Annotated in this window: 216 protein-coding genes, 14 tRNA genes, 3 riboswitches and 1 other annotated feature (1 of these 234 cut by a window edge); of the genes, 162 read left to right on the plus strand and 68 right to left on the minus strand. The window is 50.6% G+C overall.

All coding sequences use genetic code 11. The features are described 5' to 3' along the window. Positions 1 to 30: 30 nt before the first annotated feature. From FGI41_RS12615 to FGI41_RS12690, 16 genes are all read left to right on the plus strand, one after another. Positions 31 to 106, plus strand: a tRNA-Lys gene (locus FGI41_RS12615). A gap of 19 nt (positions 107 to 125) precedes the next feature. Next, positions 126 to 201 (plus strand) — tRNA-Gly (locus FGI41_RS12620). A gap of 8 nt (positions 202 to 209) precedes the next feature. Beyond that, positions 210 to 286: transfer RNA gene (locus tag FGI41_RS12625), tRNA-Arg, on the plus strand. Positions 287 to 301: 15 nt separating this feature from the next. Continuing rightward, positions 302 to 378, plus strand: a tRNA-Pro gene (locus FGI41_RS12630). A gap of 16 nt (positions 379 to 394) precedes the next feature. Further along, positions 395 to 477, plus strand: a tRNA-Leu gene (locus FGI41_RS12635). Between the two features lie 19 nt (positions 478 to 496). After that, positions 497 to 567, plus strand: a tRNA-Gly gene (locus FGI41_RS12640). Positions 568 to 578: 11 nt separating this feature from the next. Further along, a tRNA-Ser gene (locus FGI41_RS12645) sits at positions 579 to 667 on the plus strand. Between the two features lie 10 nt (positions 668 to 677). Beyond that, positions 678 to 751: transfer RNA gene (locus tag FGI41_RS12650), tRNA-Trp, on the plus strand. A gap of 35 nt (positions 752 to 786) precedes the next feature. Continuing rightward, positions 787 to 862 (plus strand) — tRNA-His (locus FGI41_RS12655). A 17-nt stretch (positions 863 to 879) separates the two neighbouring features. After that, positions 880 to 956, plus strand: a tRNA-Ile gene (locus FGI41_RS12660). 11 nt (positions 957 to 967) lie between these two features. Further along, positions 968 to 1,043, plus strand: a tRNA-Ala gene (locus FGI41_RS12665). Positions 1,044 to 1,058: 15 nt separating this feature from the next. After that, positions 1,059 to 1,133 (plus strand) — tRNA-Asn (locus FGI41_RS12670). Between the two features lie 9 nt (positions 1,134 to 1,142). After that, positions 1,143 to 1,235 (plus strand) — tRNA-Ser (locus tag FGI41_RS12675). A gap of 268 nt (positions 1,236 to 1,503) precedes the next feature. Continuing rightward, positions 1,504 to 2,430, plus strand: coding sequence for a 2-dehydropantoate 2-reductase (gene panE, locus FGI41_RS12680; protein ID WP_139490515.1), 927 nt, complete (start codon positions 1,504 to 1,506; stop codon positions 2,428 to 2,430). Between the two features lie 37 nt (positions 2,431 to 2,467). Beyond that, on the plus strand, positions 2,468 to 3,409 hold the full coding sequence (locus FGI41_RS12685) for a 4-hydroxy-3-methylbut-2-enyl diphosphate reductase (RefSeq protein WP_139490516.1): 942 nt from the start codon (positions 2,468 to 2,470) through the stop codon (positions 3,407 to 3,409). Between the two features lie 15 nt (positions 3,410 to 3,424). Continuing rightward, positions 3,425 to 4,642 carry an MFS transporter gene (locus FGI41_RS12690; protein WP_139490517.1) on the plus strand — a complete coding sequence of 406 codons (1,218 nt, stop codon included), beginning with the start codon at positions 3,425 to 3,427 and terminating at the stop codon, positions 4,640 to 4,642. On the opposite strand, the gene FGI41_RS12695 is transcribed toward FGI41_RS12690, so the two are convergent. From FGI41_RS12695 to FGI41_RS12730, 8 genes are all read right to left on the minus strand, one after another. Then, entirely contained in the window at positions 4,628 to 5,044 is a 417-nt protein-coding gene (locus tag FGI41_RS12695) for a cupredoxin domain-containing protein (RefSeq protein ID WP_139490518.1), read from the minus strand. The two genes, FGI41_RS12690 and FGI41_RS12695, sit on opposite strands and share 15 nt — an antisense overlap. 498 nt (positions 5,045 to 5,542) lie before the next feature. Further along, entirely contained in the window at positions 5,543 to 6,745 is a 1,203-nt protein-coding gene (locus tag FGI41_RS12700) for a DUF1501 domain-containing protein (protein ID WP_139490519.1), read from the minus strand. A 19-nt stretch (positions 6,746 to 6,764) separates the two neighbouring features. Further along, the gene (locus FGI41_RS12705) at positions 6,765 to 8,057 is read right to left on the minus strand and encodes a DUF1800 domain-containing protein (RefSeq protein WP_139490520.1); all 1,293 of its coding nucleotides are present in this window, start codon (positions 8,055 to 8,057) and stop codon (positions 6,765 to 6,767) included. A 91-nt stretch (positions 8,058 to 8,148) separates the two neighbouring features. After that, the gene (locus FGI41_RS12710; protein WP_139490521.1) at positions 8,149 to 8,955 is read right to left on the minus strand and encodes a hypothetical protein; all 807 of its coding nucleotides are present in this window, start codon (positions 8,953 to 8,955) and stop codon (positions 8,149 to 8,151) included. A 56-nt stretch (positions 8,956 to 9,011) separates the two neighbouring features. Beyond that, positions 9,012 to 9,860, minus strand: a complete 849-nt coding sequence (gene proC / locus FGI41_RS12715; protein ID WP_139490522.1) for a pyrroline-5-carboxylate reductase — start codon at positions 9,858 to 9,860, stop codon at positions 9,012 to 9,014. A gap of 29 nt (positions 9,861 to 9,889) precedes the next feature. Further along, positions 9,890 to 11,164 carry a glutamate-5-semialdehyde dehydrogenase gene (locus FGI41_RS12720; protein WP_139490523.1) on the minus strand — a complete coding sequence of 425 codons (1,275 nt, stop codon included), beginning with the start codon at positions 11,162 to 11,164 and terminating at the stop codon, positions 9,890 to 9,892. A gap of 32 nt (positions 11,165 to 11,196) precedes the next feature. Continuing rightward, on the minus strand, positions 11,197 to 12,309 hold the full coding sequence (proB, locus tag FGI41_RS12725; protein WP_139490524.1) for a glutamate 5-kinase: 1,113 nt from the start codon (positions 12,307 to 12,309) through the stop codon (positions 11,197 to 11,199). 65 nt (positions 12,310 to 12,374) lie between these two features. Further along, positions 12,375 to 12,661: a binding site (T-box leader), on the minus strand. Positions 12,662 to 12,754: 93 nt separating this feature from the next. Beyond that, positions 12,755 to 13,795 (minus strand): hypothetical protein, encoded by a 1,041-nt coding sequence (locus tag FGI41_RS12730; RefSeq protein WP_139490525.1) that lies wholly within the window; start codon positions 13,793 to 13,795, stop codon positions 12,755 to 12,757. 213 nt (positions 13,796 to 14,008) lie between these two features. On the opposite strand from FGI41_RS12730, the gene FGI41_RS12735 reads away from it, so the two are divergent. The 4 genes from FGI41_RS12735 (at position 14,009) to FGI41_RS12750 (ending at position 20,111) form a co-directional block, all read left to right on the plus strand. After that, positions 14,009 to 14,425, plus strand: coding sequence for a hypothetical protein (locus tag FGI41_RS12735; protein WP_139490526.1), 417 nt, complete (start codon positions 14,009 to 14,011; stop codon positions 14,423 to 14,425). Between the two features lie 243 nt (positions 14,426 to 14,668). Further along, on the plus strand, positions 14,669 to 17,074 hold the full coding sequence (locus tag FGI41_RS12740; protein ID WP_139490527.1) for a 3-hydroxyacyl-CoA dehydrogenase/enoyl-CoA hydratase family protein: 2,406 nt from the start codon (positions 14,669 to 14,671) through the stop codon (positions 17,072 to 17,074). Between the two features lie 25 nt (positions 17,075 to 17,099). Continuing rightward, positions 17,100 to 18,278, plus strand: coding sequence for an acetyl-CoA C-acetyltransferase (locus tag FGI41_RS12745; protein WP_139490528.1), 1,179 nt, complete (start codon positions 17,100 to 17,102; stop codon positions 18,276 to 18,278). Positions 18,279 to 18,332: 54 nt separating this feature from the next. Next, positions 18,333 to 20,111 (plus strand): acyl-CoA dehydrogenase FadE, encoded by a 1,779-nt coding sequence (locus tag FGI41_RS12750; RefSeq protein WP_139490529.1) that lies wholly within the window; start codon positions 18,333 to 18,335, stop codon positions 20,109 to 20,111. A gap of 95 nt (positions 20,112 to 20,206) precedes the next feature. Here FGI41_RS12750 and FGI41_RS12755 read toward each other — a convergent pair whose 3' ends face one another. Then, on the minus strand, positions 20,207 to 20,488 hold the full coding sequence (locus FGI41_RS12755; protein WP_139490530.1) for a hypothetical protein: 282 nt from the start codon (positions 20,486 to 20,488) through the stop codon (positions 20,207 to 20,209). Between the two features lie 212 nt (positions 20,489 to 20,700). On the opposite strand from FGI41_RS12755, the gene FGI41_RS12760 reads away from it, so the two are divergent. Continuing rightward, positions 20,701 to 22,401, plus strand: a complete 1,701-nt coding sequence (locus tag FGI41_RS12760; protein WP_176560259.1) for a methyl-accepting chemotaxis protein — start codon at positions 20,701 to 20,703, stop codon at positions 22,399 to 22,401. Between the two features lie 474 nt (positions 22,402 to 22,875). Here the strand turns inward: FGI41_RS12760 and FGI41_RS12765 are convergent, their stop codons facing one another. The 4 genes from FGI41_RS12765 to FGI41_RS12780 form a co-directional block, all read right to left on the minus strand. Beyond that, positions 22,876 to 23,388, minus strand: coding sequence for a cupin domain-containing protein (locus tag FGI41_RS12765; protein ID WP_139490532.1), 513 nt, complete (start codon positions 23,386 to 23,388; stop codon positions 22,876 to 22,878). A 62-nt stretch (positions 23,389 to 23,450) separates the two neighbouring features. After that, positions 23,451 to 24,092, minus strand: coding sequence for a methylthioribulose 1-phosphate dehydratase (locus tag FGI41_RS12770; RefSeq protein ID WP_139490533.1), 642 nt, complete (start codon positions 24,090 to 24,092; stop codon positions 23,451 to 23,453). A gap of 1 nt (position 24,093) precedes the next feature. Beyond that, a complete protein-coding gene (locus FGI41_RS12775; RefSeq protein ID WP_139490534.1) occupies positions 24,094 to 24,768 on the minus strand; it encodes a 2-hydroxy-3-keto-5-methylthiopentenyl-1-phosphate phosphatase in 675 nt (224 codons plus the stop codon). After that, positions 24,765 to 25,979 carry a 2,3-diketo-5-methylthiopentyl-1-phosphate enolase gene (locus tag FGI41_RS12780; protein WP_139490535.1) on the minus strand — a complete coding sequence of 405 codons (1,215 nt, stop codon included), beginning with the start codon at positions 25,977 to 25,979 and terminating at the stop codon, positions 24,765 to 24,767. The genes FGI41_RS12775 and FGI41_RS12780 overlap by 4 nt, the downstream gene beginning before the upstream one ends. A 114-nt stretch (positions 25,980 to 26,093) precedes the next feature. Beyond that, positions 26,094 to 26,221: riboswitch (SAM riboswitch) on the minus strand. A gap of 199 nt (positions 26,222 to 26,420) precedes the next feature. Next, positions 26,421 to 26,550, plus strand: a riboswitch (SAM riboswitch). Between the two features lie 9 nt (positions 26,551 to 26,559). Between FGI41_RS12780 and FGI41_RS12785 the strand changes: the two genes are divergently transcribed. Genes FGI41_RS12785 through mtnA form a run of 3 tightly spaced genes read left to right on the plus strand, consistent with a single transcriptional unit; the run spans position 26,560 to position 29,501 of the window. Continuing rightward, positions 26,560 to 27,228: a DUF1722 domain-containing protein gene (locus FGI41_RS12785; protein ID WP_255298447.1), complete on the plus strand. Its 669-nt coding sequence runs from the start codon at positions 26,560 to 26,562 to the stop codon at positions 27,226 to 27,228. Between the two features lie 6 nt (positions 27,229 to 27,234). Continuing rightward, positions 27,235 to 28,461 (plus strand): S-methyl-5-thioribose kinase, encoded by a 1,227-nt coding sequence (mtnK, locus tag FGI41_RS12790; protein ID WP_139490536.1) that lies wholly within the window; start codon positions 27,235 to 27,237, stop codon positions 28,459 to 28,461. Then, entirely contained in the window at positions 28,461 to 29,501 is a 1,041-nt protein-coding gene (gene mtnA, locus FGI41_RS12795; RefSeq protein ID WP_139490537.1) for an S-methyl-5-thioribose-1-phosphate isomerase, read from the plus strand. Before mtnK ends, mtnA begins: the two co-directional genes overlap by 1 nt. 116 nt (positions 29,502 to 29,617) lie before the next feature. Here the strand turns inward: mtnA and FGI41_RS12800 are convergent, their stop codons facing one another. Further along, complete coding sequence (locus FGI41_RS12800) at positions 29,618 to 31,675, minus strand: zinc metalloprotease (RefSeq protein WP_139490538.1); 2,058 nt, start codon at positions 31,673 to 31,675, stop codon at positions 29,618 to 29,620. A 376-nt stretch (positions 31,676 to 32,051) separates the two neighbouring features. On the opposite strand from FGI41_RS12800, the gene FGI41_RS12805 reads away from it, so the two are divergent. The 10 genes from FGI41_RS12805 to FGI41_RS12850 all read left to right on the plus strand — a co-directional run bounded on the left by FGI41_RS12805 (position 32,052) and on the right by FGI41_RS12850 (position 40,750). Continuing rightward, positions 32,052 to 33,032, plus strand: coding sequence for an ABC transporter ATP-binding protein (locus FGI41_RS12805; protein ID WP_139490539.1), 981 nt, complete (start codon positions 32,052 to 32,054; stop codon positions 33,030 to 33,032). After that, positions 33,022 to 33,795 carry an ABC transporter permease gene (locus FGI41_RS12810; RefSeq protein WP_139490540.1) on the plus strand — a complete coding sequence of 258 codons (774 nt, stop codon included), beginning with the start codon at positions 33,022 to 33,024 and terminating at the stop codon, positions 33,793 to 33,795. Before FGI41_RS12805 ends, FGI41_RS12810 begins: the two co-directional genes overlap by 11 nt. Position 33,796: 1 nt before the next feature. Further along, on the plus strand, positions 33,797 to 34,585 hold the full coding sequence (locus tag FGI41_RS12815) for an ABC transporter permease (RefSeq protein ID WP_139490541.1): 789 nt from the start codon (positions 33,797 to 33,799) through the stop codon (positions 34,583 to 34,585). A 168-nt stretch (positions 34,586 to 34,753) separates the two neighbouring features. Then, on the plus strand, positions 34,754 to 35,674 hold the full coding sequence (locus tag FGI41_RS12820; protein ID WP_139490542.1) for an alpha/beta hydrolase: 921 nt from the start codon (positions 34,754 to 34,756) through the stop codon (positions 35,672 to 35,674). A 216-nt stretch (positions 35,675 to 35,890) separates the two neighbouring features. Beyond that, entirely contained in the window at positions 35,891 to 36,292 is a 402-nt protein-coding gene (locus FGI41_RS12825; RefSeq protein WP_139490543.1) for a DoxX family protein, read from the plus strand. A 69-nt stretch (positions 36,293 to 36,361) separates the two neighbouring features. Continuing rightward, entirely contained in the window at positions 36,362 to 37,006 is a 645-nt protein-coding gene (locus FGI41_RS12830) for a nitroreductase family protein (protein ID WP_139490544.1), read from the plus strand. An 84-nt stretch (positions 37,007 to 37,090) separates the two neighbouring features. Next, positions 37,091 to 37,891, plus strand: coding sequence for a pirin family protein (locus FGI41_RS12835; RefSeq protein WP_139490545.1), 801 nt, complete (start codon positions 37,091 to 37,093; stop codon positions 37,889 to 37,891). A gap of 105 nt (positions 37,892 to 37,996) precedes the next feature. After that, positions 37,997 to 38,299, plus strand: coding sequence for an ArsR/SmtB family transcription factor (locus FGI41_RS12840; RefSeq protein ID WP_139490546.1), 303 nt, complete (start codon positions 37,997 to 37,999; stop codon positions 38,297 to 38,299). A 138-nt stretch (positions 38,300 to 38,437) separates the two neighbouring features. Beyond that, positions 38,438 to 39,475, plus strand: coding sequence for an LLM class flavin-dependent oxidoreductase (locus FGI41_RS12845; protein ID WP_139490547.1), 1,038 nt, complete (start codon positions 38,438 to 38,440; stop codon positions 39,473 to 39,475). A 138-nt stretch (positions 39,476 to 39,613) separates the two neighbouring features. Further along, a complete protein-coding gene (locus FGI41_RS12850) occupies positions 39,614 to 40,750 on the plus strand; it encodes an NADH-dependent flavin oxidoreductase (protein WP_139490548.1) in 1,137 nt (378 codons plus the stop codon). An 80-nt stretch (positions 40,751 to 40,830) separates the two neighbouring features. Here FGI41_RS12850 and FGI41_RS12855 read toward each other — a convergent pair whose 3' ends face one another. After that, positions 40,831 to 42,486 carry a S8 family serine peptidase gene (locus tag FGI41_RS12855; protein WP_139490549.1) on the minus strand — a complete coding sequence of 552 codons (1,656 nt, stop codon included), beginning with the start codon at positions 42,484 to 42,486 and terminating at the stop codon, positions 40,831 to 40,833. 195 nt (positions 42,487 to 42,681) lie between these two features. Between FGI41_RS12855 and FGI41_RS12860 the strand changes: the two genes are divergently transcribed. The 3 genes from FGI41_RS12860 (at position 42,682) to FGI41_RS12870 (ending at position 47,827) form a co-directional block, all read left to right on the plus strand. Further along, positions 42,682 to 44,442, plus strand: a complete 1,761-nt coding sequence (locus tag FGI41_RS12860) for an ABC transporter ATP-binding protein (protein ID WP_139490550.1) — start codon at positions 42,682 to 42,684, stop codon at positions 44,440 to 44,442. Further along, positions 44,439 to 46,571: an ABC transporter ATP-binding protein gene (locus tag FGI41_RS12865; RefSeq protein ID WP_139490551.1), complete on the plus strand. Its 2,133-nt coding sequence runs from the start codon at positions 44,439 to 44,441 to the stop codon at positions 46,569 to 46,571. Before FGI41_RS12860 ends, FGI41_RS12865 begins: the two co-directional genes overlap by 4 nt. 74 nt (positions 46,572 to 46,645) lie before the next feature. Further along, positions 46,646 to 47,827, plus strand: a complete 1,182-nt coding sequence (locus FGI41_RS12870; protein ID WP_139490552.1) for an MFS transporter — start codon at positions 46,646 to 46,648, stop codon at positions 47,825 to 47,827. Between the two features lie 198 nt (positions 47,828 to 48,025). On the opposite strand, the gene FGI41_RS12875 is transcribed toward FGI41_RS12870, so the two are convergent. Both FGI41_RS12875 and sppA read right to left on the minus strand, forming a co-directional pair. Then, positions 48,026 to 48,934: an RDD family protein gene (locus FGI41_RS12875; protein ID WP_139490553.1), complete on the minus strand. Its 909-nt coding sequence runs from the start codon at positions 48,932 to 48,934 to the stop codon at positions 48,026 to 48,028. Between the two features lie 15 nt (positions 48,935 to 48,949). Next, positions 48,950 to 49,909, minus strand: coding sequence for a signal peptide peptidase SppA (sppA, locus tag FGI41_RS12880; protein ID WP_139490554.1), 960 nt, complete (start codon positions 49,907 to 49,909; stop codon positions 48,950 to 48,952). Positions 49,910 to 50,210: 301 nt separating this feature from the next. Between sppA and FGI41_RS12885 the strand changes: the two genes are divergently transcribed. After that, complete coding sequence (locus FGI41_RS12885; RefSeq protein ID WP_255298448.1) at positions 50,211 to 52,091, plus strand: heavy metal translocating P-type ATPase; 1,881 nt, start codon at positions 50,211 to 50,213, stop codon at positions 52,089 to 52,091. 141 nt (positions 52,092 to 52,232) lie between these two features. Next, on the plus strand, positions 52,233 to 52,961 hold the full coding sequence (locus FGI41_RS12890; RefSeq protein WP_139490555.1) for an amino acid ABC transporter ATP-binding protein: 729 nt from the start codon (positions 52,233 to 52,235) through the stop codon (positions 52,959 to 52,961). A gap of 88 nt (positions 52,962 to 53,049) precedes the next feature. Here the strand turns inward: FGI41_RS12890 and FGI41_RS12895 are convergent, their stop codons facing one another. Further along, positions 53,050 to 54,438 carry a 5'-deoxyadenosine deaminase gene (locus FGI41_RS12895; RefSeq protein WP_139490556.1) on the minus strand — a complete coding sequence of 463 codons (1,389 nt, stop codon included), beginning with the start codon at positions 54,436 to 54,438 and terminating at the stop codon, positions 53,050 to 53,052. Positions 54,439 to 54,537: 99 nt separating this feature from the next. Then, a complete protein-coding gene (locus FGI41_RS12900) occupies positions 54,538 to 55,212 on the minus strand; it encodes a polysaccharide deacetylase family protein (RefSeq protein WP_255298466.1) in 675 nt (224 codons plus the stop codon). Positions 55,213 to 55,384: 172 nt separating this feature from the next. Here FGI41_RS12900 and FGI41_RS12905 point away from each other — a divergent pair, with 172 nt between their 5' ends. The 36 genes from FGI41_RS12905 to FGI41_RS13080 all read left to right on the plus strand — a co-directional run bounded on the left by FGI41_RS12905 (position 55,385) and on the right by FGI41_RS13080 (position 93,536). Continuing rightward, on the plus strand, positions 55,385 to 56,185 hold the full coding sequence (locus FGI41_RS12905) for a DUF2797 domain-containing protein (protein WP_139490558.1): 801 nt from the start codon (positions 55,385 to 55,387) through the stop codon (positions 56,183 to 56,185). Between the two features lie 65 nt (positions 56,186 to 56,250). Continuing rightward, positions 56,251 to 56,433 carry a hypothetical protein gene (locus FGI41_RS12910; RefSeq protein WP_139490559.1) on the plus strand — a complete coding sequence of 61 codons (183 nt, stop codon included), beginning with the start codon at positions 56,251 to 56,253 and terminating at the stop codon, positions 56,431 to 56,433. Beyond that, the gene (locus FGI41_RS12915; protein WP_139490560.1) at positions 56,426 to 56,605 is read left to right on the plus strand and encodes a hypothetical protein; all 180 of its coding nucleotides are present in this window, start codon (positions 56,426 to 56,428) and stop codon (positions 56,603 to 56,605) included. The genes FGI41_RS12910 and FGI41_RS12915 overlap by 8 nt, the downstream gene beginning before the upstream one ends. A 125-nt stretch (positions 56,606 to 56,730) precedes the next feature. Next, entirely contained in the window at positions 56,731 to 57,528 is a 798-nt protein-coding gene (locus tag FGI41_RS12920) for a lipase family protein (protein ID WP_139490561.1), read from the plus strand. A gap of 209 nt (positions 57,529 to 57,737) precedes the next feature. Beyond that, positions 57,738 to 57,866: riboswitch (cyclic di-AMP (ydaO/yuaA leader) on the plus strand. Between the two features lie 99 nt (positions 57,867 to 57,965). After that, positions 57,966 to 59,786: an APC family permease gene (locus FGI41_RS12925; protein ID WP_139490562.1), complete on the plus strand. Its 1,821-nt coding sequence runs from the start codon at positions 57,966 to 57,968 to the stop codon at positions 59,784 to 59,786. Between the two features lie 180 nt (positions 59,787 to 59,966). After that, positions 59,967 to 60,410, plus strand: coding sequence for a GNAT family N-acetyltransferase (locus tag FGI41_RS12930; protein ID WP_139490563.1), 444 nt, complete (start codon positions 59,967 to 59,969; stop codon positions 60,408 to 60,410). A 105-nt stretch (positions 60,411 to 60,515) separates the two neighbouring features. Beyond that, positions 60,516 to 60,878, plus strand: a complete 363-nt coding sequence (locus FGI41_RS12935; RefSeq protein WP_139490565.1) for an arsenate reductase family protein — start codon at positions 60,516 to 60,518, stop codon at positions 60,876 to 60,878. Between the two features lies 1 nt (position 60,879). Beyond that, entirely contained in the window at positions 60,880 to 62,085 is a 1,206-nt protein-coding gene (locus FGI41_RS12940; RefSeq protein WP_139490567.1) for an aminotransferase class I/II-fold pyridoxal phosphate-dependent enzyme, read from the plus strand. A gap of 159 nt (positions 62,086 to 62,244) precedes the next feature. Further along, positions 62,245 to 62,793 (plus strand): peroxiredoxin, encoded by a 549-nt coding sequence (locus FGI41_RS12945; RefSeq protein ID WP_139490569.1) that lies wholly within the window; start codon positions 62,245 to 62,247, stop codon positions 62,791 to 62,793. Positions 62,794 to 62,891: 98 nt separating this feature from the next. After that, complete coding sequence (locus FGI41_RS12950) at positions 62,892 to 63,347, plus strand: redoxin domain-containing protein (protein ID WP_139490571.1); 456 nt, start codon at positions 62,892 to 62,894, stop codon at positions 63,345 to 63,347. Positions 63,348 to 63,408: 61 nt separating this feature from the next. Continuing rightward, complete coding sequence (gene gcvH / locus FGI41_RS12955) at positions 63,409 to 63,789, plus strand: glycine cleavage system protein GcvH (protein WP_139490573.1); 381 nt, start codon at positions 63,409 to 63,411, stop codon at positions 63,787 to 63,789. A 155-nt stretch (positions 63,790 to 63,944) separates the two neighbouring features. Continuing rightward, complete coding sequence (locus FGI41_RS12960) at positions 63,945 to 65,297, plus strand: VCBS repeat-containing protein (protein ID WP_139490574.1); 1,353 nt, start codon at positions 63,945 to 63,947, stop codon at positions 65,295 to 65,297. Positions 65,298 to 65,346: 49 nt separating this feature from the next. Continuing rightward, entirely contained in the window at positions 65,347 to 66,042 is a 696-nt protein-coding gene (locus FGI41_RS12965) for a response regulator transcription factor (protein ID WP_139490576.1), read from the plus strand. Next, positions 66,039 to 67,448: a sensor histidine kinase gene (locus FGI41_RS12970; RefSeq protein WP_139490578.1), complete on the plus strand. Its 1,410-nt coding sequence runs from the start codon at positions 66,039 to 66,041 to the stop codon at positions 67,446 to 67,448. Before FGI41_RS12965 ends, FGI41_RS12970 begins: the two co-directional genes overlap by 4 nt. Before the next feature lie 166 nt (positions 67,449 to 67,614). Beyond that, the gene (locus tag FGI41_RS12975) at positions 67,615 to 68,043 is read left to right on the plus strand and encodes a hypothetical protein (RefSeq protein WP_139490579.1); all 429 of its coding nucleotides are present in this window, start codon (positions 67,615 to 67,617) and stop codon (positions 68,041 to 68,043) included. Between the two features lie 64 nt (positions 68,044 to 68,107). Next, positions 68,108 to 68,506, plus strand: coding sequence for a VOC family protein (locus FGI41_RS12980; RefSeq protein WP_139490581.1), 399 nt, complete (start codon positions 68,108 to 68,110; stop codon positions 68,504 to 68,506). A gap of 168 nt (positions 68,507 to 68,674) precedes the next feature. Continuing rightward, a complete protein-coding gene (locus tag FGI41_RS12985) occupies positions 68,675 to 69,040 on the plus strand; it encodes an SCP-2 sterol transfer family protein (RefSeq protein ID WP_139490583.1) in 366 nt (121 codons plus the stop codon). 72 nt (positions 69,041 to 69,112) lie between these two features. Next, positions 69,113 to 69,988 (plus strand): Rpn family recombination-promoting nuclease/putative transposase, encoded by an 876-nt coding sequence (locus FGI41_RS12990; RefSeq protein ID WP_139490585.1) that lies wholly within the window; start codon positions 69,113 to 69,115, stop codon positions 69,986 to 69,988. A gap of 75 nt (positions 69,989 to 70,063) precedes the next feature. Then, on the plus strand, positions 70,064 to 71,077 hold the full coding sequence (locus FGI41_RS12995; RefSeq protein ID WP_255298449.1) for an aldo/keto reductase: 1,014 nt from the start codon (positions 70,064 to 70,066) through the stop codon (positions 71,075 to 71,077). A 19-nt stretch (positions 71,078 to 71,096) separates the two neighbouring features. Next, the gene (locus FGI41_RS13000; protein ID WP_139490587.1) at positions 71,097 to 72,236 is read left to right on the plus strand and encodes a M20 peptidase aminoacylase family protein; all 1,140 of its coding nucleotides are present in this window, start codon (positions 71,097 to 71,099) and stop codon (positions 72,234 to 72,236) included. A gap of 89 nt (positions 72,237 to 72,325) precedes the next feature. Beyond that, on the plus strand, positions 72,326 to 72,670 hold the full coding sequence (locus FGI41_RS13005) for a hypothetical protein (protein WP_139490589.1): 345 nt from the start codon (positions 72,326 to 72,328) through the stop codon (positions 72,668 to 72,670). A 272-nt stretch (positions 72,671 to 72,942) separates the two neighbouring features. Next, complete coding sequence (gene pckA / locus FGI41_RS13010; RefSeq protein WP_139490591.1) at positions 72,943 to 74,523, plus strand: phosphoenolpyruvate carboxykinase (ATP); 1,581 nt, start codon at positions 72,943 to 72,945, stop codon at positions 74,521 to 74,523. Positions 74,524 to 74,724: 201 nt separating this feature from the next. Next, positions 74,725 to 75,315, plus strand: a complete 591-nt coding sequence (locus tag FGI41_RS13015) for a DUF1802 family protein (RefSeq protein WP_139490592.1) — start codon at positions 74,725 to 74,727, stop codon at positions 75,313 to 75,315. A gap of 238 nt (positions 75,316 to 75,553) precedes the next feature. Next, entirely contained in the window at positions 75,554 to 76,339 is a 786-nt protein-coding gene (gene sufC, locus FGI41_RS13020) for a Fe-S cluster assembly ATPase SufC (RefSeq protein WP_139490594.1), read from the plus strand. Positions 76,340 to 76,357: 18 nt separating this feature from the next. Beyond that, the gene (gene sufD, locus FGI41_RS13025; protein WP_139490597.1) at positions 76,358 to 77,659 is read left to right on the plus strand and encodes a Fe-S cluster assembly protein SufD; all 1,302 of its coding nucleotides are present in this window, start codon (positions 76,358 to 76,360) and stop codon (positions 77,657 to 77,659) included. Then, positions 77,656 to 78,882, plus strand: coding sequence for a cysteine desulfurase (locus FGI41_RS13030; protein ID WP_139490598.1), 1,227 nt, complete (start codon positions 77,656 to 77,658; stop codon positions 78,880 to 78,882). Before sufD ends, FGI41_RS13030 begins: the two co-directional genes overlap by 4 nt. Next, positions 78,869 to 79,309 carry a Fe-S cluster assembly sulfur transfer protein SufU gene (sufU, locus tag FGI41_RS13035; RefSeq protein WP_139490600.1) on the plus strand — a complete coding sequence of 147 codons (441 nt, stop codon included), beginning with the start codon at positions 78,869 to 78,871 and terminating at the stop codon, positions 79,307 to 79,309. The genes FGI41_RS13030 and sufU overlap by 14 nt, the downstream gene beginning before the upstream one ends. Positions 79,310 to 79,351: 42 nt before the next feature. Further along, positions 79,352 to 80,749, plus strand: a complete 1,398-nt coding sequence (sufB, locus tag FGI41_RS13040; RefSeq protein WP_139490602.1) for a Fe-S cluster assembly protein SufB — start codon at positions 79,352 to 79,354, stop codon at positions 80,747 to 80,749. 242 nt (positions 80,750 to 80,991) lie between these two features. Continuing rightward, the gene (locus FGI41_RS13045) at positions 80,992 to 89,655 is read left to right on the plus strand and encodes an S-layer homology domain-containing protein (RefSeq protein ID WP_176560260.1); all 8,664 of its coding nucleotides are present in this window, start codon (positions 80,992 to 80,994) and stop codon (positions 89,653 to 89,655) included. A gap of 110 nt (positions 89,656 to 89,765) precedes the next feature. Continuing rightward, positions 89,766 to 90,254, plus strand: coding sequence for a GNAT family N-acetyltransferase (locus FGI41_RS13050; protein WP_176560261.1), 489 nt, complete (start codon positions 89,766 to 89,768; stop codon positions 90,252 to 90,254). 12 nt (positions 90,255 to 90,266) lie between these two features. Beyond that, positions 90,267 to 90,566 (plus strand): DUF6916 family protein, encoded by a 300-nt coding sequence (locus FGI41_RS13055; protein WP_139490609.1) that lies wholly within the window; start codon positions 90,267 to 90,269, stop codon positions 90,564 to 90,566. A 50-nt stretch (positions 90,567 to 90,616) separates the two neighbouring features. Then, positions 90,617 to 91,129 (plus strand): phage tail protein, encoded by a 513-nt coding sequence (locus tag FGI41_RS13060; RefSeq protein WP_139490610.1) that lies wholly within the window; start codon positions 90,617 to 90,619, stop codon positions 91,127 to 91,129. 21 nt (positions 91,130 to 91,150) lie between these two features. Then, positions 91,151 to 91,654 carry a phage tail protein gene (locus FGI41_RS13065; protein ID WP_139490612.1) on the plus strand — a complete coding sequence of 168 codons (504 nt, stop codon included), beginning with the start codon at positions 91,151 to 91,153 and terminating at the stop codon, positions 91,652 to 91,654. Between the two features lie 15 nt (positions 91,655 to 91,669). Beyond that, positions 91,670 to 92,194 carry a phage tail protein gene (locus FGI41_RS13070; protein ID WP_139490613.1) on the plus strand — a complete coding sequence of 175 codons (525 nt, stop codon included), beginning with the start codon at positions 91,670 to 91,672 and terminating at the stop codon, positions 92,192 to 92,194. A 187-nt stretch (positions 92,195 to 92,381) separates the two neighbouring features. Beyond that, positions 92,382 to 92,457: transfer RNA gene (locus FGI41_RS13075), tRNA-His, on the plus strand. Positions 92,458 to 92,579: 122 nt separating this feature from the next. Next, the gene (locus FGI41_RS13080; protein WP_139490615.1) at positions 92,580 to 93,536 is read left to right on the plus strand and encodes a suppressor of fused domain protein; all 957 of its coding nucleotides are present in this window, start codon (positions 92,580 to 92,582) and stop codon (positions 93,534 to 93,536) included. Between the two features lie 11 nt (positions 93,537 to 93,547). Here FGI41_RS13080 and FGI41_RS13085 read toward each other — a convergent pair whose 3' ends face one another. Then, entirely contained in the window at positions 93,548 to 93,856 is a 309-nt protein-coding gene (locus FGI41_RS13085) for a DUF4870 domain-containing protein (protein WP_139490617.1), read from the minus strand. Between the two features lie 195 nt (positions 93,857 to 94,051). On the opposite strand from FGI41_RS13085, the gene FGI41_RS13090 reads away from it, so the two are divergent. From FGI41_RS13090 to FGI41_RS13105, 4 genes are all read left to right on the plus strand, one after another. After that, complete coding sequence (locus FGI41_RS13090; protein WP_139490619.1) at positions 94,052 to 94,876, plus strand: EcsC family protein; 825 nt, start codon at positions 94,052 to 94,054, stop codon at positions 94,874 to 94,876. A 6-nt stretch (positions 94,877 to 94,882) separates the two neighbouring features. Continuing rightward, complete coding sequence (locus FGI41_RS13095; protein ID WP_139490621.1) at positions 94,883 to 95,644, plus strand: nucleotidyltransferase domain-containing protein; 762 nt, start codon at positions 94,883 to 94,885, stop codon at positions 95,642 to 95,644. A 402-nt stretch (positions 95,645 to 96,046) separates the two neighbouring features. Beyond that, positions 96,047 to 97,282 (plus strand): 5-aminolevulinate synthase, encoded by a 1,236-nt coding sequence (gene hemA / locus FGI41_RS13100; protein ID WP_139490628.1) that lies wholly within the window; start codon positions 96,047 to 96,049, stop codon positions 97,280 to 97,282. After that, complete coding sequence (locus FGI41_RS13105; RefSeq protein ID WP_139490630.1) at positions 97,279 to 98,184, plus strand: DMT family transporter; 906 nt, start codon at positions 97,279 to 97,281, stop codon at positions 98,182 to 98,184. Before hemA ends, FGI41_RS13105 begins: the two co-directional genes overlap by 4 nt. Before the next feature lie 89 nt (positions 98,185 to 98,273). Here the strand turns inward: FGI41_RS13105 and FGI41_RS13110 are convergent, their stop codons facing one another. After that, positions 98,274 to 99,146: a LysR family transcriptional regulator gene (locus tag FGI41_RS13110; RefSeq protein WP_139490632.1), complete on the minus strand. Its 873-nt coding sequence runs from the start codon at positions 99,144 to 99,146 to the stop codon at positions 98,274 to 98,276. Positions 99,147 to 99,287: 141 nt separating this feature from the next. On the opposite strand from FGI41_RS13110, the gene FGI41_RS13115 reads away from it, so the two are divergent. Continuing rightward, positions 99,288 to 99,863 (plus strand): LysE family transporter, encoded by a 576-nt coding sequence (locus FGI41_RS13115; protein WP_139490634.1) that lies wholly within the window; start codon positions 99,288 to 99,290, stop codon positions 99,861 to 99,863. A 204-nt stretch (positions 99,864 to 100,067) separates the two neighbouring features. Here FGI41_RS13115 and FGI41_RS13120 read toward each other — a convergent pair whose 3' ends face one another. Then, complete coding sequence (locus FGI41_RS13120; RefSeq protein WP_139490636.1) at positions 100,068 to 101,099, minus strand: cation diffusion facilitator family transporter; 1,032 nt, start codon at positions 101,097 to 101,099, stop codon at positions 100,068 to 100,070. Positions 101,100 to 101,305: 206 nt separating this feature from the next. Here FGI41_RS13120 and FGI41_RS13125 point away from each other — a divergent pair, with 206 nt between their 5' ends. From FGI41_RS13125 to FGI41_RS13145, 6 genes are all read left to right on the plus strand, one after another. Beyond that, on the plus strand, positions 101,306 to 101,632 hold the full coding sequence (locus tag FGI41_RS13125; RefSeq protein ID WP_139490638.1) for a YnfA family protein: 327 nt from the start codon (positions 101,306 to 101,308) through the stop codon (positions 101,630 to 101,632). 740 nt (positions 101,633 to 102,372) lie between these two features. After that, positions 102,373 to 102,735 carry a hypothetical protein gene (locus FGI41_RS13130; protein WP_139490640.1) on the plus strand — a complete coding sequence of 121 codons (363 nt, stop codon included), beginning with the start codon at positions 102,373 to 102,375 and terminating at the stop codon, positions 102,733 to 102,735. Positions 102,736 to 102,768: 33 nt separating this feature from the next. Beyond that, entirely contained in the window at positions 102,769 to 102,912 is a 144-nt protein-coding gene (locus tag FGI41_RS24975; protein WP_176560262.1) for a hypothetical protein, read from the plus strand. 256 nt (positions 102,913 to 103,168) lie between these two features. Continuing rightward, on the plus strand, positions 103,169 to 104,101 hold the full coding sequence (locus tag FGI41_RS13135; RefSeq protein WP_139490642.1) for a hypothetical protein: 933 nt from the start codon (positions 103,169 to 103,171) through the stop codon (positions 104,099 to 104,101). Between the two features lie 85 nt (positions 104,102 to 104,186). Beyond that, positions 104,187 to 104,915: a DUF4145 domain-containing protein gene (locus FGI41_RS13140; RefSeq protein ID WP_139490644.1), complete on the plus strand. Its 729-nt coding sequence runs from the start codon at positions 104,187 to 104,189 to the stop codon at positions 104,913 to 104,915. A gap of 303 nt (positions 104,916 to 105,218) precedes the next feature. Then, the gene (locus FGI41_RS13145) at positions 105,219 to 105,455 is read left to right on the plus strand and encodes a hypothetical protein (protein WP_139490646.1); all 237 of its coding nucleotides are present in this window, start codon (positions 105,219 to 105,221) and stop codon (positions 105,453 to 105,455) included. A 195-nt stretch (positions 105,456 to 105,650) separates the two neighbouring features. Here FGI41_RS13145 and FGI41_RS13150 read toward each other — a convergent pair whose 3' ends face one another. After that, complete coding sequence (locus tag FGI41_RS13150) at positions 105,651 to 106,493, minus strand: hypothetical protein (protein WP_139490648.1); 843 nt, start codon at positions 106,491 to 106,493, stop codon at positions 105,651 to 105,653. Positions 106,494 to 106,896: 403 nt separating this feature from the next. Between FGI41_RS13150 and FGI41_RS13155 the strand changes: the two genes are divergently transcribed. Beyond that, a complete protein-coding gene (locus FGI41_RS13155) occupies positions 106,897 to 107,202 on the plus strand; it encodes a hypothetical protein (RefSeq protein ID WP_139490650.1) in 306 nt (101 codons plus the stop codon). A gap of 964 nt (positions 107,203 to 108,166) precedes the next feature. On the opposite strand, the gene FGI41_RS13160 is transcribed toward FGI41_RS13155, so the two are convergent. After that, complete coding sequence (locus FGI41_RS13160) at positions 108,167 to 108,787, minus strand: LysE family translocator (RefSeq protein ID WP_139490652.1); 621 nt, start codon at positions 108,785 to 108,787, stop codon at positions 108,167 to 108,169. Between the two features lie 148 nt (positions 108,788 to 108,935). On the opposite strand from FGI41_RS13160, the gene FGI41_RS13165 reads away from it, so the two are divergent. Beyond that, positions 108,936 to 109,481 (plus strand): cupin domain-containing protein, encoded by a 546-nt coding sequence (locus FGI41_RS13165; protein WP_139490654.1) that lies wholly within the window; start codon positions 108,936 to 108,938, stop codon positions 109,479 to 109,481. Positions 109,482 to 109,608: 127 nt separating this feature from the next. Here the strand turns inward: FGI41_RS13165 and FGI41_RS13170 are convergent, their stop codons facing one another. From FGI41_RS13170 to FGI41_RS13185, 4 genes are all read right to left on the minus strand, one after another. Further along, complete coding sequence (locus FGI41_RS13170; protein WP_438358021.1) at positions 109,609 to 110,997, minus strand: pectate lyase family protein; 1,389 nt, start codon at positions 110,995 to 110,997, stop codon at positions 109,609 to 109,611. Positions 110,998 to 111,555: 558 nt separating this feature from the next. Continuing rightward, positions 111,556 to 112,755, minus strand: coding sequence for an MFS transporter (locus FGI41_RS13175; RefSeq protein WP_139490657.1), 1,200 nt, complete (start codon positions 112,753 to 112,755; stop codon positions 111,556 to 111,558). A 118-nt stretch (positions 112,756 to 112,873) separates the two neighbouring features. Further along, positions 112,874 to 113,281, minus strand: coding sequence for a RidA family protein (locus tag FGI41_RS13180; RefSeq protein WP_139490659.1), 408 nt, complete (start codon positions 113,279 to 113,281; stop codon positions 112,874 to 112,876). A 171-nt stretch (positions 113,282 to 113,452) separates the two neighbouring features. Beyond that, on the minus strand, positions 113,453 to 114,334 hold the full coding sequence (locus FGI41_RS13185) for a LysR family transcriptional regulator (protein ID WP_139490661.1): 882 nt from the start codon (positions 114,332 to 114,334) through the stop codon (positions 113,453 to 113,455). Between the two features lie 145 nt (positions 114,335 to 114,479). Here FGI41_RS13185 and FGI41_RS13190 point away from each other — a divergent pair, with 145 nt between their 5' ends. From FGI41_RS13190 to FGI41_RS13210, 5 genes are all read left to right on the plus strand, one after another. Further along, positions 114,480 to 115,685, plus strand: a complete 1,206-nt coding sequence (locus FGI41_RS13190) for an MFS transporter (RefSeq protein ID WP_139490663.1) — start codon at positions 114,480 to 114,482, stop codon at positions 115,683 to 115,685. Positions 115,686 to 115,754: 69 nt separating this feature from the next. Further along, complete coding sequence (locus FGI41_RS13195; RefSeq protein WP_139490665.1) at positions 115,755 to 116,357, plus strand: DUF3231 family protein; 603 nt, start codon at positions 115,755 to 115,757, stop codon at positions 116,355 to 116,357. A gap of 47 nt (positions 116,358 to 116,404) precedes the next feature. Then, positions 116,405 to 116,713 (plus strand): DUF3231 family protein, encoded by a 309-nt coding sequence (locus tag FGI41_RS13200; RefSeq protein ID WP_255298450.1) that lies wholly within the window; start codon positions 116,405 to 116,407, stop codon positions 116,711 to 116,713. A gap of 221 nt (positions 116,714 to 116,934) precedes the next feature. Next, positions 116,935 to 118,290: a PepSY-associated TM helix domain-containing protein gene (locus FGI41_RS13205; RefSeq protein ID WP_139490668.1), complete on the plus strand. Its 1,356-nt coding sequence runs from the start codon at positions 116,935 to 116,937 to the stop codon at positions 118,288 to 118,290. Between the two features lie 38 nt (positions 118,291 to 118,328). Then, the gene (locus tag FGI41_RS13210; protein WP_255298467.1) at positions 118,329 to 118,781 is read left to right on the plus strand and encodes a FixH family protein; all 453 of its coding nucleotides are present in this window, start codon (positions 118,329 to 118,331) and stop codon (positions 118,779 to 118,781) included. A gap of 80 nt (positions 118,782 to 118,861) precedes the next feature. Here the strand turns inward: FGI41_RS13210 and FGI41_RS13215 are convergent, their stop codons facing one another. Beyond that, on the minus strand, positions 118,862 to 119,299 hold the full coding sequence (locus FGI41_RS13215) for an FAD-dependent oxidoreductase (RefSeq protein WP_255298451.1): 438 nt from the start codon (positions 119,297 to 119,299) through the stop codon (positions 118,862 to 118,864). A 101-nt stretch (positions 119,300 to 119,400) separates the two neighbouring features. Here FGI41_RS13215 and yxaF point away from each other — a divergent pair, with 101 nt between their 5' ends. The 9 genes from yxaF to FGI41_RS13260 all read left to right on the plus strand — a co-directional run bounded on the left by yxaF (position 119,401) and on the right by FGI41_RS13260 (position 128,742). Continuing rightward, complete coding sequence (gene yxaF / locus FGI41_RS13220) at positions 119,401 to 119,976, plus strand: transcriptional regulator YxaF (RefSeq protein ID WP_139490674.1); 576 nt, start codon at positions 119,401 to 119,403, stop codon at positions 119,974 to 119,976. A gap of 124 nt (positions 119,977 to 120,100) precedes the next feature. After that, a complete protein-coding gene (locus FGI41_RS13225) occupies positions 120,101 to 121,084 on the plus strand; it encodes a quercetin 2,3-dioxygenase (RefSeq protein WP_139490986.1) in 984 nt (327 codons plus the stop codon). Positions 121,085 to 121,341: 257 nt separating this feature from the next. Beyond that, positions 121,342 to 121,869 carry an NfeD family membrane protein gene (locus tag FGI41_RS13230; RefSeq protein WP_139490676.1) on the plus strand — a complete coding sequence of 176 codons (528 nt, stop codon included), beginning with the start codon at positions 121,342 to 121,344 and terminating at the stop codon, positions 121,867 to 121,869. Positions 121,870 to 121,909: 40 nt separating this feature from the next. Next, positions 121,910 to 123,484, plus strand: coding sequence for a flotillin lipid rafts scaffold protein FloT (floT, locus tag FGI41_RS13235; RefSeq protein WP_139490678.1), 1,575 nt, complete (start codon positions 121,910 to 121,912; stop codon positions 123,482 to 123,484). A gap of 156 nt (positions 123,485 to 123,640) precedes the next feature. Next, positions 123,641 to 124,405: a 4'-phosphopantetheinyl transferase family protein gene (locus FGI41_RS13240; RefSeq protein ID WP_139490680.1), complete on the plus strand. Its 765-nt coding sequence runs from the start codon at positions 123,641 to 123,643 to the stop codon at positions 124,403 to 124,405. A 207-nt stretch (positions 124,406 to 124,612) separates the two neighbouring features. Further along, entirely contained in the window at positions 124,613 to 127,027 is a 2,415-nt protein-coding gene (locus FGI41_RS13245; protein ID WP_139490681.1) for a heavy metal translocating P-type ATPase, read from the plus strand. Positions 127,028 to 127,233: 206 nt separating this feature from the next. Further along, complete coding sequence (locus tag FGI41_RS13250; protein WP_139490683.1) at positions 127,234 to 127,572, plus strand: metal-sensitive transcriptional regulator; 339 nt, start codon at positions 127,234 to 127,236, stop codon at positions 127,570 to 127,572. A gap of 116 nt (positions 127,573 to 127,688) precedes the next feature. Beyond that, positions 127,689 to 128,150, plus strand: a complete 462-nt coding sequence (locus tag FGI41_RS13255; RefSeq protein ID WP_139490685.1) for an OsmC family protein — start codon at positions 127,689 to 127,691, stop codon at positions 128,148 to 128,150. A 136-nt stretch (positions 128,151 to 128,286) separates the two neighbouring features. Continuing rightward, on the plus strand, positions 128,287 to 128,742 hold the full coding sequence (locus FGI41_RS13260) for an OsmC family protein (RefSeq protein WP_139490687.1): 456 nt from the start codon (positions 128,287 to 128,289) through the stop codon (positions 128,740 to 128,742). Positions 128,743 to 128,745: 3 nt separating this feature from the next. Here the strand turns inward: FGI41_RS13260 and FGI41_RS13265 are convergent, their stop codons facing one another. Further along, complete coding sequence (locus FGI41_RS13265) at positions 128,746 to 129,207, minus strand: M67 family metallopeptidase (protein WP_139490689.1); 462 nt, start codon at positions 129,205 to 129,207, stop codon at positions 128,746 to 128,748. Positions 129,208 to 129,267: 60 nt separating this feature from the next. Here FGI41_RS13265 and FGI41_RS13270 point away from each other — a divergent pair, with 60 nt between their 5' ends. The 7 genes from FGI41_RS13270 (at position 129,268) to FGI41_RS13300 (ending at position 135,973) form a co-directional block, all read left to right on the plus strand. Further along, positions 129,268 to 130,128: a DUF72 domain-containing protein gene (locus tag FGI41_RS13270; RefSeq protein ID WP_139490691.1), complete on the plus strand. Its 861-nt coding sequence runs from the start codon at positions 129,268 to 129,270 to the stop codon at positions 130,126 to 130,128. A 42-nt stretch (positions 130,129 to 130,170) separates the two neighbouring features. After that, entirely contained in the window at positions 130,171 to 130,995 is an 825-nt protein-coding gene (locus FGI41_RS13275; RefSeq protein ID WP_139490693.1) for a sulfite exporter TauE/SafE family protein, read from the plus strand. 37 nt (positions 130,996 to 131,032) lie between these two features. Further along, complete coding sequence (locus tag FGI41_RS13280; RefSeq protein WP_139490695.1) at positions 131,033 to 132,484, plus strand: bifunctional metallophosphatase/5'-nucleotidase; 1,452 nt, start codon at positions 131,033 to 131,035, stop codon at positions 132,482 to 132,484. 69 nt (positions 132,485 to 132,553) lie between these two features. Beyond that, a complete protein-coding gene (locus tag FGI41_RS13285; protein WP_139490697.1) occupies positions 132,554 to 132,796 on the plus strand; it encodes a DUF6154 family protein in 243 nt (80 codons plus the stop codon). Positions 132,797 to 132,861: 65 nt separating this feature from the next. After that, entirely contained in the window at positions 132,862 to 133,164 is a 303-nt protein-coding gene (locus FGI41_RS13290; RefSeq protein ID WP_139490699.1) for a YunC family protein, read from the plus strand. Positions 133,165 to 133,396: 232 nt separating this feature from the next. Then, positions 133,397 to 134,401: an HD-GYP domain-containing protein gene (locus FGI41_RS13295; RefSeq protein WP_368656703.1), complete on the plus strand. Its 1,005-nt coding sequence runs from the start codon at positions 133,397 to 133,399 to the stop codon at positions 134,399 to 134,401. Positions 134,402 to 134,716: 315 nt separating this feature from the next. Beyond that, positions 134,717 to 135,973, plus strand: a complete 1,257-nt coding sequence (locus FGI41_RS13300; RefSeq protein ID WP_255298452.1) for a helix-turn-helix domain-containing protein — start codon at positions 134,717 to 134,719, stop codon at positions 135,971 to 135,973. Between the two features lie 58 nt (positions 135,974 to 136,031). Here FGI41_RS13300 and corA read toward each other — a convergent pair whose 3' ends face one another. Then, positions 136,032 to 136,967 carry a magnesium/cobalt transporter CorA gene (corA, locus tag FGI41_RS13305; RefSeq protein WP_139490705.1) on the minus strand — a complete coding sequence of 312 codons (936 nt, stop codon included), beginning with the start codon at positions 136,965 to 136,967 and terminating at the stop codon, positions 136,032 to 136,034. A gap of 212 nt (positions 136,968 to 137,179) precedes the next feature. Between corA and yunB the strand changes: the two genes are divergently transcribed. Both yunB and FGI41_RS13315 read left to right on the plus strand, forming a co-directional pair. Then, complete coding sequence (gene yunB, locus FGI41_RS13310; RefSeq protein WP_139490707.1) at positions 137,180 to 137,920, plus strand: sporulation protein YunB; 741 nt, start codon at positions 137,180 to 137,182, stop codon at positions 137,918 to 137,920. 114 nt (positions 137,921 to 138,034) lie between these two features. Next, entirely contained in the window at positions 138,035 to 138,775 is a 741-nt protein-coding gene (locus FGI41_RS13315; RefSeq protein ID WP_139490709.1) for a YwaF family protein, read from the plus strand. Positions 138,776 to 138,883: 108 nt separating this feature from the next. Here FGI41_RS13315 and FGI41_RS13320 read toward each other — a convergent pair whose 3' ends face one another. Further along, on the minus strand, positions 138,884 to 139,915 hold the full coding sequence (locus FGI41_RS13320; RefSeq protein ID WP_438358022.1) for a M23 family metallopeptidase: 1,032 nt from the start codon (positions 139,913 to 139,915) through the stop codon (positions 138,884 to 138,886). Between the two features lie 216 nt (positions 139,916 to 140,131). On the opposite strand from FGI41_RS13320, the gene larC2 reads away from it, so the two are divergent. Beyond that, on the plus strand, positions 140,132 to 141,100 hold the full coding sequence (gene larC2, locus FGI41_RS13325) for a nickel pincer cofactor biosynthesis protein LarC2 (protein ID WP_139490714.1): 969 nt from the start codon (positions 140,132 to 140,134) through the stop codon (positions 141,098 to 141,100). A gap of 107 nt (positions 141,101 to 141,207) precedes the next feature. Here the strand turns inward: larC2 and larC are convergent, their stop codons facing one another. Continuing rightward, a complete protein-coding gene (gene larC, locus FGI41_RS13330; RefSeq protein WP_139490716.1) occupies positions 141,208 to 142,158 on the minus strand; it encodes a nickel pincer cofactor biosynthesis protein LarC in 951 nt (316 codons plus the stop codon). Between the two features lie 156 nt (positions 142,159 to 142,314). Between larC and FGI41_RS13335 the strand changes: the two genes are divergently transcribed. Then, positions 142,315 to 143,439: a DNA repair exonuclease gene (locus FGI41_RS13335; protein ID WP_139490718.1), complete on the plus strand. Its 1,125-nt coding sequence runs from the start codon at positions 142,315 to 142,317 to the stop codon at positions 143,437 to 143,439. Beyond that, positions 143,436 to 146,780, plus strand: coding sequence for an ATP-binding protein (locus tag FGI41_RS13340; RefSeq protein ID WP_139490720.1), 3,345 nt, complete (start codon positions 143,436 to 143,438; stop codon positions 146,778 to 146,780). Before FGI41_RS13335 ends, FGI41_RS13340 begins: the two co-directional genes overlap by 4 nt. Before the next feature lie 100 nt (positions 146,781 to 146,880). Here FGI41_RS13340 and FGI41_RS13345 read toward each other — a convergent pair whose 3' ends face one another. Beyond that, positions 146,881 to 148,086: an ornithine cyclodeaminase, nickel-pincer nucleotide-dependent gene (locus tag FGI41_RS13345; protein ID WP_139490722.1), complete on the minus strand. Its 1,206-nt coding sequence runs from the start codon at positions 148,084 to 148,086 to the stop codon at positions 146,881 to 146,883. Positions 148,087 to 148,287: 201 nt separating this feature from the next. Between FGI41_RS13345 and lipA the strand changes: the two genes are divergently transcribed. Beyond that, on the plus strand, positions 148,288 to 149,175 hold the full coding sequence (lipA, locus tag FGI41_RS13350; protein ID WP_139490725.1) for a lipoyl synthase: 888 nt from the start codon (positions 148,288 to 148,290) through the stop codon (positions 149,173 to 149,175). A gap of 117 nt (positions 149,176 to 149,292) precedes the next feature. Here lipA and FGI41_RS13355 read toward each other — a convergent pair whose 3' ends face one another. Continuing rightward, positions 149,293 to 150,903 (minus strand): YhcN/YlaJ family sporulation lipoprotein, encoded by a 1,611-nt coding sequence (locus tag FGI41_RS13355; protein ID WP_139490727.1) that lies wholly within the window; start codon positions 150,901 to 150,903, stop codon positions 149,293 to 149,295. A 134-nt stretch (positions 150,904 to 151,037) separates the two neighbouring features. On the opposite strand from FGI41_RS13355, the gene FGI41_RS13360 reads away from it, so the two are divergent. Further along, positions 151,038 to 151,928, plus strand: a complete 891-nt coding sequence (locus FGI41_RS13360; RefSeq protein WP_139490729.1) for a YutD family protein — start codon at positions 151,038 to 151,040, stop codon at positions 151,926 to 151,928. A gap of 73 nt (positions 151,929 to 152,001) precedes the next feature. Here FGI41_RS13360 and FGI41_RS24980 read toward each other — a convergent pair whose 3' ends face one another. The 3 genes from FGI41_RS24980 to glpX form a co-directional block, all read right to left on the minus strand. Further along, complete coding sequence (locus FGI41_RS24980) at positions 152,002 to 152,352, minus strand: hypothetical protein (protein ID WP_176560264.1); 351 nt, start codon at positions 152,350 to 152,352, stop codon at positions 152,002 to 152,004. Positions 152,353 to 152,512: 160 nt separating this feature from the next. Continuing rightward, the gene (locus FGI41_RS13370) at positions 152,513 to 152,788 is read right to left on the minus strand and encodes a DUF3055 domain-containing protein (RefSeq protein WP_139490731.1); all 276 of its coding nucleotides are present in this window, start codon (positions 152,786 to 152,788) and stop codon (positions 152,513 to 152,515) included. A 4-nt stretch (positions 152,789 to 152,792) separates the two neighbouring features. Further along, complete coding sequence (gene glpX, locus FGI41_RS13375; RefSeq protein ID WP_139490732.1) at positions 152,793 to 153,767, minus strand: class II fructose-bisphosphatase; 975 nt, start codon at positions 153,765 to 153,767, stop codon at positions 152,793 to 152,795. A 174-nt stretch (positions 153,768 to 153,941) separates the two neighbouring features. Between glpX and FGI41_RS13380 the strand changes: the two genes are divergently transcribed. Beyond that, the gene (locus FGI41_RS13380) at positions 153,942 to 155,276 is read left to right on the plus strand and encodes an EAL domain-containing protein (RefSeq protein ID WP_176560265.1); all 1,335 of its coding nucleotides are present in this window, start codon (positions 153,942 to 153,944) and stop codon (positions 155,274 to 155,276) included. A 52-nt stretch (positions 155,277 to 155,328) separates the two neighbouring features. Here the strand turns inward: FGI41_RS13380 and FGI41_RS13385 are convergent, their stop codons facing one another. Beyond that, a complete protein-coding gene (locus FGI41_RS13385) occupies positions 155,329 to 155,547 on the minus strand; it encodes a hypothetical protein (protein ID WP_139490736.1) in 219 nt (72 codons plus the stop codon). Between the two features lie 66 nt (positions 155,548 to 155,613). Further along, positions 155,614 to 156,615, minus strand: a complete 1,002-nt coding sequence (locus tag FGI41_RS13390) for a DUF4349 domain-containing protein (protein ID WP_139490739.1) — start codon at positions 156,613 to 156,615, stop codon at positions 155,614 to 155,616. Between the two features lie 268 nt (positions 156,616 to 156,883). Here FGI41_RS13390 and hepT point away from each other — a divergent pair, with 268 nt between their 5' ends. Continuing rightward, positions 156,884 to 157,318, plus strand: a complete 435-nt coding sequence (gene hepT, locus FGI41_RS13395; protein WP_139490741.1) for a type VII toxin-antitoxin system HepT family RNase toxin — start codon at positions 156,884 to 156,886, stop codon at positions 157,316 to 157,318. A gap of 106 nt (positions 157,319 to 157,424) precedes the next feature. Next, the gene (locus FGI41_RS13400; protein WP_139490743.1) at positions 157,425 to 158,057 is read left to right on the plus strand and encodes a helix-turn-helix transcriptional regulator; all 633 of its coding nucleotides are present in this window, start codon (positions 157,425 to 157,427) and stop codon (positions 158,055 to 158,057) included. A gap of 91 nt (positions 158,058 to 158,148) precedes the next feature. Here FGI41_RS13400 and FGI41_RS13405 read toward each other — a convergent pair whose 3' ends face one another. Continuing rightward, positions 158,149 to 158,397, minus strand: coding sequence for a hypothetical protein (locus tag FGI41_RS13405; protein ID WP_139490745.1), 249 nt, complete (start codon positions 158,395 to 158,397; stop codon positions 158,149 to 158,151). A 153-nt stretch (positions 158,398 to 158,550) separates the two neighbouring features. On the opposite strand from FGI41_RS13405, the gene FGI41_RS13410 reads away from it, so the two are divergent. Continuing rightward, positions 158,551 to 159,411 carry an HAD-IIA family hydrolase gene (locus tag FGI41_RS13410; protein ID WP_139490987.1) on the plus strand — a complete coding sequence of 287 codons (861 nt, stop codon included), beginning with the start codon at positions 158,551 to 158,553 and terminating at the stop codon, positions 159,409 to 159,411. Between the two features lie 103 nt (positions 159,412 to 159,514). On the opposite strand, the gene FGI41_RS13415 is transcribed toward FGI41_RS13410, so the two are convergent. After that, positions 159,515 to 160,048: a phosphatidylglycerophosphatase A family protein gene (locus FGI41_RS13415; RefSeq protein WP_139490747.1), complete on the minus strand. Its 534-nt coding sequence runs from the start codon at positions 160,046 to 160,048 to the stop codon at positions 159,515 to 159,517. A 130-nt stretch (positions 160,049 to 160,178) separates the two neighbouring features. On the opposite strand from FGI41_RS13415, the gene FGI41_RS13420 reads away from it, so the two are divergent. The 3 genes from FGI41_RS13420 to FGI41_RS13430 are packed head-to-tail and all read left to right on the plus strand — an operon-like array spanning position 160,179 to position 163,100. Beyond that, positions 160,179 to 161,264, plus strand: a complete 1,086-nt coding sequence (locus FGI41_RS13420; protein WP_139490749.1) for a YutH/CotS family kinase-like spore coat protein — start codon at positions 160,179 to 160,181, stop codon at positions 161,262 to 161,264. Then, a complete protein-coding gene (locus tag FGI41_RS13425; protein WP_139490751.1) occupies positions 161,221 to 162,180 on the plus strand; it encodes a 2-hydroxyacid dehydrogenase in 960 nt (319 codons plus the stop codon). Before FGI41_RS13420 ends, FGI41_RS13425 begins: the two co-directional genes overlap by 44 nt. Continuing rightward, positions 162,177 to 163,100, plus strand: a complete 924-nt coding sequence (locus FGI41_RS13430; RefSeq protein ID WP_139490753.1) for an alpha/beta hydrolase — start codon at positions 162,177 to 162,179, stop codon at positions 163,098 to 163,100. Before FGI41_RS13425 ends, FGI41_RS13430 begins: the two co-directional genes overlap by 4 nt. A 126-nt stretch (positions 163,101 to 163,226) precedes the next feature. Here FGI41_RS13430 and FGI41_RS13435 read toward each other — a convergent pair whose 3' ends face one another. Next, positions 163,227 to 163,463: a NifU family protein gene (locus FGI41_RS13435; RefSeq protein ID WP_139490755.1), complete on the minus strand. Its 237-nt coding sequence runs from the start codon at positions 163,461 to 163,463 to the stop codon at positions 163,227 to 163,229. Positions 163,464 to 163,683: 220 nt separating this feature from the next. Here FGI41_RS13435 and cysK point away from each other — a divergent pair, with 220 nt between their 5' ends. The 4 genes from cysK to FGI41_RS13455 all read left to right on the plus strand — a co-directional run bounded on the left by cysK (position 163,684) and on the right by FGI41_RS13455 (position 170,163). Beyond that, entirely contained in the window at positions 163,684 to 164,607 is a 924-nt protein-coding gene (gene cysK / locus FGI41_RS13440) for a cysteine synthase A (protein WP_139490757.1), read from the plus strand. Position 164,608: 1 nt separating this feature from the next. Next, a complete protein-coding gene (locus tag FGI41_RS13445; protein ID WP_139490759.1) occupies positions 164,609 to 165,742 on the plus strand; it encodes a bifunctional cystathionine gamma-lyase/homocysteine desulfhydrase in 1,134 nt (377 codons plus the stop codon). Positions 165,743 to 165,985: 243 nt separating this feature from the next. Continuing rightward, positions 165,986 to 166,303, plus strand: a complete 318-nt coding sequence (locus tag FGI41_RS13450; RefSeq protein ID WP_139490761.1) for a YuzD family protein — start codon at positions 165,986 to 165,988, stop codon at positions 166,301 to 166,303. An 854-nt stretch (positions 166,304 to 167,157) separates the two neighbouring features. Beyond that, the gene (locus FGI41_RS13455; RefSeq protein WP_139490763.1) at positions 167,158 to 170,163 is read left to right on the plus strand and encodes a sensor domain-containing protein; all 3,006 of its coding nucleotides are present in this window, start codon (positions 167,158 to 167,160) and stop codon (positions 170,161 to 170,163) included. A 61-nt stretch (positions 170,164 to 170,224) separates the two neighbouring features. On the opposite strand, the gene FGI41_RS13460 is transcribed toward FGI41_RS13455, so the two are convergent. Then, positions 170,225 to 171,292: an NAD(P)/FAD-dependent oxidoreductase gene (locus FGI41_RS13460; RefSeq protein ID WP_139490765.1), complete on the minus strand. Its 1,068-nt coding sequence runs from the start codon at positions 171,290 to 171,292 to the stop codon at positions 170,225 to 170,227. A gap of 156 nt (positions 171,293 to 171,448) precedes the next feature. Between FGI41_RS13460 and FGI41_RS13465 the strand changes: the two genes are divergently transcribed. Next, on the plus strand, positions 171,449 to 171,697 hold the full coding sequence (locus tag FGI41_RS13465) for a DUF1450 domain-containing protein (RefSeq protein WP_139490767.1): 249 nt from the start codon (positions 171,449 to 171,451) through the stop codon (positions 171,695 to 171,697). A gap of 215 nt (positions 171,698 to 171,912) precedes the next feature. Next, a complete protein-coding gene (locus tag FGI41_RS13470) occupies positions 171,913 to 173,661 on the plus strand; it encodes a methyl-accepting chemotaxis protein (protein WP_139490768.1) in 1,749 nt (582 codons plus the stop codon). Between the two features lie 69 nt (positions 173,662 to 173,730). On the opposite strand, the gene mqnE is transcribed toward FGI41_RS13470, so the two are convergent. Continuing rightward, on the minus strand, positions 173,731 to 174,834 hold the full coding sequence (gene mqnE, locus FGI41_RS13475; RefSeq protein WP_139490770.1) for an aminofutalosine synthase MqnE: 1,104 nt from the start codon (positions 174,832 to 174,834) through the stop codon (positions 173,731 to 173,733). Between the two features lie 229 nt (positions 174,835 to 175,063). Between mqnE and FGI41_RS13480 the strand changes: the two genes are divergently transcribed. Beyond that, positions 175,064 to 175,270 (plus strand): aspartyl-phosphate phosphatase Spo0E family protein, encoded by a 207-nt coding sequence (locus FGI41_RS13480; RefSeq protein WP_139490772.1) that lies wholly within the window; start codon positions 175,064 to 175,066, stop codon positions 175,268 to 175,270. Positions 175,271 to 175,476: 206 nt separating this feature from the next. Beyond that, positions 175,477 to 175,836 carry a HesB/IscA family protein gene (locus FGI41_RS13485; protein ID WP_139490988.1) on the plus strand — a complete coding sequence of 120 codons (360 nt, stop codon included), beginning with the start codon at positions 175,477 to 175,479 and terminating at the stop codon, positions 175,834 to 175,836. A gap of 84 nt (positions 175,837 to 175,920) precedes the next feature. Here the strand turns inward: FGI41_RS13485 and FGI41_RS13490 are convergent, their stop codons facing one another. Further along, positions 175,921 to 176,709 carry a sporulation protein gene (locus FGI41_RS13490; RefSeq protein WP_139490774.1) on the minus strand — a complete coding sequence of 263 codons (789 nt, stop codon included), beginning with the start codon at positions 176,707 to 176,709 and terminating at the stop codon, positions 175,921 to 175,923. A 187-nt stretch (positions 176,710 to 176,896) separates the two neighbouring features. After that, positions 176,897 to 178,441 (minus strand): carbohydrate-binding protein, encoded by a 1,545-nt coding sequence (locus FGI41_RS13495; RefSeq protein WP_139490989.1) that lies wholly within the window; start codon positions 178,439 to 178,441, stop codon positions 176,897 to 176,899. A 241-nt stretch (positions 178,442 to 178,682) separates the two neighbouring features. Here FGI41_RS13495 and FGI41_RS13500 point away from each other — a divergent pair, with 241 nt between their 5' ends. Then, positions 178,683 to 179,387 carry a hypothetical protein gene (locus FGI41_RS13500; RefSeq protein WP_139490776.1) on the plus strand — a complete coding sequence of 235 codons (705 nt, stop codon included), beginning with the start codon at positions 178,683 to 178,685 and terminating at the stop codon, positions 179,385 to 179,387. Positions 179,388 to 179,615: 228 nt separating this feature from the next. Beyond that, the gene (locus FGI41_RS13505) at positions 179,616 to 181,244 is read left to right on the plus strand and encodes a peptide ABC transporter substrate-binding protein (protein WP_139490990.1); all 1,629 of its coding nucleotides are present in this window, start codon (positions 179,616 to 179,618) and stop codon (positions 181,242 to 181,244) included. 97 nt (positions 181,245 to 181,341) lie between these two features. Here the strand turns inward: FGI41_RS13505 and FGI41_RS13510 are convergent, their stop codons facing one another. After that, on the minus strand, positions 181,342 to 181,932 hold the full coding sequence (locus tag FGI41_RS13510) for a YiiX/YebB-like N1pC/P60 family cysteine hydrolase (protein WP_255298454.1): 591 nt from the start codon (positions 181,930 to 181,932) through the stop codon (positions 181,342 to 181,344). Positions 181,933 to 182,092: 160 nt separating this feature from the next. Between FGI41_RS13510 and FGI41_RS13515 the strand changes: the two genes are divergently transcribed. Next, positions 182,093 to 182,929: a DUF2935 domain-containing protein gene (locus FGI41_RS13515; RefSeq protein WP_139490778.1), complete on the plus strand. Its 837-nt coding sequence runs from the start codon at positions 182,093 to 182,095 to the stop codon at positions 182,927 to 182,929. A 9-nt stretch (positions 182,930 to 182,938) separates the two neighbouring features. Here FGI41_RS13515 and FGI41_RS13520 read toward each other — a convergent pair whose 3' ends face one another. Beyond that, on the minus strand, positions 182,939 to 183,268 hold the full coding sequence (locus FGI41_RS13520) for a hypothetical protein (protein ID WP_255298455.1): 330 nt from the start codon (positions 183,266 to 183,268) through the stop codon (positions 182,939 to 182,941). Positions 183,269 to 183,377: 109 nt separating this feature from the next. Next, positions 183,378 to 184,391 (minus strand): NAD(P)/FAD-dependent oxidoreductase, encoded by a 1,014-nt coding sequence (locus FGI41_RS13525; protein WP_139490780.1) that lies wholly within the window; start codon positions 184,389 to 184,391, stop codon positions 183,378 to 183,380. A gap of 380 nt (positions 184,392 to 184,771) precedes the next feature. Here FGI41_RS13525 and FGI41_RS13530 point away from each other — a divergent pair, with 380 nt between their 5' ends. Together FGI41_RS13530 and FGI41_RS13535 are read left to right on the plus strand one after the other, a co-directional pair. After that, positions 184,772 to 185,968 (plus strand): NAD(P)/FAD-dependent oxidoreductase, encoded by a 1,197-nt coding sequence (locus FGI41_RS13530; RefSeq protein ID WP_139490782.1) that lies wholly within the window; start codon positions 184,772 to 184,774, stop codon positions 185,966 to 185,968. Between the two features lie 57 nt (positions 185,969 to 186,025). Then, positions 186,026 to 186,277, plus strand: a complete 252-nt coding sequence (locus FGI41_RS13535) for a hypothetical protein (protein ID WP_139490784.1) — start codon at positions 186,026 to 186,028, stop codon at positions 186,275 to 186,277. Between the two features lie 92 nt (positions 186,278 to 186,369). Here the strand turns inward: FGI41_RS13535 and FGI41_RS13540 are convergent, their stop codons facing one another. Both FGI41_RS13540 and FGI41_RS13545 read right to left on the minus strand, forming a co-directional pair. Next, positions 186,370 to 186,996: a TetR/AcrR family transcriptional regulator gene (locus FGI41_RS13540; RefSeq protein WP_176560266.1), complete on the minus strand. Its 627-nt coding sequence runs from the start codon at positions 186,994 to 186,996 to the stop codon at positions 186,370 to 186,372. Next, entirely contained in the window at positions 186,956 to 188,221 is a 1,266-nt protein-coding gene (locus FGI41_RS13545) for an MFS transporter (protein ID WP_176560267.1), read from the minus strand. Before FGI41_RS13545 ends, FGI41_RS13540 begins: the two co-directional genes overlap by 41 nt. A gap of 142 nt (positions 188,222 to 188,363) precedes the next feature. On the opposite strand from FGI41_RS13545, the gene FGI41_RS13550 reads away from it, so the two are divergent. From FGI41_RS13550 to FGI41_RS13555, 3 genes are all read left to right on the plus strand, one after another. Next, the gene (locus tag FGI41_RS13550) at positions 188,364 to 188,843 is read left to right on the plus strand and encodes an NUDIX domain-containing protein (RefSeq protein ID WP_139490790.1); all 480 of its coding nucleotides are present in this window, start codon (positions 188,364 to 188,366) and stop codon (positions 188,841 to 188,843) included. Positions 188,844 to 189,058: 215 nt separating this feature from the next. Further along, positions 189,059 to 189,199 carry a YuiA family protein gene (locus tag FGI41_RS24985; RefSeq protein ID WP_176560268.1) on the plus strand — a complete coding sequence of 47 codons (141 nt, stop codon included), beginning with the start codon at positions 189,059 to 189,061 and terminating at the stop codon, positions 189,197 to 189,199. Positions 189,200 to 189,326: 127 nt separating this feature from the next. Continuing rightward, complete coding sequence (locus FGI41_RS13555) at positions 189,327 to 189,602, plus strand: YuiB family protein (protein WP_368656706.1); 276 nt, start codon at positions 189,327 to 189,329, stop codon at positions 189,600 to 189,602. A 107-nt stretch (positions 189,603 to 189,709) separates the two neighbouring features. Here FGI41_RS13555 and FGI41_RS24990 read toward each other — a convergent pair whose 3' ends face one another. Continuing rightward, positions 189,710 to 189,883, minus strand: a complete 174-nt coding sequence (locus FGI41_RS24990) for a DUF1152 domain-containing protein (RefSeq protein WP_176560269.1) — start codon at positions 189,881 to 189,883, stop codon at positions 189,710 to 189,712. Between the two features lie 146 nt (positions 189,884 to 190,029). Here FGI41_RS24990 and FGI41_RS13560 point away from each other — a divergent pair, with 146 nt between their 5' ends. Then, positions 190,030 to 190,656 carry a 3D domain-containing protein gene (locus FGI41_RS13560; protein WP_139490793.1) on the plus strand — a complete coding sequence of 209 codons (627 nt, stop codon included), beginning with the start codon at positions 190,030 to 190,032 and terminating at the stop codon, positions 190,654 to 190,656. Positions 190,657 to 191,601: 945 nt separating this feature from the next. On the opposite strand, the gene FGI41_RS13565 is transcribed toward FGI41_RS13560, so the two are convergent. Together FGI41_RS13565 and FGI41_RS13570 are read right to left on the minus strand one after the other, a co-directional pair. Then, a complete protein-coding gene (locus FGI41_RS13565) occupies positions 191,602 to 192,381 on the minus strand; it encodes a cobalamin-binding protein (protein WP_139490794.1) in 780 nt (259 codons plus the stop codon). Between the two features lie 47 nt (positions 192,382 to 192,428). After that, positions 192,429 to 192,908, minus strand: a complete 480-nt coding sequence (locus FGI41_RS13570; protein ID WP_139490796.1) for a divergent PAP2 family protein — start codon at positions 192,906 to 192,908, stop codon at positions 192,429 to 192,431. A 137-nt stretch (positions 192,909 to 193,045) separates the two neighbouring features. Between FGI41_RS13570 and FGI41_RS13575 the strand changes: the two genes are divergently transcribed. The 5 genes from FGI41_RS13575 (at position 193,046) to FGI41_RS13595 (ending at position 198,232) form a co-directional block, all read left to right on the plus strand. After that, positions 193,046 to 193,423, plus strand: coding sequence for a DUF309 domain-containing protein (locus tag FGI41_RS13575; RefSeq protein ID WP_139490798.1), 378 nt, complete (start codon positions 193,046 to 193,048; stop codon positions 193,421 to 193,423). A gap of 46 nt (positions 193,424 to 193,469) precedes the next feature. Next, entirely contained in the window at positions 193,470 to 194,963 is a 1,494-nt protein-coding gene (locus FGI41_RS13580; protein ID WP_139490800.1) for a leucyl aminopeptidase, read from the plus strand. Positions 194,964 to 194,989: 26 nt separating this feature from the next. Continuing rightward, positions 194,990 to 195,427, plus strand: coding sequence for a CoA-binding protein (locus tag FGI41_RS13585; protein WP_139490802.1), 438 nt, complete (start codon positions 194,990 to 194,992; stop codon positions 195,425 to 195,427). A 267-nt stretch (positions 195,428 to 195,694) separates the two neighbouring features. Beyond that, positions 195,695 to 197,485 carry a methyl-accepting chemotaxis protein gene (locus tag FGI41_RS13590; protein ID WP_176560270.1) on the plus strand — a complete coding sequence of 597 codons (1,791 nt, stop codon included), beginning with the start codon at positions 195,695 to 195,697 and terminating at the stop codon, positions 197,483 to 197,485. 153 nt (positions 197,486 to 197,638) lie between these two features. Beyond that, positions 197,639 to 198,232 (plus strand): sulfite oxidase-like oxidoreductase, encoded by a 594-nt coding sequence (locus tag FGI41_RS13595; RefSeq protein WP_139490806.1) that lies wholly within the window; start codon positions 197,639 to 197,641, stop codon positions 198,230 to 198,232. 50 nt (positions 198,233 to 198,282) lie between these two features. On the opposite strand, the gene FGI41_RS13600 is transcribed toward FGI41_RS13595, so the two are convergent. Then, positions 198,283 to 198,849 carry a recombinase zinc ribbon domain-containing protein gene (locus FGI41_RS13600; RefSeq protein ID WP_255298468.1) on the minus strand — a complete coding sequence of 189 codons (567 nt, stop codon included), beginning with the start codon at positions 198,847 to 198,849 and terminating at the stop codon, positions 198,283 to 198,285. Between the two features lie 186 nt (positions 198,850 to 199,035). On the opposite strand from FGI41_RS13600, the gene FGI41_RS13605 reads away from it, so the two are divergent. The 3 genes from FGI41_RS13605 to FGI41_RS13615 all read left to right on the plus strand — a co-directional run bounded on the left by FGI41_RS13605 (position 199,036) and on the right by FGI41_RS13615 (position 202,028). Next, complete coding sequence (locus tag FGI41_RS13605) at positions 199,036 to 199,452, plus strand: hypothetical protein (protein ID WP_139490810.1); 417 nt, start codon at positions 199,036 to 199,038, stop codon at positions 199,450 to 199,452. Between the two features lie 6 nt (positions 199,453 to 199,458). After that, the gene (locus tag FGI41_RS13610; protein ID WP_139490812.1) at positions 199,459 to 200,235 is read left to right on the plus strand and encodes a hypothetical protein; all 777 of its coding nucleotides are present in this window, start codon (positions 199,459 to 199,461) and stop codon (positions 200,233 to 200,235) included. Positions 200,236 to 201,197: 962 nt separating this feature from the next. Continuing rightward, entirely contained in the window at positions 201,198 to 202,028 is an 831-nt protein-coding gene (locus FGI41_RS13615; protein WP_139490814.1) for a YwqG family protein, read from the plus strand. A gap of 139 nt (positions 202,029 to 202,167) precedes the next feature. Here FGI41_RS13615 and FGI41_RS13620 read toward each other — a convergent pair whose 3' ends face one another. Continuing rightward, positions 202,168 to 202,719: a cysteine hydrolase family protein gene (locus tag FGI41_RS13620; RefSeq protein WP_139490816.1), complete on the minus strand. Its 552-nt coding sequence runs from the start codon at positions 202,717 to 202,719 to the stop codon at positions 202,168 to 202,170. Positions 202,720 to 202,868: 149 nt separating this feature from the next. Between FGI41_RS13620 and FGI41_RS13625 the strand changes: the two genes are divergently transcribed. The 3 genes from FGI41_RS13625 (at position 202,869) to FGI41_RS13635 (ending at position 206,461) form a co-directional block, all read left to right on the plus strand. Continuing rightward, positions 202,869 to 203,738: a LysR family transcriptional regulator gene (locus FGI41_RS13625; RefSeq protein WP_255298469.1), complete on the plus strand. Its 870-nt coding sequence runs from the start codon at positions 202,869 to 202,871 to the stop codon at positions 203,736 to 203,738. A gap of 33 nt (positions 203,739 to 203,771) precedes the next feature. Further along, positions 203,772 to 205,838, plus strand: a complete 2,067-nt coding sequence (locus FGI41_RS13630; RefSeq protein WP_139490820.1) for a molybdopterin-containing oxidoreductase family protein — start codon at positions 203,772 to 203,774, stop codon at positions 205,836 to 205,838. Between the two features lie 140 nt (positions 205,839 to 205,978). After that, a complete protein-coding gene (locus FGI41_RS13635; protein WP_139490822.1) occupies positions 205,979 to 206,461 on the plus strand; it encodes a GyrI-like domain-containing protein in 483 nt (160 codons plus the stop codon). A 17-nt stretch (positions 206,462 to 206,478) separates the two neighbouring features. Here FGI41_RS13635 and FGI41_RS13640 read toward each other — a convergent pair whose 3' ends face one another. Beyond that, complete coding sequence (locus tag FGI41_RS13640) at positions 206,479 to 207,201, minus strand: hypothetical protein (RefSeq protein WP_139490824.1); 723 nt, start codon at positions 207,199 to 207,201, stop codon at positions 206,479 to 206,481. Positions 207,202 to 207,378: 177 nt separating this feature from the next. On the opposite strand from FGI41_RS13640, the gene FGI41_RS13645 reads away from it, so the two are divergent. Both FGI41_RS13645 and FGI41_RS13650 read left to right on the plus strand, forming a co-directional pair. Continuing rightward, positions 207,379 to 208,125: a class I SAM-dependent methyltransferase gene (locus FGI41_RS13645; protein WP_139490826.1), complete on the plus strand. Its 747-nt coding sequence runs from the start codon at positions 207,379 to 207,381 to the stop codon at positions 208,123 to 208,125. Between the two features lie 157 nt (positions 208,126 to 208,282). Continuing rightward, positions 208,283 to 210,334, plus strand: coding sequence for a methyl-accepting chemotaxis protein (locus FGI41_RS13650; protein WP_139490828.1), 2,052 nt, complete (start codon positions 208,283 to 208,285; stop codon positions 210,332 to 210,334). Between the two features lie 40 nt (positions 210,335 to 210,374). Here FGI41_RS13650 and FGI41_RS13655 read toward each other — a convergent pair whose 3' ends face one another. From FGI41_RS13655 to FGI41_RS13670, 4 genes are all read right to left on the minus strand, one after another. After that, positions 210,375 to 210,608, minus strand: coding sequence for a hypothetical protein (locus tag FGI41_RS13655; RefSeq protein WP_139490830.1), 234 nt, complete (start codon positions 210,606 to 210,608; stop codon positions 210,375 to 210,377). 222 nt (positions 210,609 to 210,830) lie between these two features. Further along, on the minus strand, positions 210,831 to 211,562 hold the full coding sequence (locus FGI41_RS13660; protein ID WP_139490832.1) for an FHA domain-containing protein: 732 nt from the start codon (positions 211,560 to 211,562) through the stop codon (positions 210,831 to 210,833). A gap of 156 nt (positions 211,563 to 211,718) precedes the next feature. Further along, positions 211,719 to 212,450: an AraC family transcriptional regulator gene (locus FGI41_RS13665; protein ID WP_255298470.1), complete on the minus strand. Its 732-nt coding sequence runs from the start codon at positions 212,448 to 212,450 to the stop codon at positions 211,719 to 211,721. A gap of 69 nt (positions 212,451 to 212,519) precedes the next feature. Further along, the gene (locus FGI41_RS13670) at positions 212,520 to 213,941 is read right to left on the minus strand and encodes an MFS transporter (protein ID WP_139490836.1); all 1,422 of its coding nucleotides are present in this window, start codon (positions 213,939 to 213,941) and stop codon (positions 212,520 to 212,522) included. A 279-nt stretch (positions 213,942 to 214,220) separates the two neighbouring features. On the opposite strand from FGI41_RS13670, the gene FGI41_RS13675 reads away from it, so the two are divergent. The 4 genes from FGI41_RS13675 (at position 214,221) to FGI41_RS13690 (ending at position 220,640) form a co-directional block, all read left to right on the plus strand. Next, on the plus strand, positions 214,221 to 215,996 hold the full coding sequence (locus FGI41_RS13675; protein ID WP_139490838.1) for an ABC transporter substrate-binding protein: 1,776 nt from the start codon (positions 214,221 to 214,223) through the stop codon (positions 215,994 to 215,996). Positions 215,997 to 216,130: 134 nt separating this feature from the next. After that, complete coding sequence (locus tag FGI41_RS13680; protein WP_139490840.1) at positions 216,131 to 218,629, plus strand: glucosidase family protein; 2,499 nt, start codon at positions 216,131 to 216,133, stop codon at positions 218,627 to 218,629. Positions 218,630 to 218,707: 78 nt separating this feature from the next. Continuing rightward, the gene (locus FGI41_RS13685) at positions 218,708 to 220,387 is read left to right on the plus strand and encodes a glycoside hydrolase family 13 protein (protein WP_139490842.1); all 1,680 of its coding nucleotides are present in this window, start codon (positions 218,708 to 218,710) and stop codon (positions 220,385 to 220,387) included. 70 nt (positions 220,388 to 220,457) lie between these two features. Beyond that, positions 220,458 to 220,640 carry a hypothetical protein gene (locus FGI41_RS13690; RefSeq protein ID WP_139490844.1) on the plus strand — a complete coding sequence of 61 codons (183 nt, stop codon included), beginning with the start codon at positions 220,458 to 220,460 and terminating at the stop codon, positions 220,638 to 220,640. Positions 220,641 to 220,717: 77 nt separating this feature from the next. Here FGI41_RS13690 and FGI41_RS13695 read toward each other — a convergent pair whose 3' ends face one another. The 5 genes from FGI41_RS13695 to FGI41_RS13715 all read right to left on the minus strand — a co-directional run bounded on the left by FGI41_RS13695 (position 220,718) and on the right by FGI41_RS13715 (position 224,045). After that, positions 220,718 to 221,017: a spore coat protein gene (locus tag FGI41_RS13695; protein WP_139490846.1), complete on the minus strand. Its 300-nt coding sequence runs from the start codon at positions 221,015 to 221,017 to the stop codon at positions 220,718 to 220,720. A 15-nt stretch (positions 221,018 to 221,032) separates the two neighbouring features. Continuing rightward, a complete protein-coding gene (locus FGI41_RS13700) occupies positions 221,033 to 221,230 on the minus strand; it encodes a hypothetical protein (protein WP_139490848.1) in 198 nt (65 codons plus the stop codon). A 68-nt stretch (positions 221,231 to 221,298) separates the two neighbouring features. Further along, positions 221,299 to 221,658, minus strand: coding sequence for a DUF2512 family protein (locus FGI41_RS13705; RefSeq protein ID WP_139490850.1), 360 nt, complete (start codon positions 221,656 to 221,658; stop codon positions 221,299 to 221,301). Between the two features lie 154 nt (positions 221,659 to 221,812). Beyond that, a complete protein-coding gene (locus FGI41_RS13710) occupies positions 221,813 to 223,102 on the minus strand; it encodes an MFS transporter (protein ID WP_139490852.1) in 1,290 nt (429 codons plus the stop codon). A gap of 178 nt (positions 223,103 to 223,280) precedes the next feature. Further along, entirely contained in the window at positions 223,281 to 224,045 is a 765-nt protein-coding gene (locus FGI41_RS13715; RefSeq protein ID WP_139490853.1) for an MBL fold metallo-hydrolase, read from the minus strand. A gap of 161 nt (positions 224,046 to 224,206) precedes the next feature. Here FGI41_RS13715 and FGI41_RS13720 point away from each other — a divergent pair, with 161 nt between their 5' ends. Then, on the plus strand, positions 224,207 to 224,617 hold the full coding sequence (locus FGI41_RS13720) for an Lrp/AsnC family transcriptional regulator (protein ID WP_139490855.1): 411 nt from the start codon (positions 224,207 to 224,209) through the stop codon (positions 224,615 to 224,617). A gap of 74 nt (positions 224,618 to 224,691) precedes the next feature. Here the strand turns inward: FGI41_RS13720 and FGI41_RS13725 are convergent, their stop codons facing one another. After that, on the minus strand, positions 224,692 to 226,389 hold the full coding sequence (locus FGI41_RS13725; protein ID WP_255298456.1) for a glycosyl hydrolase family 18 protein: 1,698 nt from the start codon (positions 226,387 to 226,389) through the stop codon (positions 224,692 to 224,694). A 300-nt stretch (positions 226,390 to 226,689) separates the two neighbouring features. Here FGI41_RS13725 and FGI41_RS13730 point away from each other — a divergent pair, with 300 nt between their 5' ends. The 4 genes from FGI41_RS13730 to FGI41_RS13745 form a co-directional block, all read left to right on the plus strand. Beyond that, positions 226,690 to 228,015, plus strand: a complete 1,326-nt coding sequence (locus FGI41_RS13730; RefSeq protein ID WP_139490857.1) for an extracellular solute-binding protein — start codon at positions 226,690 to 226,692, stop codon at positions 228,013 to 228,015. Positions 228,016 to 228,149: 134 nt separating this feature from the next. Continuing rightward, complete coding sequence (locus FGI41_RS13735; protein WP_139490860.1) at positions 228,150 to 229,034, plus strand: carbohydrate ABC transporter permease; 885 nt, start codon at positions 228,150 to 228,152, stop codon at positions 229,032 to 229,034. Continuing rightward, on the plus strand, positions 229,024 to 229,923 hold the full coding sequence (locus tag FGI41_RS13740) for a carbohydrate ABC transporter permease (RefSeq protein WP_139490863.1): 900 nt from the start codon (positions 229,024 to 229,026) through the stop codon (positions 229,921 to 229,923). The genes FGI41_RS13735 and FGI41_RS13740 overlap by 11 nt, the downstream gene beginning before the upstream one ends. A gap of 7 nt (positions 229,924 to 229,930) precedes the next feature. Beyond that, positions 229,931 to 230,686: the beginning of a cache domain-containing sensor histidine kinase gene (locus FGI41_RS13745; RefSeq protein WP_139490865.1), read on the plus strand. The gene runs 1,032 nt beyond the window's last position; 756 of the gene's 1,788 nt are visible here — the first part of the coding sequence; it begins with the start codon at positions 229,931 to 229,933; the stop codon falls past the right edge of the window.

Below are 230,686 nucleotides of genomic sequence, written 5' to 3' on the forward strand. Positions count from 1 at the left end.
GTTCAAATCCTAGTACCCCAGCCATTATGGGAGCCATTAGCTCAGTTGGTAGAGCATCTGACTTTTAATCAGAGGGTCGAAGGTTCGAGTCCTTCATGGCTCACCATTTTTCCAAACAATAAGATGCGGACGTAGCTCAATTGGTAGAGCGTCGCCTTGCCAAGGCGAAGGTCGAGGGTTCGAGACCCTTCGTCCGCTCCATAACAGATGTGCCCTTAGCTCAGCCGGATAGAGCGTTTGACTACGAATCAAAAGGTCGGGAGTTCGAATCTCTCAGGGCACGCCATCTTTACACAACAGTCGGGAAGTAGCTCAGCTTGGTAGAGTACTTGGCTTGGGACCAAGGGGTCGCAGGTTCGAATCCTGTCTTCCCGACCATTTTTCATCTGAATAAGCCGGTATGGCGGAATTGGCAGACGCGCGCGACTCAAAATCGTGAGGGAAACCGTGGGGGTTCAAGTCCCTCTACCGGCACCAACTTTTCATCCAAAAGTATGCGGGTGTAGTTCAATGGTAGAACTCCAGCCTTCCAAGCTGGTCGCGTGGGTTCGATTCCCATCACCCGCTCTTGCATATACGGAGGGATACCGAAGTGGTCATAACGGGGCGGTCTTGAAAACCGTTAGGCGGCAACGTCACGGGGGTTCGAATCCCTCTCCCTCCGCCACTTACCTTTTAGGGGCATAGTTTAAAGGTAGAACGAAGGTCTCCAAAACCTTTGGTGTGGGTTCGATTCCTACTGCCCCTGCCATTTTTCTAGCAACAAACTGAATCAAGTTACGTATGGCGGTCGTGGTGAAGCGGTTAACACACCGGATTGTGGCTCCGGCACTCGGGGGTTCGAATCCCCTCGATCGCCCCATATCTACTCAAATGAATGGGCCTATAGCTCAGTTGGTTAGAGCGCACGCCTGATAAGCGTGAGGTCGGCTGTTCGAGTCAGCCTAGGCCCACCACCCATACATTTGGGGCTGTAGCTCAGTTGGGAGAGCGCCTGCCTTGCAAGCAGGAGGTCATCGGTTCGATCCCGTTCAGCTCCACCAATTTTATAGTAGTGTTCCTCAGTAGCTCAATGGTGGAGCAACCGGCTGTTAACCGGTAGGCTGGCGGTTCGAGTCCGTCCTGAGGAGCCATTTTTATGTGGACAGGTGTCCGAGCGGCCGAAGGAGCACGATTGGAAATCGTGTAGGCGGTGTTGAACCGTCTCGTGGGTTCAAATCCCACCCTGTCCGCCATCTTATTGTAGAAATGAATCGCACTGCGGTTTACATATCGGATACAAAAGTAGAAAGCTCTGAGGCAGCGGTTGCTGTGTCGGGGCTTTTTTTTGTCTGAATGGGTTGGATGTACATAGAAAGCGGGGCATGGCAACAGCTATAAAAAATCTTTTATCAGCACCCATATTGTTTAACGACACAGCATCCTGTATAGTGTTGGCATCTGATTGAAGCTAACAGACTTTACCAAACATTTTACCACATAGATAGAAGGGAAGAGACGCAGATGAAAGTGTTGGTTCTTGGTGCAGGTGCGGTTGGTGGTTATTTTGGCGGACGTTTGGCGGAGAAAGGGGGAGACGTGACCTTTCTGGTACGGGAAAGACGGCGTGGGGAGCTACAGGAGCGTGGTCTGGTGATTCACAGTGTCAATGGAGATGTGACACTGACACCGAAGCTGATCACGAGCGGGGAAGCAGTCGAGTCCTATGATGTGATCCTGCTGACCATGAAGGCTTATCACTATGAAGAGGCGGTAGCGAGCATCCGACCGTATGTGGGTGAAGAGACGATGATCATCCCGCTGCTCAACGGGATCGCGCATTTACCTAAGCTGCAGGAGACATTCGGAGTGGAGCGGGTGCTCGGTGGTCTCTGTTTTATCGAGTCGACACTCAATGAGCATGGGGAGATCGTACATACGAGCAAGGCGCATCGTCTCGCGTACGGCGAATGGAAAGGAGGCAAGACAGAGCGAATCAAGGCATTGGAAGAGCTTTTTGCTGGGGCCAATGCGGTGTATGACTCCAGTGAAAATATTCAGCGTGAGATGTGGCACAAGTACTTGTTCATCACGACATTGTCCGGGATGACGACCTTGATGCAGTCTTCGGTCGGGCCGATCCGTGATTCCCAGTATGGCCAGTCGTTGACCCGTCAGCTGCTTGAGGAGGCTGCGGCGGTGATGCGGGCGCATGGTGCTCCGATCGATGCGGATATCGAGGAGAGCCATTTCCAGGTGTTCCAGCAACAGGGCTACAAGATGAAGTCCTCGATGCTTCGTGACATGGAAAAAGGCCTGGATATCGAGGCAGATCATCTGCAGGGCTATCTGCTGAAGCTGGCTGAGCAGTATCAGGTGCAGACACCGTTGCTCCAAGTAATTTACAATAATCTGAAAGTATACGAAATGAAGCGGGCAGCACAGGAGTAGTGATATAATAGGGGGCAGGAAAAAAGGAGGGTGACTCATGCAAGTCATTAAAATTGCGCCCCGAGGCTATTGCTATGGTGTCGTAGATGCGATGGTGCTGGCGATTAAGGCGGCCAAGGACCAGAATCTTCCCCGTCCGATTCATATTTTGGGGATGATTGTGCACAATGCACATGTCACAGAAGCATTTAAGAATGAAGGGATTATTACGCTGGACGGGGAAGACCGTCTGGAACTTCTTGATAAAGTGGATCAGGGTACCGTGATTTTTACGGCCCATGGTGTCTCTCCGGTTGTCCGCCAGAAAGCGGCGGAAAAAGGGTTGACCGTCGTGGATGCGACCTGCCCTGACGTGACTAAGACCCATGATCTGATTAAAGAAAAAGTGGCGAACGGCTATGAGGTCATCTACATCGGGAAAAAGGGTCATCCGGAACCAGAAGGCGCGATGGGGGTAGCTCCTGACGCGGTACATCTGGTGCAGACCGCTGATGATGTGGCGAAGCTCAACGTAACGGCGGATAAGGTGATCGTCACCAACCAGACGACGATGAGCCAATGGGACGTGAAGCATCTGATGGATGCGATCCGCGAGCGTTACGCGCATGTCGAGGTGCACAACGAAATCTGTCTCGCAACCCAAGTCCGCCAAGAAGCGGTTGCCAATCAGGCGGGGGAAGCAGACGTGACGATCGTCGTGGGTGATCCGCGCAGTAACAACTCCAACCGACTTGCACAGGTATCCGAGGAGATTGCTGGTGTGGAAGCATACCGTATCGCTGACTTATCCGAACTGAATCTGGATTGGCTGAAGGGCAAGCAGACCGTCGCCGTTACATCTGGCGCATCTACTCCGACTCCGTTGACCAAGGAAGTGATTGCTTTCTTGGAGCAATATGATGAGAACAATCCGGCCACATGGGAAAAGACACGTACGGTTCGTATGGATAAACTGTTGCCTACCGTGAAGGAATCATAGAAAGAAGGATATGGGATGAGCTTGCCTCAAGAGAAGCAAACGGCTAAGGGCGGCGATCCTGGCGCCTCCAAAACCACTGTTGCCATCAGTGGGATGTACCTGTTCATTTATTACGCGTATGGCGCGTTGACTCCGTTGTTGAGTCAGTATTTTATCATGATGAATCTGACGGGGACACAGGTCGGAACGATTACCTCGATTACGCCTGTCATCTCGATTCTGTTTCAACCGATCTGGGGAATTATCTGTGACCGGTTCCAGATCCGCAGACCTGTACTGATCACGACACTGCTCCTGGCGGCGGCCGTCTCCCTGCTCTTTACGATGGTGACGTCGTATGCTTGGATTTTGGCTACGTTTGCGTTGTTGTCCTTGTTCCAGTGTGCGGTGACGCCGATCTCAGACAGCTTGGCTCTCTCGTTCGCGACGAAAAGAGGGATTCAGTTCGGGAACCTGAGATTGTGGGGGGCGGTCGGCTTTGCCCTCGCCGTGTTTCTTACGGGTCAGGCGATTGGGATCGTGGGACCGTTTGCGGTGTTTTACTTTTATGCGCTGGCGTTTGTGGCAGCGATCTTTTTTATCCGGAGAATTCCTGATGAAGGGGCCAGCATGAACGTTAACGCCAACATTTTCAGGGGCTTGGGGCGCTTGATTAAGCTTCCGCGTTTCCTGCTGTTTTTGTGTAGTTCCTTCTTTATCTTTGGGGCGATCAATGCCAACAATACGTGGTTCTCGTACTACTACCAAGGCATCGGAGGTACGGTGGCGGGTGTAGGTCTTGCGTTTCTGCTGTTCGCAGGCAGTGAGGCACCGTTTATGCGGGTGGCGAGCTACTTTGCCCGCCGCTTCGGGATTGAGTTGACGATTCTGTTTGCGGGGGCGGTATCGGCTGCACGCTGGATCTGGTATGGGACGGCACCGAGTACGACGATCATTCTTGTGATGTTCTTCATTCAGGGGATGTCTGTCGGCTTCTATCTCGCGACGGCTGCGCAGTTTGTCCGGGAGAATACGCCGAACTCACTGCAGGTGACGGCGCTTGCGATCTTCTCGTCTGTGGGGCATGGTCTGGGTACGATGTTCTGCAACCTGATGGCCGGGATTATTAAGGACGAGGCAGGTATTCTTGCGACGTATACCTTTTTCGGAATCGCCTCGGTGCTTGGCTTGATTCCGCTGTTGCTGATCCGCTTTGGTCCGTTTAAAAAAGAACGGTACCTACTTGATGATTAGCGTGCCGCGATACCCCTGTTCGGGATAACCGGGGGTATTGGAGAGATAGACGAAGCTGCCGACCTGAGGCGCGGTGAAGCTGACGGTCGTCGATTGACCGGGATGCAGGTTTTTGGAGAGGACATTCAGCTCCTGCATGACAAAATTATGTGGCTTCTGATCGGAATTGATAATCTTCAGGGTGATTTCTTCGCCCGCTTGGACATGAATATGATTTGGCAAAAACCCAATCGAGGTGATCGTCACCGATTGGGTTTTTGTCTGTATGCCGATCGGTGGCGCGGAGAGGGCTTGGGAAGGGATGTGATTGCCGATGAACAGGACAGTGATGATCAGGAACGCGATCAGCGGAAAACGTGGACGGGGCATTCGGGACAGGCGGGTAACGATATAGTCAGGCATCTTACATGCAGCTCCTTTTGTGACCAAGTTATTCCTAGTATGAGACAGCAGGTGGGACAACATGTATGTGGGTTTATTGTGTAAGATTTTTTGGTTGGTGGCTTTGGCTCCGGTAGGAGCGTGAGGAGGAAGGGAGAAGCTGTTTTCCAGTCGCCTTTCCCTCACTTCGTTCAGCCGGTCTCCTTACAAACAGCTTCTCCCTTCCTCCCCACGCTCGGCCTTTGGCCAACCAATAAGAAAAAATACTTACTACATGAAAAGGGATAAAAAGAAAAAGAGATCGCCATGTTCCAGCCTAGGATGATTAGAACAGGACGATCTTTTTTATTACTTACAACTTATTCCGTTGAGTCTAGTAGTATTGACAGCTGGTGAAACGAGAAGAGCATGAGTACAATCTGTTTGTAAGAAGACCGGCCGAACGAAGTGAGGGAAAGGCGACTGGAAAACAGATTGTACTCATGCTCCTGCCGGAGCCATCACCACTTTTAAAAGAATCTAACGAAACACAGGCAGCACCTCAAACCGCTTCCCGAGGATATCCTGATGCGCTCCACCCAGCCATTTATCGATCACGGTGGCATACACACTGCGGAAATCCACGGTATAGGGCAAGTCACCATTAACTAATTTTGCAAGGGATGGATGCTCGCCATGTAAGCCGCCTTTTACCGGATTGCCAATCAAAAAGACCGGGCCGGATGTACCGTGGTCTGTACCGACAGAGCTGTTTTCCTTGAGGCGTCGGCCGAACTCGGAAAACATCATGATCACCACATTGTCCGCCAGTTTGTTTTGGGCCAGATCATGATAGAAAAAGCTGATCGCCTGATCCAATTGGCTCAACAGCTTAGGATGGGAGCTGTTTTCGCTGGCGTGCTCGTCGTAGCCGTTCATTTGCGTATAGATGATCTGGGTGTCGAGACCGCCTTTGATGATCGCGGCGGCAGTTGCCAAGTCACGGCCAAAAGGGGTGCTCGGATAGCCGAGGTCTTGTGGAGTCAAGGTACTGATCCGGTCGGTGCTGACAAACAGGCTGTTGCCGCGTGTCTTCACATCGGTAAAGGCATCACCCGGTTTGATCTGATACAGCTTGCGGAGGCTTTTAAGCATCTGCTCATCCTTTTCCACCTTGTAGGAGCCGACATTTTGGATACAAGGCACATGCACCTGACCGTTCAACGCATGGGAGAGGCGTTGGCCGATCTCGATGGCGCGGACAGGCTGATCGGCTGAACCTTGTGTCTGCTGGAGGTAGCGGGCGAGCCAGCCTTGTTTTTTCGGGGTGACGGGATCACCGCTGTGCCAGATATCCATCGAGCGGAAGTGGGAAAGGTCGGGATTGGGATAGCCGACACCTTGGATGATGCCCACTTTGCCTTGCTGGTACAGGGTGTTGATCCCAGGCATCGAAGCGTGGAAGCCGAGCTGTTTGTTGATGGCAAGCACCTGATTCTGCTTGACCGCGATGCGGGGACGGTTGTCGTAGTACACGCCATTGGTGTAGGGGATGATGGTGTTCAACCCGTCGTTGCCACCAGTCAGCTGGACGACGACAAGCTTGGGAGCATTCGTGGGACGGTTGGCGGCATGTGCCACGTTGGGGGATGTGAGGGCAGAGATCAGGGTCTCTCCCATACCAAGGCCCAGCAATAGCGCACCGGAACGGATGATAAATTCGCGTCTTGAAATCGTCGTCATCTAGGGGCACTCCAATCCATTAATATCTCTGATTTTCAGGGGCAAAAACGAGCAGGGTAAGCATCGCTTGCAGATTGGGAGCCTTCACCGCTGATCCGCCATTGGTATAAGGAAGCAAGGTATCCAGGGTCGTCTGGCTGGGCACGAAGCAGAGGCGCTTCGCCCAGAAGAGGATCACATCGGAGCCTTTATAGATCCGGTTCTTGGTCGTCAGGTTCCATGCGGTCTGCCCGATCTCCTTGGCCAGACGGTAGCGGGCGATCATCGGAGCAGAGGCAATCCAGGCATGTCCACCTTCCCAGCCAGCTACAGAAGGAGGGTTGAACAGTGTCTGTCCACACTCAAAAAGATAACTGTAGATGAACTCCGGACGCATCGGCACAGCCCCGGCACGATAGGAGGCGACCAGCAGATCAACCGGGGGACGCACGAGTGAACGCTTCTTGGCTTCTATGTCAAACAGCGGGTCACTTAACACCGCTTTGAGCAAGGTCCGCATCTCGTACTGGCTCTTCCGGTATATGGCCGCAAAACGCTCAATGTCCTGTTTTTTCGGAGTCGGCGTGACGAACGTCTGAAGCACCTTTTCCGTGATAAAACGGGCAGTCTGCGGGTTCTCCAGGATGATTCGGATGACATCAGCCAGCGCAAACTTGCCGCTCTTGCCAAAAATCGTCTTCCCTCCACTGTCGTGATAAGGGCGGTGAAAATAGACTTTTCCTGTCGTGGTGTCCAATTGCCAGCCGGTCAGTGCCCGTGCTGTTTCCTTCACATCTTTTTCGGTGTAGTGACCCACCCCAAGGGTAAAGAGCTCAAACAGTTCACGGGCATAATTCTCATTAGGGGCGTACTTCATATTACGCATCCCGTCCAGCCAGGTAAGCATAGCCGCATCCGTGCTGATCAGCCGCAGCATATCCCCCAGCTTGCCGAACGCATATTTATAGAAGATATCGTACTGGCGGGCCAGCAGCTTGGCATGCTTCACTTTACTGAATCCGGTGGCAAAATGATTATGCCAGAATAGTGCCATTTTTTCCTGAAGGGGATATTTGGTATTCACCATGCGATGAACCCAGTAGCGTTGGATTTTGCCGTAGTTCTCTGCTTCGATCTCATACAGCTTGTATCGGTCGGCGGTCGAGTCGGGAGTAGCCTTGTCGATGTAGGGAACGGTGGCTTCCAAGGCGTACGGTTTTGGATCTGGTTTGAGCAAAAGGGCGATCACCTGGTCTCGGGTACGCTGGGTGATCGCAGGTTCCCAGTAGCCGAGAGCGGCACGGTTAAGCAATCGTCGAATCGGGTCGGGCATCGTGTACCTCCTGTGCGGTAGCCATAACAGAAATAATCCTTGTCAGAATGGAAAAACCCCTGACGCATAGGCGAAAGGGGAGGGTGTGCTGCTACGCAATCTCTATCGATTGGATCTGAATATCCACACTGGCCGGAGCGATGTGCAGATAAAAGCTCAAATCATCATGCAAGGCAATCTGCATATCATTGACCAGCGAGCGGATCGGAGTTCCCAGAGGGACACGGACGGCGACAGCCAGAGAGAGACGAGGCAGGTCAGAGAAGGTATAGTCGACCTTGGAGACCTTGGTCACTTCCGTAAATCGGTTGCAGGTCTGTTGTACCAGCTTGCGTAGCACTTGCTCGTAGATCTGGATACGTCCGCCGGAAAAGGCCGGTTGAACGATGGTCGTTTCCCCTATTACTTCTTTTTTCGGCGAAAGAATCTTTTGTGCTGAGGCAATTATTTTTTGGAAAAAGTCTTTTTCGACCTCTACGCGGGGGATGGGAATGACGTGTTTGCCCATCGTCTCGCGGATGTAGCGGGCCGCTTCGATTTCTTGTTCCGATTTGATGGATTCGATGGAAATATATTCGTGGATGGACGGCAGATTCAGTGTAGCCGCGATCTTTTCCACCATGCGTATGGAAGTGCCGAGGATCAGCAGACGCTTGATCGGCAGCTCCTGGATTGTGGAGCGGACTTCTTGTGCATGGTCATCGAAGTGAAAAATCGCACGCTTAACCGCCCGAATCTTGGTGTTTTCATACTTGGCAGAAGTACCTGCTACTTTGCGTCCTTGGAAGACCAGGATGCCGTCGTCGATAATCGCATCGATGTGGAGTTGATGGGCAAGAGTGATGGCGCTTGAACTTTTGCCTGTACCGCTTGTTCCATATAACGCATATATCTGCATCAGCATCCTCCGTTAGTCAGACTTTTTTGTACATCCAGTATAACACGGACAGCCTTCTAACGGTATTGACTGCCTAATTCTTTTGCCCGTTCGGCAGCACGCAGGACAGCGGCAGTGAGTGCATGTTTGACATCAAAAGACTCCAGTACTTCGAGCCCGGCTTGAGTGGTTCCGCCTGGGCTGGTGACCTTGCGGCGAAGGATCTCCGGCTCTTCCTGGGTATGACGGAGCATGTGGGCGGCACCGAGGATCGTCTGGATCGTCAGCTCACGCGCCATCTCAGAGGAGAGACCCGCTTCGCGTCCCGCACCCTGCATCGCTTCCACGAAGTAGTAAAAGTAAGCAGGCCCGCTACCGGACAGACCTGTGATAATATCCAGCTCTGTCTCAGGAACGGCGTACACAGAGCCAATCGCTTCAAACAGGCAGGAAGCCAGAGCGAGATGCCCCTCATCTGCAAAGCGGCCCGCAGCAATCCCGGTTGCGGAGAGTCCGACGGCAGAGGATGTGTTTGGCATGGTTCTGACGATTGGGCAGTCGACGGAGAGCCATTCGCTGATCGCTTGGGTAGGTACCCCGGCGATGACGGAGATGACCAGTTGATCTGGGCGTACCAGCCCGCGTAAGTCGAGGCAGGCTTCCTGTGCGTCTTTTGGCTTCATGGCAAGAATCAACAGGTCGGATTGTTCGATCAGCTGTGTTTTGTCGCGCAGAGTCTGTACGCCGTAGTCCGTTGCGAGCTTATGGAGACGCTCATCATCGCTGCGGTTGGTGATCAATACCTGATCGGCAGACAATAGCTCCTTATTGATAATTCCTGCAAGAATCGCTTCTACAATCGAGCCAGCACCTAAAAAACCGACGCGAAGCTTCCGAAGCTCAAGATGACGGGCTGATGCACACATGTTTCATTCCTCCGTTTTCTTTTATGGTTTTATCGAATCTGACCGTTACCGGCGATCTGGTATTTGCTAGAGGTGAGAGCAGGCAGACCCATCGGCCCACGGGCATGGATTTTCTGGGTGCTGATTCCGATCTCAGCACCGAATCCGAATTCACCGCCATCGGTAAAGCGGGTGGATGCATTGTGATAGACAGCGGCGGCATCGACGGCGCGCAGGAAAAGCTGGGCATTGGCTTGGTTCTCGGTGATGATCGCTTCCGAGTGCTTGGTGCCGTGTGTAGCAATATGATTCATCGCTTCTTGCAGGCTGCCTACCGTCTTGACAGCGAGGATCAGATCAAGGAACTCAGCATCCCAATCTGTCGCTGTCGCTTCAACAAGGGAGAGGGAAGGATGGTTCTGGAGGGTACGCTCACAAGCGCGAAGCTGTACGTTGGCATCAAGCAGGCTGGTGAGCAGCTGTTCTCCGTATTGTCGGGCAAAAGCCTCGTGTATCAAAAGCGTCTCGGCCGCGTTACATACCGCTGGACGCTGTGTTTTGGCATTGAGGATAATCGCTTCGGCCATCTCGTAGGATGCTGTCTCGTCGATGTAGATGTGGCAGTTGCCGACACCGGTTTCAAGTACGGGTACGGTAGAGGTCTTCACCACCCGACTGATCAGCGAGGCGCCTCCGCGTGGGATGATCACATCGACATACTCATTGAGCGTACAGAGCACGTCGACGGCTTCGCGGTCGGTTGTCTCTAGATATTGCACCGCTTCATGCGGGAGATTCATCTGCTCTAGAGCGGTTCGGATACTGCGGGTCAACGCTTGGTTAGAGTGGCTGGCAGAGCGGCTGCCGCGCAGGACAATCGCATTGCCTGTCTTGAGCGCAATCGCCGCCGCGTCGATGGTCACATTGGGACGGGCTTCATAGACCATCCCGATTACCCCAAGTGGGACGCGCGTCTGTTGGATATGCAGACCATTCGGCAAGGTCCACTCTGTGATGACTTCCCCGATCGGATCTGGCAGCTTGGCGAGGTCTTCTAAGCTCTGCACCAGTCCTTTGATCCGCTCCGGGGTCAGAAGCAGACGGTCGAGATAGCTGGCTGGATGCTGCTCAGCCTTGGCTGCCTGCATATCCTTTTGATTTTCACTCAGGATGTAAGCTTCATCCTGTAAAAGCTGGCTTCCGATTTTGCGTAATGCTTCGTCTTTTTGTTCACGTGTAAACAGTGCCCAAGCCGAGGAGGCCTCCTTTGCCTGTCTCGCTTGCTCCGTCACGCTTATACGTACAGTAAGATTTCCCTGATTCATCCTCAACCGACTCCTTCTCTTTTTATCTGGCTCTACCGATAGGAACTGACAGGCTGTGATACCCAGTGATCGCGATTGATGACATCACCGGATAGGCGAATTCCGTCTGGACGGGCGATTGCGATGCGGAGCTCGTCAGCGGAGAACCGTGTCTTGCCCCTGCCGATTGGTTTGCCATCGGTATACACATCTACCACTTCGCCTGGATCAAATGAACCAATCACTCTGCAGATCCCAGCAAGCAACAAGCTGCGGTTCTTCTCTAATAAAGCTTCGGCAGCTCCTGCATCGACATGGATCTCACCGCTCACCCGGGAGTGAATCGCTATCCATTGCTTGCGGGCAGGTACGCTGTTTTTTTCACCTGTGGTGTGGGAGGGATGATGGGCATATGTACCTTCACCGTTCCCTTCCAGAATATGCATCAGGCTCTGTTCATCTACTGCACGCCCGATAAAAGTGGAGATCCCCAGCTGCTGGGCCGTCTGTGCCGCAATCAGCTTGGAGCGCATCCCGCCGGTTCCGAGTGACCCGGCATCTCCAGCCAGTGCAAGCAGCTCAGGCGTAATCTCGCCAATCGTCGAAAACCGCTTCGCATCTGGATACTTCTGGGGATGCTTATCATAAAAACCATCTGTGTCTGTCAGGATCACGTACAAGTCCGCATGTACCAGCCCGGCGACCAAAGCCCCCAGCATGTCATTGTCAGAGAAGGTCAGCTCCGATACCGAAACCGTATCATTCTCATTAATAATCGGAATCACCCCACGCGAGAGCAAAAGGGAAACCGTCTGAAAAGCATGCCGGTACCGCTCCTGGTCCGAAAAGTCACCGCGTGTGAGCAGAATCTGCGCCACCGTATAATCGTACGTGCCAAACAGCTGGTTATAATTTTGCATCAAAAGACCTTGCCCGACTGCCGCTGCTGCCTGCTTGGCTGCCAGCTTGCGGGGACGCCGCTCAAACCCAAGTCTCGTGTATCCACTTGCTACCGCGCCAGAGGAGACGAGCACCACTTCATGACCAGCGTCACGGAGGGTGGCGATCGTCGAGACGATCAGCTGCATTTTGTCGAGATCGCAACCGCCTTGGTCTTTGGCCAGTGAACTGCTTCCTACCTTCACAACCACCCGCTTTTTACTCATGCTGTATCACACACTCCCTTTTTGGATAAAACAAAAAACCTTCCGCCCCTATGAATGAAATCAATCATAAGGACGAAAGGTTACTTTTCGCGGTACCACCTTATTTGATGCTGAGCCAATCCAAAAACGGCACACGCCCAAGCATCCACTTTTCGCTCCGGCACCAAGACCTATGGATAGGACGGGTGGGTAGAGCGCTTTCCTTGGTAACAGGGGAAAGAATCCTGTCTAGGTTATCCCTAGCCGCTCCGGGATAGGTTCAAGCCGTTTGCCGGGCGAAACCTCTCAGCCGCTGAGTTTCGCTCTCTGCACCGGAAATGGTGGCTCTACTGTTTCCCATCAACGCAATGCCGTATGGAGGATGTTTTTTATAATTATGGTGGTGGTTGCATAAAAATGTCAAGGTGCTGAATGGAATAAACTTATTTAATTGATATAATCTGTTTTATCGGTACTTGGCGGCACCGTAATCGCCTGTGCGCTTGTCGATTTCATACATGTTGGTTTTCTTGTCTTTCACCAGATGGTAGGTGACGATGCGATTGCCTGCGTAACCTGGAGGGGCGATATCCTTCACGACGACAGTGACACCGGGTTGAGCTGTGCCTTGGGCAGTGCCGTTGCGGTGCAGTCCGGCATTGATGTCAGTGCGCAGGCGGTTGGTGGTGCCGGCTACTTTGTTGCTTCCGTCCTTGACGAGTTGGTTGACAGTACCACCTGCACCACCGTCAGCGACGGCATTACCCGCGTCATTGTTGTTGGCAGCGCCGTTTGGACCGGTTGGACCGCCCCGGCGATCCGCTGCAGCACCATTACCTGATTTCATCCCGGTCTGTTGACCGATTGCACCTGCGTTTACACCGCCAGGAAGCGGCTGAATCGCGGTGTTGCGGGTGGAGATGAAGACCGGATAATCTTTTGACGGGGTCGCGAGATATACCTTGCCATTCTGGATCTTGGTGTCGAGATTATCATACATCCGTACCGCGAGAGAGCGGCTCCAGTAGCGGGAGAAGTGACCGATGATCTTTTCTTTCGTGGAAAAACGCTCTGGCAGCTGACGGTAGACAACACCATCCTCGGTGACGGTTTTGCCGTTTTTCAGATGAGCGGCTGCGTAGTGAAGATCGTTGGTGACGTTCTCCGCTTTGTTCAGGAACAGCACGAGATCGGTTTCGTTGTTCTCCATGTGTTGGATCGCCGATGTCGGTTTGCCGCCTTTGCCTTGGGTTTGTGCCTGTTCCTGTCCGCCGACACCTTTTCTGCCGCTTGCTTTATCCTTAGAGCCTTGCGCTTTTTGCTTGTCACCGCCCTGAGCCTTTTGTTTGCCACCACCTTGGGCTTTTTGCTTTCCGCCGCCCTTGCCTTGTTCCTTCGACTGGGTCTTGGCATTGTCCTTACCTTGTCCTTGGTCTTTCCCGCCGCCACAACCTGTGAATACCAGCGAGAGTGCGAGCAGCAAAGCTAGTGGTCTTATGTGCTTCATTATGGTAATCCCCCTAGTTGAGCATATTGATGGACATATTTTTTTGCAGAGGTTTGGAATCTAATCCAGTTGTTTTTTACCAGTCCTTGGCCTGTACGCTCAGGGGGATTTCAGGATAACCTAAACAGAAAAGAGGGCGCAGGGCTTGTGTGTTGACCCGATTCGACTTATCATTATAGGAATACATAATCAAGCATGTGAGGTGGACCCATCATGTTCGGCTTTGGCAAAAAGAAAAAGCAAGACGCATTTGATCTCGTTATCATCAAAACAGAAGAAAGCAGCAAACGTAAATTCCATCAAGTGGTGTTCCCAACCCAAGTCTCCAACGACATCATGGTGATGTTTAAGAAGCTCCAGAAATCCCCGTTCAACAAAAAGAACTACCTCGGAGACCTCGGCGGCTTCCGTATGATCACCCATGTCCAAGGCTTTGACAGTGTGGACGTACTTAATGAAGAAGAGGCAGAAGCGACACCAATGCAGATCCAAGACTTCGCCAACATCCTCCTTCGCCGTCTGGAAAACCTGGAGAACAACCCAGAGTTCGAGGATTCAGAAGACCTCGCTTTCATCATGGGTGAATTGACCATGCTTCGCGATGGCAGCTTCTTAAAAGTCGAAATGTAGATGGGCATTTTTTCGATTGCATGCTGTCGGTTTTTCGATTAAAATAAAAACTGAACGATGATTCATTTTTTGAACGAGATTCCAACATTCCACAAAATCGTTTTTGAAAGCGTGATTTTTGTGGGATGTTTTTTACAACCTTATAATGAATGAGTATTCATTCAAGGATTCAAAGAGGCATGTCCTCATACGAGACAACATACCTATTAAACAAAGCATAGGGGAAATGAAGGAGGGTACATGATGGAACGCAAAATTCGTAAAGCGGCAGTCCTTGGTTCCGGTGTAATGGGTGCAGGTATCGCCGCACATCTGGCAAACGTAGGGATTCCTACTTATCTGCTTGATATCGTTCCACGCGAATTGACCGAGGAGGAAACGAAAAAGGGGCTTACTCTTGAGCATCCAGCGGTACGCAACCGCATCGCTCAAGCAGGGAAAGACCGCCTGCTTAAAGAAAAGCCAGCTCCACTCTATGACAAAGCAGACATCAACCTGATCACCGTTGGCAACCTCGAAGACAACCTGTCCGTCCTCGGCGAAGTGGACTGGATCATCGAAGTCGTCGTAGAGAACCTTGACGTTAAGAAAAAAGTGTTCGCGTCTGTGGAAGCTAACCGCAAACCAGGCACGATCATCTCTTCCAATACATCCGGTGTCTCCATCAATGAGATGGTGGAAGGCCGCTCCGAAGAATTCAAGAAGCACTTCCTCGGTACGCACTTCTTCAACCCACCGCGTTATCTGAAGCTTCTTGAAATCATCCCAGGCAACGAGACAGACCCGGCGATCACGGAGTTCATGCTCCAGTTCGGCGAGTTCGTACTCGGCAAAGGAACCGTACTCTGCAAAGACACACCTAACTTCATTGCGAACCGTATCGGTACATACGGCTTGCAGGTTACCATTCAAGAAATGCTCCGTCTCGGTCTTTCCGTCGATGAAGTGGATGCGCTTACAGGTCCAGTCATCGGCCGCCCCAAATCCGCAACGTTCCGCACGCTCGACGTGGTAGGTCTCGACACCTACGTACACGTAGCAGGCAACGTCCGCGTGAAAACTACGGGCGAAGAAGCCGCAACCTTCGAAATTCCAGAATTGCTCACCAAAATGGTAGAAAACCGCTGGATCGGTCAAAAAGCAGGCCAAGGCTTCTACAAGCAAGTGAAGTCTGCTGCAGGCAAAGAGATCCAAGTGCTTGACTACAACACATTTGAATACCGTCCAAAAGGCAAAGCCAAATTCGGCTCGCTCGAACAGGCGAAGACCGCAAAAGGCTTGGCACAAAAGCTGCAAACCATCGTGTATGGCAAGGACAAAGGCAGCGAATTCCTCTGGAACGTGCTGAAAAAAGTACTCGTCTACTCCGCAGCAAAAGTACCTGAAATCGCAGATGACATCGTAGCAATCGACAATGCGATGAAGTGGGGCTTCGGCTGGGAGCAAGGCCCATTTGAGACATGGGACGCAATCGGCGTCGAGAAGTCCGTAGCACGCATGCGCGAAGAAGGCGAAACCATCCCAGCGCTCGTCGAGGAACTGCTCGCAAGCGGCAAAACCTCCTTCTATGACAAGCAAGAAGGTCAACAATACGCATTTGCTATCGGCGGCCAATACAAAGGCATCGAAGAAAATAAAGAAAAAATCAACCTTGCCGCGCTGAAAGAACAAGGCAAAGTGGTTCGCAAAAACTCCGGCGCAGCCCTGATCGACTTGGGCGATGGCGTAGCGTGCCTGGAATTCACTTCCCCGCACAACGCACTCGGCATGGATATCGTACAGATGCTCAAGCACTCTGCTGATGAAGTGGAGAAGAACTTCGCGGGTCTTGTCATCGGTAACCAAGGCAAGAACTTCTGCGTAGGTCTCAACCTCGCGATGGCTCTGATGGAAGCACAAGACGAGAACTGGTTCGAGCTTGATCACATGGCAAAAACCTTCCACAACAACATCAACCGACTCCGCTACATGCACCGTCCGGTAGTGGCCGCACCATTCGGCATGACCCTCGGTGGCGGTGTAGAGATGGTATATATCGCAGACCGCGTACAGGCAGCGGCTGAGACCTACCTCGGATTCGTCGAAGTGGGCGTAGGTGTACTGCCAGGTGCAGCAGGTACCAAAGAAATGCTGTTCCGCGCGATGGAAAACGTACCACAAGGCGGTTCCGTACCAGTCGATCCGTTCCCGTTCGTAGCGAAGGCATTCGAGACCGTCGCGACAGCGAAAGTATCCACCAGCGGTAAAGATGCGATCAATATCGGCTACCTCCGTCCACAAGACCGTGTATCCGTCAACGCAGACCACCAGCTCTATGATGCCAAACAATTCGTTCTCGAACTCGACCGTCAAGGCTATGTACCGCCAAAAGAGCGCAAGATCAAGGTCATCGGCGAGTCCGGCTACGCGACCCTCAAGCAAAACCTCTACGCGATGAAGATGAGCGGCTACATCTCTGACCACGACATGCTGATCGGCAGCAAGGTAGCGTACGTCATGTCCGGCGGCAATGTGCCAGCAGGTACAGAAGTGAACGAAACCTACATCCTTGAGCTTGAACGTAAAGCGTTCTTGGAACTGATCAAAACGCAAAAAACACAACAACGCATGCAACATATGCTCCAGAAAAATAAACCACTGCGTAACTAGTGAAAAGAGAGAAGGAGGATACCCCATGAGAGAAGCAGTCATCGTTGCTGGTGCCCGCACCGCTGTCGGCAAATCCAAGCGCGGCAGTCTGAAAGACGTTCATCCTGTGGATTTGGGGGCGGCAGTTGTCAGTGACCTGCTCCGCCGTGTCCCACAACTGGACCCATCTTTGGTGGATGACGTGATTATCGGGAACGCGATCCCGGAAGCTGAACAAGGTATGAACTTTGCGCGCCTGATCGGTCTGCGCGCAGGTCTGCCAACGAATGTATCTGGTATCACCGTGAACCGTTTTTGTTCCTCTGGTCTGCAATCCATCGCGTACGCAGCCCAACAAATCATGGTAGGCGGCGCTGATGTGATCATCGCAGGCGGCGTGGAGAGCATGAGCCAGGTTCCTATGACAGGAAACAAAGTAGCGCTCAACCCATGGCTGGCTGATAACCTCCCAGAAGCGTACATGAGCATGGGTCACACCGCTGAGCAAGTCGCACAGCGCTACAATGTTACCCGTGAAGACCAAGACGCTTTTGCAGTAGAATCCCACCGCCGTGCAGCGGCTGCGATCGCCGAAGGCAAATACAAAGACGAGATCGTGCCAATCCCGGTCAAACAACATTTCGTGGACGATGCAGGCAAGCTCCACGTAAAAGAATACACATTTGATACAGATGAAGGCGTACGTCCTGACTCTACTCTGGAATCCCTCGCAAAGCTTAAACCAGCGTTTAACGTGCGTGGTTCCGTAACCGCAGCCAACTCTTCCCAAACCAGTGACGGCGCAGCAGCAGTGCTCGTCATGTCCGCTGAAAAAGCAGCAGAGCTTGGTGTTCAGCCGATCGCCAAGTTCCTCTCCTTCACTGTCGGCGGCGTAGACCCAGACGTGATGGGGATCGGTCCAGTCGTAGCGATTCCAAAAGCGCTCAAGATGGCTGGCCTCACCGTAGACGATGTAGACCTGTTCGAGCTCAATGAAGCATTTGCTTCCCAATCTATCGCGGTCATCCGTGAGCTTGGTCTCGACCAAAGCAAAGTCAACGTTAACGGCGGTGCGATCGCCCTCGGTCACCCACTCGGATGCACCGGTGCGAAGCTGACTGTCTCCATCCTCAATGAACTGAAACGCCGCAATGGCAAAATCGGTGTCGTTACCATGTGTATCGGCGGCGGTATGGGCGCAGCCGGCGTGTTCGAACTGCTTTAATTTTTCAACCTTGATTCAAAATCAAATCAGTTAACAATAAAGGAGCGATCCATCATGGCAGATACAAAAGACTTGATCCGCGGCGGTATCTTCTTGATCGAAGAAGGCAATGCTTCCGAGGTGCTGACTCCAGAAGATTTTTCTGATGAGCACAAAATGATCGGCAAAACCACTGAAGATTTCGTGGTAAATGAAGTACTTCCACACCTCGAAGAAATCGAGCACCACAATTTTGACCACTCTGTCCGTCTGCTCAAAGAAGCAGGTGAGCTGGGTCTCCTCGGCGCAGATGTACCTGAGAAGTACGATGGTCTTGGCCTCGACAAAATCAGCTCTGCGATCATCACCGAAAAAATGGTACGCGGCCGCAGCTTCGGCCTCTCCCACGGTGCACACGTAGGGATCGGTTCCCTCCCAATCGTCTACTTCGGTAACGACGATCAGAAAAAACGCTATCTCCCAGACCTCGCTTCTGGTAAGCGCTTGGCTGCGTACTGCCTGACTGAGCCGGGTTCTGGTTCTGACGCTCTCGGTGCGAAAACAACTGCACGTCTGTCTGAAGACGGCAAACACTACATCCTCAACGGTGAAAAACAATGGATCACCAACGCAGGCTTCGCTGACGTATTCGTGGTATATGCGAAAATCGACGGCGAGCACTTCACCGCTTTCATTGTAGAGCGTGAATTCGGCGGCGTTTCCTTCGGTCCAGAAGAGAAGAAAATGGGCATCAAGGGTTCTTCCACCCGTACCGTCATCCTCGAAGATGTACATGTACCGGTAGAAAACCTCCTCGGCGATGCAGGCAAAGGCCATGTGATCGCGTTCAACATCCTCAACATCGGCCGTTACAAGCTCGCAGTAGGTGCAGTCGGTTCCGCCAAACGCGCACTCGACCTCGCTACCACCTACGCAAAAGAGCGTAAACAATTCAAAACACCAATCGCAAGCTTCACCCTGATCCAAAACAAATTGGCGAACATGGCTGCGAAAATCTATGCTTCTGAGTCTTCTGTATACCGTACAGTAGGTCTCTACGATGCTTCCTTCGAAGCTCTCGGTGAGCAAGCTGACGACCGTCACGCGGTAGCAAAAGCAATCGCTGAATACGCAATCGAATGCTCTGTGAACAAAGTATTCGCTTCCGAAGTCCTCGACTATTGCGTAGACGAAGGTCTCCAAATCCACGGTGGCTACGGCTTCATGTCCGAATATGAAATCGAGAACATGTACCGTGACTCCCGCATCAACCGTATTTTCGAAGGTACCAACGAGATCAACCGTCTCCTCATCCCAAGCACACTCGTGAAAAAGGGCATGAAAGGCGAACTGCCACTCCTCCAAGCAGCAGCAGGTCTGCAAGAAGAGCTGATGAGCTACTACCCAGAGGAACTGGAAGATGCTCCACTCGCAGCAGAAAAACACCTCATCAACATGACTCGCAAAATCGTCATGATGGTAGCAGGTTCTGCTCTGATGAAATATCAAAAGAGCCTGGAGCGTGAACAAGAGCTCCTCGCACTCGCAGCCGATATGCTGATCGAGCTCTACTCCATGGACAGCGTTGTAAAACGTACCGAAAAAGCAATCGCGAAAAACGGTCTGGAAAAAGAGCAGCAAAAACTCGACCTGACTGTTGTGTACGTTCAAGATGCGTTTGACAAAGTAGAAGGCTATGCAAAAACCGCTCTGGCTGCGATGGAAGAAGGCGACGACCTCCGTCTGCGTCTCTCTATCCTCAAAAAGCTTACCCGCCGCAACCCGGTTAACACCGTTGCTCTCAAACGTGCGATTGCACAGCGCGTAATCGAAGCGGATGGCTACACCGTTTAATTCCTAACCCCGTCTCCAACCCAACCCCAATCACATAATGAAAAGCCGGTGTCTTTTGTGGACATCGGCTTTTTGTGTTACGTGAGCTGAAGCACTCAACGGATAGCCAGATAAGACCGGAGCACGTCTTTTAGTTCTTCGGCCGTATCATTGGCGGTCGAGACCTGAATATGATCACCCACCACGTCCACCTGTGTATCGATGAAGCCTTGGCTGTCGATAAAGCGCTCGACATCCCGCGCATCCTCGGTCTGGGTCAGCAATACCTTGTTGCCGACGAATGCGTTGTTCACATAGACCTCGTAACGGTCGTGCGACATTTTGGTTTCTTGGTTCTCCAACTCTGGCATGCGCAAAAAATTCGTGCTGTTAATCATGTCGGTCCTCCTGCGTCCAAAAGGTTAGTCTCGTCGTATCCTGCCACTATTCTTTATTGTGCCGCTGTGGGCCGCCTCTCTATGCGGATAGATTCATCGAAAAAATTTCTACTATTTTGAATAAAAATTATGGAAAAGGTAGTTATGGGTTTTTTTCAATGGAGAGGCAAGGTAAAATAGTAGGTACGACCTACATTATCAGGAGGTTCTCTATGAGATTGACGATACGCTGGAAACTGATTCTCGGCTTTATGGTTAGTAATCTGATCCTGTTGAGCGCGTGTGGGATCGCTGTCTTCAAGATGGATTCTATGGGGCAAATCGCCTCTGAAATTAATGACAGTCGGGTTCCCAGTCTGGCTATGCTAGGCGAGATGAACGGGGATGTAGCCGATATCGAGCGCATGACCCTATATCTGATGAACGAGACGGACCCGCGTAAAGTGGCGGAAGCCGAGGAGATGATTACCAATCGCGTCACTGAATTTGAAGAGGATATGAAGGGGTATCCTGCTTTGATCAGAGGCGAGAGCGAACAGAGAAGATTTGATGAATTTCTGAAAAGCTGGAGTAATTTCACTGAGCATATTCCGAATATTATCGCAGCGGTGAAAGCAGGGGATGCGGGTGTGGAGGCACGTGAGTTTGAGGAAGCCCACAGCTCGTTTACAATTGCTTCACAAGCGATCATTTCGTTGATTGAGATCAATAAAAGAGAAGCAGATCTTGCTACAGATGATTCTGTGGCCCTCTACAAATCGGGCAGAAGCACGACCGTCTTCTTGTCCATTGCTGCGGTGATTATTGCAGCACTGATTGCAGGAGGAACATCTTGGACGATCAACCGTTCTCTGACCAAGGTGAGAGAGCAGGTGCAGCGTGTAGCCGAAGGTGATCTGACCGCAGAGCCACTGGTGTTGCGTAATAAGGACGAATTGAGTGACTTGGCAGACAATGTGAATCAGATGGCCAGCCAGCTGCACAGCCTGATCCGTCAGATATCGCTCAGCTCTCACCAGGTTGTCGCCACCTCAGAGGAATTGTCCGCCAGTGCGGAACAGACCTCTCACACGGCTGAGATGATAGCCACCTCGATTCAGAACGTTGCGAGCGGTGCAGATGACCAGCTCCAGACCGTCATTCATACCACGGAGACATCTGTCGCCATCTCCCAAGGGATGGAGCAGATCAGCGTCAGCATTGATACGGTCAGCGATGCCAGTACAGAAGCAGTACAACGGGCTAGAGTGGGTAATGATATCGTGAAAAAGACCGTAGCGCAGATGAACATGCTCAATGAAAAAGTGACGGCCTCTGCTGAGGTTGTGACCGCACTCGGTAAAAAATCACAAGAAATCGAGCAAATCGTCGGGCTGATCACCCAGATCGCCAGCCAAACCAATCTGCTCGCACTCAATGCAGCGATTGAAGCCGCCAGAGCAGGAGAACAAGGACGCGGATTTGCTGTTGTTGCGGATGAAGTACGCAAACTCGCCGAGCAGTCCAGCCAATCAGCCAGCCAGATCAGCGAACTGATTGCAGAAGTCCAGGCCGAGGTCAACAAAGCGATCAGCGCCATGGACGAAGGCACAGATGCCGTACGGGAAGGCTTATCCTATGTGCATGAGACTGGACAAGCTTTTGATGAGATTATGAGTTCGATTTTCTCCGTGTCCAATCAGACCGGGGAAGTATACACGGTAGTGGAACAAGTGAATACGACCACCCAGCAGCTCGTGATTGCGATTGAAGGGATTGCCAAAGTATCAGAGCAAGCGAGTACGCATACGCAAGAGATCGCCGCAGCGGCGGAAGAGCAGAATGCGACGATGGAGGAGATCACAGCTGCTTCCAATATGCTTGCCAAGATGGCAGAGGAACTGCAAGAGGCAGTCGGTACTTTCAAAGTTTGATCAGAGGTTCCGATTGTTTCACCCGATTTGCCAATCTTGCTGGGATGATTGACTGGCCGCTTCGAAAGAAGCATGGGGAGACGGGGGAAAACATCTGGGTGACTCAGGGAAGTGGGACTGTTCCCCCTAAAAGCGTTTCCCCATGCTTCTTTCTCCGCTGGGTTGATTGTCAAAAAGGGTGAAACACTCGGAACCCTGCTCTGGAATGGGGGAAGGATTTTTGGGGTTTATTCAGGAAGTGTGTAAGTAATCTCAGGAAGAGTAATAACAAGAATGAAGAACTTTAGTTACAATAAAACATAAATACATGTGAGAAAAAATAGAGAGCATGCGGCCATTCATCGGCGCATGCTCTTTTTTTACTTATTCGCAGATAAAAAAGCTGCTTGAGCGTACAACCCAAGCAGCCTGTGAATCGGACGAGTTCAATCGCCCGGTCTTTTTGTTATTGGAACAAATCAATGAATCAGCGAATTAATAGATCGCTTCCCAACCTGCAGGAGTGATGAACAGACGGATCGCTTTGATCTTGCGGTCTTCCATCAGGGTGAAGTAGTGACGGTAGTAGGAAGGAACGGAGATCAGGTCGCCTGCTTCCAGCTCTACGTCGAAGTAGCGGCCATCTTTGCCTTGGATTGCGAAGATACCATGACCATCTACGCAGAAGCGTACTTCGTCATCGGTGTGGTGGTGCTCGTCAACGAATTTGTTGAGCAGAGCATCGAGGTTAGGGGTTTTGTCGGAGAGCATCACGATGTCAGCGGTGGAGTAGCCACGGCGAGCGGAGATGTCGTCGATCTCTGGTTTGAACGCATCGAGGATTTGTTGTTTTTCTTCATCAGAGAGATCATAAGCGTCACGGAGACGGTCGTTCAGGCGTTCGGTACCCCAGAATTCGTAGATAACTTCTTGGGTGTTGAGGTATGCTTCTACTGCTTCGCGACCAGTGATGTACTCGTTGTTATCGTGAAAACGTACTTTTGCCATTTTGGTATTCCTCCCATAATTGATTGTATTTATATAGATAGTGTAGATGTAGATGTAGATGTTTACGGTAAATCGATGTGACGCAGCTGCAGCCAGCGCAGGTGGTACTCGAACAAGAATTCGAATGCTTCGAGATGACGCTTCGCTTCGAAATCATTGCGGCCCCATGTGTAGATCCCGTGGTTGCGGATTAAGACGCCGGGGATTTCTGGTGTGATTACTTTTTCAATCGCAGAGGCGAGCTTCGGGATATCTGCGAAGTTCTCGACGATCGGTACTGAGATGCGGGCGTTTTCTTCCCAGATACCAAGGCCCTTGATCAGCTCCTGTCCTTGGATGGAAAAAGCACCACGGCTGAAGTACAGCTCAGAGATCAGGTTGTTGCCGAGGGTGTGTACGTGGAAGCACGCACCAGCAGACGGGATATTTTTATAGACGACGGCGTGGATTAAGGTCTCCGCAGAAGGCTTCAGGTTGGTCTTCTCGATCGGATTGGCTTCCACGTCGACGATCAGATAGTCTTCTGAGGAAAGCTTGGTTTTGTCCTTGCCGCTTGCGGTGACGGCGAATTCAATCGGGTCATCACCAGTTTTGATAGAAAGGTTGCCGCTCGTGCCTGGGAACCAGTCGCGACGGGCGAAGGTGAGCTTCACATCGTCGAGGCGTTTGAAGGCATCGATGCGTTGTTCGAGGGTTGTCGCCACGTTATTTCTCCTCCTGCTGTGCTTGTAAGGTTTTGAGTGTATCGATGACATCATAGAAGGTGGTAAAAGGCTGGTATGGCAGGCCGAGCTCTTCGCATTTTTCCACCAGCAGGGAGCGGGCGATTACGAAGTCGGCGATTTTGGCTCCCGCGAGGTCGGTGATGCTGTCGCCGATCACGACGCGGTAGTATTGCTTTGGGTCATATTGGCGGATGACCTTGGTTTTGCACATGCCGCAGTTACCTTTATTGGAGCATTCGTCATCGCAGGAATTCGGCCAGGTGATCAGGATGTTCTCACCGGAGAAGTCACTTGCGTTGCAATAGATTTCGTTGAGATTGTAAGGGGCCAGATACGGATAGACGAAAAAGTCGATACCGCCGCTGGTGATCAACAGCTTGATCCCTGCTTCCTCACAGAACTGCACAAACTCCCCAAAGCCCGGACGAATCTTCGCTTCATTAACTACGAAGTCGATGATGTCTTGCTTTAATGAAGTAGGAAGCATGGCGAACAGCTTGCCGACCCCTTCTTGGATGCCGATCTTTTGGCTTAAGATCTGTTCGGTGATCTCTTGCCAGCCGTCCGGTGCGAAGCGTTTCATGATCGCGACGATGTTGTCTTTTTCGGTGATGGTTCCGTCGAAGTCGCAGAATAGGACGAGTTGTTTACTCACTTTGCGCCGCCCCATTTCGCCAGAGCTTGAGCCAGCACTTCGGACTCAATAGCCGCATCATCAAGCGATTTGCCGGCTACCACTGCATCGATGGCCGCGCGGAACGCCTGCGCACCTGCCGCTGCACCGCCCGGATGACCGTGGATACCGCCGCCTGCGTTGACGATCTGATCCAGACCGAAGTCAGCATAGAGCTGTGGTACCAGACCCGGATGGATGCCAGCGGATGGTACAGGGAATGCGGTCTTGATGGAAGCAAGTGGAGCAGTCAGATCAGCCGCCAGCTTGAGTGCCTCGCCTTTGTCCAGGGCGACGTTGCCGTATGGAGACGGGAAGAGCACGAGGTCTGCACCTGCAAGACGCATCAGCTTACCGAGCAGAAGCGGAGTCGAGATGCCGTAGTCAGGTGACGGATACAGAGCGCCTGCAAGTGCAGGATGCGCCATGATCGGTACGTTGACATCAGGATCAGCAGCGAGACGGTGCAGCACATCGAAGCTATAAGCCAATACGTTGAACAGCAGGCATTGAGCACCAGCGTCGACGGCACGTTTTGCTTTTTCGATCAATTCAGTGGAAGGTCCAGTCAGGTTGGCTGCGTACAGCACTGGTTTACCTGTCTGTTGGGCAGTCTCATCGGCAATCGCACGGAATGCTTTGATCCGCTCGATGAATGGGGCCTTATCATCCACGAAGAAAATCTCGTCATCCTTGACCAGATCGACGCCACCGATAGCCTGTGCGCGGAACTGTGTCTTCAGATCTTCAAAAGGAAGACCCAGACAAGATTTGAAAATACTCATCAACAGCGGACGGTCATGGACACCAATCAGTTCACGCACGCCTGCCAGACCGAATTTTGGCCCAGGGAAGCCAGCGGTAAAAGAATCAGGGAACTGGATGTCGACCAGCTTGATTTTGCCGTCCATCGAGAGTTTGCCGAAAATCCCTGTTAAGAGAGAAGGAATATCATTGGTAAAGTTGCCGGTCGGATAGCTTACGGTCACGAGGCCGCGCTGTATGCCGTCTGCGAGCGTCTCCAGCACTTCGACGCCTGCCGCTTCGCCGAGATAGGCACGAAGCTCTTCCTGCTTCACTGCAGGCAGGTCGGTCCAAGAGCCGACGGTCATGCCGACTGCGATGCCCTGTGCTTTTTTCTCCAAGTCTTTCGCTTGGGTCAAGTAGGTTACGAGAATGCGATCTTGACTCATCTTGTATAAGAAACCTCCTTAACAGCTTGCGTACGGTCGCGGCAAGCCGTCCAAAAATCAAATAAAAAAAGCCTCCCGTGGGAACAGGAGGCGGCTATACAATACACACGTCTCCTCTCATCTCCCAGAATCCATTCGGTATAGCATGCCCTTGTGGGTTCTGCAGGATTTAGCACCGTTTCGCTTGCGCGCCGGTTGCCGGGCTTCATAGGGCCAGTCCCTCAGCCATCTCTACATAAGAGTGTACGAAATCATAACATGAAGTTTTCAATTCAATTTCCAGATGTAACAGACCAATAATAATTTTTTTTCTAGAGTTCGTCAAGATATTTTCAGAATAAAAAAATCATTGACAGAACTTCGGCCTCTGTGTAAGATTCAACTTAGCGTTTCACGTGCAGACTGGTAAAGCCAGATGCTCAACAACTTCATACGGATAATACCTTATCCAGAGACGGTGGAGGGACTGGCCCTATGATACCCAGCAACCGACACATGAAACCTATAACAGGGAGTCATTTCATGTGCACGGTGCTAATTCCTGCAGAAGAAAAATTCTGGTAGATAAGGAGGAGCGTATATGCTAATGACCTATGCAGACAACAACGACCTCTTTTCTTCGGAAAAGAGGTCTTTTTTCACTTCTTTGAGCAAAGCATACTGTGAGCAGATCTGGGCGGAGCACAAGTACTACGTCATGATGATCTCTTATCGCCTCTATAAAGAAATTGCCCAAGATTTCAAGGAACAGCTCAAGCTGACTAAAGAAACCAAAAGCCGTGACTGGACGGAATTCGCGACCGCGCTGATCAACAAGCTAGAACAGGTGAAGGCCGCAAGCATCGATGAGGATAACGCCCGCAACGCGCTTTCGCATGCGTTTGGACATCTCCGTGGTGAGGTGTCACAGGAGGAAAGCGGCGTCTGGCATCTGTTCCTCGCCACCAGCAGACAAGAGGCCCATCGCATGCTGTTCGTCCTTGGGATGGAGCATGGGGATGAATATCTGCAAAGATCCCGCCTGTTCGCACCTGATGCACCTGTGAGCCATGCCTGGATCAAGCAGCGCGGCAAGGAATACTTCATCCGCCACCGCGCAGGGGAATGGGACGTCTTGACCCCTGAAGAAGTACGCGCTGATATCGACGACTATAAACTGAACAAGCTGGTCGACTACCGCCTGTTCGCCCAAATAGATGATCTGACCAATCCACTAGACATTTACGACCGATTAACGAAAGGGGAATAATCACATATGACATACCGCGCTTTATCTGAACAAGAAGCAGTCGAATACGTACGCAATCTCCCAGGTCTCTTCAGCGAAGGGGCAGAGCTGTCCAGCCATGAGATCGGCGATGGTAACCTCAACCTCGTTTTCCATATCAGTGAGCAGGCAACAGGCAAAAGCGTGATTGTAAAGCAAGCGCTACCATATGCCCGCGTCGTAGGCGAGTCTTGGCCGTTGACCCTCGACCGTGCCCGCATCGAAAGCGAAGCACTGCTCCTCCAACGCAAGCTGGTAGAAGACCTCGTGCCAGAAGTGTACCACTGGGATGCAGAGCTCGCGCTGACCGTCATGGAAGACCTGAGCGATCACGTGATCATGCGCCGTGGCCTGATCGAAGGCAACCGCTACCCGTATTTTGCCAAGCACATTGGCCGTTTCTTGGCAAACACGCTGTTCTTCACCTCTGACATCGCGCTTGATCCGTATGAGAAAAAAGCAAATGTCGCAAAATTCACCAATCCAGAACTTTGCAAAATTACTGAAGATCTCGTCTTTACTGATCCATATGAAGATCACGAGACCAACAACTTCAACCCACTGATCCGCCCGCAGGTAGAAGCGATCTGGAACAATAAAGAGCTGAAGCGTGAAATCGCCCACCTCAAATACGGCTTCCTGACCCGCGCGGAAGCGTTGCTCCACGGCGATCTGCACACCGGAAGCATCTTCGTTACCGAAACTAGCACCAAGGTGATTGACCCTGAATTTGCTTACTATGGCCCACTCGGCTTTGATATCGGTGCCGTATTTGCCAACCTGATCCTCAACTATGCAGCACAGCTGGGCCTTACTTCTGACGAAGGAAAACGTGAATCCAACCGCGAATATCTGCTCGATACCGTTGAAAACGTCTGGAATGAGTTCGTCTCCCAATTCGTCTCTCTCTGGCACAAGCATGCCAAAGAACGCACGGCACATGTAGAAGGTTTCTGGCAAGACTATGTAAGTCAAGTTCTGCAAGACTCTGTCGGCTACGCTGGCTGCAAAACCCTTCGCCGTGTGATCGGTCTGGCTGGTGTCGCAGACCTCAACACGATTGAGAACGACGAAGTACGCGCTGAGGCAGAACGTCTGTCCCTCGCCATCGGGGAAGCACTCATTCTCGAACGGAAAAATATCAAGGAAGCAAGCGATATCACCGCGCTTGTCCGCCAAGTTACTTTGACGCTTACACAGGGGGTAGCCCGCTAATGACAGCAACAACCACACTAGCACCAGTGAAATGGGAGGAAGACCGTCTGCTTCTGCTCGACCAGACGCTCCTCCCGACCCAGACGCTTTATCTGGACCTGACCAAAATCGAAGAGGTATGGGCGGCCATCCGCCATCTGCAAGTGCGCGGCGCGCCGGCAATCGGAATGGCTGCCGCATACGGACTCTATCTCGGCATCCGTGAGATTGAAGCAACCGACTTCGACGCGTTCTGGGCGCAAGTCGAAGAGAAAGCAAGCTATCTCGCCACTTCCCGCCCAACCGCGGTCAACCTCTTCTGGGCCATCGACCGGATCAAAGGCCGCGTCCAGCTCGAAGCGGCGAAGCCGATCAGCGAGATCAAACAGGCTGTATTAGATGAAGCAATCGAAATTCAAGCCGAAGACGAGCGTGTCTGCCGCACTATCGGCGAATACGCGCTGACCCTGCTCCAAGACGGCATGGGTGTATTGACCCACTGCAATCCGGGCGCACTCGCGACAGCAGCGTACGGTACCGCGACCGCTCCTTTTTATCTGGCAAAAGAACGTGGCTGGGACCTCAAAGTCTTCGCAGACGAAACCCGCCCGGTACTCCAAGGTGCACGCCTGACTGCCTACGAGCTGCAACAGGCAGGTATCGACGTGACCCTCATCTGCGACAACATGGCAGCAGTCGTCATGGCACAGAAAAAAGTTCAAGCCGTCATCGTCGGTACAGACCGCGTAGCGGCCAACGGTGACGTAGCCAATAAAATCGGTACCTATGGCGTAGCGGTGTTGGCTCAGGCCCACGGCATTCCGTTCTATGTGGCTGCTCCGTTGTCTTCGATTGACCTGGAGACTCCGACAGGCGCTGATATCCCGATTGAAGAGCGTCCAGCTGAAGAGATCACGCACGGTCTTGGCAAGCAGGTGGCACCGGATAACATCCAGGTGTACAACCCGGCGTTCGACGTTACTCCGGCGAAGTATATCACCGCGATTGTGACGGAGAAGGGGATTTTTAAACCGGAAGAGATTAAGGATATTCAGAAGTAGAAATGAAAAATCCCCTAAGTGAACTGGCGCAGAATTCAATCTGCACCGTTCCGCTTAGGGGAATTTTTTAGCTAATGGGTCTTCCTCTGCTCAGGAATACCGTCTTTCGGCAGTCATCAATCATCATGGCAACAACTCGAACATCCATGGTCTTTGCGATGGTGTTTGCAGGGAACCCAGCTGACACCGTCAAAGCAATGAGTGGCCGTATCCTTCACGATAAACCGGGTGTCTGGCGGATTCTTGATGAGAAAACGCACACCACCAATCACTTCGGAACTCCTGCCTCTTTGCACAGCATCGAGTGCGAACACGCGAGCACTCAGAATGTATTTTTGTGCAGGAACAAATTGAACTTTTATCGTATGCAATTCATTTGGTTCGAGTCTGAATTTACCGAACCCGGCACCGGACTTCAGGATCTGGAAGGTATTGCAGTCCACTTGACGAACGCCCATGCAGAAGTCGCCATCATCTTTCCACTTCTCAACCAGTTCGGGTGGAAGTGTAACAAACACTTTGCCCCAGTCAAAAATCGGCAGTTCTCCGTCTTTGGGAGTTCGGAACATCAGGGAGTACAACCTTGGTTCGTTGGTGTAATTCGCCATGATAAAGACTCCCTGTCTTCCTGATCCGGGCACATCTTCGACTATGGAGATGTTTTTCCATACAATATTGTTGTTGTTCTGCACGTTGGCGTAGAGGTTGCTCGTTTCAGGGAATGTCATGCCAAACGGTGGTGTGGACGTGGTCTCAATGCGTGCGAGCAGGCAGAAATGCGCTTCTTCGGCTCCCAGACTGGCATAATCGGCAGGATTGGGCGGCGACCAAGGGAAGAAATAGATTTCGTCCTCTCCACCAGCGACAGATACGCTCTGGGAGCCAATTAGGCCGCCCATCAGTGCGGGAGTGGTGACGCTTCCGTCCCACGGGGCAGGCCATGACAATCCTGTCGATGCTTTCGCCCAGTAGAGTCTGAGTGTTCCAGATTCGGTCCTGCTGCCGCTGCATCCACGGTTGCGTACCCGTACATATACATAATTAGGCGATCCAGATGGGCGAAATACTGGATTTTCGTGATCTTGATTCATGAGACCATCTTGAGTTCTTCGTACCCAGATATCATCACTAATGTACATCGGCAGCGCAGAGGGGTCAGGTTCTTCACCAGTGTCGTCGACTGCGTCTTTCATCCATAGATCTGGTTGTAGCCCCTCACTGACGGGTACCAGGCCGTCAGAGCCGAGGAGCGTGGCACGGGCTACATGCAACGCAGCGGTCATACGTGCGACTTGCCCGGCAGTAAAGAGGTTCTTGCATGTGTCCCAGGTATAGTCCATGTAATTCATGAACATATCGCCGTTTGGTTCGTTTGAGCAAGATATGATCGGAAATTGTGGACAATCGATATTCCGATTTGCCTGATTAGGAGTGTCTTCTACATTGTCAGACCCGGTGCAGGCACCGCCATCATCACCCCAGATGTGTAATAAATCAAGATAATGCCCGATTTCATGAGTCAAGCTACGTCCACGGTTGTACCTTAGATCCAGATCTCCAATCGTTCCGAAGGCTCGATAGTGGATGACTACGCCCTGAATGTTTGCCGGGAAGCTGGGGTATGTTCCGGAGCCGATTACGTCGTCCGCAAAATTTACAACCCATATGTTGAGATATTTAGTGACATCCCACGGGTCGTGACCACCGGTGTCAGCATCTTTCATTCCATTGCTATTTCCCGGCCAGCTTTCAACATCGGTACGAGTTCTAGTGATACCAGTAGTGGGATTACAGTCTGGGTCACGTACGGCCAGAGCGAATTCGATACGGGCGTCAGCAGCGACACCTGCAAATCGAGCTGGTGTTGATGCGGCATCTGCATTCATGCGACGGAAGTCCTGATTGATCACTGGGATTTGGCTACGGATTTGTTCGTCGGAGATGTTTTGTGCATCGTTATTGTAGATGACGTGTACAACTACAGGTATTCGAATAATCCCTGTGCGCAGTCCATCACTTTCGTACCTGTTCATCCAATCCTGAATCTCGCTTTCCAACTGACGGGCTCGCCAGCGATACTCAGGGTCTGTTCGGACAAAGCGCCAGTGCTGTTGCATCGTACCGCATATATCAAACTGGGATGGCTCTTGCTCTTCTCTTGGTTGTCTGACCATTGCCTTTCCTCCATATTCGTTTGTGATACTCCTTTTGGTAATTTTATTATTTTGTGTAAATGATATACATATAATATTTGGAATGGTTGTATTTTTCTTACATGCACGCTATCCCGCGAAAAGCAAAAAGCCGGTAATCCTTTCGGTTGAGGAGTACCAGCTTTATCATGCTTACTTGTTTAGCTGTAGGAATTAGTTAACAGGTGTGGTATATACGGTGTAGCTGCTTTTTCTTCGGCGATACGGATGGAGTTAAACCGCAGATCAGGGTGAGGCTGAGTAGTCCGACACGTGAAGTGCACCTTTTATTTGACTGAGGGATATCCGGAGGGTGTAACATATAAATACAAAGAATCATTAGGCAGCGGAGGTAACCATGTCAATCCAAGTGAACCACCTCAATAAACATTTCCAAGTCCACGTCCGACAGGCTGGCTGGGCAGATGCTGTCCGCAGTCTGTTTAAACGGGAGTATAAAGTCGTCGAAGCCGTCAAAGACGTCTCCTTCTCTATCCAACCCGGCGAGATCGTCGGCTTCCTCGGCCCCAATGGTGCAGGAAAAACCACCACGATGAAAATGCTGGCTGGTCTGCTGCATCCCACGTCCGGAGAGATCAAGGTCGGTGGCTATGTTCCTTTTGAACAAAAGGCAGACTTCAAGAAAATGATGAGCTTGGTCATGGGGCAGAAAAGCCAGCTGATCTGGGATATTCCGCCGATGGAGACCTTTCTCGTTAATAAAGCGATCTATGAGATAGACGATTCAGTATTCCGTCATACCTTGGACGAATTGACCGAGTTGCTTGAGCTCGAACCCCTCTTGACCAGACCGACACGGAATCTGTCGCTGGGGCAGCGGATGAAGTGTGAGCTGGCGGCGGCATTATTGCACCGGCCCAAGGTCTTGTTCTTGGACGAGCCGACGATCGGTCTGGACGTACATACGCAGGAAAAGGTACGTCAGTTCATCGCCAAATACAACCGGGAGCACAAGACCACGATTCTTTTGACCTCGCATTATATGGGCGATGTAGCGGCGCTGTGTGACCGGGTGATCATCATCAACCACGGGAAGCTGCTGTACGATGGCGGCTTGCAGGTGTTGGCGGAGAAACTAACCCCGTACAAGCTGCTCGAAGTCCGCATCCCGACAGTGCCACAGATGTCGTGGGACGAATACGGCGAGGTCGTCGAGATTGACGAGGGCAAAATCATACTGCGCGTACAGCGTGACCGCATTCCAGAAGTCTCCGCCAAGTTTTTGCAGAACTTCGAGGTGCATGACCTCAACATCCAAGACCCGCCGATGGAGGAAGTCATCACGCTTGCTTTTCAGGAGGAATCCCATGTTTCGTAAATATATGGTGCTGCTCCGGATGAAATATGTAGAGATGTTCGCCTACCAATTGGCTACCATCGTATGGGTGGTGGGGGCGATGATCCAACCGCTGATCACGATGATTGTGTGGATGAACATCTATCCGCAAGAGTCCGATTCGTTCGTCCTCTACTTCACCCTGCTGATTCTGGTGGAGCGGATGACCAGTGCGTGGGATGTGTGGGAGCTGGACCGGGAGATTCGGGAAGGGACGTTTTCCTATCATATCGTCAGACCGATGCATCCGATCCACTGGGCGATTGCGGAGAATATCATCTATAAAGGGTTGTTTCTCGCCGTGCTTTTGCCGATCTGGATCATCGTGGCGTTTTTTGTACCGGCGCTACAGCCGCATATGGATTGGGCGCAGTGGGGGATGTTTGTTGTGGCGATCCTGCTCGGAGCGGCGATCCGGTTTTTGTTCAGCTACACCTGTGGGTTGCTGGGCTTCTGGGTGACCAAGGTCTCGGCGATTTACGGCGTGTTTGAAGCAGTCTCCCTGTTTTTCTCGGGACGGATTGCGCCATTGTCCCTGCTGCCTCCGGTGATGCAGGAGATCAGTCTGTATCTGCCGTTCCGCTATATGATCGGGTTTCCGGTCGAGATCGCGACAGGTGCTGTGACAGGTGAGGCGGTGGGATTCGGCTTTCTGGGCTCGGCAGTCTGGGTCAGCCTGCTTTTGATGGTATTGGGCTTGTTGTGGAGAGCTGGATTGAAAAAGAACCAGGCGGTGGGGGGATAACATGCAGAGGCATTGGAGGATTTTTCGCGAGTTTTTCCGTACCTGTCTGGTGGAGGAGCTGGAGTACCGCAGTGAATTCATCGGAAACCTGCTGTCGAGCGTATTTGGGATCGGGATTGCGATTCTGACGATCCAGATCTTTTTCTATCAGACCGACCAGCTGGGTGGCTGGGTGTATGAGGATGTTATTATTTTGCTTGGGATTTTTAACTTTTTGCAGGGATTGATCGATTTTGCTCTGCGTCCTAATATGTCGCGGCTGTTGCAGCATATTCGGCGGGGGACGCTGGATTATGTGCTGACGAAGCCGGTGGACAGCATGTTTTACGTCAGCTTCCGTCATCTGGTCTTCTGGCGGCTGATCGATGTGGTGCTTGGCGGCGGGCTGATTGTATATGGTCTGATGCAAAAGCAATATATTCCGTCGCTGTCCGATTTTCTGATGTTTGTCGTGAGTATGTTCTCGTCCATCGTCTTGATCTACGCGCTATGGATGCTCTTGATGACCACGGCTTTCTGGGTGATTCGGATGGACGATCTGTCGTTTGTGTTTAACTCGTTCTTTGAGACGACACGCTTTCCGATCACGATGTATCAAGGCTGGCTTAGGATTGTGCTGACCTATGTGCTGCCAGCGGCATTCATCACGAGTACGCCTGCTGCGGCTTTGCTGGGGCAATGGAACGGTGTGACGACACTGGTCTCGCTCGTCGTGGCAGGGGTTTTCTTATGGCTGTCCCGCCGATTCTGGCGCTTTGCGCTACGGTCCTATACGAGTGCCAGCAGCTAACAACCTTGTAACATATGCCGATCTGCTCCTCATGACGGCTCTATCAACGCTGACACCTCCGATTGTTGTGGAGGTGTTTTTTTCATATACTTGAGAAAATAGGAAACACTACGCGTGATATCTATATCAAGAGCGCCTATATGATTCACACGAGGGGAGACGAAACCGATGACAGCCACTAACTACCACGCGATTCGCCATCTATTAAACCAGCAAAAAGCTTCTTTGACCGCTCTGGCCACCTCCAAAGAGCCTTACGTGCAGACACAGGGCTTTGCTTCTGAGCAGGGAGCGTTTCCGCTTGCTCCCGACATCCAAGTAGAGAAGACGACGATTGGCGGAATCTACGGAGAGTGGGTGTCAGCTCCTACTATCAAAGCAGACCGTACCATCCTGTACCTTCACGGGGGCGGTTATGTCCGGGGGAGCTGTGCCTCACACCGGGAATTGGCATCACGAATCTCCCGTGCATCGGAGAGCAGAGTGCTGGTGATCGAGTACCGTCTGGCTCCGAAGCATCCGTATCCCGCGGCTGTCGACGATGCGGTTGCGGTGTATCGGGCCCTGCTTGAGACGGGTGTCGATCCGAAAAACATGGTGGTAGCTGGTGATTCGGCTGGAGGCGGGCTGACGATGGCTTTGCTGCAGGTGCTGCGTGACAATCAGGAGCCGTTGCCTGCGGCGGCCGTTCTTTTGTCACCGTGGACGGATATGACCGCGTCTGGAGAATCGATTGTCACACGCAAAGAGATCGATCCATGGCTGGCGTCTGAGGCAATGACAGTGGCTCCCAAGCTGTACCTGGGCGATGCAGATCCGAAGCATCCGCATGTCTCCCCGATTTTTGCCGACCTGCACGGGATGCCCCCGCTTCTGGTACATGTCGGGACGGATGAGATTCTGTATGATGATGCCGTGCGGCTGGTAGACCGGGCACAGGCAGATGGAGTAGATGTGACGTTGAAGGTGTGGGAAGGCATGTGGCATGTGTTTCAGGCCTTTGCTCCGCTGGTCAGAGAGGGGCAAGAGGCGATTGATGAGATTGGGGAGTTCATCCGGAAAAAGTGGGCTGTGGGAGTAGAATGTTGATCATAAGCCCAACTGTTGAAGATGGCTATCAGGGATATGTGGCTTTCAGAGCCATTATGGAGACCTTATCGTGGCAACGGTGGGGTCTCTTTTTTTGTGTGTTCAGAAACTTTTTGATAGTCACTTGACAAAAGTAAGTGTAGAGAGGTATTATACTTTCATGAAGTTAATTACAAAAAGTAAGTAAATATAATTAGGTAAAAGGAGAATGAAATCATGATGAGTCTAGGTTTGTTACTTATTCGTTTGGTAGTAGGGTTAAGCTTCATGGGACATGGTGCGCAAAAATTGTTTGGATGGTTTGGAGGATATGGTCCCAAAGGTACAGGGGCTTGGATGGAATCGATTGGGATGAAGCCAGGCGTCCAGATGGCGATCATGGCGGGGTTGGCTGAATTGGTGGGTGGACTGCTTTTCGCGGCTGGACTGCTGACACCATTGGGAGCCGCAATGATTGTGGGTACGATGGTGGTATCAATTGTGAAGGTGCACGGACAGAATGGATATTGGGCGACATCTAATGGATATGAGTACAACCTGCTGCTAATCGCGGTGGCTGTTGGGATCGCGTTAACCGGTGCAGGTGCCTTTTCGCTTGATGCATGGTTGTTTGGTTGATATTGCTTATGATTCCAATATTAAGGTAAAATATTTACAAACATTCGAGGGTAAGCGGGGGAGATCACGATGAATTCAGAAGTGAAACCAAATTCAGTAGAAGATATTGTGAAAATAAGAAGATCGGCCAATAACTTCGATCCTGATGTGAAGATATCGAAGAGTGAGCTTGAAGGACTGTTCGAGCTCGCTAAATTCGCTCCATCCGCTTACAACTTGCAACACGCTCATTATCTCGTTGTCGATGACCCACAGCTCAAGCTGCAAGTAAAGGAAGCAGCCCACCATCAATATAAAGTAGGCACAGCTTCTGCCGCCATCCTTGTACTGGGGGATATGGACGCATACAAAGATGCTGAGCGGATTTATGAAGGGATGCTGCACTTGGGCATGATGGATGAGGTTCATTATCGGGAGACGATTGACCACATTTATGCCGCCTATCAAGACCCGGAGTTCCGCAAAGAGGAAGCCATCCGCAATGCCTCCTTGTCCGCTATGCAGTTCATGCTCATCGCCAAGGCAAAAGGCTGGGATACTTGCCCGATGATCGGTTTTGACCCCGAACAGATGAGAAGCTTGTTGCGTATTCCAGACCGATTCCAAATTGCCATGATGATCACCATTGGAGTTGAGAAGACGAATCGCCCCAGACCAAGAGGCTATCGGAAGCCGGTCGGTGAATTTGTTCATTTCGGTCCGTTTTCTTCTTAAGTCAGTGAATCAGGCATACACATGCAGGAAACAGTAAGCTCGACAGTGATAGTCGGGCTTTTTTTACAGAGAGGATGATGGTTCATGTCAATCCGTATTATTCCGATTGATCAACAGGTCGCAGGCCAGTTTGACAATGGAAAACTTGTGGAACAGAAGCCGATCGGATTTCCAGACGAAGGGTCAGCCGTAGACCGTGTAGGCACTTTGTTTTATTGGGCTTGGTTTACGGCAAAAGAGGATGCGTATCTGCCTCCTCACCCTCACCGTGGATTTGAGATTATTACCTATCTCTTAGATGGTCGTGTCGATCATTCAGATACGCTTGGGAATGAAAGAACCCTGCATGCTGGAGGGCTACAGGTGATGCAGACCGGCAGCGGAGTACAGCACTCGGAGAAATACGAGAAGGGGACATCTGGTTTTCAGATTTGGTTTGAGCCATTCATGGGCGAGGCGAGTTATGCTGCTCCTACCTATGCGGATTACGGGAGCCAGGAGCTGCCGCTCGTGAAGAAGGATGGGAGTACGGTTACAACGATTCTTGGGAATGACTCTCCTGTTCAATTGGTGGCAGACTCCATGATGTGGGATGTGACCGTCTCAGCGGGACAGACCTATGAGCACGAGATCCCCGCTGGATATTCACTGGCAGGCTTGGTGTGCACGGGGAAATCCAGCTGGCAATCTGAAGGGGAGAAGCGGTTGGCAGAGGCGAGGGAATTTGTCGTATGTGATGCCAGCGAATCCAGCCGGGTCAGTATTGAGGCAAGTGCCGATCAAGATACACGGCTGATCCTGATCCAAGTGCCAAGTGTTCTCCCCTATCCTTCGTACAAGCAGGTAAAATTAAGAGCCAAAGTAAAGCGGGAAGCACAGAACTAATTGGCCGATAGCGACATCTTGATTCCATACAATCGCCAACCCGAAGTGACCAAGGATTTTTTTGCCGACATTGACATACCCTGATTTCCCGATATAATCAATCTCATGGACCCCATTATTCTTTTTAAAGCACTATCGAACGAAACACGGATTCAAATCCTTGAATGGTTAAAAGACCCTGAGAAACACTTCCCCCCACAAGAAGGCGGTGACTGTAATAAAATCGGGGTGTGTGTCAGTCACATCCAAGAGAAGGCTGGACTATCACAATCAACGATTTCTCAGTACCTTTTAATGCTTCAGAGGGCCGGCTTGTTGGAAGCATATCGCCAGGGGCAATGGACATATTACAAAAGAAACGAAAAGACCCTTGATGAACTGCTTCATTTCATCAAAGAGCATCTATAATAAAGTCATATCGTACATGGCTGTATTTCTCACGTATGAGAGAAATGTCATCCATGTATATATTTCACCCAATATATCGATAAATACAGATATATAAATATAGCGTAACGTAATTACACAACAAAAGGAATGAATCAAATGAGCACATCTGCTGAACATACCGATTCCAAACAACTCCGTGACATCCAACTCTCCGTCCTCGACCTGTCACCGATCCGCGTCGACGGCACTCCGGCGGAAGCACTCCGCAACACGCTCGACTTGGCCCAACATGTTGATAAGTGGGGGTACAACCGCTATTGGCTGGCTGAACATCATAATATGGAAGGGATCGCAAGCTCGGCTACTTCCGTAGTGATCGGGTATGTAGCTGGCGGCACATCGAGAATCCGCGTCGGTTCTGGTGGTATTATGTTGCCCAATCATGCGCCTTTAGTCATCGCCGAGCAGTTCGGTACGCTGGAGTCACTCTATCCGGGCCGAATTGATCTGGGGCTGGGACGCGCTCCGGGGACAGACGGGCTGACTGTTCGGGCTTTGCGCCGAGAGATGAGCAACAGAGGAGAAGATTTCCCAGAGCTTTTGGAAGAGCTGCGCGCTTTCCTGCGTCCGGCAGAACCGGGTGCACGCGTGCGGGCTGTTCCGGGTGAAGGTCTTGATATCCCGATCTGGCTGCTGGGCTCAAGTGATTTCAATGCACGCTTGGCTGGGATGCTTGGGCTGCCGTTTGCTTTTGCAGGTCAATTCTCGCCGAACAATACGTTGATGGCGCTGGATACGTACCGTCATTATTTCCGTCCGTCAGAGGTGCTGGATAAGCCGTATGTGATGGTGGGGGTCAATGTGATGGCGGCGGATACAGATGAAGAGGCCCGCTATCTCTTCTCCTCTATGGAGCAGAAGTTTTTGAATATCATCCGTGGACGCAGCACACGAACCAATCCACCGGTTAAAAATATGGACGAGCTCTGGGACGGCTTTGAGAAGGTGGCTGTCGCATCACAACTGAACTCCTCGATCGTGGGCAGCCCTGCGACCGTGAAAGCAAGATTACAGGCGTTTTTGGACGAGACGCAGGCAGACGAGCTGATGATTCAGACCGATGCGTATGACCATGCAGCCCGTGTCCGCTCCTATGAGATCGTAGCTGATATTTGGAAGGATGGTTCTCTATAAGTAAGGACACCAGATCGGGGAAAAACTTTGGTGGGGACTACTGGCGGCATTTCGCAGGTCCCCCATAGTAATCCCTGTTACCAAAAGTAAGTTTGTAAATTCATACACATGAAAAAGCATGAGGAGGAACCATCTGTTATGAATCCAAAATACCAACCGTTATTTGAACCAATCACATTACGCAGTGGCATCCAACTGGACAACCGTCTGGTGATTGCACCGATGACTCATTTTCTATCCAATCCAGACGGCTCTGTCTCCGATGATGAGATCAGATTCTTGTCCCGCCGCATCAAAGGACTGGGTCTGGTGATCACTGCCTGCGCATATGTCACTCCAGAAGGCAAAGCATTCCACGGACAGCCTGCGGTTGACCGGGATGAGAATATCGAAGGTCTCACCCGTCTTGCTTCCATGATTAAAGAGCAGGGGGCAAAAGCTGTCCTGCAGATTCACCATGGTGGACGCCTGTCACTGCCTGCGCTGGTGCCAAATGGCGAGATCGTCAGTGCCAGTGCGGTTGAAGCAGAGCGTGCCGCAGCTTTTGGCGAAACAGGCAAGCCACGTGCATTGGAAGACGCGGAGGTAGAAGCACTGGTTACGGCATTCGGTGAAGCGACCCGCCGTGCGATTGAAGCAGGCTTTGACGGTGTGGAAATCCACGGTGCCAACGGATATCTGATCCATCAGTTCTTCTCCCCGCATTCTAATCGCCGCGATGACCGTTGGGGTGGAGATCTGGAGCGTCGCATGGCATTCCCGCTGGCTGTTGTAGACGCCGTGAAAAAAGCAGTAGCTGACCATGCCAAACAGCCATTCATCGTCGGATACCGTTTCTCCCCGGAAGAACCGGAAACCCCTGGTATTACCATGGATGATACACTGGTTCTGATCGATGCGCTGGCAGGCAAAGATTTGGATTACCTCCACGTTTCCCTGCAAGAATTCTGGTCGGAAGCGCGCAGAAGTACAGACGGTAACCGCCCACGCATCGAGCTGATCCAAGAGCGGGTAGGCAATCAAGTACCTGTGATCGGTGTAGGCTCCATTCATACAGCAGACGAGGCCCTCAAGGCCAAAGAATCCGGTATCGCGTTGGTTGCACTTGGACGCGAACTGGTCATCGAGCCAGACTGGGTGGAAAAGGTGCGCGAAGGCCGCGAGTCTGAGATCGAGACCGTATTGAAAAAAGACGCACAAGAGCGTCTGGTGATTCCTGACCCACTGTGGAACGCGATCATGAACGCTCCGGGCTGGTTCCCGGTTGAAGCGTAAATAGAGAAAAACCCTTACTCCGGAAATTGGCCGAAGTAAGGGTTTTTCTGTTGTTCTGAGCGGGTTTTAGTAGCGTCCGCTTATTTGTAGCTCACATCAAGGAAGAATGGGCCAGTGCCGGAGTAAGAGTACACTTCTACCGTGTACGCGCCGGTTTTGGTTGGCTTGAAGGAAACTTGGTCTTGGCGTTTGGTTGTCTCGGATGCACCGACTCGTACGCCAGTTGGGTCATAGACGTAGAGGTCGAAGTCAGGACGGGTAGAGGAAGCAACGGACATTACGAGGCTCGCGGAGAGCGGGGTGTTGATGTCAGTTACGTTAACGGTGAATTGCTTTCTTTCTCCTTTAGCCGCGATGCTGCCGCTGACATAGGTGTGGTCAGGAACAGCAGGGCCTGTGCCTGTGAAGCCACCTGCAGATTTGATCGCTTCATATGCTTGCAGACGACCAAAACCGAAGTCGATGTCTTGACCGGCTGGACCCCAGTCTTGAGCGGTGGTGGTCAGCTTGGAGCGGATATCAGTTGGAGTGAGGGAATAGTTGGCATCGAGCATCAGGGCTGCTACGCCTGCTGTGAACGGAGTCGCCATGGAAGTACCACTGTAGGAGACATAGCCGTTACCAGAGTTAGCTTTGGCTGCCATGATGTTGTAGCCTGGGGAAGCGATGTCCGGCTTGATGCGGCCATCTGCTGTCGGTCCGCGGCTGGAGAAGTCGCGCAGGTTGAAGCCGAGTTCACCTACGTCAGCCATAGCGCCTACGGTGATCGCACCGGAAGCAGCACCTGGAGAGCCGATCGTGGAACGGTTAGGACCGGAGTTACCAGCCGCTACCATAACCGCGATGCCTGCAGCATTGGCGTTGTTGACTGCTACAGAGGTAGCATCTGTACCGTCAGAGGAGCCGCTGGTGCCAAGTGACATGTTAATCACTTTAATGCCATACGTATCTTTATTGGCGACAGCCCAGTCTACGGCAGCAGCTACGTTACTCATAGTGCCGGAACCAGCAGAGTCGAGTACTTTGAGACCGACGATCGCAGCACCAGGAGCTACTCCTTTATAGGAAGCGTTGGCTTCACCTGTACCTGCGATGATGCCTGATACGTGTGTACCGTGGCCGTTGTCATCGTAAGCAACGGTTTTGTTGCCTACCCAGTCTTTGAAGGCAATGACTTTGCCGCCGTCGAGGTCTACGTGTGCAGCGTCAACCCCTGTGTCGATTACAGCAACGACTACGTCATTTTTGCTGTAAGAGGTTGGATTGCCGTCACGGTCACCGTCGAGGCCGAAGTCAGTGGCCGCTTTTTTGCTGCCGAACGAGTCTTGAGCTGTGCCCATGAAAGCTTGTACAGGCATGTCCAACTCGATTTGCTTGATCGCGTCATCTTTTTGGAGTTGTTTGATTTGTTTTTTGCTCAGGGAAGCGGCGAAGCCGTTAAATACTGCGGAGTATTTGGCTTTGGTTTTGAATTGGCCGATTTCGCTTTGAGCTTTCTCCATATGTTTATCAATGGATGCGGCTTGGTCTTTATACATAACGATTACATCAACCAGGTCTTCATCCTTCACTTTATCGAGCTTTTCATCTAGGGTGTCAAAAAGTTTGTTTTTGTCTTTGTCAACGATCTGTGGTAGTGATACGTCACCTTCTGGTGTACCTTTTGCGGAAACAACGGAGACGGAGCTTGCAACGAGTGCGCTGGCAGTCATTAATGCAACCCACTTTTTGTTCATGCGAACCCTTCCTCTCTTTATCTTTTTTATAACAGAATGAGCTGTTAATGCTCATCTGTTAATTTAATTATATAAACATTTGGAAATTTAGTCAATATACAGAAAATATTAAATGTTGTTATTATTGCGTATTGGTTGCAAAATATTTCGATTGATAAGACAATATGGATCATTAGAGAGAAGGGGGAACGAAAAGTGGGGACGTTTCGTGAATTGGCTTGGTTTTTCCGAACGTACTGGAAACGTTACGTCATCGGGATCATCATCTTGGTAGTAATTGATGTGATGCTGCTTTTGCCTCCGCGCTGGATTGGGCAGACCGTGGATCAGATCCGTACAGGGACGCTGACAGAGGGCCTGTTGCTTGAGACGGTCTGGATGTTGCTTGGGATCGGGGTGTCGCTGTATGTGCTCCGTTTTCTATGGAGGTATCTGCTGCTTGGGGGCTCATTGATTCTGGAGCGGACGCTGCGCCAGCAGTTTTTCGGACATATCACGCGGATGACGCCAACGTTTTTTCACCGGCACCGTACCGGGGATTTGATGGCGATTGCGACCAATGATATCCCGGCGATTGAGATGACGGCTGGGTTTGGCGTGTTGAGTCTGGTCGACTCGATTGTGATGACGTTGCTTGCCTTTGGGACGATGGTCGTGATGATCGATTGGCGGCTGACGCTGGCGGCGCTGGTGCCGATGCCGTTTCTGGCGTGGGCGACAGCGTATTATGGTCGATTGCTGCATGAACGTTATTATGTGGCCCAGGAGGCATTTGGGCAGATGAATGACCATGTGCAGCAGTCCGTATCTGGGGTGCGGGTGCTGCGTTCGTTTGTTCAGGAAGAACGGGATGTAGAAGAGTTCCGCTGTGTGAGTGAGAATACGCTGCAAAAGAATATCAGTGTGGTGCGGATCGATGCACTGTTCGAGCCGACGACCGCTGCGATTATTGGGATGAGCTTTTTGACGGGATTAGGGTATGGTTCGATCCTGGTGATCAACAGTCAGATTTCGCTTGGCGATCTGGTCGCATTCAACCTTTATCTAGGCTTGTTGATCTGGCCGATGTTTGCCTTTGGGTGGCTGATGAATATCCTGCAGCGGGGGAGCGCGTCTCTGAAGCGGCTCCGGGAACTGCTGTCTGAGACACCGGATGTCACCGATCTGGCAGGTGCTAGAGAGCATGTCCCGGCAGGAAGCGTGGAAGCGAAGAATCTGACCTTCACCTATCCGGGGAGTGAGCAGCCATCGCTACGCGATCTATCGTTTTGTCTAAAAGAAGGCGAGACACTGGGCGTGGTGGGACGGACGGGCAGCGGCAAATCAACACTCTGCCGTGTATTGCTTCATCAGTATCCGTTGGCTTGGGGGCAGTTGTATTATGCGGGGATTCCAATCGAGGGAATGACACTCTCCGCCCTGCGTGAAAAGATCGCTTATGTGCCGCAGGAGCACCTGCTATTCTCCCGTACGATCGAACGCAACGTCGCATTCGGGAGAGTGGCGGCGACAGAAGAGCAGGTAATCGAAGCACTCAAGGCCGCTGAGATGTACAAAGACTTGGGGCATCTCTCAGACGGTTTGCAGACAATGGTCGGGGAAAAAGGCGTCATGCTCTCCGGCGGGCAGAAGCAACGGATTTCGATTGCCCGTGCGCTCCTGATGGAAGCAGAAATCCTGATCCTCGATGACTCCTTGTCCGCTGTCGATGCGCGTACCGAAGAGAGCATCCTGCACCATATCCGCGAAAAACGGGCCGGCAAGACGACCGTCATCACGGCACACCGTCTATCAGCGGTACAGCATGCCAACCATATCATTGTATTAGATGAAGGGAAAATCATCGAGCAAGGCACACATGCCGAGCTGATGGCCCAAAATGGCTGGTACGCCGAGCAATACCGCCGTCAGCAAATGGAGCAGCTGGTAGCAGGAGAAGGGGGGAGAGGCGCATGAATCAACCATCTGTGATCAGGCGTCTGATCGCATATGCCCAACCATTCCGAAAGTCGATTTTCTTCGCTCTTTTCCTGTTGATTTTAGGTACCAGTGCAGAGTTATCCGGGCCGTTTATCGCCAAGCTTGCGATTGATAATCACATCTTGAGTATACAGAAAAAGTGGTACACTGTGGAAAGTTTTTCTGCACAAATGACAGAAAATGTACAAAAAGTTAATATTGGTACACAAGAACTAATACGGGAAGACTGGTTTTCGGAAGAGTACGCCGATGAGGTGAGCCGACAGAAACCCCTTCAGATTCTCTCGGAGGATACGAAGTACTACCTGATCCAAGGCACGTTTGGGCTGGAGGGCCAACGAACCATCACGGATACGGGACGCAGTGAAGGCGGGCGCGGGGTCTACATGATCTCGGTCGGGCAGGGGGATCGGCAGGAGCAGCTGGAGGCTGTTTTGCTGACAGCGGAGGAGGTGGAGTCTCTGTACACAAGCGAGATTCCACCACTGCTCGGGCTGGTCGGATTATATGCCGGGCTGATCGTGGTGTCAGCAGGTCTTAACTATGTGCAGTTGCTCTCCCTCAACACCACTGCGCAACGGATCATCCAGAAGATGCGGATCGATCTGTTCACCCATCTGCAAAAGCTGCCAGTCTCGTATTTTGATCGTACCCCTGTCGGTTCGCTTGTTTCGCGGGCGACCAATGATACAGAAGCGATCCGCGAGCTGTATGTCAGCGTCTTGGCTACCTTTGTGCAGAATGGGGTCTATATGATCGGGATTCTTGCTGCCCTCTTGCTGATGCATCCGACGATGGCGATGGTCTGCCTGATGGCGGTACCCTTTATTCTGGTATTGGTGGGTGTGTATCGTTATTACAGCTCCCGTACCTTTGCGATCATCCGCAGCAGATTGAGTGATCTCAATGCAACGATTAACGAAATGATTCAGAATATGGCGGTCGTTCAGGCCTTCCGCCGGGAGCAGGCGGTGGAGGCGGAGTTCGCCCGGGTCAATCAGGAGTATTATCAGGGCCGGATTCGGGAGAACAATTTTCAGGCACTGCTGTTGCGTCCGGCTGTCGACGTGTTAGAAAAGCTGGTCGTGACGGGGATTGTCTGGTACTTTGGCCAGACGGCATTGGATGATATGGCGGCAGGGACACCTGTGACGTTCGGGATATTGTTTGCGTTCGTGGATTATCTGGGGCGCTTTTTCGAGCCGATCAATATCGTGCTCTCCCGTCTGCCGCAGCTGCAGCAGGCGCTGACTGCATCAGGACGTGTATTTGAGGTACTCGATACTCCGACGATGCAGGAGCCTAAGCACAACACGCTTCCGCGCCCAACAGGGGAAGTGGTTTTTGAGAATGTCTGGTTCGCTTATAAAGACGATGAGTATGTGTTAAAAGATATCTCATTCACCGCGAAGCCGGGGCAGACGATCGCGCTGGTCGGTCATACCGGTTCGGGGAAAAGCTCGCTGATGAACGTCCTGCTGCGCTTTTATGAAATAGCAAAAGGGCGGATCACGATTGACGGTGTGGATATCGCGGAGCTTGATCCGAAATCGCTTCGTCAGCATATCGGGCTGGTGCTGCAGGACCCGTTTTTGTTTACAGGGGATGTGGCGTTTAATATCAAGCTGTATGATGAGGGCAAGATCAGTGATGAGGCGATGCGGGATGCGGCGGTGGCGGTCAAGGCTGATCCGTTCGTCCAGCAGCTGCCGGACGGGTATGCGGAGCAGGTGGTGGAGCGCGGGGCGACCTTGTCAGCAGGTCAGCGGCAGTTGCTTTCGTTTGCCAGAGCGCTTGCGGCTGATCCGGCGATTCTCATATTAGATGAAGCAACGGCCAACATCGACAGTGAGACCGAGTCCGCGATTCAGGATGCGCTGCATGTGTTGTCGAGTGGGCGTACTACCTTTATCATCGCACACAGGCTGTCGACGATCCAGCATGCGGATCAGATACTGGTCTTGTCGCGCGGGGAGATTGTGGAGCAGGGAACACATGAACAGCTGATGAGCCAAGACGGTGTCTATCAGAAGATGTATGAGCTCCAGCAAGGCGGACGAACCGCAGGCCAAGCGCTTGACACGTCTGCTATGAGTCAAGTGTAAAAAAACAGCGGTTGACTTGGAACTACAGGAAGGGTGTATGATTTTCAAGTAGATAGAAAGGGGATTAGACATACATGCCTTCGAGACGCTTTACCTTTTGGACGTTGATCGTGGTTGTCATGATCGCGGGGATGAGCCAGGGATTAACCCTGCCGCTCTTGTCAATTATGCTGGAGGAGAGAGGGGTCTCCTCCATCGCAAATGGTTTAAATGCCGCGGCGCTCTATATCGGGGTGTTCCTCGTGTCGCCGTGGCTAGAGACGCCAATCAGACGGCTGGGATATCGAACGACGATTTTGATCGGTCTGACGCTCGTGACGATCTCCACCGTGTTGATTCCGTTTTTCTCATCGCTCACCGTCTGGTTCATCCTGCGCTTCCTGATGGGGGTGGGGGACTCGAGCCTGCACTATTCGACCCAGATCTGGATGACGGACATCACCACACCAGAGCGGCGCGGACGTGATATTTCGCTCTACGGCTTGGCGTATGGGGTCGGTTTTGGGATTGGGCCGCTTGGACTCAAGCTGGAGCCGTTTGGACTGTGGGCACCGTTTCTCGCTCTGTTCGCTTTTAATCTGATCGCCTTCGTCATGCTGTCGCGGATTCGCAATGCTTATCCGCAGGCGATCACCACGACAGAGGGCAAAAAAGAAAACAAATACGCAGCGACAGTCCGGCTGGCTTGGCTTGCCCTGATCCCATCGTTTTTGTACGGTTATATGGAAGCGGGACTGAATGCGAGTTTTCCGGTATATGCCGTGCGTGTCGGTATGACCAGTGATATGCTGGCGCTGATCCTGCCATCGTTTGTGATCGGGAGCTTGATCCTGCAGCTGCCGCTGGGGGCGCTCAGTGACCGTCTCGGACGGAAAAAAGTGATGGCCTCCTGTGCACTCGTCGGCTGTGCCGCGTTCATCGCGTTCCCGCTGGCGGTTCATTCACTGTGGACGATGATGCTTCTGCTCGGAATCGCGGGTGCAGCGGTCGGCTCCTTCTATTCGATGGGGATGGCGTATTCCGCTGACGTGCTTCCGGCTGGAATGGTACCGACAGCAGGTGTGATCGCCTCGATGAATTTTAGTGTAGCTAGTATCCTGGCGCCGAATGTGAACGGCTATGTGCTCGATTATCTGCGGCCAGATTTTATGTTTACCCTGTTGGGGATTTTGCTTGGGGTGTTTGTGCTGTTGAGCATGCTGCACAGACCGAAGAAGGTGGAGCAGGCGGGAAATGTTACGGTGCATCAGGCATAAATCTCGTCTGGCGTGGGACAGTAACCAATGAGGTGATCCCATCATGCTAACCCCATGCACCCGAAAACGCGGTTTGGTGTGGCTGTTGTTCTTCTCCGTCTATGCGGTCACAGCCAGCATTTTTTAACCCTCATGAAAAAGGATGAGTGACTCGAACTGATCGGGTACTCATCCTTTTTTCGTAGGTTTTTGATTGGGTTATCGCGGCACCCGTACGACATACGTCTTGGCGAGCTTGTCGTGCCAGGTCTGTTTTTCGTCATTGAACAGCATCCAGAGGTAGCCGATCAACAGGACAAGCGAACTGAGCAGCTTCCCGATCACCTCACGCAGAATGACCTGACCGAACGAGAGTCGCTCCCCGCTAGTGTGCGTATTGGCATTGACGACGCGGATGCGGAAGAGCATCTTGCCCAAGGTCTGGCCTGTCCACCATGTCAGCAGGATGATGTAGGCAAAATTGAACAAAACGGCCCACATATCCATCGAGGTGAGCGTCTGAGCCGGATTATCGATGCCCATCGCGCGTTCCATCGAGTCAAAAATAATCGCATTCACTGCACTCAAAAAGATACTGTCCACTACCGTAGCGGCAAAACGGAGCCAGAAGCCGGCATAGTCCCTGCTGACCGCGGCAGAGCCACCGCTGAATGTGTGGACGTTGTTGCCTGAGCCTGAATCACCGCCGAAAGACTGAACGTTGTTGCCTGAGCTTGAATCACCGCCGGATGTCTGAACGTTATCCCCCGAACTGCTGCTCCCCTCGTTCCCGCCTTGATCGGCAGCATAAGGCGTATTCTGGCTCTGCTGACCTGTCAGAGCGGCTGCGTCAGAGTTGAGAAACCGCTCTGGCATCACGTCATCATCCATTCGTGCGCTGGCGTCCAGATTGGGATTCGCATCGGTTACGCCGTTGGTATAGTTGGTGTTGTCCGCATTTTGGTTACCCGGACCCGAAGTGTTACGGATCATCGCTGGATTCGTCGTACCTGTAGTGGTAACGGTCGTCTCCGTTGTGTTAGTCGTCGTCGTGGTATTGACGGAGGAGGTGCCATCCGCAGAGGAAGCACCTGTGACCGATGCATTCTCACGTTCTTTGTTATCCATATGTAAAATCTCCTTTTAAGGTCGGAATTGATAAAGCAGCTTCGGTGTCGCTCCTCGGCCCAAGAGGGTATCCATGCCCAGCGGATTGCGCGTTCTCTTGAGGGTCTTCTGAGCACCAAGCAACAGGTTTTCGAACGAAAAGTCTTCCTCATACCGCACCACGGTCGCTTCGCCGCCGAGTAGCTCCACAGCACGGTCGGTGGCATCGTCCAAGTCGCCGAACTCATCAATGAGCCCGAGCTTTTTCGCCTGTTCACCGGAATAGATGCGTCCGTCCGCGATTTTGAGAACTTTTTCACGGGGGAGGTCACGGCCCTTGACGATCACGTCGACGAAGTTCTGGTAGCTTTCATTCACAAGCGACTGAAAAATATCCCGCTCATCCTTCGTCAGCGGGCGGAAGGCGTTGCCGATATCCTTGTACTTGCCGCTTTTGATCACATATTCTTTGATGCCATATCGGTTGGCCGCATCGCCATAGTTGAGCAGGGTAAAAATCACGCCGAGTGAGCCAGTCAGCGTATTGCGGTTGGCAAAGACGGTATCGCCCGCTGTCGCCAGATAGTAACCGCCGGATGCTGCCATCGAGCCCATGCTGACGATGATCGGGATGTCTTTAGCCTGCTTGATCTGCATCAGCTTGCCGTACAGCTCATCTGTGGCGACCACTTCACCGCCGGGGCTGTCGATGCGCAGGACTATGGCGCCTACCTGCTCGTCGTCTTGGATCTGATCGAGCTGTTTTTTGAGCGTGTCGACCATCGAGTAGGAGCCGAAATCCTCGGTCTGACTCTGGATCGTGCCTTCGACGAACAGCTGCACCACCTTTTGGTCACCCGTGCCTTCGATTACGGTTTCCTGCCAAGGGGTCTCCCAACTAGACGCCTCATCCGGGCTGAACAGGAAGTCGATGATCACGCCGAGGATGATGACGGGGGCGATGATCGCCAGCGCGATTTTTTGGGAGCGATTCACAAGCAACCACCTCGATTCCGTCTTGAGCTTATGTTAGCTTGTGCGGAAAGTGGAAGACTTACACATCCAACCGCCTAAAAACAGCAGAGGGCATTGACGATTGGCCAGTCCTCAGATTAGAATGAGTATAAATATGTTTCCTCTAGGAAAGAAAATTTGCCCACGCAAACAAAATAATAATCATTCTCAATAAAAACGCTGTTGCCTCTAAGGTAACAGCGTGATGCATTTTTATGGGGGTTGTGGGGTTGATTCTCTTTCTCAACAAGGGGCAGAAGAAGACGATGAAAGGGTGATTGGGATGGCGATGTGGAAGCGTGTAGCGATGGGAGTATCGGTGATCGGGGTACTGGTAAGTTGGTGGAAGGGGAGTATCTATGGCTTTGATCCGGCGTGGCTGGCGGTCATGCTCTGTGGGGTGCCGATTATGACAGCGGCCGTCCGTGAGTTGTGGGAAGAGCGACAGCTCAACAGCGATGTGCTGGTGACGATCGCGATCATCGCAGCTGTCTCGATTGGTGAGGTGTTCGCTGCTGCCGAGGTGGCTGTGATCATGATGATCGGGATGTGGATGGAGCAGCGCACCGTGGGCAAAGCGGCTTCTGCCTTAGAAAAGATGGCTGCTTTACTCCCAGACACCGCCCATGTGAAGCGGGACAGCGGGTGGCAAGAGGTGAAGCTGTCAGAGCTGACCGCAGGCGATATCGTGCTGGTCAAACCGGGTGAGAAAATCCCCGTAGACGGCATAGTCATCGAAGGTCAGGCGGCGGTCGACCAATCTGCACTGACAGGTGAATCTCTGCCGGTAGAAAAACAGCAGGGGGATGAAGTATTCGTCGGTACGCTGAACAAAAACGGCGTGATGCAGATCCGCGCGGAAAAAGTAGGTGATGAGACGACCTTCGCCCAAGTGACGCGTCTAGTCGCCGATGCCCTGGAGAAAAAGGCACCCGTACAGAGACTCCTTGACCGCTGGGCCGCTTGGCTCGTACCAGCCAGTCTCTTGCTTGCCGCACTGGTCTATGTCGCTACCGATGATGTCGTTCGCGCTGTGACCATCCTGATCGTCTTCTGCCCATGCGCCCTCGTGCTCGCGACACCGACTGCGATCATGGCGGCAGTAGGGAACGCGGCGAAGAACGGGATTCTGATCAAAAACGGGCTTGCCTTAGAGCAGATCGGGCAGGTCAACACGATGCTGTTTGACAAGACAGGGACGCTGACCCAAGGAAAGCTCAACGTAACAGGTATTGCCCATCTCGGCACGAACGACGCGGATGTCCTGCGTTATGCCGCCGCACTGGAACAGCACTCCGAGCATCCACTGGCCCAAGCGGTGATGGAGCTGGCCGACCGCAGAGGCGTCGAGGTACCTGATGTAAGCCAATTCCGCGTACACGTCGGCAGCGGGATCGAGGGCTGGCTGGACGGCAAGCAGGTCTTAGTCGGCAACCGCAAGCTGCTCGCACAGGCAGGCATCGATCTTGGCAATCTGCATGAGATTCTCAGCGAAAAAGAAGCAGCAGGACAGACAGGTATCCTCGTAGCCGTCGAAGGGGAAGCGATTGGCATGCTGACCGTCTCCGACCTGATCCGCCCCGAAGCCTCCGGTACCGTCGAGCTCCTGCGAAAGCACGGTGTCGACGAGATCGCCCTGCTGACAGGAGATAACCACGGAGCTGCCCAATTCATCGCCAAGCAGGCTGGCATCACCACCGTCTACGCCGAGCAGTTCCCCGAGTCGAAGCACGCACACGTCCAAAAGTACCGTAACCAATCCCGAGTCGTCGCAATGGTCGGCGATGGTATCAATGATGCTCCGGCGCTAACCGCCGCCCATGTCGGAATCGCCATGGGTGCGAACGGTACACAGATCGCCGCCGAAGCCGCCGATATCGTGCTCTTGTCCAACGACGTGAGCAAGATCGCCTACACCGTACATCTGGGCCGCCGCACACTTCACGTCATCCAGCAGAACCTGCTCGTCTCCACCGCGATCAATGCCGCTGCTGTCCTGCTCGCGATGTTTGGCATCCTTGGCCCGATCGCAGGTGCTTTGATTCACAATGCCACATCCGTGCTCGTCGTACTCAACGCGGCCCGGCTGATCGACAACCATACCAAAAAATCGAACAAAACGCCCACCAACACACCGATGACCCTGCAACCGAAACAGGGATAGAGGATCGGGATGAAAATCCAAAACTCGTGTGATTTTTCTGTCAAAACGAAACTACAATAATAGTAAAAGGCTTGTATCACCCGACACCGACGCCTTGCGCTCATCTCATTTTGACAGAGAACACACAGGGGGGTTCATCTCTTGATCATTCAAGTCAACGATCTGCACAAAAGCTATGGCAACCTGCCCGTACTCAAAGGCATCACCACCCAGATCGCCGAGCAGGAAGTGGTCTGTATCATCGGCCCGTCCGGCTCCGGCAAAAGCACCTTTTTGCGCTGTCTCAATCAACTGGAGGAAATCACCCATGGGCAAGTGAAGGTCAACGGACACGACCTGACCGATCCCAAGACCGACCTGAACAAAGTGCGGGAAGAGGTGGGCATGGTATTTCAACGCTTTAACCTCTTTCCGCATAAGACCGTGCTGGATAATGTCATGCTCGCTCCAGTCAAGGTGAAAAAACGGCATGCAGACGAAGTAAAGCAAGAAGCACTGTCGCTGTTGAAAAAAGTAGGCTTGGGGGATAAAGCAGATGTCTACCCCGAAAAGCTCTCCGGCGGCCAGATGCAGCGTGTCGCCATCGCCCGTGCCCTTGCGATGAATCCGAAGATTATGCTGTTCGACGAACCTACCTCCGCGCTCGATCCAGAGCTGGTCGGGGAGGTGCTGGGCGTGATGAAGCAGCTGGCCCGTGAAGGCATGACGATGATCGTCGTGACGCACGAGATGAATTTTGCACGGGAAGTGGCGGATCGCGTGATCTTTATGGATCGCGGGGTGATTGTGGAGGAGGGGGCGCCGGAGCGGGTTTTTGGTAATCCGAGCAATGAGCGGCTGCGGAGTTTTTTGGGGAAGGTATCGGTTTAGCAGGGGAGATGGACTGAGTCGTTACCATGAGCACGAATACACAGCGAAAAGCACGCGACCTACTCACATGGCGCGTGCTTGCTTGCGTTTATGGACTGGCCATATCCGTTGTCTTCGGCTCAAATACTTTACTCCGATCGACCATCTTGCGAATATGAACATTACTATTACTCAGAATATCGTTCACAGGCAGACTCAGCAATTGTCGGTCACGTACCACGACGCGTCCATCCACCATGACCGTCTCTACATCGGTTGATTTAGCGGAGTACACAATCCGGCTCATGATCGGCACAGTCTCAGACGGATACGCATGCAGTTGATTGAGATTGAGTACGACCACATCCGCTTTTTTCCCGACTTCCAGACTGCCCAAGTCCTGCTCCTGTCCCAACGCCTTGGCACCGTTGCGGGTTGCCATCCAGAGTACATCCTGCGCGGACATCGAGGTAGAGCCGTACGTTGGCTTATGGATCAGCGCAGCCATCCGCATCTCGGTAAAAATATCGAGGTGGTTGTTGCAGGCACAGCCGTCAGCACCGAGCGAGACGGAGACACCTTCTTCGAGCAGGCGCGGGATATGTGCGAAACCGGAAGCCAGCTTCATGTTAGAGGAAGGACAGTGGCTCACGTGCACACCCGACCGCTTGATCATCTCGATCTCGTTATCATCGAGCCAGACACAATGTGCGAGGATCAGTCGGTCTGAGGTCAGCCCAATAGAGTCAAAATATTCAATATTCCGCATGCCGTACAACTCTTCCACGATGCGGATTTCATCGAGGTTTTCTGACGCATGGGTATGGACGCGGATGCCTTTTTCGGAGGAGAGTTTGGCTACCTCGCGCATCAGCTCATCTGTGCAGGAGAGGGCGAAGCGTGGGTTAAAAGCATACTGGATGCGCCCGTTGGCGGTACCATGCCATCTTTCGTACAGGTCCATGCTCTCCTGCAGGGCCCGTTCGGTCGATTCGTGGAGAGGCACAGGGATATCAGGAGAGGTGCGGTCCATGATGACTTTTCCGGTCAGGGCACGGATTCCGCTGTCGGCGATGGCCTGAATCGCATGGTGGGTATAATTGACCGTCTCCATATCAACGATTGCAGTCGTGCCGGATAGCAGCATCTCCGCAATCCCCAGCTGTGCCGAGACATAGATCGATTCCTCGTCATGGACGGCTTCAAGCGGCCAGATTTTTTGCTTCAGCCAATCGAGCAGGGGGAGGTCGTCTGCTTGCCCGCGGAACAAGGACTGGCACAGATGGATATGCGTCTGAATCAATCCAGGCAAAAGCACCCTGCCCGTGCAATCTATGATCTCCATCTCAGGATTCGCAGTACGGACGGCCATGTATTCGGCTTCCTCATCCAGTCGGAGTAGCTGGTGAATCCGGTTATCTTGTACGAGTAAGTGTCCATCAAAGATATCAAGCTGATCATTCATCGTGACAATGGTGGCATTGTGAAAACAGATCATCAGGTATCAGTCCCTTATCAAGCAAAATGGTGCCCCCATGCCCGCCACACAACCGCACGAAGCATGAAAACACCATCATTGTACCAGTTTTGTCCAGACCTATCCATTAGAATCAAATTCATCCAGCAATTCACTTACCGTCACAAACCGATACCCCTGACTGCGCAGGTCAGTGATAAGCTGCTGCAAGGCTGCGAGTGTCTGCTTTTGGTTCAAGCCTCCGTCATGGAAGAGCACGATATCACCGGAGTTGACATTCTTCTTCACGCTGTTGACGATGGCGGCTGACGTGCGGGCGAGCGACCAGTCGCGCGGGTCTACCGACCAGTGGATGATGTCGTAGCCAGAGGTCTGCACCGCATTCATCACGTCATGGGTGATCACACCGCCGGGCGGACGGTAGTGCTGTGCGAGGATGCCGGTCGTACGCAGGATCGATTTTTCCGTCTGCTTGATCTCGTCGTAGACCTCCTGCTCGGTCAGCTTGTTGAGATCATAGTGATGATACCCGTGGTTGCCGATCTCATGTCCCGCTTTTTCAATCCACTGCATCACCTTGGGATACTTATCCACCTGAGAACCGAGGACAAAAAACGTGGCAGGCACATGATTTTTGTGCAAGGTCTCCAGAATCAGCGGCGTGTAGACTGGATCAGGGCCGTCGTCAAAGGTGAGAGCCACCACTTTATGCCGCGTATCAATTCGGTGGATCGGTTCGTAAGCCGAAGCAGACAGGGGACACAGCCATTGGCTCACGAAGAGCGTCGCACCCAAGACCCATAAAAATGTACGCCGAAGCAAAGTGAGATCCCCCTTTCTCAGTCTCATTCTTCTCCGTTTAGGTTGTCGTTTACAAAATAAAACATGCATCTAAAAAAACCTAATTCCCGCCCGCTATGGTAAAATGGGAGGAGTGTCTGTCCAAGACCAGAGAGGAGAGAACCACGTGGAAATCCAAGGCTTGTTAAAAGGGCTTGTCCATACCTATCATGGCAAGGATACCCCTGTTGATTACTACATCCAAGTAGGCGAAGACCGCATGCCACTGAACGAATGGCTGGGTCAAGAGCTGACCATCACATATATGGGCGAGAAAAACTGTATCGCCTGTGGACGCAAAACCAACAAAACCTTTAACAGCGGGTACTGCTACCCATGCTTTACCAAGCTGCCGGAGAATGACCTCTGTATCGTGAAGCCGCACGAATGCCATTTTGACCAAGGCACCTGTCGGGACGAGAGCTTCGGGGAGACTTACTGCATGATCCCGCATTATGTCTACCTCGCACTCTCCAGCGATGTCAAGGTAGGTCTCACCCGCAAAAACAACCAGCTCAAGCGCTGGGTCGACCAAGGGGCCATCCGTGCCATCCCGATTGCCGAGCTGCCGACACGCCGTATGGCAGGCGAGCTGGAGGTTCATCTCAGCCAGTTCATGCCAGACAAGACCAACTGGCGCAAAATGCTCAAAGGCGATGTCAAAGAAGCAGACCTGATCGCCCTGCGCGAAGAAGCCTACGGGCATTTCCCAGAAGAATTCAAACCATACCAACTGCGCGAGGATGAGTGGGTGGATATCACGTATCCGGTTCTAGAGACGCTTGAGAAGATCAACTCCATGTCACTCGACAAGCTCGATACCATCACAGGCAAGCTGCTCGGGGCTAAGGGACAATACCTGATTATGGACAAGGGTGTCTTCCAAGTCCGCAAGCACGCAGGCTACCAGGTAAAAATCAACGCGTAAGCAAGCATAATCACCGGCATTCTGTCTCACACTGACTGTAACCACACAGCAAAGGAGACACAACCGTGATGCGCGAAAACGAGATCCAATACACCGGACCGCTGACGGCCACCATCGCTGACAACGAGTCTGTTGACCGTTCCGGCGAAGGCTTCGGGATCACCTACGATCCGATTCAGCGGAACTGGGAAGCCTTCTCCAGCAGCTTCGATCCAGCTGACATCGACCAAGGGGGCAGTCATGATTAGACCGGACCAGGATATCGCCAATGTCGCTGCTGACGAACTGCCGATTCATCAGATGAACGCCAATGCCAATCCCAATGCCTTTGGCGGCTTGCAGGTAGATCCGACCGCGCAGATGTGGCAGGTGAATCCGGGGGCAGAAGCTGTTGACCCAGAGGATTTGGCTTCTGAATAGTACGTTCACAGACAGACAGGTTGTCGTAATCATCGGCAGCCTGTTTTTTATTCCAAACAGGAAATCACGTACCTGCTGGAAAATAAGAAAGAGAAAACTATTAACCATGTGAAGGGGCGATCCCGATGTCCATCCAGACCTATGATAACAATCAAGCGATCCTATGGGGCGAGTTCGTGATGAGCGCGTACAATTCGTTTGACAAGAAAAACCTGAATCCTGATCCGGTTGATTTTCCTGCTGGCTGGGACTTGGTGGCTAATTTGAATGTAGATGCAACCTTCGCGATTTTCGATGAAAAAGAATTCATCGGCTACATTGTCCGCTCACAGGCTGACCCGACCCAAGTGGGGATCGTGTTCCGTGGAACGGATGACATCATGGACTGGATCGATGATTTTGAATTTGCCATGGTCGATTGTGATCTGATCCCTGCAGGTGGGCGTTGTGAGGATGGATTTTACAAGATGTATAAGTCCCTGACTGCGGTTGACCGCAAGACCGGAGAGACGCTGGACTTGGCCACCTACCTGATCCGCTTCGGCAACGACGTGACCTACACCGTGACTGGTCACAGCCTCGGCGGAGCATTGGCGAACCTGATGACGGTCGTGCTCGCCAGCCAAAAGAAAAAAGTACAGAGCTATACCTTTGCCGCCCCGATGACAGGCAATCATGACTTCGCCAACACATACAACAGCCTTGTTCCTCAGAATTACCGCATCTACAACCAGCCTGACATCGTGCCAAAGGTTCCAAGCGGACTGCTCGGCTACGTACAGCTAGGCGGTGGAATTGAGATCAATTCGTTGCTTCATCCAGAGATCCGCAAGTCAATCATCTGCTACCATTCACTTGCGACATACTTGAATGTGCTTAGCTCCGGCAAATATCCGTTAGGAAGCTGCTCAGCCGGAAAATAAACCAGTGTAATTGCATGTTCATGCAAGAAAGGCTGTCCTCTGTCAATCTGACGGACGGGCAGTCTTTTTTTATCGGGAAAAATCAAGAGAAACAACGTGTGGAAAAGCTTTGCGTATCAAGAGTGCCAAAGTAACGTTTGTAAACGCTTACTTCGCCGTTTTTACAGATTGTTGTTTGGATGCGGCAGGAGTAGCATATCGTTCATATCAAGTTAATCACGCTGAATCGTCAAGAGCGGGGGAACCAATCTCAGGGGTGAATCCCACATTCGTGTGGGTAGGGCAACTCAGCTGCCCGAATCCGACAGCTAACCTCGTAAGCGTAGCATGAGGGAGGAAAACAGGATATGAATATTGTCCTCGACTGGATTTAATCTACCATTCGTTTGTTTTGTCATGCACTCTTACAAACAAATAAACGAAGGTGGAACAATCCCATGGTAAGTAAAGTAAAGCGTCTCTTAATCGGTCGTCCGATGAAATCAACCGAGCTGGCAGATGAAAAATTAAGCAAGCGAAAAGCACTCGCTGTCCTCTCATCGGATGCACTCTCATCTGTCGCATACGGCACAGAACAAATCCTGCTGGTTCTCATGGTGCTGGGGGCCACCGCCCTCTGGTACTCGATCCCGATCTCGCTTGCCGTGCTGGGTCTTTTAACCGTCCTGATTCTCTCGTACCGCCAAACGATTTTTGCCTATCCATCCGGCGGGGGCGCCTACATCGTCGCCAAAGAGAATCTCGGGCTCAACTTCGGTCTGGTCGCAGGAGGCTCCCTGCTGGTTGACTACATCCTGACCGTGGCGGTAAGTGCCTCTGCGGGGACAGATGCGATCACCTCGGCATTTCCCAGCCTGCACGAGCACCGCGTCCTGATCGCGCTGACCATGATCGCGGTCCTGACGGTTCTCAACCTGCGCGGGATTACGGAATCGGCTTCCGTCTTGGCTTATCCGGTCTACATGTTCGTGCTCGCCATCTTCGTCCTGATCATCGCGGGACTCTATCAGGTGGCGACAGGTGATGTCCATCCGGCAGCGGCTCCTCAGTATGGCACGGCTGTGCATGGGGTTACCCTGTTTCTATTGCTCAAAGCATTCAGCTCGGGCTGCTCAGCCTTGACAGGGGTAGAGGCCGTATCGAATGCCATCCCCAATTTCAAGGCACCTGCCGAGCGCAACGCCGCTAAGACCTTGGTCATGATGGGACTTATCTTAGGCGCGATGTTCATGGGCATCAGCGTGCTGGCCTACGCATATGGCATCAGCCCAAGCCCGACAGAGACGGTCGTCTCTCAGATCGCGGCAGCTACTTTTGGCCGTGGTGTGGTCTATTACGCCATCCAGACTGTCACCGCAGCGATCCTGTTCCTCGCCGCCAACACCGCTTTCTCAGCGTTTCCACTGCTCGCTTTTATGCTGGCAAAAGATAAATTCATGCCGAATATGTTTACCGTACGCGGTGACCGTCTCGGCTTTTCCAACGGGATTATCGTGCTGGGCGTCCTGTCTGCACTACTGGTCGTGATCTTCAATGGTCACACCGAAAGTCTCATCCCGCTCTATGCCGTAGGGGTGTTCATCCCATTCACGCTCTCCCAATCCGGCATGATGCGCCGCTGGATTACGACGAAGCCTTCAGGGTGGGGTTTGTCATTTACGATCAACACCATCGGGATGCTGACCACGCTGACGATCACCTTGATCTTTATTTTCACCAAGTTCTCACAGGTCTGGCTCGTCTTCCTGTTCGTCCCGGCGATGATTATGATCTTCAAAAGAATCAACCAGCACTATACCAACATCGCCGAAGAGCTGCGCATCGACATCCATAACTGCAAGCCCGAGGAAAAAGGCAGCGTCATGGTCATCCCGATCGCCGGCATCACCAAAGTGGTCGCCAGCACCATCGGCTACGCCAAGTCGCTCACGGATAACGTCGTCTGCGTCTACATCGGCTTCGACGATGAGTCGATTGAGAAGATGGAGCGCAAATGGGAAGAATGGAACCCCGGCGTCCGCCTAATCGTCCTGCGTTCACGCTACCGGAGCATCATTAAGCCGCTGGTCAAGTTCATCGACACAGTGGAGTGGAAGACCGCGCACAATGATCACGTCACGGTGCTGATCCCGCAGTTCATCACGAAAAAGTGGTGGCATACGTTTCTGCATAATCAGACAGGGCTGTTGATTCGGGCTTATCTGTTTACACGGAAGGATATTACGATTGCGACGGTGCCGTATCATTTGCATAAGTAGAAGGTTATATATTATATAGAAGAAAGAAAACCATCCGATTGGCCGAGAAAAGTGGCGGAGCGGGTGGTTTTTTGCATTTGCATGTGCTGTTGGAGTGGTTTCTGAAAAGGGTTTTGATTATTGGATTGGAATAAGTCTATAGCAGATTAAAAGCATGTGGGAACGGGAGGTTTCTTTTCTATGATTACGATTCAGAGAGCAACGGATACTGAGATTCGAGATATCATCCAAAATCACTCGGCACAGGCCATGTTTGAAGGTGGCGACGGGACTTTCAGACCGACACAGGAGCGAGTCGAGCAGTTGAACAAGACGACTCTCGAAAAAGGAGCATTCTATCTTCTGGCAAAAGACGGTGAGCAATTGGCAGGCTGGGTAATGGTCGGTTCGAACAAGGATTTCTTTTCGGAAGAGATGATCGGGTTTATTTATGAGCTGTATGTGTTTCCTGAATACAGGGGGAAAGGAATCGCCAAGGAGCTGATGACAGAGGGGATCAGTGCGCTTCGGGAAGAGGGATATGAGGAGATTCGGTTGAATGTGTTTGCTGGAAACCAAGGGGCAAAGCGTCTGTATGAGAGTCTGGGATTCCTGGATCGGCAGACGGTGATGAGCCTGCGTTAACTCTAAGCATTGAGAACCCGTATCAAAACATGGTATGCTAAACAATGGAAATTAATTGATCGCTGAAGTATCACCCCAACGACAGAAAGCGAGGACCCCACCACCATGACCATCAAAGCCTACCTCTACAATAAATGCAGCACCTGCACCAAAGCGAAAAAATGGCTCGAAGCCACCAACATCCCATTCCAAGAAATCGCCATCGTAGACAACCCGCCGACCGCTGAGGAACTGCGCACCTACTGGCAGAACAGCGGCATCGACCTGAAAAAATTCTTTAACGTAAGCGGCCAATTCTACCGCGAACTGGGGCTCAAGGACCGCTTGCCATCCATGAGCGAGGACGAGATGCTCGACCTGCTCGCCTCCAACGGCAAGCTCATCAAACGCCCGCTGATCACCGACGGTCAGACCGTGACGCTTGGCTTCAAAGAAGAAGACCTGCAAAAAGCATGGGGGAACGCCTAAGATGACAGGGGGAACAGGAAACCCACACTGGAAGCCTTCCCGCCGCTTGGAGCACATGTCGTCTGCGATCTTCACCGAAATGGCCCAGCGTAAGCAGGACGTCGCACGCCGGATGCAGGTGATTGATCTGGGCATCGGAAGCCCGGACAAACCGCCTGCACCGCATCTGATCGAGGCACTCACTCAGGCAATCCAACGGCCTGATATGTACGGCTATCCCGGCTCGGAAGGCTCTCTTGCATTCCGCCAAGAGGTAGCGCTGTGGTATGAGCAACGCTTCGGTGTGAAGCTTGATCCAGCCACTGAGGTACACTCCTTGATGGGCTCCCAGGACGGCTTGGCCCACCTTGCTTTGGCATGGACAGATCCGGGTGACATCGTGCTGGTTCCTGATCCGGGGTACCCGATCTATGCAGGCAGTGTTCATCTGGCGGGAGCGGAGCTGTATCCGATGCCGCTTCGTGCAGAGAACGACTTTTTGCCTGATCTCGACGCCATTCCGGCTGAGATTCGCCAGCGTGCCAAGTTCATGATCCTGAACTACCCGAACAACCCGGTCTCCGCTGTGGCACCGCTGTCTTTTTTTGAAAAAGTAGTGCAATTCGCAAAGGAGCACCAGATCGCCGTTCTCCATGACCTGGCGTATTCTGAGATGGCGTTTGACGGCTACCGTCCACCGAGCTTTTTGCAGGTAGAAGGGGCGCGTGACGTTGCCATTGAGATGAATTCCTTCTCCAAAAGCTTCAATATGGCAGGCACTCGCATCGCTTATGCGGTCGGGAATGCTGATCTGATCCGCCCGCTTGCTGTGGTGAAATCCAATATCGATTACGGTGTGTTTGCCCCGGTTCAGGAGATGGCCGTTGCAGCGCTTCGGGCTGACCGGCTCGGTACCGTTCCCAATCGGACGAGTGAGATCTACCAGGAGCGCCGAGATGTGCTCTTAGGTGAGCTTACGCGCATTGGGTGGGATATTCCGAGACCGAAGGCGACCATGTTCGTCTGGGCACAGGTTCCGGCGGGCTGGACGTCCCGTACGTTTGCCTTTGAGCTGTTGGAGCGGGCAGGTGTCGTCGTGATCCCAGGTGATGCCTTCGGTGCGCAGGGGGAAGGATATGTGCGGATTGCACTGGTTCAGGAGCCTGCTGTCTTAAAAGAAGTGGCAGCGAGAATCGAGGCATCCGGAATTCTTGGGCAGTCGGTATAAAGCCTGAAAAACATGGGTATTCTTTTGTAGGGAAATTCATAACCTGCTCTCATAGTTAAAATAATTCCTATATTATATTGACTATAAAAAGGGACGTTTGTTATGATATCTATTGGAAGTTGAATTACATCCTAAAATATCTTGAGGAGGTTTTACATAATGGCACAACGTCTTGTAGGTCTTCAAGCTCCTGATTTCACACTCGAAACAGCTCTTGGCAACGGTCAAGAATTCGGTAAAGTATCCCTTTCCGACTACCGTGGCAAATGGCTCGTTCTTTTCTTCTATCCACTGGACTTCACTTTCGTTTGCCCTACTGAGATCATCTCTCTCTCTGACTCTATCGAAGATTTCAAAGATCTCGATGCAGAGGTTCTCGGTGTATCCGTAGACTCCAAACACTCCCACCGCGCATGGATCAACACTCCACGCGACCAAAACGGTCTTGGTGGCCTGAACTACCCACTCGCTTCTGACTTCAACAAAACAACTGCTCGCGCTTATGGCGTACTCGACGAAGAAGCAGGCGTTGCATTCCGCGGTCTCTTCATCATCGATCCAGAAGGCGTTCTCAAATACCAAGTTGTTACTGACCTCAACGTTGGTCGTTCCGACGAAGAAACTCTCCGCGTGCTTCAAGCACTCCAATCCGGTGGTCTTTGCCCAGCTAACTGGCGCCCAGGCCAAGCTCACCTCACTGCGAAGTAATTTGGCTTTCGCAGCCTGATGTAAATGGATATCCGAAAAAAGGGTCTAACTCTCAGTTGTTAGGCCCTTTTTTCCCTATATAAAAGGAGGTTTTTCCTATGCGTTTGCGCGAAGAATTGCCAGATTTCCCAGGGATTACAGAATGGGTAAACGGCCAAGTGTCCAAAGCAGATCTCGCAGGTAAGCCTGTCCTCGTTCACTTCTGGGCAGTCAGCTGCTACATGTGTAAAGAATCCATGCCACAGATCAATGAATGGCGTGAAAAATATGCCGACAAAGGTCTGCGTGTCATCGGGATTCACATGCCGCGCTCTGAGGCTGACACCAACATCGAGACGATCAAGGAAACCATCCAACAGCACAACCTGACTCACCCAATCGCGATCGACAACGAAATGAAGACGGTCGATGCGTTCCAGAACGAATATGTACCAGCTTTCTACCTGTTCGACGAGACTCTTCAGCTCCGCCATTTCCAAGCAGGCGAAAAAGGTCTGAACCTCGTTAAAAAACGTTTACATCGAATTTTGGGGATTGAAGAGGATTCCCAGTAATTTTGTCCAATACTGTTAAGGGAACATATTTCCGTGTAGATTGAATAGGAGGAACGTAAAGATGGAATTTCCAAAAGAACTGCGCTACAGCGAAGAGCACGAATGGGTACGTGTAGAGGGTAACAAAGCGTACATCGGCATCACCGAGTTTGCGCAATCTGAGTTGGGGGACATCGTGTTTGTAGAACTCCCAGAAGTAGGCGCTACAATTAAACAGGATGAGCCATTCGGCAGCGTTGAATCCGTAAAAACCGTTTCTGAGCTGTATGCACCTGTAACCGGTAAAGTGGTTGAAGTTAACCCTGAGCTGGAAGGTTCCCCTGAGCTCGTGAACTCATCTCCATATGAGCAAGCTTGGATGATCGTGGTAGAACTCTCCGACGCATCTGAACTTGATAAACTCATGGACGCTGACAAATACGCAGCAATGGTTCAAGAGTAATCTACATAGCCCTGACAGGGTATGAGACCAGTTCGTCATGAACTGGTCTTTTTTCTTTTTGTTACCCTTTTGCAACGATTTATCGGGAGAAATTGGCTAGAATGAAACCATGAAAGAGAACCTGATAAGGTTGGGGAGAAAGGGTGGAATGTAATATGAGAAAAACATGGTTGGTGGCAATGTGCGTCTTTGCCCAATCTTTGGCGGGATGCGAGGTACTTGCCTCTCCGAATGAGCTGATCAAGGCTCCGGCACTTGATGCGGGATTGAAGGAAGTCAATCAAGCGGTGATGGAGTATCTGCCGGCTGGTGCCAAGTTTGCAGTGCCGCTTACACCACGGGAAGCCGGGGCGGTTCAGCAGGTTGATCTGGACGGGGATGGGAGGGACGAAATCCTCGCTTTTTACAAAAAAGAACCCAATCTGTATCAATTGGGACTGCTGGTTTTGACGAAGGGGAATAGCGGCTGGGAGAAGGCTGCTGATTTTACAGGGGCAGGTCTTGATTTTCACAACGTCCAAACGACCGACCTGACGGGAGATCATCATCCCGAACTGATCGTCGGGATGCAGGCGGAGGAAGGGATGGACCGTGAACTCACCGTCTACACCATGAAGGGGAAGCGTGTTCAACCGTTGTGGAAGCAGACGTATGCGAACATGGCTGTGGGCGACCTGGATGGAGATGCTCAGGCAGAGATCGTGCTGGTGCAGCATGACCGTGAACAATTAACCGCCCGTGCTGAATTGTATCAGATGAAAAATCAGCAGATGACCAAACAAACCGAGACCCCACTGGACGGTAGCGTGAATCTCTATACCCAAGTGATGATCGGAAAAGCAACACCTGCCAAACGCGGGGTGTTTATTGATGCTGGCTTGGGGGCTCACTCTGCTGTCACGGATTTGTTATTCTATGAAAAGGGAACTCTCGTCAATGCCTTTGCGAGCAACCCGGATGAAGGTAATTCGGTCACGTTCAAAGCGTACCCCCTGGACTCCATGGACGTAAACGGTGATGGGATTGTAGAGATCGGAATGCAGACAGAGCCAGCCGGGTCAGAAGGCCAGGCCATGGTCGAGATCCCGTGGATTCAATCTTGGTATCAATGGACGGATAAAGGGTCGCTGAAGCTTATCTCCGAGAACTATGCGGATTATTATAATGGGTGGGAATGGAAGATTCCTACGCAATGGATTGGACATTATACGGTGAAAAAACAAGAGAATGCCACGGAGAAGACAGTGGAATTCTTTTATCTGGATCCATCAGGTGTCGTGCGGGACAGCTTTCTGAAGCTGGGCATTACAGCAAAAGACCCTGCCAAAGACGAGGAACGCGGTGTTCGCTATGACCGGACACACATTGAGCTTGGTGAAAAAGGTGGCAAGGTCTATTGGGCTGAATGGGAGAATCCAGGGTATTCTCAAGGATTGAAGGAAAATGCGTATAAGCAGCTTCTTTTAGATGAAAACGAAATCCGTAAGCACTTTGAATGGCTGCATTAAGAGGAAGTCTAAGGAACGAAAAATAGGAAAGAAAAAGAGAGGGAAAAAGATGAAGGTGCTCCTCTTAGAAGATGAGCCATCCATCCGTGATTTTGTCCGAATTAACCTCAAGCGTCAAGGCATCGAGATGGTAGAAGCGGCCACGGGGGAAGAGGTAATGAAGATGGGGATGGGGATGGAACTGGCCGGGATTGATATTGCCATTCTGGATGTGATGCTCCCGGGAATCGGTGGGGTGGAGGTGTGCCGCACGCTTCGCTCCCGGTTCCCGAGGATGGGGATCATCATGCTGACGGCACGAGGACAAGAACGTGACAAGGTAATGGGATTGGAAGCGGGAGCAGACGACTATGTGGTTAAACCGTTTAGCCCTGTTGAATTAGTGGCGCGAATCAAATCATTATACCGTCGTCTCTATCCTGCGCTTGACTGCTCCGCTGACGTGATCGTCGCGGAGCCTTTCACGTTGAGACTGGGGGATAAGACGTTGCTTCGCGGGGGACAGGGGATTGAATTGACCCCGAAGGAATTTGCGATTATCCGGCTTTTGATGGAAAATGCGAACAAAGCTGTCTCGCGGGACGAGATCTTGACTGCGGTCTGGGGGAAGCATTTTGTTGGTGAACTGAAAATTGTCGATGTCAACATGAGCCGGATCCGTCAAAAGATCGAAACGGACCCCGCACATCCCCGTTATATCGAAACAGTCTGGGGGCACGGCTATTTGTGGAGGAGGGAGTCATGAGTGGCTTGCAGGGCCGAATGCTTAGGAGCTTCGGCTTTATTCTCGTATTGGTCGTTGTGCTGCTGGAGGTCGCTTTTCTCTGGACGGTTCGCCTGTACTACTATGGCAGTGCCAAACAGTTTCTGATCCAAAGAGCAGAGACGGCCACCGCCTTTTATAATCAATATCTGCCCGGGTATGAGCTGAAGGAAAAAGCGGAGTCGATCTTAGAAAATCTATCGCAAAATGAAGTGGCGAAGATCGAAATCATTGACTACCAAGGATTCGTCCTGCTTGACTCCTATGGCTTTTCAGGGACGACGAGGGTGACAACACCTGATGTTGCTATCGCGTTGCGCGGGAATACAGGGTTTTGGCAGGGCTATGATGATAAGACACAGGAACAGCTGATGGCTGCGTCCCTGCCTCTGAAGGACATGGATCGTACTCTTGGCGTGCTACGCTACGTGATCTCCGTGGAGCCGTTGCGGGAGGAGGTGTGGTCCATCAGTTTGACCGCGATTGGGATTGGAGCGATTGTCATTCTCTTTTCGCTCGGGCTTAGTGCGGTATTTGCCTATCGGATCATACAGCCGATCAAGGAGCTGACGGAGATGACCAGCCTTCTGCCCAACGGCAACTTTTCCTACCGGGCCACCAAAAGGTATCAGGATGAAGTAGGCACCTTGGCTGATACCTTTAATCGGATGCTGGAGCGATTGGGCGAACATGAAAAGCTTAAGAATGATTTTATTTCATCCATCTCTCATGAATTGCGTACACCTCTGACTTCTATTAAGGGATGGAGTGAAACGTTGTTGACAGGAGACATGGACAATCATGAGGAATTGAATCAGGGTCTTACGGTCATCACCAACGAGACGAATCGTTTGGCTGCTTTAGTAGAAGAGCTCCTTGATTTTTCAAAAATACAAGGGGGAGAAATGAACCTGCACATCACGGAGTTTGATATGGCCGAACTTCTTCAATTTACGTATCAGCAGTTCAGCCAGCAGGCAAGACAAAAAGGAATCGCGCTCTCATTGACAACAGATTCGGCTATACTGATGGAAGGGGATGCTCACCGTATCAAACAGATTTTGGTCAATCTGCTTGATAACGCTCTGAAATTCACGTCCGCACAGGGACAGGTGGACATCACCGGAAGCAATGAGGACGCGTACGTCTCTATTTGCATTCGTGATACAGGTGAAGGAATCGCTGAGGAAGAATTGCCGAGAATCACGGAAAAGTTCTACAAGGGAAGCTCGCAACAGTCGGGAAGCGGACTGGGATTGGCGATTTGCCAAGAGATTGTGGCACGTCATCATGGCAAGATGGTGATCGAGAGCCGGATTGGAGAAGGGACGAAGATCACGCTCCTTTTGCCAAAGTTTTTCCTCAGGGGAAAAGGAATAGGCATCTGAATCAGACATGAAGTATAATAAAAAGAAAACCGAGAAAGATTGGGGATGCTGGAATCAATTAAGCGTAGAGAATCTTCGCGTTGTGGGATACAATCATGAAGTCAGACTACAAATAAAGTTCCTATCTATGTAATTATATATAGGCAATTATGGGAGGGAAACGTATATGAGTTTTTGTTGTGGAGCTAGCATGTTAGGGTCGTTTGGAACATTACGCCACTACAAAACACTGGTACACAATGTACCGATCGTGTACTGCCCGGTTTGTGACAGAATGGATGTTCATCCCGCAGTAGAAGGAGAATTTGAAATTCTTGTCGAATACGCACAAGGAGATAATGCGTCCGAAGTCGATTTTTCCGATTTCGTTAACATTGATCATATGCCTGAACTGTTTGAGAACTGCAGCATGACCGATCAGGGCAATTACGATGAAGTGTTGAAACACCAGATCGACATCGCACTCGATCTGCTGGGTGTCGCCAAACAAATCAACAACGAAGATTGGCAGCTCGAATTAAAAGACCGATTGCAAAAACTAAGTGAGCGGTTGCGAAAATACAACAAGCGCGCCGAGTCTACGCGCAGCGCCTAACGATTCAGTTTCGAGGCGGGATAGGCTTGTATGTAAGAGAGAGACCGTGTAGGAGGATTGTTCCATGTTTCAACTGCAAGGAGTTCACCACATTGCCCTCAATTGCCGCAATGTGATGAACGTGGCTCGTTTTTTCCAGGAGATACTCGAAGTGCCTATATCTCTCGAGCAGATTGTAGACGGCAATCCTGTCTACTTCTATGTGGGCTCTCACACGAGAATTGGACTCCATCCGTGCAGTAAAGAATTGAACAACGGCAGTGTCGGACATGTGGATCATATCGCGTTTTCGGTACAGACCCGCGATGAACTGGATTACCTCGTGGACAAGCTGGAAGCCTGCAACATCTGCTACCGCGGGCCGATTGAGCGCCCGACCAGCTACAATCTTTACTTTGAGACACCGGATGGTCACCACTTGGAAGTACGTCTTGATAAAGATGAAAATGATGATGACGCCTAATCGCGGGCGTCTTTTTTTATGCCTTTTTGGTGCTTGCAGATATCGTCGAGAAGTTCTTCGCTTCCCCGACATCGACCGACAGAGGCTCCCTTGGCTCGTCAAAGGATTCGACTCGACCGTGCCCGAATTCTTGGAACAAGGAAAAATCAGAGCGGAGGAGTGGGTCGTATGAGTACAATGATGGCGGTTTTGGAAAAGTTTCAGGAGCGTGTACAGCGAAAAGGATATCTGCAAATCATCATGCGTGGCTGGGACAAACGGGTGGGTGTGATCGTGGAGGACAGTGGAGAGCGCTTATGCATGACCGTCTTGCAGGGACGTCTGGTATCTACGGTCTGGCAAGGCATGGAGGAGCAGCCTGTGGATTTGGTGCTGTCGGGCAAAGCGGCTGACTTTGTCCAGCTGTTCGGCGGAGACGAGCTGACTTATGTACATGCCAAGCAAACGGTGAAAATCGTAGGTACGGTTCGTGATCATTTGAAGCTGGACACGCTACTTCGGCTGACGGCGGAGAATGAGATGGTAAGCGCCTGATTTTTTTAAAGAAGGCTCTGTCTTTTGCTACAATGAAGGAAAGAAGATTCTGGAATTGTGGCGGAGGATGAGATGAGACGATTGAATCCAAAAGTAGATTTTGTGTTTAAACGGATCTTTGGCACGGAAGAGAATAAAGACATTCTGCTGGCTTTCCTCAACGCGATCCTGCATCCCCCTGATGGGCAGGATTTGACGGAGATTGCTCTGCTTGATCCACATCTGAATCCAGATATGGTCGGCGATAAGACATCGATACTGGATGTACGGGCGATCACAGCCGCAGGGATACCGATCAATATTGAGATCCAGCTGTTTAACAAGTACAATATTGAGAAGCGGACGTTGTATTACTGGGCCAAGCTCTATCAGGAACAGCTGGAACAAGGTCAGAATTACCGTGAGTTGAAAAAGGCGGTAACGATCAATATTGTCGATTTTAACTGTCTGGAGACCGATGAGTTCCACAGTGTCTTTCGTGTCAGGGAAGATAGGACAGGGCAGCTCTTGACCGATGATCTGGAGATTCATTTTTTAGAATTACGGAAGCTTACGAGCCAGCAGGCCATGCCGAATGAGCGTCTCATGAAATGGATGATGTTCTTGCAGGCAGAGAATGAAGAAACACTGGAGGGAGTAGCCATGGACGAGCCAGCGATTCGTAAAGCCGTCGATGTGTTGAAATTCCTGAGTCAAGATAAAGAGACACGGCGACTGTTTGAGATGCGCGAGAAGGCGCTGAAGGATGAGGTGTCGATGATTCACGGGGCTAAGGAGGAGGGGGAGGCTAAAGGCAGAGCAGAAGGTATTTCTCAAGGCATCGCCCAAAGCAAAGCCAAGATCGCCAAAAACCTCATCTCCCTCGGCATGGATGATCATCTCATCGTCCAAGCCACGGGATTGACCCCTGCCGAGATCGACCAACTCAAAAATCAACCAACCGGGTAACCATCTGAGCACACTTTCCATATTAGGGAAGTGTGCTTTTTCTGTTATAATAACCCCAAGGGATGGTGAGAAACGTTGAAACAAAATCGACTGGGGAGAACGGGCCTGACTGTTTCCCATTTGGGATTCGGGGCTATGCATCTCCCGAAGATTACACAGGAAGAAGCCAATCGTGTCATGAACTATGCGCTTGACCGAGGTATTACCTATATTGATACGGCAGCGGCCTATGGTGACAGCGAGGAAAAGCTGGGCCATGCGATCAGCCACCGCCGTACAGAATTCGTGTTGAACACCAAGACGAACAAGCGCACATACAGCGAAGCCAAGCAAGAAATAGAGAACAGCTTGCGCAAACTAAAGACTGATTATATTGACATCGTGCAGATTCACTATGTCAACTATGTCAAAGAATATAGACAGGCAAAAGAACCAGATGGCGCCATCCGTGCCGCAGAAGAGATGAAAAACAAAGGATATATCGGACACATCGGGATCACGGGTCACCGTCCCGAATTGCTGGCCAAGTGGCTGCGCGATTATCCGTTTGACACGGTACTGTTTCACCTCAGCATGGTGCAGCCGTTTGCCGCTAAAGAAATGATGCCGACCGCAGAAGAGTTGGACGTGGGTATGATCGCGATGAAGCCTTTGTCTGGGCCATTCCTTTCACGCGTCACCGAAGCGATTCGTTACTCGGGCAGCTCCAACGCCCACGTGATTTTATCTGGTATGAAATCGATCGAAGAAGTAGATATGAACTTCGCTGCATTGGATCGGGAGGTGGACGAAGCAGAACGTGCGGAGCTGTTCGCTATGGCGGAAGGGCTTGGGGAACACAATTGCCGCCGGTGCAACTACTGTTCCTGTCCGCTCGGCATCCGTATACCAGATACCCTGATTCCATCCCGCTACCGTGACAAATTCGGATTCCTTGCAGCGGGGGAAAAGCTTTGGCAGGACTCGGCCGCACACTTTGCTGCATGTCTTGCGTATGAACCATGCCGTGAGAAGCCGCTGTGCCAACAGGCCTGTCCGTACCACCTGCCGATCCAAGACGAAATTCGCCGCCTGACAGAGGAGCATTAAAAAAAGGAGACTGGAGATCATGACTACCCAATCGCTTACCGATACGATTCAACAACGCCGTGAACAGATTTTGTCAACCTTTCATCACCTGCATGCCAATCCGGAGATCAGCTGGCAGGAGGTTCAGACTACCGTTTATCTGAAGGAACGGATGGAAGCACTGGGCTTGCGTGTCACTACTTTTGATGACTGTACCGGATTGGTGGCAGAATGGGGCCAAGGCAAGCCGGTTGTCGGACTTCGTACAGATATCGATGCGCTCTGGCAGATTGTTGACGGCGAGTGGCGTGCCAACCATTCATGCGGGCATGATGCGCATATGACCCTGATCGTCGAGACTATTGAGACGCTCAAAGCATCCGGCTTTGAACCAAAAGGAACACTGAAGATCCTGTTCCAGCCGGCAGAGGAAAAAGGTACAGGCGCACTCAAGCTGATTGAAAAAGGCGTCTGTGACGATATCGAGTATCTCTACGGCGTCCATCTGCGTCCAAACGAGGAGATGGGTTCAGGCTTTGCGGCACCGGCGATCTACAACGGAGCAGCACAGTTTATTGAAGGAAAAATTACAGGTGTGGCGGCACACGGAGCGCGTCCACATCAAGGGATCAATGCGATTGAAGTAGCCAGCGCGATTGTGAACGGATTGGGCAGTGTCCATCCGAATCCGACGATCCCGGCGACCGTCAAGATGACGAAGCTTCATGCGGGTGGAGAGAGCTACAACATCATCCCGGATATTGCTGAATTCGCACTGGATCTGCGCGCTCAGACCAATGAACAGATGGACCTGCTGCTTTCGCGCACCCAGCAGGTGATCGAGGGTGTTGCCGCGATGTTCGGTGCTACGATCGAGTGTAAGCTTGGTTCCCGCATGGTGGCCGCAGAGGTGGATACCGATGCCAGCCGTCTGCTTGGAGAGGCGATCTTGGACGTCTTAGGTGAAGCCGGGCTGAAAAACGGACCGATTACACCAGGAGCAGAGGATTTCCACTTCTATGCCGTAGAACGTCCGCAGATCAAAGCAACCATGCTCGCACTCGGATGTGACCTCAAACCAGGTCTGCATCATCCGCATATGCATTTTGAGCGGGAGGCGTTATTGACAGGAGTCGAGATTTTGGCACGGGCGATCGTCCGTACCTTTGATGCCGCATGAGTTGGATTGACGGGTTGTATCTGGCGCTGATCGTCTGCGTGGTGTTGTTTTTGCGGGCATTATGGAGTATGATGGGAGGGAACCGGACGATGATGGCAGGCATACGTTCGCTTCGAGACGGAGATGGCTTTTTTCACCCGCTGTGGCAGGGGAGTGTTGAGGCGATTATGGCTGATGATGAACGGCACGATGCGCAGTTTGATCTGTTGGTCTATCCGGATGCGGTGTTCATCGGCTTTGCTGACGAGGGGTATCCATTCTTGTCACTGCCCGGTGAGCAGATCAGACGGGTATTCATCGAGAAGTCCAAGGTTCGCCTTGATTTTGTCCGCGATAATGGCCAGTTGATCAACTACGTCTTATACGGCACCAATGTCAAAGGGCTTGGTGAAAAAATCGAATTCATCCGCAAGCGGGCTGTAAAGCATAAATAACGCCCTCTGAGCGAACACTATTACATATAGAAGAAATACGTTTTATATCTGATTAACAAGGAAGCTGCCTGGGTACCCGACGGCGGCTTTTTTATATACCGGAACAGCCAACTGCCAACGATCTCCACCCCTATCTTGACGGACGCAAATTTTTCACATATTCGGTCAAAAAAAGTGTGGCTTATTTGATCCAATGTGATATACTAATTACAAATCAAGGAACGAAATTGATAAACACAATTTTGGGATTTAGGGGAAGGAGATCGTTAAAAATGGAAATCAAGACGGTGAAACGACTGTCCGAGGTGCTTGCCAACGCGAATGCCCGTAAAAATCTTTCTGTATCACAACTCATCGAAGAGGCAATCAAGCGTGGGGAAGGTGTCCTGACTGACAAAGGAGCCATTAATACACTCACAGGTAAATTTACTGGTCGTTCCCCTAAAGATAAATTCGTTGTCGACGAACCAAGCATTCACGACAAGATCAACTGGGGTAAAACGAACCAACCAATCACAATAGATAAATTCGATGCCTTGCATGCAGATGTGCTCAACTATCTGGAGAGCAAAGATCTGTTCGTCTTCGACGGCTTCGCAGGTGCTGACACCAACTACCGCCTGCCAATCCGCGTAGTCAACGAATTCGCATGGCACAATCTGTTTGCCCGCCAACTCTTCATCCGCCCGACAGAAGAAGAACTGGCGAGCCATGAAGCAGAATTCACAGTCATCTACGTACCTAACTTCAAAGCGAATCCAGAAGTTCACGGCACCAATTCCGAAACCTTCATCATCATCAGCTTCGAGAAGAAAACTGTGCTGATCGGTGGTACCGAATACGCAGGTGAGATGAAAAAATCCATCTTCAGCGTGATGAACATGCTCCTCCCAGAGCGTAATGTTCTCTCCATGCACTGCTCCGCCAACATCGGCCGCGACGGTGATGTGGCACTCTTCTTCGGTCTCTCCGGTACAGGTAAAACAACGCTGTCCGCAGACCCAGACCGTCAATTGATCGGTGATGACGAGCATGGCTGGTCTGACCAAGGCGTCTTCAACATCGAGGGCGGCTGCTATGCCAAATGCATCAACCTCTCCGAACAAGGCGAACCACAGATCTGGAACGCAATCGGCTATGGTACTGTGCTTGAAAACGTAGACGTAGACGCGGACACCCGCCGTGCCAACTACGACAGCGACAAATACACCGAGAACACCCGTGCAGCTTACCCTGTGGAGATGATCCCAGGTGCGGTGATCCCAGGTGTGGGCGGTCATCCGAACGTGATCATCTTCCTGACCGCTGACTCTACCGGTGTCATCCCGCCGATCTCCAAGCTCTCTAAAGAGCAGGCGATGTACCACTTCCTGTCCGGCTACACCAGCAAAATGGCAGGTACCGAGCGCGGTGTCACCGCTCCACAAAGCGAATTCTCCGCTTGCTTTGGTTCTCCATTCCTCCCGCTGCGTCCAGTCGTATACGCTGAGATGCTCGGTAAAAAGATCGATGAGTTCAACGCCCGCGTCTACCTCGTCAACACCGGTTGGACAGGTGGTCCGGTAGGTACCGGTTCCCGCATGAAGCTTGCTTACACCCGTGCGATGGTAACGGCAGCACTCCACGGCGATCTGGAAAACGTAGAATACGCAGTAGACCCAGTCTTCGGTGTACAAGTGCCAACCACTTGCCCAGGCGTACCGGCTGATGTCCTGCAACCACGCAACACATGGGCAAATAAAGACGCGTATGATCAAGAAGCCAACAGATTGGCAGGTCTGTTCCAAGAAAACTTCTCCAAGAAGTTCCCGGATGCAACGACCATTGCCCAAGCTGGACCGAAAGTGAAATAATACTTCTTCGTTCATTCGAGGTAAGCAAGAGGCGTATCAGACATGTTGCTGATACGCTTTTTTCTATCCGGCGATGAAGCCGCCTGATGACCAGCACACTTTTGATGCATCCTACAGAAAAAGCGTTCTATGCATCCGTACACATTTTTGCTACACTGTTTAAAGACTTTTTTTCTTATAGAAGAAAGGGGTAATTCGGTCATGAGCACAACCATCACCCAGCCAGCTTCCACGCTTTCGTTGAAAGAGTGGGCGGTAGCCATCAAAGCCCTTGGCGAAGGCAAACAGATCATCACGATCCGCAAAGGCGGTCTGTATGAAGAAACCCGCGATTTTAAGCTGGAAAATGATACATTCTATCTCTACCCGACGTATGAGCACCAAAAAGAAGAGATGGTCAAGCCAGCCTACCACGCTGACCTGAATGCCACTCTCGAAGGCTGGTCCATCGACAAGCCGACAGTTGACATCCTCTACTTCGCGCAAATCACCGACGATGTAGAAATCCTCGATGAAGCCAAAATCCGCGCACTCGACCCGTACCACATCTGGACGGAAGACTTCGCAGACGTACGCCTCAAGTGGAAAAAGAAAAATCCACTGCACATCCTGTTCGCCCGCGTGTACAAGCTTAATCAGCCGATCACACTCAACATCGAAGAAGCGTACAAAGGCTGCAAGTCCTGGCACAACCTGCTCGAAGACGTACCGCAGAACGGCTTCACGCCAGTGCTCTCCGATGAGGAGTATGCATCCAAGCGCGCCGAAATCATGAATATCCTCAACGCATAGAGGCCCTTTCCAAGGGCTTTCTTTTGTGGGAAAAGATGCACCAAAAACAGGGAAAACGCATACATAGTAAACATAAACGTTTAAAAAATACAGAAATAGTTTAATCCTTGCTTTGTAATAATTCTTATTATACAATAGTCATTGAGAATGGATTGAGAATAGGAGGACGGTGAAATACTAGAATGTATTTCCTGTTCGTTTCCAACCGAAACACGCAGATATAATTGGAGGAATGAAGATGGCTAACGTACATCTCGAGATAAAAAATCTTCGAGCACGCATTGAAGAGAAAGAAATCCTGAAAGGTCTTACCCTCGAAATCAAAGGTGGCGAAATCCACGCGATCATGGGGCCGAACGGTACAGGTAAATCTACCTTGGCTTCCACGCTGATGGGGCACCCTAAATATGAAGTTACTGAAGGCTCCGTATCCCTCAATGGCGAAGATGTGCTGGAGATGGACGTAACCGAGCGCGCACGCGCAGGTCTGTTCCTCGCAATGCAATATCCTTCCGAGATCACTGGTGTTACCAACTCTGACTTCCTGCGTTCTGCCATCAACGCGAAGCGCGGCGAAGGCAACGAGATCTCTCTGATGAAATTCATCCGTGAGCTGGACGGCAAAATGGGTACGCTTGAGATGGATGAATCCTTCGCACACCGTTACCTCAACGAAGGCTTCTCCGGCGGTGAGAAGAAGCGTAACGAAATCCTGCAGATGATGATGCTTCAGCCTTCCCTCTGTATTCTCGACGAGATCGACTCCGGTCTCGACATCGACGCCCTCAAGATCGTAGCAAAAGGCGTCAACGAAATGCGTTCTGAAGACCGCGGTTTCCTCATCATCACTCACTACCAACGCCTGCTCGACTACATCACGCCTGACTTCGTTCACGTGATGATGCAAGGCCGTATTGTCAAGTCCGGCGGTCCGGAACTGGCTGCACGCCTTGAAGCAGAAGGGTACGACTGGATCAAAGCAGAGCTCGGTATCGAAGACGAAACCGTTAACGCCAACTTGTAGGCGAAGGGGGCCGAAAAGATGAGCGTAGACACTCAACTCCGCTTCGACCGTGAAGCAATCACTGCCTATTCCCAAGCCAACCAAGAGCCGGCATGGTTCCTCGAGAAGCGCCTGGCTGCTTTTGATGCAGCACAGACCCTTGAGCTTCCGAAGCTGGAAAAAACCAAGCTCGACAACTGGAACACCGATCAGTTCCAACCTTTTGTCACCGCAGATAAAGCAGCGAATGCAGCTGCCCTCGATGAAGTCGTCAAAGATCAAATCGATGAAGCACAAGCATCCAGCCTGATCGTGCAAAAGAATGCTTCCGTCGTTCTGGCTACCCTCGCAGACGATATCAAAGCACAAGGCGTTATTTATACCGATATCCAGACCGCTGTCCGCGAACACGGCGATCTGGTTCAAAAATATCTCAATCAAGCGGTACAGGCAGATGAACACCGCATTGCCGCTCTTCACCAAGCCGTGATCAACGGCGGTGTGTTCCTCTACGTACCGAAAAATACCGAAGTAAGCGTGCCGCTCCAAGCGGTATACCAAGTGGCAGGCGACGGCGCACTGGTCAGCCCGCACATCATCATCGTGGCGGAGAACCACAGCCGTGTGACTTATGTAGACACCTACGTTAGCGGCGAAGGCCAAGGCATGGTGGCACAAAGCATTGTGGAAGTATTCGTCGGTGCAGGCGCACATGTTCAAGTGGCTTCTGTACGTTCCCTCTCCACAGATGTGACCGACTACACCTTCCGTCGTGCGATTGTCGAGCAAGACGGTAAAATGGAATGGATTCTCGGTGAGATGAATGCAGGTAACACCGTTGCCAACAACACCTCTGTGCTCAAGGGCCGCGGCTCTCATGCAGACACCAAATCCATCACCATCGGTCTTGGTTCCCAACGCCAAAACCTGACCTCCCAAGTACAGCACATCGGTACTCACACCGAATCCAGCATGCTCTCCAAAGCGGTTATGACGGACGAGGCTGTTGCGATTCTCAACGGTATCACCAAAATCGAAAAAGGTGCTGAAAAAGCAAACGGCGAGCAAGCGGAAAACATCCTCATGCTGTCTCCACAAGCACGCGGGGATGCCAATCCAATCCTCTTGATCGATGAAGATGACGTAAAAGCAGGCCATGCTGCATCTGTCGGCCGCTTTAGCGAAGAGAGCCTCTACTACCTCATGTCCCGCGGGATTTCCCGCAAAGAGGCAGAGCGTCTCATCATCCTCGGCTTCCTCGATCCAGTCGTAGCGGAAATTCCGGTAGAAGAAGTGCGTAACCGTCTTCGTCAGGCACTCGAAAGGAAGTTAGCGCGATGAACGTGCTTGAGGTCCGCAAACATTTTCCTATCTTGAATCAAGAAGTCAACGGGCATCCGCTGGTGTATCTCGATTCAGCGGCCACTTCTCAAAAACCGGTTCAAGTGATTGAAGCATTAGACAAATACTATAAAGAAATCAACTCCAACGTGCACCGTGGGGTTCATACCCTTGGCACCAGAGCGACCGATGCATATGAGGGCGCGCGCGAGAAAGTCCGCGCCTTCATCAATGCGAAGGAAGCAGCTGAGATCATTTTCACACGCGGTACGACTACTGCGATGAACCTGATCGCCAACGGATATGCCCGTCTCTTCCTCAAAGAAGGCGACGAAATCGTGACCACGCTGGTCGAACACCATAGTAACTTCATCCCGTGGCAACAAGCCGCCAAAGCGACCGGGGCGACCTTCAAGTTCATCCCGCTTGCTGAAGACGGAACCATCACCGTGGATGCAGTCAAAGCAACCATCACCCCGAATACCAAGATCGTGGCCATCCACCACATCTCCAACGTACTGGGTGACACCACTCCGATCCAAGAAATCGCCGAGATCGCTCATCAGAACGGTGCGATCCTCGTCGTCGACGGTGCTCAGAGCGCTCCACACAAAAAAGTCGACGTGCAGGCACTCGGCGCAGACTTCTTCGCATTCTCCAGCCACAAGATGTGCGGTCCGACCGGTGTCGGCGTACTCTACGGCAGACGCGAACTGCTTGAGAAAATGGAACCGTCTGAATTCGGCGGTGAAATGATCGACTTCGTCTATGAGCAGGATTCCACATGGAAAGAGCTTCCGTGGAAATTCGAAGGCGGCACCCCGATCATCGGTGGTGTCGTAGCCCTCGGTGCAGCGATTGACTTCCTCAACGATATCGGCATGGATGCAATCGAAGCCCACGAGAAAAAGCTCGTTCAATACGCAATCGAACAAATGCAACAAATCGACGGTCTCACCATCTACGGTCCGACTGAACACAGAAGCAGCCTAATCACGTTCAACCTGTCTGATGTGCACCCGCACGACCTCGCAACCGTGCTCGATTCTCACGGGATTGCCGTCCGTGCCGGTCACCACTGTGCACAGCCGCTGATGCGCTATCTCCAAGTCACGGCGACAGCACGCGCCAGCTTCTATCTCTACAATACAGAAGCAGAAGTGGATGCACTGATGGCAGGCTTGAAAAAAGCGAAGGAGTATTTTGGAAATGTCTTCTCTTGATGATCTCTATCGCCGTGTCATTATGGACCACTACCAAAAGCCGCGCAACAAAGGCAAGCTTGATGAAGCAGAAGGTCTGACGATCAACCTGAACAACCCGACCTGTGGAGACAGCATTTCGCTGTCGCTCAAAGTAGAGGACGGCATCGTCACAGACGCCAAGTTCCTCGGAGAAGGCTGTTCGATCTCCATGTCTTCCGCTTCCATGATGACCGAAGCTGTCAAAGGCAAGCCGGTCGATGAAGCAATCAAGCTGGCACAGGTCTTCTCCGATCTGATGCAAGGCAAGCAACCCGAAGATGACTCCCTTGACTTGGGCGACATCGAAGCCTTATCCGGCGTAGCGAAGTTCCCGGCCCGTATCAAGTGCGCTACCCTCGCTTGGAAAGCGCTCGAACAAGGTGTTCGTCAAGCCAATCAATCATAGTGCCGTAACAGCCGATCGCCCTCAAAAAAGGAGTGAACCACCATGGCAAAGAAAGCCCCTGAAATTCAGGAATATCAATATGGATTTCATGACAAGGACGTATCCGTATTCCGTACGAAAAAAGGTCTGTCCCGTGAAATCGTAGAAGAAATCTCCCGCATCAAAGAAGAGCCAGAGTGGATGCTTGAGTTCCGTCTCAAATCCCTCGAAATCTTCAACCGTCTCCCAATGCCAAAATGGGGCGGCGACCTCGACGACCTCGATTTCGACTCCATCACCTACTATGTAAAGCCTTCTGAAAAGGCTGGCCGCAGTTGGGATGAAGTACCAGAAGAGATCAAAGCAACCTTTGACAAGCTGGGGATTCCAGAAGCAGAGCAGAAGTTCCTCGCAGGTGTATCCGCTCAGTACGAATCCGAGGTAGTGTACCACAACATGCAAGAAGACCTCGAAGCACTCGGCGTTCTCTTCACCGACATGGACTCTGCGGTAAAACTTCACCCAGAGATCGTGAGAGAATACTTCGCGACCGTAATCCCACCAGCGGATAACAAATTCGCAGCACTCAACTCTGCGGTATGGTCCGGCGGTTCCTTCATCTATGTACCAAAAGGCGTAAAAGTGGAAACTCCACTCCAAGCTTACTTCCGCATTAACTCTGAGAACATGGGTCAGTTCGAGCGTACCCTCATCATCGCGGACGAAGATTCCTTCGTTCACTATGTAGAAGGCTGTACAGCGCCGATCTACTCCACAGATTCTCTCCACTCTGCGGTTGTAGAAATCATCGTCAAAGAACGTGCTCGCTGCCGTTACACCACCATCCAAAACTGGTCCAACAACGTATACAACCTCGTTACCAAACGTGCGGTTGCTTACGCGGACGCTAACATGGAATGGATCGACGGTAACATCGGTTCCAAGCTGACCATGAAATATCCAGCAGTTATCATGAAAGGCCCACGCGCAAAAGGTACCGTTCTCTCCATCGCGGTAGCAGGCAAAGGCCAACACCAAGACGCTGGTGCAAAAATGGTTCACTTGGCTCCAGACTGCACCTCCACCATCGTGTCCAAGTCCATCTCACGTGACGGCGGTAAAGTAACCTACCGTGGTCTCGCACAATTCGGACGCAAATCCGAGGGTTCCAAAGCCAACATCAAGTGCGATACCTTGATCTTGGATAAACTCTCCACCTCTGACACGATTCCATACAACGAAATCCTCAACGACAACATCACACTTGAGCACGAAGCAACTGTATCCAAAGTATCTGAGGATCAGCTCTTCTACCTCATGAGCCGTGGTCTGTCTGAAGCTGAGGCAACTGAAATGATCGTTATGGGCTTCATCGAGCCATTCACCAAAGAACTCCCAATGGAGTACGCGGTAGAGATGAACCGTCTGATCAAGTTCGAAATGGAAGGCTCCATCGGTTAATCAGGGGAGCATCTATATAGAAAAAGCGGCTTTTCCGTAAAAGGAGAGGCCGCTTTTTTCATGAGATCATGTTGTTTTATTACTGGCTATTTATTTCCAATATTAGTCGTTGACGGATGTAACTACTTTCATGTATCGTGGCGATGAGAGTATAAATTTTTGAGTCATATGGACTAGTTGGAATTCATTCATACTAAATAAGACATAGCACGCGTTCCAGTAACATGATTAGGGGGAGCGAAATGAAAAAAATAAATACCAAGGTGATACAGGCCGCGATCGGTTTTACCGTTTTGCAGCCGTTCCTGTTCGCCGATGTCAGTACCGTTTTGGCTGATGAAGCCAAGCTTAAGGCCGCAGAAGATAAGAGCGTTTACTTGTCGACTCACTACAATTCTGGTCTGGATAATCTGGGGACGCATTACATCGGATTTGCGTATCAAGGAGATGGCTCCGATGGTACTATGACCGCTTATTTAAAGTTCGATTTATCCTCTCTTGGAGCAGGAGCTAAGATCCAATCAGCCATATTGAAGCTGCCTCTTCAAGAAATGGATAATACCTCCAAACCGCCGATTATTAATGTGTGGGAATCCACTGATGACAGTTGGACGGAATCGGGTTCCACAGCAGCGGGCAAAGGCGACTCGGTCAGGTTAAATGAAACGGTTACGGATATCAGCACTCCCAAGCAGTACGATGTAACCGAATTTGTCAAAGAACAGATGACAGCTGGCGATATGAAAGCCTCGTTCGTATTGGAAGGCTGGACGACCGCTACTTATGGAGCATACAATCCGGGTGACTATGTCTACTCTTTTGTAGGATTTACGGACCGTACAGGTGCTGGATATCCCGAATTGTTGATTACGTATTCTTCCAACTCGGCTCCTACCCAAATCAATCTGTCCAACAGCACGGTAGCTGAGAATAATACCGTAGGCCAAGTGGTTGGTACGTTGAGTGCCGTCGATCCCGATGCTGATGAAACGGCTACTTTTTCGGTTATTTCGGGCGATACCGATGCATTTGAGATCTCCGGGAATCAGCTGGTGACGAAGAAAGCATTCGACTTTGAGACGAAAGCCAGTTACTCAGTCGGGGTCCGTGTCACGGATAAGGCCAATAATACGATGGACAAAACCTTTACGATTAATGTCACGGATGTGAACGAGGCTCCAACAGGCACCATCACGATTAACAGTTCGGCTGCCACGACTCAGTCATCTACTGTTACGCTGAACCTGACTGCATCTGATCCTGAGGGTCATTCGTTGCAGATGCAATTTTCAAATGACAATGTAACATGGAGCGGTTGGGAGGCATACAACCCGACCAAGACATGGAATCTGTCGGCAGGGGATGGTCCGAAGACGGTCTACATGAAGTTGCGGGATTCAAACAACCTTGAATCGCCAGTCTATTCTGACGCTATTCTGTTAGACGCGACAGCGCCGAACGGTTCAATCACCATTAATAGTGGAGCAGTGGCGACCAATTCATCCAATGTTACGTTGCAAGTAACGGGTACAGATGCGAACGGGCCTGTACAGATGCGTTTTGCCAATGAAAGTGGGTCATGGAGTTCCTGGGAACCAGTTGTCGCTTCAAAAGCGTGGACACTCTCCGCCGGTGATGGTGTAAAAACGATCAACATGGAGCTGCGTGATGCAACTGGAAATGTCAGAGCGCTCAACGATACGATTACTCTCGATACGACAGCGCCGATCGTTACCGGTGTAACCAATGGACAGGTTACGAATCAGGATGTGACGATTAGCTTCAATGAGGGTACAGCTGTATTGAACGGGAGCGTATTCGTTGATGGCACGGTTGTAACGGCAGAAAACAACTATACGCTCGTCGTTACAGATGCAGCGGGGAATACGAGAACCGTTACCTTTACGATTGATAAAACACCACCTACTGCGACATTAGGGATTAACAGCGGGGCATCAACAACGAAAACAGACAGTGTCAACCTCTCCCTGACTGGTATGCAGGGTGGAGCTGTCCTCATGCGTTTTAGTAATGATGGAACTGTCTGGAGTGGTTGGGAAAGCTTCGGGACATCCAAAACATGGACGCTTCAGAGTGGTGCCGACGGAGTGCGCACGGTTACGGTGGAACTGCAAGATGCTGCAGGTAACATCGGACAGACCAGTGATACGATCATCATGGACACGATTGCACCGGCTGGATCAGTCACCATCAATGGAGGGGCATCCCATACGAATTCTGCTACGGTCAGCTTAGATTTGGCGGGCACGGACGCGAACGGAACGGTGCAGATGCGTTTCTCCAATGAAGGCGGTACATGGAGTGGGTGGGAGAATTTCGCACCGACCAAGACATGGACGCTGTCCGCTTTAGACGGGAATAAGACAGTCAACATGGAACTGCGTGATGGAGCGGGCAATACACAGCTTTACAGTGATACCATTCAACTCGATACGGTCAGCCCGGTCGTAACAGGCGTGACGAACGGACAAGTGACCAACTCCAATGTAAGCATCTCTTTTGATGAAGGAACGGCCACCTTGGATGGTCTGCCTTATGTTGAGGGTACAACGGTGTCAGCCGAAGGTGCACACACACTAGTTGTTACCGATGCGGCAGGCAACAGCACCACCATTACTTTTACGATTGATAAAACCAATCCAAGTGGCACGCTCACCATCGCTGGCGGATCTTTGATTACCAAAGATGTGAACATCAATTTGGAGATCTCAGATACCCAGGATGCTGTGCAAATGCAGTTCTCCAATGACAATGCCACCTGGAGCGGCTGGGAAGCGGTCGGCCCTGCCAAAGCGTGGACGATTTCAGCCCCAGATGGTGATAAAACCATCTACATGAAGCTTAAGGATGCAGCAGGAAACGAGGCTGTCGTAACGACCACGATCAAATTAGACACGACAGCACCGACTGGTTCGATCAACATCAACGGTGGATCTACGCATACAGCTAGTGAGAACGTTACGCTTGATGTGAGCGGCACCGATGAGAATGGCTCAGTTGAGATGCGTTTTGCCAATGAATCCGGTAGCTGGAGTGCATGGGAGCCGGTACAATCGGCCAAATCATGGACACTCAGCAACGGTGACGGCAGCAAGACAGTCAACATGGAGCTTCGCGACCAAGCTGGGAATGTCGCAACCTATAACAAGACCATTACGCTGGATAAAACCAAGCCAGTGGTCACGGGTGTCACCAATGCACAGGTGAGCAAGACGGATCTGACCATTACATTTAATGAAGGAACGGCTACCCTGAACGGCAATCCGTTCAACAGCGGAGATGTCGTATCAGCTGAAGGGGCACACAATCTGGTGGTAACGGACGCCGCAGGTAATACGACCAGTATCAGCTTCTTCATTGACAAAACACTGCCTACAGGTTCTCTCTCCGTTAATAGCGGAGCAACCCACACGACATCGACCAATGTGACCCTGAATGTGACTGCCACAGATGATCAGGGTGGAGTCGGAATGCGCTTCTCCAATAACGGAACCGACTGGAGTGCATGGGAGCCGTTCCAATCGACGAAGAACTGGACGATCGATGCGGTGGAAGGCACACGGACAGTGTATATGGAGCTGAGCGACGGAGCAGGCAACATCAACGCCTATACCGATTCCATCGTGCTCGATACGACGAAGCCAGTGGTGACAGGTGTGACGAATGGTCAAGTGACCAATTCTAATCTGACCATCAGTTTTAATGAAGGAACGGCGACGTTAGACGGGAACCCGTTCAACAGCGGTGATCAAGTGACGGCGGAAGGCACGCATACTTTGATCGTTACGGACGAAGCCGGGAATGTCACGACCATTACATTTACCATTGATAAAACCATCCCGACCGCTACATTCAGCATCATGGCGGGAGCAGACTTCACCAATTCGACCAGTGTCAATCTGACGGTAGCGAATCCTCAGGGCGCGACTGATATGCAATTCTCCACTGATCAAGTGACATGGTCAACTTGGGAATCAGTAAAAGCGAGTACGGCATGGACATTAAGCGCAGGAGACGGTACGAAAACGGTCTACATGAAACTGCGCGATGCTGCGGGCAATTACATTATATACAGTGACACGATCATCTTGGATACAGTTGCACCGACAGGCTCGATCAGCATCAACAGTGGTGCAGCGAAAACCGGTCAGAAAGATGTGACGTTGACCCTGACAGGTTCAGATGACAATGGTCAAGTCGAGATGCGCTTCATGAATGACGGTGGCAGCTGGAGTGCATGGGAGCCATTCTCCGCGACGAAGGCATGGTCGATCCGGGAAGAGGAAGGCAACAGAACGGTTACCGTTGAAATGCGGGATCAGGCTGGGAACACTGCTTCCTTCACTGATACCATCGAACTGGATAATACCAAGCCAATCGTCACCGGTGTCAGCGAAGGACAGTTGACCAACTCCGATCTGACGATCACTTTCAACGAAGGTACGGCCACATTGAATGGCAATCCGTTCAACAGCGGAGAACAAGTGACCGCAGAGGGTTCTTATGAGCTGGTGGTTACGGATGCGGTCAATAACAGCACCACCATTCATTTCCGTATTGATAAGACCAAGCCGACAGGCGGATTCACGATCAACAGCGGAGCCAGCCATAGCCAGACCAATAACGTAACACTCGATGTAACTGCGGCTGATAACAACGGTGCGGTACAGATGCGTTTTAGCAATAACGGGGTGGATTGGGATGCATGGGAGACCGCAGCCTCCACGAAGAACTGGAGTCTTACAGGCGGCGAGGGACTCAAAACCGTTTATATGGAACTCCGTGACCCGGCAGGCAACATAGAATCCTTCACCCGTACGATCACCGTAGATACGATCAAACCTATTGTGACTGGTGTGACTGATGGACAGTCCAGCAGCACGGATTTGACCATTAGCTTTAATGAAGGGACCGCTACGCTCAACGGACAGCCTTTTGTCAGTGGTACGACCATCAGCGTAGAGGGCGACTATACACTGGTCGTGACAGACCCAGCCGGTAATAAAACGACAGTTACCTTTACTCTGGATAAAACACAACCAACCTCAGAGCTCGGAATTGCAAATGGAGCACCATTCACTGCTTCTTCCAGCGTGATGCTGTCTGTCACAGATGTGAAGAGTGGCGAACAAATGCGGTTTGCCAACGAAGATATGGTGTGGAGTGCATGGATGCCAGCCGCTTCTCTTCAGGCATGGAATCTGAGCAATGGTGACGGTGTAAAAACGGTTTATATGGAAGTGCGTGACCCAGCAGGCAATATCCACTCATCCAGCGACACGATCATCGTGGATACTACCAAGCCGACTGGATCGGTGATTATCAACAGTGGTGCCACTGTTACGAACCAGACAGGTGTGACACTTGATATCACCGCACAAGACCTGAACGGCCCCGTCCAAGTCCGCTTCTCCAATGGCGACGGCACATGGAGCGCATGGGAGTCTGCGGCTGCCACCAAGTCATGGACGCTCGACAGTACGGACGGTCTCAAAACCGTGACGATGGAAGTCCGTGATGCAGCGGGCAACATTGAGACCTTTACCAATACGATTGAACTGGATACCAAAGGGCCGATCGTCACTGGTGTTACGGATGGTCAAGTGACGAATTCCGACCTGACCATCAGCTTTAACGAAGGGACGGCAACCCTCAATGGTCAGCCGTTCGTAAGTGGAACAGCGGTGACCGATGAAGGTAACTATACGCTGATCGTCACCGATGCAGCAGGCAATGTGACGACTATCAGCTTTACCCTGGATAAAAACGCGCCAAGCGGAACCATGAACATCAACAATGGTGCAACGGCAACCAATAAAACAGCCGTCCGTCTGAACATGTCCGGAACTGAGAACTCTGGTCAGATGCGATTCTCCAACGATGGTAGCACGTGGAGTGCGTGGGAAGCGGTCAACACAACCAAGGATTGGACATTGGAGGACGGTGACGGAACCAAAACCGTCTATGTACAACTTCGCGACCAAGCGGGCAATATCTCGTCTGGCAGTGATACCATCGAGCTTGACACTACAGCACCAATTGTCAGCGGTGTAACAGATGGTCAAGTGACGAATTCCGATCTGACCATCACCTTCAATGAAGGAACAGCATTGCTCAACGGTCAACCGTTTACGAGTGGAGCCACCGTCTCGGCAGAAGACAGCTACACACTCGTGGTCACCGATGAAGCAGGCAACGAGACGACCATCCGCTTCACCTTGGACAAAGACGCGCCTAACGGAACATTCCAGATCAATAATGGTGCAGCTGTAACCAACAAAACCGATGTCATACTCAAGCTGGATGGCGTACAGGGCTCAGCAGAGATGCGTATCTCCAATGACGGTACGACCTGGACAGCATGGCAGGCCGTCACGTCCACAACACCATGGACACTGGAAAATGGTGATGGAGAAAAGACTGTCTATCTGGAAATCCGGGACCAGGCAGGGAACATTGCGTCCATCAGTGACACCATTCTATTGGATACCACCCCGCCAAGCGTAATGGGTGTAATCAATGGAGAGACGTATGATGAGCCAGTCACGGTCACATTCAGCGATGGATATGCAACGCTCAATGGTGAAACATTCACCAATGGCGGCACAGTGAGTCAAGATGGTGAGTATACCCTTGTCGTGACCGATGAAGCAGGCAATACAACTTATGTCCGTTTCACAATCAAACAAGACGCGGTCGTGATTACAGGTACGATCTCCATCAACAATAATGCACCTGTCACCACGTCCCGTGATGTCGTCCTCACCCTCAGTGCAGATAGCGGTGACCGTGCAGACGATCTGTACATGCGCTTCTCCAACGACAATGACAACTGGATTGACTGGGTGCCTTACTCTTCTACCTACGAGTGGACGCTTGATCCGTCATTTGGTCTCAAGACCGTCTACATGCAGCTAAAAGATAAGGAAGATCACATCAGCGCTACGGCTAGTGACACCATCCGCTATGAATCTGAGGATACGACTGATCCAGACGACTACATCGTCTTTGGTCAGGAAGATGAGACGCTTACCTTATCTGTTACGGATTTCGTCTACGAAGGCGACTTGGCGAAAATCAAGATCACTTCGCTGCCAGACCATGGGGAGCTGCAGCTTGATGGTGAAGAGGTAGAGGCTGGTCAAGAGATTGATGCAGATGATATCAACGGACTCGCTTTTGAACCGGACCGCAACTGGTATGGTGAAACTGGCTTCGGCTGGGCAGGAAGTGGAGACGGCGAGGAGTATTCCCGTCCGGCACGCATCTTGATCCGTCTCGAACCGGTCAATGACGCTCCAGTGGCTAAGTCAATCCGACTCACAACAAGAGCAGGAAAACCTGTCGACGGCACATTCCAAGCAAGTGACGTGGAAGACGATAAGATTACGTACCGAATCGTAGAGCAGCCAGAAAGCGGACGACTCGAATTCGATGCCCGTACAGGGGAATTCCGTTTCTACCCGCAATCCGGCAACTACGAGGAAGTGACTTTCACCTACCAAGCGTTTGACGGTGTGACCGCCTCCGAAGAAGCGACCGTTACCATCGTCAACCGTAAATCTAGCAACAAACCGGATGATAAAGATGACAACCGCAATAACGGCAGCAATGGCAACAGCAACAACAGCGACGAGAAGCAGGATAATCCGATCGTTGATGTAGGCGGTGCGGAAGACAAACAAGTCGTTTTCGCAGGGGCACGCCTGACCGACGACAAAGAAACGCTCGCAATTGATTTTGACGACAAGCGAATGACTCAATGGATCGACAAAGACCCGAGCAGACGGATGTCCATCACCAGCTTGGTAACTGTGCCGACGATCAAGTTGACTTTTGAAGCGAAGAGCATTCAGAACCTTCAACAGAAAAACAAAGGCATCGATCTGATCGCACATGAAGGTGTCTATCAGTTGCCGTTGGAGCAGCTTGACCTTTCTGCGATTCGTTCCCAATTGGGAGATCAGGTATCCTTAGACGGTATCACCATCACCGTAACCGTCAACCAGACCACGGACGACAGCCTTGAGAAGATCAAAGCGACGCTCGGCCATTCTCAAGCTGTGACGGTTGTATCGGGCAAGGGCTATCATATCCAAGCTGTGTCTGGAAGCCAGTCAGTCGGGATCAACCGTTTTGATCAATATGTGCAGTCCAGAGTGGAGCTTCCCGCGTCCAGTGGCTCTATCTCTACAGCCGTCATGCTGCTGCCGGATGGGACCGTTCAGCCAGTACCTACCAAAATCGTACAAGAGAACGGTAAACAAGTAGCGATTATCAACAGTATGACAAATGGCGAATTAGCCTTTGTCTCCAATACCAAATCATTCACAGACATGAATTGGCACTGGGCGGCGACCGAGGTGAACGCATTAGCATCCCGTCTCATCGTCAATGGTGTGGATGCGAACCGCTTTGCACCAGACAGACGAATCAACCGTGCCGAGTTTACAGCCATTCTGGCGCGTGGATTGGGACTGTGGAGTGCCGGCGGGCAGGGTGGATTCGCGGATGTATCCAGTCAAGACTGGTTCTCCCGTCCAGTAGATACTGTGGCTGGATACGGAGTGGTCAGCGGATACGGCGATTCCAACTTCCGTCCGAACCAAGAGATCTCCCGTCAAGAAGCGATGGTACTGATCGCGCGGGCGATGAAGCTGGTCGGCATGCAAAACACCATGCCGCAGGAAGAGATCGACCGTGTGCTGGCATCTTACTCCGACAGCCAGCAGATCAGCTCGTGGGCGAGAGAATCAGTGGCTCTCTGCGTCACTTCCGGGATCGCAGTCGGCAATCACAACAAGCTGATGCCAGAAGGATCGATCACGCGTGCGCAGATGGCGACCATGATCATGAGACTTTTACAAAAAGCACAATATGTCTAAAATAAGATTCAAGGAGTATGCCATGGAGACGATTCTCCATGGCATTCCTTGACAAAAAAAGTTGTACATACTACGATCAAAATATTAAGAAAAATAATATGAGAGGTACTATGATCGAAACACGAGTGGCTCTGACCGAAGATGATCCTTTTTTATTTGAGGTATACGCCAGCACGAGACGGGAAGAAATGGAGCAGTGGGGGTGGGACGAGGCGCAGCAGGTTCCTTTTTTGCGCATGCAGTTTGATCTTCAGACCCGTTCCTACCAGATGCACTATCCAGGGCTTGACCGTAGAATCATTCTGTATGAGAACACCCCGGTTGGCCGTATTCTGGTAGCCCGGTTGAATAATGAATGGGTACTCGTTGACATCTCTCTTTTACCTGCTTATCGGGGCAGAGGAATCGGCACGCGCCTGATTGCAGAGCTGCAACAGGAAGCTGCCGGATCAGACATGCCGGTACGCCTGAGTGTGTCCCATACGAATCCACGAGCCCAACAGCTATATACGAAGCTTGGATTTATAGCCGTCGCCAGCAATGAGATGCAGACGAGCATGGTCTACGGAGGTTCGAGCCTTCCACCCCAATCCGGCTAAGGAGTGAGAATTATGGAAGAACTAAGCTATGCTGCTTTTTTAGAGCAAGTCAATACCACCTTCACCATTGTGTCTCCCGATTCCACGCAATCCGTGGAACTGACTTTAATAGAAGCAGTGCAAACGTTGCGAGATGAGAGACACGAGAATTTTTCACTGATGTTTCAAGGTCCCCTGCAACCTCAGTTGCCACAGGGGAACTATCGTTTTGTCCATGAACAAATGGGGGAACACATCATGTTTATGGTCCCGGTTGGACAGAGACAAGACGGGATGCGTTACGAAATTATTTTTAGCCGTATGCTGACCTAACTATGTTTCACACCTGTACGTCATCAAAACCATCTTGAAAGGAGACTCATATGGAACAGTACGTAGGAGAAATCAGAATGTTTGCCGGTAACTATGCTCCAACGGGTTGGGCTTTGTGTAATGGTCAAATCATCAGCATCGCAGAAAATGAATTACTCTTCGCCTTAATTGGCACGATCTACGGGGGAGACGGACAGACCACCTTTGCTCTTCCTGACCTGCGTGGCCGTGTGCCGGTACATACGGGACAAAATCCACAAACCCAAACCGTCTATAATCTTGGCGCAAAAGGCGGCGTAGAGACCGTACAGCTTACTTCTAGCCAATTGGCTGCCCATACGCACACGGTAAAAGCAAGTGCAACGCTAACCACCAACGTGCCAACAGGTGCATTATGGGCCAAGGGAGGCGCCAATCGTTTTTCGACGGTTGCACCGGACGGAACGATGAATGCTACTCTTGTCAGCTCCATTGGCGGCAACCAGCCTCATGACAATATGATGCCGTATGTGCCGATCAACTTTATCATCGCGGTGGAAGGACTTTTTCCAAGCCAACCATAAGAGCAAAAAGGAGGAAGGATCATGGCAGAATCGTTTATTGGCGATATTCAAGCTTTTGCTTTTAATTACGCGCCGAGAGGCTGGGCACAGTGTAACGGACAGATCTTGCAGATTAACCAGAATCAGGCTCTGTACGCGATTTTAGGGACGAAATTCGGTGGCAACGGAGTCACTACATTTGCATTACCTGACTTGCGTGGCCGTGTGCCTGTCCATACAGGTAATGGAGTGACGCTTGGTCAATCAGCAGGTGAGGAAGCACATACCTTGACGGTCAACGAAATCCCTGCTCATACCCATGTCGTCTCAGCCAGTACAGCAGCAGCCAATCAAAAGCCAGCCCCAGGAAATGTCTGGACAACCACAGCTGCGGCCAAAGGGAATGTATACGGAACCGACACGAGTATATCGATGGGAAGTGCTCTGACGACCAGTGGGTCAAGCCAAGCCCATCCGAACATGCAGCCATATACTGTACTCAACTATTGCATCTGCATCATGGGATATTTCCCAACACAAAACTAAAGGAGGTAGAGCCGAATGGAACCGTATGTAGGCGAGATTCGCATTTTCGCAGGAAATTTTGCGCCAAAAGGCTGGGCGTTTTGTAATGGACAGCTGATGCCACTTATGCAGAATACTGCTCTCTTCTCCATTCTGGGTACGATGTATGGCGGTGATGGCAAGAATACGTTTGCTCTGCCGAACTTACAAGGCGCAGCACCGATGCACCAAGGACAAGGACCAGGCTTGACAGCGCGCACACAGGGAGCGGTTGGCGGTTCAGCGAATGTGACGCTGCTAACGACTCAAATTCCAGCACATAACCATATCCCTACCTGCCAAAGTACAGCTGGTACCAATGACCCAACCAATGCGACTTGGGCGACCATCCCAGCTTCCCCAACTATTACGGCTATGTACGTAAACAGTGGTCCGAATACGGAAATGGCACCGACAGCCGTTGCAGTGACAGGCGGTAGTCAACCCCACAATAATATGCAACCATACCTCGGACTTAATTTTATCATCGCGCTCCAAGGGCAATTCCCTCCGCGTTCCTAATAGGAGAGGGATTTTTCTAACCAAAAAAGCGGCAACCCCTTGTGGATTGCTGCTTTTTTTATCTGTAGACAAATTGCTATTTCGTGGTTGACCGGGACTATTCACCTATGCTATTATTCTTATTGTGTTCGACGAGTTCGACAAACATCTACAAATTCCGTGGATAATCTCCAGCTTCATCACTATGGCGGTCGTGGCGAAGTGGCTAACGCATCGGATTGTGGCTCCGACATTCGTGGGTTCGATTCCCATCGATCGCCCCATAACCTTGTTAACCAATCTCTGTTGAGAAAGTAACTAGACTTTCTTGGCGGAGATTTTTTATTATGGAAAAGAGTAAACATGGGAATGAACATAGACCGACTCACGAAAAGGAGCAGAACTGATGAAACTCGTGGATATCATTCTCTTGACCGTGATCGCCCTCGTCCCACTGTCGATGCTGATCCGATTGATCCGTACCAGACGGCACTCCCGCCAGCCATGGGTGACGAACCACAAGATAGGAGCCGTGGAAGTGACGATGGAAGAGACCGGACAGGAGCGCATAGAAGAACAAAAAGAGCTGCAGGAGCAAACCGTTCAGGGACAGCAGCAACCGGGCTTTACTCCGCTCCCGTTGCTTCCTGACACGATCCGCCATTACAGCTCCTTTTTTCATACAAATCCAGATTTCATTACGGATCCTGCCGATAGTGGGGTGCCGATTGCGATCTTTCCTCCGAACCGACGGAGGGGCTGGTGGACATACGCCACGGCAGGGCTATCTGCTGAGACAGGCAGTGAAATCCTGCTCTGTGCGTATGAGCCAGATGATGGCTTGATTGCTCATCTCGGCCGTACAGTTGAACTGGTGCGTCGTCACGTCGCGGTCCATCAACACTCATCTCAGCAGGAAAACAACCACGACCTTAACCAGAGCATCCATTGGCAGGACGATTCCGGCATCGAATCAGGCTATTCCCAGCAGGACGCAGACACCGAATCAGGCTATTACCAACAGGATGGCTCTGGCACCGAATCATCCTTTGATCAGAGGATCAATCCAGAAGCCACCCCAAGCCACCCCTACACGCTCCAACCCGGCGACAGCTTCGCCCTGACAGAGCCGATCATCCAGACCTCACAGCTCACCTCGCTGCTTGTGACCCATCCCTATTTTGAAGAACCCGGCTTCGAGTATTACACCGACGGCCTCTCTGTCATCGAGTTCCTCGCGCTGATCCCGATCACGCCCGCCGAGCAGGAGTGTCTCCGACGTCACGGGTTGGACGCGCTGGAGGATGCTTTTGCAGCAGCAGAGATCAACACCCTCGACTTTTCCCGTCCTTCCGTCATCTGACCCAGAGCCGATTATCTGAACATCGACCCCAAGAGCGGATAGTCAAAATGACGGTCATTCACCGCATAAATAATCCCCTTGATCGGATAGTAGAGGCTTATCAATCCAAACAGAATCGCAAACGGTATTCCGATCAAAAAGACCGACAAAAACATCGATACCGCAATCAAAGCTCCCATTACCATATGAAAAATCAACGCTTGAACCGCAATATTTTTCGTCTCACGGTCACCCGCGATCACCAATACAATGATCGGCACCAGAATCGGAGCAAAAAACGTACTCGCATGGGTCAGAACGCGTAAAACACTGGTATTCACAGGACATATCCCCTTTTCTTATGTGGCTGATTCCCCTTTAGTATGAATCATTCTGGCGCAGAAGGAAACCGCCGAAAGAGCGGCGCCCGGCTCCGACCCCAGATGGAGACCGCTGATGTGTGGAATGGGAAACCAAAGTCAATCCTACATCGTATACCTCTATACATACCTTGCCAAAGAAGAGGATGATCAAAGATGGAAAGCCAACAAACATTACGTCAAGCCCTAAGCGAAGTGGAGCAATGGGAGAACGATCAGAAAGATCTGTGGTTCTGGGAAAAGCTCGGACGGCTGCCTTTTGTCTTCCTGGACCGAATCACTCCTACTTTTGTCCACGAGAAGCTGGGGCAGGCCATAGATGAGCTGTCTACCTATGTAGATACAGGCGGACGCTATCTCATCAATGAAAAAGACATCCTAAAACGTTTCACTTCCCCCGAACAGACCCGCACCGGAAGCAGGGCAGTGGCGACCGAGATCCCGACGTTGACAGAGGTATCCCGGATGCCGCTCACCCAGATGAACCAAGTGGCAGACAACCTGCGCGATGCCCATAAATCGTTCGCTACCGTCCAAGGGGCGACAACAGGCTTCGGCGGGATCTTTACACTGGTGATCGATATCCCGATGCTTTTGGGCCAATCGCTTAAAGTCCTGCAGGAGATGGCGCTCGCCTACGGCTACGACCCACGTGACAAACAGGAGCGCATCTTTATCATCAAATGCCTGCAGTACAGCTCAGCCGACATCGTGGGCAAGCGCTCGATCATCGAAGAGCTGACTACGTACCAACAGGCGTCCTCCAAGACCCAGACCGTGACACAGCTGCAGGGCTGGCGCGAAGTCATCATGACCTACCGTGATAACTACGGCTGGAAAAAGCTGTTCCAGCTCGTACCGGTTGCGGGTATGCTGTTCGGCGCCTATCTCAACCGCAAAACCATTGAAGAGGTGGCTGAAGCAGGCATGATGCTCTACCGCAAACGCCGCATCCTCCAACGACTGGCAGAAGGGGAGTAGAACAGGATGGAGTCACTCATTTTGGTCCAGCTGCGTGAGATCGAGCAGACACACGGGGTCACGATCCTTTTTGCCATCGAATCAGGCAGCCGGGCATGGGGCTTCGCTTCGGATAACAGCGACTACGATGTCCGCTTCGTCTACCAGCGCCCTGTCCGCGACTATATCCGCATCCAGCCCCACCGCGATGTGATCGAAGTTCCGATCTCAGGAGACCTCGACATCAACGGCTGGGATTTGCCCAAAGCGATGGAGCTGTTCGCCAAGTCCAATCCGGGGCTACTGGAATGGCTCTTCTCCCCGATCGTATATCTGGAGCAGGGGGATTTTGCGGATACGCTCCGCAAGCTGGCCCGCGAGCATTACTCGCTGAAGCGGCTTAGTCACCACTATCTCAGCATGGCCGAGACCAACTACACCAGACATATCGCAGGTAAAGATGAAGTGATGCTGAAAAAATACCTCTACGTAATCCGCCCGCTGATCTGTATCCACTGGATGGAGCAGAAGCAGACGCCGCCGCCTACCTCTGTGTGGGAGACCTTGGAGGAGATTACCATGGCTGATGATGTTCGCAAGCGTATTCTTGACCTGCTTCATGCCAAGCAACAGGGTAGTGAGCTTGGAAAAGAGGGGAAGGATGAGTTTTTGAACGGATACATTGACAGTGAGATTCATCGGATCAGACAGCGGATTGTCATGATGGAAGAGACGGAGATGGATGAACCACTGCTGAATGAGCTGATGTGGCAGCAGTTGGGAGTGTAGTGATTCCGAATCCTTTCAATAAGGATGATTTATCAGGCTCTGATGCTTACGCTGGTGACCGCCGCCGAAGAAACCGATGTCTACAGTAGCCAGCCATACCCATAGCAACGAAAGTGGAGGCGGCGATGGTGGGGCAGCGGTATGGATGCGACTCCGACCAAGGGTGGAAGCAATCAATAAGTGATAGATAAATGAAGAAAGGGATAGCGCTGCATAGAGTGTTGCCCCTTCCAACTGACAAAGACCCCGATTATGGGGTTCTTTTTTTATTCGTTTTATTTATCTATCTAGTAAGTATTGCTTATTGACAAAATATAACAAAATAGTAGTATACTTAATCAGGAGGTAATTGTATTATTTTGGTAATATAAACAGATATTTATAAAAGGTGGAGAGAGACCTATGTATTCAGAAATCATCAACAATAAGCTAGAATTGTTGAAAGAAAGCGGTCAATACCGCGAGTTCGTTACGATCAATCGGATCCGCGGCCAATACCCGTTGGCTATGTTGAACGGCGAGAGCGATGGGCAACCGGTTGTCGTCTGGTGCAGCAATGACTACCTCGGGATGTCGCAGCACCCGATCGTAACACAAGCGATGCACAATGCGATTGACTCGTTCGGGGCAGGTTCTGGTGGGTCGCGCAACATTGGTGGTACTCACTATCATTATGCTGCGCTTGAATCGTCGCTTGCTGACTGGCATGGAAAAGAGGCCGCACTGGTTTTCCCGACCGGGTATGGATCAAATGATGCGACATTACAATGCTTGCTGCGTCTGTTCCCTGATTGCATCGTATTCTCTGACGAACGTAACCATGCTTCGATTATCAACGGGGTACGCAGCACCCAGGTGGACCGCGCCATCTTCAGGCATAATGATGTTGGGCATTTGGAAGAATTGCTTGCTGCACAGCCACATGACCGGGCCAAAATTATCGTGTTCGAGTCAGTCTATTCTATGGACGGCGATATCTCACCCATTGAAAAAATAACGGAGCTTGCTACAACATATAATGCGATGACGTTCCTTGATGAAGTACATGCAATCGGCATGTACGGGCCGCGTGGAGCGGGGATTGCTGCCAATCTGGGTATTGCGCATCGTCTGGACATCATCCAGGGAACGATGGCGAAGGCGATTGGTGTGATTGGTGGGTATATTACTGGATCAGCGCCGTTGATTGACGCTATTCGCTCCTTCGCATCAGGCTTTATTTTCACGACATCCTTGCCACCAGCGGTTGTTGCCGCGTGCCATGCCAGTGTCGAGCATCTGAAATCCTCAGATGAGGAGCGGATGGCTCTGCACAGAAAGACCGACATGTTGAGAACCGCGTTAGCGGAGGCGAACATTCCCATCATGCCATCGAGCGAAACGCACATTCTTCCGGTGCTGGTAGGCGATGCGAAAAAATGCAAGGCTGCAGCCCAGCGGTTATTGGAGCAGCATCGCGTCTATCTGCAGCCGATTAACTCCCCGACGGTCGCGGTCGGCACAGAACGTTTTCGGGTCAACGTAACGCCAAATCACACGGAGGAACAGATTATGCATCTGACAGAAGCGTTGACAGAGGTCTTCCATCATTTCGATATTCCGTTTGCGAAGATGATGGATGTGGTGGAATACGCATGATCGTTTTTATGTATGTGTTTTGTCTTGTGGTATGGGGCTTGAACTTCATTGCGGTCAAAATACAAGGAACTCCCGTCAGCCTTGAGGTTTCGTTGAGTTATCGCCTTGTCGGGGCCGCCGTGATGTTTCTCGTCCTGGCGTGGGCGACACGTCCAGATGGTCGTCCCACTCGTGAAGATGCACTCCCCCTCGTTACCTTTGGGGTGTGCAACTTCGCTTTGAGTTACTTGTTATTGTACTATGCGACGATGTGGGTCTCGGCCGCGCTGGTCACCTTGCTGTTCTCGCTTAAGACTGTGATGACACCAGTTGCCCTGCGAGTGTTCCTTGGGGATCGCTTACATCCCCGGATTGTGACAGGTGGATCGATCGGCATCGCGGGTGTTGGTGTGTTGGTATACCCGATGCTGGGGGAGACCACACGCTCGACTGACTTTATCGGAATTGGATTTGCCTTGTTGGGAACCTTGCTGACAGCGGTCGGTGATGCCAGTTCGGCGCGAAATGCACGGCGGGGGATTAACCCGGTCTATTCGAATAGTGTGGGCTTTGTCGTGGCGTCGCTGCTTCTGTTTGCCATAAGTCTCGTGCAGGGACAGAGCTTTAGTCTGCCGACATCTCCTTCTTATCTGGGGGCGTTGCTGTATCTGACGGTGATCGCTTCCTTCGCGGCATGGCTGTACTACCTCAAGCTGGTGGAGCAGATTGGCGCCGCAGTGAGCAGCTATATGGTCGCGCTTTTTCCGGCCGTGGGCGGCATTGCCTCAGTCGTGATCGGGGAGTCAGAACCGACTCTGTATTTGCTGGTAGGATGCCTGCTCAGCTGCATCGGTGCGGCTATTGCACTGGGTTTCCGATTGCCGTCCCGTAGCCTGATCGGTGTGGGCAGCAGTAAGGATTGAGTGAAAAAACAAACCCGTAACAGAGAGATTACCATCTGTTACGGGTTCTTTGTGTGATGGAACCAGAGAGCGTGGACGTAGCTCGATACCTATACAGCTTCTAATGTTAACTCTATAAATTTTTCAACCGCAGGGGCGTGCCATTTTTTTGACTTGACGAGCAGATGGGAGTAGATCGGTTCAAAGCTTTCATTGTGCTCCATTATCTTTACTAAGCCCTGTTCGACCTCATTTTTTACCGTGATATAAGGCAATACAGCAAACCCCAAACCGCTCATGACAGCTTGTTTGATTGCTTCCAAGCTCCATAGCTCCATCGTTTGAAATTTCGGCAGTTTATGATGAGTCAGGTGTGTCTCAAACATGGAACGGTAACTGCATCCCTCTTCATTTGTAATAAAGAAATCAGTAGTCGTTTTGTATTTATAATCATCAAAGTGTTGAGTTTTATTCGGACTTGTAATGATCACAATCTCTTCTTGGTGCAAGACATGGTGAGTACAAGTATCGATTTGGAATTCGGGCCAAACCATAAAAGCAAGATCGACATGTCCACTCATCAGGTCTTTTTGGTTTTGCCCACAGGTGCCATTGCTCAAGATGATCTTCACGTCTGGATACCTGGATGAATATTCTCTCAGAATGGGTCCTAATCTCGTAATCGTTAATGACTCAGGGGCAGCGATTTTTAATTCTCCACGTACTTTGTCATGGCTGTTGAGCTGGGTGATGCGATTATACGTATATAACAGTTCATCGGCCAACGGAATTAATTCTTTTCCTAGACTGGTCAAATTTAATTCCCGCTTGATGTATGTGAATAATTCTCCGCCGATCTCTGCTTCCAATCCTTTGATATGTGAAGTAATGGTTGATTGAGTATAGCCCAATTTGATCGCGGCATTCGTGTAGCTGCCAACATCGACAATGGTTCGAAACGTAATCAATTGCCGTATTTCCATATGGATGACCCTCCCTCCTATGTATTCAAAAAAATGATATTGATTATTCGTGATTTCAATTTTACCGATAGATAGACACTATATTACAATGAATCACGGAACGGATACAACTAGTTATGATCGGGAGGAGAGAGTAACCCAATGGATATGACAGCATTCCTTTCCTATATCATTATTACTTCGATTACCCCAGGACCGAGTAATCTTCTGGTGATGAATGAAGCAAGACGATTTGGATTCAAAGGAGCGTTCCGCTTCAACACGGGAATCCTTTCAGGGTTTATGATTCTTGGTGTAGGCACCTCATGGTTAACGACGAGTCTGTATCACTGGATCCCAATGATAGAGCCATACTTTAAAGTCGTGGGTGCGGCCTATTTATTGTATCTGGCAAGGCAGATTGCTTTTTCTACGAAAAGCAATGATACGGATACGTATCGTAAGTCTTCTTTTTTCTCGGGGCTGCTTTTCCAGATTCTCAATATCAAAAGTGTGTTGTATTTTTTGACGGCGATGTCAGCTTTTATCCTTCCTTATCATGAGTCAGATGCAGCTGCGCTCTTTTATATGTGTGTAACGATACTGATCGGGTGGGCAGCATTATTGTTGTGGGCTTTATTTGGTTCGGCTTTTAAAAAGATATTTGCCAAATACGATAGGATCATTAATGCGGGAATGAGTCTGTTGCTTGTTTATTCTGCGATTACGATTTTTTAAAAGGATAGGCCTGCATCGAACCTCCGGGACGTTCTGGGACGATCTGACAGAGTAGTGAAAGGCTCGCCAAGCGCCATGGCAAGGGAGGAAACCTCTGATTGGGTATGGGAAGTTAACAGGGATCCCCGGAATCAAGGGATATACTTGGATACAAACAAAGAGGCTTCCCGATCTGGAAAGCCTCTTTGTTTGCATTGTATTCTGTTAGTGAGCATGAGCGTGTTTGTGATCGTGGCTGTGGTGCTGGTGATCGTGCGCGTGATCATGGTCGTGGTCATGATCATGATCGTGTGTATCGGAGTTTGGCCCGACCTGACATGTCATTTCTCCATGCACCACAGAAGAGTTCTCGATCTGAATCGTGGCATGTGTGATCTCAAATTTCTCCTTGAGCACAGCTAAAGCCTCATTCAAGATCCCGTAGCTCGGGATGTCGTCATCGACCTGGATGTGACAGGTGAGGGAATCAAACCCCGAGGTTACCGTCCACACATGGAGGTCATGCACGCTTTTTACTCCTGGAATGCTTGCGAGAGCGTTGGTGATTTGATTCGTGTCCACAGAAGAGGGCGTACCTTCCATCAGGATATTGACGGACTCTTTGGTTACCCGCCAGGCGCTTACTAATACGAGAACCCCTACGATGATACTGATAATCGGGTCGGCCACATACCATTGGTACTTCCACATCAGAAGACCGGCAATAATCGCCCCGACAGAGCCGAGCATGTCACCCAATACATGCAGGAAGGCGCTGCGCATGTTAATGTTATTCTTGATGTCACCACGCATCAGTACATAGGCAGCCGCGATATTGGCTAACAGACCAAGAATCGCGATCCCCACCATGGAAAGGCTTGAAACTGGCTCTGGAGCAAAAAGTCGTTCATACGCTTCATAAAAAATATAAAGCGAGATTAGAACAAGCGAGACCCCGTTGATGAGAGCAGCCAAAATCTCGAACCGGTAAAAACCAAATGTTTTTTGCGGTGACGGGGGACGAGCAGCGAAATACATCGCAATCAGACTGAGAAACAGGGCAGAAGAGTCACTAAACATGTGACCGGCATCTGAGAGTAGAGCAAGGCTGTTCGTCAGAAATCCGCCAATGACCTCAACAATGAGGAACGTTGTGATGATCAGCAAAGAAGTAAAAAGAACCTTCTTATTGGTGACTTTTCCATGGTGATGGCCGTGATCATGGCCGTCATGCGAATGACCGTGATGAAGTCCCATTCAACTTACCTCCCATTTAATTGATTGATAATGGAAATTATAAACAATAAATGGGTGAAGATGTAGTTGTTAATTGAGACGATTTTGTCTTGGGATCATGTGGATATTTTCGCTTACGAATTAACATGCGGAGATTGTTCAGTTAGGGGTTTTGCCGAGATGGTAACGAAATGATACGAGATTTTTCATGTGAGGTATGGAAGAGTATGCTGACTGCGTTGTTTATCTTTTTGATAGCTGGGATAGCTGAGATTGGAGGTGGTTATCTGGTGTGGCTGTGGCTAAGGGAAGGAAAACCTCTTTATTACGGGTTGATCGGTGGAGTTGTTTTGTTCGGATATGGAATCATCGAAACGCTGCAACAATTCCCCTCTTTTGGAAGAGTGTATGCAGCATATGGCGGTGTCTTTGTTGTTCTTTCTGTCTTATGGGGATGGGGGATTGATAAAAAAACACCGGATATGTTTGATTGGATCGGATCGGGAATATGTATCTTGGGAGCGGCGGTTATATTATTTGCCCCTCGCCAATGATCTGCCAAAGATACTGACCAAGAGAATAATGAAAAAAGCTGATGATTCCCACGTGATTCCTTTGTGGCAATTGGAGATTTCTTCAGGCTGCTGTTTATTTTCATCCTGCCAGTCTACGGCTCCAAATTAGGTTTAATTTAAATCTTGTTTCTACCAAAACCATTACCATTATTCCGTTGGGGGGAACGAGGCCTCAGTCTCGCACACCTTCTGAGGGTGTTTTTTTTTCTTACTCGCAGCATAATATGAATTATGTGGAATTGGTTGCGATTGGTTGCGGGCGATATAACTGATGGATATGGAGTAAAAAGGCAGCGGGTCTTCCGGAAGGGGATGATCAGTTGCCTTTCTTTGTTGCTTCCGAAGAAATAAACGTTGGGATTTCTTTGTGGACTAACTCTCATCGTAGTGACATAGTACACAAAGAAACGCTCTGAAACCTTTCTCAGAGCGTTTTTTACAGTCAAAGGTAAAGCACAAAGAGAAGATCTTGGATTGTCCGCATTGGGTTCCTAATTGGGGAGTGATGCTAGTAGAGATAAACACCGCTATGATTGTTCGTCCTTATGGGGGGCGGTGAACCACGCTAGGCTAAAATCGCTCGGCATTTTAGGCAACCGGTACTCACTGCAGCAGCGTGACCAACCAGGATTATCGACCAAAAACCCGAACGATACGGACAACAGCCAATGCGGATTTTTTGCAAAGCGAAAACCGGAGCAAACCGGAGATCGTCACTTTTGGACCAGGAGCATCATTTGTCCACGAGTGGAGGACATTTCGCACTCAATCTAAAAGCCGTAAACGCCGATAATAACCAAAAACGCCCAATTCTGGCGCAAGATTATATAATACTCGATAAAATCACGAAAAGGAGGAGCATTATGTTTGCTATTAAGGTAAATAACAAGGATTTTATGCCAGACTACTACAACAACAACGATATGGTATTAACCTTTACAACAGAGAAAAAAGCCGCTAAAGAAATGGAGCGAATTAAGAAGTACCGTTCTCAATTGAAATTAGATGTTGTGGAGGTAGAAGAAGAACTAATTTTTGACTCCGAGAACGGTACAGTCAAACAAACGATTAGGGAATTATGATTGAATGATTTCCTTTCCAGAAAAGGGGAATTTGTGCATCGTTTAAAGGAGAAGGATTTTGCATTAACGCTCATCTATATGACGAGCGACATCGAGCAGCTAAAGGGTGGCGTGGGTTATCAAGTGCTTGCTAATATTCAAGCGATGAAGACCAAATCGGAGAAGGAGATGGAATGATGAGTTTTTCTAACATTGACGGATCACTTACAAAGATATATCGTAGCAAAACAAATTCTGAAGCATGGTCATGATCTTCTTCAAAAAAGAATTACTTTTGATGTTTCTTTAGCTATTTTAGCTATTGACAATGCATTGGAGTATGTTGTTCGGACAACAGCAAGTTTTTTAAGTATGGAGTAAATTAGTCAAAGAATTAAGGAAAAAAAATATCAACAACATTCCATACTACGGAAAATTCGCAACTTTACGTAGTATGCGTAATCAGATTCAACATGATAAACAGTTTCCTTTTCCTATTGAAGATGTAGAAAAAGCCTATAAAAATGTACAAGATTTTTTAAAATTAATATTGAACAAAGTTTATAATCTTAAATACGAAAATTTGAGTTTGTTGGATCTTATTCACGATGAAGATCTTAAAATTAACTTAGGTAAATCTAAAGATTTATGGGAACAAGATGATAAATCAAATGCAATGTTCAATATTAAAAATTCTTTTGATAATGCAATGTACAAGTATATTTATCCTATATTTTCGCAACAATATGTGGATATAGATTTAATTAAAATAGGTCCAATAGAGCCGTATGAAATAAAATTCAGCTTGATAAGAAGCATTGAATCAAGCATTATTTCCTCAATCGGGATCGACGTCATTAAATGGCAAGCATTTAAGGATATAATGAAATATATTCCCGGAGAATATATCGTGGATTATAGAGGTGGCCCTGTTTTCCGTGATAATGAAAACTTTGAAAGTGACCAAATGACTTTTTGTTTTGATTTTGTCCTTGATGCAATTGTTATCATGCAAGAGAAAGGCCGTATTGCAAAATTAAAAGATATACATAGATACTTTTCATCACACAACTTGCCTGACTTTACGCATGTAACATTTAATAAATTACCGGTCCCTTTTAATTCAAGGTGTTATACTCATATCGGTTTAGACTCTCATAATGAAGTATATGGCTTTGAAACGGACAACATTGATGTAGTTTCTATGTTTAAACAATTGAGTATTGGTGATGAAATAGAAATTGATTCACGTATGGTTTGTTGTTCGGGCAAGTCAATCTCGGTCTTAACTAATGATCCCCCCCGTTGGAGAATTGTAATTGGTACAAAAAATATTCCAACAGTAACGGAGAGTAGCGAGGAAGTGAATGATCCTTCCGCTGATTAATGCGCCAAGCCGACCCAAGATCGCAGTATCTAAAAAGAAAGATGTAATAAATGGATAGAATTGTAACATAGAGGATGTGTTGAACATGAATCAAGAAGAAGGTTATCATGTTCTTGTCTGTTACCATTGTGGGAACAAAACACAGATGAGGCAGATTGCCCATTTTGATAAGCACGAGACGGATAGTTTTTTGGGATTTGGAGAGCTATATTCCGTAACATTTTATACTGACTGGGATTTATATCTCTGTCCAGTATGTGACAATGTTACTCTTCTTAAAACTTCGAAAAATACTGAGGAACGCGATCCACAAAATCTTAGATTAATTCCGAGAGAATCAATACTTTATCCGAACGTGTCTATTGATGAAAGTGGGATACCTGAAAAAGTAAAGAAGTCATTTGAAGCAGCCTTACGCATAAAGAATACAGAAGGAACTTTATGTGCAATAGGTATTCGGCGAACTCTAGAAATGATGTGCAAAGATAAAGAAGCAACAGGGAGAGACCTTTACCATAAGTTAAGGGACTTGTCAAATAAAGGGATACTTCCGCCAATTGTTAATGAAATGGCTTCAGTTCTGAGAGAACTTGGTAATGAGGCTGCTCACGGTGATGAAAGGGAGTTTTCCGACGAGTTAATTGTCTCAATGATCAAATTTACACATGTAATTCTTGATTACGTTTATAATTTGCCAGACAAACTATCGGGAATCCAAAAACACCTCAGTAAGACTGTAGAAGGAACTGCTGAATTAAGAGGCTCAATAATAGTTAGATCTTCCGAAGGAGTAGTGGGTCAACAAGACGCTTAAATAAGGCGTCATGTCTTTTTTCAAACAACGCGATGTGGGGTGAGATGTAATGCCGAGTGAAAGCGAAGTCTCGATGATCAGACTTCCAGTAAATCTGGTGGATGTTCGTACTGGATTAATGGAGGCAAAGTGAGCAGGATGGTTCAAAGAAAAACTCTTAACAGAACTTACTTTCTGTTACGAGTTTTTCTTTAATGGAAAAAGGCGCCTCCCGTCAGATCAATATCGAGCAAGACGGCACATCCAAAATGAGAGCCGAATACTCGTAACAGAAAAAATCTGTGGATGAGAGGAGCATGGGAGATGAGTGTGGTTCCGTTTCGGAAACCTGGTTTTTCAGTTGACGATTACATAACCGATTTTATTCTGGCCTACCCGCGCTTCAGCGAGGGAACGGCTGATGCCTACAAGAGAGCGATCCGTCAGTTTGACGAATGGCTTGCCCAACGCAAGTGGACGAGCCGTGTCCAACACTGGGTTCAGATCCTTTTGCAACTCTCTGTCTTCTTTGAAGTACGAGTCCAGCCACATATCCGCTAACAAAGAAGGTTCCATTCCAATGAACATTGTCATTCTTCCTGTCCGAGAGGTCAAGGGTACGCTTCGCCTAACGCCCTTGACTTCCCGAGTGGGAAGAATGCTTGTTCGCTTGTGGAATGAAACCCATGGTAACGCAAGCTTGAGTTTACACAAAATTCTTGACAGACCCCACTATGACCGAAGAAATCGGTTATTTTAATAACTCCAATCTAACTGTTTTGACGCCTGATCAAATGTGCCCGAACTGTTATAAGAAATCGATACCCAATCAATATTTACACCAATACTGTAATTATAACTCGTATCATGAGCATACTTTGAATAGGCAGAGGCAGTTCCGGAAGTTGATCCGTCAGCAACATAAACTGTTTGGGTTGTATATGCTTTATATTGATTTGTTGTAGACATCATATCCCAAAAATCTACCTTCCAAGCAACACCAGCTTCAGATATATCATATGGTTGACCACCGCAAGCAGTAGAGTCTTCTCCCCACAGTCCGAGATCGTCTCTCCAAGAAAATGCCCGACAACTAAGTGTATTGCCATAAGCTCTCAATTTACTGTTCCAAGCTGTAGTTAAAGTATCTTCATCTGACATAAAGTAATCTCCGTTAAGCCATTCAATTTCATTTTTTATCGTCCAAGATCTAGTTCCTGTAGAAGCCTTTGTTATTCGGATTACTAAATCAGTACTAGGAATCGTAGCCTGCGGCGTTATAATTCCATTTGATGTATCTATTTGAGCTACTTCCTCAAGTTTTTTGGTTTTATCATTACGAACATAATAGGTTGAAATCTGTCCTTCAAATTTCGTTACACCACTTTCAACCCAGTCTCTTTTCACTTCAATAGGATAGCTATCAATTAATGATTCTGGAAATCCTACTTTTTTTAGTACTTGATCAAGTTGTTTTTCAGAAAAATTCATTGCGGATATAGTTTTAGGTTCTTCACTACTCTTATGGTCACTTGCTCCGGCAGCCAGTGGAAGACTTAGCACCATGGCCATAGTGATAGAAAGAAGTTTTTTAAACATACAATCAACTCCTGTTTGATTTTATTTGATATACATTATTTTTACAAATTATCAAAATAAATACTAGATGCTATATGACCATGGTATTTGTGTAAAATGAACTATTTTTACCAAAAATTATATAAAAATAAGACCTGAATAGTGTTTGTAAAGGTATACTTAAATACTAGACTCTGTTTGGTAACCGTTTCTGGAGATGGAGGAAAGACGGGGCGTCATGATGTACATCGTGTACGATGCAGTTTATCAGACCGGAGTGTCACAGAAAGCTCTTTTAGCAGCCAGCAAGCCAGCAGCACGAAGAGACAACCGGGATGGGAGAAAATATTCTGTAAACTCACGTTGTTTGAACTTGGACGTTAAATTTGTTGAATCATAGTCAGAGGAGGCGAACACGTCAGTTATGAAGCGTGAACGTGATGAGATGGGGCGATTCGCCCCAGGCCACTCAATCTCAAAAGGCAATCGTGGGAACCATCGCCCTAAATGGGGGAGCAAAAACAGACGGAAGTACGGGAAGCAAGCGAAGCCAACAGAGCTACTGATCTGTCCCGATACGCACCAGCTGGCAGTATTCCGATGGACAGGGAAAGAGATCATGCGCTTCTTCGATCCGGACGAATCGAGATTCCGAATCGCCTGTGACGGCGTGATCTGGTTATCTGCGGAGATGATTGGACTGGAACTGGCCCGTTATCAAGAGCAATAAGCCGACTGTATAGCAGGGGCCACGCCGATGCTATTCGTCGTGATATGTAATAACTGATCAAGCTCTCCGTTCCTATCAAGAACAAATAAGAAACCTATCCAGAGGAAGTGAACCTCCTGCTGAATTTTTCGGAATGACACCGAGTGAGGTTGATATTAATTTTGTCAGTACGAGAAATGAGAACGACATAATATATTCATTTTCTCTTCTTATTGCAGTAGAAGCGAAGATAAGAGGGGACTTCCGGCTCCAAGTGGATAATTTTGGAACGGACCCGATCTATACAGATTTTATGGCTCTGTACAATAAATTTGATCGTAAGATTCGCATTGAGTCGTTATTGGAATGTTGGCAAAAGTATTTTCCCCAAGAAAAGAAGTTTATCAGTGAATATAAAGCAGCCATTCAATACCGAAATTGGTTAGCTCATGGACGGTATTGGTTACCTGAAAAAGTAAACCGAAAGTATGATTACGATAGCGTTTATACAATTTGTCAGGGACTTGTTCAAAGCCTGCCACTTCATTAATTTTCATAGGCCGAGCCATTCTCATAATCGGGAGGTTTTCGGCTTATAAAATTAACTCGCCACATAATATAGATTATGATGAATAAAACTTCAGAATTTTATATGCTACTGGAAACATAATGTAGAAATTAGGCGTGTTTCGGGAGCGGATAATGAAATTTTAACTCGCAACATAAGATTAGAGGTGTTAGCTGTCATGCTGCCTGAGATTCAAACCTTCTTCGGGAGAAGGGACCAGTGGAAAATACCATCAGGGGATACACATAAGCGATCTGGAATTATTTTTTCGGGACAGGATGGAAGTATTGCCGGGATCGGGTGATTATCGATACGTACACCTATGCGGATTGGTCCGAAAACACCAAAATACCACACAGAAGGGGCCGTTCTGTGTGGTATTTTTATTTTTGCTCTCTCCAACCGCCTATACCCAACTCACCCCTGCTTTTCCAATGCCAATTTCAGTCCAAAACCTATAAGAACAACCCCAGTGACCCTATCCATCACACTCTGCACTTTCGGAGACATCAACCATTCACGCAGATAGTTGATGAAGGATACATATGCCAAAAACCAAGTGACAGACAAAATCGTGTAGATAGCTCCCATCACGATCAGCTGCTGTGTAGTACCTGCCCCTGCCTCCACAAATTGCGGCAAAAACGTCAAGAAAAACATAGCAACCTTTGGATTTAATACGTTTGAAAGCAGACCTTGTTTAAAAGCATGATGTTGCTCATCAGTCTGGCGCTCCTTCATCTGTCCGTTGGTTCCCGGCTTCCGTGTGATAAAAGCAGATACCCCGAGATAGATCAAATAGAGCGCACCGACATACTTGACGATCTCAAAGGCAAGCGCAGATTGCATAAGGATAGCGGAAAGGCCAAATGCAGCAGCAAAGGTATGCACCAAGGAGCCGGCTGTAATCCCCAGAGCCATTTGATAACCTGCTTTTCTTCCCGTTCCAATCGTCGTTTTCGTGATGAGAGCCATATCAATACCGGGACTCATCACCACAAAAAGGGACAATACCAAAAATGTAAAGAAATCGTTCATTCCATCCACCCCTCCCGTTACTTGTAGCAACCCCATATATAAAATATAATTTAATTTGGATAACTACAGTTTAACACGGGTCAGCTTATCTGTTAATTACAATTTACTTTAAGTTAATCATATTTAATTAGAATGGGGTCGTTAGGCTATGGAAAATATTGATATAGGTAAAAAGGTTGAAAAGCACAGAAAAAATAAAAACCTAAGTATTAAGGAACTCGCACAGTTAGCCGAGATTACTCCGTCTATGTTGAGTCAGGTTGAACGTGGTTTAGCGACGCCTTCGATTCAAACGCTCAAGATGTTAGCAAAAGCACTTGATGTCCCTACCTTTAGTTTTTTGCTGGAAGAAACGAATTCGGCTGATTTGGTTGTCCGATCCAGCGAGCGTAAAAAAATGGTGGTTGAAAGCTTGTCTTACGAGCTGTTGTCGCCAGATTTTACTGGGAACTTGGCTACCGCTATTATGCATGTACCGCCACATACATCCTCGTCTGAGAAGCTGATGGAACATAAAGGGGAAGAGGTCGCTTATATGTTAGCGGGGAAAATTAAGATTTACTTAAACGGCGATGAATTTATTTTAGAAGCGGGCGACAGTGTGAAGATACCATCTCACATGAAGCATAAGTGGGAAAATGAATTCAGCGAAAATGCGAGTATTTTATTTTCTGTTACGCCGCCTTCTTTTTAAATGTCTGTTAGCCAACTCTCCATACAACCCAAAAAAACTCGATGTCCCCAGTCTGCCGGGAAATCGAGTTTTTTGTTGTTTCCAATCGCCCAGTCATCCAAGAAAACCAGGGGGATTAACCATCACATTAATACTTCGTCATCAACCAGTTCGCCCGATCCCAGACCAGTTTACCCGCACCCGCACCGTTCGTTGCGGTAAGTCGGTCTTTCAACGTCGCAGGATCATCCAGCGTATAGCTATAAGGCAGAGATGTAAAGCCGTTCCAAGAGAAAGCCTTCACCGGTGCAGGAGTAGGAGCGAGCGAGCTTCCAGCAGTGTCGCTGCTGCCTCTGTAATAAGTTCCATCCAGCGTGTAGATCGTATCTACAGCACGGATTTTCCCTGTGTAGCTTGCATCGGCTGGATCGGCCTGATTGTTGCGGATCGGGGATGCCACATCAAGAATAGCCGATTTTTCAACCAAAACAGCCCCGTCCTCAGTGGAGATCGCCCCGTTGCTGGTGACCCCGAAGTGGTAGCCTTTCCCTGAGATCGCTTTTTCCATGGTAGAAGTAAGCTTTTGCTTCGCAGCACGCGTACCTGTACTGTCCATCACAATATTATAGGCATGGACGTTGCCTGCACGCAGACGGGGCATGCGGTCTTGGATGTCCCGATAATAGTTGTGGTGCAGTGTCACCTGCAGTTTCGCGTTATCTGTAGCGAATTCGGTGGCGCCGATCAGATGGCCTTTTTTCTGTCCGGCAGCAATCGCGATGATATCTTCTTTGCTCAGACCGACCGAGGTGCTTCGCAGGTAGTTGTACATCGGATAGGCAGACTTATTGGCTTCCATGGCATCGATTTGTTGGGTGACCCAGCTGCCCGCACTTCCGTCGTCACCTTTGAAGACGGACCAGGAGATCGTCACACCGTTACTGCCTTTTTTCACGTCGACCAGCCCGTCGTAGGCTTTATTGAAGGTGCAATGGTCAATCCACACCCGCGAGCTGGCACCTTCTACGGTGATATAATCCCAGTCGTTTTTGTCGTAGTTGCCTTTGGTGGACTCATCCCATTCCCACAGCTCGTCGAATTCGAGGTTACGGATGATGACATCGGAGCTGTACTTCATGACGAAGGCCGCATGCTTGATTTTGGCGCCGTTCTGAGAAAAGATCGTCAATCCTTTAAAGCTGTCTACGTAAATCTTGCTGACACCTGTTCGTTTCAGAACGGGGTGTGTCAGAGCAGGGTTGTGCGCTACAAAAGGCATGACTTGAGCCGTCGCAGGAATCTCGCTCCAGCCCAAATCCAGATCGTTCATGATCTCGATTACCTTCACGCCTGAGCCACGCTTCAGGGCGACAGCCAGATCCGTCGCATTATAGACCTTTTTGTAGCGGGGGTCGGTCTCTGGAATATTGCCGCCACCCGTATTGGTGTAAGAGAAGCCAGTGAGGTTGTAGTCGCTGAGTCCAGCCGCACTTGCCGGTACAGGTGTGGAAACGAGGAGAGGAGAGATTAGCATCATGGACAGGAGGACGCCGCTGATTTTGGTGAGTGGTTTTTGTATGTTCATATGAATCTAGCTCCTTTTGGATATTCCTGATTTTCATTCCAGCTGGAAAATCAACAAAGCATTATGGTATACGGGATCTCATCGTTACCACTAGGCCTTGCTTGGTTGATCAGTTAGAAAGGTAGCACCTCAGGAAAATACTTACAATGGTGCTGATGGACTAGCCCTTTTTGGCAGCCTCACGTAGAAACCGACGAAAAGGAGCAAGGCAGCGCGTTACCCTGATGCAGATTACGTTTTGCGGGAAATCAGATAGGGACAGGGAATTTTTACAAGGGAAAAAACGATTAAAATAGAGCGTAGGACACGCGAAAAAATAGGGAAAATAGTAGCTTTTGATTTTTTATCATAAATATTTGTTATTTTTATATGGAGAAAATCACACCCGGTAGAGGTCTCAGAGACCCGTCGATCCTCTCACCGATCGCAAAAAGAAAAGGAGCAGCTGCCGAGGCAAACTGCTCCTTTTCATATTCAATCATAGTGAACTTACTGGCTAACTGACAACCATCAAGCGGCACTTCGCGGCTCCACTTGACGTCCACGAGTTACCGACAGGAAAAAGCTGACCAGCAGAACAACCGCCCCGAAGGTGTAAGGCAGGTTGATATTGACGTCGTACAGGACACCGGCCATTGCAGGACCGAAAATATTGCCAAGACTCATGTACGCATTGTTCATCCCGGCGACGAAGCCTTGCTCATCCCCAGCCATTTTGGACAGCCATGTGTTGATGGCTGGGCGCATCACCGAGGTGAAGGTGAAGAAGAGTACGGTGAGGATCAGGGTGTACCAGAAGTTACCGGACAACAGCATCAGCAGGAGGGCGGCGGCTGACAGCAGGAAGGTCCAATTGATTAATTTCTTTTCTCCAAATTGGTGGATCAGCTTGCCGATCAGTGCAACCTGGATGATCGTTCCGGCCAAAGCACCTACCGTGATCAAGATCGAGATATCTCTGGAGGTATAGGCGTACTTCGCATCTACGAAGAGAGGGAAGATAGCCTCGAAGTTGGCGAGACCGAATGTCAGGGCAAACACCAGCAAGAGCAGAATAAAATAGGGCGCCTTCACAGACTGTGCGAACTGCTTGAAGATGCTCTCACGCTTCGTGGTTGAAGCCTTGGAAGCTTCGCGGTCTTGTTTGGATCTGGATTCAGGCAGGATCAACAAGGAACCGATCAGGCTGATGCCAGCCACGAGAGCAGATACATAGAACGGGATACGCAAGCCGAGCTCTGCCAAGAAACCGCCGACACCCGGCCCGATGACGAAGCCAAGAGACATGGCTGCACCAAGCATTCCCAAGCCTTTTCCGCGTTTCTCCTCGGATGTCACGTCTGCGACGTAGGCCATCATCGACGGAATCATCGATGCGGCTCCGATCCCGCCGATTAAGCGGGACGCATAGAGCATCCAGACTTCGGTTGCGGTCGCAAACACGAGGTTCGAAATCGTAAATAAGACAAGCCCACTGACGATCATGATCTTGCGGCCATACTTGTCGGACCACTCCCCAGCGATCGGGGAAAAGATGAATTGCGTCAACCCGAAGGCAGCGATCAAATAACCGGCTACACTGCCGCCTGCATTGAATTCTTTCAGAAACTCCGGTAACACCGGGATGATAAGACCAATCCCCAGCATTGCGATGAACATATTGATCATCAGCATGACTAAGGGAGCGGTGCGATCTTTTTGAACAGACATGAATACACTCCTATCCTTGTTTCTCATTTATCTCTGTTGAAGGCTTTCACCCATTGTATAAATGTATCATGTAATTTCATTATTTCAAGAATGTACGTAGTAGTAAGATAGTGGACATCTACAAGCTCCCGACAGCGATTGCTTCCACTTCAATTAAGAGGTCATCCCTGATGAGCTTACGAACCTCAACGGCTGAACTGGCTGGCGGATTCACGGTATTGATGTATTGGTCGCGGATCTCCCGCACAATCCCCATTTGCGAGATGTCTGTTACAAAAAAGGTCAACTTCACCACATCATGAAAGCCGACACCCGCCGCGTCCAAGGCGGATTTGATATTTTCAAAAACCTGTTTCGTCTGTACAGCCAGATCCCCTGCACCTACCACTTGGCCATCCTTGTTTAGAGCAATCTGACCGGATACATAAATGGTTCGTGCGTTCCGGACTTCAACAACATGGGTGTAACCAAAAGTTGGGGGCATGGTTTCGGGGTTTATGAATGTAGCCCGTTCCGTATGTTTCATCTTATTATCTCCTCTCGGCTGACCGTAGCCATCTGTTGGTCATTATTTACTAACTGGTTTACATTGATAGCAAAAACAGTGTACCACATCGTGGCACTTCTACCGCCCATTTCCGACACTTCTCTATCTTTTGGCTGATCGACCATCCGGAATCGAAGCGGGACGGGGACGTCAGCACTTGCCGCAATGACTCAGCACAAACTCTTTGAAGCGTAATGCCGCTGGTGACAAATACCGTCCCTCCACCAATGCCATTCCGATCACACGTTGGCATGTTGGCTCGCGGACGCTGATCTGAACAATTTTACTTTTGTCCAATCCTACATTCGGGAGAAGGGACACACCCAGCCCAGCGGAGACGAGCCCTGCTACGGTAGCGATCTCTTCTCCTTCAAACGTAATGGCGGGGTTGATGCCGACCTGCTGGAACAATCGGTCAGTGGTATCGCGCAACGCATAGCCCTTTTTCATGAAGATGAACGACTCGTCCGCGATGTCAGAAAGCATAATGCTGTCAGCGCAGGCCAATGGATGATCAAGCGGCAGGGTGACAAAAATCTCCTCGCTCCACAGCGGAATCCACTGAATCGGCATTCTGTTCTCGGTCGGTTCGGCGATCAGACAGATATCCAACTCACCAGCCTGCAGATGCTCCAGCAACGAGTAGCTGTGATTTTGGATCAATTGAAAGCTGATCGTCGGGGCCAGACCGCGAAAAGCGCCGAGCAGATCAGGAATTAAGCCGGTTCCAAGCGTATGCAAAAATCCTAATGCGACCTCCCCATACTCAGGATGAACCAGATCGTGAAGCTCTTGCTTGGCGTCGTCAAACTCCATCAGTATGCGGTTCACCCGCTTCAAAAACAGCTGGCCGTAACGGTTGAGGATGATCGTACGACCTTGTCGGTCAAAGAGCGGGACGCCCAGTTCTTCTTCCAGCCGGGCGATCGAACGGCTGAGAGCTGGCTGAGACAGGGACAAATACTCAGCCGCACGGGTCACGTGCTGGATACGTGCCAGGGTTTGAAAGTATTCGAGTTGTTGCCATTCCATTCAGGAACCCTCCGTTGCCACCAAAAATTTGCAATCAATTGATTACTTCTGTGCATTGAAACTATAACTACTATGAATTATACATCATGATTTCTCGGTGATAGTATAAAAATCAGAACGGAAGGAAGTGGAGGAGGGTTCATCCATGGGGTATATCCAACAAGGAACATCCGCTTTTCGCAAATCGAATCTAGCTCTTTTTGCCGCTGGATTTAATACGTTTGCCATCCTGTACAGCACACAGCCGTTGATGCAGGAATTCACCAGAGAATTTCATGTGTCGCCGACCATGGCAAGTCTTCCGCTTTCCGTGACGACGATTTCTCTGGCGGTCAGTATGCTGTTGTTCAGCTCTTTATCGGAAGTATGGGGCCGCAAATCTGTCATGTTCATCTCCATGCTGGCCGCCTCTGTCTTATCGATTCTGACTGCATTCAGTACGACATTTGAGTCATTGCTGCTGTTACGGGTGATCCAAGGATTTGCTTTGGGTGGGCTTCCTTCGATCGCGATGGCCTATCTGGGAGAAGAGATGGAGCCGACGAGTCTGGGTGTGGCGATGGGGCTCTACATCAGCGGCAACTCACTTGGCGGCGTATTCGGACGAATCATGTCAGGAGTGCTCACAGACCAGTTCAACTGGCACTTGGCGATGGGGGTGATCGGCTTTATCAGTTTGATCGCCAGCCTGATCTTTTTGGTCAATCTGCCGAAGTCCCAGCATTTTCATCCTCGCCCGATGGAGATCGGCAAACTGTGTGCCTCTATGGTCGATCATCTGAAAGATCCGGGGCTATTGATCTTGTATAGCATTGGGTTTCTCATTCTTGGCAGCAATGTGGCTTTATTTAATTACATCGGATATGTATTGACAGCACCGCCGTACTCACTCAGTCAGACGTTGGTGGGCTGGATCTTCATCGTATTTCTCGTGGGAATGTTCAGTTCTGTATGGATGGCAAAAATGGCTCAAACATTTGGACGGAAGAAGGCTCTTACGCTCTCTATGCTGATTACGCTGGCGGGCGTCTTACTGACATTGGATACCCATCTAGGGGTCAAAATAGCAGGCTTGCCGATCGTATCATTTGGATTCTTCGGAAGTCATTCCATCGTAAGCAGCTGGGTCGGAAGACGGGCCCTCCGCAACAAGGCACAGGCTTCCTCGCTCTACCTGTTCTTTTATTACGCGGGCTCGAGTATAGGGGGGACGGCAGCTGGTGTGTTCTGGTCATCATATGGATGGATTGGAGTTGTCAGCATGATCACAGCATTCTTGCTCATAGCGCTCGCACTGGTGTCACGTCTGGCCAAAGCCACTTCGGTCGCGCAGCACCTTCACGCAGAATAAAAGGGATTCACTTCGTGGAAACTACGAACAGGCAGACCACTAGACACTGATTGAGGAAGGGAGTAGGCGATGAGGGACGTCAAACTTACGGCTTCGGAATTATCCCACTTGTGGGTGGCATATATGAATAGTTCGATGGCTGAACGTATACTGGAGTATTTCGTACACACAAGTGACGATCAAGATATTAAGAAGGTTACACAAGCAGCCATGGAAGAATCGGTAAAAACAACAACCCAAATCAAGCGTATATTAGATGTGGAAGGGATACCTGTTCCCCATGGTTTTACCAAAGATGAGGCAGATCCCCAAGCTCCCAAGCTTTTTACTGACCGCCTCATTATTGAGTATGTAAAGCAGATGGCCAGCCTGGGATTAGCTGTTTATGGGGTAGCCATGTCGTTATGTCCTCGGGAAGATGTACGTCATCTGTTTAAAGATCGGATTGAGTCCTCAGCCAATCTGCTCGAACAGACTGTTTCTACCTTATTAAATAAAGGGATATACGTCCGTCCACCGTACATACCGTATCCGGATTCCACTCAATTTGTGCATAAAGAGAGCTTCATGAGTGGGATGTTCGGAGATCGGCGTCCACTTAACTCTATAGAGATTACCAATCTGTTTCAAAGCACATTGACGAATTCACTTGGAAAAGCAAAGCGTTCCTGAAACGCGGAAAAGATATATCATCCAAGCATATCGAAGTGTTCAGCTCTATGCTTCGTGACGATGACATCTCATCCATCTCCACATGGGAATCAGACGTCACCGATTCCACGGTCTCTCCCTTTTCCGATAAACTGATGCTGCAGCATATTCTATATCTGAATGCAGCCGGGATGGCCTTCTATGGAAATGCGATGTCGACAAGTACCCGCCGGGATGTAGGGGTAACATATAGTCGCCTCTTTACCGAAATCGCTACCTACCTGGACGATGGTGCAGAACTGGCAATTGGACTGGGTTGGATGGAAAAACCCCCCGGTACTGTGGATCGGGAGGCGCTCGCAGGGGTCCAGATATGAACACAAGTGGGACACTAAGTACCAAAAATAGCCTGTCATTCCATTCACATGGGGACGGGCTGCTTTTTTATGCAAAATGATGGGTACATCGGTTGTCACGGGGAACTCATCCAAAAAATTTCACAGAGCGAGTAGCCCTAATGGGTGATACGGTCTAAGAGGGGGAGCATTTATAATGAGTTTGCTGATCAATTAAACCGATTAAGGAGACAACTAGGATTATGAATCAGATCACTTTGGAGAAGCAAACGAAATCCTCTCTCTATGTAACCATATGGAGATGGCATTTCTATGCCGGACTTATTTTTACCCCTTTTCTTTTTATTCTGGCGGTGACGGGGGCCGTTTATTTATTCAAACCACAGTTGGAACAGTGGATGTACCATGATTATTACGAGGTCCAAGCCCAACAGGAAAAAATACCGGCTTCCAAGCAACTGGAAGAAGTGATGAAACAATACCCCGAAGCCAAGGTGACCAGATACCGTCCGGGGGAAGCGCCGACACGTTCGGCTGAAGTGAAAATCAACCTAAACGATGAATCCATTACGGTGTTTGTCAATCCGTATACGGGTAAGCTCATCGGTGAATTGAATGATCAAGACCGCTTGATGGATCGGATCGAGGAGTTTCATGGGGAATTGATGATAGGCACCACAGGAGACCGAATCGTGGAATTGGCTGCCTGCTGGTCGATCATCTTACTTGCGACGGGAATGTATCTGTGGTTCCCTAAGCAAGCGAAGATACGGGGTGTCTTGATCCCCCGATTCACTGGTGATCGAAGACAGATGTTGAGAGACTTGCACGCGGTTCCTGCTTTTTGGCTGTCGGCTGGGGTGCTTTTTCTGGCGGTCACGGGGTTACTCTGGTCTGGCTTCTGGGGGAATCAGGTACAGCTCCTCACGACCAATGCAGGGGTCGGCTATCCGCCCTCTATCTGGGTTGGCAGTGCACCAACCAGCACGTTGAAGACCAAAGAGATCGCCGAGGTTCCGTGGAATGCTCAGAATCTGGATGTGCCATCTTCAAAAGTCCATCAGGGATATGTTCCGGTATCCATCGATGATGTGGTAGACGTTACGAATCAATTGAAGATTCATCCGAGCTATACGGTGATTTTCCCGAAAAGTGAGGAAGGCGTCTATACTATCTCTGCTTTTCCACCGAAAGCAAAAGACGAAGCAACCATCCACATTGACCAGTACACAGGGGCTGTCTTAGCCGATTACCGATATGATCACTACCAACCGCTTGGGAAACTGATGGCATGGGGGATTACGGTGCATAAAGGCTTGGAGTACGGACTCCCGAATCAGCTGATGGGGCTTCTCGTATGCATGGGGATCGTGGGCATGGTCGTCAGCGGTTTGATCCTGTGGTGGAGACGTAAGCCGACAGGACACTTAGGAGCACCGAAGGCACCAGAAGTAAGAAAAATGAAAGGCCTGGTCGTGCTTATGGCCATCTTTGGCATCGTCTTTCCGCTGGTCGGGGCTTCTCTGATCCTTGTTTTCCTGATCGATTGGCTGATGATTCAACGGGTTCCCGCTTTCAAAAAATATCTGAATGCATGATCATGTCACAACAGAGAGGCGGTTATAGACGAGTGAAAATGTATGTACAGTTGCTTTGGATCTTTCTTTTTGGACTATTCCTAACGGCATGTTCGGTCGATCAAGAAGCGGTCCAACTATACAGGCAAGAAAAGCCGATTGATATAGAGATTACCGTGCCAAATCCAATCGTACTGAATCAACCCCAGATCTTCACAGCGGTTCTTCGTCAAGACGGGAGTGCGGTGGATGATGCGGAGGATGTCCGTTTTATGATCTGGAAGGAAGGCAGTACAAGCCCGCATGATACCATGGCCGCGAGTAACGCAGGCAACGGAACATATACAGTAGAAAAGACCATCGATGGAGACGGGGTCTACTACGTGAAGGTACAAGCTAGTGCAGATGGCTCTAAGGTAATGCCAACCAAGCGATTCATCGTAGGTGACATACCAGAAGGCTTTGATTTAGGTAACAAGCAAGATAGTGGACATCATCACGAGCACCATTAATTCCACATTAAGACATGGAAAACCGACTTCTCTGTAATCAAAGAGAGGTCGGTTTTATTTAGTAATTTTAGTAATGCTGGCTATGTGGTTGGCTGGTATCTGTTGGCCACCTCATGATCAGACGACATTTCCAAGATCGGATACGCATATCCGCGCATGGTATCCTCGTACTGAGCAATGGCGTCCACTAACTTTTGTTCACTACGGTGTACAGCGATCAATTTCTCTGCAAGTGTCGCCGCATCTCGTAAGGCGGTGTTGGCTCCTGCTCCAAAGCTTGGCGGCATGGCATGGATGGCATCACCGAGCACGGTAACCCTTGTCGTCTGCCATGGTGCTGTCGGTTTGACCCTGCGGATGGCGTGCGGTGCAATGGTTGAGACATCGACTCTCTCCACGAGACCTCTCAGATCAGGTCCCCATGTCTTGACCGCATCCTTCATCAGCTGGTGCAGCTCCTGCTTTTGTACAAACTGGGCGGTGCCAAAATCGCTGAGTATGAATGCTAAGCTGCACACCCCCAAGATTACTCTGTCACTCTGCTGTTTTGACATTTGAAAACTTGTTTTTTACTATTAATCTAGTTAGTCGTGTTATGAAAGCAAGGGGAGATTGTGTAATGACAACCAAACCAGATTCGCGGGAGAAAATCCTTCAAACGGCCTCACGCCTGTTCCAGCTGCAAGGGTATCATGCCACAGGCTTAAATCAGATCATCAAAGAGAGCGGATCACCCAAAGGCTCCCTGTATCACTATTTCCCCAACGGAAAGGAAGAGCTGGCCGTCGAAGCCGTTACCTATACAGGCAAGTACATTCAAGCCAAGCTGCAGGACACACTGGAGCAAATCGCGGACCCGCTCGAAGCGATCCAGCTTTTTATCAGAGAAACAGCCAACCAATTCGATCATCCAGACAGCATCGAGGGAATTCCAGTCGGACTGTTGGCCAGCGAGACGGCCTTGATTAGTGAACCCCTGCGAATCGCCTGCATGAAGGCATTTACCAGCTGGGAGACTACGATTGCCGATAAATTAATCCGATGCGGCTATGCCAAAGAAGAAGCACATCAGTTCGGCATGCTCATGAATACCATGATCGGTGGAGGCATTATGCTTTCCCTGACCAATGCGGATAAAACCCCGCTGCTGCTGCTTGCAGAAAAGATTCCGGTCTTGTTGGAGAAAAAAGGATAGCCTTTTGGTTGTCCTTTGCGATACTATTATATAGACTGGTCTATTTATATAAATCTGATTAATAAAGAAAGGGGTTGCCACCCTAGTGACAAACCTAGTAATCAATGCGCTCCCACAAGAAAAAATGCCTTATCTGCTGAGAAGCGGAGAGGGAAGACGTTACCTGTTCGGCAGACAAGTCGCCACGATCATGGCAGATGCCAAGAGTACAGGTGATGTGCTGGAGATGATTCTGCTCTCCGGGGGAAAAGGAGACGCTTTCCCAGCGATTGTCCATCGGCATACACATAAAGGAATCCTCGTGCTTGACGGCAAGCTGGAGCTTTCGCTCAATGAGCAGAACTATCTCCTATTGCCAGGCGATTACGCGCACATCCCGGCTGGAACTATCCACAGCTATCAGATGCAGAGCCATCGAACCAGATTCGTCTCCTACTCCGTACAGGGGAACCTCGCGCAGATGTACTCTATCATCGGGAAACCCTATGATAAGGTCGAATACCCACCGCATGTCAGCAGTGAGATTTCAAGCGAACATTTTGCAGAGGTCTCAGCGGTTGCTGATGTTGAGTTTACCCAGAATGGGCCACAAGCGGGTAAGGCTGTCTTAGCTGAACAGACGAAGCTGCCTGATCAAGTGGTTCCTTATGTACTGGAGTCAGGTGAGGGGGACCGCCTGTTGACCGGTGATCAGCTCCATCGAATCCTTGCAACCCAGAAGAACACCGATGGGCAATTCATTATCGTTGCCTCTGACGGGCCGAAAGGAGAACGGATCGTCGATCACTACCATGAGCATCACACCGAGACGTTCTTTTGTCTGGAAGGACAGATGACGATGTGGGCCAACGGTGAGGAGATCCGGCTGAACCCAGGCGATTTTCTGCATGTCCCTGCCAACACCGTTCACTCGTATCGTCTGGATTCACACTATACCAAGGTTGTAGGGATGCTGGCCTCCGGTCTTTTCGAGCCGTTCTTCCGTACCTTGGGCGATGAGTATGAGCCTTATATGTTCCCAAGTGAACCACAGCCTTTGCGGTTCGACCGGGTGTTGCAAAACATCGGGAACTTGGATTTGAAGGTAGTCTCCAAAGTCACTCCATAAGAAATACGGTACAGCCGTCTATGTCCGTACGGGCTTCCGTCTAAATAAGAAAACCGCCTTTTCTGCTGGGATGAATCTGTTCACCATAAATCATGGGATGGATTCATCCTTTTTCCTGCTTGTTCGACAGGTATCGGGGGAATTCTGTTCAGTCCACCAAAAAAAGTCAACCAATCATGAAACCGCTCCCGCTGTTAATACGTATAACTTATTGCAAAGCTGGATGATTAAGGAAAATACAAAAAGGAGGAGAGCACATGGGATGGCTGGAGATGCTTTTTCTGATCTGCATTCTGTTCGGACTGGTTTATGCCATCATCATCCTATTGTTTGGGGACCATCACGGTGAGTGGCTGGGGCATTTTCAGGTGCCCGTCTTACAGCCAATCAGCCTGGTCAACGGGATTGCAGCATTCGGGGGAAGCGGTCTGGTTCTGCGCTATCTGACTCCTTTTCACACTGGCTTTGTAGTTGGATTGGCACTCTTGTGTGGGGTACTGATGGCTTTTGCCGCTTATTTCATCTGGGTGAGACCGATGCGTGATGCAGAGACGTCGACAGGCTACTCGGTGCAGAGTCTGATCGGCAAAATCGCAGAGGTACACACGACAATCCCGGCAAAAGGTCACGGGGAGGTCCTCATCCCGATGATCAATGGCACGACCCACCACATCGCCGCCAGTCTGGAGGGCGTCGAGATTCGCGAGGGGGCGAAGGTGATCGTCGTCACAGTGGAGGAGCACGTCCTGTACGTCATGGGGTACCGGTTCACAGGCAAGTCGTAAGCAGCAGGTAAAAGGGAAAGAGTAGAGGGGGAGCACTCACATGGAATCTATGGTATTCGTTGCAGTCATCGCTGTCGTGGCCGTGTTCATTGTGCTGGGGATCGCTTTTTGGGCGCGTTACAAGACCGTGGGCGCTGATGAAGCGATGATCGTGACAGGGAGTTTTTTAGGGTCCAAAAATGTACAGACAGATGAATCCGGCAGCAAGATGAAAATCGTCCGGGGCGGCGGTTCGTTCATCCTACCGATTTTTCAACAGGCTAATTTTATCAGCCTGCTCAGCCATAAGCTGGATGTGACCACACCAGAGGTCTACACCGAGCAGGGCGTACCTGTGATGGCAGACGGTGTCGCAATCATCAAGGTGGGCGGCTCGATTGAAGATATCGCCACGGCCGCCGAGCAGTTCATGGGCAAATCAGACGAAGCGCTCAAAGCAGAGGCCCAAGAGGTTCTCGAAGGCTACCTGCGTGCGATCCTCGGCAGTATGACGGTGGAAGAGATTTATAAAAACCGCGAACGTTTTGCCCAAGAAGTGCAATCTGTCGCGGCCAAAGACCTGAAAAAGATGGGACTCAATATCGTCAGCTTCACGATCAAGGACGTCCGTGACAAAAACGGCTATCTCGCCGCACTCGGTATCCCGCAGATCGCCGCTGTCAAGCGTGACGCGATGATCTCCCAAGCCGAAGCAGACAAGGAATCCCGCATCAAGCAGGCCCGTGCCGAAGAAGAGGCCAAAAAGGCAGAACTGCTCAAAGAGACCAACATCGCTGAAGCGGAAAAAGAAAAAGAGCTGAAGGTCGCAGCCTTCAAGCAGGAGCAAGACCAAGCCAAAGCATCGGCAGACCAAGCTTACAAGCTGCAGGAAGCCGTCACCAAGCAAAAGGTAACCGAAGAAGAAATGAAGATCGACATCGTCCGCAAGCAGAAGGAAATCGAGCTGGAAGAAAAAGAAATCCTCCGCCGCGAGCGTCAATACGATGCCGAAGTGAAGAAAAAAGCCGACGCCGACCGCTACGCTGTCGAGCAGCAGGCCGAGGCGGACAAAGCGAAGCGGATGCGCGAAGCCGACGCACTGAGCTACCGTATCGAAGCGGAAGCACGGGCCCAAGCCGAACAGCAACGTCTCGCTGGGGTGGCGCAAGCTGATGCGGAGAAGGCACGCGGTACAGCCGAAGCAGACGTCATCCGCCTCAAGCTTGATGCCGAAGCAGAAGGGAAGCGCAAGCTGGCAGAAGCTTATGAAATGTTCGGTCAGGCGGCCATCCTCGATATCGTCGCCCGCATGCTCCCAGAGCTGGCTGAAAAAGTGGCGGAGCCGATGAAAGCAATCGACAAGGTCACTATCATCGATACTGGTAACGGCCAAGGCGACGGCGTCAACCGTCTCAGCACCAACGTGACCAAAATGATGGCTCAACTGCCTGAGATGCTCAAAGACGTGTCCGGACTGGATATGACAGAGATGATCCAGAATTTTGTCCAGCGCGGTCAGGCAACAGGTGGGAAAACAGGTGCCGATACAGAGAACAAGGGCAACGCCCCGGCATTTGATCTGAATGCGGCTGCTGCTGCTCTCATGGAGAAAAAGGATCAGGAGCATCAGGAGTAACGCTTCATGAGTTAGCTAACAGACAGCGAACACCACAAAAGCCAGCTTACACGCGGTCAGCGCAAGCTGGCTTTTCCCTGTTTTCCAAATTGACAGAATCCTTCCAAAGCTGTTACGATCAATCCAACCAAACCTACAAGTACAGGAGTCTTTCTGATGACATACGCAACTCCATCCCTTTATGTAGAACCGATTCGTCTGATCCGTTCTGATGCCACCTTTCCAGCGGCGATTTGTTTTTGCCATGATGCGGATATCCGCAGGTTATATACCCACCACCCCTTCCTGCATCCCAATGAGCAGGCTGTCTATATGAAGTATGAGCACGCCCGCCGCCAGAAAAGCTACCTTTTAGGCAGATATGTCGCCAAGCAGGCAACAGCTAAGCTGATCGGTGAGACCCAGCTGTCCCGCGTGGAGATCCGGCAGGGTGTGTTTCAGTTCCCGATCGTGGGTCATCCGACCTCGTCTAATGTGCAGGTCAGCCTGAGCCATTGCGATGATTTTGCCTGTGCAGTCGCTTTTCCCGAGGAACACCCCCTGGGTATCGACATCGAGGAGATCAATCCGGACCGCAACACCCTGATCCGCGACCAAGCGACTCCTGCCGAGCTTCGTCTGCTCAGCCAGCTGCCACTTGGTGAGGATGTAGCCATGACCACTCTGTGGACAGCCAAGGAAGCACTCTCCAAGATACTCCGGACGGGTATGATGACCCCGTTTTCTCTTTTTGAGATGGAGAAGCTGACAGTGGCAGACGGTGTGGTCACAGGGGAGTATACGAATTTTGCCCAGTATAAGCTGGTGTCGTTTCAGCTGGGTGGTTATATCTGCACGATTGCCGCGCCTAGGCGGACAGAGCTGTCCTCGCTTCAGATCGGGCGCATCCAAGCTCAGTTTGCCTCGATGGGCACACGGTAAAAAATCGCTTTCTATATACATAGATACAACCCGCTTTGGACGAGGGGTTGTATTTTTTTTGAAGAAAATCGAAAATACATATTGCATAGGGTAGGGGGGTATAGTATTATTAAGTCATCAAGAACAGCACGACGAAGCACATCAAATGGTAATACTACAAAATACAGAGCTAACGGACCTTTAATCCTGCTCATGGAGGAGATAAAGATGAGTAATACAGCAGCACTTGCCCACCAAGAAAAGACCACATCACTCAAGATCGAAGGAATGACCTGCGCCGCCTGCGCACTCCGGATCGAGAAAGTCCTGACCAAAGTGGACGGTGTCGAACAGGCGAACGTAAACTTTGCTTCTGAGAAGGCTACCGTATCCTATGACCCAAGCCGTGTCAGTATGAGCGACCTGCAAGCGAAGATCACAGACCTCGGCTACCACGTCGGCACAGAAAAAGCCACCCTTGATGTCAAAGGAATGACCTGTGCAGCCTGCGCGACCCGCATCGAAAAAGGCTTAAAAAAAGTTCCAGGCGTCACCGAGGCCAACGTCAACCTCAACATGGAACGCGCCACCATCCAATACAACCCGGAAGAGGTCAGCGTCACAGACCTGATCCAGAAGGTCAAAGACATCGGGTATGAAGCACATATCCACACCGATGACCAGCCCAAAGCAGACAACAAAGAAGAAGAGCTGAGCCGTCACAAATACCGCTTCATCGCATCCGCCATCCTCTCCTTGCCACTATTGTACACCATGATCGCCCACTTCGGATTCCACGGCGCATACATGCCACACTGGCTGATGAATCCATGGGTGCAGCTGGCTCTCGCTACTCCGGTCCAATTCATCATCGGCTGGCCATTTTACCGCAGTGCTTTTAAAGCGCTCAAGAACGGCAGTGCCAACATGGATGTGCTCGTCTCACTTGGTACCTCTGCAGCGTACTTCTACAGCTTAGCCGCGACCTTGGCAGGCAGGGGAGACCAGCTTTACTTCGAGACAAGTGCAGTCCTGATCACCCTGATCATCCTCGGGAAATGGTTCGAAGCCATCGCAAAAGGCCGCACCTCTGAAGCGATCAAGAAGCTGATGGGCCTGCAAGCCAAAAACGCAACCGTCATCCGCAACAATCAAGAGATGAGCATTCCAATCGAAGAAGTCATCGTCGGCGACGAGATCCTCGTCAAGCCAGGTGAAAAAATCCCGGTAGACGGTGTCGTCCTCACAGGCAACTCGGCAGTCGATGAATCCATGCTGACAGGCGAAAGCGTCCCAGTGGATAAAAAGCAAGGCGACGAAGTCATCGGTGCCACCATCAACAAAAACGGTGTGCTTACGTTCCGCGCCACCAAGATCGGTAAAGACACCGCGCTCGCCCAAATCATCAAAGTCGTAGAAGATGCACAAGGCTCCAAAGCTCCGATCCAACGTATGGCAGACGTCATCTCCAATGTATTTGTTCCGATTGTAGTCGGTCTCGCTGTCCTGGTTTTCCTCGCTTGGTATTTCTTCGTAGATGCAGGCAACTTCGCACATGCGCTTGAGAATGCCATCGCCGTACTCGTGATCGCTTGCCCTTGCGCACTCGGTCTCGCTACTCCAACCTCCATCATGGTAGGTACGGGGAAAGGTGCTGAACATGGAATCCTCTTCAAAGGCGGCGAGCACCTCGAAGCAGCACACAAGCTCGACACCATCGTTCTCGACAAAACAGGCACCATCACCAAAGGCGAACCGTCTCTCACCGACGTGATCCCATATGGCAATTTCCAAGCAGACGAGATGCTTCGTCTGACTGCAACCGCAGAGAAAAACTCCGAGCATCCACTCGCGGAAGCGATCGTCAAGGGCGCCCTGGAAAAAGGAGTCGGACTTACCACTTCTGAATCGTTTGAAGCCATCCCGGGTTTCGGTCTTCGTGCCCAAGTGGAAGGCCGCACGCTCTACATCGGTACCCGCAAGCTGATGAACCGCGAAAATATCGACATCACACAAGCCATCTCCCAGATGGAACAGCTCGAATCCGACGGCAAAACCGCTATGCTCGTCGCCATCGACAACCAGCTGGCCGGTATGGTAGCGGTAGCTGACACGATCAAAGAAAGCTCCCGTGAAGCGATTGCCGAACTCAAAAAGCTGGGTCTTGAAGTCGTCATGATCACCGGTGACAACCGCCGTACCGCTGAAGCGATTGCCCGTCAAGTCGGGGTCGACACCATCCGTGCCGAAGTCCTGCCTGAAGATAAAGCCAAAGAAGTTGAAGCGTTCCAAAAGCAAGGCAAAAAAGTAGCCATGGTCGGCGACGGGATCAACGACGCTCCAGCGCTTGCCACCGCAGATGTAGGGATGGCGATCGGTACAGGTACAGACATCGCGATGGAAGCAGCAGACATCACCCTGATGCGCGGTGAACTCACCAGTATCGCCGAAGCGATCAAGCTGAGCAAGAAAACCATGGGTAACATCAAGCAAAACCTCTTCTGGGCACTCTTCTACAACACCATCGGGATTCCAATCGCCGCAATCGGCCTGCTCGCCCCATGGGTAGCCGGTGCAGCGATGGCCTTCAGCTCCGTATCCGTCGTGCTCAATGCGCTTCGCCTCAAACGGGTCAAAATCTAATCCCCATTATCATCCCCATAGGATCACGACAGCCCCCCTGTCTTGATTATAGAAAAGGCGCTGGACTCCCTCATCCAGCGCCTTTTGTTAATAAATTCCCTGTTCTGTCAACTTAAAGCCAAAAACCCCGTACTCTCTGCTATAATAAGAGATAATGCGGGAGAAACGAACGCAACTAATCCTTTGCGTTGCTGGAGGTATTATATATGAATGAACAACAACTGAATTCCCACGAGTGTGCCGAAGACGCATCTTGCCACAGCAACGGGAGAAGCTCACACCATTCCGACAAGACCAAAGCGAACCTGCAATCCCGGCTGAACCGAATCGAAGGTCAGATTCGCGGTATCAAAGGCATGATTGAAAAAGACGTATACTGTGACGACGTGCTCAACCAGATCGCTGCTGTGCAGTCCGCACTTAACTCCGTCGGGAAAATGCTGCTCGAAGGCCATATGAAAAGCTGTGTGATCGACCGGATTCAAGAGGGCGATCATGATGTGATTGAAGAATTCCTCAAGACTGTCAACAAATTGATTAAGTAGGCTGATGTACACCCTGTTGTCTCATTTGACAGGGTGTTTGTTTACACTTGGTAACTCGCTACCTAGAGGTAAGTGGGGTACACTATAGGGACAAAACGAACGTGAGGAGGATACACATGAGTCAACAGAGCCAACACTCATTTACACTGAATGCGACATGGGAAGGCGGACGCCTGGGAGCCGGACATCTCAAAGCAAAAGGGCTGGACACCCAGATGTCTGTACCAACTGAATTCGGCGGCCCCAATACCGGAACCAACCCGGAGGAGCTATTGATCGGCTCAGCCATGACCTGCTACATGATCACACTGGCGGCGATTCTGGAAAAGCGCAATTTTAAAGTGATCTCACTGACGCTCCAGTCGGAGGGAATCGTCGGGGTCGAGGCAGGCAACACCGGTTTTCGTCAAATCATCCATCGTCCGACCATCGTGCTCGGTGACGGCGATGAGAAGACGATCGAAGTGGCCCAACAGGCTGCGCATCGGGCCGAAGAGGTCTGCATGATCTCCAAAGCGATGCGCGGCAACATTGATTTCATTGTTGAGCCTACCGTTAGGATCGGGCAAAACGTATAAGGGACTGACCCAGCTTTTCTTTGTTGTACACCCTGTTGTTTAGTTGGACAGGGTGTTTGCTTACATGTTTACCGCTTCCCCGTCATATAGAAGTGAGGTAATGAAGAAATGACCACACTTCGGGGGAGGAATCAGTATGGGGCAACATTCATTTACACTGAAAGCGACGTGGGAGGGCGGGTTTCTCGGTACGGGGAATCTTGAAGCAAGAGGTCTTCAGACCAGAATTTCTTTGCCAAAGGAATTCAACGGTCCGAATGTGGGGACGAATCCGGAAGAGATGCTGATCGGATCAGCGATGAACTGCTACTTGGTTACGCTTGCTGATATACTGGATCGGCGCCAGCTGAAAGTCACCTCGCTGACACTTCAGTCTGAGGGCTTCGTCACTGTGGAGTCTGGTAAATATCGGTTCAGCCAGATCATTCACCGTCCGACGATTGTGCTCGGTGACGGGGATAAGAGAACGATTGAGACGGCCCAACACGCAGCACACCGCGCCGAAGCGGCCTGCATGGTGTCCAATACGATGCGCGGCAACGTCGAGTTCACCGGCGAGCCTACCGTCCGGATCGGGCAAGGCGCGTCTTAGAGCTTACTCCTGCAGATCTACGACAGCGTACTCCCGTCTGACGAATGTCCCTTCTACCAGCTGATAGAGCACAAGCTCAGCTTCCTCAGGCTCACTATCGGCAAGGGACATCACCCAATAGCCAAGTGCAGGATAATGCCACCCAGCCAGATCGGCAGCAGACGGGATGGGTGGTGTCGTCGGATGGGTATGCACCATGCCAAGCCATGTCAGCCCGTCAGCCTCCATCTTTTTCAGGTGGGAGAGCAGGGTGACTCCAGTCAGGTGAAACGTCTGTTGTGTCGTCTCTGATTTCGTAGCAGGGTAGTGGGCGAGTACAGTCGACCCACTACCCGCAAGCAAGGCCACATACTCATGCGGAAACGCTTCTCGCCCTTCTGCGATGAGGCGTTTCAACACTTTTTTGGTTATACATAGCGTTTGATTCTGATCTGTGAAGGGGTGCCCGATCAGCGACGGATTCATCAATCATGAGGCTCCTTTCTGTCTCCTACACATGCAAGTTCAACACTGCGAGGGAATCGTATGTCAAAGCAAAACATCCATATCGGCGTATGCGGCTGGGGTGATCACGACACCCTTTATACACAGGGGGTCAGCGCCCGTGATAAACTGTCGGTGTATGCCAGTCATTTTCCGATTGTAGAGATCGACAGTTCGTTTTACGCCATCTTACCACAAAAAAACTATGAGTCATGGGTCAAGGCCACGCCCGATGCTTTCCGTTTTATCGTCAAGCCGCATCAGGTGTTGACCGGACACCAGCGCAACCCTATGGAAAAAGAAAAGCGGGCCGAGCTGTTCGTCCAATTCGAGGAAAGTATCCAGCCGTTGGTCAGAAGCGGCAAGCTCCAAGCCCTGCTGTTTCAGTTTCCACCGTGGTTTGACTGCCAGCGTGACCATGTCCTCTATGTAAAATATTGCGTCCAGACCTATGCGAAGTATCCGATTGCTGTGGAGTTTCGTCACCAGAGCTGGTTCCTGCCTTCTTATAAGCAAAAGACACTGGAGTTCCTCGCTGATATCGGTGCGACCCATGTCGTCTGTGATGAGCCCCAGGCTGGCACAGGGTCTGTTCCTATCGTTCCGGAGGTGACCAATGAGAGCCTGTCTCTCATCCGCTTCCACGGGCGCAACGTATCCGGCTGGCGGGATGCAGGTCAGGCGGCCAACTGGCGGGATGTCCGTTATCTGTACCGCTACAGTGATGATGAATTGAGTGAATGGGTCCCTCGCATCCAGAGTCTGGCCGAGGAAGCCAAGCAGGTTTTTGTCCTGTTCAACAACAACTCAGGCGGCGATGCGGCAGATAACGCCAAGCGCCTGATGCAGATGCTCGGCATCGATCCAGAGGGGCTTAACCCGAGACAGCTTGAGCTGTTTTAAGAAGAATTTGAGGCGCTAGATTGGCGCAAGGAGTGACCCAACATGATGATTTGGCTTCTTTTGCTGTTTGTCCTCATCGGTCTGGTGGCTGGAGCGACGGGCAGTATTGTCGGGATTGGCGGCGGGCTCTTTTTTGTACCGGCGCTGCTTTATTTCGGTAATCTGGCAGAGCCGGGGGCGATCACCCCGCAGATCGCGACAGGCACATCGCTTTTGGTGATTGCCGTCACGGCGCTCTCTTCCACGCTCGCCTATCTCAAACAGAAAAAAGTAGACGTTCAAGCAGCCCTGCTGTTCTTCATCGGGAGTGCACCGGGTGCCGTGCTTGGTGTCTATATCAACAAACTGCTGCAGCTGCAATCCTTTTATCTGTTATTTGGTCTGTTTCAGATTGCGATGTTTATCTTAATGCTGGTGCGTGACAAGCTCAAGCCGCGAAGCGCAGGCTGGGCGATCCGCAAGACCTATCTGGATGCGGAAGGTCACGAGCATGAGTACGGCTATAACCGCTGGAGCGCAATTACGATTGCCTTTTTCGTCGGGATTATTTCATCCTTGTTCGGGGTCGGCGGCGGAGTGTTGATGGTTCCGGCGCTTTTGGTGTTTTACCGTTTTCCACCGCATATGGCGACAGCAACCTCGATGTGTGTTATTTTTCTGTCGGCAGTGATCGGCAGTACTACCAACGTGATCAATGATCATATTAACTGGTGGTATGCACTGGCGCTTGCTCCTGGTGCATGGTTCGGAGGAAAGCTGGGAGCTTTTATTGCAAGCAAGATGAAGGGCAAGACAATAGTTCTCTTGTTGCGTGTCATTATCTTGGCGATTGCCGTACAGATGATTATCAAAGCATTTACATCCTAGTCAGAAGACCATATTCATCGGCAAAGGGGGGAGACGCGTGGGAAAGATCTGTACCTTGCATCTCTTGCATACCAATGACATACATAGCCAATTTGAAAAAATGCCCAAGATCGCAACCGTGCTCCACACCTATCGGGAGCAATACGTGGCACAGGGAGACAGCGTGTTGACCCTTGACATCGGCGATCACGCAGACCGCGCCCGAATGAAGACAGAGGCCAGCTTCGGACAGGTGAATGTCGCCGTGCTCAACCAGAGTGGCTACCAATACGTGACGATTGGCAACAACGAGGGGGTCACACTGCCCAAGCAAAAGCTGGATCACCTATACGATGAGGCCCAATTCAAAGTGATCGTCGGCAACATACGCGACAACAGCAACGGACAGATCCCGAATTGGGCTGTCCCATATGCGATTCATGAGGAAGCAGGTCTTACGATTGCGCTTCTCGGTGTGACAGCGGCTTTTACAGATTTTTATCACATGCTTGGCTGGGACGTCCAAGATGGTATCGACTTGGTGAGGGAGCAGGTGAAGAAGCTTCGCCCTCGGGTGGATGCCATTATCGTCCTGTCCCATCTGGGCTTACATGCCGATATCGAGATGGCGACACAGATCGAGGGAATCGACGTGATTCTTGGCGGACACACCCACCAGGTCCTGGAGCAAGGACAACTGGTTCATGACACACTGATCGCCCAAGCAGGAAATTTGGGAAATTTTGTAGGTCATGTAACTTTCATGTTTGACCTTGATCAAAAGGTGGTAATAGATAAATCAGCAGAAGTATTTGCCACGGAAAAATTCAGCGACGATGCAGCCATCACTGCCCTGATTGCTGCTGCCAAGGCAGAGGCAGTCGAAGTTTTGTCAGAGCCAGTGGCCCAGTTGGATCAGCCTTTTGCAGTGGACTGGGACCGGGAGACTCCGTTCGGTACGTTCCTCGCTGCCAGTCTGCGTGCATGGACTGGGGCAGAGATCGGTCTTGCAACAGGTGGGCTTTTGCTCACCCCGTTAGCTGCGGGCAAGGTGACTCGCCACGATCTGCTTGCTTGTCTGCCGCATCCTATCAAGCCCTGTGCGGTTACCCTGACTGGTGCTGAACTGCTCGCAGTCTTGGAGTGTGCCCTGCAGCCAGAGATGATTCAGCGCAAAACGCGTGGATACGGCTTCCGGGGTCAGGTGCTCGGCTGGATGGGAGTAGACGGGATCGAGGTCTACTACCAGACGAGCGAGGCAGACGGTCAGACGAAGTGGCAGATCAGCCGTGTCGAGGCAGGTGGTCAGCCGCTTGACCTCTTACGGGAGTATCGCGTGGCGACGATTGATATGTTTATGTTTAATCCTATTTTTCCGCAGATTCGCGAAGGCAAGGAGGCTCAATTCTTCTTGCCGGAAGTCTTACGCGAAGTAGTTGCCAAGACCTTGTCTGATCCACAGCTGATCGCCGACAGTCACATCCCGCGCTATCACGGGCAACCTTCCTAAGATGCGATTCGCCGAGCAAAACCCCGTTGCTTTGGGCATAATATGAAAAACAGCAACGGGGTGGATGAGATGCGTTTTATCGATGAATTGTATGAATTGTACCGGGGACATTTTACCCGTGATGAAGAAGATATCATTGCAGTGGTTGTGGGGATCTTAGCCGAGCACAACCATGACGAGCTGATGACGATTGTTGAGTCGATGGACGATGAGGAGCTGTTCAACATGCTTGCCACCTACATGGTCGAAGTGATGAAACGAAAAGTAGCCATGGATGAAAACGGTGAGCCCGGTTCTCGCATCGTACACTGAGACAAAGACACACAAGAGACAAATACATCATACGGTAATGTAAACAAGTGGGAAGGAGTGGTTTCATGATCGAAGTAAAGCCGATTCACTTTGAAGAAGGGACAGCCATGGCGGTTACGGTGTATCTGCCGAAGACAACCCTGTTGGCGGTGACGACAGACAAAGGTTACATTATGTGCGGAGCTTTGGATGTAGGTCTTTTAAATCAAAAGCTGGCAAGCCGGGAGATTCTGGCCGGTCGTGCCGTCGGTGTCAAAACCATACAGGAACTGCTGGATGCACCGCTTGAATCCGTTACCTTGACTGCTGAGGCCAAAGGGATTACAGCGGGAATGATTGGGAAGGAAGCAATCCGTAAAATGTTTTAGGAGCATCCTGTCGTCAGGGGATGGCTCTTTTTCGTTTTCAAACTTGCAATTTTATTTTTTACGACAAATTACCCTTTGTGCTCATTTCGTAAATTAGTATAATGGAAGTACTTTCTGAAGAAAGGCAAGGAAGCCAATGCGTCTAATCTCGATTAATAGCTGTCAACCTGGTGTAAAGTTAGCACGTTCGATCTATGCCAGCAATGGAAATACATTGATTGGTGCCGGAGTCATGCTGAGTCAGCGCATGATCGACCGGTTAGTCGACATGCAGATCAATTCAATCTATATCGAGGATAAGCGGACGGAAGACATCGTGGTAGAGGATGTGATTTCGCCTGAGACACGCCGCGAAGCGATGAGTGTCATTTACTCCACGTTTGAGACATTCCGGGAAGACCCGAGCCGCCGCAAGCAGATGTTTGCCAACCCGCAGATGGGCAGACAGGTGCGTCAGGTGATGCACTCCCTGATGGATGAGATCAAGGACCATCGATCCGCGATGAACCTGCTGGGGACCGTATGCGGTGTAGATCACTATGTGTTTGCCCATTCCTTTAACGTCACGCTCTACACCTTGGCGATTGCGGTCAAGATGGGATTTGGCGAACGGGAATTGATCGAGATCGGGATCGGAGCAATGCTTCACGATGTAGGGAAGATGGCGATTCCTTACGACATCCTGACGAAACCAGGCCGCTTGACTGACAGTGAATACGAAATCATGCAGACTCACACCAGTGTTGGCTTTGAGCTATTGCGAAAACAAGACGACATTCCTCTCCTTGCTGCGCATTGTGCATACCAGCATCATGAGCGGTTGGATGGCTCCGGCTATCCCCGTCATCTCAAGGAACCGGCTATTCATCAGTATGCCAAACTAGTAGGCGTGTGTGACGTTTTCGATGCATTAACCAGTAATCGTGTGTACCGCCGGGCGATGCTCCCGCATGAAGCGATTGAGCTTTTGTTCACCGGAGCGGGTGTTCAGTTTGATAAAGAGGTGGTAGAGCAGTTCCGCAACACGATTGCACTCTATCCGTTGGGGCTCTCGATCCAACTCAACACAGGAGAAAAAGGTGTCGTCGTGGATAACAATGTCGGCGTACCAAGCCGCCCGATTGTTCGGATCCTCACCGATTCAGACGGTCAGACGGTAGAGACTCCTTACGAACTGGATCTGGCCAGCAAATGCAACCTTAATCTGATTATTACGGATTGCGAAGCGCTGGGATAATTACATCTGAGAGTACGGACCATGATGCTAATTTGGCACATGGTCTTTTTGTTCTACTTGCCAGAGCCTTAGGTAGACTGTATCATGTAGAAAGGGTAAAATAGAAAAAACTCCCTGAATTAGGGAGTTTTGCGCTTGTGAATTTATGAACGTTCGTATTTATTAATTTATAAATATACACTGCTTTCATATAAATTTTAACTTTACCCCCTATAATCTGTCAATCATTATTTTACTTTTCAGTATTTTTTGTCGAGCATTAGCCTATTTGGCAGGATTTTGTCTAAATTCCTCAGGTATTGAAGGTGAATCACTGTGAATCCAATCGGAAAAAGCATACGGGAACATCGAAAAAGGTTGCATATGACACAAGGAGATTTGGCAGAAGGGATCTGCAACCGCAGCTATATCAGTCAAATTGAAAAAGGCTTGGTTATTCCTACACCAGAGATTTTGGAACAGTTGGTGAGAAGATTAGATATTGAACTCAATGAACTGTGGAACGAATCGGAACAGCCGACATTCTCCAAGCAGGAGATCGAGAGCACCTTGCGCCAGTTGGTCAACTCGATTGAATCTCATGAGTGGGAATCAGCTCAGAAGTGGGTCGTCAAGCTGGGAGTACTTGAGCTGTCCTCACCAGAAGTATCGGTTCTATCTTGGGCCAAAGGATTCCTTGCTCAATTGGAGCAGCGGTACCAGGAGGCAGAGAAGCAGTACCTCGAAGCGTTGATTCTGGCCGGGGATTATGATGATATTCCCCATCTGATCCGTGTGCTCAGCTCTCTTGGTACTCTGTACTGCACAGCCCAAGAGGCGAAAAGAGCATTGCCTTATCTCAACGAGGCTCTGCAGCTTGCTAACCGCTATGAGATCGGCGGTCTGATGCGCATCTCGCTTTTGCATACGCATGGTCTGATGCACGGGATGCTGGGTGAGTACGACTCCGCTATCGAAAATCTCAAGGAAGCCGACCAGCTTAACAAGTCATACCGCACGCATTTCAAAAGCGAAGAAATCTATATGATGCTCGCCAACTGCTATCATCGTCTGAAGCAGTATGAAGAGGCCGAGCAGTATAATCTGCATACATTGGATATCCTGCAATTCTCCCCGAATCCGCGGATTGAAGCAGGGGTGTACAGTAATCTTGGTGTGCTCTATGCTGACCTGCAGAAGTATGATCAGGCCGAGAGCATGCTGCTAAAGGCAATTGAGGGTCATAAGCAGACCGAGAGTACCCATTGGCTGCATAACTCCACACTGGAGCTTGCGGATGTCTACAGACAGACAGGGCGCTTGGAGCAGGCCGTTCTGCTGTGTGAGAGTGTACTAGCAAGTGAATCAGCTGAGAAATCCCTTGCCGAAGCCAGATATATCTACGCAGAGATTCTCACTGAGCTAGGGAGGGGCGAGGATGCACTCTCCCATCTGGAACCGGCATTGGAGTACTTTTCACAGGCGAAGACAACAGACTTCCTCGTGAAGGCGTACCGGTTGCTGGCTCGTATCAGCCTGTTCTTCGGGAAATTCGCGTATAAAGAAGAGTTTTATCAAAAGCATATCATGTAGGACAGGTGGACAAGCACAAAAGACATCCTCGGGCACATGCCTTGGATGTCTTTTTCTGCTACAGCCATTGTTTTTTCTTGAAGATCCAATACATCGTGACGGCGAGCAGGAGCATGAACGAGAGCACTCCGTAATAGCCGTAGGGAGAGCGCAGCTCGGGCATGAATTCGAAGTTCATCCCATAGATGCCGGTCACGATGGTAAGCGGCATGAAGATCGTGGTCAGAGCGGTGAAGACCCGCATGATCTCATTGGTGCGGTTGGAGACGGCGGATTGGTAAGCCTCGCGCAAGTTGCCGATCAGCTCGCGGAAGGTGTCGAAGCTCTCGACGACTTTTACCGAGTTTTCGTGGATGTCGATGAAGTATTTTTGCAGGTTGTCGTCGATGAGGTCTAGTTCCTTTTTGTTGAGCATGCCGATGAGATCGCGCTGGGGGCCCAGCATTTTTTTGGCGTAGAGGATTTCACTGCGAAGACCGATCAGTTCGTTGAGATGCGATTTCTTGGCATTGACGAGGATATCCTCTTCCAGATCCTCGATCAGGTTCTCGATGGACTCCATCACATCGAAGTAGGATTCTACGATTTCGTCAACGAGATGGTACAACAGATAATCGGGAGAGTTGAGCTCTCCTTCACGGATGATGGTGACGGCTTTGGTGAACTCGTGGATGTCTGCTTTGCTCACGGTGATGATATGATGACGCCCGAGGAAGATGTTGACCTCGCGCAAAAAGATATCTTGGTTGCGGAACTGGATGCTGTTGAGCACGATAAAATAATGGTCGTGGTAAATCTCCAGCTTGGGGCGCTGTTCCTCCTCATCGATGCAGTCCTCGACAGCGAGTGGGTGCAGCCGGAACAGGCGCTGGAGGATGTCGAGGTCGAACAGCTTGGCATCAATCCAATAAAAGCCGTTGTCAGGCAGCGTCAGAGTCATTTCGATATCATCGATTTCTTGGATGAGTCCGTTGCGGATCCATCTGATTTTCATGGCGGCGGCTCCTCCTTCCTTACATGGTGACGGCGCATCGCTTTTACCGCTAGTATACCATTATAGGGCCGCCAACCTGCCATTGTCGGATAAATTCACCTGTTTCTTTTCTGGATTCTTGTGCTGCGGCAGGGTAGAACGTCCACATCTTTTGGGCAAGGTTTTCCCACTCCCGCATAGGATGTACTAGGTGGGAGGTGGCGGAAGTGGTCATGTTTCGCAGGCGTCACCGTTTGTTTCGTCCGATGTCGCGGACGAAGGCGGTTTTTATTGCGATAGTGGTGATGCTGGTGCTCTTCGTCCAGTCGTTGATTGTGATCGAGCAGCGGCTGGAGCCGACGATCTTAATTTTGGCTTCACAAAAGGCAGAACAGCTTGCAAAACAGGCGATTTCTGATGCTGTGACGAAACGGATCTCGCAGCAGGGTGTAGACTTCAATGAAATCGTCAAAATGGAAAAAGATAAGAACGGTCAGATTCAGGCAGTCGATTTTAACTTCAAAGAGTATTCAAGGATCGTAGGGGAGACGACACAGCGCATCCAGAACAGGCTGAGTGAGTTCGAGGATGAGACGGTGGAGCGCACGGTTCCGCTTGGTCTTGCCACGGGTAGCAGCTTCTTGGCACAGATGGGGCCGGATCTGCCGATTACCTTTGTGCCGGTGGGATCCGTGAAGACCAGACTGGAGACCGAGCTCAAAGAAGCGGGGATCAATATGGTGCTGGCGACCGTGTTTATCTATGTGGAGGTCGACCTGCGGATTGTCATCCCGTTTGCGACCGACCAAAAGACGGTGGCGACTAAAATCCCGATTACGCACTCGCTGATCATCGGTCAAGTGCCGCAATACCTCTACAACAGTGCAGACGGCAAACCGGATGTACCGCTGTCGAAAGAGGATGCAGGCGTACCAGACACCAGCAATGTACCGAACGGCACGAACAGCAACTAGGCAAGCAGGCAGCGACGATAAGATGAGCGTGAAACACCCGTCATGAGGCTTATGACGGGTGTTTGTGCTGGTGATATAATGGGGCTACATGAGCGAAGAAGGGAGGCATCGGCCATGGAGCGTTATCTGGGCTGGCATGTGTCTGGTGAGCCGTTTGCCGCGTATTCGTTGTCACATGGGATCACGTTGGCAATTGCCGTGGGGCTTGTTCTCGCGCTGTATCTGTTCCGAGAGAGATTGCGTGGAGCAGCGGCCAATCGAATCGTGCGTTGGGGATTGGCCGCTGTTTTATTGGGATCGGAGCTGCTTTTGCAGGCATGGTATTGGTACAACGGGGTCTGGTCATTCGTGTGGCTGATTCCATTTGAGCTGTGCAGCATATCGCTTTGGATTTGTTTTTTTATGCTGGCACGTAAGAGTTATAGTCTGTATGAAATCGTCTACTTTACCGGTATTGGCGGAGCGGCGCAGGCGATGCTCACTCCGGTGTTGTTTCATCCCTTCCCGCATTTTCGGTTTACTCATTTTTTTATTGCACATATTGCCATTATTCTGGCACCGCTGTTCATGACGTGGGTGGAAGGGTTTCGTCCGACGTGGAGGTCTGTGTGGAAGTCGTTTGGCTTGTTGAATCTGATCGCCTTGGTCGTCTATGTGGTGAATCAGTATCTGGGGACGAATTTTATGTTTTTGGCGTATAAGCCAGAGACCGGGAGCATCCTGGATCTGTTGGGGCCGCACCCGTGGTACATTCTGTCGCTGGAGGGTGTGGTGCTGTTCTTCTTCTGTCTGTTGTATCTGCCATATGCGGTGGCGGATTGGCGGGCGAAGCGGAGGGAACGCGCTGCGGGATGAGCAGGTCACGGTGGTGATGGACTGTGGTGTGGACACCAGACACTGCCGAGATTCATGTAAAAAAGAAGCGAGAGACCGTTTACGAATGGCCGTCGCTTCTTTTTCGTGTTATTTTTTCTTCTTTTTCTTCTGGGCACTGCGGATGGATTGGCGCTCCCAGTTTTTCAAATGCGGATAGGGGTCAAACGCCCACTCAGCATGACCGACGTCGCGGTACATTCCGTAGTGCAGATGTGGTGGGAATTTGCCAGAGGTTCCGGGCTTGCCGTAGCCGGAGCTGCCAACATAGCCTACCACCTGTCCGGGCTCGACGATATCGCCTACTTTTAAGCCTTTGCGGAAGCTCGCCAGATGTGCGTAGTAGTGATACACGTTGTCCATGTCACGGACACCCACACGCCAGCCGCCATAGCGGTTCCAGCCCATGATCTCGACCACACCATAGCCGGTGCTCAGCACAGGAGTTCCGTAATCGGCAAAAATATCGGTACCCTCATGGATGCGGCGTCCACCCCAGCCCCGTGGGTCTCCCCATGTACTGCGATAGCTGTAATTGTAGCGTCGCGGCACGATAAAGGAGTGATTCATCACATCCAGAGTCTGATACTTCTCAAACACACGCTTGAATTGCTCGATCGTCTTCACGGCACGGTCACGCTTGTAGTAGGTCCAGATCCCGATACGGATATCATCCTCGGTAAATCCGAACTCAGACAGATAGCGGGCTATTGAGGTGACCACGTCGGTGTCATTTTGTTGATCCGCTTTGCCGTCTCCAGAGCCATCCATGCCCATTCCACCGAAAAAAGAAATGGACGGCTCGTCTACATCATCCATCTCCGGATTGAGATAGCCAGACCAGGAAGCAGGCGGGATCGTGATCGCGGTGATCCGTTTAGGTTCGCCGCTGTCTGCTTTTTTCTTTTTGCGGGTCATCGTACGTTCATACTGATCGATCGCAGCCAAATACGTCCATGGAACCCCGTAAAGCCCCTCCAACCGCAGAAACAGCTGCTTCCGTTCCTCATAGATCGGGTCGGAAGGAGGCTTGGTCTCTGGCTTCGCGGCTTTTTGTTGGGGGGGTGGTGCTGGTGTGATCGCTTGGGCTGCTGATACGGAGTTGTCATAAGGATAAAGCATGGATGTCAACAGCAAGGGTATCGTCAAACAAAGGCACAGAAAACGCATCCGTTCTCCCTCCAACCTAACAGGTTCTTTTGTTAGGTATCCCCCGATTGTGAGGGGATTATCCATTTGAATTATTAGGTAGAACCGATGCAGGGAGCGTGGGGAAGTGATATGATGCGGGTAAGAGCAGACGAGAGATGATCAGAGGAAAATAAAGGGGAAGTAACGATGAAGCAGACGATATACATACGATGTGACAAGCCTTTTACCCTGCAACGGTTGACGGCCGCATGGGAGCAGCTGGTAGGGGAAGCAGGACGCCTTGAACATGTTGACTCCGCACATTCTCAACGGGAAAAAACCGCGTTGGATCGGTTCGTGGAGCTTGGAGGACTGTCGAAGTCAATATCATGGAGAGTCGGCCCGCTGGTGGCGGTGACGGGATGGAGTGCTGAGGCATTATCAACACTTGCAGGTTGGCGGATCGGGACGTGGTTGAGTGAGGAGAACAGAAATGACGCTGCATCTGAATGTTTCTCCGCACCAGCGCACCTCTGGCTTCGTGAAAACGCCGATCAAACCGAATCAGCACTGCCCCCGGCCGGCGTCATTCAAAAAGTGGTGACAGGCGATGGAATTACGTTGATGCTGTTCGGACAAGGGAAGCGTGATGGGAAGTCAACAGTGATTCCGACTGGTTTTGAACAGAAAAAGCATCTGGACGAGCATATTGATGAAGGCATGTTTTTACTTCAGGTGAACATTGATGACGCCAGTGCGGAGTGGCTGGCCTACACGATGGAGAGTCTGTTCCAAGCTGGAGCCAACGATGTCACCATGATCCCGATGACGATGAAAAAAAGCCGTGCAGGTATCATGGTGCAGGTAATGTGCTATGCCAGCCAGATTGATGTGATGAAGCATATCCTGTTCCGGGAGACGACGACATTCGGGGTGCGGTATTTTCCTGTGGCGTGTCATCGGTTGGCACGGCGTTTTGTCCGGGTGATGACTGAGTGGGGGGAAGTACAGGTGAAAATCGGATATCATCTGGGTGAGCGGGTGCAGGTCGCGCCTGAGTATGAGGAGTGCGCCAAGGCAGCGAGAGCAGCAGGAGTGCAGCTAAAACGGGTGTACCAGCAGGCTGTCGAGCTGGGACGTGCCTCTTCGGCGGAACGGTTAGAGGAAGGTCTGTAAGGCTGAACGCGAAAAAGCTGAACGTGAAAAAGGAGCAGTGCCGTTTGGTGGCTTGCTCCTTTTTGCTGTGAAATGAATGCGTCATACTGGTTCTGGTTATTGGCGGGCTAGGCTTGAAGTTCACCAATCATGATGCGCAACACATTAGGCTGATCGGCCAGTTCCCGTGTGCCTGCACCATAGCCGATGGTCTCGACCGTCATAGAAGGCAGGGGACCGAAGAATTTGACCAATGCCGCGGCGATTCCAGCTCCGGTCGGGGTGGTCAGTTCTTTTTGGATGGTGGTGGCTCGGAGAGGGATACCTTTGAGCATCTCAAGAGTGGCTGGGGCTGGGACTGGGTAGAGTCCATGGTCACAGCGGACGAAGCCGTTACCGGTAGGAACAGGGCCGCTGTAGAGCGCATCGATCCCAAGCTCCTCCAACGCAATCGCGACGCCGACGATATCCACGATGGAGTCAAGGGCTCCGACCTCATGAAAGTGGACGGTCTCGATCGGAATACCGTGAATCTTGGCCTCAGCTACTCCGATCTCGTGAAAAATAGCGAGGGCGCGTTCTGTGACACGCGGGGCAAAGCCTGCTGATTTGATCATCTCGACGATCTCGGAGTAGCGGCGGTGATGGTGAGGATGGCTATGGTCGTGATCATGAGAGTGATGATGATGGTGATCATGGGAGTGGTCGTGAGCATGATCGTGGGAATGCTCATGGCTGTGATCGTGAGAATGAGAGTGATCGTGGTCGTGGCTGTGATCATGAGAGTGATGATGATCGTGGCCATGATTGTGAGAATGAATGTGCAGTTGGAGACCGTGATCATGACTGTGCGAATGATCATGAGAATGCCCGTGACCGCCCTCCAAATCAATCACATCCACCTTAAGGGCACTGACCCCTTTTTTCACTACATTTTTCCACTCAAGGCGAAACTCGCCCAAAGGCAGCTTCCGAAGCTCCTGTTCCACCTTGTTACGGTCAGCCCCCGCATTGACCAGGGCTGCTAATGTCATATCTCCGGCAAGTCCGGAGAAACAATCCAAGTACGCAATCCGCATCTTGTCTCGTCCTTTCTATGTATCAGGTTAAATAGACTGGCAACTTGTGCTGTCTTTTTGTATCATGAGAGAAAGTATGTTCGGTATATCGTACACCATACCTACATAAGTGTATCATCGCAGGCGAGAGCCTGTCAGCAGGAGTGAAGATTTCCGATGCTTTCGTTTATTCATACAGCAGATATACATTTGGATGCACCACTGGTTTCTTTATCTTCGGTGTATGAACAGAGACAATATGATTTTCGACTGACGATGAGCCGCATCCGTGATCTGGTCATAAGCAAGCAGGTTGATTTTTGGCTGATCGCCGGAGATCTGCTTGAGTACCACGGTGGGACTCGTGCGACTGCTCTGTTTTTGCGGGATTTGTTCGCAAGTGTTGATCCGGTGCCTGTCTGCATCGCACCGGGCAACCATGATCCATGGATGGAGGATTCGTTTTACCAGACCATCGAGTGGCCGGCCAATGTGTTTTTCTTCACAGGAGAGTGGGGCGTATATGAGTTCCCGGAGAAATCCTGTGTGATCTATGGCTGGGGCTTCCCGCAGGCGCATGTGCCAGAGTCACCATTAGACCGCTTTCCCGGCAGATTGGACGGGTATCAGCATCATCTGATGGTGCTGCATGGCACGGTATTGACCAGTGAGCCGACCGAGCATCAGCCGTATGCACCACTTCAGCTGAGCGATCTGGCGAAGACAGGTGTCAATTATGTGGCGCTCGGGCATATTCACAAGCCGATGCAGTTTCCCCATCCGACCAAAGGGACACCCTTTGCCGCTTACCCTGGCTCACCAGAGGGCTTGACGGTCAAAGAGCAGGGGCCAAGAGCTGTCTTGTTCGGTCAGGTGGATGAAGCGGGACAGGTGCGACTTACCCCGATCCCTGTTCAATCCCGTCAAATTCTCCGTGTCGAGTGGCAGGCTTCTGGGGTAGAGACGGTCGATGCGCTGCTTGCCCGTCTGCAGGAGGACCTGCGTGAGATTGATTCGGACAGCCTCTTGTATCTGACACTGACAGGGGAGCGCGCGAGTCACTTGATTCCGCCATTGGAGCTGATCAGAGGGCAGCTGCAACGTTTCTTTTACCTTCATCTAGAGGATGAGACGTGGCCCGACATCGACGAAGACAAGCTCCTGACCGACTACGGAATACTTGGGCGATGGATCAAAAAGCTCCGGGATATCGAGGAGACTGCCACAGACGTACGCGAGCGTGAGACTGCCAGACTGGCCCGTCAGGAAGCGACCAAGCGAATCGGGGGGATGCTCAGATGATTATCAAGGAACTCACCATCAAGGGCTTCGGCAAATGGAGCAATACCACGTTTCCTTTCGCACCTGGTCTCAACCTCTTTACCGCCCCCAATGAAGCAGGCAAGTCGACCTTGATGCAGGCTCTCATCGCATCCCTCTATGGCATGAAAAAAGATTATGTCCGCGTCACCCGTTATGTAGACGAATATGAACGGTATTACCCATGGGACAGGGCTTCTTATGAGACGATTGTCCGTTATATGCTCCATCAGCAGGATTTTCGTCTGCACCGCAATCTGGCCAAAGACCGCGAACAATCCAAGCTGTATCTCGAGCCGGAATTGACCGACATCACGATGCAATACCAAGAGGACCGGCGAAAAGAGTTCAATTTTATCGAACGGCATATTGGGCTGAACCGCACGCTTTTTACCGATGTCACATGGATCAGGCAAGACGCTCTGCAAGCCGCTGAAAATCTGGTACCCTCCCTCACCCGTCAGGATGATGACCCGCTGATCCAGCGTCTCTTGGCAGGCTTCGAGCAGGATCTGACTGCCATCGGTAAAAAAGAAAATGCGGAAAGCACCCAGCTTGGAAAAGTAACCAAACAGCTCAATCAGGCCCGCCAATCCTTGGAACAGTCCGAACAAGCCTGGGAGTCTGTCCAGCATCTCACGCTCGCGGTCGCTCGCTGGCAAGCAGAATTGCAGGAGCTTGGCAAGCGGCAGGAACAGCTGAGCAGCCATCTGTATGCCCTACAGGCTGAAGACCAGACCTGGCAATCCAGATGGGAGCGTACATACGAAGTGAAGACAGCGGGTCAACTGCTGATTTGGGAAGAGCAGAGTACAGATGAGCACGAACGGGAAGCGCACCGTAACACCCATGAACGGTTAAGCCACATCGAACAGCGTCTGGAGGAAATCAACCAGATCAAGGCAGCGGCTGCTGAGTCTGCCGTCGAGCAGCATGATCGGGACGGATTTACGTATCTTTCGTTCCAAGACATACCAGAAGAAGAGTGGCAGCAGTTTCTCAAAGGCTGGTATGCATTCTCTGCGCATGAGGAATCTACTACGGGGGTATCTGATCAGGTACTATCCATGGCGGACTCTGTACAAGTAACATCTGGGACAGATTTTGCCCAAGTATTAACAGCGTCAGAGCCCACTACACCACAATCTACCCCGTCATCACAAGCAGCAGTTTCGCTTAACCAACTGCAGAGCGATTACCGCCACGGCTGGGAATATGTCCGGCAGATCGAAGAATCCCGCCAAGTCCTGTTTCAACTGATCCCTAAGAAAACGGAGCAGGAAAAAATATTTCACTCCCTTCAAGCCGACCTGACCGCGTGGGAGAAGAACGAGCGGGCTTGGCAGGAAGCGAAGGCACACGACCAAAGATTGCAGGACGATCATCCAGCTATCTTGCTTTTTGATGAACAGCTAGCACGTGCCGCTTATGACTTTTTTACAAATCAGCCAACGGTTGCTACGCATGTTGCCCAGCAAGCTACCGGGACGGATCAACGGGCAATATTACCAACTGGAGAAGATCAGCAAGCCGAATACCAAAACCCCGTACCAACTGGAGCATCTCAGCCTGTGACTGTTGATCACGATCTCAACCGCACCCCAAGCCGAGTCAGTGACAGGGGGCGTACGAGCCGGGCGTCTTCGCAGAAGGCAATGCGCCGTAAAACCTTTGGACTAACCGCAGGGGGCTTGGCTCTGTTGTTGCTGGCTGCTGCGGTCGCAGGGGCAACACTCTCATGGGGCATGGCCGCTATTCTTGTTCCAGCTGTGTTGGCTCTCTTAATGGGAGCGGGGGCTTATTTCCTGCTCAGTTATACACCGAAGAGTGGTTCAACGAATGTGAATGCGTCTCAAGCGCCTGTTCAATCAACTGACGTGAACTCGTCACAAGGATCGATCCACCCTTCAAACATGAACCGATCCGATGTGCCGAATACCGATCCAACAGCACCGAGTGCATATGTTGTGGATCTGTTTTCAACTACAGCCACCAATCCGTATCAGTCAACAGAACTCTCCCAGTGGCTGACCCGACTCCAAATCCATACTCTGTCGGATCTCTTAGAACTGGAGAAATACTATGACACTTGGGCTGACACCAAAAATGCAGTCGCATTTCACGAACGCTGGTTCAGCCAGCAGCCATATCGAGACAAAGCAGAGCTTGTCGCCCGGCACGACACCGCCCGCCAAGCTTGGGAAGAGACCCTAAGAGCCACGACTGAGTCCGAACTCCGTATCGAGGAAGCAGAAGCGTCGCTTACCCGGTTGCTCGATTTTTACAACGCAGCTGACTGGCAGACCTTCTTGGCTTTTCGTGAAACCCATCTGTCCGAGATCCACCGGGAAGAGGCGAAGCGGGATGAGCAGGAGGAGCGCCGCCGAATCCAGACCCGTTTGGAGACCTATATGCTGAGATGGGGCGTCCCACCGCACCTGCCGTTCGCTGAAGCTGTACAGCTTGTGGTAGAGGAGCATGCAGAGTGGGAGCGCAAGGCACGGGAAGAGCAGGCGCGTCTTGCGCAAGAGCTTCATCACGAGCGCCTGCGTGCGCAGCAAGTCCGTGAACAGGAGGTGTACGAGCAAGAAAAGGCTCAGCTTCTTGCCGACTGGGAAGAAAATACCCGCAACCTCCTGCGGGAGCGGCGCACCCACAATGAGCAACAGCGTCTCCAGCTGCAAAAAGAACGAAGCCAGCTCGAACAGCAGCTGGGTGATTTGCGGGAAAAGATTGCCCGCGCCCAGGGCGAGATCGGTCAGCGTGGCGAGGTGTCATGGGCCAAGGCAAAAAGCTCCTATGAGGAAGCCTCACAAGCCATGCATGAATTGCTGCAGCGCCGGGATGCCTTGACACTGGCCAAAGACACCCTGCAAGCCGCGATGAAAGAATGGCAGAGGGAAGTCTCCCCGGATGTCAATGAACTCGCTTCTGCCATCGCATCAAGGATTACAGAGGAACGATACAACGACGTTCGGATGGACCCGCTGAACCACTTTTCGATCCGGGTGATTGACCCGCAAAGCCAGGACGTGGTGAAGCAGGAGCAACTGTCGAGCGGGACGCAGGACCAGCTTTATTTTGCACAGAGGATTTCGCTTCTGCGTCACCTCAGTGCGGAGCGGGAGCCGTTGCCGTTATTTTTGGATGATCATTTTATCCACTATGATGAGGCTCGGTTGGAGCGGGCGCTTAAGCTTTTGCTGGAGATGGCGGGAGAGCATCAGATCTTTCTGTTTTCCTGCCAGCATCGGGAAAAAGCATACTTGGAGCCGTTGATTACAGGTGAGAAGCGGCATCGGATTCATGACTTGACTGCTTAACACGCTGATTAGACCGACATCAAGAAAAGACCGCATGAATCCATTCCCTATTTAGTAACGGAAACGGATTACATACGGTCTTTTTGATTCTTATTGCTGATTAAAGCTGCTGCTCCAGCATGGTCAAGAACAGCCCCACGTCTGTTACCACACCAACCGTTTGAGACGAGCCGCGGTCCATCAGCTTGGTCACGACAGCCGGGTTGATATCTACGCAGACAGTTTTGATCCAGCTTGGCATCATGTTGCCTGTTCCGATTGCATGAAGCATCGTGGAGAGCATAATCACCATATCAGCGTCATGCACTTGGTTTGCATATTGGGCTTGTGCTTCAATCAAGTCCATCAGGGTGTCAGGCAATGGACCGTCGTCACGGATGGAGCCAGCCAATACGAATGGCACGTCATGGCTCACACATTCGTACATGATGCCGCTGGTCAGCGTGCCGTCTTTGACCGCTTCTGCGATGGAGCCGGAACGGTTGATGCTGTTGATCGCCCGCATGTGGTTTTTGTGTCCACCGCGAACGACAGAGCCGGTATCCAGATTCACCCCGAGTGAGGTGCCGAACAGAGCGCGTTCGATATCGTGCACGGCGAGCGCATTACCGGACAGGAGTGCGTTCACATAGCCTTTGCGGATCATCTTTTGGAAGGCTTCCTGACCGCCTGTATGGATGACAACAGGGCCTGCGACGAATACGATTTTACCGTTGCGGGCATGGATATCACGCATTTCCTCTGCCAGCTTCTTTACGATGACCTCGACGCGGCGCTCAGAGCTTACCTCGTTGTTCATGAAGGCAAAATCATTGTCTGCTCCCGGCTCTTCCTGTGGAGTGTTCACGATGCGTACACCCGCGCTGCCGCAGATGACAGCGTCACCTTTTTTGATATCGCGCAGCTTGACACAGTGGACTTCGTCGCCCTTGATTACGAGGCAGGCGTCCATCCGCTGATGCAAGGCACGGGTCCATTTGCCGTTGAGATACACCTCTGTAGCATGATTGGTGGTGGAGTAGAAGTCGTCTGCGACGGTTTTGTCCTTTTCCGCCGGCTTGACGGTAGGGGTCTGAGCTTGTGTCGGGATGGTACAACCCATGTTGATCAGCTCATTGAGGATCAGCTCCAGCTTGTCCTCTGCGACATTCAGAGCGACACGGGCTACAGACAGGTCGTCGAGCTGTTCACCGATATGCAGCTGGAGTACCCGGTAGCGACCGTTGTACTGCTCGGTGGAAGCGTCAATCTTTTTTAACACGTCGTCACGGATAATATGACCATGGACTTCAATAATATGTTCCATCTATGAAAACCTCCTTGGGGATATTTGGCTGAAACATGAGGAATATGTACAAACTTTTTATTAGTATATAGGTTGCCCTATGGTCCTTCCAAGTAGTTGCACTAAAATGGATGTTTATACAAGTATGCTGTTTTTGTTGCCCGTCCGAACGGCGTTCAACTATAATGAGGTTGACCCTATGGAGTGAGGAGTGTAATCCGCATGACGCTACGTAAACCAGAATGGCTCAAAATCAATCTGGTCTCCGGTGAAAAGCTTGAGGCTTTTAAAGAATTGAAACAAACTATGCGTGGTAAAACTTTACATACCGTTTGTGAAGAAGCGAAATGTCCAAATATCCATGAGTGTTGGGCGAACCGTACCGCCACGTTCATGATTCTTGGTGATATCTGTACCCGCGCTTGTCGTTTCTGTGCTGTCAAAACTGGTCTGCCGACAGAACTTGATCTGGCCGAACCAGAACGCGTGGCCGAAGCAGCAGAGCAAATGGGGTTAAAACACGTGGTCGTCACCTCTGTAGCCCGTGATGATCTGGCAGACGGGGGCGCGCAGATTTTTGCTGAGACCATCAAGGCGATCCGCAAACGTCTCCCATTGGCAACCGTTGAGGTGCTGATTCCAGACTTCCTCGGCAACTGGGATTCACTCAAGGTGGTTATGGATGCACGCCCAGATGTATTGAACCACAACATCGAAGCAGTGCGCCGCCTGTCCGACCGTGTGCGTGCCCGTGCCAAATACGACCGTACCCTGGAGCTTTTGCGTCAGGCCAAATTGATGCAGCCAGACATCCCAACCAAGTCCAGCCTGATGATCGGGGTAGGAGAGACCATTGAAGAGATTATTGAAACCATGGATGACCTTCGTTCCGTGGATTGCAATATCATGACAATCGGTCAATACCTGCAGCCAACCAAAAAGCACCTGGATGTCGTGAACTATTATCATCCAGATGAATTCGCCATGCTTCGTGAAGAAGGCATGAAACGTGGATTCAGTCACGTCGAATCAGGTCCATTGGTACGCAGCTCGTATCATGCCCATGAACAGGCAGATGCAGCGAAGCAGACCATCGCGGCCAATCAATAATCAAAACCCAATCAACCCATAGAAAAATCCCCTTTGTCATCTCGACAGAGGGGATTTTTCATAAGCTACAGGTCAGGTAGCAGAGGTGTCTCTATGGCTCTTTGTAATCAGAAGTTGTTAGCGGCTTGTGTTACCTTGGGTGGAAGTGTTCATGTTGTTGAGACCGGTAGAGTGGATGCCATCCTGATCGGTTGTGCCGGTACCTTGTCCAGCTTTGGCATTCACACCACGGTTGCCACGCAGGTTGCTGTTGGTCATCGTACCACCAGTTTCTGCACCGTCAGGGGTTCCGCCAAAACGGCGAACCAGGTTCTCAATGGTCCGGTCGTTGTTGCGAAGGCTGAGGTTGTTGGTGTTGGTGCCACGGGAAGCGATACGGGACAGCTCGTCGATCATCGCTTGGTTGTTGGTCACATACACCTTGAAGTAACGTGGAGATACGGACATCGCATTCATACGGGCTTTAGTGGTAGCGGTTTTACCGTCACGGTTGTTTTCGGTACGGATACCCACGAAGACCTCTTCGTCAGAAACGAGAACGGTTGTGTTGTTCACGCCTGGCACAGAAGCGGTAACATTACCAACAACCTGCGCCAACGCATCGCGGTCGACGTAGACGCTGTTCAGTTGGTCACTGTTGGTACGCATGGAGTTGCGATCCACTTTGAAGTAACCCATTTTGTTCATGGCATTACGTTCTGTGGAACGGATTCCAGCGGTGTTTTGACCAGTCAGACCACGGTAGATGGATGTGTTCATCCGGTAGTTGCTGCGGTCAAAAGCGCTGATTCCGCTTGTATCGTTATTGTTGCCGATACCAGTGGTAGTTCCTCCTGTAGTACGACCAGTGTTACCGCCTGTGCCGTACATGTTGGTGGTTCCGTAGGTATTGGTCATGTTGCCATTACCATACGTACCGTATTGGCCTTGGGTGTTAGTGGTGTAGCCGGAAGTACCGTAGCTGCCTCCGTATGCATTGGTACCGGTTCCGCCATAGTAGCCACCAGTACCAGTCGTCCCGGCAGTACCTGCACGACCCATGCCGTAGCCAGCAGCGGCACCTGCTCCAGCACCATACAGACCGCCTGCACCATAATAGTTGTTGGTGCCATAACCGTTGGTACCGTTAGTGCCACGGGTACCTGTGGTTCCATTACCCCAGTTGCGTGGGTCGAGGCGGCCCAATGTATCGTCCTCATCGTCCCCAAGCTCGCGGTCTCCACCAATGCCACGGGTACCCATAGTGCCAGTGCCTCGGTTGCGTGGGTCGAGGCGGCCGAGTGTGTCGTCCTCATCGTCCCCAAGCTCGCGGTCTCCACCATTACCTACGTTGTTGCCACCAAGCAGGCCGGTATAGCCCCCAACCAATGCGCTTCCACGGGTACCGTTGTTGCCATACGTGGAGGTACCGGTTGTGGTACCAGGAGTTGCAGCACCAGTACCAGTGTAGCCTGCGCCAGCACCGCCGGATTGAGTGGTGCCGCCTTTTGTACCGGCAGTTGTGCCACGAGTGTTTGCTCCCGTGATGCGGTTGTTCGTACCAATCATACCGTCGCCACCAAGGACGTTGTTGCGGGCATTCATGCCTTGACCATTGTAAGCATTCGTACCTGCAGTGTTGCCGGCAGTCGTGCCACCAGCGTTGTTGTCAGCTGCATTGTTATACCCACACGCGGAAGTCAACAGAGCCAAACTTGCGACTGTACCATAGAGCCATGTTTTTTTCATGTTGTTTGAACACCTCCTGACAAGTATGTTGCCCCCATCTTTGCAACGTTTTCGTGGGAATTTTATGTCCATCAACAAAAAATGTGGTAAGATGGGTGTAATGGTTTTTTCTCGACAGAGAAGGGGGAAGTACCTTGATTCGCTTACCAGTTGGAACATTTGAATTGATGGAGGAGAATCGCAACGGTTGGAACCAGGACGTGTTCCAGGAACGTTACAGCGATATCTTGGATAAATACGATTACATCGTGGGTGACTGGGGCTATGGCCAGTTGCGTCTGCGGGGCTTTTTTGACAATGCCAACCGTAAAGTGCCGTTTGAACATAAAATCGCTTCTTTAGATGAGTATTTGCACGAATTCTGTAATTTCGGCTGCGCATACTTTGTTTTGCGGCGTATGCGGGTGGAGGGAGAGCTGTTTGCTTTTGATCCAGTGGCAGGACTGGAGTCTTCTTCCTCAAGCAGTGTGGAGGGAGCAACAGAGTCCGCTGGGCAGACCGAATCACCAGCAGGAACCGAGCGTCCAGCGAGAGCTCCCCGCCACGAACGCTACGAAAAGCGTGAGCGTCCAAACCGCAACAATGACCGGAACCAAGACCGCGGTGAGCGTCCGGAACGTGGTGAACGCCCAGAAGGCTACCAGCCGCGCTATCCGAAACGCCGCTACACTGACCGCAACCAAGACCGGAATCAAGATCGGAATCAAGACCGCAACAACGACCGTAGCCAAGAGCGCAGTGATGACAACCGTGAGAACCGCACCGAGCGCACTGACCGCGGTACAGACCGTCCGAACCGCTATGAAAAATCTGGACGTCCACCCCGTCAGGGACAAGACAACCGTCCAGGCAGAGGGGACGGCAACAATAATTACCGGGAACGCCGTGGCAACAATCAATCCTACAACCGCCCGCCACGTGATAAGGTCACCAATCCACAAGGCACCCAGAACAACAACCGTGACCGCGAAAACAACCGCAAGCCCGAGTCCAATCCAAATACCAACCATCAGCAGGACAAATAAAAAAGCACTGACTTTCCCAAAGAGGGGAGGTCAGTGCTTTTCTTTATGTGATCCAGAAGAGTCAGCTTATCAGTTAATCCTGATCGTATCCTTGATCCAGCTCAGGGGTGCCGCTGATCGGGCGATACCCGTGGCCGTAACCGTAATACGGATATGGATAAGGATAATACGGATATGGCGGGTATGGTGCATAGTATGGCGGATAGTAAGGATAACGGTTACCGTAGTAGAAGAAAGGCAACAGACCAATTAAATCCTCAGGGCTGTCAAAGAAGCCTCCACCTCTTCTGCGACGGCGGCGTCTGTATTGGACGGGTACAGGCAGATAGTCGTATTCTTCACCATAATAGGGCTGTCTCTGTTGTTTAGACTCACGGCGATGTTGCTCAGCGATCAGTTCATCATGCATGTCATACGGTTGCATTCGGGCGTTACACTCCTCACACTTTTTGTCTGGGGTTCCTTACAGAGGTAATATACGGCAGGAGCACAGAAGCGGCGATTTGTCCCGCCAAAATGGGCGCATGACATAAATCCAAGCTCACGAAAAAAGAAAAAACTCACCCCGAAGGATGAGTTTGAGTTTAGATGACACGCTGTAAAAAGGTTTTCAGTTCCTCTGCTTCCGCTTCATTCAGATTGAAGGCAAATTCCAGATAGCCTTCCTCCTCCAGATCATCTTTTCCGATGATCGCGGTACGGCCGTTCTGAATGTTGATCACCAGTTTTTTTCCGTAAAAACGGTCAGTTGTGGTAATCGCCAGGTCAAAACGGGTATCTCCCATGAAAGAGACAAAACGGGTTTTCGTTTCCTCCGTGTCATCGTAGAGGTAAAACAAATCATTGCCAGACAATTGCATACACCTACTTCCAATTGATATTCGGCTTATGCTCCAAGTTATGCAATGCGGTGATGAAGCGGACAGTTTTGGTCTTGGAGCGCATGACGAGCGAGTGGGTCTCCACCACATCGTCACCTAAATATTTGACACCTTGCAGCAGCTCGCCGTCAGATACGCCGGTTGCAGCAAAGATAGCATCGTCGCCACGGACAAGGTCATCGAGCGTGAGGATCTGTTCAGGGTCTTCGAGTCCCATCCGGCGGCAACGCTCGCGCTCCGCCTCGTTTTGCGGCTTCAGCTGGGCTTGCATATCGCCGCCAAGGCATTTGATGGCAGCAGCACTGATGACGCCCTCTGGTGCACCACCGATCCCGATAAACAGGTCAATCCCCGAGGACGGCATACATGCAGCGATCGCCGCACCTACATCCCCGTCACCGAACAGCTTCACGCGTGCGCCTTTTTCACGGACGGCTTCGATTAGATGGTCATGACGGTCGCGTTCTTGGATAATGACGGTCACGTCTTGGATACGTTTATTGTTGGCTTCTGCTACAATTTCAATCATTTTGTCGATAGGATCGGTCAAATGGATACGTCCGGCTGCCCGTTTCCCTACCGCTACTTTCATCATATACATGTCAGGTGCGTGTAAAAGCGTGCCACGGTCTCCGATCGCAAGCACAGACATCGCGTTGGAGTGGCCTTTTGCCACGATGGTTGTCCCTTCCAACGGATCGACAGCTACGTCTACCTCTGGACCGTCTTCACGGCCGTTGCCGACTTTTTCTCCGATGTAGAGCATGGGGGCTTCGTCGAGCTCACCTTCGCCGATCACGACAGTCCCGCGCATGGCGATTGTATCAAACATCGCCCGCATTGCCTCTGTGGCTGCTCCGTCTGCCTCATTTTTTTTACCGCGTCCAAGCCACTGAGAGGAAGCGAGTGCCGCCATCTCTGTTACCCGTACTACCTCAAGTGCGAGTTCCCTTTCCATGATGTCCTCCTCGTTGATCCATTAACAAAAATGTGACATTGCACTACTTATTGTAACATAAGTTGGACAAACGGAAAGATTCGTATTGAATCTTGGTATTCCATCAACTAAACTAACATTGTACACCTTATGCTTTTACCACATCATGAGCCTCATAGTAAAGGAGGGACAGCGTTGCTACAGAAGGGCAAAAAAGGACTGGATCGGATGAAAATGTGGTTTCAGCTCATGTATCCATCCCATGTGTTAAAATGGTTTCCCCCTCACTTTATTGTTCGAGAGGTCATGCTTGAACAGATTGATAAGTGGCAGAAAAAAGGGAATCGCGCCTTACTCCTTTACTTCGATGTGAAGCAGTATGCGGAGATCCGGACGATTCATTCACCGGAGACCGTTCAGCTTTTCGATGAGAGTATCATGGAATCGTTCCGTCAGGTTCTTGGCGAAGAGATCCGTGACAACGATTTGCTGGGTGTGCAACGCTATAATGATGATGATTTCGTCATCATAGTGAAAGAAAATTCAGAACATCTTACCTATCGAATGATGGATAAATGGATGGATAAAGTCCGGGAACGGTTGGAAGCGGCGATTCATGCCAAAACCTCCGTATTCTCCGATTTTCCGATCCGATTACATGGCGCGTCTGCCCGTATTGATCCTGAGCAGGATATTCACGAGGCATTCCAAGCAGCTATGCTGGAAGCGCGCGGCATTGCCAAAATTCAGCTGTCCGCTGATTATGGGCGGATTCGCAACGAGATTCAACGGATTATTTTTGATGAGGACATCCGCGTGCTGGCTCAGCCGATCATCTGTTTTTCCTCTGGGGAAATCATGGGGTGGGAGATGCTGACACGAGGACCTGAGGACAGCCCATACCATCAGCCGCTTCGACTGTTTGAGCTGGCTGAACAGGCTGGTATGTTGATTCACTTGGAGCTGTTGGTGATCAAGAAGGCCTTCCAAGAGATGGTCAAAAAACACACAACGATGCCGATCTTTATCAATGTAACCGTGCCGAGTCTGCAAAATCCGTTCTTTTATCACCATGTTATGCTGTTATTACAACAGTATCCGCAGGTGAAACCGGAAAATATCATCTTGGAAATTACCGAGCGTCACTCGATCGACCAGCAGGAGTCATTCGAACAGGCCATCGAGCTGTTCCGCCGTTCTGGATTCCGCTTTGCGGTTGATGATACGGGTGCCGGCTATGCGAGTCTCAATGTGATTGCACAGGTATTGCCGGACGTGATCAAAGTCGATCGTTCCATCATTCAGAATATCGACGGCAGTGAGGTCAAAGACTCTGTCCTGCAAGCACTCCTCCTGATCGCAGAGAAGATCGGCAGTGAGGTGGTGGCTGAAGGAATCGAGACAGAGGCCGAAGCCAATGTCGTGATGAATAAAAATGTAACGTTTGGTCAGGGCTATTTCTTCTCCCGTCCACAGGAGCCGTTTCCTGAGGTGGAGGAGAACTGGGTCATGAAGCAGCGTGCCAAATAAAAAGCTCCCATCCGAAGAGGATGTGGAGCTTTTTTTATGAAGTCGATGTCGATTACAGCGGATAGCGCAGTCCGTCTTTGCCGAACAGCATACGCACTTTGACATACAGACGGATGGGTATATGAGCAAAGACAAATGCCAGATGGCCCTCTGCCAGCGGTAAAAATTCACTCGGTGATTCGACCGTATAGGTGATCTGTAAGGCATCCAGTGCGTCACGGTAATACTTAGCGGAGCTCCACGGGACGGAGAAATAGATGGTCTTTTTCACGGGTTACCGCACTCCTTTTCCACTCTCTATTGTAGCAGAGAGTGGAGGAGTTGGGGAGAAATAAGCCTAGTCGATTGAAGGGGGAGGGGTAGGTGGAGTCGGCGGGGTGTTTTTGCGTTTTTTCCGCTTCCAGAGGTAGATGGGCACACCGGGGATGGCAATCAGGATTAGAACCGGGATGGCTGCTGCGATGAAGACCAAGAGCAGCTGGATGAACTCGAAGATGCCAATCAGACTGCTGTTAAAAGCATGCCAGGCTTGTGTAAGCGTGCCTTGGTTGGCGAGATCGTCGAGACTGGCGGTTCGTTTTTTCTCTACAACGTCGAGGGTAATGGTCGAGTAGGCGACATTCTCATCCAAGTAGCGCATGCGTCCCTTGATGCGTTCGATTTCTTCCTGGACGGTGGCGAGGTCACCGGAGATTTTGAGTAAATCTTCTGTCTTTTGTGCCTTGCTCATGAACTCCAGCAGGCGTGTTTCGACGGCTTGTTTGGCTTTGAGACGGGAACCAAGATCGACATATTCCTCGGTGACGTCTGTTCCCTCGATGGAGCGGTGCGGGATTTTGACGGCGAGATCATCGAGCTTATTGATGAACGGATCGAAGCCTTTTTGTGGGATGCGGATGACGATGCTGGCACCTTTTTCATCTTTCGATTCGTACTCCGATGATGATAAGATATAACCTTGGTATTGAGTCACCAGCTTGGTCAGTCCGGCGCGGGAGGCTGTGTAGGACTCCACTTCCATGCGTACATCCGCTTTGTAGATCATTTTGCGGTTGAGGGCGGGGGAGGAAGTCAGGCTGGTGTTTTGATTGGCGGTAGGGCTTGTGGGTGGGGCTGATGAGTTTTCGGTTTCAGCGGCGGATTGCGCGGGACTGTCGGATGTGGCTTCACTGGATGGTGAGTCGGACTGTTTGGAGGCCATATCACCTGATCCAGCGCTGTACTCCCTAGATTCCATCGATATGTCCTCAGACGGTGCACTGCTGCATCCGACCACGAGCAGGATGGCGAGCAGCAGATGGGCGACGAAGGCCCACGATCTTAATCTGTGTGTTGGCATAGGAATGATCCCCCTTATCTGTCTATACTGCTGGGACGAAAAGAACAGATAAGATGTTACGTCCCGGTGACAAGCTTTTTTGTTCGCCTTGGTTTTTGCTATACTAAAAGATGTATGAAATGAGGTGACGTAATGAGTGAAGAATTGGGTACAGCGTTAATCGTGCTGATGATGCTCGGATTTACCTTTGTCGGCACGATCTGGTATGCCAAGTGGAAGTCGAAAAAGAATCAAAACAAATAGATCGGGATAAGGCAGGGAAATGAACATGTATGATGTAAATACAAAACGAATTGATGAAGTATTGAACCATATCGGGCAGATGCTTGCGCTGCTCGGAGAACTGACCGAACGTCAAGACGCGGAGCTGGTTGGTGACCGGATTCTGACGGCTGCGATGGAGCGTGGGCTGCATCTGGTGATCGAGGGAATCATTGATGTAGGAAATTGCCTCATTGATGGATTTATTATGCGTGATCCAGGCAGTTATGCCGATATCGTAGAAATTTTGCGGGACGAGACGGTGGTCAGTGAAGAGCAGGCCCGTAGCTATACAGATGTAGTGGAATTCCGCAAGCACCTGATCAATGATTACACCCGTGTACCGGCGGAAGAAATGGTAAAAGTGGTGCGTAAATCGCTTGAATCCTTGCACCAATTCGCGCCATCAGTACGTACATATGTAGAGAAAGAACTGTTTTGATTTTTCTTCCATCCTTTCCAGTAGATTTATGAAACAAAAAACTTTATTTAGTTTACTAATTTGCTTTTGTACTGTAAAATAGGGAGGAAAGGACGGTGATTTTCATATGACAAAAGATCAAACATCTACACGTGATCAAATTTTGCATATGTTGAAATTGAAAGGTTCCCTTCCCGTCAGCGATATAGCCAACGACCTCGGTATCACTGAGATGGCTGTACGCCGTCATCTGAATACATTGGAGAGGGATGACCTGATCACGTCAACTCTTGTGCGCCAAGCGATGGGCCGTCCGACCAATGTATACTCCCTGTCACAACAAGCAGATGAACTCTTTCCTCGCAATTATTCCGACTTGACCCTCGATTTCCTCAAGGATATCCAAGAGATCGACGGGGACGATAAAATAGATGCCCTCTTTAACCGACGTGAGGATCGCCTCGAAGAAATCTACCGCCAGCAAATCCAAGGCGAGCTGGAGGACCGCGTGGCTGCCTTAGCCGAGCTGCAAAACGAGAAAGGCTACATGGTAGAATGGGAAAAAGACGAGGAGACCGGTGATTATCTACTCAAGGAATTCAACTGCCCGATCGCCCAGGTTGCCCGTGAATTTACCCAAGCTTGCCAATGTGAGCTCTCTCTTTTCCGCAAGGTCCTTGAGACAACAGTGGAACAGACCCACTGTATGGCCAAAGGTGCTGAAAAATGCGTATATCGAATCCAGGCGAGCCAAGCTTAGAAGCTCAAGTCGGTTAGACTTGAGTTTTTTTGTATGCAAAAAGACCGACCCACAGCGGATCGGTCTTTTTTGGTGGGTTCGCTTCTTGTGATCAGTACTTTTTGCTCCAGTTGTTGTAGCCTTTTGTCCATGTCTTTTTCGCTTTGTAGGGTTTCTTCCATGTCGTGCCTGATGTGTAGCCGGTGACCCATGGTTTGGGATAAGATTTTGACTTTTTGCCATAGCTTTTCGTTGCAGTGGTCGAGCCGGTCCAGCCAGTCCAGCGGGTTGGATAAGATGCTTTTTTCTTTGCTTTTTTTGAACCGGTGTAGCTTCCGTAGGTTTTGCCTTGTTGGTACATGGTGCTCACCTCGCTTTTACCCGTATGCTTACAGTTAATGAAGCTGGGGAGCATTTGGTCAGGTACAAACTTGCTCGGTGAAGTGACTCATTTTCTGGTAAAATCATGGGATACGAGAGATAGGAAGGGATGAATGCAACGATGAAACCAGCCATGAAACGATATACAGCCTACCTGCTTGATCTGGACGGGACGATCTATAGAGGGAGTGAGGTGATTCCCGAGGCCGTGACCTTCATCGAGAAGCTGAGGGAAGCGAGGATTACGTTTCTCTATCTGACGAACAATTCCTCGACCACACCGGAAAAAGTGGCAGAGCGATTGACAGGGATGGGGTTGCCTACAACGCCAGAAGAGGTAGTCACGACTGCGATGGCGACGGCGTATTACCTGAGTGAACAGGAGAAGGTGCGGGAGGGTAGTGGAGAGGGAGCAGCGACTGGTAACTCTGGTGCGGACGCTCAGGGAGAGTATGCTGCGGGTACAGGCAATCGCGGGGTCTATATCATCGGGGAGGAAGGCTTGCATGTGGCACTCACCGAAGCGGGCTTCACCCACACCGAAGAGAACCCGGCCTATGTCGTAGTAGGGATCGACCGCGCGTTCAACTATGAAAAATTAGCGGCTGCCAACCGGGCTATCCGTTCTGGGGCTACCTATATCGCAACCAATATCGACCCGGCTCTGCCGACGGAAAAAGGCTTGATGCCAGGCAACGGTTCTCTGGTCGCGGCGGTGGCTACAGCATCGGTAACCAAGCCGGTGGTGATCGGTAAGCCGGAGAAAATCATCGTCGATTATGCCTTGGCGAAGCTGAACCGAAGCGCGGAGGAGACGCTGATCGTGGGGGATAATCTGTTCACCGACATCGAGGCAGGGGTCAACAGCGGCATGGACAGCCTGTTGGTGCTGACGGGCTTTTCCTCCAGGGAGGATGCGGAGGCACACCATGCGAAGCCGACTTATATCGAGGAGACGCTGATGACCTGGTGGGACAAGCAGGAATCTCTGTAAAAAGATATCTGTACAAAAAAAGCCCGCTTGACGGCGGGCATGATTGTATAGGGGTTGTCATGATCAACAGATGGATCAACTGCTAGTGATTCCTTGGCTCGTGCTAGACCTGTCCAGTGGCAAGCACGGCTTTTTCCTCTTCAGCACGGTGTCTGTGAGCGATACGGCTGGATGCAGCGGCAGCAATCGCGCCGACGAGGTCATCGAGGAAGGTGTGGACACCATATCTTTTATCATTGAGTCGCTCGAGAATGCCGTATTTGAGCTTATCGACATAACCATAATTGGTGAAGCCGATGCTGCCGTACAGGTTCACGATGGCAAGGGACAGCACCTCGTCGACACCATAGAGGGATTCATCGGAGTCGATCATCTCTTGGAGCGGGCTTAGCAGTTGGCCTTTTTCAGCCAGAATGTCCATCTGGATGCCGGTGAGCAGCGCATTCTGTACCTCCCGTTTGTTGAGGACAGAGTGGACGCTCTCGACGGCCTTTTCTTTGGTCAGGTTAGGGACATATTTCTCCTGCAGGAAGACGACGATCTCGGCAATCGAATCGACCGTGACCCCGCGCTGTTCCATGAGGGCGACCGCTGAATTGTATACATGTTCACTGAGTACTCGATGTGTCTGGCTCATTTCACTCCCACTTTCATCACGGTTTACGATGTAGTATTGGAAGGCTTTTGTGTCTCTATGCACCTAGGCACCTATCATGGGGTGGACACATACAATACCGCAGGGAAACGTGTGAACAGGAGGGACCAAGATGAACGGACTGAGAGAAAGATTGGAGCAGGAGTACGGCTTCAGTGTCTATGACATCAGAGAGCGGGGCGGATGTCGGGTGCTGGAGACCGACCAGGGGATTTTTTACCTGCATTCCTGCCCGGCGGCGTACCGGTCTAAGAACAAGCTGGTGGAAAAGGCAGAGAAGCTTTTCGCAGGGCCCACTCCCTACAATGTACTGCCGCTGTATCAGACGAAAGCAGGAAAACCGTATTTTACCCTAGAGGATGAGATGCACTACCTGCATCAGGGGGTACGCGAACAGACCCCTGACAACCCGCCTTATGAGACAGGGCGGGTATTGGCTGAGTTTCACCAAGGTACGCGCAATTTTACGGGAGACCGGCCTTTCATGACGTCGTATCAGTCGCTCGGGAACTGGCCCACGATGTGGCAGAAAAAAGTGCGTGCCTACGAGACGTTGCGGGATGATCTGGAGCGGGACGGGGAGTTGAGTGAGTTTGATACATGGCTCTTGACGATGTTCACGTATGTCCATACGATGGCAGAGACCTCCATCCAGTATCTGAACGACAGCGGTTACTCTAAAATCGTCAAGCAAATGGGCAAATACGGCAAGCTGGTCTACCAAAATTTTGATGATGGGTATATTCTATTTAGTGAAGCGGGTATGAATCTCACCGGACAATACGGCTGGGTGATGGATATGCGCACCCGTGATATCGGGCAGTGGCTCAAAGCATCTGTGCGCCGTGACGGCTGGGATCCAGAGGCGTTCATACAGTTTGTGGATGGCTATAACAGGGTATCCCCACTGTTTGATGAGGAGTATGCGATTGCGTATGCGATGATGCTCTATCCTGGGCGCTTTTTGCGGATGGCGGATACGTATAGCAAGCTGACCGCAGCCGAACAGGGGCAGCTGGATACGGCAGCCTTGCAGCGCGAGATGGAGGAGAGCCTGCTGGTGATGGAGGACGGCTTGCGTGATTATCCAGAGCTGGTGCTTCGGTATTGGGGGGTGGCGATCCCGCGAGTCCAATGGTTATGGAGGCAAGCTGATGACGAAGCCCTACGTGTATATGACCCGCCAGGTATCTTCTGAGGTACTGGGTCTAATCCAAGAGGTGGCACAAGTTGGAGTCTGGGAAGAAGACCGCCCTGTGCCACGCGATATTTTATTACAGGAAGCAAAAAAGGCTGTGGCCTTGTACGTGATGCTGACCGACCGGATCGATGAAGAGCTGCTCTCGCAAGCACCACAGCTGCGGATGGTTGCCTCGATGGCAGTCGGGTACGATCATATTGATCTGGAGGCGTGCAAGCGACGTGGCATCGTGGTAACCAATACGCCTGATGTGCTGACAGAAGCGACGGCTGATCTCGCCTTTGCCCTGTTGATGGCGACAGGCCGGCGGATGGTGGAGGCCAACCGTTATCTCCATGAGGGGCGATGGGAGTCTTGGGGCCCTTATCTGTTGGCCGGGCAAAGCATCTCTGGCCGTACCCTTGGGATTATCGGGATGGGACGGATCGGAGAGGCTGTGGCGAAGCGGGCGGCGGGCTTTGACATGCGGGTCTTGTATAACAACCGCAAGCCGCGTCCCGAAGCTGAGCAGGCTTACGGGGTAGCCTACCGGGAGCTGGATGATCTGTTGCAGGAGTCCGATTATGTCCTGCTCCTCACCCCGCTTACACCAGAGACACGGCACCTGATGAGTGACCGAGAGTTTGGCCTGATGAAGCCGAGCGCGGTGTTCATCAATGTGTCACGCGGTGCGACCGTGGATGAAGCGGCCCTGTACCGTGCGCTGACCACCGGACAGATCTGGGCGGCGGGGCTTGATGTGTTCGAGGTGGAGCCGATACCAACTGATCATCCGCTGCTCACTCTGCCCAATGTCGTCGCCATGCCACATATCGGCAGTGCTACATACGAGACGCGGGACGCCATGGCGATGCTGGCCGCCCGCAATCTGGTCAACGTCTTGATCGGAGAGGAGCCGATCACACCGCTATGAGTACTTGGCTGTGGATCGTCATCATCCTTCTGATCGTGGCAGTCGGAGTGATGGTGGGAATTGCGGTTAAGGTGGGTCTGACACTGATCCGTCCGCCCCGCAAGCCGATTGAGATGGACCCGGCGAGATACGGTCTGCCTCATTATGAAAATGTCATTTTCCCGAGCCGCGACGCCGACCTGCAACTGAGCGGCTGGTACATGGATGCCGAGTGGCACGGGTATCCAAGCAACGGGCATACGATCGTGGTCTCCCACGGCTACCGTCAGAACCGCCAAGAGCCGCATCTGCCTGCATTGGCACTGGTCACCCATCTGGTGGCGGCAGGCTTCGACGTCCTGATGTATGATTTCCGCAACGCAGGGGAATCAGAAGGGAATATGACCAGCATCGGCTTGTACGAGCAGCTGGATTTACGGGGAGCCATCGATTTTGCCTGCATCAAAAAGCCGGGACACCGCATCGGACTAATCGGCTTTTCGATGGGGTCGGTCACCTCGCTCTTGGTTGCCGGGCAGGACGAGCGGGTAGAAGCGGTTGTGGCTGATTCGCCATTTTATTCCCTGTATGAATATCTTCAAGAAAACATGCCGGTCTGGACAGGTCTGCCGAGCTTTCCGTTCACCTGGCTGATTCTCTCCATCGTGCCGTTTCTCGTCGGTGCCTCACCGCGCAAGGTACGTCCGATTGACGAGGTGAAGCGGTTTTCACCGAAGCCGATCCTGTTCATTCACGGAACAGGGGACAAGGCGATTCCGCATCATCACAGTGAAAAGCTCTACGAGGCCGCAGCCAATCCTCACAACGAGGTGTTTCTGGTTGAGGGGGCGGATCATGTGCGGAGCTTTGCCCGTCAGCCGAAGGAGTACAGCGAGCGTGTCATCACGTTTTTTCAGGAAAAAATGGTGGGGAAGGCCTAATCGTCCGACCCCGCAGATCGCTTCTAACTGGCCCCATGCAAAAAGAAACACCCCTTACCAACAGCCTCAACTGTCAACGGTAAGGGGTGTGCTACATATAAAGGTAACTATGGTCTTTAATGGCAATTAGAATACTTGTTGAACTTCCACTACGCCAGGAACTTCTTCAAGAAGAGCGCGCTCGATACCGGCTTTGAGCGTGATGGTAGAGGAAGGGCAAGAGCCACAAGCACCCATCAGGCGCAGCTTAACGATACCGTCTTCTACATCAACGAGCTGAACGTCACCGCCGTCACGTTGGAGGTAAGGACGCAGTTTATCTAAAACATCTTCGACTTGAGCTAACATTGCGTTTTCACTCATGAAGGTTTCACTCCTTTTTGTTTCAATCGTTCCTACTCCATTATAATCCCCCGCAAAGCTAAAATCCATGACTTTTTAAACATTTTAGGTTTGTTTTTATCATTACGATGTTTATCGCTTGTCCGTGTGGAGAGGACATTTTTGGAATTAGGCATTCCAAACTTTTGCGGATATCGGGTATAATAAATATTGGTATATCTATTGAAACGGGGGAACCACCGTGAACGTCTATCGCAATGTCAAAGAACTGATTGGAAACACACCAATCGTCGAACTAACCCAATTCCCACTCCCAGAAGGGGTCCGCTTGTTTGCCAAGCTGGAGTATTTCAATCCTGGAGGCAGTGTCAAGGACCGTCTCGGAATGGAGCTGATCCGTGCCGCTGAGGAGAGTGGAGAACTCAAACCAGGAGGTACGATCATCGAGCCGACTGCAGGCAATACCGGCATCGGTGTGGCACTTGCTGCTGTAGGTACAGGCTACCGCGTGATTTTCTGCGTACCGGAGAAATTCTCCATGGAAAAGCAAGACCTGATGCGTGCACTTGGTGCAGAAGTGGTCAACACTCCAACTGAGCTTGGGATCAAGGGAGCGATTGCCAAGTCAAAAGAACTGGCAGAAAGCATCCCGAACTCGTTTGTCCCGCAACAATTCGGCAATCCGGCCAACCCGGAGGCACATTACAAGACAACCGGCCCGGAAATCTGGGAACAGATGGATGGCAACGTTGACATCTTCGTAGCAGGTGCTGGATCTGGCGGCACGTTCATGGGTGTAGCCCGTTACCTCAAGGAGCAAAATCCTAACATCAAGACCGTTATCGTCGAACCAGAAGGCTCCATCCTCAATGGCGGCGAATCTGGTCCACACAAAACAGAAGGCATCGGAATGGAATTCTTGCCGGAATTTATGGATACCAGCTATTTCAATGCGATCCATACGATTCTCGATGAGGTGGCATTCCGACGTGTAGCTGAACTGGCCCGTCTCGAAGGCATGCTCGTCGGTTCCTCCGCAGGTGCGGCCCTTGAAGCAGCCCTGATTGAAGCACAAAACGCAAAGCCAGGCACCAACATCGTCACCATCTTTGCTGACAGCAGCGAACGCTACCTCAGTAAAAAAATATATCAAGGAGGAGTCTAATATGAGACTCAAAACAAAACTGATTCACGGCGGAATCGAAGGCGACGAGCATACAGGCGCGGTCGTCACCCCGATTTATCAAGTGTCTACCTATCGTCAAGAGGCGATCGGCAAACATAAAGGCTACGAGTATTCCCGCACAGGCAACCCGACCCGCCATGCACTTGAGACCTACATGGCTGAGCTGGAAGGCGGCGCACGCGGCTTTGCTTTCGGTTCTGGTATGGCAGCACTCTCCACCATTCTCTCTATGTGCAGCCAAGGCGATCACGTGGTTGTAGGGGATGACGTATACGGCGGTACATATCGAGTGATTACCCGTGTCTTCACCCGTCTCGGGCTGGAAGCTACTTATGTCAATACAGGTGACCTGCAGGCAGTAGAAGCTGCTGTGCGACCAAACACCCGCATGATTATCATGGAGACACCAACCAACCCACTACTTAAAGTAACCGATATCGCAGGCATCGCTGCCATCGCAAAAGCGAAAAATGTGCTGCTCGTTGTCGACAACACCTTCATGACCCCGTACTGGCAAAACCCAATCGACCTGGGCGCAGACATCGTGTTCCACAGTGCGACCAAATACCTCGGCGGCCATAGTGACGTCGTGGCAGGGATCGTCGTCACCAAAGACGCGCAAGTCGGTGAAGATATGCATTTTGTGCAAAACTCCATCGGGGCTGTCCTTGGGCCGCAAGATTCCTTCCTGCTCCTGCGCGGTGCCAAAACCCTCGGAGTCCGTATGGAAGAGCACGAAGCCAATGCAGGCCAAATCGCCAAATGGCTCAGTGAACGCAATGACATCGAGCGCGTGATCTACCCAGGTCTGGAAAGCCACCCAGGCCATGAGCTGATGAAAAAGCAAGCGCGCGGCTTCGGCGGCATGATCTCCTTCGACGTGGGCAGTGCAAGCCGTGCGGAAGAAGTACTTTCCAAAGTAAAATACTACACACTGGCTGAATCCCTCGGTGCGGTAGAGAGCCTCATCAGTGTACCAGCCCGCATGACCCATGCTTCCATCCCGGCTGAGCGCCGTGCAGAGCTGGGCATCACCGACGGCTTGGTCCGCATCTCTGTAGGGATCGAAGACGTGCAAGACCTGATTGAAGATCTGGAGCAGGCTCTTTCTTAATCAAAGAAATCTGCTCAAGCAAGATCAGTCGGATTCTTGAACCGGATGGGTGAACAGACACTGGTCTCGTGTCATCCATCCGGATTTGGTGATAAGCAAAAGGCAGCTCTTATCTGTAGGGAGGAGCTGCCTTTTTCCATATTAGCGGTTGGGGTATGTCGTACAGTCATGCAATAGACGTTCATCACCGCCACAGGTATAATCATGGGGAGATAATAGGATCAGAAAACGGAGGGCCCATCCATGAGCATCGAGATTAAAGTGTACGGAACCGAACAACTCTGCGCAAGCTGCGTCAATCTCCCATCAGCCAAAGAAACCGCCGACTGGCTTAACGCCGCGATTGCCCGCAAATATGGCCAAGAAGCTTTTTTCGTCACCTATTGCGATTTTCAACAACCTCAGACAGAAGACGATAAAAACTGGGCCGAACGCATCGTCAACGAAGATTTATGGTATCCCCTTGTCGTAATTTCCGGGGAAATTGTCGGAGAGGGCAACCCAAAATTAAAGGATATTTACGCGAAGCTTGAAGAATTAGGGGTAAAACCGTTGGAATAAGTCGGAGAGTAGGGATGAACAGGGAGTAAGAGAATGTTATCAAGAGTGAGAAGGGCACAAAGCTCGATCTTCACTCTTTTTCTTTCTCCATAGGACATGGGGTATTCAAATGTTACTGTTTTGTTAACAATTTTTCTTCTATATAAAAAGCTCCTTGAATCCTCCCCCGAAAATATCCCGCCTCCCACTACAGTGCGTGGAGCTTGCGGAGGTTGGCAAGAGACGAGCCTTTTCTTGAACCCCTACCCAGCGAAGAAAAAATCCATGGCGTCAAATACTTCCTAGAATAACCTCAGGGGCAATAGTCTTACTTCCCTGTACCACCCAGATGTCCCCTCTCATCGGGGGATCGAAACATTTTGCCCCGTACAAGCCATGGATTATTTCGAAGCGGCCAGTTGCCCCTTCTCACGCAGGGGTTCAAACCAAGCGAGGCTCTTGCCAACCTCCGCAAAGCTCCCAACCACCCACCTTTTCTAACATTAACAGCATATTCAACTGGAAAATTGAGTAAAAGCATATCTCGTTCAAAACCATAGTTAATTATGTTAAAGTTTGCTATAATAATGAATGACAACCAACATATAATTCACAAAAACATACCACTAACATATCGCCAAAAGGTTTAATCTATGGTTTCATTAACAATAGATGGAACTTTCCTTGGGCTTTTAACTAGTAATCTTCCCCAACAACCGCCAACCCTTTATGAAAGTATCAAAGGATGTCGAAATAATGATTAGATACTCCTATGTCGCCCTCATCATCCATGTGGGGACCGTCATTTTGTTGGAGCTGATTGCACTTGGAAATAGGAAAGAAAGTGAAAGGTTAACGGGGTAGGAGGTTAGGTAATGACTGAAAAGAATCAGAATCCAACTCCAATTCAAAGAGGGGCAGTAGATATCGACCCACAAGAGTTGACGGCGTCATACGAGGCGCGGATCGCCGAGTTGGAACAATATTTACGTGAACAAGAGCTGCGTTTTCAGCACACCTTGCAAAATACGCAGAACATCATTTATCGGTTGAAGCGGCGGGATGACAATCAGATCATCATTACGCTGGCCGAGGGGAAAATTGCCCAAAAATACAACATTACTACGGAATTCGTATATGGAAAAACAATTGTCGAGGTTTTCACCGCGGATGCGGCCCAGTACCTTGGCAGGTTTGAAGAAGCCTTTGCGGGTGAAGTGGTCTGGTTTGACTGCGATTTGGGCGGCAGAATTTTTCATACCCAACTCTCTCCGGTGTTCGATGCCGGGGTCGTTGCAGAGGTAATCGCTTCTGCCATTGATATCACGGAGGCTCGTCAGGCTGAGACGGAACGCTGGCAGATGGCTGAACGCTTCAAACGAACACTGGCTCTCCTGCCTAGCTTCATTTTCAGCTGTACACGGGACGAACATGGACGGATTCGTTTTAACTTCAAGGAAGGGGCGCTCGTAGAAGATTTCGCCCACCTGACAGATAAGGTAGAAGGGGCGACCGTGGAAGAGCTCTACTCATCTCCATTTTTGGAACAGTTGATCACTTCTTTCAACCACGCGTTCACTGGGGAAAAGGTCGAATTCCAATCGGAGTATGCTGGACGTCTCTACAGCGTGTTTGCCAAGGCAGTACAGGGTAAGAGCTCGGATGATCCGGTCAGCGAGATCGTAGGAGTCGTCTCGGATATATCAGATCGCAAGCGTACAGAAGAAGTGCTTCACGTGATCACACAGGGGATCACGGCAAAGACTGGGGTGGAATTCTTCCGCTATCTGGTGCAGCATCTGACCCAGACGCTCGGTGTACAGTATGCATTTGTCGGCAAGATTCAGAAGGGCCGGGAAGATCGGGTGCAGACGCTGGCCGTGGCACGGGACGGTGAGATCCTGGAAAATGTCGAGTACAACATCGCCGGCACCTCTTCTGAATATACGATGCAAAACAAGCTGTGCAGCGTAGCAAGCCATGTCCAGGAGAGATTCCCGCAGGACAAATGGCTGCACGCTCAAAATCTGCAGAGCCATATTGGAATTGCGCTGCATGATTCCAACGGGCATCCGACCGGGATCATTACCGTGATGGATTCGAAGCCGATCCCCAATGTGGAGCTGATTGAAACGATGCTGACCATCTTCGCCGTTCGGGCTGCAGCCGAGTTGGAGCGGCAGCTTGGGGAAGAGGAACTGCGCCGAAGCAATGCGATTCTGATGGCTACCCAAGAGGCGGCACTGGACGGTATCCTGATCATCGACCATAATCTGAGGGTGATCGAGTACAATTCCCGGTTAAAAGAACTGTGGGGCGCATCGGACGATGTCTTTGCGAACCGGGATGCCAGTGAACTGATTCAGTTCTGTCTGCCATTACTGACGGAGCCGTCGATCTTTTTTGATCAGATGAAATACTTGAGCGAGCATCCAACCGAGTTTACCCAAATGGAAGTGCAGCTCAAGGACGGACGTATCTTCGATAGCTATTCCGGGCCGGTCATGGACGGGGATCAGAACAGCTACGGACGAATCTGGTACTTCCGTGATGTGACAGACCGTAAGCGATTCGAGGAGCAGATGCGTCACCAAGTTTACTTCGACTCACTGACAGGTCTGCCTAACCGCATCCTGTTTGAAGACCGTCTCACGCTGGCGATCTCACAAGCGAAGCGTACCGATACGATGCTGGCTGTGATGTTCCTTGACCTTGACCGTTTCAAGGTAATTAATGATACATTGGGCCACTCTACAGGGGATATGCTGCTTCAACAGGTAGCGACCCGTCTGGAGCGTAGTGTACAGGAAGGCAACACCATCTGCCGCCTGGTTGGTGACGAGTTCCAGATCATTCTGCAGGATATCACCAGTGTGCAGGATGCGGTCAAAGCCGCGCAGCATGTGCTGGATCATCTCGGATCACCGTTCATCATCGACGGTAACGAGCTGTTCGTCGCTACCAGTATCGGGATTAGTCTGTTCCCATCCGACGGGAAGGACTCCCGCGACATTACGAAGCATGCCAAGGCGGCGATGTATCGGGCCAAGGAAAGCGGCGGCAACAAGTACCAGCTGTACACATCCTCGATGAATGAAACCGCCTTTGAGAAAATGGCCTTGGAAAAAGACCTGCGCAAAGCGATCGAACGCAATGAGCTGGTCATCTACTATCAGCCGCGTGTTGATCTGGTCAGTGGCAGGCTGATCGGGATGGAGGCACTGGTACGCTGGGATCATCCGCATCTGGGCCGCATTTCACCTGCTGAGTTCATCCCGCTGGCAGAAGAGTCTGGCTTGATCATCCCGCTTGATGAATATGTGCTCAAACGGGCTTGTGCGCAGAACAAATCCTGGCAGGACCAAGGATATCCACCGTTGCGCGTAGCGGTCAACCTGTCCGCGATTCAGTTCCAACAGCGCAATCTGGCTGTCATGATCCAAAATGCCTTAAAAGAAAGCCAGCTTGAGCCACAATGGCTGGAGATTGAGATCACCGAGGGTGTGACCATGCATAAGGCTGATATGGCCGTAGCCACCCTGCACGAACTGAAGGAGCTGGGAATTCACATCGCCATCGACGATTTTGGCACAGGCTACTCGTCGCTTAGCTATCTGAAAAAATTCCCAATCGACACACTAAAAATCGATCGATCCTTCGTCCGCGACATCACACTCGACCCGGACGATGCCGAGATCGTTTCCTATATTATCGCGCTGGCGCACAGCCTCAAGCTCAATGTCATTGCCGAGGGCGTCGAGACAGAAGGACAGCGGGCCTTCCTCTGTGAACGCAGCTGTGATGAGATGCAAGGCTTCCTCTACAGCCCACCGTTATCGGTCAGTGATTTTGAAGATCTGCTGAGAAGAAATGCCGGATAAATAAAAAAAGACTACCTCACAGGGTAGTCTTTTTTTTACAGCTGGCTTCAGGGTTCTCTCTCTAGCCCAGATGGTTTTTGTACATCCAGAGTACACCGCTTTTCATGACGCGGGCCATTTGACCGGTGAGGGATACTTTCCCCATGACACCGAAACCTTCTTTTTTCCCGAGGGAGCCGAGTACGCCTTTCAGCTTGATATCCGGCATCGCAGACGGGAGGGTGAGACCTTTCATCTCAAGCTTGAGAATCATGGCGATCTGTTCACCTTGCTCCTCGGCAAGCTGAGCACTAGGAGCAAACGGCAGGCTCGCACTGTCACCGCATACATAGACATTCGGATAATTCGGGAGCTGGTGGTACATGTTGAGTACCGCACGACCGCTGTTATCGTGATCGACCGGGAGCGCACGGACGATGTGGCTCGCCTGAATACCGGCTGTCCAGATGATTTCATCGGTCAGCAGCTCTTGATCATGGTTGTATACCACACCTTGCTCAACGCGGTTGACATTGGCCATGGAGACGAGCTGTACGTCGTTTTTGGTAAACCAGGAAGATGCATATTGCTGCAGCTTTTTCGGGAATGGGCTGAGGATGCATTCGCCGCGGTCGACCAGACGGATGTTGAGGTCAGGACGGCTTTCACGAAGCTCAGAAGCTACTTCCACACCGCTCAAACCACCGCCGACAACGGTAATCTGACCGTATGGCTTGATGTTGCTGACAGCTGCATACGTACGGCGGGTTGCACCAAGGGTCTGAATCGAGTGGGTGTACAGATCTGCGCCAGGGATTCCATGGTATTTGTCCTCACAACCCAAAGCAATCACGAGCCAGTCATATTCCAGTGCTTCTCCGTGAGCGAATACAATGTTACGTGATTCGAGATCAATACCGCTAACTTCACCATGCTTTATGGTTAAACGAGGATCATTGGGAAACGCGACACGTATCTTCGATTCCGGTTCAGTACCTGCGGCAAGGGCGTAGTACTCTGTTTTCAACCCATGGAAAGGCATTCTGTCTACCAACGTGACGAACACATTTTCCGGAAGTTCAGGGCTTAACATACGTTCCACTACCCGTAAGCCTCCGTAACCTCCACCTAGGATCACTAGTCGTTTCATAGGAAGTCTTGTCCTTTCTGTTGCCTTTTTATCTACCACATTCTATTTTTGTCTGTTCGGCATTAAATTGCAAGCATTATATTTCATGCCAGCTGGCTGGATGTTATAATTTTTTACGTACCGAGCAAGAATGCTCTTGAACAGGAGGTTTATTGCGTGAAACCGCTCGTTGAATTCTGTTCCAGTAATGTTTCATCTTATAGTAAGCCTGTGATGACCGCACTGGAGAACGACCAGGAATTAGATGCTGATGTGGTCGAGTACGGATGTCTGGGTCATTGCGGAGAATGCTATATGCAACCTTTCGCTTTAGTTAACGGTGATTTTATCACCACGGAAAACGCGGATGAATTGATTGAAGCGATCAAGAAAAAAATCCGTGAAGATCTGGAAGCTATGGAATAGGCTTCTGGTGAATCAACCCCTTTCTGTTATGGAAAGGGGTTTTTGCTTGTAGGGTCACCATCAACTGGCAAAATTATACCGAAACCTTCACGATAAAATATTTTAGGTTTGATAATTTGTCGAAATGGGTAGATAATGGTAATGCTGAAACAAAATTTACATTATTAAACCATTTTTGATGCATATGAGGAATTTATAGGGGAAAAGGGGAAGAGATGATGAAGCAAATCGGGATGAGCCTACGGACGAAACTAATCATAATATCTATGTTGCTTCTGGCGATACCCAGCTTAACGGTCGGATTGATCAGCTATCAGGAAGCCAAGACTTCATTAGACAAGCTTGGAGAGACCGGGCTTCGCAATCAAGTTCACTTGGCGATTGAGATGATTCATGTGCTGAATCAGCAGGTAAAGGAAGGGGAGCTTCCGTTAGAGAAGGCACAGGAGCAGGTCAAAGAAGCCATCCTCGGACCGAAAAACGCAGACGGCAAACGTCCAATCAATCCAGCCATCGATGTAGGGGAGAACGGCTATATGTTCGTCTTGGATGACAAGGCCATGCTGCTGGCTCATCCGACAAGCGAAGGCAAGAGCATGTGGGATATGACCGATGAAAATGGTGTGATGCTGGGACAGGAGCTCGTCAATAACGGGAAGGCAGGCGGTGGATTCACCCACTATGTCTGGCCGCTTCCAACGAACCCCGACATCTTGGCTCCCAAAATCAGCTACTCGAAACAAGAGACCGAATGGGGATGGATCGTCGGTTCCGGATCTTATATGATGGACTTCAATAAGGATGCGACAAATATTTTGAATGTGCTGATGATTACACTGGGCGTTTCTCTTTTATTGGGTGCTGCCATTATCTATCTCTTCGCCCGCAAAATGTGTGATCCACTCAGCCAAATGGCGGAAAAAGTACAGCTTGTCGCAGGTGGCGATCTGACCGTACCGCCGATTCAAGTGAAAAGCAAAGATGAAGTGGGCGTACTGGCAACAGGCTTTAACCAAATGACCGCCAGTCTGAAAAACGTCATCGTCGAGCTGGCTACTGCTTCCACACATGTCGCCAACTCTTCCGACGAACTGGCCGTCCGCGTCGAGCAAAGCAATCAAGCCTCCGAAGAAATCGCCTGTACCATCGTAGAGCTGGCCAATGGCTCCAGCCAACAGGTGCTCAATCTCAATGAGACGCATGACTCCGCCCTTGATATCTCACGGGGGATGGAGCAGATCAGCCAGAGCATTCAGACGGTGGCCCATGCTTCCTCAGATGCAACCGAGAAGGCTCACAACGGCCAACATGTCGTCAATCAAGCGATTAAGCAGATGAATGCCATCGGGGAAAAAGTAAGCGCCTCAGCGAAGCTGGTCAACACGCTGGGCGACAAGTCCCAAGAGATCGGGGAAATCGTATCCCTGATCACACAGATCGCAGGACAGACCAACCTGCTTGCTCTCAATGCGGCGATTGAAGCGGCTCGGGCTGGAGAGCAGGGACGCGGATTCGCAGTGGTTGCTGACGAGGTACGCAAGCTGGCTGAACAGGCTGGAGGTGCGGCCCAGCATATCAGCGGACTGATCGGTGAAATCCAGCGGGAAACATCAGAAGCAGTAGTCGTGATGCATGAGGGCACAGAGGCTGTAAAAGAGGGGATTGAGATCGTCAGCCACTCTGGAGATGCATTTGACGATATCCTCGGCTCGATCAACGAAGTATCCCGCCAAGCCCAAGATGTCCTCGCCATCGTCGAGGAGGTCAATGCAGGCACTCAGCTGATGGTCAACGCCATGCAGCAGGTATCTGCAATCACGGAGCAGTCCTCACACGATACCAAGCAGATGTCCGCTGTCATTCAGCAACAGACCGCTTCGATGCAGGAGATCTCCGCCTCATCTGAGATGCTTGCGGAGATGGCTACGGAGCTGCAGCAACTCGTCCAATCCTTTAAGCACTAGTATTGGTATTCATCATAAAAAAACGGTAGAACCCCCACGACGGAGGATTCTACCGTTTTTCTGTTTGGATTAATATTCTTTTACGGTGTTATAGAAGGTATCACGTTCGATCGCTTTTTTGCCGGCGCCTTCGATGAGCCATACCAGTTCATCTACGGTCAGAGCAGACTGGGTCAGGGCACCTGCTGCGTGGCTGATGCGCTCTTCGATCAATGTACCGTGTACGTCAGAAGAACCCATGGAGAGAGCCAATTGGGTCAACTGGGTACCGATGTTGATGAAGTACGCTTTGACGTGCTGGACATTATCGAGCATCAGACGGCTGATCGCCATGGTTTTCATGTCGTCCATCGCAGAGGTACGGCGCTTGATCCCGGCAGTTGCTTTCATCGGCTGTACAGCCAGCGGGATGAATACCATGAAGCCGTTGGTCTCGTCTTGGAGCTTACGCACGCGGTCCATGTGGATGAGGCGCTCTTCCAATGTTTCGATGGAACCGTAGAGCATGGTTGCATGTGTACGCAGGCCAAGCTCATGTGCAGTCTGGTGCGCGCGGAGCCAGTCGTCTGTGGACGCTTTTTCCGGGCTCATTTTGGCACGGTAACGCTCGGTCAGGATCTCAGCACCGCCGCCTGGCATAGTATCCAGACCTGCTTTGATCAGCTCTTGGAGCACTTCACGGAAGTTCAGGCCGGAGATACGGGAGAAGAACTCAATCTCAGCACCAGTGTACGCTTTAATGGTTACATTTGGGTACGCTTTCTTGAGCGTGCTGACCGTATCGAGATAGTAGTCGAATTTGACATGCTGGTTGTGACCGCCTACGATATGGAACTCACGGACGCCTTCATGGTAGCGGTTGCCTACATAATGAAGCAACTCATCCATGCTCATGGTGTATGCACCCTCTTGGTCCTGATCGCGGCGGAAGCCACAGAAGCTGCATTTCGCTTCACAGACGTTGGTCGGGTTGATGTACATATTCTGAATGAAGTAGACATTGTTGCCGTTCTTGCGCTGATTCACCGCGTTCGCCAGTTGGCCGATGGTCAGCACATCGTTGGAATTGTAGAGCGCAAGGCCATCCTCAATGGTCAGGCGTTCACCGCGCAGAACTTTCTCTGCGACTGATTCCAATGTTTTATCTTGTGTTTGAATGGTTAAAATAGACAAGGTAAAGACCCCCTTCCATAACTTGTACAAAATTGATACACAACGTTAGCCGTTCTTTCCGCCAAGTCTTGCTTGGGAAAGCCCTTTTATTATAAAACTTCTTATCGGAAGGAACAACCTATTCGCACTTTTTACAAAAAACGACAGAAAAAGATGGGAATTAATGTTTGCATCTATAAGTAAAATCCTGTAAAATAAGTGTATAAGTATAAGCGAGGAGGAGATTCTTATGCGGGATTCCATCCTTGAAAAAATCGAACTCCTTCGACAGCAAATGGTAAAAAATGGCCTTGAACTCGGTTTGAGTCACCCCGATGTTCTCGAATACAGCCAAAGAATCGACCGACTGCACAACCAACTGCTGGAGTTGGATTCGGCTCAAGGAAAGCAACCGTATCGTTTCGTGGTATTTGAAAAGCAGGCACACTTTGCATAGACAGCGAGAGCGAAGAGGGGATTGATGCCCCTCTTATTTTGCTTTTGGGGGTATTGCTTTTGGAAGTCTGGCCGCCCGAAAGTGTCCGTTCACCTTGTTGCCGTCCGTGTTTGTCGGTATACTGTTGGTAAGGTGTGTCACACACTATAGAAGGTTTTTGGACTGAAATCAACCCAATCTAAAAGGGGAGTGAATATACGATGAGCATCATCACAATCAGCGAAGCTGCACAAAAGAGAGTAAGAGAACTGCTCGCTGCTGACAATAACCCGAACCAATTCCTGCGCGTCGGCGTCCGTCCAGGCGGCTGCAGCGGCTTCACCTACGGCATGGGCACCGATGAGAACATGCGTGAAGGCGACCAAGTGGTGGAATACGAAGGCTTCAAGGTCGTCGTGGATGAGGAGAGCTTCAAGTACATCAAAGGCTTGGAGATCGATTTCAAAGAATCCATGCTCGGCGGCGGCTTCACCATGGAGAACCCGAATGCGTCTGCGACCTGTGGCTGCGGGGTGTCGTTCCGTACGGCGACGAATGAGGGTCAAGCGGAGAAGTGTGACGACTAAGACCCACACATGTTAACACAAGATAAAATCAACTCCTAAGGCATTGAGGTGATCGATGCTTTAGGAGTTTTTATTTGTTCTCTATTATTTCCCTGTCAACTGATACATAATTCTCCGGTGAACTTCCTCTACGAACTCCTTCGTCGTCTCAGCCGCTTTTTCTGGAGTTGCCATCTGTTCCTCGGTAAAGCTGAAAATCCCCTCGATTTCATTGAAATCCAGCTCATCCATTTTGGAGCCGAAGTGTGTATACAGCAACCTCTTATCCAGCTCGAACAATCCCCCGACCACCGCGTGGCTGTAGTACGGATTCAAGTTAAACTCAAACTCGTCAAAGATCCCGCGCATCCAGTCCGTGCATTGAAAGCGCATCTCTTGATACGGATGCACATAAGCCTCTTTGATCAGCTGACAGCCAAGCAGTTTCATACCTTCCATGAAGTTTTTCACGATGCCTACCGGCAGAATCGTCAGGTGGTCAACGTCCTGTGCATCTGATGCGAAGGATACGTCCAGATTGGTCTTGAAGTAGAAACGGGTCGTCAGCGAGGTAAACGGCATATATTTTGGGATATCAAAAGAAAAGTCCAACTCGAGAGTCTCGTCGGCCTCAATCGTGAAAGCCTCAATCACACGGACGCTGTGGATGCTTTCATCACGGGTTAAGAGGTGGCCGTTCTCATCGTAGTATTTGGATGCGGCACGAAGATCGACTTCAATATGATTCACCTTTTGACGGGAGCCACTGCCGCGGACGATGAATGTGCCGTGCAGGCACTCGCCAGTCTCTACTATATTTTTATCAAGCACCAGATCGATAGAAGCGTTGCCTGCGGTAAAGCGGGAGATGAGTTTGGAAAATAGATTCACCATATGTATATACCCTCCTGAGAGTGTGATAGAAATTTCCAATAATAAGTGTAATACGAATCGGATGGGAAAGGGTTGCAGTTGGATAAAAAAAGCCCGGTTTGGCTGGAGGATCAGCAACAAACCGGGAGTCGGGAAAACCAAGACTTTTTTCAAACGGGCCAAAAAAGGCCGATGCAGTCTTACAACCCTATTTCAACAAATCAAGCGTACTCCTCACCCCATTGGCAAATAAATACCCACTCTTCGCATCCCAGTTGATCGACCAGGTCATCACACCTTTAAAACCGGGATAGCCAGCAGGATTTTGCAGTTTGTACGTACCGCCGTAGGAGACGCCTTTTACCAGATAGTTCAGTGCCCGATCCATATCCGCATTGGTCGTATACCCACCGCCAGCCGCACTTGGGGAAGACGGCAGTCCAATCGCTACCTGCTCCGGCTTTAAAGAGGGGAACACATTGTTGCTGTTGCGGGCAATCGGGAAGCCTTTGAGTAGCATCTCAGCCATGGCCACTTGGAAATCTGCCGTTCCTTGCGCGTAGCTTTTTCCATCCAGTGCTTCCATCGAGCCGCTGTTGTAGTGCTGGACGTGGATGAAGTTCATTTTGTCGCGCAGACCATAGATGACAGGCAGATAAGCGCCCCACGGCCCGCCGTAGGAAGTCAGACCGCCTTGGACGTAAGCGGTTTCAGGTGCCATCGTGACCATGAAGCCTGTGCCATACTTGTCAGAAAGCGTACGGACAGCGGAGATCAGGTTAACGACTTTTGGGGTAGTAGGGTTCTTAAAATCGGTATCACCGGGGTTGAGCGAGAGCGACCCACCCTCCAAGTCGATATCCAGCCCGTCAAAACCATACGTCTCGATGATCGACGACATGGAGCTGATGAAGCTTTGCTTCGCTGCTTCGGTGTGCAGCTCGACGACACCATTGGCACCACCAATGGAGATGAGCACTTTTTTACCTTGGCTCTTCAGATAGGCGATATCGGATTTGAACTCAGATACGGTCGCGTTATAAGGGATGAAGCCCATCGTAGCGTGGTCAGCACCGGTTGGCTCGGCAAAAGCGACTTGGATTACGTCATATTTGCCGGATACCTCGCGCAGCTTGAGAGTCGTGGAGCCGTTGTCGAAGTTGTGCCAGTAGCCGACCAAGACCTTGGTTCCCGTTCCTGTGGTGGGAGGCGGGGTGGTGGAGGACAGGGTGGTGATCGAGACGGAATTGCTGCTGGCAGAGAGGTTGCCTGCGGCGTCTTTGGCCTTGACGGTGAAGCTGTAGGTGGTGCTTGCGGCGAGACCTGTTACGGTGTAGGAAGTAGTGGTGGAGGTGGCGACCAATGTTGTGCCACGGTATACATGATACCCAGTGACACCTGTGTTATCTGTGGAGGCGGACCAGCTGAGGCCAACAGAGCTGCTGGTGATGTTGGAAGAGGTCAGGTTGGTGGGAGTGGAGGGGGCTTGCGTATCGCCGGTCGGAGGCGGTGGGTTGGTCGTACCTGATTGTTTTTCCCACAGGGCAGGGACATTCGGCGGTTCCCAGCCGGTGAGTGAGGTGTGGGCCTGGATGCATTTGTACTCGTAGGACTGATAGGAGACGAGATCCCCCACTTTGTAAGCAACATTCGGTGCCCAAGCTGCGGCTGCCGCAGATGCTGCCTGAACCATGCTTGCGATCATCATGACGACGAGGAAAATCAACAGACTCTTTTGCTTGATTGCTCTCATCATACCTCTCCCTTCTTTATTTACGGAAAATTATGACAATCATATCCGGCACAATCATTAAAACACATCCGACCCACCTAGCTGAAGGGAGAAAAATCTGCGTGTGGGGGAGAATTTCGCATAAATCGGCTACTTAGATGAAAAAAGTAGTTGCAACTTTTGCTGATCATTAGCAATTTTTCGAAAGAATCATGGTAAAATAGGGCTATCAACTCTCCCAGTAACGGAGGTAGACATCGCTATGAAAAGCCCCTTGATTCTACTGATACTGACAGCGCTCCTGCTCGCAGGCTGCCAAGCGGAGGCTACCAACCAAGAGAGCCAACCAGCCCAACAACAGATGCAGGACCAGATGAATCTATCATCTTCCCAAACACCTGCCGCCACCAGACCCGAGGAGCAATCAGACGATATCCAGTCCAAACTAGAGGCTGGTAAGCAAGCCTTGCAAGACGGGGATGAAGCCTTGGCACTACTGATTTTTGACCAAATCAGCAAGCTGCCCGCCGATCCCAGCAGACAAGTGATGATTGATGAAGCGAAGAAATACGTCGAGGATATTCAGAAAAACCGCCGTTTCCAACCGACGATTCAGGTAGTGGATGACCAGTACATGATCGAGGGCATCGCGCTTGACATGACAGAGCAACTGCTGCTCCACAACTGGGGCCAACCCGATGACGAAGCACCCCGTCCTGATGCGACAGGACAAGGGCTGATCTATCCGTATGATGACGTCACTATCTATCTGAGCGGCCAGCCGAGAGTGATCAAGCGCATCGAGGTGAACATGAACGAGAATCTCAGACAGGCGATCAAAGACTGGGGAGCACCCGCCACCAAATCCTTTGGGCAGGAGAAGTATACGCTCACAGGCGGTAACCAGGTCGTCTTGGTCGATAATCAGAAAAACAGTGTGGTCATAACCCACGAAAACAGCCAATAAAGTAACAAGTAAGCAGGCAAGTAGAAAGCAGACAAGCCCCTGGATGATCTTTCGCGCATCCAAGGGCTTTTTTGATCGGATAGAACTCATCTTATATTCTTCACCAATCTTTATAATGCTTAACCTGCTGATAAAATTTAATTAAATCTTAACCAAAGATATTTCAAACAATTTCGAAAAAGGGTAAGATTGGCTCAGACTAGAAAAAGGGGGATATACAGCATGAACATGAAAAAAAGTGTATTTGCATTGATGAGTTCGATTCTGGTAGCAGGTGTCGCACTCACAGGTTGTGGATCGACTGAAACGGCCTCCACTACCGAGACTCCTGCAGCAGCTGACAAAAAGGGCAGTGCAGAACAGGTACTCAAGGTGAACCTGCAATCCGAGCCATCTACCGTGGACCCGGCACTTGCTGAGGATGCCACTTCCGGTACGGTAATCCGTGCTACTTTTGACGGTCTGACCCGTCTGGATGCAGATGCGAAGCCAATCAACTCCGTTGCATCCGATGTCAAGGTCTCTGATGACCAACTGACCTATACCTTCACCCTGCGTGATTCCAAATGGAGCAATGGCGAACCTGTAACTGCTAATGACTTCGTATTCGCTTGGCTGCGTGCACTTGATGCCAAGACCGCATCCAGCTACGCGTATCAGTTGTTCTACATCAAAAATGGTCGCGCTTACAACGAAGGCAAAGTGAAAGCAGAAGAAGTGGGCATCAAGGCACTCGATGAGAAAACCCTTGAAGTCACTCTCGCGAACCCAACTCCATTTTTCCTTGAGCTGACAGCGTTCTACACGTACTTCCCAGTGAACCAAAAAGTCGTGGAAGCTAACAAAGACTGGGCGATGAACGCAGACACCTTCGTCAGCAACGGTCCTTTCAAAATGCAAAGCTGGGAACATAAAAACAGCATGGTTCTCGTGAAAAACGAAAACTATTGGGATAAAGACACGGTGAAGCTCGAAAAAATCGACTTCTCCATGATCGAAGACCAAAACACAGAGCTTTCCATGTATGACGCAGGCGACCTCGACTGGTCCGGCCAACCGGTCAGCGCACTTCCGCCAGATGCGATCATTCCGCTCAAGGATTCCGGCAAGCTGATCGTGAAGCCAAAAGCGAGCACCTACTACTATAAGTTCAATACTGAGCGCCCGCCGTTCAATAACGCGAAAATCCGTAAAGCGTTCAGCTACGCGATCGACCGTAAATCCATCGCTGACAATATCGCACAGTCCGGTCAAATCCCAGCGATGAATCTCCTGCCAGAATCCATGGCACTCAAGCCAGGCGGATACTTCAAGGATAACGATATCGAAAACGCGAAGAAGCTGCTCGCAGAAGGTATGAAAGAGCTCAATCTCACCACACTGCCACCGATCACGCTGACCTACAATACCTCTGAGCGCCACAAAAAAATCGCGGAAGCGGTTCAAGACCAATGGAAACAAAACCTCGGTGTTGATGTGAAGCTGGAGAACAAAGAGTTCAAAGTATTCCTCGACGACCAGAACACCGGGAACTACATGATTGCCCGTGCCGGCTGGAACGCAGACTTCAACGATCCAATCAACTTCCTCGAAATGTTCTATGATAAAAAAGGCGGCAACAACGATACGCTTTGGGAAAATCCAAAATACCGTGAGCTCCTCGACCAAGTTGCGAAAGAAACAGACGCTGCGAAGCGCAAAGAGCTGTTCACTCAGGCTGAAGCAATCCTGATGGATGAAATGCCGATCGCACCAGTCTTCACCGATGTCAACGCATGGGTACAAAATGATAAGCTCAAAGGCGTACAGGTTGACCCACTCAGCTTCATTGATTTCAAATGGGCCTATAAAGAATAGGATATCCCATCTGCCAAAAATAAGAACCGATGAACCCGGTGTTAGGCCGGACATCGGTTCTTTTTGCGTGGATGGTGAGTGGAGCTTGGATACTGGTTTAGGGGATGATTTGAAACAGGGCTTCCACATGTGGATCTTCAGCAAAATGGCCGGGGAAGATAAAGGATCGCTCATCCCGAATGACCGAGATGCCTGCCTGCTGGAATAATTCGTCTAATAATTCTGAACAAATATAAGCTTCGTTTGGGTCGTGGCGGCCTGTCCCCATGCTGATCCGTGCAGCGATTTTGATCAGCTCCTGGCGGTCGTAGCAGCGATTGAGACGGTCAGTGCCGTAGCCTAGCATATGATTGATGGTGGACTCGTCCACTTGGGAAAAAAGGCTGTGACGGCCGATATAGAGTTGCCCTTGATAAGGGCGTTTGGAGTTTTCGTAATCATAAATATAATGAGAAAGCGGAACGATTCGGACACCGTCATCTTCGACGCTCTCCAAGAGAAGGGTACGCTGGTTCCAATGAAAGACCATTCCGACGTGGCTGAAATCCGAACCGGAGAAATGCTTGATCATATCGCTGATCACATAATCACCCGAGCAGAACAGGATATCACCTGTCCTAAGCTTGGGTCGGGCTTGCGAGTAGGAGACGGCAGTGAGATTTTGAAACTTGGCATGATACATACTCATACGCGTACCTCCTTTTAGATGGGGATTCTTCCATTTTATCACAACCCTGATCTTATAGAATTGAGACTAATGGGGTGAGTTTTGTCTCATGTGTCCCGTCTATGTAGGCAGGTGCATACGATAATCCGAGTCTTTCTGGAAATGGAGAGGATGATTGTACATGGCGGAAAAGCAACGGATTACGGTCTGGGAAGAGCATATGTTTTGGCTGGAGATTCTCCAAGACCACGCCATCTTCGTTCGAGACTATTTGTCCCCGGAGGAGAAGAGATGGGTACAGATGGCAGAGCAATATATCCAAGCGTTTGGGCGTCTGCGTGAGATTTTGTTTCAACTGGATCCCACACTGCCTGCTGAGTCGGATACGATGAAGAGATTTGCAGCAGAGGTATATCCGGTAGCATGTGGGTATTATCAATTGGAGGGGCATTTGCAGGGGCTGCGCATTCAGAATGAAGTCAACCTGAATCTGACCCCGACCTATCTGAATGGGACATTGAGTGAAAACGAAGAGTACCTGCGATTGCTTGGATTTTATATGAAGGGCCAACAGCCGGAAGAAATGTCGCTGGTCAGCCTGCTCGATATGTGGTTGATGGATCAGGTGGGGCATGCGTACCTGCTTGCCAATTCGCTTGACCCGGTGGAAAGCGAGTTGGGGCAGCGTGCCCGTGAGTTCGTCCAACGATTTCAGGCATTCGTGGCCACTAACAATGCCATGAGAGGGTATCTGCGTTTTCTAGCCCCGGGCTTTCCCCGTCAGGAACGGTTTGCCCGTGAAGTGTTACTTGCGGTGATGGAATTCAATAAGCTGATCGTCGAAGTGGTGAACCGTTATAAAGAGGATGAAGTGTTTACCCGTCTGACGCTGCGTTTTCTGGAGCATCATTTCCCGGAGGCTTGTTACTTGATGCGCAAGCTCTCCGCCTTTGTCCCGGAGATGCAGGCCGAGATTTCATGTCCGTTGACGAAGCCGTCTTTTGTCACCAAGGCATAGGCGAAAGGATCAGTAGAGCGCAGGATTACCCTCATGGTAAGGCACTTGGGTAAGCTCCTCACTAAGATGCGGGATGACTTGCTCCACGGTAGCTTCCTGAATCATGATCACTTGCTCCAGACGACAGGCAGGGCAGGTGGCGACATGTGGACACAAGTGGCTGCTCACATCGGGGTATCCGTCCGTTCTTTTCAAGTCATCGAAGGGGCGGTAAGGGCTATAGTCGCCGAAGTAGTCGAGCAGCCTTCCTTGATCATCGAGCTTGGACCCGCAGCTTTCACATGTGACCTGCAGCTCTGTAAAACCGTTACAGATTGGGCACATAAAGTTCATCTCCATAAGATCACACCTCCATTTCGTTACTGTTTGCCAGAGAGACGGCATGTATGCAAAATAAAAAACCCCGTACACGGCGTCATAAACGTGTACAGGGTATGGCTTGAAACGCTTACTTGTTGCCGAAGTCCATGCTAGAGGAGTGACCCGGCTGAATTTTGGCATCTGGGTTCACATAGGTCATCGCATTGTTGACAGCGGTCGGAGCTTCACCGAAGCCGACAGCGATCAGTTTTACCTTACCAGGGTAGGTTGCGATATCACCTGCTGCATAGATGCCAGGGATGTTGGTCTCCATCTTGGAGTTAACGACGATGGAGCCTTTCTCGATTTCCAGACCCCAGTTTTTGATTGGGCCAAGAGAAGAGATGAATCCGAAGTTTACGATGACAGCATCGACATCATAGCTGATTTCTTCGCCTGTGGCAGCCTGAACGATCGTCACGCGCTCGATTTTGTCCTCACCTTCGAGGGACTTGAGCTCGTATGGTGTTCTTACTTCCACATTGGAAGACATCAGGGTTTCGACACTGTGCTCGTGTGCACGGAATTTTTCGCGTCGGTGCACGAGGGTTACTTTTTCAGCGATTGGTTCAAGCATAAGTGCCCAGTCAACCGCGGAGTCACCACCGCCGAATACGACTACCTTTTGGCCTTTGAAGGCATTGAGGTCAGTGACGAAGTAGTGGAGATTGCTTTTCTCAAAGCGCGGAGCATCTGGATGATCGAGGCGGCGTGGCTCGAATGCGCCTACACCAGCCGTGATGATGACCGCTTTGGATTGGTGTGATGCTTTGTCTGTTGTGATCTCAAAGGTGTTGGTTTCTTCTTTTTTGACGACCGTCTCTACTTTTTCTTCCAGACATACGGTTGGATGAAAATGAGAGATTTGCTGCTTGAGATTATCCACTAATTCCTGAGCACGGACTTGTGGGAAACCGGCAACATCATAAATGAACTTTTCAGGATAAAGGGCAGACAACTGGCCACCGAGTTGTGGCATGCTTTCAATAATTTTTACATTTGCTTGACGCATACCACCATAAAAGGCAGTAAATAATCCAGCAGGACCCCCGCCTATAATCGTAAGATCGTACACTTGTTCATCTCTATGCAAAGAACTCAACTCCAAGCACCTCCGAGGGGAATCGTCAGAATTCAAAGCCACTTCCTATTATACCCATCCTCATCCTATAAAAAAAGGAGCATTCCAAAAAGAGCAACAAAAGGTGGGCGGAAATAAAGGCAAATTTGTGTCAAAAACCACTTGCAAATCATGGATTTACCTTCTATGATAGTTGGTAAACAGATGCGATTGTGCATTTTTTCACAGCTTAGCGCCATTCGGGGTGGCGAATCCAAGCAAATAAAGCAGCTGAACGCCCGATAGTAATACTTACTACATGTATTTTCACTTCTCTAAGGGCAACTTACATCTAATCACGTGAAAAAAAGCACAAAGTTGCGGAAGAGTTCAGAAAATAGACAGAATGGAAGGGATACCTCATGAGTACACCTAAAATTTTGATTCTGGGTGCTGGATATGGTGGTCTTTTGACTACATTGGGTCTGCAGCAGCGGCTCAACTACAACGAGGCTGAGATTACACTCGTCAACAAACATGATTATCACTTCATCACCACTTGGCTTCATGAACCAGCCGCTGGTACGGCTCCAGCTGACCATGCCCGTGTGGATTTGCATAAGATTATCGACACCAATAAAGTGAACCTGATAAAAGGTACGGTCGAGAGCATCGATCCCAAAGCCCAATCCGTGAAGCTCGCGGACGGAAAAGAACTGCCGTATGATCACCTCGTCATCGGTCTTGGGCCTGAACCGGAGACGTTTGGGATCGAGGGCTTGCGTGAACACGCCTTCAGCATCCGCAGCATTAATGCCGTTCTGCAAATCCGTGAACATATCGAGTATATGTTTGCGAAGTACAAAAACGAGCCGGGACGTGAGGATTACATCACGTTTGTCGTCGGTGGTGCAGGCTTTACCGGGATTGAATTCCTCGGCGAGCTGGGCGACCGCATCCCTGAGCTTTGCCAAGAATTCGATGTAGACCCGTCACTCGTCAAGATCTACAACGTCGAAGCGGCACCAACCGCACTGCCTGGCTTTGACAAAGACCTCGTCGACTATGCGATGAATATCCTCCAACGCAAGGGCATCGAGTTCCGACTCAATACTCCGATCAAAAAATGCACCCCGGATGGTGTTGAGCTGGCTACGGGCGAATTCATCAAAACAAAAACCGTGGTCTGGTCAGGCGGTGTCCGAGGGAACTCCATCGTCGAAAAATCCGGCTTTGAGGTCATGCGCGGCCGTGTCAAGGTAGACGAATACCTGCGTGCTCCCGGTTATGAAAATGTGTTTGTCGTAGGGGACTGCGCCCTCATCTTCAACGATGAAGGACGTCCATACCCGCCAACCGCCCAAATCGCGATACAGGAAGGGGAGAACCTCGCCCGCAACCTATCCTCGATCGTCCGGGGTGAGAAGATATCACTGGTTCCGTTTGTCCCCGCTCTTCAGGGGACACTGGCCTCCCTTGGAAAAGGTGAGGGGATGGGTCTGGTTGGCACCAAAAAAGTATTCGGTACAACGGCAGCTCTGTTCAAAAAAGGCAGTGACCTGCGTTATCTCTATAAAATCGGTGGATTGGGTCTTGCGCTGAAAAAAGTAAAGCTGTAGCGTATAAGGAAATAAGTACATCTAATATAAAAGCAGTTGTGGGGAAAAGGTGTTCACATGAGACATGCAAGCGTACAAGTCAGAGGACTAATGACCAAGGACGAAATGGACCGCTACAACGGATTGATGGAAGTGGGCGGCTATCTGGAGGAGCAGAACCGGCACGACCTTGCTCATCACGTCCAAACCGAAATCGATATTTTGATCTTACCGGCAATCGACCGACTCAAGGAAAAAGGGCGTGAACGTGACCGCGAAAATCTGCGGTACATGATCGACAACGGCCTGCTTGATGAGGACGATGAATAGGGAGATCCAATAGCTGTCCTGCACGTGAAAAGCCTCTCCGTTCTTACTGGATAAGACGGAGAGGCTTTTTGCTATGGCTTGATCTTACCTTTTTACTTACTCGGAACCTTGTTCACTCTGAGCACTTGTTCCAGATAAAACCGCAAATGATCGACCTGCCCGTTTACATCCGTATGCTCCGGCCCCAGCTGCAGGGTCGTAAGGACGATGCCATCCATGAAGCTGATCACGGAAAGACAGATGGACTCAAGCGGCTTCTGTGGGTGGAATTCTCCACGCTCCACACCCGTCGCAAGAAAGCTCTGATACGCCGCAGCCATCTTTTGATAACGGCCCAGTTGGTATGGCTGACGCCCCTGCTCCCGGTAGATCGCGGTGAAGTACTCGACCTTGAGCGGAACGAGGGTGTCATCTAAGTGATACAGATCTTTTTCAAAGTCATCGAGTCCGCGCAGCAATGCCTCCCAAGCGGTCTCGCCTTCACGGATCTGGTAATGCTCACTGGCACTGGTATCATCGTTCTGATCCAGAATCGCGCGAAACATCTCATCTGTACTGGAAAAATACATATACACACCGCCGCGGCTCATCCCGCAGGCCTCCACGATATCCTTCATGGTGGTGGACTCAAAGCCTTTTCGCTTAAACACCTCGGTGGCTGCCTGTAAAATCTCTTGTCTACGCTGATTCTTGTGCTCCTCCGTTACTCTTGGTGACACCCTGACCCCTCCGTTCAACCTGCTTCCATACCCCTATTGTAACGAATCCGATCACGGCAAGTAAGCTTCCATTCACCAAAAACAGCGGGACCACCCCAAAAGCAGTCGCAAACAATCCGCCAAACAGCGGCCCGACAATCGATGCGGTTGATACCACACTGTTGATTGTACCAAATACCCGTCCGCTTATCTCGACCGGAGTACGCTTTTGTGCCTCTGTCTGAAACGGGACGAACACCATACCCGCCGATGCGCCCGCCATAAAGCCAAGGAGCGGACACCACAGCCAGACCAACGGCAGGGACACCCCGGTAAAAAGTCCACAAAGGGCAAACGCCGTGCCTAAGCCGACAGCCCCAAGCGACATAAGCAAAAAGGGAGAGCGGTTCTTCAACGACTTGCCAACGATCACCGCCATCAGCAGGGTTCCAAGCGAGGAGGCAGCCATGAGTGAGCCGAACAAGGCGGGAGACCCTTCTGGCAGTACACGCAGCAGTGTTGCCAGTTGCGTATCAGCAAGCATCATGACGAACATGACAAGACCAAGCAGCATCAGGCCGTAGCGCAGGAATGGGACGTTTTTGACGAACAGCAGGCCCTCACGAAGTTCTTCAGTGAAGGAAGCACCCGCTGTTTTTTCTGTGTCGTCGGGATTTTTACGGTGCAGGTCAGCAGGGGTACGGGGGACAAGCAGCAAGAGCAGGGCGGAGCAGCCGAACAATACAGCATTGACCGAAAAGGATAAGCCAATGCCAAGCCAAGCGACCAATACGCCGCCAATCGCAGGCCCAATAATCCGCGTGCCATGGTCGATTGCGGTACTGACAGCAACCGCCTGATCGAGGGAGTCGGATGGGACGATCTCTTTTAGCTTGGCGTTCTTAGCAGGAGTGAAGACAGCCTCCACTGATCCTTTGAGAAACAGCAGGGGATACAGGTAGGTCAGCTCCGAGACGAACGGGATAGCAAAAACCAATGCACCGCGCAACACATCCGAGACGAGCATCACTGACCGCCGTTCTAATCGGTCTGCGATCCATCCACCGACGGTTCCGAACAAGGCCGCAGGCAGGGCAAGCGCGAGGATGACAAGTGAGAGCTCCATGGGTGTTGCTTTTTGGATCAGACCGACATAGGCCATCAGCGCCATTAATGCCAGACCATCACCGAGGCTTGAGAAGATTTGAGCTGAAATCAGCGAAAGATACGATTGTTGTCTCCACATAAAGAATCCCCCTGTCTCGAAATAAACGACACACGTGTCATTATTAATCATCTTAAACGACAAACGTGTCGTTTTTCAAGAGTCTTTTTCCTTTTCCTGCAAAAATGGTTATACTGAACATGGATATAAAGGAGGATGAGAGATGGAAAAGAGATCAAAGGTCTGGCTCGGCGCAGCCGGAATCGTGGTACGGGGAGATGAGGTGCTTGTGGTCAAGAAAGCCTATGGCGGACTCAAAGGCAAATGGTCATTTCCTGCAGGGTTTGTTGATCCAGGTGAGACGGTAGACAATGCAGCGGTTCGCGAGGTTTTGGAGGAGACAGGCATCACGGCCAAAGTCCGTCAAGCCGTAGCCATCCGTTCCGGGGTGATCCGTGGAGAGATCAGTGACAACATGGTGGTGTTCGTCATGGATTATGTCAGCGGTGAACCGGTTCCACGGGAAGGCGAGATTGAGACGGCCGTGTTCATGCCGATCCGCGAGATGATGGAAGACCCGCTTGGAACTGAGTACATGCGGATCATTTTGCCGTTGGTTCCTGATCTGCCGAGCTACCTCACCGCCAAGGAGTATCAGATAAACCCGGTCTTTCAATATACGGAGTATAAGATCTTTACTTAATCCAGTTTAATTTTACGAAATAATCAGAAAAACTCAGATGTACACGCTTACATCTGAGTTTTTGCTTTTTTTTGCGTCATAATGGGGGTTTGGAAAGTGACATAGGTCTGATATGATGGATGCATCGAGAAAACGAACTAAATATTCTGAAAATAAAGTTAACTTGCTATCATTTTCCCACATCGTCTCGAGAAGAGAGAGGAGAGAAACCAAACATGAAACGTCTCCACACACAAGAATCTTGCCCATACTGCAAAGGCGCTGGCTATTTCCAACTGATCGTAGGCGGCACGGAGGACTGCCCGGCTTGCGAAGGTCAAGGCAGAACCGACCACGAATCCCCGTCCCAGGCATAGGCACCGACATTCGTTGTCACACCGTTGACACAAGTAATGAGCAAGGATTGGTCCATGTGATTGACCGCCGCGCCGCTTTTCGTTACACTAAAAGGCATATTGAAACATGCGGAGGTACATGATTACGATGGGCATGCATCCTGCCATTCTACTGATCTCAGTCGTATTGTTTGCCGTTTTAGGATTTGGTATTGGCTTTATCATTAATATGATACTCAAAACCACTTGGTTGCCGCTCTTGGTCACACTTGGTTTGGTTGCTTACATCCTCTTCGACCTGTTCGGCGCTGGAAAAATTCCCGGTGTTGCTGACGTCGTCATCCTGATATTCGGGTTGCTCGGTACAGTCGCAAGCGGAGTCACGATCCGTATGCTTCGTCAAAAAGGCTATCGGATGTTCTAATTTCATTTGTTACCGTATGAAAAGACCAAAGAGGGTAGACGCTTGATTCCAACGTCTACCCTCTTTTTCATTATGTCTATCTATGGTGTAAGTGTTGTTGTGTTGGGTTATTCGACTCCTGCTGCCTTGATTGCATTGTCCCAAGAAGGGAAGTAGTAGAGTGCATTACGCATCAGCTCTGGGTCGGAGCTTTTTACGGACTTCTTGCCCAAGCTGCCACCTTTTTGGTGAATCTGCTGAATGCGGGAGATCACTTGCTCATTGCTAAGGGATGCTTCCATATGTAACGCCCTCCTTTATAGATGGATACATCCATCAGTTTTACCCACAGCAGAATTTTCAAACCTCATTTTCGCTTTCTAGCAATATATGTATACTTCCACTTCCTCTTGGACATTACTAGAATCGAGAGGAGGCATAAACCAACATGAAATGGAAAACAACATTCAGTGTACTTGCTTTAGGTACCGTAATGCTATTTGGATTCAGTTCTGTGGGTTCCACCTATTACGTGATCGGACCGGACGGGTTTGAAACCCTATATGGCTTGAAAACGCAACGCGAAGGCTACCGCATGGTGAAAAAGAGATATGTATCCGCCAGCTCCTACACTCAAATGATCGATAAACCTGATGGCGTAAACCTTGCTTTGGAGCGTTATCCCAAGGTGCGCGTGACTGCAACCGGCTATTATGCCGGCTTAGAATCAACCGGTAAATCTCCCGGCCATCCGTCCTATGGCATCACCTATTCGGGCGTAAAGGTGCGCCGTGGCACTTACTCCACTATTGCTGCTGACTTGCGGATTTTCCCGCTTGGCACGATCCTCTATATACCCGGCTACGGCTATGGCGTCGTAGCTGATAAAGGCGGGGCGATCCGCGGACATGTGATCGATCTGTACTTTGAGACCAAGAAAGATATCTATAAACAATGGGGCAAACGAACCCTTGATGTGTATGTGGTCCATCGCGGGAGGGGTGCGATGACGGAACAGATGATGCAGCTGCTGAATCAGGAAGGTGTGGCGGCCGTAGCAAAAATGGGCAAGTAGCCTGTGAGGAAGCAAGCTAGCCTGTGGACAGACCAAATTGACAATCCCGCAAGGAGCAAAGACTGTCCGCTTCAAAAGGAGTACAAAGGGAATGGGGTCAAACATCTGGGTAGTTCAAGATGTGAGACTATGACCCCAAAAGCATCCCTCTGTACTCCTTTTTCCGCTGGGTGGAAGCAAGCTAGCCTGTGGACAGACCTACTTGCCAATCCCGCAAGGGAGCCAAGACTGTCCGCTCCAAAAGGAGTACAAAGGGAATGGGGTCAAACATCTGGGTAATTCAAGGATGTGAGACTATGACCCCAAAAGCGTCCCTCTGTACTCCTTTTTCCGCTGGGTGGGATTGTCAAAAAGGTCTGTCCACAGGCTACTTGCTTTGGGATGGGAAAGATGAGAGGGCGGATTCGGGGGAGGAAAAGAAAAAGAGTGAAAGATTTAGGGAATGCAAAGATAAAAGACGGAAAGATTGGGAGTTTGATAGAGTAGCAAAGAAGTTAGTAAGGAGTAGTAAGTGAGAGAAGGGATGTGGCAGAGGATGAAGGCGGACATAGTAGCGTAAACCAATCCAGTAGAGAATCACGTAGAATAAAGAAGAATGAGGTAAGCACCTCATAAAATCATTACGTCAAACGATTTTTCATCTCAGCAGATCATCGGCGAAAAAATCTTTAGCCACTGATCGTCCACCCAAGTCGGATGAGATGAGGCGGCTGGCAACGGGCGTGCCTCTTGAAATACCCTACCCAGCGAAGAAAAACGCAAGGAGAACACGCTTTTAGGAGCAAACCCCTTCGTCCGAATTGGCTTCTTCGAACCCTTTTTGCTCCCGGTTCTCCTTGCGTTTTTCGCAGCGGACAGTAATCCCTTCCTTGAAGGGTTTTTCACAAGGCGAGCCAGTTGCCAGCCGCCTCATCTCGCTCCACATTATCTGAGATCATTTATGTCCTAAAGTTTTATGTCTGGATGCAGTATCCCGATCAACTTTTCCAAACCTTCCAAAATGCGCGGCGACGGTCTGCAATACAGCCCCTCTTCCAACAGATGCACCTGCCCCTTTACGATCGCAGTCATCTCCTGCCACTCTTCACGGTCGGTAATCATGGAAGGCTTAATCCGTTTCAGCTCGATGCCGCACCATACCACACAGATATGGTCAGGGTCGCGCTCGCTTACCATCTCGCGGGTGGCTTTTACATTATCGGTCTCATAGTCGGCAAATACATTCACAGCTCCTGCAATCTCACTTACATCAGTCAGCCAGTTATCGCGGCCGGGGGTGTAGATCGGATTGGGCCACCATTCCCAGAAGAGCTTGGGACGGTTGGTGACTTGTGCGGTGGCTTGCCGAAACATTGCGATTTTTTCGCTGAAATCACGGGCCAGCTGCTCGGCGCGCTCTTCGTAGCCAGTGGCACGGCCAACCAGACGGATATCTTCGGGGATGTCATCGATCTTGGAGGGATTGAGTACGATATGCGGGATGCCGAGGCGGACAAGCTCGTCGATGTTTTTCTCCATGCCGGGTACGCTGAGGGAGGCGATGACGAGGTTGGGTGCGAGGGCCTGCACCTTTTCCATATCGATGGTCAGGTCTGGTCCGACACGGGGGAGGTGTTGCCATTCAGGCGGCCAGTCGGAGTGGTCGTCAAGACCGACCACGAGATCGCCAAGACCCATGTAGTAGAGAATTTCGGTGTTGCTTGGACAGATCGAGACAATGCGCATGTGGGTTGCCCCCTTCCGTTCTTTTTGTGGTACAATGCCGATAAAACTTATTTAATCAAGGAATACATACAGAGTGATACAACGATTCCCAGCCAGCCTCCCATGAATACTTCGATGGGCTGGTGTCCCAGGAGTTCCTTCAGTTTTTTCGCTTTTTCCTGTTTGGAGCGCACTTTGAAGGTTTTCATCCCTTCCAGCAAGTGGTTGAATTCTTCCACCAGCTTGTTGAGCACAGCAGCCTGCATGCCGGCATGGCGGCGGACTCCGGCAGCGTCAAACATGACAATGATACCGATGATGGCAGAGATGGCGAATTCGCTGCTGGCAATTCCTTCGCGGATGGCGACGGCAGTGGAGAGGGCGGTGACCGCCGAGGAGTGGGAACTTGGCATTCCGCCAGTGCTGAACATCAGTCCGAGGTTCCACTCTTTGGATGCGATATAGTGCAGCGGGATTTTGATTCCTTGTGCTACAACAATCGCGATTAAAGCCGCCCATAAAGGGAAATTCTCAAAAACACTAGTCATGCGGAAGAACCGTTCCTTTCTATGATTCGATTTTTGGGTCTATATATTTTATCAGAAGAAGCTGGATTCCATCCGTGAAGTTTTCATGTGATTTCCTGTACATATGCTATCATAAACGAAAAAGGAAAGGAAAACCGATGGAGAAACCCTACCCTGAGCAGTACTACCAGTTTTTTGAGAAGTTTAACCAAGGGGAGTACTATGAATGTCACGACCTGTTGGAAGAGATCTGGATGGAGCAGAAGCATAACAAGTTTTTGCAGGGATTGTTGCAATTGGCCGTCGGGATTTATCATTTGGAGTGCGGGAACATCAAAGGGGCTCGCTTTATGTTTACCAACTCACGTAAATACTTACATAAGTACGCTCCGAGGTTCTGGGACCTGAATGTGGACGATGTGCTCACTTACTTGGAAGAGTGTCTGGCCGTCTTGCCGGATGTGGATTCCATCACGTATGAAGAGGCGAAGCAGCTGCCGTTTCCTTACAGAAAATTATATGTAGAAGAAAATTGATGCCCTATCTCCATGGTAACTTAGTTGACAGAAAGAGGGAAGAGAATTGATTACAATTATTGAAAAGAAGCAAGAATTGACCGACGTGACTTGTGATGAGCTGGTGATTGGCCTATACCAGAATCAAGGCTTGGAAGGGGCACTGGCACAGGTCAATCAGCGTCTGGACGGTGCATTAACCGGATTGCTTGAGGAGCAAGAGATTTCCGGCGAGGCGAAGCGTCTCTCCGTGGTTCATACATTCGGCAAGCTTGCTGCGAAAAAGCTCGTTTTCATCGGTCTCGGTGAGTGTGACACTCTGACTTACAACAAAGCCCGTGAATATACAGCCAAGCTGGTCAAGACGCTGACCAGTAACGGCGAGAACAAAACCGTAGCAATCTACCTCGGAGAAGACCACAAGCTGGAGGCTTCCCGACTGGCACAGGCTGTGACAGAGGCATTCCTGCTCGCTTCCTACAAATATGAAGGCTACCGCCAAAAGCCCAACACCAAAAAAGCACTCGCCAGCGTACAGCTGCTCGTAGACAGCAAAGACCTGGCAGCGGCAACAGCAGGTCACACACTCGGTCAGGCGATGGCAGAAGGCACCAACCTCGCGCGCAATCTGGTCAATGAGCCTGCCAACTACCTGACGCCAACCGCGCTCAAAAACGAGATCGTCCAAGTGGCAGAACGCTACAGCATGAGCTACGAGGTATTTGACAAAGCGAAGCTGACCGAGCTTGGCATGGGTGGCGTGCTTGCCGTAGCACAGGGAAGTGCACAGGAGCCGTATGTGGTCGTAGTGAAGTACCAAGGCCGTGAGACGTGGGATGATGTGATTGGCCTGATCGGAAAAGGCGTCACCTTCGACACAGGCGGGATCTCTATCAAGCCGGTAGCGGGGATGGAAGAAATGAAATGCGATATGGGCGGCTCTGCTGCGGTCATCGGCACGCTGGAAATTCTGGGCCGTCTCAAGCCGGCAGTCAACGTCTTGATGGTGGTCGGCACCGTAGAAAACATGCCATCTGGCACAGCTTTCCGTCCGGGTGACGTAATCACGATGATGGGCGGCAAAACCGTGGAGATCATCACGACAGATGCGGAGGGCCGTCTGGTGCTTGCAGATTGCATCACTTATGCCAAGGAGCAGGGTGTATCATGCCTGATCGATTGTGCCACACTGACAGGAGGTATCGTGGTCGCTCTGGGTACGGTCAGCTCCGGCGCGATGACCAACAACAGAGAGATGGTCACAGAAGTCCTTGCAAGTGCAGAGCAGGTGGGCGAGCGTCTGTGGGAACTGCCGCTTTTTGAAGAGTATGCAGAGCTGAACAAAAGCCGCTTCGCCGATCTGAAAAACTCCGGTGGCCGCTATGGTCATGCGATTATTGCCGGGAAGTTCCTCGAAGTTTTTGTAGAGGATACACCATGGGTACACTTGGACAACGCAGGGACGGCTTATCTGAACTCCTCTTCTGACTTGTTTATCTCGGGAGCAACCGGGGCGATGACCCGCACGATCGCGCAATTCGTTTTGAACCGCAGCAACTAAAAAATTGATGAATAGAGGGTGATCTCATGGCTTTTCAAAATCCAAGCACAGACCGTATCCGCGATCTCTTAATCGACGCGAAAACCATCGCAGTCGTAGGTCTTTCCAACAAGCCAGACCGCGCCAGCTACATGGTCTCTGAAGCGATGCAAAACGCAGGCTACCGCATTATTCCGGTCAACAAACTGATCGCAGGCGAAACCGTGCTCGGTGAAAAGGTGCTGGAATCTCTGGATCAAATCAACGAGCCGGTGGATATCGTCAATGTGTTCCGCCGCAGTGAAGAAACGCTGCCGGTTGCAGAGGAAACTGCGAAAATGTCTCAGAAACCAAAAGTCTTCTGGCTGCAGCAAGGCATCTATAATGAAGACTCAGCAGCAACCGTGACTGCAGCAGGCATCGAGCCTGTGATGGATCGCTGCATCAAGGTAGACCACGCTCTTTTTGTGAAAGCATACAAGTAAAGCATATGTCGAATAATGGAAAAGACTGTCTTCGTCGAGCATGGCGATGGCAGTCTTTTTATTTATTAACAATATATATTTTAGTGTAATATGTTCATTTTTCTGTATTTCTTTATTATATCAATTGGGAATAACTTGAATGACAAAAAGTTTTTGTTTTGGCGATATGGTGAAAAAAGTGTAGAATAATGTCGATGTCCATTTTACAATATAAAGACAAAACATCTAAGAAACCATCATCAGGACTATGGAAATGGGAGAATGCTGATGAAAAAAACAGGTTCCATTGGAATTCGCGGAAAGCTGCTGCTGATGTTTGCGTTTTTGATTATCGTTCCTGTCGCTCTGTTAGGTTATCTGAGTTACTCGCAGACACAGATCATGGAAGCTACCGTTTTGGTCGGTACAAAAGACAGCTTGGCGAACAGTTCGCCTGAGATAGCGGAAAATTTCGCTGAGTTTGAAAATTTACTTAGTGTGATTGCAGCCGATAAAAAAACGCGAATCGATTTGATTCAGCCGGGTGTGGTGTGGGAGAAGTTCGATAAGCTTCCCGCGATCAACCGTTCTGAATTAACACAATATTACTCGGATCATTTTAGCAGCCTTGTCAGTCAGAATCCGTATGTGACAAGAGCTTTTTATGCTACGGACAACGGTTCCTACTATCCGGGACCGATTCCTGCAAATGAAGATCTGTCCAAGTTTGACCCGACCAATGAAGACTGGTATGGAGCCGCTTTTGATGAAAAAGGCAAAGTCGTCTGGGGCAAGTCGGTCTATGACGTGAAGACCCAGATGAACGAGATTACGCTGGCGCAGACAGTGGCAGACGACCAAGGGGAGATCATCGGCGTAGTCGGTCTCAATGTAGACCTGCGGGGGATGACACTGGCGGCCCGTCATGGCATCATGTATAACACGATTCTTGTGGCAGGGGTCTCCATCCTGATCGGACTGGGGCTTGCTTATTATTTCTCCACCAGCCTGACCCGCCGTATCCAGCATGTGCGCTCCGGTCTGCTGCAGGTAGCAGAGGGCAACTACGCTGTCGCCTTGCCCGTGGATGGCAAAGATGAGATCACCGACGTATCGCGCAGTTTTAATGAAATGACCCAAGAGGTGCGGGAGCTGCTCACGCAAATCCGCTCTTCTGTTCAACAGCTGCATGCAAGCTCAGATACCGTGTCGGCCCATACCCGCAACAGCCTGCTCCAGCTCGAAGAAAGCGGACGGGCGATCACCCAGATCGCCGCTGGGGCCTCTTCCCAAGCGGAGGAGATCGACCACGGCAACCGTCTGGTGTGCGATGTGACGGACAAGATCGATGAGATGAGCGACGAAGTGGGGCAGATGGAAGCAGACAGCGAAAAGACGTATGCGACCAGCCAAGAGGGCATCGAGCAGATCAGAGAGATGGAGACGGCTGTCACCGAGAGCCAGAAAGCCATCGCCGATATCGTCCGCGAGATGAACGACCTGCAGCACAAATCACTGCGCGTCGCCGATATCATCTCCCTGATCGACAATATCGCCAGCCAGACCAACCTGCTCGCGTTGAACGCCGCGATTGAAGCAGCACGAGCCGGGGAGCATGGCAGAGGCTTTTCTGTCGTCGCCGATGAGGTGCGCAAGCTGGCCGAGCAGTCGAGCCGCTCGACCCAAGAGATCGCGGCCTTGCTCGGAGACATCACCAGTACGATCAACCATTCTGCCGGTCGGATCAGCGAGATGGAGCATGTCATCGGTGAGCAGAGCACTTCGTTTGACGGGGTGAAGATGCAGTTCAACGAGATCGCCGGATCGATCAATGAGATTCAGTCCAAGGCGAAGCACCTCGCGTCCAGCATGAAAGAGATCGGACAAATGCAGAACAACATGCGCCAAAGCATCGCAAGCATCGCATCCGTCAGTGAGGAAGCGGCGGCCAGTGCAGAAGAAGTGGCGGCATCCAGTGACGAGCACCGTCAGGCTTTTGCGGCATTGGACGAGGCGGCGGTGGAGCTACGACATGCTGCCGAGGAACTGGAGCAGCAGGTCAACCGATTTCAGGTATGAGGTAAGATCCAAGACGCGTCGGGGATCATTCGGCGTCTTGGACTTTTTCGTTTTGGCAGTCATTTCTCCCCATAACTCTCTGACAAGCTTGCAGGGAATGGGGATTATATGATAAGAAAGGTGTAAGGATTTCATAAAAGGAGCGATGGCCACATGTTCTACGGCAAAACGGACGAAACCAAAGACCGCGTCCCACCGAATCAGAAGGTGACGACAGGTTTCCCGGTGCTTCACTATGGTGATGTGCCTGAGTATAAAGAGGACTTGAGCGACTGGTCCTTCCGCATTTTTGGCTTGGTGGACAACGACGTGACACTGACCTGGGAGCAGATCCAAGCCCTGCCGACCAACACCGCACAAAACGATATCCACTGCGTAACCGGCTGGAGCAAGCTGGACAACGAGTGGGAAGGCATCCCAGCCGAAGAGATCGCGAAGCTGGCTGGCGTGAAGCCGGAAGCGAAGTATGTCGTGCTACACGCAGAAGAAGGCTGGACGGCGAATATGCCGCTGACGGACTTCCTCACGCCGGGTAACCTGTTTGCGTTCAAGCACAATGGTGAGGTGCTGACACCTGATCACGGCTATCCAATGCGTTTTGTGATTCCGCACCTGTACTTCTGGAAAAGCGCGAAGTGGGTGAGAGGGATCGAGTTCGTGGAGAAGGACAAGGCTGGGTTCTGGGAGAAGAACGGGTATCATATGTACGGGGATCCGTGGAAGGAACAGAGATTTAGCTGGGATTGATAGGGAAATAAAAAAGAGTCCGTTGCGATCAGATCTTGATCGCAACGGACTCAATTCTTATTGGCAAGCGATAACCGCGACCACATCTGAGTTAACGGAGATGCTCTCGAACAACTCGCGGATGATTTGCTTCTGTTCTGGTTCATTGAGAATGGCTCAGACTGAAATAAACTGATCGAGTTGGTGCGTGTAGTTTTGCTTGTCCCATTTTTCTGATTCCTTTTTGGTAATCCCAGAAGCTGCTTCTTCAGGTGCTCTTCTTTCTTTCGGTCTTCTTCGGTTCTAGCTCGCAGATCCTCCGGGGAGATTGCGTCATCTGCATAAGCCAGTTGCCACTTCGCCTTACGTTTTATTACTTGTTCCAGTTCCAATGCTTTCCGTTGTTGCTCAATTTCATCGTGCTTATTCATGTCATTGAACTGTTGCTCGATGGATGATTCATAAAAGCCAGCCGGTGCATTGATGAAGGTCTCGATCATAACATCTTCCGCAATCATAGGCATGTCACATACTTCATAGTGAAAGCGACCAATGCACTTGTAACTTGTTCTTCGACCGTCGTTCACTTTCTTAGACGTTCCGATCATTGCGTGATCACATCGACCGCAGCGTAAAATCTACTTAGACTATAGAAAACCAGTTTATGCGGAAAAAACTCGGGGGTACGTTGTGATGTATTTCTTATCTTACTAAAACGAAACCCGTATGAATAATAATTGATATGGAAAGGGAATCCAAAAGTGATTATACTCAATATACAGAGGAGGGTACGAATTACTGATTCTAATGAAAGTGGTGGGCTTATGCAAATTGATAAAAATGATCAACCGATACTCATATACCTTTTTGTCTCTGAGGAAGCTTATCAAGAAAAAAATGAGGAGAAGGAGGATGGGGATGATAAGGAAAGGCTGGTTATTATCGATCCAATAATAGGATTAATATTTAGGGAGTTACCTCATTCCGATTTTAGTTTTATGATTAACGCAGCATTAACCAATTGTAATGAAAATCGACTATATGAACCAATAGCAGCCATAGTTTCACCGCAAGGCGAAACAATAGAAACACGAAAGTTTCAATCTTTCATGACCCATACTGGCTCTTATCAATTTGGTGGAGAATGTACCGTTGATATTGCTCACCCAGGACTATATAAAGTGGTTTTACTATTAGATAATAAAGAAATAGGGAGAACCTGCTTTGAGGTTAGGAGTTGATTAAGGGTGAGTGAATATGGTAAACAAGGTACGAAGTCAACTTCAAATGTAGTACCATTAAGAAACGATTATGGGATTGTTGGTAGTAATCCATTGCTTGATCAACCTTCAAAAAGCACGAATAATGATCTAATGTCTCGTGATGAAGCAATAGGATTTTTAGGTCAAAGATTGGATCAAATTTATTATCTTCTCTCGGATAGATCCATTGCGTATACTTCCAACGGTATGGGGAATGGGGGTGGCGGAGGTATGGATGAATTAGGAAGAAGGGTAGCCGTATTAGAAAAGAAAGTTGACGATATTGACGTAAAACTTCAAACTGTCTCTCAAGACATAAGATCTGTTAGGGAACAATTGCGAGAGTTACCTCACACCCTAAATCTGGAATTATCTAAAACAATCGCAGAAAATATTAAAGGGTTGCCAAGTGAGGATAAAATCAAGGTTATCGTTACAGAGACACTAGAGAAATATCCTAGTGAAGATAAGGTGAAAAACATCGTTAATGATTCCGTAGTGAAGCTACCAGATGAAAATAAAATGAAACTAATTGTAGCTGAGCAAAAGGAGGAAATTTTTAAAGAGATAAAGGCATCTCGAAAGCAATTGCTAACCTGGTTACTTGGTGTACCATCAGCATTGTGGATGCTATCCTTAATTTATAATACTTATATTGCTCCAAATTTACAGCAAACTCCAAACAAACCGGCGGTAGTATCAAATCAAACTAATTCTAACAACGGGGTTAATGTTGTACCAAATCAGAATAATCACAAATAACGTTTAGTTAGGAAAAAAGGATTTCCTAGTTTATGAAATTTGTTTGACTCCTATACCTCATTCAAGAATACATAGTTCAAATCAGCATATCAATTTAGTGTTTGTTTTTTATGAGTTCTGGGGAGCGTGCTTTATACATGGAGGTCAAACTAAACATTATTTATCGTAACAGGAACCTAGTAGGTAGGTACTCTTCGTTGAAACGATGTAGATAAGATTCTAAACCTTTCAAATATGATTGGGCAATCTCCCCGCAGAATTCAAGCCTAAAATAAGGAAGTGGGGCGATGAGATAGTAACATGAAAATGAATGGAACAAGGAGCCAGCCGGGCAGATAACCGGGTGGCTTTTTGTATTAATAAGGAGATGAATATTCATGACGAAAGAACAACCTGCTACAAATTTCGGTATTACGATCACTGGTGATATCGGTCAAGCAATCCACGATCTGTAACTCTTTACCGCTACTGTTCAATGGGCGACAGAAGCACTCAACGAATTCAATGCAGCCTCCGACGATGCGCTTGATCAAGCAGGGCAACTTGCCGATAAATGCGGTTATGGACTGTCAACACTAAACTAGACAACTTTTTTAAGGTGTCTAGTTTAGTGTTGACAGTCCAGGAATCCCTGGAAGGAACAGAGATTCAGCTGGGATTAATAAAAAGGTAAGAGTGGACCATTGCAATCCGCTTAACCTCGAATTCGTGATGAACACCTCATGCAATGCTCCGACAGCTTGAATAAATAAACAAAAGATGACTCCTGATTGATCGAGAGTCATCTTTTTTATGGAAGTCCTACATCTCATCCCCATCAACAACAGGATACGCCTAGCATCGTTACACTTGACCCCATCTGTTATCGAGTAGACATACAGATAGAATTTTTGCGTAAATCTATATCTTACTTATTTTTCCTGATACTATTATCCATATAAAAACGTCCAGGAGGGGAACTCATGTCATCACCGAAACATCTCGAATTACCACCAGCATTACAACCCTATCGAGAAACGCTGGAAAAAACCGTACGCCCATCCATCCACATCACCGCACGCCGAGGAAACCCATCTTTATTCCAAAGCAAGTTCGGCGGATATCCCTACCTTCCACGCAACGCCGAGCATCCGAAAGACGAACACGGAGAACCGATGATGCTACTCGCTCAGCTCAACTTCGAGGAACTCCCCCGACTCGACTATCTGCCTGCAAAAGGCATCCTCCAGTTTTTTATCGCCTATGGCGATGATGTCTACGGCCTTGATTTCGATGATCAGACCAACCAGAAGAATTTCCGCACGGTGTATTATCCAGAGGTTGTTCAGGATGAAGCTTTGCTAGTCACCGATTTTGCATACCTGGACGAAGCAGATGACGAGATGGCTCCGTTTACAGGAGAATACGCGCTGTCCTTTGAGCTGACATCCGAGGCGATCAGCATGCCGGACTACCGTTTTGATCAGGTGACTGCTGGGCTTATCGACTTGGATCAGAAAGTGGAAGTGGACGGGAAAACAACAGACATGTGGAGTGTCTGCTCCGATTATTTGTCTGGCTTCGGACATAAAATCGGGGGATATCCGACATTCACCCAAACAGATCCGCGTCACGACGATAATGAATACGCGGGTTACGAGATCCTGCTTCTTCAGATCGACACGGACTATAGCGAAAAAGATGGTACGGACATCATGTGGGGAGATGCGGGAGTCGCTAATTTCTTCATAAAAGAAGAGGATCTGCGGCAACTGAATTTTTCAAAAGTGCTGTACAATTGGGACTGCTCGTAAGGCTGATCTGGAGCGATAAAGATAGCAATAACGATTGGCGATAGAGTACGACGATATCATAACGATGTCAGCACGAAAAGACCGTAAGCACACGAGGCCTACGGTTTTTTCGTGCCTTGGCAAGCATATAGAAAGCCCATTACATCTCCATCATCGCAAGAATTCCCTTGGTATCGATTACAGTAGCGAATTCACCATGCAGGCTGACGAGCGCCAGCTGATGGATTTCTTCTGCCGAATACAGCTTACCGTCGAAGCTTACTCGGTCAAAAGTAGCTGTAGCATCGGATACGAGATACGGAGTAAAACCCAGATTTTTTGCCATTCTCGTCGTAGTGGATACGCAATGGTCTGTGGTCAGCCCCGCGATGACGAGGGTTTGAATTCCTGCTTCTCTCAAGTATTGCTCCAGATTCGTACCAATAAAAGCACTGTTCACGCTCTTCACTATGACAGGTTCATCTGGCAGCGGGGCGACGATGTCTTTAAAATCCCGTCCAGGATGATGAGGCAGGGCAGGATTGCTGATGTGTTGGATGTGGATGACGGGACGGTTGGTTTTTCTCCACACTTGTAGAAGATCGGCCATCTTTTCTTCTGCGTCCGGGTTATTTCTGGTGCCGTTAGCCCGATCGTCAAAATGTTTTTGCACATCGATTAACAGTAAAGCGGTGTTGGCTGTGATAGTCATACGAACTCCCCCAGAGGCTTATGGATATGTGTGGTACCTTTCACCACGATCATATGATAGAATGATTCATTAGTAAAATTGAAACAACTGAACATCAACTTTAGTATTCCTGATGATAGAACATCGCAAGGGGGAGTGTCGCCATCGAGATTCGTCAATTTCAAACGTTTAAATCCGTGGTCGAACAGAACAGCTTTACCAAGGCGGCACAGGTGCTTCAATACTCACAGGCGACGATCACTTCCCATATCCAGCAGCTGGAGGACGAGATTGGGATGCCGCTGTTTGACCGATTGGGGAAGAAAATTCAACTGACATCGGTGGGGCATGAGCTGTATGGCTATGTGTTGGAGCTGCTGTCTTCGTATGAAAAAATCAGGCACATATCATCGGACGAGCATACGGTGAGAGGTGAGCTGCGCATCGGTGCATCTGAGACGATGACGGTGTTCAAGCTGGCACCTGTACTGGCTGCGTATAAAAACCGATATCCTGAAGTGACGGTTTCCCTGCTCAACGACAATTGCATTCCTTTGCGCGAGCGGCTTCACACGGGAGAGCTGGATATTGCTATCACATTGGAGCCGGTGGTAGATGACCCGCAGCTGAGCACAGAAGTCTGCTCGGAGGAACGGCTTGTCTTCGTCGGGGGGAATCAGCTTGCGATCCGTTCGATAGAAGAAGCGGACGGCGAGTGTATTATTTTCAGTGAGAAGAATTGTTCCCTGCGGCGGTTTTTTGAGCAGGTGTTGGTGGAGAAGGGGATACGAACCCAGAATCATCTGGAGTTTACCAGTATGGAAGCGATGAAGCAGTGTGTCGCAAGCGGTTTGGGGATCAGCCTGATGCCGTACATCAGCGTCGAAGCACTGTTGCAAGACGGAAGGATGAAAATCATCGAGTCTGCGGACGACGAGCATCTTATGTTTTTCGCCCAAATCTCTTATCATAAGAACAAATGGTTATCTAAAGCACATCAGAAGTTTATCGAAATGCTTCTGGGTCATCTGCATGTATAAGGTAGTGATTCAGAAAGGAAAGGAGCCACACCCATGCCCGCATACACCACCCAACCCACAGGCATTTTCCCATCGGTTTGCCCACTCGACTGCCCGGACCAGTGCGGCCTGCTCGTCCATAAACAAGACGGAACAATCACGAAAATAGAAGGGGACCTCGCCCACCCGATCACCCAAGGCGCGATCTGCAACAAGGTACGCAATATGCCTGAGCGCATCTACGACCCCAACCGTCTCCAATACCCACTGAAGCGCATCGGGAAAAAAGGGGAGAACCAGTTCGAGCGGATCAGCTGGGAAGAAGCGATCGAGACCATCACCTCCAACTGGAAAAAGCTCATCTCCACACAAGGCCCGGAATCGATCCTGCCTTATCACTTCTACGGTAACATGGGCAGAGTGGGCACAGAGGGGATGAACCTGCGCTTTTTTAACCGCATGGGCGCAAGCCGTCTGGAGCTTACGATCTGTCAGGCAGCCGGTACGGAAGGCTACGGCTACACGATGGGCGGAAGCTTCGGGATCGACCCAGAGGATACCATCCATTCGAAGCTGTTCATCATGTGGGGCATCAATGCCGTGAGTACCAATATGCATCAGGTGGTGCTGGCGGAGAAGGCGCGTAAAAACGGAGCCAAGATCGTAGTCATCGACGTCCACAAAAACCAGACAGGACGCTGGGCCGACTGGTTTATCCCGATTCTGCCAGGTACGGATACAGCGCTGGCGCTTGGGATGATGCATATTTTGTTTGCGGAAAAGATGGTAGATGAAGCGTTCCTGCGTGAGTACACCGTCGGATTTGAAGAGCTGCGGGAGCACGTCCGGCAGTATGATCCACACACGGTTTCGGCGATTACCGGTGTGCCTGTCGACGATATCTACCGTCTGACCCGCATGTACGGACAGACCTCGCCTTCCTTTATCCGCATCGGCAATGGCCCACAGCATCATGACAACGGCGGGATGTGTATTCGGACGATTTCGTGTCTTCCGGCATTGACAGGGCAGTGGCAGGTCAAAGGCGGCGGGGCGATCAAGGGGAACGGCGAGTACCTGTACCATAACGGGTCAGCGTTGGCACGGCCTGATTTATTGCAGAACAAAGAGACCCGCGAGATTAACATGAACCTGTTGGGCGAGGCTCTGCTTGAGCTAAACCCGCCTGTGCATTCGCTCTATGTATACAATTCTAATCCTGCTGTAGTCGCGCCGCATGCCAATAAGGTGAGGAGCGGGCTGGAACGCGAGGATCTGTTTACGGTGGTGCATGATCTGTTTCTCACGGAGACGGCGATGTATGCAGATATCGTGCTGCCGGCGACGTCTTCGCTGGAGAATACGGATTTTTACCGTTCGTACTGGCATCATTATGTGCAGATCCAAGAGCCGGTGATTGAGCCGTATGGGGAGAGTAAATCCAATGTGGAGGTATTCCGTCTGCTGGCCCAGGCGATGGGATATGAGGAGCAGGCGTTCCGCGATACGGAGGCAGAGATGATCCGGCAGGCATTGGATCACCCGAATAATCCTGTGTTGGAAGGGATCACATATGAGGGACTGGTGGAGAAGCAGTTCATGAAGGGGAATGTGAAGCCGCTCTTATCCGAGAAGCTTCGGACGCCGAGCGGGAAGATCGAGCTGTATTCGGCCTTGATGGAGAGCAGGGGATATCCACCGTTGCCGACCTACATCCCTTTGGTGGAGGATGGTGACCTGCCGTTTCTGTTCATTCCGGCGCCGAATCATAACTTTCTCAACTCGACCTTTTCCCATAATGAGAAGCATGTGCGGATGGAAAAGGTACCGAGACTGCATATGAACGTGGCAGACGCTTCGGCTCTGGGTATTGCTGACGGGGATATGGTCAGAGTCTGGAACGAGCGTGGAGAATGCGAGCTTGTCGCCGCTGTAGGGGAGAATGTACTGCCCGGAGTAGTGGTGAGTCAAGGGCTCTGGGCGGATGTACCGGGTGGGAAACGCCTGGTGAATGCACTGACACCGGACCGGATCGCCGATATGGGCGGTGGAGCGACGTTTTTCTCGGGGAGAGTGAACGTGGGGACGATTCCCAACACTGCCGAAAAAGCAAACAAATAGAAGCTAGAGAGAGACATGACATGACAGTGCGATGTCTCTCTTTCTTATTTTTATCCGTTTCTATTATTTGGATTGTATGTTATGATTTTCTGGTACGTATGTTCGTGTTTTTATCTATTATTGAGAGGGCTGAGGATGGTATGGAACCTAGAATCGTAAATAGACCCGAGATGACGGTCGCAGGGATCAGCACGAGAACGACGAATGCGCAGGAAGCCACTGGAGACGGTCTGATACCGAAGTTGTGGGGGGCGTATTATCAGCGGAAGTCTTCATCAGAGGGGACACACGGACAGGAACCGTCGGTAACGTATGGTGTCTATACAGACTATGAAAATAAAGCAGACGGATGGTATACCATGCTGATTGGAGAAGAGGCTGGGCGGGGACAGGAAGCCGATCAGGACAGCACCATAATTACGATTCCTTCAGCTACTTATGCTGTTTTTACATCCAAGCAAGGCCCTGTCGCATCGGTTGTTCCTGAGACCTGGCAGCAGGTGTGGGAGTGGGACGAGCAGCATGGGAAGCGTGCATTTACAGGCGATTTTGAACGCTATGATGAGCGGAGCGCTGATCCGATGAATGCCATCGTAGAAATCTATGTGGCAATAAAAGAATAGAGCATTCAGCTGTATTCTTACTTCGGATACAGCACATCCTTATTCACCCGCAGTGCCTCCAGCGCCTCACCGAACGTCTTCGTCCCAAAGCTGGCACTCATCATATCCAGCATCGGCGACAGCCCGACGAACGTGATATTGCCTTCCTTTTGCGCTTCGATGAGCTGCGGGTTTTTCTGCTTATGGGTGATCGCGGTGAGGAAGCTCTCTTGAAAATCCTCTTTCAGCACCTTCAACAGAGACACCATGTAGTTATACAGATGCTCTGCATACCCGAGCACCTTGTCTCTGCTTGGAATATGTCCTTTATGGATGACATCATTGCGGAATTTTACCCACTGCTGGGCAACTGGATTGGGGGCAAATCCGAACTGGCTGGCAAATAAAAAGTAAAAGGCCCCAAGCTGTCGTTCGCTCTGAGCGGCAACGAGCTTCCATGTATTCTGAATCTCCTCCATCGGGACACCCCTGTGGAGGAGCAGCACCTTGATGCTGAACTCATAAAACCGCTCCAGCGAAGAGGCAAAGCTGCTGACAGCCTCGCGCTGATAGCCGTCCAAAAGAGCCATGGCACCATGCTCAAACAAGATCTGAAACAGCTCTTCCTGCAGGCAGACGAGCGACTCATGGCCCTTTTCACATACGCTCGTGTAGATGCCGTCATCTTGAAAATCCAGGTCGATAAAGCTGGCGGTACCCTGCTCGACGAGACATTTATGGCATATCGTTGGGAATTTCATCGGATCAACCTTTCTGGGCGTAGAATGGTTCTAGACTGACTGCAACGAATTGCTCTTTCATAACTTTCGGCAATGAGGGTTCCGTCTCCTTGCTGACCGATGAACAATCGGGCCATCCCTGGTTTTTTTTATATGATAGAATGATTTCATAGGGATCATATAGGGGGAGGAACGGACTTGGACCGAAACAGATTTTCAGCCATTGCACACAGCAATCATGCTTTTCATAATCCGATCAACGAGAACAAAATGCATAAAATGATCAAAATGCTCCAGCTTACTCCTGACCAGAACGTACTGGATGTGGGAGCAGGGACGTGCGAGCTGCTGATCCGTCTCATTGAACATCAGGTGAGAGGAACGGCTATTGAGCTTTGCGACGGTTCGATTGAGGTAGCGAAGGAACGGGCCAATGGCAGGGTAGCCCAGGACCGTATTACTTTTATCAATGAGGATGCAGGGGTGGCGGTAGAATGTTTTGAGCCGGGGCAGTTCGATGTGGGGATTTGTATCGGATCGACACATGCCTTGGGTGGTTTGGAACAGACACTGCGAGCCTTGAAGCGTATCGTGAAAAAAGACGGCTTCATCCTGATTGGCGAGGGGTATTGGAAGCAGCGCCCACATGCCGATTATCTGGAAGCACTCGGTGGTGCGGAAGAGTCCGAGCTACAGAGTCACTATGAGAACGTGATGACAGGAGAGAATATGGGATTGATTACGCTCTGGTCCTATGTGGCGAGTGAAGAAGATTGGGACGAGTATGAATGGCTCTACTCGATGTCCGTCGAGAATTACTGTCACGAGCATCCGGATGATCCAGACCATGACGCAATGCTGACACGGATCAGATCATGGCGTCAGACGTATCTGAAGTGGGGAAGAGATACACTGGGATTTGGCCTGTATCTGTTCCGTAACTAATACGGAATAAGGAAAAAGAAGCTGATCTGCGTAAAGGTCAGCTTCCATTTTTTTACATGGTAATAAATAAATATTCATTGCAGTGAATTTTTGAGTTTAATAACGCCGTTAACGCGGGTATTTCTTGAGTAATGCAAGATAACGGAGGAGAACCCCTATGAAATTCAGAAGTGTACGAGCCAGAACAATGGGAACGATTCTTCCTATACTCGTGTTGACGCTGGTTGTGATGGTAGTATTTGCTTACTTTTACATGAGTTCCACGGTGAATCAGGAAATTGATCAGAAGATGGACAAGCAGCTCGCCTTTGCCATTCGTGATGTAGAAGCGTCGGTCATCGCGCATACCAAGACGGTACAATCGCTTACCAATGCCGTAGAGCCTACCGCTGTTTCAATCCCGATTCCGTCCTATCAGTCTCTGTTGACCGGGACAGTGGGTGTGAATGAAGATACATTTGGGATGGGGTTATTTTTTGCTCCGAATCGATATAACAAAGATACGAAATATCAATCTATGTATGTCTATAAAGACAACGGCAAAGTGATGGTGACTCAGGAATACAACGATCCTGCCTATGATTATCCGAGTCAAGATTGGTATAAAATTGCCGCTTCGGCTAAATCTGATGTGGTCTATACAGCCCCTTATTTTGATGAGCTTACCAAGGTGACGATGGTAACGGCGGGCTTCCCGCTTTATGACGCGAACAAACAATTTCTTGGAGTCATGACCGGGGATATGGATTTGGCGAGCATCCAGAATAATGTCTCCGCGATCAAAGTAGGACAGACCGGATGGGCGTTCCTCCTCGATGAAGAAGGACGTTATCTGGCCTCTCCACAAGCCGATCTGATCATGAAGAAAAAAGTAACAGAGGAATCCAACAGTGAGCTGGCTGAGTTAGGCAAGAGCATGCTGGCGGCGGAAAAAGGAAACAGCCAGTATGCAGACGAGAATGGAACCTACTCGGTGTACTATCAGAAAGTGCCGGGAGTCAACTGGTCGCTGGCACTGGTGATGCCGCAAGCGGAATTAAAGGCTCCAGTACAGTCACTGCTCAGCAAAATGGCGCTGATCAGCATCTTCGCGGTGCTTATCGTCATTGCCGTGATCTATCTGTTCAGCCGCTATCTGACCCGTCAGATCGCAGTAGTCAACGAGCTGTCTACTCTACTTGCTGCCGGTGATTTTACGAAGCAGCTGGAAGTGAAGAGTGAAGATGAATTTGGTCAGATGATTGGTAACTTTAACCGTACAACCCAAAACCTCCGCGAGCTGCTCTATCAGGTAGCGACCAACGCCGAACAGGTTGCAGCTACCTCCGAACAGTTGATGGCAAGTGCGGAACAGACGAGCCAATCGACCGAGCAGATCGCCGAATCCATCGGAGAGGTCGCAGAAGGCTCCGAATCACAGGCACAGAGCATGAAGAGAAGTGCCGGAACGGTTACGGAGGTGCGTACAGGCATGCACCTGATCGAGACCAGCACACGCCAAGCCGAAGAGTCCTCTCTGGCAGGCAGACAAAAGGCTTCCGAAGGGCATAAGGTGGTCACAGATACCATCGGGCAGATGAATGTCATCCACGAGCGGATCTCCATGACCGCTGAGATGGTGAATACCCTCGGGCAAAAATCAGCAGAGGTGGGTAATATCATCACCATGATCACCACGATTGCCAGCCAGACCAACCTGCTTGCACTCAACGCAGCGATTGAGGCGGCCAGAGCGGGTGAGCAGGGACGCGGATTTGCGGTCGTAGCCGATGAGGTACGCAAGCTGGCAGAACAGTCCAGTGACGCTGCCGGACAGGTCAGAGCAATCATCAGCGAAATCCAGGCTGAGACCACCAAAGCGATCACCGCCATGCAAGATGGTACTTTGGCTGTCACCGACGGAATGACCATGGTGAACCAGACCGGGGACGCCTTCGGTGAGATCGTCAAAGCGATGGACACCCTCTCAACTCTCTCTCAAAATGTGGCTGCCCAAGTGAAGGGGGTCAATGCCCAGATGGAGGCGATGGCGGAATCTTTCACAGAAGTAGAGCACATCATCGGAGCAACAACCGACAGTACCCAGATGGTAGCAGCAGCCGCCGAGGAGCAGACCTCTTCGATGCAGGAGATCGCATCCGCTGCAACTGTGCTGTCCAAGATGGCAGACGAGCTGCAATCTTCTGTATCTGTCTTCAAGCTGTCGTAGCGTGACGGGGCATCTGTACTATTGTGCAAAAGGTAAACGACTATAGGTACGCATAGCTAAGAGCGGGTGCATGTTGCGGTGGGAGCTCGGCACGATACTGGTGCTGTGGCAAAAGCTCAACCCGTAATTGATGCTGTGGCGGCAATTCCGTACGCATCTCATGCGGCCTGACCTCCATACCGCGAGGCTCTTGATTGGCCTCACAAGAAGTGATACTGCATCCGGTCAACCAAACAGAAACGAGTACAATTGTATAAAAAATAGTTTTATTCATGGTCATTACCTCCGTGGATTTGGATAAGGGATCGTTTGAGTTTCGCTAAGTGATCAGCTCGATGGCTCTACGATACCCTCTATCCCCACTGACAGGTAATGACGCAAGGATGATACTTTGATAACAACTCCATGAAAAACACAAAAAAGGAAGCGCAGCCCGCTTCCTTTTTCATTTGCCTTTCTAGGCCGTATATCACTTGGAACCAGCGTGCAGACAGGCTTACACCGTCACATTCTGCTCCATCTTTAACATATAGCCATATCTCGGGACGGAGACGACCTGCCCGCCGTATAGACCGAGCCGCTTGCGCAAGCGATAGACCAGGACATTGATCTCCTCGCGTCCGACATCCGGAAGCTCATCGCTTGGGCATGCTGTCCGCTCCGGCCAGATTTTCAGCTTGATTTCCTCATAGCTGACTGCCTGATTGGAGCGTTGATAGAGATACATCAGGAGATCCATCTCTTTTCCCGAAATATAGAGGGGAGAGCCATTGATCAGGATTTCCCGCTGTTCATAGCGGATGACCAGACCAGAACCGATGCCAGCCCCGGACTTCTTCTCAGGAACCAGCTCACTCAGATTAGGCGGCAGCTTGAATTCCAGCGTATTCCCGAAATCTTCCAACACATTGGTAAACACCAGCACGGCCTCCCCATTGGCCAGACTGATCTGGTCTCCGTTGCGCAGGATATGTGGAGTGCCCTCCAGGACTTTTCCGTTGACTGCTGTTCCATGCATGCTTTTCAGATCAGAGATGACGATGCTGTCATTGATTTTCTGGATGACCGCATGTTTGCGCGAAATATATAAGCTTGTGAATGAAATGTCTGGTGTATGCTGCTGCCAGCGGCGACCGATCAAAATTTCTTTATCTTCAATATAAATGGGTTGCTCTGCCTGCTCGGATTCCCCTTTTTCGATTACCAAATACACACCTCGGTCCAACATGGTATCACTCCGTCAAGTAAAAATAGATACTATTATCCTAACAAATTTGTCAGTAGAATGTGGAGAAAAATGTGTTGTGGCTCTCAAAATAGCAAGACGCACGGATCAGTCAGTTCCGTGCGTGGGGCAAAGGCAGGCAGGATGGCCCGTTCTTTTTTATTGAATCGGAATATAAATGTCCATCTGCTTGCTCTTTGGTGAAGCACTGCGCTCATCATACAGTTCAATCTCCACCGCTCCGGCATGCTCATAGCCAGAGGTGGGGAACCAGTGCTTGAAGACATAATCCCAAGTTGTATGGATCGAGTGGGAGAATTCAGCCTCTGGCACAGCAGGTGTGGTGAAGACCGCATACTTGGCTTCCGGGAACGTGCGGTAAACCAAGCCTTCTGGCAGGCTTTCACCAGGGGAGAGTACTGCCTCGGCGCAGATCAGATAGCTGAATGTGCCTGCTTCTGGATCGAAGTCGGTACAGATGCCCAGCTCCTGCGCAGGATGGGTCTTGTTCGGGATGGTTTGACCAAGATCGTTTTGCAGGTAGTGCTGCCAAAAAGCTGGGATCTCGATGCGGTTTTTACCGTCTTCGGTGGTGGTGCGCAGTTCATAGCCGATGACGCTGAATGCAGGTTTGACGATGATGGTTGGTTCCACAGTGAATCCTCCTTTGACGGGGTGTAGGAGCAGATGTGCTTTTGGATACTTGATGGACGGCGCTGTCTGGCTCAGGCGGTATTGTCTTGGGGTGATGCCAAACATTTTTTTAAACGCCCGGTCAAATGCCTCATGGGACGAAAATCCATACGTCAGCGCAATCTCCATGATCTTCTGATCGCTCTCCACAAGCTCTTGCGCCGCCTGTGACAGCCGCCGCTTGCGGATGTAGTCCATCACGGTGTTGCCCCCTTGGTACCTATCGTATCAGGGTGTGGGAGGGAATTCTTGACTTTTTTTGCTGTGTTATCGGATCTTCCACAATCCCGTCCTCACATACACCGCAAACACCACCAGATTCCACACCACCGCACTGACAAAAATCGAACCCGTCCCCCACCACATCATCATATATCCCGCCGCATACATCACGACAGGCATCCCGACACGGTACAAGCACCCCGTAATCCCGCTGATTCGGCCCATCAGATGTGTTGGGGTCTGCTCGTGGCGGAACGTATAGCTCGACGTCACATAAAGCGAACTGGCAAACCCGATCACGAACAGAGACACAACCAGCACCACCAGATTGCTGGTCAGGCACAGTCCGAGATAGCCGAGAGCATGGATCGCCGCTGACAATCCGTAGACTTTTCCCAGACCCAGACGTACCCGCAGACGGTGCATCAGTATACTGCCGAGCAGCCCGCCGACACCTGATGCAGACAGCACCGCAGCTACCGTGGAAGCGGAGAGAGCCAGTTCATCTGTTGCGAAGAAAATCACGGCAGTTGTAACTACAGTGAAGGTACAGTTGAGAAAAACCGTGAAAAGGGAGAGCATCCATAAGTTCCGATTGGTACGAAATGCTGTCCAGCCTTCTGCGAGCTCGGTCCAGAAGCTGGCTTTTTCTTTTACCGTCTGAGGAGTAGGGTCAGCTGGGGATGCAGTGGGAGTCAGGAGCGCCGAGTCAGTCGAGCGGGCAGTTGCCGAATGTACAGGAGCAGTTGCCGCTACAGGCTCCGCCACCGTCAGCCGCGAAAGCAGCCCCATACAGATCAGATACAGCACCGCTGTCACCACAAACCCATCCGACAGATTCGCCAATAGCAGGATCGCCGCCGACAGCGCAGGCCCCATGATCCCGACGAACGTCTCCACAAAAGTAAATCTCGCATTGGCCGATGTCAGTTGATCGCTGGGCACCGTCAGCTTGGTCAGGCTCATCTGAGCGTTGAAAAACCCATAGTTAAATGTCATCAGCAGGAAACCCACGATATAATAGAACCAAAGCGTCTGAATGTTGGCACGGAACAGATAGACCAGAATGAACAGCAGGACGGCCTGTGCGCCGATCATCCAGAGTACCCAGCGTTTTTTGTTCACCCGATCGACCAGCACCCCGATGAACACGGCGAACAGCAGATTGGGCAAAAGCTCGGCCGTCCGCATGTTGGTCATCGACACCGAAGAATGGGTCATCTCATACATCATGAGCGGCAGGATGATTTCATAGATTTTATTGCCTATGGTCAGCAGCAGGGAGCTGATGAGCAAGACCATGAACGGGCGGCTTTTCCAGAGTGATGGGGAGAGCGGTGGATGTCCAGCGGGTGTTATGGATAGGTGCGATGCTTCTGTTGCTTGTGATATGGTTGGGTTTGATGCTTCTGCTGCTATTGCATGATGAGTCACGCGAGTCGCTGTGGTAGTGGTAGTAGTAGACATCGTTGTTTCCCCCTTGGTTTGTTTATGGGATGAATCGCAGCGCGAATTTCTGTTGAATGGTTAGCTTACTTGTTATTGTAGCGAGGGATCCGCAGGAGAAAAATTGCAGAGATCGCCAGCGTGATTTCCACTTTTTCTGATGGATGTGTATAACGAACCGATCATCTACCAAAACTTCGGGGTTGAATCACCCGTGTGACTTCCACCTTTTCCACTTTTCTATTCTTGTCTTACCTCTATCTCAACCCCATTTTTTCCGAAAAGGAGCGTATCCCCACTATGCGGCTGGCCATCGATTACCTCACTCTGCGCAAAGCGTTTGTAACCCAACAGGACGGACAGGCTTTTCTGGTCACCGTCGCCGAATTAGCTGACCTGTTGTTCTGCACGCCGCGCCATGTCAAAAACATCATCCAAAAGATGACCGAGCTTGGCTGGGTCGCATTCGTCTCAGGACGTGGGCGGGGTCATGCTTCACAGCTTACGTTTTGGGCAGATCAGGAGGAGCTTCTGCTGCAAGAGATGATCACTCTGGTTAAACAAGGCGAGATGGAAGAAGCGTACCAGCTGCTCAAGGATTACGGCGCAGGGACGGATGTTCAAGCCCGCTTCACGAGCTGGTTGTCCGCCTATTTCGGCTATGAAGTCACGGAGCAGACCGACCGCTATACCGAGAGTCTTCGTCTGCCTGTATACCGGCCGATCAATACGCTTGATCCCGCCGAGTGCTTTTACCAGTTGGATGCACATATGGCTGAACAGATCTATAACACCTTGGTCGAATACGATCCGGAGACGGGTGGGATAACTGGCGGTCTGGCGCATCATTGGAGCTGTGATCAGGACGCGACACGGTGGGTGTTTTACCTGCGAAAAGGGGTTCGGTTTCATCACGGGCGGGAGTGTACGGCAGAGGATGTATACTTTACGTTTCAACGGTTGATCCGGGAGTTTCCGCGTCAGCGCTGGCTGGTGCAGCAGATCGGGGAGGTACGAGTCTTGGCCCGGTATGCGGTCGAATTCACGCTGATTAGACCGAACCACCTGTTTGGGCAGTATCTTTCGTTTACTCCGACATCAATTGTACCGGCTGATGCGGCTCTGCCGACGGGGACGGGGCCTTTTCAAGTGGCTAAAAAAACACCCGGCATCTGCATCCTCGAAGCGTTCCCTGATTATTTTGCAGGCCGCGCACATATGGACGTCGTTGAGATCATCAATATTCCCGAGACCAAGCAGGATTTTGCGTTTGAATCCAATCTGTTCATGGTGCGTACCGGCGAAGGGGAGAAAGCCAACGGGGAAGCAGGCTGGCAGGAGGTGGAGGCGTTCGTTGCGGGCAGTACGATGCTTACCGTCAATCTGAAAAAGCAGGGGCCGCTGCAGGACCCGCTTTTCCGCAAGGCTCTGGTACATCTGATCAACCGCCAGCAGATGATCATGGACTTGGGCGAGCCGCGGTTTTTCCCGTCACAGGGGTTCGCTCTGAATTGGAAACCGAGCATGACAGACAAGGATTACCTCGCAGAGCAAGCTGTGCAATGGTTGAGGGAGTCTACATATGATGTCTCCGATGGACAACCACTCACGGTCTATACCTATGAACGTCACGCCCCGGACGCCTTTTGGCTGCAAAAGCATCTGGAGCCTCATGGGATCCGGCTGCAACCCGTTATCCTGACATGGAGTGAAATGACACAAGCAAAGCATCAGGACGCAGCAGACATGATCCTGTTCGAAGCGGTCATCAGCGAAGGGGTTGTCCAGTGGATCGAGCTGTTCCAATCCGGCTACAGCTTCATCCGACGTCATCTTAGCGACACCTATGCAGCAGAGGTGGATGATATGATCGACAAGATGCTCACAGAGCCGACACCAAACGGGCAAAAACGCCTGCGGGACACATTGGAGCAGAGCTTGCGGGAGGCTTATGCGATGATCTTTTTGACACATAAAAACATCGGTACGACCTTCCATCCGTCGCTTCGAGGGGTGAAAGTGAATCAAAAAGGCTGGATTGACTTCAAAGATGTCTGGATGGAAACCTTTCGATAAAAGACGAAATTTGGGGAAGATTTTTTATTGTAAACATAGGAATAATTATCCTATAATGATCACGGAGAAAACGTTTTCGGGACGATCTGTCATTACATAGAATATATGTATAGAAAAAAGGGAGGATTTTTACCATGAATATGAAAAATTTCCCGTTCCAAAAAGCTCTGCATAAAACCATGTCGATCGCACTGCTGGCTTCTCTCGCTGTACCTGGAGCAGCATCCGCCGCAGGAGTAGGAGAGCTGAGCCGCTCCACGACGGACAAGCTCGATCAAAAGCGCTACGTCGCCGCAGGAGACCGGGCATACGTGATCGGCTCTACAGCAGGTGGTTTTGAGCCGATGGGATGGCATATTCGTGGTGAAATGGGCGGGGTCTGGGCGCATCCAATCAAGCTGCTCGACGGTTACTGGTTCGGACTCAATGGCCAATGGCTGCCCGCCGCCACCCGCTATACGACGGACACAGGCTTTGTAAAAATGGAATACCCAGAAGTGAACGGTCTGAAGGTGACCAGAACTGAGTTTGCGCCGGAGGGCATGTCAGTGGTTTTGATCGGCTTGACATTGCAACCATCCAAAACGTTTTCGAAAACGAGTGTTAAGCTGACGATGGACGTCCGCAGTGAGCTGATGCCTGCTTATCCATGGGGCTGGAGCAAGCCTGAGAATGCCAAGCAGTTCAACGGCAAGGACGAAGCAGCGTATGACGCGAAGAGTGGCGTGCTTACTTTTAAGGAGACGGGCAAGGACTGGTATGCCAAAGTCGGGGCCAAGCAGCTTCCGGCAGAAGGCAAGACTGGGGAGGATTTCTGGGGTCCAGTAACTGAGAAAGAGGGCTATCTGGAGTATGGCAATGGTACAGGTGGTCGTCTCGACTGGAATGTGACATTTACAGATCAGCAGGCAAAAACCATCTGGTTCGCTGTAGCAGGCTCCAATCTATCCGAGACTGATGCATCCAAAACGTTACAGGAAGCACTCAAGCACCCACAAAAGCTATTGCAGGACAAAATCAAAAACCGCAAAGCCCTGCTCGGCAAGAGCGTTGTCAATCTGCCTGACCAGCTGCTTGAAGATGCTTTCAACTGGGGCAAGCTGAACATGGCTGACCTGCGGCGCACGGTCGAAAACGCTCAGATCCGTGATACCAGGGAGGGTACAGCCTATCCAGAGGTGATCGCGACCGTACCGAAGCTAACCGGGATCGGGGCAGGTTTCCCTGATTATCCGTGGTATTTCGGCACAGACGGAGCTTACACGGCTTATCCGCTGGTGGTCTCCGGCCAGTTTGACACCGCTATGGAGCATCTGCGTACCATTCGGGATGTCTCCAAGATCGTCAATGGTGACACAGGCAAGGTGATTCACGAATTGATGACAGACGGCTCTGTCTACTACGGCACCAATCAATCCAAAGGCAACACCAACGAAACCGCCCAATTTGCCACAGCGGTTGACCTGATCTGGAAATGGACGGGGGATAATGCGTTCCGCGATGAGATGTACGATTTCGTCAAGGCAGGCATGCGCTATGTCATGTCCCAGCTGGATCAGGACAAGGACGGCTGGCCGGAGGGGCTTGGCATGGTGGAACGCGACGGGATGGGCATGGAGAAGCTGGACGTAACCGTCTACACCATGCAGGCGATGCAGGCACTTGAGCGCATGGCAGAGGGCAAAGGCGATCTGCCGACCGCAGCTTGGGCCAAGGAGACAGCACAAACAATGAAGAACCGTTTTGAACTGGCATGGTGGATGGAAGGGCAATCCGTCTACGCAGATTCCCTATGCAACGATGGCGATCAAGTCTCTGCTGATCGTACTCAACGCGAAGGCTTGACCAATGTCTGCACACAGCCGGATCAACAGCTCCAACAGCGCCACTGGATTACCGCCACCCCGATGGAGACGGGTCTGGCATCTGCCGAGCATGCCCATGCCGCACTGGATCAGCTGGAGTCCGAGACCTTCACCGGACCAACTGGCCTCTACCACACCGGGATGAGCGGCGGGCCACAGGGCAAGGGAGAGCTGAAGGTATGGAGCCTGCCGAACTCCGTCATGGCCGCAGGGGAAGCCAACTATGGCCGCTTGGGTGAGAATCAGGCGCTGAAGTACATGAAGACTATCGCATCCGAGATCGATGTGGAGATGCCGGGAGCACTGACCGAAATCCTCCCAAGCCCTGAGTACGACCCATTCGTCGACTTCCGCGACCGCGCGATGTTCATGCAGGCATGGTCCTCCTACGGTGTCCAATGGCCGGTGATCCATAACATGCTCGGGATCGTACCGGATGCACCAGCCAAGCAAATCACCGTGATTCCACACGTACCAGCTTCGTGGCCTGACCTCTCTGTAGATCAGCTGCAAGTGGGCACAAGCCTGATTCGCGCAGCAGCCAGCCACGAGGGCGATACCTATACTACCGAAGTAGCTCTACCGTCTGATTGGAAGCTAACCATCGGCCATATTTTACCGCATAACGCCAAGGTCGCTTCTGTCACGCTCAACGGCAAAGCAATCCCGAACTACCAAGTGACCGATACAGCCAAAGGCAGAGAGGTGCACCTCCCTGTACAAAACACCAAATCGGCCACACTGGTGGTCACCACAGCCGCGAACTGACGGTGTTCCAGACAGCAAGTATGCTAGAATGGAAGTAATCACATTTGACAGAGAAACCATACAAAAGGAGCTATTCATATGATAAAAACATGGTGGAAAGAAAGCGTTGTCTATCAGATTTATCCACGCAGCTTCATGGACAGTAACGGAGACGGTGTAGGCGATCTGCGCGGCATTACATCCCGTCTGGACTATCTGAAAAACTTAGGGATAGATGTCATCTGGCTCTCACCCGTCTACAAATCCCCCAATGATGATAATGGCTATGACGTCAGCGACTACCAGGATATCATGGACGAGTTCGGCACCATGCAGGACTGGGAAGAGCTGATCACCGAGATACATAATCGAGGCATGAAGCTGATCATGGACCTCGTCGTCAACCACAGCTCCGACGAGCACGTATGGTTCCAAGAATCCCGCAAGTCCAAAGACAATCCATACCGCGATTACTACATCTGGCGAGAGGGCCAAGACGGTCACGAACCGAACAACTGGGTCTCCTGCTTCAGCGGCTCCGCCTGGCAATACGATGAACAGACCGGAGAATACTACCTCCACCTGTTTTCCAAGAAACAACCAGACCTCAACTGGGAGAACCCAAAGGTACGCCAAGAGGTCTACGACATGATGAAATGGTGGCTGGACAAAGGCATCGACGGGTTCCGTATGGACGTGATCAACTTCATCTCCAAAGTAGAAGGGCTGCCGGACGCGCCCAATCACGGAGACTCCCGCTACGCTTGGGGCGGCGAATTTTTCATGAATGGTCCGCGCATCCACGAATTCTTGCAGGAGATGAACCGCGAAGTCCTCTCCAAGTACGAATGCATGACTGTCGGCGAGATGCCGGGTGTCACTCCGGATGAAGCTGTCCTCTATACCGCAGATGACCGCCACGAAGTGAACATGGTCTTCCAATTCGAGCACATGGATTTGGATTCTGGCCCCGGTGGCAAATGGGATCTCAAACCATGGACGCTCCACGGTCTCAAAGACACGATGAGCAAATGGCAGCGCGAGCTCAACGGCAGAGGATGGAACAGCCTGTACCTCAACAACCACGACCAGCCGCGCCTCGTCTCCCGCTTCGGTGATGACCAGCGCTACCGTCTGGAAAGCGCGAAAATGCTCGCCACCTTCCTTCATATGATGCAGGGTACGCCATACGTCTACCAAGGCGAAGAGATCGGTATGACCAATGTACGCTTCGAGACCATCGAGGAGTATCAAGATATCGAGACACTTAATATGTACAGAGAAAAAAGAGCCGAGGGCGTGCCACACGAGCAGCTGATGAAATCCATCTATGTCAAAGGCCGTGACAATGCCCGCACCCCAGTCCAATGGGATGATTCCGCCAATGCCGGATTTACCACAGGTACGCCATGGCTGAAGGTGAACCCGAACTACACGGAGATCAACGCCAAGCAAGCAATCAACGATCCGAACTCTGTCTACAACTACTACAGACAGCTGATCCAGCTCCGTAAGCAGCATGAAGTGATCGTGTACGGCGATTATGAGTTGATTTTGCCAGATCATGAGCAGATTTATGCGTATACCCGGACGCTTGGGAATGAGAAGCTACTGGTCATCTGCAACTTCTTTGGCGGTGAGCCTGTGTTTACACTGCCGGAGGAGATCGCTTTCGGTGAGAAGGAGTTGTTGATCAGCAACTACGAGGTGGATGGTGCAGGGGAGATTGGTGAAATTGAACTGCGTCCGTATGAGACACGGGTGTATAAATTGAAGTAGGGATGTTTTAGAGGGGATCGAATCCAAATATGTTCGTAAACGTGGCACAGCGGAAAGGAAGATTGTCGCCATGAAAAGTAATCCAACTGATCATTTGCATAAAGCAATGCGTTCGGCTAAGGCTTCGCATGAAGTTGAAGGGTTTACGTTTACCCAGCAGGAGGATGACTTGGTTTTAGCCAGTCTGCAGGGGAAGCTTGCGCGAGCAGATTTCTTACGCTTGGCAAAGGAAATGGCAGGACAAATACTTTGATGCAAGCCATTGAAGATCGTTAATACAACCGAGCGGACGATTAACCCGCTCGGTTGTTTCTTTTTCCACGCGACTCCTTACGTCTGACTCAAACCCAAAGCCACATATGCATTCTGCACATTTTGTTGCATCTGTTCCTTGATATCAAACGCCTTATACCAGCCTTGTCCGATCATGTGGTTGGTCAGCGCGGTGTGGAAGGCGATCTGTTGCTCCAGATGTTGGTGCAGGACTTCGCGGATTTCCGGACTGGCTGCTTCGCTGATAGCAATCGCGTAGCTCTTGATACCCGTTTTAGAGGCGATCAGCATATCGGCGGCAATCACTTGATCGGTCATCGCCTGCATGCCTGTCAGGTTCTCTACAATTGCGTTCATCGTCAAATCCCTCCCTTATATTCGTGCGGTGATGATGCCTTGCAGGTCACGGATTTGCTGCTGAGTGGTTTGTACGTCTTGTTGCATCAGACCTTTGAGGACGGGGTCTGTGGTGAAAGCTTGCATGGTGGTTGATTTGGTCAGGCAGACGTTTTTGAACTGGAGCAGTTCGTTGACTTCGAGCAGTTCATGAGCAGCATAGTGTTTGGTCACGATCTAGGCACCTCCTAAAGTGCAAAGTGGAATCTGTTACGATGTAAGCCGATGGGGGAGCGCTCCCGTTAGGACTGGACACCGCCTGTGTTTCTGTTGTTTCCGTCTTCGCGTTCCAGATAGCCGTGGAAAAAGAACTCCACCACACCCAGTAAAGCGACGATGATCAACAGCTCGCCCATGCTAAGCGACCAGTCGGCAAAGGCTGCAACCGCCCACAGGTAAGCGAAGGCCAAGACAGCATCGGCGAGAGTAGCGATGGTGTTGTTGGTGACACGCAGGATGAGCTGGTCACATAGCAGCCAAGCGATCGCGGAGAGCACGACAGCTGTAACCAGACTGCCGAGCAGTGTAGCTTCGGTGAACCACATCAGCAAAGGAACGACAACGATACCATTCAGCAAGACTTTTCGCCAAAACTTGCCCATTGGATATTCATCTCCTTTATTCGTTCGTGGTATAGGAATTACAATCCTTAATGTGTGTAAAAATAGGTGGGGGGTTGTGTTCCAATTGGTGGCGGGAGGATTTAACACATGAAAAAGACTGTCCAGGGAGAAGGCCCAGACAGCCAGGGTAAAATCATTTCATACGAGACCAGACTACGACAGGAATAAGCAACAGGGACAGAATAGCTCCAGTAAGTGATAATGCTGCATAACTATAATGAGCGACGACCATTCCTGATAACGCACCACCAGAGGCCCCCGATAATGCTAACAAGACATCAACCGAGCCTTGTGTTTTTGCACGATTAGACGGATGTGTTGCATCTACAATCAGGGCTGTCCCGCTGATTAAGCCAAAGTTCCAGCCAAGACCAAGCAGTACAAGCGCGCAGATCAGCAGTGTCATGGAATCTCCCGGCGCAAAAGCCGCCAGCATACCAGACGCCAGAAGCGTAGTGCCAGAAGCAACAGCCATAGCAGTACGGCCGACTTTATCGACCAGAAAACCTGTAAAAAGCGAAGGAAAGTACATCGCACCGATATGAAACCCGATAACCATCCCCACTTCTCCTAGACCATGTCCGTGGTGTCCCATGTGGATCGGTGTCATTGTCATAATGGATGCCATGACAAATTGAGTCAAAACCATAACGGTAGCGCCGATGACAACTCCTCTTTTGTTTATGGCAGAGCCTTCAGAATTTTCCTGAGCAGTTCCGTCTTTCTCTCGGGTAGTCGCAATGGCGGTAGACACAACCAAAGGATCAGGGCGAAGGAAAACGAAGAGTACCAACCCGGCAAGGATAAAAGCAGACGCCGCTAAGATAAAGGGACCAGCCAATGTTGGAACACCAATCGAATCCGCAAAGTCCCCCATCACTCCGACCAGATTAGGACCTGCAACCGCACCAAAGGTAGTGGAAAACATAGCCATGCTCACAGCAGTAGCCCGCTGTTTGGGTGTAGCCAGATCAGTACCCGCATATCGTGCCTGTAGATTAGAGGCGGTTCCCGCTCCATAAATAAGCAGGGAAGCAAATAATAGCACGATGCTGTTGAGTAAGGCGGCGATGATCACACCGATCGCCCCCAGTCCACCAGTAAGAAAACCTGCGACAAGTCCTGTTCTGCGGCTAAAACGCTGTGAAAGCCGGCCTACAGCCAGTGTGGCCCCGGCAGACCCCAGTGTGAATAACGCAGTGGGAATCCCTGCTACACTTTCTGTCCCCAGCATATCTTGTACGAGAAGTCCGCCTACGGTTGTACCCGCTGCAAGTCCTGCTCCTCCAAAGATTTGGGAAAGGATCACGATTCGTAATGTTTTTCGATAGAGCTGTTGTTGTTTTTCGGGTGATTCGATATACTCTTGCAACCAGACAGGCTGCTGTACTGACCTGCTTGGTGCTTCTCTTCCCATTTTCATTACCTGCACGTCCTCACGAAATCATTTTTAGATACCAGTCCATAATTAAGAAGAAGCTTATGATTATTACCAAAATAATCATAAGCTTCTTGTATTTTACTACAAATCGCATGGGAATGAAATTTTTTTAATCACATTATCAATGGAGCATATTCTTCAAGAAGAGGACGAGACCATGTTAAAAGGTGTACGATTCGCCGTCATCCGGCACTAACACATTAGAAGAGATTCCTTTTTCTTGGGCAAAGCTTCGTAACTCTTCTCGGGATAATGTCCAGTGATTGACAGCCTCCATATGGCTGGAAATAATTTTGGCGTGAGGGGCAGCCTTGTACACTTCATAGATGTCATCTTTGCCCATTACGAGAGACCCGCCACGTAGGAATTGATTATCTCCACCATTGACCACAATGATTTCAGGTGTGTGTGTATCAATCACTTCTTGGATCGCTTCATACCATACTGTATCTCCGGCTACGTATAATGTTTTTTCAGTTGAGTGTTTGAAGACAACGCCAGAGACTTTACCAATCAGTGGTAACTTCAATATTTCTCCTCGTCCGTGCTCGCCTTTTGTTTTGATTAATTGGATATCCTCAAACACGGTATCTTCCTGCAAAACTTCGACGTTTTGAAAACCAGCGTTTTGAACTTCTTTCGCATCTTCTTCATTTTGTACAAACATTTTGATATCTTTTGGCAATACCTCTTTGGCTGCATCATCAAAGTGGTCCTGATGCAGGTGGGTGACAATGACGGCATCCACATCAATCAGTTTGTCAATCGAGATTGGTAGGTCAACCAACGGATTATTTTGATCTTGTCTTACTGAATTAGGGAAAGGTGGGTAGGTACCCTTGTCTGCTAAGAATGGGTCAATTAAAAATGTTTTGCCTGCATATTCAACTACCAGAGTAGCATTTCGAATTTGTGTAATGTTCATAAGGATAACTCCTTTCGATTGAGTTACGTTTAGTTTATCCGATGAGCAACTTTCGTTTACATAGATAAATTCAAGTCATTCTGTCTTTTGACTTGAATTTTGAAAGAAGTATGTAATAATCTGTGTAAATGTAGAAATTCCCTTGAAAAGGATTTGATTTCATGTTGGATCAGACAGACAAGCGAATAATCGAGGAGTTATCGAAAAACAGTCGGATCACGATGAAGGAATTAGGCGAGAAGGTTCATCTGACTGGACAAGCAGCCGCATCCAGGGTGGCTAAATTGGAAGATAACGGAGTGATTGAGGGTTATACCATTAACGTGAATCAAGTGAAAATAGGGCGTCCGATCCATGCGATGATTACGATCTATACAAACAATCCTTATCATCAGCCTTATCTTTCCTTTATCAAATCACAAGAGGAATACGTCATCCATAACTATAAAATTAGTGGAGATGGTTGTTACCTGATTGAATGCAGGTTTCCTTCTAATGAAGTATTAGATCAATTTCTAATAGACTTAAACAAGCATGCGAATTATAAATTAATGATTGTAATTAATAAATAGAGAAAGCCCGCTGGAGTGGTCCAGTCGGGCTTTTTTCGTCTGGTGATGCTGAAATAGCGGTCGGTACTCACGGTTTATTTGAGGTCGTTGTACAGCTTCGTCAACAGGGTGCGGTTGCGGTCACCGGAGACTTCCCAGAACATCGCACCGGCGAGACCTTTGGATTTGAGGAAGCTGGTTTTGTAGCCGAAGGACTCGACGTCATCGTAGGAGATGAAGGTCTTGTTGGTTGGATTGTAGAGGAAAGGTACCTTAGCGGTGTTGTTCCAGTAGCGGGTGTAGCCGTTTTTGTTGATGTAGTTGGCTTCGAGGTCATAGAAGTCGAAGGAGCCGTCTTCCCATGTGCCCGGTTTGGCTACCCCTGTGCAGGATTGGTATTGACCGTTGCCTGTGGTGTTGCAACCGGTCCAGCCGCGACCATAGAATGGCATACCCATGACGAGCTTGCTGGCTGGTACACCTGCATTGAGGTGGCCTTGCACGCCTGCCTGTACGTTGAAGGTGGAAGCGTTGGTGCTTGGGTCGGCCGGGTCAAAATAGAGCGGGGAATTGTGGCCGCTGATGGTATCCCAGCCGCCGTGGAAGTCGTAGGTCATGATGTTGATCCAGTCCACGTAGTCTTTGACTTTGCCAAGCTCGGTGTTGGCTACATAGTTGGCGCTGGCACCGGATGCGATGGTGAGCAGATATTTTTTGCCGTCGGTGGCACTTGCTGCATCAAGCTTGGTGCGGATTTTGGCGAGGAGCAGGGTGAAGTTCTGTTTGTCTTCAGGTCGTCCGTTTTGCAGACCGCCGCCTACTGGATACTCCCAGTCGAGGTCGACACCGTCGAAGCCCCATGTGCGGACGAAGTTGACGGCACTGTTGGCGAATTTTTCACGGGAGGCATCGGTCAGAGCCGCATCGGAGAAGCCTGCGGACCAGGTCCAGCCGCCGACGGAGATCAGGGTTTTGATGTGTGGGTATTGTTGTTTGAGCTTGGTGAGCTGGTTGAAGTTGCCGCGTTTGCAGCCAGTGTCCCAGCAGTCGCCGGGGAAGGCTTTGTCGGTGTCGGCATAGGTGTCACCTACGACGATTTCACCGTTTGCGATGTTAGCGAAGGCGTAGTTGATGTGAGTCAGCTTGGAAGCGTCGATGTCAACGATATTGTAGTTGCGGCCATACGTAGCCCATGCCGGGTAGTAGCCGACGATTTTGTAGCCGGAGGTTGGTGGATTGGTAGGAGGTGGAGTGGTGGTCCCTGTAGAAGTGGTAACGCTTACAGTGTTGCTCGCGGCAGAGATATTGCCCGCTGCGTCTTTTGCCTTGACGGAGAAGCTGTAAGCGGTGTTGGCGGTAAGTCCTGATACGGTGGCAGTCGTGCTGGAGGTCGTGGTGGCGAGGGTGGTGCCACGGTATACATCGTAGCCGGTTACCCCTGTATTATCGGTGGAAGCCGTCCATGATAAGGAGACGGTTGAGCTGGTGACACCGGTGCTTTTCAGGTTGGTCGGAGCAGTAGGGGCTTGGGTGTCGGTTGGTGGTGGGGTGGTGCCGCCGCCGCTGGAGTCAGGGGTCCAGAGGGCAGGTACGTTAGGCGGTTCCCAGCCGACGAGGGAGGTGTGGGCTTGCAGACAACGGTAGGTCACACTGTTGTAGGATACATAATCATTGACCTTGTAAGCAGTGTTAGGAGCCCAGGCCGTCGCTGCGAAGGCGGCGACAGGAATCAGGGAAGCGATCAGCAACATGACAAGAAATGCGATAAAGCCTTTTTGTTGCAAGGTTCTCATCAGGCAATCTTCCTTTCTTCTTATCAATTTGGATGATCAAAATAGGAAAACGATAATGACGTTTTTTGCTCACCTCCCCAACAGGCAGGAATGAAAAACTTCTGCTGTCACTTTTGACAAAATATTCTCACAGATGATTATGTTTTTGAAGGTATAATAATCTCTGCTAGAGGGGGATAAATTTACAAAAGAGGATATTATCCCTTGATTACGGATTTTTCGACTTACTCATTCTCTCTGTTCGATCCTATAATTTGGATATCAGAACCAAACACACATGTACTTATAGGGGGTTTTATCATGGGTCCACTCAAAAACATAGCATTGTCAGCCGCGCTTCTCTCACTCGCGGTCTTATCCGGCTGTGGCTCTGCCGCAACGACCACCGAGAACAGCACAACGGACGGGGCCAAGGAAGTCACACTCTCCCTGCGCCACACGCAGATTAAAGAAACCACCAAAACCCGCCTCAAAATCTTAGAAGATGTCGTGAAACAGACGGAAACCAATAACCCCGGCCTCAAAATCGAGCTGGAAGGCGTAGATGAGAACGTCAACCGCAACCAAAAGCTCAAAGCCGAGATGGCAGCAGGCAATCCACCGGAGATCTTCGAAATGTTCGGCGGCTCTGACACACAGCTCTATGTAAAGGCAGGACGCTTGCTCGATTTGACCGAATTTTTGGAGACTTCTGGTCTGAAGGATCAATTCGTCAATCTCGAAGAGTTCACCGTAGACGGCAAAATCTATGGTCTTCCATTCGGCGGCTATGCTGAAGGGGTCTTCTATAACAAAAAGCTGTTCCAGGAGCTTGGCATCGAGGTTCCCAAGACATGGGATGAGTTCGTGCAAGCCGCAGAAAAGCTAAAGGCAGCAGGCAAGGTACCGCTCGCACTGGCAGCCAAAGACGCATGGGTGAACGGCATGCTGTTCAACTCGATCTGGGAGCGCCATGTCGGCATCAATGGCATCGAAGGTCTTGTAAACGGTTCCACCAAATGGACCGATCCCAACATGGTCAAGGCGTTCGAGGATTACGCGGTGCTGGTCAACAACGGCTACTTCACCAATGGCGCACTGGGTCTGCCGTACTCCGAGCAAGGCGCACAGTTCTTAAAAGGAGACACCGGCATGGTCTTCACCGGAAGCTGGGATGCCAACCGTTTCACCACAGATGAAGCAGGCGCACTCAAGGGCAACATCGGCTTCTTCCGCTTCCCGTCCATCGCTGGCGGCGCAGGTGACCAGACCTCGATCAATGCGGGCTACTCCAACGGCTTCGGCTTCTCCAACAATGTCTCTCCTGAGCAAAAAGAAAAAATCTATGCCTTCATCAAGGAATTCTACAGCGAAGAGGTACAAAAGCGCACCCTGCTTGAAGACAAGGTGCTCCCGTCCATGAAGCTCTCTGACCTCTCCGGCGTCGACCCGCTGATTGCGGAAGTCATCCAGACGATCAATGGCTCGACAAGCGCCTATAAAGCCTTTGACGCCATCGTGCAGCCGTCTGTCAACACGGCATTGGGCAACTCCCTGCAAGAGCTGATCGGCAAAGTGAAGACCCCGCAGGACGTAGCGGAAAAGATGCAAAAAGAGCAAGAGAAAGCCAATAAGAGCAACAAGTAAGCGGGTGCGGGAGGGGCTAAATCCTTCCGGCGTCAAGTAACTTGAACACGTATCAATTCAGCTGAACAAAGTCTGAGAACAACCGACAGGAGCCTGATCATGAGGGCTCCTGTTCGCTAACATGGGGGTGTGTTATGAACCGAGTCATGGCCCGGCCAGTTTTATACATTCTGTTCTTGTTACCAGCACTTTCCTTATATATCATTTTTATGGGGATACCGATTGTGGAGTCGTTCTATTACGCGTTCTTCCAATGGGACGGCGTGACGGAATCCACGTTTGTGGGGCTGGATAACTTCAAAGAGCTGTTTGCTGATGAAGTCTTCTATAAGTCATTTGCCAACAATCTGTATTTTATCGCGTTCAGTACATTGATTACCTTGCCTTTTGTGATTGTCATCTCTCTTCTGTTAAGCAAGATTAAGAAAATGATGGACTTTTACCGGACCGGGGTGTTTCTGCCGACGATTCTCTCGACAGCGGTGGTAGGGGTGATCTGGCTGTTCATCTACCATCCTGAGGTGGGGCTGCTCAACAATCTGTTCCGCTCGGTTGGACTGGATGCTTTTGCCCAGAACTGGCTGTCTGATCCGAAATGGGCGATGCTTGGTGTGCTCGTCGCCAACGCCTGGCAGTGGAACGGCTTCTACATCGTGCTGATCCTCACCGCAATCCTCAATGTGCCGAAGGAAATCAATGAATCAGCAGAGATCGACGGGGCCAATGGCTGGCAAAAGCTATGGTATATCACGCTGCCGCTGATCCGACCGATTCTCGTGGTGGTCATGCTTCTCTCAGTGGCAGGCTCGATGAAGGCGCTTGATATCGTCATCGTCATGACCAACGGCAATCCGTTCCAGACCACGGAAGTGATGGCGACCTACATGTTTACCAAGGCGTTTCGTGAATACCAGTATGGGTATGGCAGTGCAGTGGCGGTCGTCATCTTCCTCATCACGTTGATTTTTACGTGGATCATTCAGCTGCTGGCGAAGAAGGGGGAAGATTATGAATACTAATCCGGTCGTGAATCAAAAGCAGAAATCGGAGACAGGGGCTTTTCCCTTGACCAACCCCATCGCATGGCTCACGAGAAAAAATGCCCTGCCGCATCTCGCTCTGATCGCCTATCTGCTGGTGACACTGTATCCGTTGGTGTGGCTTGCGATCTCTTCGTTTAAGACGCAGCGGGAGATCACGGTCGATCCGTGGGGACTGCCGTCTGCCCTGCATTGGGAGAACTACGCGGAGGCGTGGAAGGCGGCGAAGGTGAGCACCTACTTTTTCAACAGCTTCTATATTAGTGTGCTGACTTGTCTGGTAATTCTGGCGGTCGGGTCGCTCGCGGCCTTTGCGATCTCGCGGATGAGATTTCCGCGTGCGAGTACGGCGGTGTATCAGCTTTTTTTGCTCGGGCTGGTCGTGCCCGGGGGCGTGCTGTTGATCCCGCTCTATCGTCTGATTCAGCAGATGCATCTGATCGACAACCACTTGTCGCTGATTTTGATCAATGCGACCTTTGCCTTGCCGGTGACGATCTTTATTCTGGTGGCATTCATGAAAAGCATTCCGCGTGAGCTGGAGGAAGCGGCGATCATCGACGGGCTTGGGGCAGCTGGGCTGTTTTTTAAGATCATCCTGCCTGTCACGATGCCAGCCTTGGTCACCGTGTTCATCCTCAACTTCATCAATACGTGGAATGAGTTCATCATGGCGATGCTGATGCTGTCCAAAGAATCGCTGCGGACGTTGCCAGTGGGGATGTCGGTGTTCAAGGATGCGTTTCAGACCAACTATTCGTTGCTTGCGGCAGCGATCATGTTTAGTGTGGTTCCGGTGACGATTGTCTATTTCTTCTTGCAACGGAAGATTATCGAGGGCGTGACAGCAGGCAGTGTGAAAGGATAGGTACCTTTTGACCAATATCAGACACCGTTTACTGATAGGCTTTCTGCTATTTATTATCCTCCCGCTGGCTTTGCTTGGGACGGCGACATTCATGATCTCGCAGCAGCTTTTGGAGAAGCGCTACGGGGAGTATACCGAGATGACGCTCAAGGCGATCAGCCGCAATATCTACTATGTGATTACCGAGATCAATAATATCTCGGATGCGGGGATTACCAATCCTGCGATCCAGAAGCGTCTTTCGGGCAAAGGCGTAAGCGGTCAAAGCCCCAATGAGCTGCTGGAGAAAAACAGCGCGGAGATTGAGCTGGGGCGGATTTTTTTCAACCACGAAGCGATTAAATATGTAGCATTGTATAAAAATGACGGGACGGTCTACAAGACATTCCGCAATGAGAATGACCATATCTCGTATGAGCAATTGACCGAGAATCCGATCATGGACGAGGTGACCCAGAAAAACGGGCTGCCTGTCTGGGTCGGTCCGAGTGAGAATCCGGACTTGGCGACCAATCAGACCTTGTTCAAGCAGATCCGGATTGTGAAGGATACGACCTCGTATGACAATGTCGGGTATCTATTGATGCAGATCGACCTGTCGGAGCTGGATCGGATTTTTCGAGTGTTTCATACCGCGCAGGAGCCGGGCAGCCGCTACATGCTGATCAATAAAAAAGGAGAGGTGCTCTACGATACCAAGAAGCAGTGGGAGGGGCTGAATCTGCACCGATTGTCCACTGATCCGGTGCAACTCAACCGTTCG

Origin of the sequence: Brevibacillus dissolubilis (assembly GCF_006170445.1) — a bacterium.
Classification (GTDB): Bacteria; Bacillota; Bacilli; order Brevibacillales; family Brevibacillaceae; genus Brevibacillus_B; species Brevibacillus_B dissolubilis.

What these genes read in the sequence shown, in the direction of transcription:
- panE (WP_139490515.1), top strand. Translation starts at nt 1,504, where the DNA reads ATGAAAGTGTTGGTTCTTGGTGCAGGTGCGGTTGGTGGTTATTTTGGC.
- FGI41_RS12685 (WP_139490516.1), top strand. Translation starts at nt 2,468, where the DNA reads ATGCAAGTCATTAAAATTGCGCCCCGAGGCTATTGCTATGGTGTCGTA.
- FGI41_RS12690 (WP_139490517.1), top strand. Translation starts at nt 3,425, where the DNA reads ATGAGCTTGCCTCAAGAGAAGCAAACGGCTAAGGGCGGCGATCCTGGC.
- FGI41_RS12695 (WP_139490518.1), bottom strand. Translation starts at nt 5,044, where the DNA reads ATGCCTGACTATATCGTTACCCGCCTGTCCCGAATGCCCCGTCCACGT.
- FGI41_RS12700 (WP_139490519.1), bottom strand. Translation starts at nt 6,745, where the DNA reads ATGACGACGATTTCAAGACGCGAATTTATCATCCGTTCCGGTGCGCTA.
- FGI41_RS12705 (WP_139490520.1), bottom strand. Translation starts at nt 8,057, where the DNA reads ATGCCCGACCCGATTCGACGATTGCTTAACCGTGCCGCTCTCGGCTAC.
- FGI41_RS12710 (WP_139490521.1), bottom strand. Translation starts at nt 8,955, where the DNA reads ATGCAGATATATGCGTTATATGGAACAAGCGGTACAGGCAAAAGTTCA.
- proC (WP_139490522.1), bottom strand. Translation starts at nt 9,860, where the DNA reads ATGTGTGCATCAGCCCGTCATCTTGAGCTTCGGAAGCTTCGCGTCGGT.
- FGI41_RS12720 (WP_139490523.1), bottom strand. Translation starts at nt 11,164, where the DNA reads ATGAATCAGGGAAATCTTACTGTACGTATAAGCGTGACGGAGCAAGCG.
- proB (WP_139490524.1), bottom strand. Translation starts at nt 12,309, where the DNA reads ATGAGTAAAAAGCGGGTGGTTGTGAAGGTAGGAAGCAGTTCACTGGCC.
- FGI41_RS12730 (WP_139490525.1), bottom strand. Translation starts at nt 13,795, where the DNA reads ATGAAGCACATAAGACCACTAGCTTTGCTGCTCGCACTCTCGCTGGTA.
- FGI41_RS12735 (WP_139490526.1), top strand. Translation starts at nt 14,009, where the DNA reads ATGTTCGGCTTTGGCAAAAAGAAAAAGCAAGACGCATTTGATCTCGTT.
- FGI41_RS12740 (WP_139490527.1), top strand. Translation starts at nt 14,669, where the DNA reads ATGGAACGCAAAATTCGTAAAGCGGCAGTCCTTGGTTCCGGTGTAATG.
- FGI41_RS12745 (WP_139490528.1), top strand. Translation starts at nt 17,100, where the DNA reads ATGAGAGAAGCAGTCATCGTTGCTGGTGCCCGCACCGCTGTCGGCAAA.
- FGI41_RS12750 (WP_139490529.1), top strand. Translation starts at nt 18,333, where the DNA reads ATGGCAGATACAAAAGACTTGATCCGCGGCGGTATCTTCTTGATCGAA.
- FGI41_RS12755 (WP_139490530.1), bottom strand. Translation starts at nt 20,488, where the DNA reads ATGATTAACAGCACGAATTTTTTGCGCATGCCAGAGTTGGAGAACCAA.
- FGI41_RS12760 (WP_176560259.1), top strand. Translation starts at nt 20,701, where the DNA reads ATGAGATTGACGATACGCTGGAAACTGATTCTCGGCTTTATGGTTAGT.
- FGI41_RS12765 (WP_139490532.1), bottom strand. Translation starts at nt 23,388, where the DNA reads ATGGCAAAAGTACGTTTTCACGATAACAACGAGTACATCACTGGTCGC.
- FGI41_RS12780 (WP_139490535.1), bottom strand. Translation starts at nt 25,979, where the DNA reads ATGAGTCAAGATCGCATTCTCGTAACCTACTTGACCCAAGCGAAAGAC.
- FGI41_RS12785 (WP_255298447.1), top strand. Translation starts at nt 26,560, where the DNA reads ATGCTAATGACCTATGCAGACAACAACGACCTCTTTTCTTCGGAAAAG.
- mtnK (WP_139490536.1), top strand. Translation starts at nt 27,235, where the DNA reads ATGACATACCGCGCTTTATCTGAACAAGAAGCAGTCGAATACGTACGC.
- mtnA (WP_139490537.1), top strand. Translation starts at nt 28,461, where the DNA reads ATGACAGCAACAACCACACTAGCACCAGTGAAATGGGAGGAAGACCGT.
- FGI41_RS12800 (WP_139490538.1), bottom strand. Translation starts at nt 31,675, where the DNA reads ATGGTCAGACAACCAAGAGAAGAGCAAGAGCCATCCCAGTTTGATATA.
- FGI41_RS12805 (WP_139490539.1), top strand. Translation starts at nt 32,052, where the DNA reads ATGTCAATCCAAGTGAACCACCTCAATAAACATTTCCAAGTCCACGTC.
- FGI41_RS12810 (WP_139490540.1), top strand. Translation starts at nt 33,022, where the DNA reads ATGTTTCGTAAATATATGGTGCTGCTCCGGATGAAATATGTAGAGATG.
- FGI41_RS12815 (WP_139490541.1), top strand. Translation starts at nt 33,797, where the DNA reads ATGCAGAGGCATTGGAGGATTTTTCGCGAGTTTTTCCGTACCTGTCTG.
- FGI41_RS12820 (WP_139490542.1), top strand. Translation starts at nt 34,754, where the DNA reads ATGACAGCCACTAACTACCACGCGATTCGCCATCTATTAAACCAGCAA.
- FGI41_RS12825 (WP_139490543.1), top strand. Translation starts at nt 35,891, where the DNA reads ATGATGAGTCTAGGTTTGTTACTTATTCGTTTGGTAGTAGGGTTAAGC.
- FGI41_RS12830 (WP_139490544.1), top strand. Translation starts at nt 36,362, where the DNA reads ATGAATTCAGAAGTGAAACCAAATTCAGTAGAAGATATTGTGAAAATA.
- FGI41_RS12835 (WP_139490545.1), top strand. Translation starts at nt 37,091, where the DNA reads ATGTCAATCCGTATTATTCCGATTGATCAACAGGTCGCAGGCCAGTTT.
- FGI41_RS12840 (WP_139490546.1), top strand. Translation starts at nt 37,997, where the DNA reads ATGGACCCCATTATTCTTTTTAAAGCACTATCGAACGAAACACGGATT.
- FGI41_RS12845 (WP_139490547.1), top strand. Translation starts at nt 38,438, where the DNA reads ATGAGCACATCTGCTGAACATACCGATTCCAAACAACTCCGTGACATC.
- FGI41_RS12850 (WP_139490548.1), top strand. Translation starts at nt 39,614, where the DNA reads ATGAATCCAAAATACCAACCGTTATTTGAACCAATCACATTACGCAGT.
- FGI41_RS12855 (WP_139490549.1), bottom strand. Translation starts at nt 42,486, where the DNA reads ATGAACAAAAAGTGGGTTGCATTAATGACTGCCAGCGCACTCGTTGCA.
- FGI41_RS12865 (WP_139490551.1), top strand. Translation starts at nt 44,439, where the DNA reads ATGAATCAACCATCTGTGATCAGGCGTCTGATCGCATATGCCCAACCA.
- FGI41_RS12870 (WP_139490552.1), top strand. Translation starts at nt 46,646, where the DNA reads ATGCCTTCGAGACGCTTTACCTTTTGGACGTTGATCGTGGTTGTCATG.
- FGI41_RS12875 (WP_139490553.1), bottom strand. Translation starts at nt 48,934, where the DNA reads ATGGATAACAAAGAACGTGAGAATGCATCGGTCACAGGTGCTTCCTCT.
- FGI41_RS12885 (WP_255298448.1), top strand. Translation starts at nt 50,211, where the DNA reads ATGGCGATGTGGAAGCGTGTAGCGATGGGAGTATCGGTGATCGGGGTA.
- FGI41_RS12895 (WP_139490556.1), bottom strand. Translation starts at nt 54,438, where the DNA reads ATGATCTGTTTTCACAATGCCACCATTGTCACGATGAATGATCAGCTT.
- FGI41_RS12915 (WP_139490560.1), top strand. Translation starts at nt 56,426, where the DNA reads ATGATTAGACCGGACCAGGATATCGCCAATGTCGCTGCTGACGAACTG.
- FGI41_RS12920 (WP_139490561.1), top strand. Translation starts at nt 56,731, where the DNA reads ATGTCCATCCAGACCTATGATAACAATCAAGCGATCCTATGGGGCGAG.
- FGI41_RS12925 (WP_139490562.1), top strand. Translation starts at nt 57,966, where the DNA reads ATGGTAAGTAAAGTAAAGCGTCTCTTAATCGGTCGTCCGATGAAATCA.
- FGI41_RS12930 (WP_139490563.1), top strand. Translation starts at nt 59,967, where the DNA reads ATGATTACGATTCAGAGAGCAACGGATACTGAGATTCGAGATATCATC.
- FGI41_RS12935 (WP_139490565.1), top strand. Translation starts at nt 60,516, where the DNA reads ATGACCATCAAAGCCTACCTCTACAATAAATGCAGCACCTGCACCAAA.
- FGI41_RS12940 (WP_139490567.1), top strand. Translation starts at nt 60,880, where the DNA reads ATGACAGGGGGAACAGGAAACCCACACTGGAAGCCTTCCCGCCGCTTG.
- FGI41_RS12945 (WP_139490569.1), top strand. Translation starts at nt 62,245, where the DNA reads ATGGCACAACGTCTTGTAGGTCTTCAAGCTCCTGATTTCACACTCGAA.
- FGI41_RS12950 (WP_139490571.1), top strand. Translation starts at nt 62,892, where the DNA reads ATGCGTTTGCGCGAAGAATTGCCAGATTTCCCAGGGATTACAGAATGG.
- gcvH (WP_139490573.1), top strand. Translation starts at nt 63,409, where the DNA reads ATGGAATTTCCAAAAGAACTGCGCTACAGCGAAGAGCACGAATGGGTA.
- FGI41_RS12960 (WP_139490574.1), top strand. Translation starts at nt 63,945, where the DNA reads ATGAGAAAAACATGGTTGGTGGCAATGTGCGTCTTTGCCCAATCTTTG.
- FGI41_RS12965 (WP_139490576.1), top strand. Translation starts at nt 65,347, where the DNA reads ATGAAGGTGCTCCTCTTAGAAGATGAGCCATCCATCCGTGATTTTGTC.
- FGI41_RS12970 (WP_139490578.1), top strand. Translation starts at nt 66,039, where the DNA reads ATGAGTGGCTTGCAGGGCCGAATGCTTAGGAGCTTCGGCTTTATTCTC.
- FGI41_RS12975 (WP_139490579.1), top strand. Translation starts at nt 67,615, where the DNA reads ATGAGTTTTTGTTGTGGAGCTAGCATGTTAGGGTCGTTTGGAACATTA.
- FGI41_RS12980 (WP_139490581.1), top strand. Translation starts at nt 68,108, where the DNA reads ATGTTTCAACTGCAAGGAGTTCACCACATTGCCCTCAATTGCCGCAAT.
- FGI41_RS12985 (WP_139490583.1), top strand. Translation starts at nt 68,675, where the DNA reads ATGAGTACAATGATGGCGGTTTTGGAAAAGTTTCAGGAGCGTGTACAG.
- FGI41_RS12990 (WP_139490585.1), top strand. Translation starts at nt 69,113, where the DNA reads ATGAGACGATTGAATCCAAAAGTAGATTTTGTGTTTAAACGGATCTTT.
- FGI41_RS13000 (WP_139490587.1), top strand. Translation starts at nt 71,097, where the DNA reads ATGACTACCCAATCGCTTACCGATACGATTCAACAACGCCGTGAACAG.
- FGI41_RS13005 (WP_139490589.1), top strand. Translation starts at nt 72,326, where the DNA reads ATGATGGCAGGCATACGTTCGCTTCGAGACGGAGATGGCTTTTTTCAC.
- pckA (WP_139490591.1), top strand. Translation starts at nt 72,943, where the DNA reads ATGGAAATCAAGACGGTGAAACGACTGTCCGAGGTGCTTGCCAACGCG.
- FGI41_RS13015 (WP_139490592.1), top strand. Translation starts at nt 74,725, where the DNA reads ATGAGCACAACCATCACCCAGCCAGCTTCCACGCTTTCGTTGAAAGAG.
- sufC (WP_139490594.1), top strand. Translation starts at nt 75,554, where the DNA reads ATGGCTAACGTACATCTCGAGATAAAAAATCTTCGAGCACGCATTGAA.
- sufD (WP_139490597.1), top strand. Translation starts at nt 76,358, where the DNA reads ATGAGCGTAGACACTCAACTCCGCTTCGACCGTGAAGCAATCACTGCC.
- FGI41_RS13030 (WP_139490598.1), top strand. Translation starts at nt 77,656, where the DNA reads ATGAACGTGCTTGAGGTCCGCAAACATTTTCCTATCTTGAATCAAGAA.
- sufU (WP_139490600.1), top strand. Translation starts at nt 78,869, where the DNA reads ATGTCTTCTCTTGATGATCTCTATCGCCGTGTCATTATGGACCACTAC.
- sufB (WP_139490602.1), top strand. Translation starts at nt 79,352, where the DNA reads ATGGCAAAGAAAGCCCCTGAAATTCAGGAATATCAATATGGATTTCAT.
- FGI41_RS13045 (WP_176560260.1), top strand. Translation starts at nt 80,992, where the DNA reads ATGAAAAAAATAAATACCAAGGTGATACAGGCCGCGATCGGTTTTACC.
- FGI41_RS13050 (WP_176560261.1), top strand. Translation starts at nt 89,766, where the DNA reads ATGATCGAAACACGAGTGGCTCTGACCGAAGATGATCCTTTTTTATTT.
- FGI41_RS13055 (WP_139490609.1), top strand. Translation starts at nt 90,267, where the DNA reads ATGGAAGAACTAAGCTATGCTGCTTTTTTAGAGCAAGTCAATACCACC.
- FGI41_RS13060 (WP_139490610.1), top strand. Translation starts at nt 90,617, where the DNA reads ATGGAACAGTACGTAGGAGAAATCAGAATGTTTGCCGGTAACTATGCT.
- FGI41_RS13065 (WP_139490612.1), top strand. Translation starts at nt 91,151, where the DNA reads ATGGCAGAATCGTTTATTGGCGATATTCAAGCTTTTGCTTTTAATTAC.
- FGI41_RS13070 (WP_139490613.1), top strand. Translation starts at nt 91,670, where the DNA reads ATGGAACCGTATGTAGGCGAGATTCGCATTTTCGCAGGAAATTTTGCG.
- FGI41_RS13080 (WP_139490615.1), top strand. Translation starts at nt 92,580, where the DNA reads ATGAAACTCGTGGATATCATTCTCTTGACCGTGATCGCCCTCGTCCCA.
- FGI41_RS13090 (WP_139490619.1), top strand. Translation starts at nt 94,052, where the DNA reads ATGGAAAGCCAACAAACATTACGTCAAGCCCTAAGCGAAGTGGAGCAA.
- FGI41_RS13095 (WP_139490621.1), top strand. Translation starts at nt 94,883, where the DNA reads ATGGAGTCACTCATTTTGGTCCAGCTGCGTGAGATCGAGCAGACACAC.
- hemA (WP_139490628.1), top strand. Translation starts at nt 96,047, where the DNA reads ATGTATTCAGAAATCATCAACAATAAGCTAGAATTGTTGAAAGAAAGC.
- FGI41_RS13105 (WP_139490630.1), top strand. Translation starts at nt 97,279, where the DNA reads ATGATCGTTTTTATGTATGTGTTTTGTCTTGTGGTATGGGGCTTGAAC.
- FGI41_RS13110 (WP_139490632.1), bottom strand. Translation starts at nt 99,146, where the DNA reads ATGGAAATACGGCAATTGATTACGTTTCGAACCATTGTCGATGTTGGC.
- FGI41_RS13115 (WP_139490634.1), top strand. Translation starts at nt 99,288, where the DNA reads ATGGATATGACAGCATTCCTTTCCTATATCATTATTACTTCGATTACC.
- FGI41_RS13120 (WP_139490636.1), bottom strand. Translation starts at nt 101,099, where the DNA reads ATGGGACTTCATCACGGTCATTCGCATGACGGCCATGATCACGGCCAT.
- FGI41_RS13125 (WP_139490638.1), top strand. Translation starts at nt 101,306, where the DNA reads ATGCTGACTGCGTTGTTTATCTTTTTGATAGCTGGGATAGCTGAGATT.
- FGI41_RS13135 (WP_139490642.1), top strand. Translation starts at nt 103,169, where the DNA reads ATGCGTAATCAGATTCAACATGATAAACAGTTTCCTTTTCCTATTGAA.
- FGI41_RS13140 (WP_139490644.1), top strand. Translation starts at nt 104,187, where the DNA reads ATGAATCAAGAAGAAGGTTATCATGTTCTTGTCTGTTACCATTGTGGG.
- FGI41_RS13145 (WP_139490646.1), top strand. Translation starts at nt 105,219, where the DNA reads ATGAGTGTGGTTCCGTTTCGGAAACCTGGTTTTTCAGTTGACGATTAC.
- FGI41_RS13150 (WP_139490648.1), bottom strand. Translation starts at nt 106,493, where the DNA reads ATGTTTAAAAAACTTCTTTCTATCACTATGGCCATGGTGCTAAGTCTT.
- FGI41_RS13155 (WP_139490650.1), top strand. Translation starts at nt 106,897, where the DNA reads ATGAAGCGTGAACGTGATGAGATGGGGCGATTCGCCCCAGGCCACTCA.
- FGI41_RS13160 (WP_139490652.1), bottom strand. Translation starts at nt 108,787, where the DNA reads ATGAACGATTTCTTTACATTTTTGGTATTGTCCCTTTTTGTGGTGATG.
- FGI41_RS13165 (WP_139490654.1), top strand. Translation starts at nt 108,936, where the DNA reads ATGGAAAATATTGATATAGGTAAAAAGGTTGAAAAGCACAGAAAAAAT.
- FGI41_RS13170 (WP_438358021.1), bottom strand. Translation starts at nt 110,997, where the DNA reads ATGATGCTAATCTCTCCTCTCCTCGTTTCCACACCTGTACCGGCAAGT.
- FGI41_RS13175 (WP_139490657.1), bottom strand. Translation starts at nt 112,755, where the DNA reads ATGTCTGTTCAAAAAGATCGCACCGCTCCCTTAGTCATGCTGATGATC.
- FGI41_RS13180 (WP_139490659.1), bottom strand. Translation starts at nt 113,281, where the DNA reads ATGAAACATACGGAACGGGCTACATTCATAAACCCCGAAACCATGCCC.
- FGI41_RS13185 (WP_139490661.1), bottom strand. Translation starts at nt 114,334, where the DNA reads ATGGAATGGCAACAACTCGAATACTTTCAAACCCTGGCACGTATCCAG.
- FGI41_RS13190 (WP_139490663.1), top strand. Translation starts at nt 114,480, where the DNA reads ATGGGGTATATCCAACAAGGAACATCCGCTTTTCGCAAATCGAATCTA.
- FGI41_RS13195 (WP_139490665.1), top strand. Translation starts at nt 115,755, where the DNA reads ATGAGGGACGTCAAACTTACGGCTTCGGAATTATCCCACTTGTGGGTG.
- FGI41_RS13200 (WP_255298450.1), top strand. Translation starts at nt 116,405, where the DNA reads ATGCTTCGTGACGATGACATCTCATCCATCTCCACATGGGAATCAGAC.
- FGI41_RS13205 (WP_139490668.1), top strand. Translation starts at nt 116,935, where the DNA reads ATGAATCAGATCACTTTGGAGAAGCAAACGAAATCCTCTCTCTATGTA.
- FGI41_RS13210 (WP_255298467.1), top strand. Translation starts at nt 118,329, where the DNA reads ATGTATGTACAGTTGCTTTGGATCTTTCTTTTTGGACTATTCCTAACG.
- yxaF (WP_139490674.1), top strand. Translation starts at nt 119,401, where the DNA reads ATGACAACCAAACCAGATTCGCGGGAGAAAATCCTTCAAACGGCCTCA.
- FGI41_RS13225 (WP_139490986.1), top strand. Translation starts at nt 120,101, where the DNA reads ATGCCTTATCTGCTGAGAAGCGGAGAGGGAAGACGTTACCTGTTCGGC.
- FGI41_RS13230 (WP_139490676.1), top strand. Translation starts at nt 121,342, where the DNA reads ATGGGATGGCTGGAGATGCTTTTTCTGATCTGCATTCTGTTCGGACTG.
- floT (WP_139490678.1), top strand. Translation starts at nt 121,910, where the DNA reads ATGGAATCTATGGTATTCGTTGCAGTCATCGCTGTCGTGGCCGTGTTC.
- FGI41_RS13240 (WP_139490680.1), top strand. Translation starts at nt 123,641, where the DNA reads ATGACATACGCAACTCCATCCCTTTATGTAGAACCGATTCGTCTGATC.
- FGI41_RS13245 (WP_139490681.1), top strand. Translation starts at nt 124,613, where the DNA reads ATGAGTAATACAGCAGCACTTGCCCACCAAGAAAAGACCACATCACTC.
- FGI41_RS13250 (WP_139490683.1), top strand. Translation starts at nt 127,234, where the DNA reads ATGAATGAACAACAACTGAATTCCCACGAGTGTGCCGAAGACGCATCT.
- FGI41_RS13255 (WP_139490685.1), top strand. Translation starts at nt 127,689, where the DNA reads ATGAGTCAACAGAGCCAACACTCATTTACACTGAATGCGACATGGGAA.
- FGI41_RS13260 (WP_139490687.1), top strand. Translation starts at nt 128,287, where the DNA reads ATGGGGCAACATTCATTTACACTGAAAGCGACGTGGGAGGGCGGGTTT.
- FGI41_RS13265 (WP_139490689.1), bottom strand. Translation starts at nt 129,207, where the DNA reads ATGAATCCGTCGCTGATCGGGCACCCCTTCACAGATCAGAATCAAACG.
- FGI41_RS13270 (WP_139490691.1), top strand. Translation starts at nt 129,268, where the DNA reads ATGTCAAAGCAAAACATCCATATCGGCGTATGCGGCTGGGGTGATCAC.
- FGI41_RS13275 (WP_139490693.1), top strand. Translation starts at nt 130,171, where the DNA reads ATGATGATTTGGCTTCTTTTGCTGTTTGTCCTCATCGGTCTGGTGGCT.
- FGI41_RS13285 (WP_139490697.1), top strand. Translation starts at nt 132,554, where the DNA reads ATGCGTTTTATCGATGAATTGTATGAATTGTACCGGGGACATTTTACC.
- FGI41_RS13290 (WP_139490699.1), top strand. Translation starts at nt 132,862, where the DNA reads ATGATCGAAGTAAAGCCGATTCACTTTGAAGAAGGGACAGCCATGGCG.
- FGI41_RS13295 (WP_368656703.1), top strand. Translation starts at nt 133,397, where the DNA reads ATGCTGAGTCAGCGCATGATCGACCGGTTAGTCGACATGCAGATCAAT.
- corA (WP_139490705.1), bottom strand. Translation starts at nt 136,967, where the DNA reads ATGAAAATCAGATGGATCCGCAACGGACTCATCCAAGAAATCGATGAT.
- yunB (WP_139490707.1), top strand. Translation starts at nt 137,180, where the DNA reads ATGTTTCGCAGGCGTCACCGTTTGTTTCGTCCGATGTCGCGGACGAAG.
- FGI41_RS13315 (WP_139490709.1), top strand. Translation starts at nt 138,035, where the DNA reads ATGGAGCGTTATCTGGGCTGGCATGTGTCTGGTGAGCCGTTTGCCGCG.
- FGI41_RS13320 (WP_438358022.1), bottom strand. Translation starts at nt 139,915, where the DNA reads ATGCTTTATCCTTATGACAACTCCGTATCAGCAGCCCAAGCGATCACA.
- larC2 (WP_139490714.1), top strand. Translation starts at nt 140,132, where the DNA reads ATGAAGCAGACGATATACATACGATGTGACAAGCCTTTTACCCTGCAA.
- larC (WP_139490716.1), bottom strand. Translation starts at nt 142,158, where the DNA reads ATGCGGATTGCGTACTTGGATTGTTTCTCCGGACTTGCCGGAGATATG.
- FGI41_RS13335 (WP_139490718.1), top strand. Translation starts at nt 142,315, where the DNA reads ATGCTTTCGTTTATTCATACAGCAGATATACATTTGGATGCACCACTG.
- FGI41_RS13340 (WP_139490720.1), top strand. Translation starts at nt 143,436, where the DNA reads ATGATTATCAAGGAACTCACCATCAAGGGCTTCGGCAAATGGAGCAAT.
- FGI41_RS13345 (WP_139490722.1), bottom strand. Translation starts at nt 148,086, where the DNA reads ATGGAACATATTATTGAAGTCCATGGTCATATTATCCGTGACGACGTG.
- lipA (WP_139490725.1), top strand. Translation starts at nt 148,288, where the DNA reads ATGACGCTACGTAAACCAGAATGGCTCAAAATCAATCTGGTCTCCGGT.
- FGI41_RS13355 (WP_139490727.1), bottom strand. Translation starts at nt 150,903, where the DNA reads ATGAAAAAAACATGGCTCTATGGTACAGTCGCAAGTTTGGCTCTGTTG.
- FGI41_RS24980 (WP_176560264.1), bottom strand. Translation starts at nt 152,352, where the DNA reads ATGCAACCGTATGACATGCATGATGAACTGATCGCTGAGCAACATCGC.
- FGI41_RS13370 (WP_139490731.1), bottom strand. Translation starts at nt 152,788, where the DNA reads ATGCAATTGTCTGGCAATGATTTGTTTTACCTCTACGATGACACGGAG.
- glpX (WP_139490732.1), bottom strand. Translation starts at nt 153,767, where the DNA reads ATGGAAAGGGAACTCGCACTTGAGGTAGTACGGGTAACAGAGATGGCG.
- FGI41_RS13390 (WP_139490739.1), bottom strand. Translation starts at nt 156,615, where the DNA reads ATGCCAACACACAGATTAAGATCGTGGGCCTTCGTCGCCCATCTGCTG.
- hepT (WP_139490741.1), top strand. Translation starts at nt 156,884, where the DNA reads ATGTATGATGTAAATACAAAACGAATTGATGAAGTATTGAACCATATC.
- FGI41_RS13400 (WP_139490743.1), top strand. Translation starts at nt 157,425, where the DNA reads ATGACAAAAGATCAAACATCTACACGTGATCAAATTTTGCATATGTTG.
- FGI41_RS13405 (WP_139490745.1), bottom strand. Translation starts at nt 158,397, where the DNA reads ATGTACCAACAAGGCAAAACCTACGGAAGCTACACCGGTTCAAAAAAA.
- FGI41_RS13410 (WP_139490987.1), top strand. Translation starts at nt 158,551, where the DNA reads ATGAAACGATATACAGCCTACCTGCTTGATCTGGACGGGACGATCTAT.
- FGI41_RS13415 (WP_139490747.1), bottom strand. Translation starts at nt 160,048, where the DNA reads ATGAGCCAGACACATCGAGTACTCAGTGAACATGTATACAATTCAGCG.
- FGI41_RS13420 (WP_139490749.1), top strand. Translation starts at nt 160,179, where the DNA reads ATGAACGGACTGAGAGAAAGATTGGAGCAGGAGTACGGCTTCAGTGTC.
- FGI41_RS13425 (WP_139490751.1), top strand. Translation starts at nt 161,221, where the DNA reads ATGACGAAGCCCTACGTGTATATGACCCGCCAGGTATCTTCTGAGGTA.
- FGI41_RS13430 (WP_139490753.1), top strand. Translation starts at nt 162,177, where the DNA reads ATGAGTACTTGGCTGTGGATCGTCATCATCCTTCTGATCGTGGCAGTC.
- FGI41_RS13435 (WP_139490755.1), bottom strand. Translation starts at nt 163,463, where the DNA reads ATGAGTGAAAACGCAATGTTAGCTCAAGTCGAAGATGTTTTAGATAAA.
- FGI41_RS13445 (WP_139490759.1), top strand. Translation starts at nt 164,609, where the DNA reads ATGAGACTCAAAACAAAACTGATTCACGGCGGAATCGAAGGCGACGAG.
- FGI41_RS13450 (WP_139490761.1), top strand. Translation starts at nt 165,986, where the DNA reads ATGAGCATCGAGATTAAAGTGTACGGAACCGAACAACTCTGCGCAAGC.
- FGI41_RS13455 (WP_139490763.1), top strand. Translation starts at nt 167,158, where the DNA reads ATGACTGAAAAGAATCAGAATCCAACTCCAATTCAAAGAGGGGCAGTA.
- FGI41_RS13460 (WP_139490765.1), bottom strand. Translation starts at nt 171,292, where the DNA reads ATGAAACGACTAGTGATCCTAGGTGGAGGTTACGGAGGCTTACGGGTA.
- FGI41_RS13470 (WP_139490768.1), top strand. Translation starts at nt 171,913, where the DNA reads ATGATGAAGCAAATCGGGATGAGCCTACGGACGAAACTAATCATAATA.
- FGI41_RS13480 (WP_139490772.1), top strand. Translation starts at nt 175,064, where the DNA reads ATGCGGGATTCCATCCTTGAAAAAATCGAACTCCTTCGACAGCAAATG.
- FGI41_RS13490 (WP_139490774.1), bottom strand. Translation starts at nt 176,709, where the DNA reads ATGGTGAATCTATTTTCCAAACTCATCTCCCGCTTTACCGCAGGCAAC.
- FGI41_RS13495 (WP_139490989.1), bottom strand. Translation starts at nt 178,441, where the DNA reads ATGAGAGCAATCAAGCAAAAGAGTCTGTTGATTTTCCTCGTCGTCATG.
- FGI41_RS13500 (WP_139490776.1), top strand. Translation starts at nt 178,683, where the DNA reads ATGAAAAGCCCCTTGATTCTACTGATACTGACAGCGCTCCTGCTCGCA.
- FGI41_RS13505 (WP_139490990.1), top strand. Translation starts at nt 179,616, where the DNA reads ATGAAAAAAAGTGTATTTGCATTGATGAGTTCGATTCTGGTAGCAGGT.
- FGI41_RS13510 (WP_255298454.1), bottom strand. Translation starts at nt 181,932, where the DNA reads ATGAGTATGTATCATGCCAAGTTTCAAAATCTCACTGCCGTCTCCTAC.
- FGI41_RS13515 (WP_139490778.1), top strand. Translation starts at nt 182,093, where the DNA reads ATGGCGGAAAAGCAACGGATTACGGTCTGGGAAGAGCATATGTTTTGG.
- FGI41_RS13520 (WP_255298455.1), bottom strand. Translation starts at nt 183,268, where the DNA reads ATGGAGATGAACTTTATGTGCCCAATCTGTAACGGTTTTACAGAGCTG.
- FGI41_RS13530 (WP_139490782.1), top strand. Translation starts at nt 184,772, where the DNA reads ATGAGTACACCTAAAATTTTGATTCTGGGTGCTGGATATGGTGGTCTT.
- FGI41_RS13535 (WP_139490784.1), top strand. Translation starts at nt 186,026, where the DNA reads ATGAGACATGCAAGCGTACAAGTCAGAGGACTAATGACCAAGGACGAA.
- FGI41_RS13545 (WP_176560267.1), bottom strand. Translation starts at nt 188,221, where the DNA reads ATGTGGAGACAACAATCGTATCTTTCGCTGATTTCAGCTCAAATCTTC.
- FGI41_RS13550 (WP_139490790.1), top strand. Translation starts at nt 188,364, where the DNA reads ATGGAAAAGAGATCAAAGGTCTGGCTCGGCGCAGCCGGAATCGTGGTA.
- FGI41_RS24985 (WP_176560268.1), top strand. Translation starts at nt 189,059, where the DNA reads ATGAAACGTCTCCACACACAAGAATCTTGCCCATACTGCAAAGGCGCT.
- FGI41_RS13555 (WP_368656706.1), top strand. Translation starts at nt 189,327, where the DNA reads ATGGGCATGCATCCTGCCATTCTACTGATCTCAGTCGTATTGTTTGCC.
- FGI41_RS24990 (WP_176560269.1), bottom strand. Translation starts at nt 189,883, where the DNA reads ATGGAAGCATCCCTTAGCAATGAGCAAGTGATCTCCCGCATTCAGCAG.
- FGI41_RS13560 (WP_139490793.1), top strand. Translation starts at nt 190,030, where the DNA reads ATGAAATGGAAAACAACATTCAGTGTACTTGCTTTAGGTACCGTAATG.
- FGI41_RS13565 (WP_139490794.1), bottom strand. Translation starts at nt 192,381, where the DNA reads ATGCGCATTGTCTCGATCTGTCCAAGCAACACCGAAATTCTCTACTAC.
- FGI41_RS13570 (WP_139490796.1), bottom strand. Translation starts at nt 192,908, where the DNA reads ATGACTAGTGTTTTTGAGAATTTCCCTTTATGGGCGGCTTTAATCGCG.
- FGI41_RS13575 (WP_139490798.1), top strand. Translation starts at nt 193,046, where the DNA reads ATGGAGAAACCCTACCCTGAGCAGTACTACCAGTTTTTTGAGAAGTTT.
- FGI41_RS13585 (WP_139490802.1), top strand. Translation starts at nt 194,990, where the DNA reads ATGGCTTTTCAAAATCCAAGCACAGACCGTATCCGCGATCTCTTAATC.
- FGI41_RS13590 (WP_176560270.1), top strand. Translation starts at nt 195,695, where the DNA reads ATGAAAAAAACAGGTTCCATTGGAATTCGCGGAAAGCTGCTGCTGATG.
- FGI41_RS13595 (WP_139490806.1), top strand. Translation starts at nt 197,639, where the DNA reads ATGTTCTACGGCAAAACGGACGAAACCAAAGACCGCGTCCCACCGAAT.
- FGI41_RS13605 (WP_139490810.1), top strand. Translation starts at nt 199,036, where the DNA reads ATGCAAATTGATAAAAATGATCAACCGATACTCATATACCTTTTTGTC.
- FGI41_RS13615 (WP_139490814.1), top strand. Translation starts at nt 201,198, where the DNA reads ATGTCATCACCGAAACATCTCGAATTACCACCAGCATTACAACCCTAT.
- FGI41_RS13620 (WP_139490816.1), bottom strand. Translation starts at nt 202,719, where the DNA reads ATGACTATCACAGCCAACACCGCTTTACTGTTAATCGATGTGCAAAAA.
- FGI41_RS13630 (WP_139490820.1), top strand. Translation starts at nt 203,772, where the DNA reads ATGCCCGCATACACCACCCAACCCACAGGCATTTTCCCATCGGTTTGC.
- FGI41_RS13635 (WP_139490822.1), top strand. Translation starts at nt 205,979, where the DNA reads ATGGAACCTAGAATCGTAAATAGACCCGAGATGACGGTCGCAGGGATC.
- FGI41_RS13640 (WP_139490824.1), bottom strand. Translation starts at nt 207,201, where the DNA reads ATGAAATTCCCAACGATATGCCATAAATGTCTCGTCGAGCAGGGTACC.
- FGI41_RS13650 (WP_139490828.1), top strand. Translation starts at nt 208,283, where the DNA reads ATGAAATTCAGAAGTGTACGAGCCAGAACAATGGGAACGATTCTTCCT.
- FGI41_RS13655 (WP_139490830.1), bottom strand. Translation starts at nt 210,608, where the DNA reads ATGAATAAAACTATTTTTTATACAATTGTACTCGTTTCTGTTTGGTTG.
- FGI41_RS13660 (WP_139490832.1), bottom strand. Translation starts at nt 211,562, where the DNA reads ATGTTGGACCGAGGTGTGTATTTGGTAATCGAAAAAGGGGAATCCGAG.
- FGI41_RS13665 (WP_255298470.1), bottom strand. Translation starts at nt 212,450, where the DNA reads ATGGACTACATCCGCAAGCGGCGGCTGTCACAGGCGGCGCAAGAGCTT.
- FGI41_RS13670 (WP_139490836.1), bottom strand. Translation starts at nt 213,941, where the DNA reads ATGTCTACTACTACCACTACCACAGCGACTCGCGTGACTCATCATGCA.
- FGI41_RS13675 (WP_139490838.1), top strand. Translation starts at nt 214,221, where the DNA reads ATGCGGCTGGCCATCGATTACCTCACTCTGCGCAAAGCGTTTGTAACC.
- FGI41_RS13680 (WP_139490840.1), top strand. Translation starts at nt 216,131, where the DNA reads ATGAATATGAAAAATTTCCCGTTCCAAAAAGCTCTGCATAAAACCATG.
- FGI41_RS13685 (WP_139490842.1), top strand. Translation starts at nt 218,708, where the DNA reads ATGATAAAAACATGGTGGAAAGAAAGCGTTGTCTATCAGATTTATCCA.
- FGI41_RS13690 (WP_139490844.1), top strand. Translation starts at nt 220,458, where the DNA reads ATGAAAAGTAATCCAACTGATCATTTGCATAAAGCAATGCGTTCGGCT.
- FGI41_RS13695 (WP_139490846.1), bottom strand. Translation starts at nt 221,017, where the DNA reads ATGAACGCAATTGTAGAGAACCTGACAGGCATGCAGGCGATGACCGAT.
- FGI41_RS13705 (WP_139490850.1), bottom strand. Translation starts at nt 221,658, where the DNA reads ATGGGCAAGTTTTGGCGAAAAGTCTTGCTGAATGGTATCGTTGTCGTT.
- FGI41_RS13710 (WP_139490852.1), bottom strand. Translation starts at nt 223,102, where the DNA reads ATGAAAATGGGAAGAGAAGCACCAAGCAGGTCAGTACAGCAGCCTGTC.
- FGI41_RS13715 (WP_139490853.1), bottom strand. Translation starts at nt 224,045, where the DNA reads ATGAACATTACACAAATTCGAAATGCTACTCTGGTAGTTGAATATGCA.
- FGI41_RS13720 (WP_139490855.1), top strand. Translation starts at nt 224,207, where the DNA reads ATGTTGGATCAGACAGACAAGCGAATAATCGAGGAGTTATCGAAAAAC.
- FGI41_RS13725 (WP_255298456.1), bottom strand. Translation starts at nt 226,389, where the DNA reads ATGAGAACCTTGCAACAAAAAGGCTTTATCGCATTTCTTGTCATGTTG.
- FGI41_RS13730 (WP_139490857.1), top strand. Translation starts at nt 226,690, where the DNA reads ATGGGTCCACTCAAAAACATAGCATTGTCAGCCGCGCTTCTCTCACTC.
- FGI41_RS13735 (WP_139490860.1), top strand. Translation starts at nt 228,150, where the DNA reads ATGAACCGAGTCATGGCCCGGCCAGTTTTATACATTCTGTTCTTGTTA.
- FGI41_RS13740 (WP_139490863.1), top strand. Translation starts at nt 229,024, where the DNA reads ATGAATACTAATCCGGTCGTGAATCAAAAGCAGAAATCGGAGACAGGG.